This window comes from Acinetobacter sp. SCLZS86 (assembly GCF_021560715.1).
Taxonomy (GTDB): Bacteria; Pseudomonadota; Gammaproteobacteria; order Pseudomonadales; family Moraxellaceae; genus Acinetobacter; species Acinetobacter towneri_A.
In genome coordinates this window covers 1,211,102-1,441,787 of record NZ_CP090864.1, presented here as the reverse complement: position 1 = coordinate 1,441,787, position 230,686 = coordinate 1,211,102, and the positions used below count along the sequence as shown (strand labels likewise).

Sequence of the window (230,686 nt, the reverse complement as noted above, 5' to 3'; positions counted from 1 at the left end):
ATCATCATCTCCGATATCAGCATCAATCAAAAATTTATTTTGCCCATTAGATTGCTGTTGCATGCCGAATCCTTGAAAAGCATTGCGTTAAAAAATCGGATTCTAACATAAACCAATTGCTTTTACCTCGTATTCCAATCACATAGCTGCATACAAAAAATACCTAAAGCAATCCTTGCCTTTCCGCTTTAATTTTTGAAAGATAAGCCGATAACGATTGATCTCCACTTGCTTATGTTCCAATTTTCGATGAAGTCTGTTTGTGCGTTGGTTTGGGGTTTAACAGCTTCAATTTGCCATGCAGAAGTTTTAACTGCGAATAACACTTTTGAAACCACACTCAACAATGGTTTAAAAGTCATTATTCGTGAAGACCATCGTTCTCCTATGGTGATGACACAAATTTGGTACAAAGTAGGCAGTAGCGATGAGTCGGGAAATACACTTGGGATTTCACACGTACTTGAACACATGATGTTTAAAGGTACAGCCAAAGTACCGAATGATGAATTTACCCGTTTAAGTCGTATTTATGGTGGCAATGTCAATGCAGCGACCTTTATCAATTACACCAATTATTATCAGCTCTATCCCAAAACTTATTTCCCACTGGCTTTAGAGTTGGAAGCCGACAGAATGAGTAATTTGTTGCTTCGCCAACAAGATTTTGAGCCTGAAATTAAGGTGGTGATGGAAGAACGGCGGCAACGTACAGATGATAATCCGCGAGCTTTGGCTTTTGAACGCTTTAAATGGATTGCCTACCCAACCAGCCATTATCGCCAACCCATTATTGGTCACATGAAAAACTTGCAAAGCATTCAGCTGCAAGAAGTACAGGCGTGGTACAAAAAATGGTATCGCCCCAATAATGCTATTTTAGTGATTGTGGGCGATGTAGATCATCAAGCCGCATTGTTGCAAGCCCAAAAGTATTTTGGAGATATTCCGAAAGCACCTACGCCACCGCGTAATGATGTGTTGGAGTTTGAACAATTAGGTTATCGACACATGGAATTGTCTGCGGCTATACAAGTTCCTAATTTATATATGGCTTGGAATGTCGGCTCATTAGCAACAGCGAAAAGTCCTCAAGATGCCTTTGCGCTCACCATCATCAAACAACTATTAGACAGTGGAATTACTTCACGTTTAGAACAGCGCTTGGTCAGAAATAATAAGATGCTTAGCTCCGTCAGTGTCAGTTATGATCCGTATCAACGTGGGGACAGTTTGTTTAGTATTTCGGCATTGCCTGCAGCAGGTGTAACGTTAAGCGAAGCACAAGCCGCAATTCAAAACGAAGTGGATACACTAAAACAGGATTTGGTCAATTCAAATGAAATTGAGCGCGTAGTGACTCAATTTGTGGCCAATTGGATTTATAGTCAGGATGATTTGGCTGGACAAGCCCGAACTATTGGCAATTTAGAAGTCAATGGATTTAGTCACCGTTTAATTGATGTTTTACCACAACACTTCCAAGCCATTACTGCCCAAGATCTGCAACGTGTTGCGCAAAATTACTTTAATAAAGACAGACTCAGCACCTTGTATTTATTACCTCAAAGCGCAACACCTTAAACTGTGATTTCCATGAAAAAACATCTATTCAGCACGCTTATTTTGAGCACGAGTTTTGGCCTATGTTCTGCTAGCTTTGCGATGGAAACTGCCACCACAGCAGCGCTTGATTTTGCCGAAACGGACGTAAGTACGCCTTTGCAATCTCTGAGCTTGCTGCACAGTTTAAATGCTGTAAATGAATTGGGCGATGTTCGCGCTCCACAGGTGCATGAATTAAAAAATCATCGACACGTACGCACTTTATTTGTCGAAAATCCTGCTTTGCCAATGGTTGATATTCAACTGACTTTTAATGCAGGTTCTGCCCGCGATGCAGAAATTGAAAAAGGTTTATTTGGCGTTGCCAATATGGCAGCGCAACTGATTGATGAAGGCACCAAGCGTTATAAGACAGAGGAAATTGCAGCAGCCTTTGAAACCACAGGCGCACGTTTTAGTGCCACGGCGTACCGCGATATGTTTGTGGTACGGCTAAGAACACTCTCTGATCCGCAGAAAATGCAAACTGCCGTCAAAATGATGTTGGAAATACTAAAACATGCAACTTTTGAGCGCTCCAATATCCAGCGTGTGCAAAGCAATACACAAATCGGACAAAAACAACTGCAAGAAAATCCAAGCCGTTTAATGAATATTCGCTTATATCGCGCAATTTACGGACAACATGCCTATGCAGAACCCATTACAGGCACCAATGGCAGTATCAAACGGATTCAACCAACGCACTTACAACAATTTAGAGATCAGTTTCTGGTCGCGCAAAATATGAATATTGCCATTACAGGCAAATTAACCTTAAAAGAAGCAGAAAAACTTGCCAACACTATAAGCACACATATTGTCCAAGGTACTGCAGCAACAGCTTTGCCACGGCCTACACCTGCAACACGGTTCAACATCCAGCATATTCCTTATCGCTCACAACAAGCGCATGTGAGTATTGCGCAACTTGCGACCACACGAGATGATCCTGATTATTTGGCTTTGGAAATTGCCAATAAAATGCTAGGTGGCAGCAGTTTCAATTCTATTTTGATGAAAGAATTACGAGTAAAACGTGGCTACACTTACGGTGTTAGCAGTTCGTTTCGGTTTACCCAAGCAGCGGGTTTATTTAGCTTAGGCTATTCTACGCGCCAAGATCAGTTACTCGATAGTATTCAGGTCGCTCACCAAAGCTTAATTCAATTTGTGCAACAGCCCATCAATTTGGAGCAATTAAAAGAAACCAAAGCAGGTTTAATTCGTGCTTTTCCTAATCAATACAGCAGTAATGCCAGTATTAATGCCCAGCTTGGACACATAGGCTTTTATCGGCTACCTGCAAATTATTTAAGTGATTATGTAGAGCGCGTGGAAAAAATAACCGCAGAAGATGTGCAACGTGCGATTCGCAAACATTTGCATCCTGATCGTTTAACTTTGGTGATTGTGAGCGAACATTTAGATAAAGCGGCATTGGAAAAAATGCTACAGAACAATTTACTTGCGCCAATATCTTTAACACCGACACCGCGCAATATGAATAACACGCCAATAGAAAAAATTACTCTTGCACCAAGGCAGGAAGTTGTTGAGCCCGATCTTGCTCCATTTGATGTGCCTGCATTAATTTTAAATAATGCACATAACGAATTGGACGTTGATTGAGTAAACGCACGGCCATGTCTTGGGTATTGGCATACATAGATTGTTGCGACAAACGCTCAACATTTTGAAATTGTTGCACCCCAACTGGGCGATAAAGCGCAACACTTGCTAATGTTAAAATAATAAAAATGATACTCAGCACAACAATATTATAAATTTGCTCGAGTTTCAGTTGAGAAATAAATTGAATCGTTTTTTGAATTGCGTTGTGCATGACCTACCTCTAATCGCCTTAGTGTAGGATGCCCTTGTGAGTTGTACAAGTTAAACAGCTCAATTTTTACTGTATCGTCACGGTAAAAATTGAGCCTTTTTCTACAAATTCTACAAAGCATTCAGCTTTAGCCAATGGTGCCACGAATTACAGCAAAGTATAAAACCAATGCAATGACTGCAAGCACCAAGAAAATAGCAAATATACTGACACCGCCCTCTGCTTCGGCAGGATGCAGTTCGTCTTCATCTGCGATACGGAGTAATTCACCATCATAATTACGGTAAAATTCTATACGATCGCTTCGCTCTAAAGTCTTAGCAAAATCAGCCACGCGTTTACGTTGCGCCAGACAGTATTCACCTAAATGAACATCTCGACGGAAAATTGCCTCATCTAGTTTTTTACGGTGATGATGTGCCAACTCAATAATTTGAGAAGTCAATGGAGGTACATCAAAAGCACATCCGTCTACGGATCTTGTCATGTTGTTCTCCTTTTTTATCATGCTTAGAGCTTTAGTTTAATCAAAATTAAACTTGTTCAATGTTTAATCATGTAAACTTGAAATATACTAATCTACCCCGATAATTATTTGACAATTCAATCAAATTGTAATATTAGTTTAACAATATAGTGTTAAATTGATATGAAGCCTAAAAGGTAGGCTTAAATAAGTAATCATAATTACAATAAGGAGTTTTATATGATTCAAACAATCTCTCACCATGACTTAGAGCATGTTTATGCAAATGCAGTGAACACGATTCATTCACAAATGAACTTCCAAGATGCGGTAAAACAACTCGAAGAAGCTGCACGCGCAGGACATGGTAAAGCAGCAATGTTCTTAGCAGAATTGTATTATCAAGGTTTCCGTGTAGAACGTGATTCATTGAAAGCGCAATACTGGCAAAACATGGCTACCATGCAAGCATAATAAAACGTCACTTAGGTGGCGTTTTTTTTGACCCTTAATTTAGAGACTTAAACCATAAATACATATTTATTTACGATTTTAAGCAAAGCTTAAACGGTATATTCATCAATTCTTTTTACAATATAGCCAAATTTTACAACCTTGCTTGATTATGAATCAGATTAACCAACTCCAACCTTTACCAAAGGATTTCCTGCTTAAAGTTACACTATTAAAATCAATGATGTACTGCGGTGTACTTTGGGGTTTATTCCATCAAGGTTGGGCAATGAGTTCAGATCACGATGATTATATTTTCCCTTTTTGGTTAAATGCGGTACAGGCGCATAAATATGCAGCTAAACACTGGCCACAATACATTCCTCGTAAAATTTCCGCGCAGGATTTCGAGACTTCTTTATTACCAACGCTCACTCGTTTAAATGTCACTCCAACCTTATATGGTTCGTCAAGTCAAAAAATTAAACTGACCACTTCACAAATGAAACATTTCTTTTTTAATGAATCTACGTTAAATATTGCTTAAATAATAACGGAATAGCATTGACGTAAAAATTAACAATCGTGACGCTAAAGTATTTGCAATTTTAACATTTCACGTTACTTTAAAAGTCAAACAATAAACAACAATCAGGACACAGAATATGACCAAGGTAATTCACGTTTTACAAGATAAAGTACATCACGAAATTTACACAATTCGTCCAGAAGCAACGGTTTTAGAAGCTATTAGTTTAATGGCTGACAAAGGCATTGGTGCATTGGTGGTTACCAATCAAAATAATCATGTGGTTGGTATTCTGTCTGAGCGTGATTACACCCGTAAAGTTGTTTTAATGGAACGAACATCTAAAAGTACAACAGTCAGTGAAATTATGACTGCTAAAGTACTGACCGTGACCAAAAACACCAGTGTGAAAGAATGCTTGAACTTAATTACAGACCATCATTTACGACACTTGCCTGTACTTGAAGATGAACAATTGGTTGGTTTGGTGTCGATTGGTGACTTGGTGAAGGCGACTATGGATGATCAGCGCAAATTGATCGAGCAATTACAACAATATATCGCAAGCTAAGACACTGTTTTATAAAACCTGCCAAATATAAAGTAAAGATAAAAAACCGCCTAAACTTACACGTTTAGGCGGTTTTATCATATTCAGTAAAATTAGTTCAAACCTAATTTTTCTGCTACATAGTCTGCATCTTTATCACCACGACCTGAAAGATTGACCACAATTTTCACGTCTCTTGCCATTTTTGGTGCTTCACGCAAGGCCCACGCTACCGCATGTGAGCTTTCCAAAGCAGGTACAATCCCCTCTACGCGTGACAAGGTCATAAAGGCATCTAAACACTCTTGGTCTGTTGCTGTTGAATATTCCACGCGACCAATATCTTTTAAAAAGCTATGTTGTGGCCCCACACCCGGATAATCCAAACCCGAAGCAATTGAATGAACTGGCAATGGCTCACCCTGTTCATCTTCAAGCACATAACACGCCATGCCGTGTAACTGACCAGGTTTACCCAAAGTTAAGGTTGCAGAGTGTTGATCTGTATCTAAACCATGTCCTGCAGGTTCTATACCCACAAGCTTAACTTCAGGATCATTTAAGAAGGCAGTAAATGCACCCACTGCGTTTGAACCACCACCCACACATGCCACGATATAATCTGGATTTACCCCAAAGCGTTCTTGGCTTTGCATTTTAATTTCATCGCCAATAATTGCTTGAAAATCACGTACCATTTTTGGAAATGGATGTGGGCCAACCACTGAACCAATTGCATAAATATAGTTTTTCGGGTCTTTTAAATATTCTTCAAATGCGCTGTCTACGGCATCCTTTAAAGTCGCTGTGCCACGTGTGACGGATATCAGCTTAGCACCTAAAATTTTCATTTTCACAACATTTGGATGTTCTTTTTCAATATCGACCTGTCCCATGTGAATTTCACACGGAATGCCCACCAACGCACATGCCGTTGCCAACGCGACACCATGCTGCCCTGCACCTGTTTCCGCAATCACTTTAGTTTTACCCATATATTTGGCGAGCAATGCTTCACCTATACAGTGATTGATTTTATGTGCACCCGTATGATTTAAATCTTCACGTTTCAAATAAATTTGTGCACCCCCCAACTGCTCAGATAAACGTTTTGCATGAAACAAAGGACTCGGACGTCCTACATAATTGGCAAATAAATCCTTTAATTCATTTTGAAATTCTGCTGTATGACGAATTTTTTCATAAGCAAGGTTAATTTCATCCATGGCTGCTTTTAAATGCGGTGGAATAAACTGCCCGCCATATTGTCCGAAAAAACCTTCTTCATTCGGTAATGCGATGCCATTGATTTGATGTTCCATCTCGATCCCCTCAAATTGAAATTCACGTTGCTTATCGTATTGCTATTTCATCAATATGCACGCAATAACTGATATAGATAAAAAATTAATGGAAAAAATGGCGCTTATCGCGCCAAATATTTCGTCATATCTTCAATGCCTTTTAAAGTCATTGGGTACATATGATTTTCAAAAATTTGTCGAATTAATCCAATGGTATGTGTGTAATGCCAATAGCCTTCTTGTTCAGGATTCAGCCATGCGGTTTTTTCAAAATGCTGACGCAGACGTTGTAGCCAAACTTGCCCCGCTTCATCATTCATATATTCCACCGAACCACCAATCGAATTCAGCTCATAAGGTGCCATACTCGCATCACCAACCACAATTACTCGATAGTCGCGTCCATAGGTATTAAATAAATCCCATGTATTCATGCGGGTACTGCTACGGCGTAAATTGTCTTTCCAAACATAGTCGTATAAACAGTTGTGGAAATAAAAATATTCGAGGGTTTTAAACTCAGTTTTGGCCGCACTAAACAGTTTTTCACATTGGACGATGTGCGCATCCATCGAACCACCCACGTCAAACAACATCAACACTTTGACGCGATTACGACGTTCTGGCACCAATTGCACATCTAAAATACCCTGTTTGGCAGTTTCGCGGATAGTGCCATCAATATCTAGTTCTTCGGCTGCGCCTTGACGGGCAAATTTACGCAAACGACGCAGTGCCAATTGCATTTGTCGCGTACCTAAAATCTGTTCATCGTCTAAATTCCGATACTGACGCTGCTCCCAGACTTTCACAGCAGAACGCTTACGTCCGGGCCCACCAATACGCACACCTTCGGGATGATCCCCAAAAGCACCAAACGGTGATGTGCCACCCGTACCAATCATACGGTTGCCGCCCTGATGTTTTTTATGCTGTTCACGCAAACGTTCTTCCAGCATTTTCATCAATTCTTCTAATGAACCTGCTTTTTTGAGCTCTTCACGCTGTTCTGGCGTAAGATGCTTTTCAAGCAACTCTAAATCAAACCAATCTTTGGGCAATTGATGGACTTGGTTCAGTAAATCATCTAAATCAAATGTAGAAATGCCATCAAAATAGTCTTTCATGGCACGGTCAAACTTGTCAAAAAAACGCTCATCTTTAACCATGACAGTTTTAACTAATTGATAGAATTCATCTTGGTCTGCAAAAACCAAACCCGATGCCACTGCCTGATTTAAGTCGATCAATTCACGTGTGGTGACAGGTACACCGTAGCGTCGCAAGGTATAAAACAAGCGCACAAACATGGCGTTGTCCTCCCTTAACGGCGCGACATAAAGGCTAAACGCTCAAGCAATTGCACATCTTGTTCATTTTTGATTAATGCGCCGTATAAAGGCGGAATAGCTTTGCTTTTATCACTATGACGCAAAATATCTTCAGGCATGTCATCTGCCATCAATAGGCTTAACCAATCAATGAGTTCAGACGTAGATGGTGGTTTTTTTAAGCCGGGAACTTGGCGTAATTTAAAGAAAACTTGTAAAGCTTCTGAAACCAATGTGCTTGAAATATTAGGGAAATGCACATCGATAATATCGCGCATGGTCGCTTCATCTGGGAAATCAATATAATGGAAGAAACAGCGACGTAAAAAAGCGTCTGGCAGTTCTTTTTCATTATTAGAAGTGATGATCACGATTGGACGTTGTGTTGCGGTAATGGTTTCGCCTGTTTCATAAACATAAAACGACATTTTATCAAGTTCATGCAACAGGTCATTTGGGAATTCAATATCTGCCTTGTCAATCTCATCAATCAACAACACACAGCGCTCTGAGCTAGTAAATGCTTCCCACAATTTTCCAGGTTTAATATAGTTTTTAATGTCATACACACGGTCATCGCCCAATTGGCTGTCACGCAAACGCGACACTGCATCATATTCGTATAAACCTTGCTGCGCTTTGGTAGTCGATTTAATGTGCCATGTAATCAGTTTCAAATCCAGACTTTGAGCCACCTGCTCAGCCAATAAGGTTTTACCAGTACCCGGCTCACCTTTCACCAAAAGTGGTTTTTGCAAAGCACGTGCGGCTTTCACCGCAAGTTTTAAACTATCAGTCGCAATGTACTGATCTGTACCTGAAAATTGTTGCGTATCAACAGACATGATTTTACCTTAATATTTTTAGTTACAGTGGTGAGGTGTTTTTGTTGGCTGTATAAGTGCTTTGTTTTAAACGGTATTTTGACCAGAAATAGCCGACCAACAAGCCGAGACCGGTCACAAATAAAATGGCAGATAAATTAGACCAAACCAATGGCATTTCTTTGGTTAAAACACCAAAAAGAAGTCCAAAGATGGCTGGGGCAAGTGCTGCATTGCTGCCTTCGGATACTGTAGGGGTAAGTAAAATTGCAAACAGCACAATCCAAGTTATGCCACCTAATGGATTTGGCAAACGCTTGGCAATTTCATACCAACACCACAAAATAATGGCACTGCCAAGCAAGTAAATAGCAATCGCAATTGCAGTTTCAGGAATTGATGCCAACGCAGTCATAACACTATTCATTTCTCAACTCCTGAACAAAGGTTATGCACCGTGTAAACCTTCTGGTTCCACAGCGTTTGGATTAATTAAACCTTCTGGCGGTACTTGAATAAAGAAACCACGTGTTTGAATAGAATCCATAACATGTAAAACATTCACACGTGCCAACTTGCGGCTTTCAGATAATTCCAAATCCATCACAAATGTCGCACGACCAAATGCGCTGCGCATTGCTTCGGGTAAGGCATCTAGTGGATTAAACTCTTCAGTTTGCTCTGGACGGGCGATGTATAAATACATCTCATCTTTTTTGCTCGACTTATAAATTGAACAGTGCATAAACAACAAAACTCTAAAAACTCAGGCAAAGGATACAACAAAAAAAACCGAGATACATTAACCATTATTAACGCATTGGTCTAAGTTTGTATGGATGGCCATAGTTAATGACAGATTCACCACCATTAACTAGGGTTTAATTCAGAAAGTCTTTATTCAGCCACTTTCATTTGACCAGACAAATAGCGCTCGTCGGTATGCAACACGTCAATTAATGGCTTAGTCAGCAATTCATAACGCCAACCTAACAAATAGTTTGGTAAATCTTGCTCATCGTTATGAAAAACCACATGTTGATAAAGTGCATTCAGCCATTTTTTTCGCAATAAAACTTCTTTTGGAATTTGAGTTTCCTGTACTGCACGCTGAATGACCTGTTCTACATTTTCACCCACTTCTTTTGAAGAATGGCGAATTGGGCGCGCCATACGCAATGGCCATTGTGATTGATCAGGCAGATATTTAATTAAATCTAAAATGGTTTTGCCATGTTCACGCACAATATGCGGGCGTAAATCTTTAATGTTGCTGAGCTGGAATTGATTTTTAGGATTTTTTTCAACTAAATCCAACATGGTAGAATTGCGCAGAATAAAACTACGTGGTTGGTTTAAGGCTTTCACCATTTGCTCACGCCAAACAGCTAACTGTTGTAATTGCATGAGTTGACGGCGTGAATGACGATAATTGCCCACATCCTGATACAACAACTCTAAAGGTGTTTCTTCACCAATTTCCTGAGTTAAATTGCGGCAATCTTCTTGTGCAAAATCCAGTAAATAATTTTGTTTTAAGTCGGTTTGTACCTTATCTGCCAATTGCATTAGATACAGCACATCATTGGCAGCATAATTTAACTGCTCATCGGACAAAGGACGTGCAAGCCAGTCTGAGCGGGTTTGCCCTTTATCAATATCGACATTGAGCATGGTTTTTAAAGCATTTTGATAGCTGACTTGTAAACCATGTCCTAAAAATGACATCCCTACTTGGGTATCAAACACGTTATTCAAGTTTTTTTTCTGCGCATAATGATAAATCAAATCAATATCTTCGCCGCAGGCATGAAAAATATTTTGCTGCGCCTGAAACAATTTTTCCCAAAATGCACTTAAATTTAAAGAAGTCCCATCTAACAAATAAACCTGATCATTAATATTAATCTGGAATACGCCTAATTTTGGCCATAAAGTATCAACCTTAATAAATTCGGTGTCTAAACCGTAAATGCTGTTTTGGCTCATTAATGCCAAGACATTTTCAAAGTCTTTTTGTTGATGAATAAATTGGAACATAGTGAGCAGGTAAAACAGGATTCGCTAAGGCTTCATTTTAAACATTAAATAGTATTTAGCTATAAAAATATGTCCAGTATTTTCATTGTTTATCTTATTTGGGATGTCGATACCATTAAAAGTTAAATTTTTATCGTTTTTTTATCTTAATTTGATTTTTATTGCCTTTGAATGCAGGTCATACTTTGTATGAATGCGTGATCAGATGGCCATCAACATAATGCTTACATAAATCATAGGAAATAAGCACCTAAATGCTTATTTCATTCGCATCCGATTATGTACCGCCTGACTTAAAGTATGACTATCGACATATTCAAGTTCGCCCCCTTGAGGCACACCTTGTGCAATACGAGTCATCTGTACAGGCAAATGTTTGGTCGCTTCGACCAAATAGTGTGCTGTCGCCTGACCTTCTACAGTCGCATTGGTCGCCAAAATGACTTCAGTAATGTTGCCATCGCTTAAACGCTGAACCAAATACGGAATACCAATTTCGTCAGGCCCAATGCCATCTAAAGGTGATAAGTGCCCACCTAAAACATGGTATTTACCACGGAAACTTCCACTTTGCTCAATTGCCATGACATCGGCTGGAGATTCTACCACGCAAAGCAAGTGTGGATCACGGTCATGTGAGGCGCAAATATTGCAGACTTCATCTTCGGTTAATGAATGACAAATTGAACATTCGTGAATATAACTCGTGGCTTCGTTCAAAGCATGAGCCAAACCGACTGCACCTTCTCTATTTTTCATGATTAGGTGCAATGCCATGCGTTGAGCCGATTTTGGCCCAACACTTGGCAAAATGCGTAGCGCTTGTACCAGTTGATCAAAACGATCACTAAACATACGCCGTTCCTTAGAATAAACCTGCCAAGCCCGGTGGCAAGCCCATACCTGAATTCGCAGACTTCATTTTTTCTTCAGAAATCTCTTCGGCTTGACGAGCGGCATCATTCATTGCAGCGGCAATCAAATCTTCAATCATGTCTGCATCGTCTTGCAATAATTCAGGATTAATTTCAATGCGTTTTACCACATTACGGCAAGTCATGGTCACTTTCACTAAACCACCACCCGCTTCTGCATGCACTTCAGTTTGCGCAAGTTCTTCTTTGGCTTTTTTAATGTTGTTTTCCACTTCTTTTTGCATACGCTGCGCTTGCTGCATCAACATATTAATGTTCATAAAAAATCTCCGAACAATTGATCTATTTAGTTTTAAATGAGGTCTAAACCGCGCTCGATGTCGCGAATAATATCATCAATATCTTCCAAGCCAACAGAAACACGAATTAAACCTTCACTGATGCCTGCTGCTTGTTTGGCTTCTGCGGTCATTCTGCCATGAGATGTTGTTGCAGGATGGGTAATGGTTGACTTTACATCCCCTAAGTTACTGGTGATAGACAGGAAGCGCGTGTTGTCAATCACGGTCCACGCGCCTTGACGCTCACCTTTCACCACAAACGATACAACACCACCAAAGCCAGACTGTTGCTTTTTCGCCAACTCGTGCCCTGTGTGATGCGGCAAGCCTGCATAATACACTTTTTCAACTTTTGGATGTGCATCTAGCCACTCGGCAAGTTTTTGTGCACTGGCGCAATGTGCTTTCATCCGCAGGCTTAAAGTTTCTAAGCCTTTTAAGAAAATCCATGCGTTAAATGGACTTAATGAGTTACCCAAAGTACGAATCACACCGTTGATTTCTTCAACCAATTTGTTCTTACCTACCACAGCGCCGCCTAAAGCACGTCCCTGCCCATCAATATATTTGGTCGATGAGTAGATAATCAGGTCTGCACCAAATTTAATCGGTTGTTGTAAAACTGGAGTGCAGAAAGTGTTATCGACTGCAAATAATGCATTATTTGCATGGGCAATATCGGCAATAGCTTGTAAATCGCCCACTTGTGCCAATGGATTCGATGGCGTTTCAATAAATAACAAACGTGTGTTAGGACGAATGGCTTGTTTCCAGCTATCTAAATCTTCCAAATCAACAAAAGTGACATCGACACCAAACTTCATCACATATTTTTCAAACAGTGAAATGATCGAGCCAAATACAGCGCGTGAACAGACCACATGATCACCCGCTTTAAGATAAGCCAAAGTAATGGCATGAACAGCCGCCATACCCGAACTGGTCGCAACTGCACGTTCCGCACCGTCTAATACTGCTAAGCGTTTTTCAAAAGCCTGTACGGTTGGGTTGGTATAACGTGAGTAGGTGTTGCCTTCAATTTCACCAGAGAATTTTGCAGCTGCATCGGCAGCATTTTCACAAACAAATGATGAAGTCAGAAAAATCGGCTCACTGTGTTCGCCTTCAATTGTACGGTTGTGTCCGGTACGAATTGCCAAAGTATCTAGTTGATATTCAATGTCGTCGTGTTGACTCATCTTTACTGCTCAGCCCTAAACTTAGTCCTAAGACCTGTTTGTTGAATAATTGCCAACATTTTGAGCGTCAAGCGCATTTAAGGTCAAGGTAAAATGTATAAATATCGCTTAGACTTCATTCAAATTGGCGCCACGTGTGATGGAACACTTTATGAATCAGCTACAACGTAAATTTAATCCGCACCGAAAAAAGCTTAAAAACCTCAGCACTCGCTTATTTAAAAGCCGTGATTTGATCTTATCTCAGACCACGCCATACGACATCGTGGCACGTTATAAATATGCGCAGATTCGCTATTACGCTTCGCCAGATAAGCAATATAAAGAGCCACTAGTTTTTATTGCGCCCTTAGCTATTACCATGTCAATTTATGATTTATACCCTTATCGCTCATTAGTGAAACATTTTCAGCATAGCGGTTTTGATGTGTATTTGGTTGATTGGGGACAATTAACCTATCAACATTGTGATTTAAATTTTTTGGCTTTTATTAAGGATGCAATCCCCAATTGTATTCGACTCATTTTACAACACGCCAAAGTCGAACAAATTTCACTGCATGGTTGGAGTATGGCGGGTGTTTTTGCCATGCTTTATACCGCAGACCAACAAACAACTCATATTAAAAACTTGATGGTTTTGGGTAGTCCTGTAGATAGTTATGCTTCTGGGCGGATTGGTAAACTCTTTCAATCGACCAATAAGCTGATTTCTAAATACCCTAAATTACAACATGCCTTTTATTCAGGAAAAATTCCCAAGCATTTTATTCATACACCAGGTTTAATCAATGCGATTGGTTTTAAGATTTTGGACCCTAGAGCATGGCTTGAAAGCAATAAACAGATGCTCTCGAATCTGCACGACTTACAAACCTTGCATGAAAATGCCACTTTAGCCAATTTTTTAAATAATATGATTGATTATCCTGGTGGGATTAATCAAGACATGATGTTAAATGTGTGGCTGCAAAATCCGCTCAAACAAGGTCATATTCAACTTAAACAACATCAGATAGATCTTAAAAATATTAATTGTTCACTTTTGGTTGGTGCAGGTGATAGCGATCAAATTGTCACAGCCGAAGCTGCTCAACCTTTATGTGAATTGACAAGTAGTAGCGATGTCACGTTTACTCTCATTCCAGGTGGACATTTGGGTTTAATGTCCAGTCAAAAAAGTGCTAATGAATTCTGGCCTAAACTGACCACATGGTTAGAACAACGATCCAGCAAAATCGCATAAAGAGAGCAATAACATGATTCAATCAGTTGCATTTATTGGCTTAGGCGCAATGGGCTACCGCATGGCAGCGCATTTACCCAAACATTTTGATACGGTCTATGTCTGGAATCGTAACTTTGCCAAAGCCGAGCAACATGCTGCTGAGTACGGCACACAAGCAGTTGAATTGGCTCAAGCGGTTCAGGCAGATATTATTTTTTCTTGCTTGCCCACCAGTACCGAAGTTGAAAACCTGATTGCACAAGTTCAGCTAAAAGCAGGTGCAGTGTGGGTCGATTGCACCAGTGGCGTACCCGAAAGTGCAAAAAAAATGGTACAAAAACTTGAGTCGCAACAGGTCGACTTTTTAGATGCACCGGTGAGTGGGCAAACCATTGGTGCAGAAAATGCCACATTAACGGTTATGATTGGTGGTAAAGCTGCTGCTTTTGAAAAAGCCCTACCTGCAATTCAGGCTTTTGGTAAAGTGATTCAGCATGTGGGTGAACCTGGTGCTGGCTTTGCCGTAAAAGCGGTGAATAATATGTTAATGGCTGTGAGTTTATGTGCTGCAGCTGAAGGTTTTACCGCCTTAAAAGCACATGGCGTAAACTTAAATCAGGCCTTGCAATGTATTAATGCTTCGAGCGGCAAAAGTGCAGTAACGGAAATGATTTTGCCCCAGCGAGTACTGAATCGTGCTTTTCCAAATACTTTTGCTTTACCCTTACTAGCTAAAGATACAGGCATTGCATTAGATTTAGTACGTGAAGCAGCTTTGCCTGCACCTGTACTGGCTTTAACCCAAAGCCTAATTCAAGCAGCAAATTTAAACTCAGAAAAAGACAGTGATTTTTCCACTGTCGTGAAAATGTATGAATTATGGAGTAAGATTACCCTAGAGTAAGATCTCGCCATTGAATATACAGCTATAATCCCAATAATGTGTATTAAGTGGCTAGTCACATCATCATTAAATAGAGGAAACTCTTATGAACAAGTTTAGCATTGCCGTATTTGCAAGCCTTGCAACTTTAATCGGGGCAAGTTCAACTGCTTTTGCATCTGAACAAGAATGTCAAAAACTTAAAAATGACCATGATGTGATTTACGCATCAAAAGGCTTCTGTTTTAAAGATCCTGAAGCTAAAGCCCGTTTTGGTAATGACAACTGCTATACAACAAAGCCAAAGTTCTCTGAAAAAGAACAACAACGTCTTGACACAATCAAAGCACGTCAAAAAGAACTGAACTGTAAATAATCGTTCTGAAAAAAATAGCATAGGCTGAATTTAAGGAATCATAATGGCTTACGATGATCAAAATATTTTTGCAAGAATTCTACGTGGCGAACTTCCTGCGATTAAAGTGTATGAAGATGACCAAGTGCTTGCGTTTATGGACATCATGCCGCAAGCTGATGGTCACACTCTCGTGATTCCTAAGACACCTGCAGTCACCTTATTAGACCTACCTGCCGAAGCTGCAGCATATACCATCCAAATTGTGCAAAAAATTGCGAAAGCTATGCAGCAAGCTCTGGGTGTCGATGGTATCGTGTTAATGCAATTGTCAGGTACAAGTGCAGGTCAAACTGTCCCTCACGTGCATTTTCATTTAATTCCAACCTCGGTTCATCAACTTGGGAAACATGCTGCACAAATGGGCGATCAAGAAAAAATTAAAGCCCAAGCAGAAAAAATTAAAGCAGCGCTTTAAAAATTTCAAAAATGTCATACAAAATGAATGGAGCAGCTGCTCCATTTTTTTCGTCTCAAGCTTTGACTCTGCATGTTTTAAAGTTGTTTATGACAATAACATGTCAATCCGTGTGCAATTAAGTTATTCATTTCATATATTTTTCTCTTAATTTAAAACTCAGTCATTAAAAAAATGCGAATAAAAGTAAGTTTTTGATCTAATTTGTTCTTTTTAATAATTTAGAAATATTTCCTTAATATTACTGTCGCATTTGTAAGGAATACTTAGCACCAATAGAGAACAGCGGTAGATCAACTCTACTTCTGAACAATGTTTAGGACTAAAAACAATAGTCTGTATTGGAGCTACACATGAAAAAAACGCTTTGCGCATTAGCAGTTGGGGCAACCTTCTTAACACCAGCATTAGCTATGGCTGCTGATGTTAAAGTTTATGGTCGTGCACACGTATCTTTAGACTATCTTGATGATGGTAAAGACTATAACGAAGTTGGTCTTTCTTCAAACGCTTCACGTTTAGGCTTTAAAGCTGAACAAAAATTAGAAAATGGCATGACTGTTTTCGGTCAAATCGAGCAAGAAATTAACTTTGCTAGCGGCTCAGTTGATAACGATGGCGTAAAGTTTGCTACGCGCGATACTTTTGTTGGTTTAAAAGGTGATTTTGGTCAAGTACGTGTAGGTCGTTTTGACAGCCCATTTAAAGCTGCACGTGGTCCAGTCAACTTCTTTGGTGACATGGTGGGTGACATCCGTAACGTAACACGCGTAACTAAAGATGCAAATGTACGTTTTGACGAACGTAATGAAAATACAATTGAATATAAATCACCAAAATTTGGTGGTGGCTTTAATGTAATCGGTGCATTATCTCTACATGAAGGCACAACAAAAGCTGAAGATGATAAAGATAAAGCATATGACCTTGCTTTAACATATAAAGAAGGTCCAGTTGATTTTGCTGCCGCTTATGAATATTATGAAGAAGATACACGTGCTGAACGTGATGGTTTCCGTGTCGCAGCTGCTTATAAATTCACACCAGAATTAAATGTAGGCGTGTTATATCAATATACTACTATTGATGGTGGTGTTGGAATGAACGCTGATGCTAACGTATTTGGTGTAGCAGCTGACTATAAAGTTGCGCCAAAAACTTACGTACGTGGTAAAGTATTCCAGCGTGATGTAGATGCAGATGATGCTAACTCAACTTTATTAGCTGTTGGCGTAGAACATCGTTTAGACAAAGCGGTACGTGTTTATGCAAACTTAGCAACTATGCTTAATGACGATAATGCTTACTTAACTCCTTGGAATCAAGCACATAGTAATGGTAAAAGTATTTACGCTGCAACGGGTGAAAACGCTACTGCTCTTTCTTTAGGTTTCCGTTACGACTTCTAAGTCTAACCTCTACCTAAAAAGCATAAAAACACGCTTCGGCGTGTTTTTTTAATGTATGCTTAAAAAACCAAATAAAACAAAGCCAGCAAATGTGCTGGCTTTGTTTATTAAAGTCAGTTTTACCAAGCTGAATTTTTCAATATTAACGTTTTAAAAACCCAGACACTAAATTCATCACTTGCTGAATATCGTCATTGGCTTCTTGCTTACTCGTTTGCTCACCTTGTGGTGTCAATGAATCAATAATTTGCGGCAATACTGCAGAAATCGCATTATAAATATCTTGCTTTGGCGCCTGAGTTTGCTGTGCAACCTGCTCTACATCGGCATCATCAAATAAACTTTGAACTTGTTCAGCACCTACATGCGCATTTTCACCTGGGCCTGTAGACACCCAATCCTCCACCTGACTGGTTAAGCCTTGTCCTTTTAGTTTATCTAAAGCGCCTTGCAACCCACCCTGTTTTTGAATCCATGCCAATACTAAAGGCAAGACTGCAATCAATAAACTTTGTGCACCTGAAGCACCTGCAGCAGAACGCTGTTGTTGCCCACCCAACTGACCAAGTACAGAACCCAAAATACCACCCAAGCCCCCTTGTGCAGATTGTTGGTTATTGCCACCAAGTTGCCCCAAAACCGAGCCTAAAATACCGCCCAATCCACCTTGAGATTGATTAGATTGCTGATTCGCGCCCAGTGCCTGCCTTGCTAAAATTTCAACAATATTGCTTAAATTGGTCATTTTATTTTCCTCATCATGCCCTTATGACAGCATACGAAGTTTTGACTGAATTTCGCGCTTGAAATTGTTAAATTTTGCAATACCCTAAATTTATGTTAAGCATTTAACATTATTATGTTTTTGTTAGTTTAATCCTGCACTTACCAACGAAATTTATCCCAATTTTCAGGATTTGCCCAAAACTTTGAGTTAAACCAATCAGGTACGTGCTTATAAGTCAAAATATTAAATTGCCATAAGCATAAATGATGTTCCTCAAAGCGATGTTCAATCAATTGCGTAAAACCAAGCGCTCTAAGCAATTGCTCATCTTGACGCGTAGCAACCACCACAATACGCTTTGCAAATAAGTCACGTAGCTTCACCAAAATTTGCGAGGTGTGTTGCGACGTCTGCGAAGCAAAATCTGAAGCATCCAAAAATACAACTGCCAAATCAAAACGTTGGGTAAAAGGCAGATTTAAAAATGCCAATGCGCTAAAATACTGCCATTGGATAGTTGGCTGCTCATCAGCCGCTTGATTGTTATGCTTCGGGCTTGCTTCAATATTTTGCCCTATACACAATGCAGTCGAAATTGGCTGTTGTTGAGATAAATCATCAATCAATGCTTGAATTAAACGCATTTCAGCCATCACTGCATTCCTTCATTTTTGAGAGAGTATTCTTATGGAACTACAAGGCATTTGCCATAAAATGCACGCAGGTCTTAAGGACCATAGTGTAACTGATGAACAGGTACAAAAGGCAAATGTTGAATATAAATTTATTCTAGACCGTTCAGAAATTGACCTACCCTTTCAGCTTGGGCAAGAACTTGAACTGCAATGGACTAGCAATATTTATTGTGTTTCTTGTGGCGTAAAAACCCCAAAATCCTATTCGCAAGGGCATTGCTTTAAGTGTTTTAAAACTAAAGCATCTTGTGATATGTGCATTATGAAGCCTGAAACTTGTCACTATCATTTAGGTACCTGTCGTGAAGATAGTTTTGCTCAAGAAGTTTGCTTTCAACCGCACATCGTATATTTAGCCAATTCAAGTGCCTTAAAAGTGGGAATCACCCGTTTAGGTCAAATGCCAACACGTTGGTTAGATCAGGGTGCAACTCAAGCCTTGCCAATTATGAAAGTTGGCTCACGCCGTTTATCTGGGCAATTAGAAGTCATGTTTGGCACACAGGTCGCAGATAAAACCGACTGGCGCAAATTACTAAAAGGTGAAGCAGAGCCGCTAAATTTAATTGAAGTGAGAGAACAACTGATTGAAGAATTTGCACCTAAAATTCAGACCATTCGTGATGAGTTCAGTCAGAACCTTGAATTCAACGAAACGGTAGAACTTTTAGATCAGGAACTTCCGCGTGAGTTTGTGTACCCTGTAGACCAGTATCCTGAGAAAATTAAATCACATAACTTAGATAAAACCCCGATCATTCGCGGCAAACTGCAAGGAATTAAAGGGCAATATTTACTCTTGGATACAGGTGTTATCAACATTCGTAAATACACAGGTTATGAGCTAAAGATTCGCGCTGAATAAGTCTTTCAGATGCTTGGCCTAATCTTTATTAGATGCACAAAAAAACCAGCAAATTTGCTGGTTTTTTTGTAGATGTTCAGTACTTATTTGATTTTCGCTTTCGATTTCAAATATTGCGTATAGTCATCTAGCTCTTGCTGAGCACGCAATTGTTGATATAACTTTGCTAACTCTTTTAGTTGCTCAGCAGTTAATGCATTTGATGTGGTATCGTTTACATTTGAAACAGCCACCACCACCAACTCATTTGGTAAGGATGCTGTTGTCACTGACCACATGCCTTGCTTAGGTGCAAGTACACTAAATGCAGCACGTTCAATTTCGCGCTTTAACAAACCATCTGCACGGGTGAATGTACCTGCATTTTCAAAACGGATTTGTTTTTTGGCCAAAACGGTCGCTGCAGGCTGAGTTTTAAAGGCATCCAATGTGGCTTGAATATCTTTTTTTGCTGCATCAAAGGCTTTTTTCTCAATCAATTTAGCTTTTACGCGTGGTGTTGCCTCTTCCAAAGTTTGCACACCTGCAGCATGGTAATTACGCACTTTAACCCATACCACATCACCATTCGCTAAAGTAATGTTACTAGATGTGTTACGGTCGCCATTTTTCACATCATCATTAAATAATTTAACTTTGACAGTTGGCTGACTTAAAACAGGATGCTGTGACGCTAAAGTTAAACCAGTGATCGATTCGACTTTTGCTGTTTTCACTTCTTCCGCTACCACATCTAAAGCATCACTGCTCACCACAAGTTCATTTAAGCTGTTGATGGTATCGGTATACGCATTTTCAGTTTTGGTTTTTTGCAATTCCGCCGTTAAACGTGCTTTTTGAGTTTCAAACGCAGGCACCTGAACCGTAGCACCTTCTGTTTGAATCACGTGATAACCATACTGAGTTTTGATAGGCTGTGATACTTCTCCAGATTTTAAGCTACCCACGGCTTTATCAAAAGCATCACCAAATACACCTACTTCATAACCTGCAACCTCACCGCCTTTAACTTTAGACTCAGGATCGTCCGAATACTTTTGCGCAGCTGCAGCAAAGCTTGTACCTTGCTTAATTTCAGCAACCGCTTGCTCTGCACGTTTTTTTGCTGCGGCATCATCACGTGCATCCGTGGTGATTAAAATATGTTTCACTGTAGGTACAGCAGCACCTTTTTGAGTTTCGACAAACTTTTGATACGCCTGTTGTAACTCTGCTTCAGTGACAGTCGCATTTGCAGGTGCAATATTCGCTGGAGTCACCACAATAAAATCAACATCTACATTGGCTACCTGTTTAAAGTCATTCGCATGCTGTTCGTAATAGGCTGCAATTTCTTGCGCATTTGTGGTGATGTTTTTCTTGTAGCCATCTAACTTAATGCTAGATAAATGCAAAGTACGTTGCTGGGTTTGTAAGTTGGCAATTTGCTGAATATCAGATGGGCTAACTAAAGCATAATCGGTAAAGCTAGCACTGAGCATTTTTAACGCATGGTCTTGACGTAAATTTGCCACAAGCGCCTGATTGGTCATGCCTACAGATTGCAGATAGTTCGCATACAAGCTTTCAGAAAACTTGCCATCTTGTTGGAAATTCGGTTGCTGTGCAATCATTTGTTCAATTTGTGCATCGCTCAAAGAAATCCCTAATTTCTCAGCTTGTTGTAATAACAAGGTACGTGCAACCAACGTATCTTTGGCTTTGTTTTGAATATAATTTTGATTCAATAGTGTTTCATCACCATTGGTATAGGCCAAGTATTGTTCTTTCAAGGAATTGGTCAGATTATCTAATTCTCGTTTTGAAATTTGCTGACCATTGACTGTTTGTGCAGTGTCTTCAGACTGACCTCCACTAAAATATCCTTCAATACCTACAAGTGCTAAAGGGGTCAAGAACAAGACGAGCAAAACTTTGCCCAACCAACCCTTAATAACTTTACGAAAAGATTCCATAAGTATTCCAATATTTTATTTGTGCGAGATTTTAACTGAAAACCCTCAGCGAATGAATGCGTTGACGCCTTTTATTGACATTATTAATAAAAAACGCGCCAATTGGCGCGCTTTCTTGGCATTTTAAAAGATTATGCTACTGAATCTTTTAAACCTTTACCCGCTTTAAAGCTTGGTACTTTGCTTGCTTTAATTTCAAGTGTAGCACCTGTTTGTGGGTTACGACCTGTGCGAGCAGCACGCTCTTTCACATTAAATGTACCAAAACCAACGAGGGTTACAGTATCACCCGCTTTAAGCGCTTCAGTAATAGAAGCAATTGTTGCGTCTAAGGCCTTACCTGCATCAGTCTTAGACAACCCCCCTTTCTCTGCAATTGCATCGATTAATTCTGATTTATTCATGAAGATTACGTCCTCTTAATATCGTTTATTTAAGGTCCAGAGATTTAATTTAAATTACCGTAACGCCTTTATAGCAATGCTTTGAGGGTAAAAGCAATACTCCCTGTACGCTTTTATGCAAAATAAATGGTAAAACGATGGAACTGTTAGCCTCTATTCAGTTTTGCCCTAAAATACCCGATGTATAATAAAGCAACATCCTTTAAGCCCCCTTTCCACAGAATTACTTTTTCGCAACATCTTCTTTTAATTGTTTATTTTCCTCAATCAATGCATCTACTTTGGCATGCAATTGGAGTACTAATTGCTCTAAATGTTGCAGGTCTTTTGCAGTCACTAAGCCAATTCTATTTAACGAATGATTTACACTATGGTCAATTAAACGTTCGACTTTATCTTTAGTATCAATCACCGATTCTTTGGCTTTTTCAGACACCTTTTCAACAGTTTGATCGGCTATTTCTGTAGTTTTGGATTCTAATTCCTCACCCACTTTGACCAGAGAGTCAAACAACTTATTGCCTTCTTCTTCTGCGCGTGAAAATGCACCTAAACCTGCCAGCCAAATTTGCTTGGTATATTTACGAAAATCGAGTGATGATTTACGTCCTGAGCGTAATTTATCTTTATTTTTCAATGTAGTTTCCGGTTCAACCAAATGCTCTTCCACGCTATCTGTCGTTTTTTCCATGAACCTCTCTCCTGCTTATTTTATGCGCACATAAATGAAATAAACCTACAAAATGCCTTCATAATAGCAAATTAAATACTTGATCGTTTTGCTAAACTGTTCTACAAAGCAAGATTATTCGCTGTGCTTCTTAGAATGTATTCACAACGAAGTGCAAACCAAGGAATTCAACTTTAAATTTAGGGACTTGATTTTATGAGTGATTCGCAACAAAGACAAAATAATCCACATTTGTTGCTGACCATGCTCATGATTGTGCTGGAAACAATTTTTAGCTTTATTCTGAAACATGATCGTGTGGTCGCTTTGCAGGCTAAAAAGTTTGTCGACCAGAAAATCACCATTAAAATTAATAGCTATATTCCTTATTTCGACATATACGTGGAATTCAATCCAAACGGTATCTTATTTGACAGCAAAGCACCTGAACAAGCTGTCGATTTGGATGTGCGCACCACACTCATGGATTTATTCAAAATCTTTATTTTAGGTAATCGTCGCAGTATTAAACACATGCGTATAGATGGCGACATTACTCTTAAAGATGAGTTTCGTGATCTAATTTTGCATTTTAGTGCACCCAAAGTTTTGGCTGACTGGAAACAATGGCTAAAAGAAGCACCTCAAGAACAAGAAGTGATCGGTTCTAAAAAGCGCATTGCTCCACTTTTAGATAAAATTGATGAGCAACGCTCTAAGATCAACACCTTACAAGTTGAGCTTAAACAGCATAAAAACCGTATTCGTCGCATTGAACGCCGTCAAAAGCGCATTAACATCGCCTTTGGAGTAATAACAGTATTATTAATTACGTTATTAGTATATAATTTATGGATCGTTTAAACGCATTAAAATATCAATAAAAACAGCGTAAATCCTCGCGCACGATATCATAATAAAATACTTGACTAATTTAGTCGGGATTCTTACAATATCCATATCTAGTCTAATCATGTGTATCGAATCATGCGCTTAACAACTCGCGGTCGCTACGCAGTGACTGCTCTACTTGATTTAGCTTTGCAGCCAACTGAACAAACGATCACGCTTGCTGAAATTGCAGCACGTCAAACTATTTCTGTTGCTTATCTTGAGCAGTTATTCGCAAAACTTAAGCGCCACGGCTTAGTGTCTAGTGTTCGCGGTGCTAACGGTGGTTACCATTTAGCACGTAGTGCAAATGAAATCACTGTGCTAGAAATTATTGAAGCCGTAAACGAAACTGTTGATGCAACCCGTTGCGACCATAAAGGCAACTGTCAAAATGGTGCAATGTGTTTGACTCACGATTTATGGCAGGAACTCTCCCATCATATTGCCGACTATCTCGCTAAAATCTCACTTGCTGACTTAGTTGCGCGTGACAACGTACAAACTGTTGCCATTCGCCAGAACACAGCACCGTTTGATTCAGCTCTTTTATCGGTTACAGGTATTTGACATGAAACGTCCAATTTATCTTGACTACGCAGCAACCACTCCTGTAGATCCTCAAGTTGCAGAACGCATGATGGAGTGCCTGACTTTTGATGGGACTTTCGGTAATGCCGCTTCTCGTTCGCACGCTTATGGCTGGCAAGCAGAAGAAAAAGTTGAATATGCACGTGAACAAGTTGCGAACTTGATCAAAGCAGACCCACGTGAAATCGTGTGGACTTCTGGTGCAACAGAATCAGATAACCTTGCACTAAAAGGCGTAGCGCAATTCTATGCGTCTAAAGGCAAACACATTATTACCTCTAAAATTGAACACAAAGCCATTTTAGATACCTGCCGTGAGCTTGAATCTGAAGGTTTTGAAATCACCTACTTAGAGCCACAACCACAAACAGGTTTAATTACCCCTGAAATGGTTGAAGCAGCAATTCGTCCAGACACCATTTTAGTATCATTGATGATGGTGAATAACGAAATTGGTACGATTACCGATGTCGCTGCAATTGGTGAAATCACCCGTGCCAAAAAAATCTTCTTCCACGTCGATGCTGCGCAAGCTGCAGGTAAAGTTGAAATTGATTTATCTACCCTAAAAGTAGATTTAATGAGCTTCTCTGCACACAAAATCTATGGCCCTAAAGGGATTGGTGCGCTATTTGTACGCCGTAGCCCACGTGTACGCTTAAAAGCACAAATGCACGGTGGTGGTCATGAGCGTGGCATGCGTTCAGGCACGCTTGCAACACACCAAATTGTAGGCATGGGCGAAGCATTTGAACTTGCAGGCAAAAACTTGGCTTCTGAACAAGCCCGTTTACGTGTATTGCGTGACAAACTTTGGAATGGCTTGAACACAATGGAACAAGTATTCCTAAATGGTCACCCAACGCTAAACGTTGCCAACTATTTAAACGTGAGCTTCAACTTTGTTGAAGGTGAATCTTTAATGATGTCTCTTAAAGATGCTGCAGTATCTTCAGGTTCTGCGTGTACTTCAGCAACCTTAGAACCATCTTATGTATTACGTGCATTAGGTCTTTCAGACGAACTTGCACACAGCTCAATTCGCTTCAGTTTTGGTAAATACACCACTGAAGAAGATATTGATCATGTCCTAACTGTGACTAAAGCAGCAGTTGAAAAGTTACGTGAACTTTCACCGCTTTGGGATATGTATAAAGAAGGGATTGACCTTTCTAAAGTAGAATGGACTGAACACTAATTCATCCCAAATCTAATGGCTTTGACAGGAAGCCATTAGATTGATAAAGGTAATTTCACCCCCATATTTATATTAAGGCTGACCCCGAGGTTTGGAGAAGCGACATGGCTTATAGCGATAAAGTAATTGATCATTACGAAAACCCTCGTAATGTTGGCGTTTTAGACAAAAATGCTGAAAACGTTGGTACAGGTATGGTGGGCGCACCTGCATGTGGCGATGTAATGCGTCTGCAAATTCAAGTCAATGACGAAGGCGTGATTGAAGAAGCACGTTTCAAAACTTATGGCTGTGGTTCTGCCATTGCTTCAAGTTCTTTGGTTACTGAGTGGCTTAAAGGAAAAACTTTAGATGAAGCACAAGCGATCAAGAACATTGATATTGCAACTGAACTTGCCCTTCCACCAGTGAAAGTACACTGCTCTGTATTGGCAGAAGATGCAATTAAAGCTGCTGTAGAAGACTATCGCAGCAAAAAGACCAAAGCTTAATTTATTAAGTTTTGTGGAAAAACAAACGGAGTTTTCATGATCAATTTAACTGAAAATGCTGCAACTCATATCAGCAATTACTTAAAGAATCGCGGTAAGGGTCAAGGTATTCGCGTTGGTGTGAAAACTTCAGGCTGTTCTGGTTTGGCTTATGTACTCGAATTTGTAGATGAAGTCGATACGCATGACCAAATGTTTGAACAGTTTGGTGTTAAAGTTTTCGTTGATCCGAAAAGCCTAGTTTACCTAGATGGCATGGAAATGGACTATGTCAAAAATGGTTTAAACGAAGGTTTTGAGTTTAACAACCCCAATAAAAAAGGTGAATGTGGCTGCGGTGAATCGTTCACGGTATAACCGCCACTTCCCTCTTTTTTGCTTAAAACAGTGTACAATACACTGTTTTAATTGCATTTATGCAGTCAATTTTGCACACTAATCGCGGATTCCATCTCCCATGAATCATTTTGAGTTGTTTAATCTTCCTGTTGCACTCGATATTGATTTCGCTACTTTAAAAGCTGAATTTTTAAAGCTACAGCAGCAATATCACCCCGACAAAGCCGAAGACAAAGATGAGGCATTGATTAAATCTAGTGAAATTAATCAGGCATTTAAACAACTTTCTGCGGTAGATAGTCGTGCTGCATATTTGCTCTCATTGAAAAAGCAAGATTATCATCTCGATCAATCCATCCATGATTTTGAATTTTTACAAGACGCCTTGGAAATTCGTGAGCAATTGGATGATGCTAGTTGTGCCGAAGACTTAAAGTCTTTAAAAATTGAAGTACAACAATGGGTTGATGGTTTAGTCCGTGAATTTAAAATTGACTATGCCGAAGAAGATTGGGCAGAAGCGCGTGACACTGTGCGTAAATTACGCTTTTTCATGAAAGTTATGGCTGACCTAGACAAAGCTGAAGATCGTTTCCTTGATGATGACAGTTTTGATTTAGACGATGATTTTTAATTTTAGTTTGTATTTTAATATTTAACGGGCAAAGGATTTTACATAATGGCGCTCTTGCAAATTGCAGAACCAGGTCAATCAAGTGCACCGCATGAACATCGCATTGCGATTGGCATTGACTTAGGCACCACTCATTCATTGGTTGCCACAGTTCTTTCTGGTAAAGCCAAAGTCTTGCATGATGAGCAAGGTCGCGTGCTACTGCCTTCTATCGTCCATTATGCAGCGCAAAATACACATTATGGCAATGCTGCTGCGCCATTTATCACTACAGACCCTAAAAACACCATTGTTTCAGTCAAGCGTTTTATGGGTCGTTCTAAAGCTGACATCAAATTTCAACACCCATACACTTTGGTGGGTGAAGACAATCAAATGCCAGCTTTTGAAACAGCTCAAGGGCGTAAAACGCCTGTTGAAATTTCTGCAGAATTGCTTAAACAACTCAAAGACCGCGCAGAAGCCAGCTTACAAAACCCTGTAAATGGTGCAGTGATTACTGTTCCTGCTTATTTTGATGAAGCTCAACGCCAAGCCACACGTGACGCTGCCGAGCTTGCAGGTTTAAAAGTATTGCGTTTATTGAATGAACCGACTGCAGCAGCGGTTGCTTACGGTTTAGATCAAGACACCAACTTGGCTCAAGACCGTAACTATGTGATTTACGACTTGGGCGGTGGTACGTTTGACGTTTCTATTTTACGTTTCTCTCAAGGTGTTTTTGAAGTTTTAGCCACAGGCGGCCACACTGCTTTAGGTGGTGATGACTTAGATCGTCTGATTGTAAAATGGGCAAAAAAACAGCTGAATATTGAAAGTTTAGATGATGCAGAATATGCACACTTTATTGTGTCTGCACGTAAAGCCAAAGAAGCGCTCAGCAATGCAGAAAGTGTTGAATTAAAACTGTTAGAGCACACGCTGCAATTAGACCGCGCAAACTTTGAAAGTATTATTCAGGTTGCTTTAGATAAAACCATTAGTGTATGCAAACGTGTATTACGCGATGCCAAACTTGACCTAGATGACATTCAAAATGTAGTTTTAGTTGGTGGTTCAACACGTTCTTATGCTGTACAAAAAGCTGTACGTGAAGTATTTAATCAAGAACCATTATGCACAATTAACCCAGATGAAGTGGTTGCAATTGGTGCATCAATTACCGCCAATCAACTAATTGGTAACAGCAAAGATGGTTCGTTGCTATTAGACGTTACCCCACTGTCTTTGGGTTTAGAAACCATGGGCGGTTTGGTGGAACGCTTAATTTCACGCAATACTGCAATTCCTGTAGCACGTCGCCAAGAATTTACCACTTATCAAGATGGCCAAACTGCCATGTTGATTCATGTGGTACAAGGTGAGCGTGATTTGGTAGAACATTGTCGTAGCTTAGGTCGTTTTGTGCTACACGGTATTCCACCAATGACTGCGGGTCAGGCGCGTATTGAAGTTACGTTCCAAGTCGATGCTGATGGCTTGCTCAGTGTTTCTGCTAAAGAAACCACTTCTGGTGTGACTGCAAATATCGACATCAAGCCATCTTATGGTTTATCTGAAGCAGATACCGAGCGTTTGCTGCTAGATGGTTTCAAATATGCAGAAGAAGACAAGCAATTGCGTCATTTGCATGAAACCAAAGTTGAAGCACAACGTGAACTTGAAGCTTTACAACAAGCCTTAAAAGTAGATGCACAACTTTTAAGCCCAGAACAATTGCAAGCTTTAAATACTGCCAAAGCGCAGTTGGGAGCCGAATTGACTGGACAAGACATTAAAGCCATTGAACATGCTGTTGAACAGCTTAAAATACACAGTGATGCTTTTGCTGCAATTCGTATGAATCAACATATTGATGCAGCACTTAAAGGCACTAAACTCGATGACTGGTCAAACTCAAACTAATTTAAGGTAAAGATTATGCCACGTATTAAAGTACTTCCACATGCGCAATTCTGCCCAGAAGGTGCTGAGTTTGAAGTCGAACAAAATGCCAACTTATGCGAAAGCCTTTTAAAAAATGGCATTAAAATTGAACATGCTTGTGATATGTCTTGTGCATGCACCACCTGTCACGTTGTGGTTCGTAAAGGATTTGACAGCCTAGAGGAAATGGATGATGTTGAAGCCGATTTGCTAGACCGTGCTTGGGGCTTAGAGCCTGATTCACGTCTGTCTTGTCAGGTTAAAGTTGTGGATGAAGACTTGGAAGTCGAAATTCCAAAATACACCATTAACCATGCTTCAGAAAATCATTAATCAGAAAAATGATGCTAATTCTAAAAAACTGCGTTACTACGCAGTTTTTTATTGCACGACTTTAGATTTAAAAAGCTTGAGGATTTAAAAGTTAAACGAGATCAGTGTGATAAGAAATTTTAGTGTTTTTCAGGAATATGAGTTTTGGCAATTTCTTCAACAGGTGGATGTTCAATCACTTCATCTTCAAGATTAAGTTTTACAATGCCCTGTGAGTTGGTCAGCTTTTGCTGCTTTTGAATTCTTTTAATCATTTTTTCTAATACGGTAATTAGCTCAGGATATTCAAAATTCTGCACTTCATCCAAATTAAGCAACAAATGGAAGCCTTTATATTCGTAGTCAAACCAACGCTGATAATCTGACTTGCTGGCCGCATATTTTTCCATCACTTGCCAAGTTTTTACAGGGCCTTGAATCCCCTTTAAAAAGATCGGTGCTTTTGGCGCACACAAATAATCATTTTTAATCAGTTTATAAGTATCATCTGAAAGTAAAATTTCATCGACTTCTGCAGCACTTTGCAAACGTGCGGCTAAGTTAGCATCACGTCCAACAATGGTATATGCCATACGATGTGCTGCACCGTAGTTCCCAACGTGGCAATATCCTGTACTGATACCCATACGAATATGTAAAGGTGGATAACCCATTTTGACCCAACGCTCGCGTAACAATTTCATTTGCTGACGCATTGCGATTGCCATGTCTACACAAGTTTTAGCATCTTGCTCAACGCCTTGCGAATTTGGATCGCCAAAGAAAATCAGAATCGCATCCCCCATGAATTTATCTACCGTCGCTTCATATTGTTTGGCAATTTCGGTCATGTGGCTTAAATAATCATTGAGTAAGAATGCTAAATCATCTGGAATCAGTGTTTCAGAAAGCTCAGTAAAGCCTTGAATATCTGAAAAGAAAATTGTCAATTTTTTTCGTTTATATTCGATTTTCGCTTCCGACTCGCCCTTCATAATGGATTGCCATAACTGTAAAGGTGCATAGCGACTCAGTTGATTGGCAAATTCTATATATCGATTCATTTGCCTATAGTAATGATCTTTTTTTGCCATAGTATAGCGAATACGACGCGCTTGATATGCACTGCCCATTCCAAAATAAAAAATCATACATAAAAAAGCTAAAATCGTAAGCTCACTACTGCTTTGTTGAAAATATTCGTTAAAACCAAAAATAAAAATATTACAAAAATAAAAAACTGTGACTGCCAATAAGGAAGCGAATGCCACCCAATAAGAAGAAACTTTAATATAAATCGCGGTATATAACAGGGCCAATAAAGCGGCAAAAGTAAGTACCAAATTCAGTTGTACCGCAGACAAACATGCCGCAACCACTACAGTATCAATAATAAACAGGATATTACGCTTAACTTGACGACTATATTTATATTGCAGCCAACGGGAAAATTTAGGAATAATCAGTAATAAAAAAGTGAGAAAAAATGGAAGATAAATTTGATAATTGGTATCGGCGTAGGTGTAGTGATAAACCACCATCATCAAGGATAAACTTGCATACCCGACTAAACGATGCAGAAATTCGAATTGTTGAGGATCTCTTTTCATCCAATTGTACATGAATAACGCGGCCTAATTCGATTTTGGATTAAAAAGCCACGCATGCTGCGTGGCAATTAATTCAATTAATCCATTCGCCAGTCAAATGGCATATCCCCTTGGCCACGCAAAGCAAGCATTAAGGTTTGACGCATGTGAGCCAAAACTTCATTGCTATACGGTACAGCTGGGGTACCCCAAACAGGTTTAGGCCAAGCTACATCATTTTGATAACGCACGACGTGATGAAAATGCAATTGTGGAACCATATTACCTAAAGCCGCCACATTCATTTTATCGGCACGAAATACACGTGATAATTGGCTAGATAGCCAGCTGGATTCACGTAAAAATTGTTCTTGGTCTGCCTGACTTAATTCGTATAGTTCTGTAACCCCTGGCACACGTGGAATTAGAATTAACCAAGGGAATTGCATATCATTCATTAAACGACATGTTGACAGAGGAAAGTCGCCTACAAAAAAAGTATCTTGAGCAAGTTGTGGGTGCAAACTAAACATATCTTTATAAATGACGCAAATTGTAATGATGAGTAATACTATCACATCCCCAGTACACTGAGTATCATTCCCATCATGTTTCCATGTAAATAAAGTGCAATTTTAACCAAATTCATCATAAATAATTTTCATCATATAATCAGAGGTTTCTTAGAAATTTTTCATAATTTACTCATGTGATATTTCGGTAGATTTGCATTTTTCAACTCAGCTGTGCAACGTTTTTAGCAGGCTGTTTAATAGATCGGCGATAAATTGAATCCGCTTTTCAGCATCTTGCAACATCACCATCACTTTTAAACGCTGCCCACCATCCATACGGAAATAGGTCGGATGTTTTTGCATCATTTGAATGATGCTCATGGCTTGCAAAGGCGTATCGGGTGAAAATTCAATATGACCACCATTTGTGCCAATATCAATTTTAGTGATTCCCAACTGCTCTGCTTTTAAACGCAGTTGATGCACCGCAAAGAGTTGTTTCACAGCTTGTGGCGGAATACCAAAACGGTCAATCAATTCCATACGAATATGATCAAGCTTTTCTTGAGTATCAGTATTACTAATGCGTTTGTAGAACAATAAGCGCTGATGCACATCGCCCAAATAATCATCTGGAATCAAAGCAGGCATATGTAGGTTGATTTCTGCAGTTAAAGACAATGGCGCATCGAAGTTAGGGGTTTTACCCTTTTGAATGGCTTTGGTGGCTTTTTCTAGCATTTCCATATACAAGCTATAACCAATGGCTTGCATTGACCCACTTTGTTGCTCACCAAGTAATTCTCCCGCACCACGAATTTCCAAGTCTTCGGTTGCTAACATAAAACCAGCCCCTAAAGTTGAGGCACGCTGAATGGCATCCAAGCGTTTTTCAGCATCACCTTTTAAGCCTTTAATAGATGGTACAAGCAAATACGCATAAGCTTGGTGATGTGAGCGCCCGACACGACCACGTAGTTGGTGCAACTGCGCCAATCCGAGTTTATCTGCACGTTCAATTAAAATGGTATTGGCATTGGGGACGTCAATTCCTGTTTCAATAATGGTCGAGCAAACCAAGACGTTATATTCTTTATGATAAAACTGCTGCATGACTTGCTCTAATTCGCGTTCTCGCATTTGCCCATGTGCGACTGCAACGCGCGCTTCTGGCACCAATTCACGAATGGTTTCAGCGCTGCGCTCAATGGTTTCCACTTCATTGTGAAGGAAATACACCTGACCACCACGTAACAATTCACGTAGAATGGCTTCTTTCACAGTATCGCCAGTATGTTCCTGCACAAAAGTTTTCACCGCTAAACGGCGTGCAGGCGGTGTGGCAATAATGGATAAATCGCGCATACCACTAAATGCCATATTTAAGGTACGTGGAATTGGCGTTGCGGTTAAAGTCAGCATATCAACATCGGCACGCAACGCTTTAATACGTTCTTTGTCACGTACACCAAAACGATGTTCTTCATCGACAATCATCAAGCCTAATTGCTTGAACTGAATATTTTCTTGTAGAATTTTGTGCGTCCCAATCACAATATCGACTTTGCCGTCTGCTAAATCTTCAATGGTTTTCTGATGAGATTTGTTTGAACCAAAACGCGACAAGACTTCAATACGCACAGGCCAATCGGCAAAACGGTCTTTAAAGGATTCATAATGCTGTTGTGCCAACAATGTGGTTGGAACCAATACAGCAACTTGTTTATTGTTCTGTACCGCGACAAATGCAGCCCGCATGGCGACTTCAGTTTTACCAAAACCGACATCACCACAGACCAAACGATCCATTGGTTTTGCCAATTGCATATCATGTAAGGTCGCTTCAATTGCATTGGCTTGATCTAAGGTTTCTTCATAAGCAAAGCCACTGGCAAATTGCATATAAAGACTATGATCCAATTCGAAAGCGAAACCTGGTTTAGATTGACGTCGTGCTTGAATATGCAGCAATTCTGCTGCGACATCATGAATTTGTTCCAAAGCTTTGCGTTTGGCTTTATTCCACGCATCTGTGCCTAATTTATGCAAAGGCGCAAGGTCTGGGTCACCTCCGCTATAACGGCTAATCAAATGCAAATTGGTAACAGGCACATACACTTTTGCAGCATCGGCATAATCGAGTTGTAAAAACTCATGTTCTTGCTCATCAATGCTTAAAGTAATTAAACCTGCATAACGACCCACACCATAATCAATATGTACCACAGGTGCGCCAATGCTTAACTCGGTCAAACTACGAATTAAAAACTCTTCTGAAACTTCCTGCTGACGTTTACGACGGCGCTGCACCACGCGATGTTCATACAGCTGATTTTCTGATATTACGCTCAATTGGTCTTGAATGACCAAGCCGCGGTCTAATGGTGCATGTGTAATCGCAATAGCTTGTAAAGACTGCTGAAAGGCCTCAAAACTCTCAACTTGTGGAATTTCACCTAAAGCTGCACGTAATGCATCTTTTAACGTTTCACGGCGACCTGCACTTTCTGCCACCAATAAAACAGGATGATTGGCGGCATCAATATATTGCTTCACGGCATGAAAGGGTTGCTCTTGTTTTGGATCAACCGCTAAACGTGGTGGTGCAAGCGTGCTTAAGTTCACCACACCTGCTTTTTGCTCAAAAGCTTCGGGCGATGCAATCACACGTCCAAATTGATTCAGTTGTTCTAATAATTGATTCGGTTGTAGAAATAATTGTTCAGGCGGTAAAATTGGTTGGTCGATATTATGACGTCTGTCTTCATAACGATACAGCACATCTTTCCAGAATTGAGTTAAACCGTCATCGATCGCCTTATCTGTAATGACAATGCAATGCTTTGGTAAGTATGAAAATAGTGTATTTTGGCCTTCAAGCTGAGCCTGAGTGAAAAATAACGGAGAATAAAACTCTAAACCAGGCGATGCAATGCCTTCTAGCACATCCTGATATACAGGGTTCTTCTTCGGATTTGCTGTTGGGAAACTTTCTGCATAGCGGTCACGGAAAATCGCACGACCTTCTTTTAAGGGAAATTCTTTGGCAGGTAGAACAGTAAAATTCTGCAAGCTTTCGGTAGTGCGCTGCGTTTCTGGATCAAAAAACTTTAAGGTTTCAACTTCATCATCAAATAAATCAATACGGATGGGTGCTTCTTGTCCCGAAGCATAAATATCCATAATACTGCCACGCACAGCGAACTCGCCATGATCATAGACAGTATCGACCAGATGATAGCCTGCTTGTACTAAACGCTGTTTTTGTTGTTCCAAAGCAAACTTTTGCCCAACACGAATATCAAAATGCTCACCCAACACCCATGAGGTTGGTGCAACACGTTGCGCTAAAGTGGTCGCCGACACCAATAATACACCTTGCTGTGGCATATTGGATAAAATCGCCAGACGCTCCGACACAATGTCTTGATGTGGTGATAAGCGGTCATAAGGCAAAATTTCCCAATCGGGGAAAATGGTCGGTTTTACCCCGTAAAATTCTAATTCACTTTCCAACTGCGCCAAATGTTGTTGATTGCGCGCAACAATCACAAATAAATGCGGGTTCTGCTGACCAATTTCTTTTAATAATAATGCTGCGGCAGAACCTTGTAGATTACCAATCCAGCGTTTTTCGCCAGCTTTCAGTTGAGCTAAATTGAGTTGGGAAATTTCGTGTTGGAACATGTATATAGCTTTAGGGTCTTAACAACATGGGACTTATACTAGCACGATGAATTGACGGTTTTGCGTAATTTTTTTCATCCACCATTGCATCGTATTTAATTGCAACATTTTATAAAACAGCGTGCTTTAAAGTTTGATACACACGCCGCTTTACTTTTGATCACGTAAAAACTGTCGATAATAATCATTCAATTTTTTTACAATCGCTTTAAATTCCTGTAGGTTTTCTTCGGTATTGCCAAGCAATGTATTAAAACGCTGTTGCGCAATTTCAAGATCAATTTTTTCATTGATAATCATAGCTGTAGAATACAGCTGTGCCAAATCATCAAACTGCTGCATACGGCGGTTGGATAAATAATTTAAACGCTCTGCCAAAACATCGTTAAGCAAAATACCATCGACCGTATAGCCTTGTTCCGCATCCCATTGAATATTCTGTGCTTCTAAATAGGCAATTTCTTCGAGATTGGCTTTATTTTTAAACAACCCTGTAAGTTTGCTGAACATTTTGAACCTATAAATTGGCGAAATCAAAGTGAATGCTGCAGAGTTTAAATGCTTCACTAAAATAGATGCAACTGATCAGGGTGATTTATGCTCCCCTGATGTTATAAGTCAGTGTTTCAACCCCACTTTACTTAGGCTATTTATAATGATGCATATTTTGCATCCTGCCAAATGCAAAAAAGCATCTTGAAGATGCTTTTATAACAATCAAAAAATGACTTAAAGCTTATTTGCCATAAGTTTGCTGTAAATACTTCACAATCTTGGCCGATTCAAAAAGCTGAGTCTGGGTATTTGGATCGATTAAAAATGGGACTTGAATATTATCACCCATGACTTTTAATACCTGCTCACGCTTACCACCTGCCAGTGGCACATATTTACCCGGTTTTAAACGTAATTTTGCCAAGCCTTGATCTTGCCAACGCTCTTTGGCTACATTATGAAATTTGAATGGCAACTCCAGTTCAGTCAATACACCACGCACTACACGTGTATAAGGACTAGCCTCAAAACCCCACAGTTCAATCAATTGTTCAGGTGCAGCGCGCTCTACAATTTGCTGATTAATCCACACACCACGTGCGCCATTCAATAAGGTGCCAGCAAGCGCCACATAAGGAATTTTAGGAAAATGCGCAAATTTTTTTGGCGTTTTTCCACTTTTGCCATAATGTTTGAATAAATGATGAATGATCTGCTGTGATTCATAGAGCTGATCACCTGTATTTTCATCAATTAAAAATGGAAACTGAGTTTTACCACCCAGTTGTTTCACCAAAGGTCGATATTTTGTGCCGCCTTTGGGGCATGGATAAACCTCATAATCCAAATTTAACAAGGTTATGACTTCGCGTACACGACGGCAAAATGGTGAACCTTCAAACTCATATAACTTTAAGGCTTTTTCGGGTTGCTTGGGAAATGCTGTCCCATTCACTCCACGTCCACCTTCGGTAAGCATAGATGCCACTGCCTGAATGACTTTAATTTGATGATGCACCATTTTGTTTTCCTTGTGATGTGCTCAACAATTTGATGACTGCGCCATCAAACCGCTTATAAATCGACCAACTTTTCTTTTGCCACAATAATACCGTTGTTATCAGCATAGACATAATCGCCCGAATTAAAAGTGACTTGTCCGAAATGCAAACTCACATCCACTTCACCCACACCTTTGCGGTTACTTTTTTGTGGAATTGAAGCCAAAGCATGTACGCCTAAATCTAGTTCTGCAATTGCATCGACATCGCGCACACAACCGTAAATAATCACGCCATTCCAGTGATTTTTCACTGCAGATTCAGCAATCAAGTCCCCCATCAAGGCACAGCGCATAGATGCCCCACCATCTACCACCAAAACTTTGCCTGTGCCATCGGTTGCCAATAACTCTTTTACACGTGAGTTATCTTCAAAGCATTTTACAGTCACAATTTGACCACCAAAAGTTTTACGTGCACCGTAACTTTTGAAAAATTTACCATCCAAAGATGGAATCACCACTTGAAGGTCATGTTTTGGATGGTCATCTAATAAGTCACAAGTTACGAATGGTACTGTAGACACGTTGTTCCCCTTTTACTTGGTTTTTTGTATTTGTAAATTATCATAAATTTGAAATTTATGAATTTGCGATTGCGCCGCCTCGACCATAGTATGAGCCACTTGTGTAGCGCTTACTGGCTTATATCTAAAATGATCGGGAATAAATCGTGATATTTTAAGATACAGCTTTTGCCCTAAATCTTCTAAACGCCGCTGTTCATTGCGCTCACCCAATAATAAAGATGGACGTAAAATTGATACTTTATCTAAGTCCAAGCTTTCAATATATTGTTCTAGCTCGCCTTTGACACGATTATAAAATACGGCTGATTTAGCTTGTGCACCCAAAGCACTGACCAATATGTAATGCGTACCCTTCGCCTGCAATAGTTCGGCAAAATGTGCATTGATAGTATAATCCACAGCATAAAATGCCTGTTTTGAGCCTGCCTTTTTTAAGGTTGTGCCTAAACAACTGAATGCATGGCTATAACCACTCACATCTTCGTCATTGAGCAATAAAAAGTCTTCAAGGAGTAACGTCTGGACTTTTTCTAAGTGATTCAATTCCGAGCAAGGTCGGCGCAAAACAACGGTGATATTATTACATTCAGGCAGCTGATTCAGCTGTTTGACCAATTGCTGCCCGACTAAACCATTTGCACCAATCACAATTGCATTTTGAATAGAATTTATCATTTTTTAAACAATCTCTGAGGCTTAAAGCTAATCTACCTGTTTCTTTCCGATTTTTCTGCAGCTAAAATGTTGTCAAAGCATGTCAAGACTTGACTTAACTGTCTAGTTTCATCAAAATATGGCACTTGTTTACGGGCTGGTGATAATTCTTCTGATGTTGGTTTTCGGAAGTAATTGCAGCCCGCCCAGACCAATCTATTTCAAGGAGTGCACGAGTGGCAAACTCTGCTCAAGCTAGAAAACGTGCTCGTCAAAACGTTAAAGCACGTAAACACAACGCAAGCTTACGTTCTATGGTTCGTACTTATTTAAAACGCACAATTGCTGCTATTGCTGCAGGCGATTATGCGGTTGCTACTGAAGCTTACAAAAAAGCTGTTCCAGTGATTGACCGTATGGCTGATAAAGGCATCATCCATAAGAACAAAGCAGCTCGTCATAAGAGCCGTTTAAACGCTCAAGTTAAAGCTTTAGCTTCTAACTAAGTGTTAAACAAAAGAAGCCCGTTAGGGCTTTTTTTGTGTCTGCTGTTTCGATAATTTATCAAATTAAGCAATCTTTAGTTTCTGCACGCCAATTACATCACTTCAAATACACCTGCCACCATAAAATAAAAAACACCTCCTGAACTGGTCAAAAGGTGTTTTAAATTAATGAAGATGAATAATTCAGACGAAGAATTATTTCAGCATCAGTCGTAAATTTTGTGGACTTAAATAAGCCAGTTGCAAACTGTTATTAGCCTTTAATTGCGTCCATTGCTGATTCGCACCACCTGTGCAACCATAACGAATTAAACGCGCGCGGTTTTCTTTTAGGTAGCCATGCTCTAAATCAAAACACTGACTCCCCTGACGAATCGTTCCCGAAGCTGTGTGCATTTCCCAGACCTGACTGTCTTTAGATGTACTGCAGCTTGCAAGTGAGACCACATTGCCGTTGTTAGTTAAGCACTGATCCATTTCTGCTTTGCTGTGAATACGCCCCAAACCATCATAAATCCACTGCTCAGTTGCATCGCCTGTACAGCCACTTGCTCCACTAATGTAAGCATTTTTCTGACCACTCGCCAAAGTTTCAACTTTCAAACAGTTATTTCTGTTTTTCATTAGTGTTGCTTCAGCCACAATATTTTCATTGCCTAAACTCAATCGCTCCACAAAATTGTGCAATGCTGTTTCCGCTTCAGGCTTAGTCTTTTCTAAATCGGCACGATAAACATTCATCCAGCGGTTTAAACGATAAATCGTATTTTGCTGTTGTTCATAACGCTGTAATTGTTGCTGTGCAGTTGCACTTAGCTCTTGACGATAATCTGCATAAGAATCATACAATAGTTGTGCAGCAGGTTTTAAAGCCACCACAGCTTGACTGGCTTGCGCTTCCAACTGCTTCTGAAAATCAGGCATTTCAACTTTTCTTAAAGCTTCATAGCCATGTGTACGACCAATTTTTACCGCAGGTTGAATACTATCGCTATATTGCGGAATATTCAGTGTCGATAATAACTTCTCGGCATGATTGGCTTTTTTACAGTATAAATTCACCTGTTTTGGCTGCTCAGCAAGTGCTAAATTGACATGCAGTTTATTGGCATTGCTGGTCATACGGTTAGGTGCCAATGCCACGTTCTGATTACGATTGGCATATTGAACATCTAACCAACATGCGGCATTTTCAGCAGCACGATTTGCCACAGGTAAATTATAAACATTACCCCAGTTACTGCGTGCAGCAGGATACAACACACCTTGCTGAGTTTCAGGATCATATCCGCCAATAATAGTAATTACAGGCACACCAAATAAGCGCGGTTTTAAATAATATCCATCGGCACTGTTGTACCAAACCTGATTGGAGCTTGGTACTTTTGGATAAACCACTTCCATTTGGCGTGTGTCTTTATTCCAGATTTTATAACCACTTGGTGAGCTTTCATCCCAAACATGTCGCGCCCCAAAGTGGGGTTGAATCCGAATATGGGTACTGTAACCCGTGTAATGGGTATAACGCGAAATGCTACTGTTGGTTGCACCACCTGACATCGCATCCCAACCATAAGCATATTGTTTCAGGAAGTTAGGCACACCATTTTTGCCATCACCCAAGTTTCGAGTATGCCACGCCAAGTTGCCACGCATTTTATTACGATACGCAATATAGCCCCAACCGCTGTCTGCATGGTGTGCAGCCCAGAACATATTTTCACCTTGTGAACCCGGATAATGCCCAAGACCATAATGATGCCCAATTTCATGGCTAAACTCGTTGCCCACAGAATCATACAGGGTCAACATACCATTACCGCCACTTAAACCATGCGTTTGATCACCATTTGTATATTTACCTCGTGCATGATGGGCAATTACAGTTTGTGTAAGTTGTGGCTGTTGATGACTCAACATCGAGGCACTGGTCACCCCCCAGTTGGCCAAGTTAATTCCTACACTAAAGGTCGATTTTGCAGTATTTTCCCGCATGTCCCCCGAATAGACACCACCTTCACCCGCACTTTGGGTATCGTAAATCGTGCCGTTGGCGACCATCACTCGATCTAGCTGAATGTCATCATATTTTGCCACGGTCATTTGTGCCGCAGGAATGGTTTGGAAATAATCGGTACCCGCTTTTTCAGGCTCTAATAACATATAATGCCCGCCCGATTTCGGTGGTGCAGTTAGTAGACCGATACGAATAATATTGAGTACCAATTCACCCGGTGCGGCAAAATCAATTTTTTCTGCTTCGAGTGCACCAGTACGGTTTTTAGAATCGACCAAACGCAGCTTTAAACCGGGACGTACTTCATCCCAATTTAATTTAGCCGACCACGCACGCTTACTATACAACACCTCAGCACGACCATCTTGATTGCTCTGGTCTGAAGCAGGAATCTGGGTTGGATCAAGTAAAGCAACACGACGTAACAAGCGTTCATTTTGATACACTTCAAGCTGCAAAGTGTCGATATTGTCCATGCCCTGATTTGGTGTAACCAATAATAATGCTTCTTTTTCTGCGGTCAAACGTGGCATTTTTTTCGCCTCGTTACCATTCGGATCAACCACATGCCCTTGAGCAAATTGAATCATTGCCTGAAAATCACCTTCTAAATCATTACGCACTTCACGTGATTCAGAATTGGCGTTGTAATCATAAAACCCAAGTGCCGATTGATTGATGACATCTTGTGTAGGTTCAGGGTAAGGATTAGCCACATTACCCACAGGTGGTTGCTGAGGAATTTCCAATGGTGTTGGATTTTCTTGATTTGAATTCCCAGCGGCATCCCCATCGCCACCACCACCACATGCGGCAAGCATGGATGATAATATACATACGCTTAATAGACTAAGCGAAAACCGAGTCACACTTTTCATTATTTATTCCACCCCAATGTCAATTTATGACAAAAAATATAAAAATAAACACATATTTTTCAATGGCTTGTATTTTTATATTAAATAGATGTATAAAATTATGCAATTCTCAAGTTTCATATCGCTTTATATTTTCAACACAATTTTATTAATTTTTCTTTATAAAAATCAGCGAATTTTTAAAGCAGCACACAGATTGATAGACAATATTTGATCGAGTTTGCGCTCACAACTGCATAAAATGAAGAAAAAAGAGAATAAAATTTGAATTATTTTTTTTAATTTCTGACAGACGGTATTCTATCGTACTGAATGGATAGCACTAGAATATGCGTTCAATGTTCTACTTCAACTTTCTGACGAAATTGTGAAATATCTAAAGTGTGAATCTGACCGCGCCAAATCCATTTTAACTTAGATTCTAAAAACTCATCGCCTTCAAACCAAACAAATAAACCTTCCATCATGCCTGGCCAATCGGCTTGTGTGACTTCCTTGCGTCCAGAAATTACCGCAATAATTGCGGCCAGAATCGTATCGTGACTTACAGCCAAACTGAGTCCGTATTGGTTGGTCGGATGAGTGTTATAAATCAGCTCAAGTACATCCACGACACCATGAATCGGATGTTTCATGCCAGGCAAGGCCTTGTTCACAAAACTATTGATAAAGCCTAAAGCGCCCTGCTCCTGAAAATATGGACCTGCCTGCTTGATATCAAGTACAAAGCTTCCAGGCTCAACCAACAACCCTTGTTCTATAATTTCAATGTGATGGGTATTAGGTTCAAGGGTAATACCATCCGCTCCACGAATCATTAATGCAGCTGTATCCACACAACGCTGAATAGGACTTGAAATACAGTGTTGAATCACTCGATCTGTATTTCCAACCAAGTATCCTCCCCATGCTTCGGCTAAATCACGGCCTTGCTCGGTCAACTGCAAATTATAGCCAGCCAAACCCTGGCCCTCGACAATTTCACGAATAGAATGACGGGTAAATAAAGTCACAGGCGTCTGCGCATCTGGCAATAAATCAATTGCTTTAAGCATACTTGCAGGGAGTAGTTCTAATGCCATGATCTAGCCAAAATTTTAACTTGGTTACTTGACACTATACCATGTTCAGCACTTTGCTCAATCTGACTTCGCCATAAGTTCAAGTGCTTGTAAGGCAATCTTTTTCATCTGTGTATTTTTATAGGCGATAAAACCACCATTTAGCAATGTATCGCGCTGATTGTATAAAAATGGCCGCCCCTTAAAATCGACCAATCCACCACCAATTCGTTCCAATAAGCATTGTCCTGCACTAGTGTCCCATTCCGAGGTCGGATGAAAACGTGGGTAGACATCGACACGATCTTCCAAAATCATGCAGAATTTATACGCACTCCCTGCTTTTATTTCTTCAAAATCGATCAACTGTGCCAAGCTTGTTAAATAGTCTGCATAGTGTGACTTTTTTTGACTGCTGTGGCTTAAACCAATTTTTAGAATTGAAGATGTTACCGTTGGTTCTGGCTGATAGAGATACCATTGCTGAGTTAAAATATCATATTTGAATGGCATACCCTGTTCTGGGCAAAAATAAATCGTGTGCTCGCCCGGTACAGCAAGCACCGCAAAAGTTGTTAGCGCACCACAAATTAAACTTAAATTAATGGTAAATTCTGGACGTTGATGTAAAAACTCTTTGGTGCCATCTAAAGGATCTAGCAACCAAAATTGCTGCCATTGCTGGCGCTGATCTTGTTCCCCTTCTTCTGACAATACAGGCAAATTGGAAATTTCTGTCAGAGCCTGCATTAAATAATAATTGACCCGATAATCTGCTTGCGTAACAGGAGAATCATCAATTTTCTTTTCGACATCAAAAGCAGCACCTGAACAGTAATCTTGAAATTCCTGATTTAAAATTTCACATGCCTGCTGCATGATTGACAACAACTGTAAAATTAAAGTATGCGTTGGCGCCGTTGTTTTTATAAACATAACTATCCTTTTTAGACCGTATCTAAAGGTCTAATTTTTCATTACTTTCATAAAAACATTGTAATAAAAATTACGGCTGATGCGTAGATAAAATTTAGTGGCTAGATATGCTAAATCAAGACTTTATGTGTCAAGGCAATTCCTTTTTACTTGAGTTTTTTATTTATTCAGTGCTAAGTTAATTAATCTTTAAATGGATCAGATAAGCTTTTTTTGAACATGGAAAAAGTGAGTGCAGCACTAACCAATAATAAAATTCCCACAATAATCAAATAAGTTTCGCCACCAACAAAACCAAAAATAATTGCAGCAATACCCAATAAACCCCAAATAGTGGTAATGGCAATTCCTAAAATAGACATCACAATTCCTTATAAATTTACTTAATGATGAAAAATTGACATTATTCTCAGGGATCGCTCTGTGATATTCATGCATCTTTTGATAGTCAAAGCGTAACATTTGAGCGCACCTTGCCACATTTATATACAAAACTTATACTAAAATAGACTAATCACGTCCTATTTCATTTCACTGAGCTTGCTGAATAGATTAAGTGCAAATTATGACAACTTGATGCATTTTATTTAAAAAGATTCTTTCTTAAATCATTTTTGAATCACTGCAAAGGAAATTCCCTTTCCTTTTAGGAGACTTGCGGAGCATGCTCCTCAGGGAGAGGTTTTTTATAAGAATCCCCTCATCCTCTTGCGGAATATACTCCTCATCCTGAGCAATACATGGCGTAAAAGAAGGGACTTTCAATACTAATTTTACTGATCATTTATGATCAAATTTCGACTTATAAAAGGATTCTAATTCAGGTTGAACCATTCATAGAATTAAGGTATAAAAAAGCCCGATCTGCATCAATCGGGCCAGATTTAAAGGTACACAAATTTGTATACATAATCAAAATCACTAGAATTTTAAATCAAAAAATTAATCAATCCTTTTCTAGAAAAGTTAGCTCCCCCTCATCTGAGGTAATTTTAATTTTCACTTTACGATAACTGCGTTTATCTGGATTTAATGCCGATTCTGAAACATGATGGGCGAATTTCTCATCTCCCATTAAATGCGCAAATAATTTATAGCCAATCCGCATTTTCTTAATTTTCTTCTTCTTTTTCTCAAACTCATCGAGTTGTTTATCTAAGTGTTTTAAATCTAAATACTGTTGTTCAGCCATTACTAGCTCCCTGATTTAAAAAATTTACCATTCAATTTCTATGCTTATACAGACAAACAAATACAGAAATATGTCAAAAAAATTGTTTTTGTGAACGCTACAGTTACTTTTTACAACTGCTCCATCTCACCTATTTATATGTAACGCATGTACAGTGCTTATCTCTTTAGCCTAACATAATTTGGCGAATAATCAGACAGCATTTTGAGTTATGCCTCAAGCATGTTTAAATGAGCCAGTTTTTATTTGCCTTTTGGCAATTGATTTTTGATTTAGGATGTCTAAATGCACAAAAATATCATCATGTTTGACATGGACGGAACGCTGTTAGATCTCGCTTATGATGATTTTATTTGGAATGAACAACTGCCTATTCGCTATGCAGAATTACACGCCTGCTCTTTAGAACGCAGCAAAGAAATTTTATACGATTTTTATCAAGCGCATAGCCACACCTTAGAATGGTATTCCTCACGTTTTTGGACGGCCAAAGTGGGTGTGGATATGCTTGCTATGCAACTTGAATATAAAGATCATGTCACGTTGCGTCCACACGCTATCGAGTTACTGGAACATTTAAAAAATAATGGCTATCGTATTTGGCTCACCACCAATGCAGATTGTGCAGGTTTAGACTTTAAATTAGCACATACAGGTTTAACAAAATACTTTGAAGTGATTGTTAGCTCTGAAAGCATTGGTTATGCCAAAGAACGCGTTGAATTTTGGCAAACATTGCAACAACAACATGCGTTTAATCCTGCAGATTGCTATTTTATTGATGACACCGAAAAGGTGCTTAATGGTGCAAAAGCCTTTGGGATTGGACACTTATATAGCATTGCCCAGCCATCCTCAGCAAAACCTGCGCGTCAGACTTGTAATTACCCTATGTTGCACCAATTAACAGATTTAATTCCTGTCTTAGAACAATTTGAGGACACTCAAAAATATGCCTAAAACTTCGTCCCACGAAGCCATTGAAAGCATTCGAATTGATAAATGGCTATGGGCTGCACGTTTTTTCAAGACCCGCTCTATTGCAAAAGCTGCCATAGAAGGCGGCAAAGTACATCACAATGGCGAGCGCGTTAAAGTTTCCAAAGAAATTCGTGTGGGAACTGAACTGACCATTCAACAGGGTTTTGATAAAAAAACCGTATTGGTCAAGGCCCTATCGGGTGTACGTGGCCCGGCACCCATCGCTCAGCAACTTTATGAAGAAACTGAAGTGAGTATTGCACGCAGGGAATTGATTGCGACCCAAAGAAAGTTGCATAATCTAGCACGACCTGATCATCGACCAAGTAAAAAAGACCGTCGTGACATCAGCAAATTTAAACAAGAAAATGATCAGCAATTTGACCAATTTTGGTCATATAATGATGATTAAATAGAGCGTCATAGTTTGTCGTACAGCTCGTGATATAAATAGAACTACAGGACAAATTCTGTCACTATATGCATGTGGAAAAGATTGAAGTAAATGCATCCACTTGAGTATATTATTTCGTGACATCGTATTGAGGTTGTAAGATGGATGAGAATAAAAGCAAGGCGTTAAATGCCGCTTTAAGCCAAATTGAAAAACAATTTGGTAAGAACACAGTCATGCGTCTTGGTGACAACACTGTGCAAGCGGTAGAAGCCGTATCTACAGGCTCATTGACCCTAGATATTGCATTGGGTATTGGTGGCTTACCTAAAGGTCGTATCATTGAAATTTACGGCCCTGAATCATCAGGTAAAACGACTATGACCTTGCAAGCCATTGCAGAATGTCAAAAAGCTGGTGGAACTTGTGCCTTTATTGATGCCGAACACGCGCTTGATCCTCAATATGCACGTAAACTTGGTGTAGATATTGACAATCTTTTAGTATCGCAACCAGACAACGGTGAACAAGCTCTTGAAATTGCCGATATGTTGGTACGCTCTGGCGCAATCGACATGATTGTGGTCGACTCCGTAGCTGCCTTAACCCCTCGTGCCGAAATTGAAGGCGAAATGGGTGACTCACACATGGGCTTACAAGCACGCTTAATGAGCCAAGCCTTGCGTAAAATCACAGGTAATGCCAAACGCTCGAACTGTATGGTGATCTTCATTAACCAAATTCGTATGAAAATTGGTGTAATGTTTGGTAGCCCAGAAACCACAACTGGTGGTAACGCATTGAAGTTCTATGCTTCTGTTCGTTTAGATATTCGCCGTGTAGGTCAAGTGAAAGAAGGTGACGAGATTATTGGTTCTGAAACCAAAGTCAAAGTTGTGAAAAACAAAATGGCACCTCCATTTAAAGAAGCATTGTTCCAAATTCTTTACGGTAAAGGTGTTAACCATTTGGGCGAGCTGGTCGATTTAGCTGTTCAACAAAATATCGTGCAAAAAGCTGGTGCTTGGTATTCTTATCAAGGCGATAAAATTGGTCAAGGTAAAAACAACACCATTCGCCATCTTGAAGAACATCCAGAGCTTGCTAAAGGCATCGAAGCGATTATTCGTGAACAACTACTCACGACAGGTCAAGCTGCACCTGTAGAAGATAAAGACGAAGAAGAATTCGACTTACTTGATGTTTAAAGCATGCGCTAAGATGAACACAACAAACTGAATTAAATAGAACGCTCTACGGAGCGTTTTATTGTATATGGAAGCATTACCATGTCTGAAAATAAATTCCCCAAACTGGTTGATTATGCTGCGCTAAAACAACAATTTGGCGAAGATGAGCAATCATGCAGCCAAACTAAGCAGGCATATTCAGAAACAACATCTGCCCTGCATTTTGCTTTAAATTCTACGCCTAACATCAATAAACAATACCCTGCTCATACAGAAGCCATTGATGATCAAGAATACAATCACAATGAAGACCCTGACGAACAGCAAAGCAAACGCCTAGGACTAACAGGTTCTCGTCTACGCAGCTACGCCTTTGCTGTCTTAACGCGTAAAGAATATTCTAAAAATGACTTAATTGAAAAACTGGCTTTATATGCAGAAAACCGTGATGAAGTGATTGAATTAGTCAATGAACTGGCACGTGAAAATTATCAGAGTGATCAACGTCTTGCAGAAATGTTACTGGCTAGCCAAAAGCGGCAAGGTAAAGGACCAAATCGTATTAAAATGGCTCTTAAAAACAAAAAAGTGGATAGCAGTTTAATTTCAGAAGAACTTAAAGAAACTGATTGGACAGAACATGCCTATCAACTAAAAGTAAAAAAATTCGGTATAGAAGTCGTAAATGAGCCAAAACTTAAAGCCAAACAAATTCGTTTTTTACAGTATAGAGGCTTTGATATGGATGCAATCATGAAAGCAATTCGTAGAAAAGAGCAAGATTTTTAAAATAATGGATATAAGATAAAAATAAGTAAAAGATAAATAGAATTATTATTTTAAAACTGGTGGCAACCCTACCAGCAAGCCTTCGGCACATCATAGTTCCACTACCGCTGCTACCTTCCGGTCCTGACGGGGTTCGTAGAGTACAATTGCGAAGTAACCAGCAGGGCTACCATTGCAAAAACAGAGTATAGAGATTTTTAACAAACTTGCAAGCGTTGTTCTGTATTTACTTTTACAAAGCTATCCAATTGATTATTTTAAAAACAATTGAAGACATTTATAAAATAACGTCACTTAAAATTTAGTCTAACTAACCCATCATAAAATTATTTTGAGATTCAAATCCTAGATTTACCCACATTGCGCTGTGATTGATGATAAGTTTGTAAAAGCTTATTGCAATTCCACGCGCGGACGTTTTAAATGTGGAAAATACCAAATCAACAGATTGAGTCCAATATGCTTACAAGGACTCAGCTACACAAGATTAAGATGGATATTCAATTATGCTAAAAAAGCATGCACTCTGTGCTCTTGCCCTACTGTGCGCAACGCCTGTATTTGCCAATATTCCAATTGAAAGCCATAACCTCAGCCAAAGCAGTGCTAGGTATGCTAATAGCCCTGCAATTGCAACGAGTAATATGGCACCTGCCAATGTATCGACCAATATCAATTGGCAATTGATGCAAAAAAACCAGCAACTCGAAAATGACATCCGTCAGTTACGTGGCAAAATTGAAGAACAAGACAATGAAATTGCACAGCTCAAACATGAATTGCAAAATCGTTATACCGATTTAGATCAACGTTTAGAACTGCTTCAACAAAAAATAGACCCTGAATCGGCTCCTGCCGCTGAGGAGGATAACCAAAAGGATACTGCACCCAGCACCAGCAACAACCAGTTAAATAACAATGCCCCGCAATCTGTACAAAATACAACACATGCAAGCCCAACAGCTCAAGGTTTAAATACCAATATTGAGCTAGAAAAAGCAGCCTATACTGTTGCATTAGATGCTTATAAACAAGGTGGTGCTAAAAAAGCTATTGCACCCATGCAAAACTTTATTAAAAACCACCCAAACAGTGTGTATATCAGCAATGCGTATTTTTGGTTAGCTGAGTTTAATTTAGCGATTGAACCGACCAATTACAGCGAGGCCAAAAAGAATTTTGAAATTGTGGCAACGAAGTATCCCCAATCTGCTAAACCATCAAGTGCCTTGTATCGCTTATATAGCATTGCGCAAGACGTAGATAAAAAACCTGCTTTAGCAGCGCAATACAAAAGTAAAATTTTGAGCCAGTACCCAAAGTCTGAAGAAGCACGATTTTTAAAATAAGCCAATAAAAAAAGACATCCAAGGATGTCTTTTAATATTCTAAAGCTTGCCGCATTCGGCAAACTCAAACCGTTAACGCACAATACCACGTTCAGATTGTTCTAAAGAATCAATTAAACGCTGCGCTTCTGCCACATTTGGCAAAATCTCACTGCGAATTTGCTGAATGGCTTGCTCAGTGGTTAATCCAGATTTGTAAATGAGTTTAAAGGCTTCACGAAGACCTTGAATCACATCCTTCGACCAGCCTTTACGACGCATTCCTTCGACATTCATTGCAAATGCATGTGCTGGATTACCAGAAACCATGACATACGCAGGCACATCTTTAAGAATAAGCGATGCACCACCAATCATGCTATAAGAGTCAATTTTACAAAACTGGTGAATCCCTGAGTTTCCACCGACCACCACATAATCCCCAACGTGCACGTGACCTGCCACACCCACATTATTGGCAAAAATATTGTGATCGCCCACCCTACAGTCATGCGCGATATGCGTATTGACCATAAGTAAGTTGTGACTACCAATTTTGGTCAGGCTATTGTCTTGCACCGTACCACGATGCAAACTGCAGTGTTCACGAATTTTGTTGTGATCGCCAATTTCTAGCCAAGTTTCCTCACCTGCATATTTCAAGTCCTGACAGACCTCACCTACGCTAGCGAACTGAAAAATTTCATTGTGCTGACCAATACGGGTGTAACCACCAATCACTACATGCGAATGAAGTTTTGTACCCTCACCAATCGTTACATTTGGTCCAATAATACAATATGGACCAATCGTGACATCTGAAGCAATTACTGCAGATGAGTCAATTATAGCGGTTGGGTGAACGAGTGGGTTATTGCTCATGCTTGCTCTGTTTTCTGATGCGAAACCATAATTTCCGCGGTTGCTGCGACGACGCCATCTACGGTGGCGATACAATTATATTTGTAAATGCCTCGTTTTTGCATAACTAATTCGGATTTTAATACAAGTTGATCGCCTGCAACGACTTGTTTTTTAAATCTAACTTTTTCTGCGCCTGCAAAAAGGAATAAAGAACCTGCGCTAGGTTTCTCATTATTCATGATAAAACCTAGAATACCCGACACTTGTGCCATCGCTTCAACGATTAAAACACCTGGCATGATCGGATAATTTGGGAAGTGTCCTTGCAAAAATTCTTCATTGATTGATACGTTTTTATAACCCACGATACCGTTATCAGTGACTTCTACAATGCGGTCAACCAATAAAAACGGATAGCGATGGGGTAAATATTCACGAATGGTTTGAATGTGCATTGGCAATTCAGGTTTAGTGAAGGTGCTAGAATTCGACTCAGTCATCATAATTATTTACGCAATTTAAAAGTTGATTCAAGGGACTCAATTTGAGATTGCATATCATCAAGTCTTTTCACCAATTGGGTCAATGGCACATCTGCTAATTGTCTAAGCCGCACAACAGTACGTTTCCACTTTTGATTTTCAAACAAGCCAATACCAGAGGAATATTTTCCTGATTCAGAAATATTGTTTGTGACCATTGACATTCCGGTCAAAGTCACATTATCGGCAATATTCAAGTGCCCAGAAATCGCACTTCCACCACCAATGATACAGTTTTTGCCAATTGTCACACTTCCAGCCACGGCTGTTTTTGCTGCTATGGCCGTATGAGCACCTAATTTGACGTTATGCGCGATTTGCACAAGGTTATCAATAATGACACCATCTTCCAAAATTGTATCATTTAGCGCACCACGATCTACGCTGCAATTCGAGCCAATACGAACATCATTACCAATAATCACAGAACCCAATTGCGCAATTCGATGCCATTTACCTTGATAAGGCGCAAAACCAAAGCCTTCACCACCAATTACAGTATTGGCATGTATACGCACACGATGTCCAAGTTTAGCTTCGCCTGTTAAGGTCACGTGCGAATCAATAAAACACTGTTGACCAATTTCGACAAAGTCATCAATTTTACAGTGCGATTGCACAATCGTATTGTCACCCACCACGCAATTTTCACCAATCACCACATAATGACCAATATAAGCACTCTCCGCAATGATGGCTGAAGGATGGATTTGTGCTGTACTTTCTATACCGCGTTGCGTATGTTTACGCTCAAATACATGAGTCAGAATTGCAAAAGCCAGATACGGATTCTCAACCACAATAAAGTTGTGATGATTGTCTAACTCAGCTTGTAGTGAAGCGGTCACAATTAAAGCCCCCGCTTGGGAGCTACGTGCTTGCGCTAAATATTTATCACCATTCACGAATGCAAGTTGTTGCATCTGAGCAGACTCAAGGCTTGCCAAACCTTGCAAACGTAAATCGGCTTGTCCAATACATTGACCTTGAACTAAACCAGCAATTTCTTCTAAGCGATAATGTTGGGAACTCATTGATTATTTAAGTGCGTTGACCTTTTGGATCATTTTATCAGTTAAATCATACTTCGGGTCATAGGCAAGTGCTGAGTTTTTATTCAAAACCACATCCAAACCATTTTCTTTACGCAATTGTTCAGCAACTTGCTTTAAACGAGTTTCAAAACCATCATTAATTTTGTGCAATTCTGACTGGACACGGGTTTGTACCGCTTGTTGCAAACTATTAAATTCTTTCAATTTGGCTTGAAATTGTGTATTCATTTTTTGCTTTTCAGCCTCTGATAAATTCGTAGCCTGCTGCGCACGTTGCTGCATGGTTTCTAATTCTTTTGTCAGTTGCTCAAGCTTAGTGGTTTGCGGTTTAACTGATTGTTGCAAGGCCAAATTTTGCTGTTTGAGATAACTGCTATTTTCTACAACACGCTCTAAACTTACTACACCATACCCTGCAGCATGTGCTACTGCTGCCAGTGTAGATAAACCAAACAATGCCAAACTAAATATTGTTTTTTTCATATGCTACATCCTGTGTTTAAACGATCCAACACGGGTCGTACTTAGAAAGTACGACCAATTTCGAATTGGATATTTTTAGTGTCATCACCATCTTTATCATTCAATGGATACGCATAGCTAAGTGACAATGGACCAATCATGGTAATCCAGGTAAAGCCTACACCCACGCTATAACGCATTTCACCGAAGTCGAAGCCGTAGTTGTCTTTACAGTACTTTCTCAAATCAGCAGATGAAGAAACATTACACTGAGTATCAAAAACTTGTGCGCCTTCTGCAAAAATCACTGGACGGACTTGGCGTGTCCAATCCCCTTTAAATGGCACTGGTAAAGCCAATTCAGTACCAAATTGGACTAAAGCATTACCGCCTACTTCTTCCAAATCGAAATTTTCCAATGAATTATGTTCCGCATAGACACTGTCATATTTAGGACCAAGCGTGCTGTTGTCATAACCACGTACCGAACCATAACCACCTGCATAGAAGTTCTTATAGAACGGTAAGTCATTACCAAAACCTAACTTACTATAGCCACGTAAGACAAAATCATGACCTAATGGGAAATAGGCTTGAGCATCATAAGTGACTTTTTGAAATTCCACATCGCTACCTGGTAAGGCAATTTCAGCATTTACACGATGCGACATACCATTGGTTGGGAAAATCGGACGGTTCAAGGTGTTATACGACCAACCTAAGTTCAGATTGTAAGTTAAGTAATCACCAGAGAAGCGATCAGCTTTAAGCTTTGTTCCACAAGGATCATTATTATCTATACAATAATTTGATGAACCAATTTCTTTACCGCCATTTTCCAATAAATAGTCACGAATATATGTTGAGACTCGATTACCCGTTGTAACTTCAGTCTGATCAATGTTTAAACCTGCGCTAACGCTTTGGTTTTCATCAATTGGGTAACCGAAGTTAATGCCACCACCAAAACTGTCTGTCACATAGTTATTAACGTTATAGTCATCATCTAGTTTGGTTTTACGATAGTACATGTTGTAACCACGACGCACACCATCAATTGTGAAGTATGGGTCTGTCACACTCAGGTTATAGTAATCCTGCGTTTCAGAACGTGATAAATCAATCGAAACCGAATTACCTGTACCCAAAAAGTTGGTTTGGCTTAAACCCGCTTGGAACGTCACACCACCGCTTTGCGAGAAACCTACCGCCAAAGTACTGGTACCTGAGTGCTGTTCTTCTACATTAACATTTAAGTCAATTTGGTCAGGCACGTTGGGAATACGCACTGGCTTAACATCAACAGTTTTAAAGAAACCTGTACGTTCTAAACGGACTTTAGATAAGTCAATTTTTTCATTGCTTGCCAATGCGCCTTCCATTTGACGCATTTCACGACGAAGCACTTCATCGGCAGTTTTACTGTTACCTGCGAAGTTAATACGACGTACTGTAACTTGCTGACCTGGGTTAATGTAGTAGTTTAAATCGACTAGTTTCGTTTCTTTGTCAATTTGCGGCACAATATTCACTTCGGCATAGTAATAGCCTGCATTGCCATATTTACGCAGCAACAATTGTTTCACCGCATTCACTTTTTCTTGTGAATAGGTTTCACCATCTTTATAAATTTGCAGTGCTGTAAGTTCTTCTGGTTTGTATAAAGCATCGCCCAAGAACTTGCTTTCGCCAAACTTGAATTGCTCGCCTTCATCCACCGAAACTTCAACAAAAATATGCTTTTTGTCTTCACTCAAATTCAAGCTAGAGTTGGTGATATTGAAGTTGATATAACCTTTATTCAGATATAACGCACGTAATGCTTCCAAGCTTGCTGCCATTTTTTCGCGTGCGTAGCGGTCATTACGAGTAACAATCGAACTCCAGCTACTTTCTTTAACAGCAAACGCCTGCTTAATATCGCTTTCTTTAAATACCGTATTGCCAATGATGTTGATATCTACCACTTTAGCGGCTTTGCCTTCAACAAATTCTACGGTTAAATCTACACGGTTATTTGGGCGTGCTGTGGTAATGACGCGTACATCTGCATCATAACGACCTTGCTGCATATACTGCTGTTCAAGCTCAGATTCTAAAGTTTGTAGTGCAGACTTTTTCAGCACTTCACCTTCAGCCACACCCATTTTCTTTAAACCATCTTCCAATGCTTCTTTAGGAATAAGTTTGTTGCCTTTAAATTCAACCTTAGAAATGATTGGGCGCTCAACCACTTTAAACACTAAAGTGTCCGCTTCGCGACTGGCCTGAATGTCATCAAACAAACCTGTGGCATAGATTGAGCGAATCGCATTGGCCAACACTGCTTCATTGACACGATCACCACTATTGACTGGAATCATTCCATAAACATTGGCTGGCGTTAAACGAACAAGACCATCTATTTTTATATCTCGCGCAATAAATTCATCTGCTGCATATGCTTGTTGTGTTGCCGCCATTGCACTAACCAGTGCCAAGGGCATAAATAAATGTGTGTGCTGCATGCCAGTCTTTTCCAGTGTTAAATTTATTTCGTATCTACGTTGTTACAAACGCATAATGTCATTAAATAATGCGAGGAACATCATACTTCCAAGCAGTACCATACCAATTTTTAAACCAACTAATTGTATTTGTTCAGAAACAGGTTTTCCACGAATCAGCTCGATAAAATAATAAACTAAATGCCCGCCATCCAACATTGGAATTGGCAATAAATTTAGAATTCCTAAGCTTACGCTCATAAGTGCCATAAAGGAAATAAAAGTTTGCCACCCCATTTCTGCACTTTGCCCTGCGACTTTGGCAATAGTAATTGGGCCAGATAAGTTATCTAAACCAATTAAACCACGCACCATTTTGACAATAGAATTCAAAATCATGCTAGACAACTGACCTGTTTTATCTATCGCCATCAATAAAGCTTCACTCGGGCTATATTGAATGGTTTGCTTATAATTTTCTGGAATAACAATTTTTCCAGGATCACTTTGCACACCTAACACACCCGAAACATTGCCTATATTGTCACGTTTGCCTTGCGGCATCACTTCCAGTTGCTGCACTTGATTGTTACGCAGCACATCTAATTTCAGTAGTTTTTCTGGCGATGCCTGAACCACTTGTACCACATCGTACCAGTCATTCATTTTGACGCCATCAATCGCGATAATTTGATCGCCGACTTGCATACCTTGACGAATGGCAGCACCATCTTCACTTAACTTACTGACAATTGCAGGAATTTGTGGGCGATACGGGGTAAAACCCAAAACATCTAAAGGTGATTGGGATTGATCATTTAAGAAATTTTGAATAGGTAAGCTAAATGTTTTGATTTCACCTGCGCGTTCCGCCTGTACCTGAATCTTGCCTGATTCACCTACACGATCTACCAAGGCAAAGTTCAGCTTTTCCCATGTCGTCACGGGCGTACCATCAATGGCGGTAATCTTATCACCTACTTGCATTTGCGCTGCCGCCGCAGGTGTATCTGCCAGTACCTTACCCACACGGGTATTCAACTGTTCCTGAGATGGTAAAAATAATACCCAGAACAATAAAATGGCAAAAATCAGGTTGATTAACGGACCTGCTGCCACAATCGCAATACGTTTCCAAGGATGCTGACGATTAAAGGCATAAGGTAGGTCTGCTTCTGCAACGTTTTCTTCGCGTTCATCAAGCATTTTGACATAGCCACCCAAAGGCAGTGCCGAAAGCTGATATTGAATCCCCGATTTTTTAGACGTCCATTTTAAAATGGTTGGCCCAAAGCCTATGGAATAAACCAAAACTTTGACACCTAATTTACGTGCGACAAAGTAGTGCCCAAACTCATGAATTGCAATTAAAGGTCCTAGCAAAAGAATCGCTGCAACCACAATAAATAAGGCACTCATGCTTTAGCTTCCTTTATTCAACACAAAATGCTGTGCAATAGCACGGGCTTTTTGGTCTGCCTGCAAAATCAGTTCAATACTTTCTGCAGCTGAATTTTGTATCTGGTTCAAAGTATGCTCAACCACTGTCGCAATTTCGGTAAAACGAATTTGTTGCTGCAAGAATGCTGCAACTGCAATTTCATTTGCTGCATTTAAAATAGCAGGCGCCAGACCACCTTCTTGCATGGCTTGACGTGCCAGACTTAACGCAGGAAAACGTGTGGTATCAGGTGCTTGAAAATCAAGCTGATGATTGACAAACAAATCTAAAGGCGGAACATGCGTTTGGATACGCTGCGGCCATGCCAAAGCATGCGCAATTGGCGTACACATATCAGGATTACCCATTTGTGCCAAAGTTGAACCATCCACATATTGAACCATGGAATGAATAATACTCTGTGGATGAACCACAACTGTAACAAAGTGTTCTGAAATTGCAAAAAGATGACACGCTTCGATTAATTCCAAACCTTTATTCATTAAGGTCGCAGAATCTACCGAAATTTTTTGTCCCATAGACCAATTTGGATGTTTGCAGGCTTGTGCAGGGGTAACGTGTTGCAGTTCTTCTAGGCTATGATTTAAAAATGGACCGCCCGAAGCAGTCAGTAAAATTTGTGATACACCTAGCTGAGGTTGTCCATTTCTTTCGGTTTGTAAATAATGTTCAGGCAAACATTGAAAAATCGCGTTATGTTCAGAATCTACAGGCAATAACAAAGCACCATGTTCACGTGCCGCCTGCATCATGATGTCGCCCGACATCACCAAGGCTTCCTTATTGGCCAATAATACGCGCTTACCCGCTTTAACCGCAGCCAGTGTAGGCAATAAACCTGCCGCACCGACAATGGCTGCCATCACCACATCCACTTCAGGATGTTCGGCGACTGCGATTAAACCCGCCTCATCGCTTAAAATTTCAATCCCTGAAATGTGTTGTTGTGCAAGTAACTGCTGCAATTCATCAACTTTTGCCGCAGGTACAACCACAATTTTAGGATGATACTGTTTGCATATTTGAACCAGTTCTTGAATTCGGCTATGTGCCGTCACGGCAAAAACTGAATACTGCTCAGGATGTTGTTGCAGTACTTTTAGGGTGCTTTGTCCAATTGAACCTGTCACACCCAAGATACAAACAGCTTGTGACATTTATAAATCTACGCCAATAAGTTTTAAAACATACATACCTGCAGCAAAAATTGGAGCTGCTGCAAGTAAAGAATCAATCCGATCTAGCACACCACCATGACCTGGCAAAACTCGCCCAGAGTCTTTAATACCTGCACGGCGCTTGATCATGGATTCAAATAAATCGCCCAATACTGAGCTAAATACCGTAATCACCGAAAGAATCAAAAATAAAATATGTTGTGCCAAAGTTAGGTCCAAATACACCACTTCTACAACAATCACGATTAGCATGGCAGTAAACACACCGCCATATAAGCCTTCTACTGACTTGTTTGGACTGACATTTGGTGCAAGTTTTTTCTTGCCTAGTTTACGTCCAACAAAATAAGCACCTGAGTCTGCACCCCAAACCAACAAGAACAAGTACATTAACCACCACGGTGAACTGTTCCATACGGAAAAAATTGCAGTTACCGCAGCAGAAATTAAAATAAAACCAATAAAGCTTAAGCTTGGGTTATACCATGCATCGTATTCTGGGTAAGATTTGACCCAATAAATGCTGAGTAACCATGTCAAAATAGAGGCTGCCCAAAGCAATAAGGCAATATCACTAAAATAAAGTGCCATTGCTGCCAAAGCGGCAGTCAATACACCAAAACCCCAAGCCACAGGCTTGAGGACGTATTTCGTTTTTCTTGGCATGAGTTTAAACCACTCATAGCCCGCAACCCCTGCTGCAACAATCATCAGCATAAACATTGGATAGTGCGACTGAGTTGCAAACATGCAACTCAACACCACAGCAACCAATACCAATGCGGTAATAATCCGCTCTAACATGTATTAATTCTCAATTTTCTCTTGTTGAATTTGCTCAGAAGTTTTACCAAAACGGCGTTCACGACCACCAAATACTGCCAGTGCATCGTCAAATTCTTCAATGCTAAATTCAGGCCACAAGGTTTGGGTAAAATACAATTCAGCATACGCAGCTTGCCAAAGTAAAAAATTAGACAATCTAAAATCGCCACCAGTACGAATCAAAAGATCGACAGGCGGTAGGTCTGCCAGACTGACATATTGACCAAAAAGTTGTGTATCTATTTGTTCAATATCAATTTTATGCGCCACAACATCTGCTGCAATTTGTTTTGCAGCTTGCGCCATATCCCACATACCACCATAACTAATGGCAATTGTGAGTGTCATGCTGTTGAAATTAGCAGTCCTTTGTTCGGCATGCAACATTAACTCACGCAAATGCGGCGACAAACGTGAACGGTCACCAATAAAACGTAAGGCAATATTGAATTTTTCCATGCGTGGTAATTGCTCATGAATTGTGGCTTCTAGCAATTGCATGAGTAAATCCACTTCAAACTGCGGACGATTCCAGTTTTCACTCGAAAAAGCAAAAACGGTTAAAGCTTGAATGTGTTTTTTTCTACAATGTTCAACAATCGGGTCAAGTACATCTTTACCAGAACGATGTCCTTCCCCTTTTTGCATTTGATTTTTTTTTGCAAAACGATTGTTGCCATCCATAATGATGGCAACATGTTTTGGCAAAGACGCGCTGTCTTCCGATGTGGTCATTGATTAGACCTTCATCAACTCAGCTTCTTTTGCAGCAAGACGCTTGTCTACTTCTGCAACGTATTTGTCTGTGATTTTTTGAATGTCATCTGCTGCACGACGTTCATCATCTTCAGAAATTTCTTTTTCTTTCAATAATGCTTTGATGTCGCCCAATACATCACGACGGATGTTACGAATGGCAACTTTGGCATTTTCTGCTTCAGAACGCGCAACTTTTTGCATGTCACGACGAGTTTCTTCAGTCAATGCTGCAAGCGGTACACGAATTGCATCGGCTGTAATTGGGTTTAAACCCAAATCTGACTCACGAATTGCTTTATCAATTGCAGACACCATTGAACGCTCAAATGGCTGAACTAATAAAGTCCGTGAGTCTTCTACACCAATGTTCGCTACTTGGTTAAGTGGCACATCGGAACCGTAGTAAGAAACCATCACACCATTTAAAATTGATGGATGTGCACGACCTGTACGCACTTTGGCAAAACCATGTTCTAAAGACTCTAAAGTCTTGTTCATACGTTCTTCGCTGTCTTTTTTAAGATCGTCAATCATAAGATCTTCCTTACTGTATTCTAAAATTTGAGTCAAAATATAGGGTTAAATTAGAGCGTAGTATAAATAGCTTTGTGGCTCACGTACATTAGTTCGTAACGTGAGTTCCTTCTTTTTCACCCATCACCACAGAAAGCAACGCACCTGCTTTATTCATATCAAAAACTTGCAACGGCACATTGTGGTCGCGGCATAAGCAGATTGCAGTTAAATCCATCACACCTAATTTCTCATCTAACACTTGGTCAAATGTAAGCGTGTCGTATTTCACCGCATCTTCGTATTTACTTGGATCTTTGTTATACACGCCATCAACTTTGGTCGCTTTTAAAATCAAGTTAGCTTCAATTTCGATACCACGTAAACACGCTGCAGTATCTGTGGTAAAGAATGGATTACCTGTACCCGCAACAAATACGCACACTTCACCTTGCGTCAGGTGGCGAATCGCATCACGGCTTGAGTATGACTCAACCACTGTACCAATAGGCAATGCCGACATTAAACGGGTCTTGATGTTACGGCGCACCAAAGCATCACGCATGGCTAAACCATTCATCACCGTTGCTAACATCCCCATTTGGTCGCCTGTTACACGGCCAACCAAACCATCTTTTTGTAATTGGCTGCCGCGGTATAAGTTACCACCACCGACAACAATACCCACTTGCACACCTAAACCAACCAAGTGTGCAATCGCCAAAGACATTTGATCGAGCACTTGCGCATCAATCCCCATGTCTTTATTACCCGCAAGCGCTTCACCCGATAGTTTCAACAAGATACGTGCATAACGTGGCTTTTTTGAATCTAACATTGTCATTACTCCAATTCTAAATTCTAAACTTTAATTTTTTACAATTTGTATGGCTTACAGCTAGCAATCCAAATCTGCAAAGCATTATGCAGATTTGACCTGAATCAGCTTGGCAAATAAGTCGTATTCATCGGCATCGGTAATTTCAACTTCAAGTAAATCACCTGCTTTAATCACGCTCTTGTCAATATCTTCTACAAAGACGTTGCCATCAATTTCTGGCGCATCTGCATAAGAACGTGCCACTGCCACTGGAAATTCTTCTTCCAAATCATCTACCAACACGGTCATGGTTTGACCAATACGTTTTTGCAGTTTAGCTGCTGAAATTTCTTGCTGAACCTGCATAAAACGCTCATAGCGTTCTTGCTTGATTTCTTCTGGCACATGATCTGGCAAGTCGTTTGCTGCCGCACCTTCAACAGGTGAATAAGTAAAGCAACCAACACGGTCTAATTGCGCTTCTTTTAGCCAGTCGAGCAAAATTTGGAAATCTTCTTCTGTTTCGCCTGGAAAACCCACCACAAAGGTTGAACGAATCACCAGCTCAGGGCATTTTTCACGCCAAAGTTTTAAACGCTCCAACGTGTTTTCGCTGTGCGCAGGTCGCTTCATCAACTTTAATACTTTCGGGCTGGCATGTTGGAATGGAATATCCAAATAAGGCAAAATTTTGCCTTGTGCCATTAAATCAATTACAGCATCCACATGCGGATATGGATAGACATAGTGCAAACGCACCCAAATACCCAATTGCCCTAAGGCTTCACACATATCATAGAATTTGGTTTTAACAGGCTGACCGTTCCAAAAGTCCAATTTGTATTTGGTATCTACGCCGTAGGCAGAAGTATCTTGAGAAATTACCAATACTTCTTTTACGCCTGCACGTTTCAGTGCCGCAGCTTCTTCTAATACCGAGCCCACAGGACGCGAAACTAAATCGCCACGCATGCTTGGAATGATGCAGAAAGTACAGCGATGATTACAGCCTTCTGAAATTTTAAGATAGGCATAATGTTTAGGCGTCAAACGAATGCCTTGTTCAGGTACCAAATCAATAAATGGATTATGTTTTGGTGGCTCAGGAACATATTGATGCACCGCTTCCATCACGTCCTGATAAGCAGCCGCGCCAGTCACTTTTAATACGTTGGGATGCATTTGACGAATCTTGTCTTCATCTTTACCCAAGCAACCTGTCACAATGACACGACCATTGGCATTCATGGCTTCGCCAATCGCGTCTAAGGACTCTTGTACTGCAGATTCAATAAAACCACATGTATTGACAACAACTAAGTCAGCACCTTCATAATCAGATGCGACATCATAACCTTCAGTTTTTAACTGAGTTAAAATTCGTTCGGAATCTACCAATGCCTTAGGACAACCTAAAGAAACAAAACCGACTTTGGGGGATTTCATAGAATCTGCACTCCACTAGAATGCGCGTATTGTATGACTTTTCTTTGCATAAAAATAGAGAAATAGCCGACTCTTTGCATAATGCACCAAAATACAACCATTCAGGCTGAATGATTTAAATATTGCACCATTTTAATGCATTTTTTATTTACAGTGTTTCTGTTATCCGTTATATCTTGAAAATTCAGTCCAGTTCCTGCGCATTTTTCCGATTCTTCGGTGATGAATGCACTAAAAATGAAAAGTTGGCGTGCATTTTGCTTAATTCGCCTCAATTCGATCCTAATTTGGAAAATGGCTGACACATGACAATGCCCTTGCACAATATTTCATACAGGAAGCATTCACGAATGGATCAGACCCAGCGCATTGACTACCGTCTTTTGGTGGATAACCTTAGTACTGCAATTTTACTGGTTGATCGTGACCTGAATATTTTTTATTTAAACTCATCTTGTGAAGCTTTATTTGATATCAGTTTAATTCGGGCTTCAGGGCAACCTGTTTTAAATTTGCTGCACACGCCTGATGATGAGTTCAATACTCAAGAGGCTTTCCTGAATACCATCAAAACAGGTCAGCCCTACACTCGCCGTGAAGCAACCATTAACGTCAATTTTAAAGACATTCATGTCGATTATACTGCATCACAATTAAATGCAGGCAAACCTTATCACCCTCTTTTGCTAATTGAATTAAATCCGATTGATCGGATGCTCAAAATTTCCAAAGAAGAAAACTTTATTCAGCAGCATCAAGTCGCGCGTCAACTGATTCGTGGTGTGGCACATGAAATTAAAAACCCGCTTGCAGGAATTCGTGGTGCGACACAACTGTTAGCGCGAAGTTTAAATGACCCGAAATATGATGAATTTACCGACATTATTATTAGCGAAGTGGATCGTTTAAGAAACTTAGCCGACACTATGCTCGGTTCACGCCAACTCCCAAGCTATGAACCGGTCAATATTCACGAGCCTTTGGAACGAGTACGGAGCCTGATTGTTAATCAAACTAAAAACAAAATAAATATTATCCGCGACTATGACCTTTCTTTACCCGAAGTTATGGCAGACCGCGATCAATTGATTCAAGTCATGCTGAATATTTGTGCGAATGCAGTACAAGCCATGACCGAACATCCCGATTTCTTTACCGAGCATCGACCTGAATTAATTTTAAGAACTCGTATTCAACGCTTGGTCACCATTAATGGTGTGCTGAATCGTTCCACCGTACGTGTTGATATTGAAGATAACGGCCCAGGCGTACCTGAAGACATTTTAGAATCTGTGTTTTATCCGTTAGTGACTGGACGCGCTAACGGTACAGGACTTGGTTTAAGCATCGCACAAAATATTATGCATCAACATAACGGGATGATTGAATGTCAATCCATTCCAGGAAAAACAGTATTTAGCTTATATTTACCTTGGGAGGCGAGTCATGTCGCGAAATAAAATTTGGGTGATTGATGATGATCGTGCAATGCGCTGGGTATTGGAGAAAACTTTTAGAGAAGAAGGTTTTGAAGTTACCAGTTTTGAAGAAGCACAGTCTGCGCTAGATGAATTAAACCAAGATGCACCCGATGTAATTTTGACCGACATTCGTATGCCTGGAATTGATGGTTTAACTTTTCTTGGCAAAGTCAAAGTCAGTTATCCTGACTTACCTGTAATTATTATGACAGCACACTCCGATTTAGAATCGGCAGTATCTAGCTATCAAACTGGTGCATTTGAATACTTACCCAAGCCTTTTGATATTGATGAAGCACTTGCTTTAGTCAATCGTGCAATTTTGCATATCACCAAATTACAACAACAAGAATCTGCAAAATCGACAGTACAGCCAATTCAATCGACAGAAATTATTGGTGAATCACCTGCCATGCAGGAAGTTTTTCGTGCGATTGGTCGTTTATCTCAATCACACATTACTGTGCTCATTAATGGTGAATCAGGTACAGGGAAAGAATTGGTGGCGCATGCACTGCATCGCCACTCACCACGTAGCAGCAAACCTTTTATTGCCCTGAATATGGCTGCCATTCCTAAAGATTTGATTGAAACCGAACTTTTTGGACACGAAAAAGGTGCATTTACAGGTGCCAATACACAACGTCAGGGGCGTTTTGAACAAGCCAACGGCGGCACCCTGTTTTTAGATGAAATTGGCGACATGCCTTTTGAAACCCAAACCCGTTTATTGCGCGTATTGGCAGATGGTGAATTTTATCGGGTTGGTGGGCATATTCCTGTTAAAGTGGATGTGCGAATTGTCGCAGCAACGCATCAGGATTTGGAAAAACTGGTTCAAGATGGGCGTTTTCGTGAAGACTTATATCATCGTCTTAACGTCATTCGGATTCATATTCCTAAACTGGCGCATCGCAGTGAAGATATTCCAATGTTAGCACAGCACTTTTTGGCACGTGCAGGTAAAGAATTAGGTGTAAGTCCTAAAATATTACGTCCTGAAACAGTCGAGTATATGCAGCAATTGCCATGGCAAGGTAATGTGCGCCAACTGGAAAACACCTGTCGCTGGCTTACCGTAATGATTACAGGACGTGAGGTCTATCCTGAAGATTTACCAACTGAACTCAAGCAAATTCCTATTGATAAATTAGCTGAGCATTCTGCGCTTCATGTGGCAGAACGGGTATCTATACAGCATTGGGATGAGTTACTTGGACAATGGGCAGTACAAAAGCTAAAAAATGGCGAAATGAAACTTTTAGATATCGCCATTCCAATGTTTGAACGCACCTTGATTAATGCCGCACTGCAACAAACCCGGGGACGTAAACGTCATGCCGCCGAGCTACTCGGTTGGGGACGTAATACGTTGACACGAAAACTCAAAGAGTTAGGAATGGACAGTGCTGACGATGAAATTGAAGAAGATATTGAGGGCTAAACGCAGAAAAAATATCTAATCCATCAAAATATAGGGAAATTCAGATGTTGAATTTCCCTATTTTTATATCTTAGACTCTCTAAGTTAAGTGCAATTAAGCCGCGGTAAATCCGACATAGCGTGATAAACCTTGCACGCCTAAATCCGTTTTATAAATCATATATTGTGGATAGCGGCTCGAAGTCAGTTCTTGCCACATATCTAATTGATCATCATGTGCATGAATTTCATCGACGCTGCGTGGCATGCTTTGTTCAAACACATCCGAGGCATATTCAAAACCCAAATCCATTGCGACAAACAAAGTATGTTCACAAGGCTGAATATATTGTTCTTCTGCCCAGTCAATGACAGCATGTTGGCAATGTGGGCAAAGCAAATTTTCAGTTGCAGGCGTATTCAGTTCAATGAGTTGATATGGCATAGAGCAGTATCACCAATATAAAATAGATAAACATAAAGTCTGTTTGCATCATAACAAGCAATTTCTATATTTTGCGCTAGGCACAGCTTATAATCATAGAAATTTTTTTAATTGTACTTATGTCAACTCTAGAAAATGCAATTACACTTGCAGTACAAAAACATGCAGGACAGCTAGATAAAGGTGATCAGCCATATATTTTGCATCCCTTACGGGTAATGTTGCAGTTACAGCAGCCTGATCAGCAAATTGTCGCCGTCCTGCACGACATTCTTGAAGATACCCACACCACAGCACAAGACCTTCAAAATTTAGGATTTCAAACGCATATTATTCAAGCGATTCAGGCGCTCACCAAACTGCCACATGAAACTCGTGTCCAAGCGGCTATGCGTACTGCACAAAACCCGCTTGCGTGTGCCGTAAAAATTGCAGATGTGAAAGACAACATGAATTTAGCGCGGATTCCCAATCCTACAGCACGTGATTTAGCTCGTTTAGAAGAATACCGACAAGTTTTAGATATTCTGCAAAAAGCACAGCAACAAAGCAGGATTAAAGATTGACAATATGCAACGATAACACTTTAATTTAAGCATTGTTGCACAAATGGAATTTAGTCATGCTCACAGACTTGGATGATTTTTATTGTTTTGCCCAAGTGGTCGAACACGGTGGATTTAGTGCAGCAGAACGTGCCACCGATATTCCAAAATCCAAACTTAGTCGACGCGTACACAACCTAGAAGAACGCTTAGGCGTACGCTTAATTCAACGCAGTTCACGTCATTTTGCAGTCACAGAAATTGGTATGAATGTGTATCGTCATGCGCAAGTGATGATGAATGCTGCCCAAGCCGCACACAATTTGGTCGATCATTTAAGCATTGAACCGCGTGGTGTGATTAAAGTCAGCTTACCTGTTTCAATTGCGCAAAATGAAATTGCCAAAATTTTGCCTGAATTTTTGAAAGCCTACCCACAAATTAAAGTACAGCTAATTGTCAGCAACCGTCGTGTCGACATCGTCAACGAAGGGATTGATATTGCACTGCGTGTCCGCTCAAATCTAGATGACGATCCAAGTTTGGTGATTCGTAAATTCAGTAAAATCGAACAACATTTATTTGCCAGTCAAGCTTATTTAAACGAATTTGGTGATTTGAAAAAACCTGAAGATTTAAGTCAGCATAAAATTTTAAGCATGTCGGATGAGCATTTAGATCAATTCATGGTCGTACATAACCAACAACAGCAACCAAAAAAAATTAAGGTCAATCCTACGGTTATGGGTTCAGACTTAATGATGTTGGCGCAATTGGCACGACAAAATTGCGGCATTGTGCTATTGCCTGACACTATTGTTGAAGATTATGTTGCATCGGGTGAATTAGTTCGCGTTTTATCCGACTGGCATGCGCCTCACGGCATTTTCCATGCGGTCTACCCTTCACGCAGGGGTTTATTACCTGCTGTACGTGTATTTATTGACTATTTGGTCGAAAAACTGACCATTCGTTAGCACATAGGATCTTTTGATTTCAGATACTCAACAGCAAAAAAAAGCTTATCTAAGACAGATAAGCTTTGAAAATTACAATCTAAAATATGAAAGTTAAAACAAAGAAACTACAGCAAGTATCTTTGAATTAAATTATAGCGATTGTTTATTTTCTAACAAATAGTTTAAAACTAAAGTCTAAGATGTTTTATCTAGCAGTCTTAACTTGAAAGCATTCGCGCATTAAATTTCAGGATAACTCCCCGTACCTTCTGGCCAAGGTGATAACACTTCAAAACCAGTATCAGTCACGGCAACCATGTGTTCCCATTGTGCAGAAAGTGATTGATCGGTAGTCACCACCGTCCAACCGTCTTTCAGCTCTTTCACACGTGCTTTACCCGCATTCACCATCGGCTCAATGGTAAATACCATACCTTTTTCAAGCACCAAACCTTGTCCAGGCTGACCATAATGCAGCACACTTGGTTGTTCGTGATAGACCTGCCCAATACCATGTCCGCAATATTCACGAACAATGCTATATCCTTCACGATGCGCCACACTTTGAATGGCATAGCCGATATCCCCCAAAGTCGCACCTGGTTTCACCGCATGAATGCCTGCACGCATCGCTTCATATGTGGTATCTACCAGTTTTTTTGCCTCTGGTTTCACCTGTCCCACGTAGTACATACGACTGGTATCACCATAAAAACCATCTTTAATCACTGCCACATCAATATTAATGATGTCACCATCTTTTAAAATGGTTTTGGTTGATGGAATACCATGACAGACCACTTCATTCGGTGAAATACAGGTGGTTTTGGTATAACCGTGATAGCCCACATTAGCAGGAATTACTTTTAGGGTATTTACTATATAATCGTGACACAAATCATCTAAATATGCTGTTGTGACACCAGGTTTAACATGTTCGCCAATCATCTGTAACACCTGAGCCGCCAAACGCCCAGAAATGCGTAATTTCTCAATATCTTGCTCTGATTTAATACTGACTCTAAGGGCGCGCATGATGAACTCCTAACCTGAAGCCTAAGATTATAGCCGTTATTTAAAACCCACTCAAACCTACTCAATGTGGGTTTGATGTTTAATTCCTACTTCACCATCAAGAACCTAAAACATTTGCTTTAGGGATTACCTCAATTCCATAGGCTGTCACGGTGTAACTCACCGCCTTAATCACCACTTATGCAGTGATTAAATCTTTATCCGCATATCGCAGGATATTAATTGATGCATTAACATCACGATTTTGGATGGTTTGGCAAACTGAGCACTTCCACTCTCGCGCAGAAAGTGTGAGAGATTGATTTAATTCACCACAGCACGAACACATTTTACTACTTGGGAAGAATCGACCAACCGAAAGTACCGATTTTCCATGCTGTTTGGCTTTATAAATCAACTGCCTTTTAAACTCATAAAAACCCATATCGGATATAGCTCTTGCGAGTTTACGATTCCTCAACATGCCTTTAACATTCAAATCTTCAATCGCAATCACATCAAAACGTGTTACCAAATCCGTTGTGACTTGATGAAGATTATTCTTGCGTAGACAGGCAATTTTATAGTGCAGGCGAGATAGCTTGGCTTTTGCTTTTTCTCGATTCTGACTACCTTTTTTCTTACGACTAAAAGACTTGTTGAGTCGCCTTAGTTTTGCAAGCTGTCTTTTAAGTGGTGCGTTAGAAGGAATAACCTCACCATTTGAAAGGGTGGCAAGATTAGAGACACCCAAATCAACACCGATACTTAAACCTGTTTTCGGTTTAAGCTTTTCGATCTGGGTGAGTTCGACAGCGATTGATACAAACCACTTACCACCTTGTTTAAATATTTTGGCCGAGAGAATTTTACCCTTATAGCGCAGATTCTCAGTCATTTTCACCCAACCCAAATTAGGGATTTTAATAGACCGACCCTTTACGCTAAATTGATCATTTGATAATGAAAAACGGTCATCCTTGCCTTTTTTTCTTGGCTTGGGGTATCCTGATTTGCCGTTAAAAAATCTATCAAAAGCACTACCCAACTGCTTAATCGCCAACTGTGGTGCGCACTTAGTCACTTTCTTCATGAAAGGATATTTTTCAAATTTAAAAGTGTTTAGGTGCTTTCTTAATTTACTCTCTTTAGGTCTATTAAGAAGCATTTCATTCACCGCAACATCATAATACTCACACTGATCTCGATATTCCTTATCAGCCTTGTATTGTCGCTGCCACTCTCTTAAAGCCCAATTATACGACAAACGAGCAACACCACTTGCCTGAGCAAAATGGCTTGCTTGTTTATTATTGGGCATCAATTCAATGATATGCCCTCGTATAAATCGACTCATAGTGCTTCCTTGACCACCTGTATTAGCTTTTGGTTCTTTTTACTTCGGCTTCCATATAATCGTGCTGAAAATACAGTGATAATTTCCAGGACATCTTGAGACAGTTCCTCCTCAAAACTCAAATTTTCACCCTGATTAATAATTACAATTTCAACATTCCGAGCTTCACATAAAGCAAAAACCAATTCAGCACCAAAACGTAATAATCGATCTTTGTGGGTTAAAACCAATCGACCAATTTCATTATTAATAATTCCATCCAAAAGAGCCTTAAGCCCTTTTTTGTGATAATTCATCCCTGAGCCTAAATCACTAATAATCTCAAATGTCCATCCCTGCTTGGCACAGTACATTTCCAAAACTTGTTTTTGTCGCTCAAGATCAGCCTTTTGATCGTGACTAGATACTCTTGCATAAGCAATAGTTTTTCGGCTGTTCTGAATTGATAGATCATGGATAAGTTCAGGTGTGATCTTGCTTAGATCGTAACGTCTGTGATTTTTTGGGGTTCTATCTGCGACTAAAGTGCCTTCCTCATCCCATCTTCTTAGGGTTTGGATGGAAACACCCAGTGTTTTAGCTGCAACGCCAATACTAACATATCTACTCATTTGTATATAATAAAATAGAAATAGGTAGATTTCAACTAGCAGTTATTAACCCTTTCAGCTTGTAAAATCAGCTTAAGCTGCCAAACATGTATCCATCTTCATGCGACCAACAGTTTTGTTTAAGAACTGCGCATTTAAAATAGCAACCAAAACTTATACTAGATAAGCCATCTATACTATGTGGGATCAGCATTTTTCAAAAATACATCAGATAAACAGTAAGTTATTTAATTTTTATAGTGAAGATTAAAATAGCCTACAAACACATATCATAAAAAATATTCATATGACCTATAAAATCAATTAGAAAATTAGAGCTCGATCTACTAAAATCGCTTTCTTTTGTTTACATCTTATTTTCTCTCCCATGACAAATTTACGCACACGGGATATTATTGCCTTGGGTTTTATGACCTTTGCACTGTTCATTGGTGCAGGAAATATTATTTTCCCGCCTATCGTGGCACAACAAGCGGGCGAACACGTTTGGCTTGCTGCGCTCGGTTTCCTCATTACCGCCGTTGGCTTACCCGTCATTACCATTATGGCGTTGTCACGTGTTGAAGGTTCTATACAAATTTTAAGTTCGCCTTTGGGCAAAACCGCGAGCTTAATTTTAACAGTCATCTGTTATTTAGCAGTCGGTCCGCTTTTCGCCACGCCACGTACAGCAACAGTATCTTATGAAATTGGTTTTTCAGCCTATTTTGGCGATTCCACGAGTACCTTATTCATTTATAGCTCCGTTTATTTTGCTTTGGTGATGTTAGTTTCACTGTATCCACACAAAATTTTAGACACAGTGGGGTATGTGCTTTCTCCACTTAAAATTTTGTCATTACTCATTTTAGGCATCACTGCCTTTATTATTCCGACAGGTACAATTTCACCTGCCATTCACAATTATGTGAACAGTCCTGTATCTGAAGGCTTTATTAACGGTTATCTCACTATGGATACCTTAGGTGCATTGGTATTCGGGATTGTGATTATTAATGCGATTCGTTCACGTGGCGTAACTGATAAAAAACTCATCACCCGCTATGCGGTATGGGCAAGTTTAATTTCAGGGATCGGTTTAACTTTAGTTTATCTAAGCCTATTTAAACTGGGGATGGGCAGTCACGATGTTGCCGCCAATGCCAGTAATGGTGCAGTCATTTTACACGCCTATGTACAACATGCCTTTGGCGGATTTGGCTCAGTATTTTTAGCTGCAATGATCTTTATTGCCTGCTTGGTTACTGCGATTGGACTAACATGCGCATGTGCAGGATATTTTGAACAAATTACTAAAATTCACTACCGCCGTTGGGTATTTATTTTAGTAGGCTTTGCTTTTGTCATTTCTAACCTTGGACTCACCAAGCTGATTGCAGTTTCAGTGCCTATTTTAAGTGCGATTTATCCACCAGCAATTGTAGTCATTTTACTCAGCTTTTTTTGGGGATTGTTCCGTATTCCAACCCGTGTGATTGCACCTACTGCGGCAGTTGCATTGCTCTTTGGTATCATTGATGCAATGAAGGCTGCAGACTTAGCCAGATTTTTGCCGACCTCACTGACCAATTTACCGCTGAGCGAACAAAACCTCGCTTGGTTGTTTCCTGCATTGCTGATTTTTATAATTGCTGCAATTCGTGATCGAATGAAAAAATAACCATTACGCATCTCGAGCTAGGCTATGTTTTCAAGTTGCGCTCTATTTTGAAGCTGCATTGTATTAAAGGCGTGTTTTATCCAAATACGAATTTAAGTTAGACAATAATTGTCAGGTTTTACCCAAACCCACACTTATTGTTTTTTTGACCAAAGCTGTTTTCTTTTTACAATTTATCAGCAAGGATCAGAACACATTCCATTAATCTTTAGGAATAATAAAGAATTGAAATTAAAATATTTTCAATAAAAAAATAAAACAAAATGAATCATTCACCAATCTTAAACACATCTCAAATTAACGCTAAAGTCGTATAGTCGCCTTCAAAAATAGCTGGCATAAAATATGCAAGTACCATTGTAATGTTATTTATATGACTTAAAAAACGCGCTAATTTTTATTATTTTTTATATAAATGATAGTAAATAGTGACATTTCTTACAGAAATGATGTTTTTTATCAAAATATGATTATAAGGACTTGAAATAGTTTCCAAAATAAGGTAGAACAATATAACCAATCTGACTAAAACGCTCTGATTTTAGTAATTTATAATAAGGAGGGATGGAGATGTTTTCACATTTCACTACGCAAGTCTTCATTAACGCTCTGAAGGCTAACCACAATCTAGTTACTTTTTTAAGCACAACTTTTGCACTAATGCTGACCCTATTGCTACAAGGCTCAATTCAAGGCAATTTGAAACCAACCTATTTTTTATATGCCTTATTGGTATGTATAGCCTTTGCGATTTGGACATCTATTGACCAAAAGTTTCGTAAACATAAAAACGTAGAAATTCATTAATTTTTACCCGAACACCCATTCATTTTAGCTTTTTTTCACTTTCACTTTGCGGCAGATGGATCACTCCTCTGCCGCCAAACTCATCAGATAGATTCTACTCACCACTTAACGGCAAACATCTGAAAATCTTCTCCATCCCCTAAGAAAAATTAAACTGAGCAATTAGAATTACAACAATCCGTAGATTGCACCGAGCAATAACACACTCGTCCCGCCCAATTCAGCCATAATTAATAACAGCATTACCAAACTCATGCACCAACTTGGTAACGTCCATGCTGCAATTTGATGCGGTTGTTTAAATTGATTGGTGGTGTCTTTGAGCAATCCATGCAAGATATAACTCAGAATAGAAAAACTGAAAAATGCTAAATTTAGAATGACACAAATTAAAATAATAGTCGTATCCCAAATACAAAAATAAGCCAAGACCGCTAAAATTAAACTCGCAGGCGCATATAACAAGCTACTGCGATGTGCAATATCCACATAATAATGCGCACGCGCTTGGGCAGAAGCACGAATTTGCCAATATTTCCACACGCCTGTAAGTATCCCCACCCACAAAAATATGCCACTAAAGATAATCGCAAGGCGCACTGCCAAAGATAAACTTTCCATGCTGAACACTCTTTTTATTTTTCGTGCGGTTATTTAACTACACTCACAGACCACTCTGCTTGACTTTAGAGTCAGAATTAACTCAAGTTTCTTTTTAGAACTCGTGTAAATTAAATTTATTCTTATCATTTTTAAAAACATTATGAGCACTTTTGAAAGCTTAAATATTATTTGTGCAGATGGTTATACCCTAGCTGCCCGTTATTATCCAAATCAATATACGCAAGCACAGCGTCTACCTGTCTTGATTTGCCCCGCGACAGGCATTACCAAAAGTTTTTATCACGCTTTTGCCACATGGTTAAATGAACAAGGCTATGCTGTGCTGTGTTTTGATTTTCGTGGTATTGGTGATTCATTGCATGAACCATTAAAACAATGTCAAGCCAGCATTGTTGATTGGGGACAGTTGGATATTCCTGCAGCAGTCAATACTTTACTGCAAAAAACACAAGCCGAACAAGTCGTTTTATTGGGACATAGTGCAGGTGGACAATTACTAGGGATTAATCCTGAATATCATAAAGTGGCAAAAGTGGTCGCTGTATCTGGCTCTACAGGCCACACAAAAGGTTTGAAAGGTCGTACTCGCCTACTAGCTCCAGTGATGTTTAATTTTATTTTCCCCCTTGCTAGAATTACACATGGTTATGGTCCAACCAATGCAATTGGTATGGGTGAAAACTTACCTAAAAATGTAGCTCGACAATGGGCACAATTTTGTAGCAAGCCTGGTTATGTGATCAATGCCGTCGGCAAAACAGTTACAGAGCATTATCACGATGATATTCGCTGTCCAATTACTTCTATTTGGAGTTCGGATGATGAAATTGCCACTAAAGCCAATGTACAAGATTTACTGCGCCTATATCCTCAAGCACCAACCAGTATGATTGAACTCGAACCAGAGCGTTATCAACATAAAACCATTGGTCACATGGCAATGTTTAAAAAATCACATCAAAATTTATGGGATGTGATTGCAAATCAATTGGAAGTTTAATTTTCAGTGATGACGTCACCTACAAATTAGACATTTTGTGGTTTTAGTTTCTCGCTTTTTTTCACTGTTTAAGCAACCAAATTTGTAATCCTGTTTGGTTGCTTCTTTTTATTCCATATTAAACGCTGCTCATGTTCAACTTTTAAAATCCAAATTTTTTGTTGATACAAATTTTCAGAATGGAATATCACAATCTTTTTATTGCGCCATAAAAAAAGCTCCACCATTTCGGCAGAGCTTTTTAAATGATTGATTTTTATGTTTGGCAATTAGCGTATTCGAATCAGCACAGTTTTAATACGGTTGTCATCAAGTTCTGTCACTTCAAAGTGCACACCTTGATAATCCAACTGCGTACCTACCTGAACTTCGCCTTGGGTTTTATCTAAAATCAACCCTGCGACACTAATATAACCTGCATCTTCTTCAATCAGATCCATCATACCCAATTCAAGTTCAAGCTGGTATAAATCCAACATACCTGTTGCTTTCCATTCATTGTCATTGATTTTAACCAAATCCAACTGCTCGTCTGCATCAGGGAATTCACCTGCAATCGCTTCAAACACATCCAGTGGCGAGATCAAACCTTGAACATTACCAAACTCATCACTCACTAAAACCAAAGAACCTTTAGAAGTACGCAACGTATTGATCGCATCAATCACTTTCATTTTTTCAAAAATGTAAATTGGACGCTGACGTTTAATTAAAGCTTTAAGCTCTTCTTCTTCATCTAAGACATCCAACAGCTCTTTGGCACGTACAATACTAATGACTTTATCTAAACTACCACGACACACTGGAAATAAGCTGTGTGGTACAGATAAAATCTGTTCACGAATTTGTTCAGGAGAATCTTCAATATTGACCCATGAAATTTGGCTACGTGGCGTCATAATTGATGCGACTGAACGTTCTGCCAATGTTAAGACACCACCAATCATGTAGCGCTCTTCATCTGCAAACGCTTCTTGTGCTTCGTTATGCAAATCAGGACTACTGGTTTCAACTCGACCACCCATCAATTTTAAAATTGAATCTGCAGTACGGTGACGTAACGGAATTTTTGCTTCATGCTTTGCAGCATTGCGCTGACCAAATTGGTTAAATGCTTCAATTGCAATCGCAACACCAATACCCGAATAGATATAGCCTTTAGGAATATGAAAACCAAAACCTTCTGCAATTAAGCTGATACCAATTAACAATAAGAAGCTTAAACACAAAATCACCACTGTTGGATGACGGTTTACAAAAGCAGTTAATGGCTTAGATGCAAATAACATCACCAACATTGCAACCACCATTGCAACCATCATCACATAGATGTTGTCGACCATACCAATTGCGGTAATGACTGAGTCTAAAGAGAAAACTGCATCTAAAATAATAATTTGTACAACAACTGCGGTAAAACCTGCATAAACCACATTGGTCGTGACTTTGACTTCGGGTTTACCTTCCATCTTCTCATGCAGTTCTCCTACAGCCTTATAGACGAGGAACAAACCACCTCCCAAAAGAATAAGGTCACGCCCTGAGAAGGTTTTTTCAAATATAGTAATTAACGGTTCGGTTAAAGTAACCAACCAAGAGATTGCAAATAACAAACCTAAACGCATAAGCAACGCTAAAGATAAGCCAATGACACGGGCTTTATCACGCTGTTCTGGGGGTAATTTTTCTGCAAGAATTGCAATAAAGACTAGGTTATCAATACCTAATACGATTTCTAGAATAATAAGTGTAATTAAACCAACCCATATTCCCGGATCTAATAAAAACTCCATCAGTTCATATCTCCGAGATAGTTAGCAGAAATCGAAATATAAAGTAGACCTGCGCACGGCGACGGATCCATAAAAGTAACCTTTTTAGCAATAGATAGCTTAATTATGCACAATCTTGAACGTTTGTAATTATATTTTTAATTTTTTTAAAAAAAACTAAACCGTATGATCTATAAGATAATTTTTACTTTATTTTTCATATTCTTTTTTTTAGAGCTATGACAACCAAACAAATGCTGTGAAAATGGATTGAATATGTCAAATGAATTGTAATGTATTTTTAGACGCATTAGTCATAGATTAAAACCTCAAACCAATCTACACTTTAATACAAGTCTAACATAATGATAAACAAGAATTATTGATTATAAATTAGACCAAGGTTAATAAATTTTCCGTAAAATCCAGCGCAGTAGTCCGCACTTTCACCTAAAAGCCAAGTGTACAAATATATTTTTTTAACTAAAATGCAGCTCAAGTTGATGGTTAAATTGATAATTCAACTTATAAAACAGGAGAATTCACTGATAATCCAAACTAAAACAATTCTATAGGATTAATTGATATGACACATGAATATGGATTGGACTTAAACAAATGCCTACGCGCTTGGAAAAATAGCCATGGCAAAGCCAGCTTTTAAATCGAGATTCATTATATTTCTTCAGATTTCAACCAAATTTTAGCCACTGAAAGCATCTTGCTAAGCACATGAGATTTCACATAAAATGTGAAACATCAAAAATACAATTAAAACAATGCAGGGAATATGCAATGTCCAAGAAATATTCAAAATTTCTACCATCAGCCGACCAATATGATATTGAACAGTTTCCGTATTATTGGGTCACACAAGTACATGCGCAATATGTACAAAATGTTGATCAGGCGCTTAAAAAGTATGGGTTAGATAATTCACGCCGTCGTATTTTGTTGGCATTAAGGTCAAAAGCACATGCGAGTGTGTCTGATTTGTCAGACATGGTGGTGTCAAAAATGTCAACTACAACTAAAATTGTTTATCGTTTAAAAGATGAAGGTTTGGTTGAAACATATTCTTGTGACGATGATGCGCGTATCACTCGTGTCGTGCTTACAGAAAAAGGCAATGAGATGACCAACAAAATTAACGATCTGACTAGCGTTGTTTTAGAGCAGTCATTTGATGGTCTAACTCCCCTACAAATTGAAAAAATGATGGAAAGTTTACGTCATATTTTTAATAATTTAGCACGCTAAACATCACGTTATTGTTCCACATCTGTTCTTATCCTATATAAGCACAAGATGTACTTAAAGATCGAAAAAATTAAGCTGGGGGCTTACTTTTTCGATCTTTGCTTTTGGTACATGCGAACACTCGAACTCATCTACAGGAAAGACCTGCACAAAGCAGTGTATGTGCGGTGGTTTCAGACTTAGCCATTCATCTAAACGTGCAAGTAGAATAACAATAACAGAACGTTTGACTGGCCCAGGCTCATGAAATTCCTTCATCATCGCGTGATCAATTGCGTCCATGGTAATCATACTCGCAGAACGGACAATTTCTTCCGTGCCTTGCCCATCCTTTAAACGGCAAATTTCATACAGTGCTGCAATAAAAAAGGCCTGTCCATCTTTACGACGTACCCCCCAACGCTGCGGTTTACTGTCTATATATTTGGATTCATAAAATTCTGACACAACAATCGCGCCAAATTTACACTTATAAGCAGCTTCACTAAAACTTGGTTTTTCTAATAAAGTTTCGTTACGGCAATTATAGGTTTTTTGCGCAATACTTCTGTCTTCCGCCCATTTGGGAATCAAGCCAAAATTCACCGAGCGCCACTCTAAACCTTGTTCAGACTTAAACAATAGTGGCACACTCGAATTTGGATACGCTTCTTCAGCATATTCAAACGGAATTTCAGGCAGACCTAATGCAGATAATTGCGCTATGCTTATTGGTTTAAAATTGGCACACATATACAAATTGGATGATTAGACACACGCACTATATTATGCGTTTTGATCATGAACAGTAAGTGCGCACCCACGCATTCCTTCTTACTCAAACAAAACGCAGGACAAATAATTACCGTTAAGCTGGCAATGTCAGCCAATGCGTGCGGGTAAATTCTTCAAATATCCAGCGCCCATTAAAACGACCTAAGCCTGAGTTTTTCTCACCACCAAACGGTGCATTGGCATGATCGGCAACGGTAATACCATTAATATGTGTCATTCCAACATCAAACTGTGCTGCAAATTCTGCACCGCGTTCTACATTTGTAGTGCATACAGCAGCAGATAAACCATAGCGTGTATCGTTCGCTAACTGTAAGGCATGTGCGGTATCTGCTGCTTTGAGAATCGGTAAAATAGGTCCAAAACTTTCATTTTGTACAATTTCTGAATCGGCAGCGACATTCACAAAAACATGTGGTGCAACTAAGTTCCCCGTAACCCCGCCCGCATAAACCAATTCTGCACCCTGCGCCTGTGCTTTTTGAATAATATGCTGATGCTTTTTCACCTGTTCTGCATTAATAATTGGCCCAATCAAGGTGTCATTTTTATTCGGATCACCTACTACTAATTGCGACACACTTGCTAACAATTTTTCAAGATAGGCTGCATAAATAGACTGATCGACAATGACCCGATTGGTACTCATGCAAATTTGACCTTGATGCAAAAAGCGCCCCATCACAGTTAGTTCTACGGCCAAATCTATATCTGCATCATCCAAAATGACTAAAGGTGCATTGCCACCGAGTTCTAAGGCGACACGTTTTAAATGCTCACCCGCAACGGCCAGTTGCCCTACATGCTGTCCAACTTCTGTAGAGCCTGTAAATGAAATCATTTTAGGAGTTGCATGCTCAACAAAGTAATCACCAATTTCACGACTCGCACCCGCCACCACATTGAGTACGCCTGCAGGCAAGTCTGCTTCTTCGAACAGTTTACCGAGTATAGTTCCACCTGTGACTGGCGTATCACTGGCAGGTTTGAGCACTACACTATTACCACAAGCAATCGCTGTAACCACTGAACGCATAGACAAATGGAAAGGGAAATTCCACGGACTGAACCGTACCGGGTTTGTCGGAGACTTTTTTATTTAAGTTAGGCCACCTGACCTAACGGGTTAATCTTATCATAGTACATTGCTTCAAACTCAAAAGGCGACACATAACCCAGTGCACTGTGTACACGCTTTTTATTGAACCAATCGACCCAGTTTAGTGTCGCAAGTTGTACATCTGCTAAACCTTGCCAATCTGCTTTTAAATATTCAATCACCTCTGTTTTGTATAAGCCATTCACCGTTTCAGCCAAAGCATTATCGTATGAATCACCAGTCGTACCGACTGATGCTCGTAAATTTGCTGCTTCTAAACGATTGGTATAGCGAATCGAAAGATATTGCACACCTCTGTCGGAATGATGAATCACATTCTTTGGCATGCCTCGATCGTGCAATGCTTGCTCAAGTGCATCGAGCACCATATCTGTATTCATCCGTGTAGATACTTTCCATCCAACAATTGCTCGTGAGAACACATCAATAACAAAGGCGGTATATACCCAGCCTGAATGAGTTTGAATATACGTAAAGTCACTGACCTGAGAAGCACTGCTTTGCAAGGGTCAGGATGATCAGCATTAAAATTACGTTTCACTAAATCATCTGCTCGTTTTTGATCATCTCGGCTACGGGTGGTTTGTTTATTCTTACCACGCCAAACACCTTGTATATCTAGCTTCTGCATCAATCGAGCAACTGTACAACGTGCAATAACATAACCTTCACGTTTCAATTGTTGCCAAACTTTACGTACACCATATCGACCTGAACTTTCTTTCCAAATTCGTTTAATTTGTTCAGCATGATGCTTATCATGTAGATCTCGTTTCGCTCGATGTTCTGGATTGTCAGCGAGATCTAAAGTTCGGTAATAGGTTGAAGCTGCGATCGGTAAAATCCTACAAATCGCATCAACACCATATCGATCTTTATTGTTATGGATAAAATCCACCATTATTTATGTGGGCGGTCGAGCTCCGCCTGGGCGAAAAAAGCGGCTGCTTTACGTAGAATTTCATTGGCGCGTTGCAGTTCTTTATTTTCGCGTTCGAGTTGTTTGATACGTTCTTGGTCTGAAAGCTGCTGTACTTTAACTGGATTTTGCTTATCTAAATATTTTTGATGCCAAACACGCAATGTTTCAGGAGTACAACCGATCTTAGGCGCAATTGCGGTGATTGCAGCCCAATTAGAAGGATAATCTTTTTCAGATTCAATCAGTAGTTGAACCGCTCTTTCTCTAATTTCAGGGGTATATTTTAATTTTGTCATCGGGATAGTCTCTCAGAATATTGACTCTCCGACAAACCCGGTACGGTTCAGACTGATCACAGCAATAACACCCAAAGGTTTACGCAAAACAACACTACGGACTTTCGGATCTTTGCTTTCCAGTTGCGTCGTGGTCATTTGCTCGGGAAATTGTGCAGCTTCTTGAATAATCCCTAAAGCAGCATCGACTTCGATATTGGCTTTTAAACGGGTACTGCCCGACTCATCAATCAGCCACTGGATAATTTCTTCGCGTCGTTGCTGAATGACTTGCTCTAAGTTATTAATGATGTATTGACGCAGACTTGTGGATTGAATCAATTGTTCATCAAAAGCTTTTTGCGCTGTACTATAGGCACTATCAACATCTACCACGCTGGCGCCCTGCATCTCAAAAATTGTAGTTTGATGATATGGATTCAAGTTTGGAATGGTTTTAGTAGATGTCCCAACCGACCACTTGCCGCCAATAAATTGTTGATTCAAATCTTGATATGCTGGCATGTATTTGTCCTTGCGCTACTTTTTATATATGACTTTCACTCTACTCCGCAGCTTGATGTTTTTCTAGCAGCAAGTACATCCTGTAACTATTCAGCTGCAAAATTTTCAAAAAACCATAAGCAAAATACAGGCAACAAAAAAGCCTCCGAAGAGGCTCATTTGTTTGGATTACACAATGAGTAAGTCAAATCCTAAAGGATTAGTCACCTGTGTAACCTTTTAATTTTAAACGTGCTGCGTGTAAAAGTGGCTCTGTATAACCAGAAGGTTGCTCGCCACCTTTGAAGATCAAGTCAGAAGCAGCTTGGAACGCAATGCTGTTAGCAAAGTCTTTAGACATAGACGTGTATAGTGGATCATCGGCATTTTGTTGATCTACAATTTTCGCCATGCGCTGCATCACTTCTTCAACCTGTGCACGTGTTACAATTCCGTGACGTAACCAGTTTGCTACATGTTGCGAAGAAATACGTAGAGTTGCACGGTCTTCCATTAAGCCTACATCGTTGATGTCTGGGACTTTTGAACAACCCACACCCAGATCAACCCAACGAACCACATAACCCAAGATACCTTGACAGTTATTTTCTAGCTCTTTCAGTTTCTCTTCTTCAGTCCAGTTGGTGTCTGTTGCAAGAGGTGGAGTCAACAAATCATCTAGAGGCAATGCTTCAGTTGCAAGTAATTCTTGCTGACGGTTTGCTACATTGATTTGATGGTAGTGAATCGCGTGAATCACTGCACCTGTTGGAGATGGTACCCATGCACAGCTTGCACCCGCTTCTGGATGCTCAGTCTTAGTTTTGTACATGTCTAACAGCATGTCAGGTTTAGGCCACATACCTTTACCAATCTGTGCCTTACCACGCAGACCGGTTTGCAGACCTACCATTACGTTACGGTTTTCGTAAGCCGGGAACCATTTTTGGCCTTTAATTTCACCTTTACGAACGAATGGACCTGCTTCCATGAAGGTATGGATTTCGTCACCGGTACGGTCCATGAAGCCGGTGTTAATAAAGATAGTACGATCTTTCGCCTGAGCAATACAGTTCTTCAGGTTCACAGATGTACGGCGCTCTTCATCCATGATCCCAATTTTCAGGGTTTTAGCTGGCAAGCCAAGCGCTTGTTCAGCACGCTCAAACAGCTCAACTGCAAATGCAACTTCTGCAGGACCGTGCATCTTCGGCTTCACGATGTACATAGAACCGTTACGAGAGTTCTTGATCGTGTTTTCGCCACGAATATCAGCCACAGAAAGCAATGGAGTGACCAACGCATCCATAATACCTTCATAGATTTCTTCGCCATCTACAAGGATTGCTGGGTTTGTCATCAAGTGACCCACGTTACGAAGAAGCATCAATGAACGGCCGTGAACTTTAGTTTCACCACCTTCAACATTCTTGAAGGTACGGTCAGCATTTAGCTTACGAGTAATGGTCTTGCCATTTTTCTCGATAGACTCTTCAAGCGTACCTTTCATCAAGCCTAGCCAGTTACGGTAGCCTTCTACTTTTTCTTCAGCATCTACTGCTGCAACAGAGTCTTCCAAGTCTTGGATTGTTGTTACAGCGGCTTCAAGCACCACATCTTTCACGCCAGCTACATCAGTTTGACCAATCGGGCTGTTTGCATCAATCTGGATGATTGCGTGCAGGCCGTTATTTTTCAGTACGATTTCAGTTGGTGCAGAAGCTTCGCCATTGTAACCAACGAATTTAGAGCTATCCGCAACAGTTGTTGTAGAACCATCTTTTAGGCGAACAACAAGTTTGTTTGCTTCTACAGCATATTGAGTCGCGTCGGCGTGTGAGCCTTGTGCCAATGGGAAAGTTTCATTTAAGAAGTTTTTCGCGAATGCGATAACTTTTTCACCACGAACTGGATTATAGCCCTTACCTTTTTCTGCGCCATTTTCTTCAGAGATGACATCGAAACCATAAAGTGCATCGTACAATGAACCCCAACGTGCGTTGGCTGCGTTCAAGCAGTAACGTGCGTTACGAACAGGTACTACGAGCTGTGGACCAGCCAATAATGCGATTTCTTCATCTACATTCTCGGTGGTAATTTGAAAATCTTCTACTTCTGGTAATAAGTAGCCAATTTCAGTCAAGAAAGCTTTGTAAGCTTCTAATTCAAATGTATTATTGCGGTGCCATTCATCAATTTTAGCCTGAAGCTCATCACGCTTTGCGAGTAATGTTTTGTTCTTAGGGCTAAGATCGACAACGACTTGCTCAAAGTTTTTCCAGTATTTATCACTGTCTAAACCAGAACCTGGTAATGCTTCATTTTCGATGAAATCGTAAAGTTCTTTAGCAATCGCTAACTTGCCTTTTTGAATACGTGCAGTCATTGTCTTTCCTGATATTGCTACTTTTTATACAAGAGATTCTAGTATACTGATTTATATTTAGCTGAATAGTATTATCACATTTCAAAATAACGATCATTTATTACAAGATGAATAATAACAATCATCATAAATACTGATCAGAAACACGACACTATTACTCATCTAAATACACTTTTACAGTGTATAAAGTTTTTGAAATGTCGAAATTAGACTTAAGTTCAGATTTTGTTGTAAAAATCGGCGTCAGTCTTATTGCAACCTTTCAAGATTAAGCCATGTTTATGACAAAATGTCGATAAAACCAACAGTCACATCTTTTCTATCATAAAAAAGCGCCTAGTTCTAGGCGCTTAAAAGATCAACTGATTTGATGTTTGGCTTCGGTGGCCTGTATCTGTTTATGTTCTTCATTTAAGTAATCATCAGACTGCATTTCCAATAAACGTGAACGCGTGCGTTCAATTTCAAATGCCAGTTTTTCGCCCTGATAAATTTCAATAATCGAATCTTCAGAAGTCAGTAGTAACTTGACACCACGATCATAAAATTCATCGACCAAATAAATAAAACGACGTGTTCCTTCAGACAAGAAGTCGGTTAAATGCGGCACATTGCTCACCAAAACCGTATTGTAGATGTTGGCAATTTCAATAAAGTCTGCAGGACTACGCGGTTTAAAGCACAGTTCTGAAAATTCACACCACAATACATCTTCAGTATGCGCAATTGTTTCGACAATACGTTGGTTGATAATAATTGGCTCAGAAGAATAATGTTGTGTATTGCTCAAAGCACTGAAACGCTGTGCCATCCAGTTTTGATTATCATGCGTTAAAGGCGATTTAAATAATTGCGCCTGTTTCAAAACACGTAAGCGATAATCTACACCAGCATCGACATTTAGCACTTGGCAATGTTTTTTGACCATTTCAATGGTTGGTATAAAACGATCTCGATGGATACCATTTTTATATAAACCGTCTGGCGCGATGTTAGAGGTTGCCACCAAAGTGATACCTCGATGGAATAATTTCTGGAACAATTCACTAAGAATCATCGCATCAGTCACGTTAGATACGAAAAATTCATCGAAACAAATCACCACTGCATCTTTATAAATTTGGTCTGCAACAGAATCGAGCGGGTTACGCTGCCCTGAAAGTTTGTTCAGTTCACGATGCACATGCTGCATAAAGTGGTGAAAGTGCATACGTGTTTTACGTCTAAATGGAATCGAGTCGTAAAACTGATCCATGAGCCATGTTTTACCACGACCTACACCACCCCACATATAAACACCCTGTGGTGCTGTTTGGCGGCGGAAACGGCGGAACGCTTTTTTTGATGCTTTATAGCGTTGAATTAATTCCTGCCACACACGCTCAAGTTCGTGTACAGCCTGCGCCTGCGCATCATCTGGCATAAATTGTCCAGAGGCTAACGCTTGTGCATAACGCTCCGCAGGCGATAATGGAGTAAAGGCTGTGGTTTGTGGCGAATTAAAATCAGACATATTCATCAGTACTTATTGGGGCAAATAGATTATAACGAAGATCGAATCACGAGATATAGCACTTTGGCATAGTTTGCAAAATACTTAGGCTATTTCGCATATTGGCGTGGACTTTGTCCAAACCATCGCTTAAAGGCATGGTTAAATGCGGCGGGTTCTGAATAACCAAGTAACTCTGCAATCATTTCAATTGAATATTCCTGATATTCAATTAATCTCAATGCCTTATCTTTGATGAGATCTTCACGAATTTGTTTATAACTGGTGTTCTGTTGTTGCAGTTGATGGCGCAATGTCCGTTCCGGAATTTGCAAAGCATGTGCTGTTTCTGCCATGCTTGGCATACTGCCCTGTTGTAATTCCAAATAATCTTTTACGCGCTGTACCACCGAAGGCGTATCATCTTCAAGTTTAAGTCGCTCTAACTCAATCACGCATTTGGCTTCATAACTGCTAAAAGTGACTGCATCGGCAGATGGAATACGTGCGGTGAGTACAGCATCATCAAACCAAAACGCTGCTTGTGGTTGATTAAAAACTATATCTTTACCGTAATAATCATAAAAAGTTTGTAAAACTTCACTTTGCTGCGGCTGTGCAAATGGCAATTCTATGCGAATACGTGGCGCACTCATCCCCATCATTATATAGGTCTTGAATAAATTTGAACGTGCCTGAAATTTCACACTGCGCACGTAACACACCTAAATTATTGTGTAAATCATTGGGTTGATAACACAATGCAATGTGTGGCTTGCTATGTTGTAAACTCAGTTTCCCGCTTAAATGCGTCAATCCCTGATATTGAATCCCTTTTTGTAGTGCAGTGGCAATATCTGGACTAGTTACCAATAACATCAATAAAGGACCATAACCTGCCAAAGCATAATGCTGTCCAATAAACAGCCCCATTTCAGGTTCAACATCTGCACCAATAACTTTGAGAATATCCCATTCCAGACTTGGATGAATCACCGAACTGGTGTCCAGCGCATCTGCACACAAGCCGATACTTTGCAATTTTGCATCGACATCAACGCCTGCTTTACGCATGCCTTGTATTAAATACATCAAGCCAAGTATGGATCTTTTCATAAAATGAACAGTGTGAAACGAAATATCCTTTTTACCCGATTCGTCCACAGATAGAAATTGCCGAAAATATCAATTTTTATGTCAGCACGATCATGTTACCGCATGCTGGCTTATTCTATCCTGACTCAAACAAACTCAAGTCAAACAAAATAAATATAAGGATGTCTTCATGCAGGATGCAGCAGCACATTATCAAGTCGCAATTATTGGTGCAGGCTTTGGTGGATTGGCCATGGCGATTCGTTTGCTACAACGCAACATTCATAACTTTGTGATTTTAGAAAAGTCTAATGAAGTGGGTGGTACTTGGCGTGAAAATCAATACCCTGGCGCGGCTTGTGATGTGCAATCGCATCTGTATTCATTGTCATTTGCCCCCAAAACTGACTGGTCAAAACGTTATGCCGAAGCGCCAGAAATTTTTCAGTATATTCAAGATGTGGTGCAACAGTTTAATCTTCGTGAATATTGCCAATTTAACAGTGAAGTGGTGCATACCGAATACCACGAAAAAGACTGTGCGTGGCATGTTGCTTTAAAAGATGGCAGACAATTGAGTTGTCAATATTTAGTCTTTGCTTCTGGTCCACTGCATGTACCGCAAATCCCGCACATTCAAGGGATTGAAAAGTTTCAGGGCAAGGTTTTTCACTCGTCTCAATGGGATCATCAATACAACTTAAATAGCAAAGTTGTGGCATCTATTGGCACAGGCGGCAGCGCGATTCAATACATTCCTGAAATTGCACCTCAAGTTAAACAGTTATATGTCATGCAACGTACAGCTGCATGGGTCATTCCACGAGATGAACGCAAATATCTGAATATTGAGAAAAAACTGTTTAAACAAGCAGACTGGTTTAGAAAGTTGCATCGTGCGCGTTTGTATTGGTCGAATGAATCACGTGCAATTCCAATCATGCAACCTAGCATGATGAAATATACCCAAAAACTGGCAGAAGCCTTTATTCGTTTTCAGGTCAAAGACAAACAATTGGCACAAAAACTCACGCCTGACTACATTATGGGATGCAAACGTATTTTAGTGTCCAATAAATACTTCCCAACTTTTAACCGTGACAACGTCGAATTAGTGACTGATGCAATACAGGAATTGACTGCAGACAGCATCATCACCAAAGATGGTAAAATGCGAAAAATTGATTGTCTGATTTATGGCACAGGCTTTATTACCGATCCGCGTATCTATCTACAGCCATTTAGCTGCATTGGTGAACATGGCATTGAATTAAAACAGGCATGGAAAGATGGCGCAGAAAGCTATTACGGCATTAGCCACAAAGGTTTTCCGAACCTGTTTCAGTTGCTTGGACCAAATACAGTTTTGGCGCATAACTCGGTTATTTTTATGATCGAATCGCAAGTCGATTACATTCTGCAAATGATGGACTTGGTAGCACAATCACAGAGCAATGCAATTGTAGTAAAAGATCGAGTACAAGATCAATTTAACTACGATGTGCAAGACATGCTAAATAACACGGTTTGGCAATCTGGCTGTGTAAGTTGGTATCAACAAGATGGTGGAAAAAACTTTGCACTTTGGCCAACCTATACTTGGAAATATTGGCTAAAAACCAAGTCGCTGCATCCTAGTGATTTTAGATTAATCAGCAAAGCGGTATAAATTTCCGCTTTTAAAAGCAAACTGGCATAATCAACAGGTTTTTATCTATCTCCCACCTGTTGATCTCATGCAATCTCTTTGGCTGATTTTCCAATTACTCTGCTGTTTATGCCTTGGCTTTTTACTGGCAAAACGCCTTCCACGAATAATTAAAAAAATTGCGTTTCAACTGCTTCCATATTTTAGCTATATCCTGCTGATTGCAATTGCGATGGAGTTTTCACAAACGCTCGCTTCACTACAGCAGCCATCGCATATTCTATCTACAGCTTTGCAGATTGCATTTGCCACATCAATCGGTGCTTTTCTGTGTTGCTATTTGCTTTACAAAGGCTTGGGGCTGCAAGCAACACAAGGTAAAGTTTCATTACAATTGTTGATTCAATCATGCGTCAATATCAGCTATGCATTTTTTTCACTATTGGCAGGCTACTTGCTCCATCTAGTTTTCAGTTTTATGGAGTTCCAAGTTCAGATCAACACTTGGTATTTGCTGTTGCTGTTTATGTGGATGATTGGACTCGATCTCGCTCATTCGCCTTTAGATCGTTCTTGGCTGAATTGGAAAATTTTGATGGTACCTGTAGGCTGTATTTTCGGTTCAGTTGCTGGGGTACTACTTTGCGCACTTTGGCTCCCCATCACTCTACAAGACTTGCTTATGCTCTCACAAGGTTATGGATTTTATTCCATGAGCGGGATTGTCGTGTCTGAACTTCGTAATGCCGAACTAGGTAGTATTGCCTTAATGAATGATTTATTCAGAGAGATTTTTGCGATATTGCTGATGTATATCTTGGGATGGCGTTATCCGCGTGCTGCAATTTCTGCAGCAGGCGCAACTGCAATGGATGTTACTTTGCCCATGGTCAAACAAGCCTGTGGCAATGATTATATTCCGCATGCCATGGTCAGTGGATTTGTATTGTCAATCCTTGCACCCATTGCTGTAAGTGTGTTGGCAGCGATTTAACAAGAATCAACAATTGTCATCTCTCCCTCTGGGAGAGAGTTGGAGAGAGGGTTTGCGCTCTATTTAGGCGAGAGTTAGAGAGAGGGCTTATCTTCCTTTTAGAGAGTCAGCGATAGTAAAATTAAAGCGTCGCTAAAATATCTTTCAAAGTCTGACGCGGATTTTCAGATTTTGTAATTGGCCGACCAATGACCAAATGCGTAGAACCATCTAGCATAGCTTGTTTGGGAGTCACAATACGTTTTTGATCATCAGCATTTGAACCTTCAGGACGAATCCCTGGGGTCACTAAGGCGAAATCTTGTCCTAAAGTTTCACGTAGCATTTTGGCTTCTTGTGCAGAACACACCACACCGTCTAAACCACTTTCTTGCGTGAGTTTGGCTAAGCGCTGAACTTGTTCAAATGGCTCAATATCTAAACCTAAATCTTTTAAATCCTCATGTCCCATAGAAGTCAGCACTGTCACTGCAATCAATTGGGTATGATAATTCCCTGCTTTTAAACGCTCCGCACAGGTTTCCATCATTTTGCGACCACCTGAAGCATGCACGTTGACCATCCACACGCCTAAGTCTGCTGCCGCACATACTGCCTGAGCTGTTGTATTTGGAATATCGTGAAATTTCAAATCCAGAAAAACCTTAAAACCTTTGTCATGTAAGGCTTTCACGACTGCAGGACCTTCATGGGTAAATAACTCTTTACCAACTTTTACTCGACATAATGCAGGGTCTAATTGTTCTGCAATGGTTAAGGCGTCATATTGGCTTTTAGCATCGAGGGCAACAATGATACTCAAGAGAATTACCTATGGATTTGACAAATAGTCGTTATTATAAAGTGATTCGTGACAAGCAGATAGTCAAAAAGAAAGCTTATCGCTCATCGCAGCGATAATCAGCCATTCGTCAAAGGCACACATAAAAAAACACCCCAAGAGAACCTTGAGGTGTTGATGATCAATTCGCTTAACAGAGTAATTTAAAGTGCATTAGAAGAACGATCCTCAGTATGCACATCTAATACCGTTTTTTCATGACGAGTATGCGAAGCAGCTTCAGCAGCAGCAAGTTGAGCTGCATGAATTTGCTCTTTGCGTAGATATTCAATATCTTTACGTAGTCGTTTAATTTCCCAGCTATTTTGGAATACACGGAACACTTGCACGCCCAACAATAACCCTAGCACCAAACCGAGCGCCAATGTAATCAGAAGCAATAAACCCAAACGCATTGCAGGCACTTGAGTAAATAACAGGTCAACTGAAAGTTCAGTGCCGTTTTGCAAAACCAATGCCAGAGAATATCCAAATAGAATAACTAAAATAGCGACGAGAACGTAACGCATAAACACCCCTAGGAATTTTATTTATTTACAGACTCGTTTACTGCATCACGTAGTGCTTTACCTGGTTTAAAGTGCGGTACAGCTTTAGCCGCAACTTCTACAGACTTACCTGTTTTTGGGTTACGACCTACACGTGGTTCACGGTGATGCAATGCAAAACTACCGAATCCACGAATTTCAATTCGATTATCTGCCGATAGTGATGCAATCATTTGATCAATCATGATCTTAACAGCTTCTTCCACTAATGGCTCAGCCAAATGTGGATTTTTCAAAGCAATTCGTTCTATCAAGTCAGACTTATTAAGTGCTTCGGTAGTCATCTGCGACCTCTTTAATTATCAAGCTACTTTTACCTAAACTGATAATAACCTGTTTAAATACAAAACGGTAGCGTAATAATTGAATACTACGCTACCGTTTACAGTATTTGTGTAAAAAGTATGTGTTAATTTACATTAACAATACAGTTTACCCGCAACTTAGTTGCCCATTTGAGCTTTGATCAAGTCACCAATTGTCTTAGGACCGTTGTCTTGACCGCTAGCTGCAGTTTTCAAGTTAGCAACAGCTTCTTTCTCTTCAGCTTCGTCTTTCGCTTTGATAGACAAGTTGATAGAGCGAGATTTACGGTCTACGTTGATGATTTTCGCTTCAACTTCTTGACCAACTTCTAAGAACTTAGTTGCATCTTCAACGCGATCACGGTTGATTTCAGATGCTTTAAGTGTTGCTTCAACTTCGTCAGCCAACTTAACAGTTGCGCCACGAGCGTCAACAGCAGTTACAGTACCTTTAACCAAAGCACCACGTTCGTTAGCAGCTAAGAAATCGTTGAATGGATCGCTGTTCAATTGCTTGATACCAAGGCTGATACGATTGCCTTCAGCGTCTACAGAAAGGATAACCGCTTCAACAGTGTCACCTTTCTTGTAACGACGAATAGCTTCTTCGCCTTGCTCGTTCCAAGAAATGTCAGACAAGTGAACTAGGCCATCGATACCGCCTGGTAAACCGATGAAGATACCGAAGTCAGTGATTGACTTGATTGTACCTGAAACTTTTTCACCTTTGTCGTGGTTCTTAGCAAACTCTTCCCATGGGTTAGCACGAGTTTGTTTGATACCAAGAGAAATACGACGACGCTCTTCGTCCACTTCAAGAACCATAACGTCAACTTCGTCACCAATCTGAACAACTTTAGATGGGTGGATGTTTTTGTTAGTGTGGTCCATTTCTGAAACGTGTACTAAACCTTCAACGCCTTCAGCGATTTCTGCGAAACAGCCGTAGTCAGTTAAGTTTGTTACGCGAGCTTTAACGATAGAACCTTTAGGATAACGGCTCATGATCGCTAACCATGGATCTTCGCCTAATTGCTTAAGACCTAGAGATACGCGGTTACGCTCTTTGTCAAATTTAAGTACTTTAACAGTAACTTCTTGACCCACTTCAACCACTTCTGATGGATGCTTGATACGTTTCCAAGCCATGTCAGTGATGTGAAGAAGACCGTCGATACCGCCAAGGTCAACGAATGCACCGTAGTCAGTAAGGTTCTTAATCGTACCAGTAACAGTTTGACCTTCTTCAAGCTGAGCAAGAAGCGCTTCACGGTCAGCTGAAGATTCAGCTTCCATAACTGCACGACGAGATACAACAACGTTGTTACGTTTAGCATCAAGTTTGATAACTTTGAACTCTAACTCTTTACCTTCAAGGTGAGTTGTGTCACGGATAGGACGAGTGTCTACCAAAGAACCTGGTAAGAACGCACGAACTGGACCGATGTCTACAGTGAAACCGCCTTTAACTTTACCAGAGATAACACCAGTAACGATTTCGCCGTCTTCAAAGATTTTTTCAAGTTTAGTCCAAGTTTCAGCACGTTTCGCTTTTTCACGTGATAAAACAGTTTGGCCCATACCGTTGTCAAGTGCTTCAACAACAACATCAACGGTGTCACCAACTTGAACTTCAAGTTCGCGTTGTTCGTTTAAGAATTCAGCGCGGTCAACAACGCCTTCTGATTTAAGGCCAGTATCAACTGTTACCCAGTCAGAGTCGATGCTTACTACAACGCCTTGGATGACAGCACCCTTTTCAACGTTGAGGTTTAATTCGCTTTCTTCAAAGAGGGCTGCAAAAGATTCGGTCATGATTTACCTGATAAAGTCAGCGGTCTTGGATCAGACAAGGCCGGTTTAGTTAAGCGTCTACATAGTCCATATAGAACTGATCAAGCTATGCGTTCGCTGAATAAGTTTATTTCACGCGATTAAGCGCGGCAAATAGCAAGCTTCTGATCGACATAAGCCGTCATTAATGCAAATACATCATCAATGTTCAACTCAGAACTATCAATGATGTAGGCATCTTCTGCGGGCTTAAGCGGAGCAACTGTGCGCTCCATGTCTCGTTTGTCGCGAGCCTGTATATTCGCTAAAATGTCGCTTATTTTAGCATCCAGCCCCATACCCTGCAACTGTTTTACACGTCTTTGTGCTCGCGACTCTGCCGAAGCAGTTAAATAAATTTTAGCCTGTGCATTTGGAAAAATACTGGTCGCCATATCGCGTCCATCCGCAACCAAACCCGGTGCTTGAGCAAAGGCATGCTGACGTGCAAGTAATGCTGTGCGCAACTCAGGTACTGCTGCAACTTTTGAAGCATATTCCCCCACACGTTCGGTACGTATGGTTTGCGTGACGTCTTCACCATCAAGTAACACTCGTGTGCCATCTAGTTGGCTCACAAATTGAATATTAAGCTGTGTTGCAATAGCAACGCATTGATTCAATTGAGTATCAAGCTGATCTAATAAATCCTGCTTATGCAAAGCCAAACCCAATAAACGATACAACGCTCCAGAGTCGAGCAAATGAAATTGATAATGTGCTGCCAATTTTGCCGCAAGTGTGCCTTTACCTGAACCGCTAGGGCCATCAATGGTAATAATTTGAACCGTCATGATATTTCCGAAATGATTAAAGAGATTTTGCAAGTTTGGATAAACCAATTTTAATTGCAGTTTTCAACTGAGCGAGAATAACTTTACTCACAAATGGAACACGTACTTGTAACTCAATGCGATACGTGACTAGGGTTTTGTGATCCGCCACTTGCTGAAATTCAAGTGTACCCAAATGATGTTTGATCAATGGGTTTTTTATGATTTTATATTCAATCCGCTGATTCGGTTCAAGCACGGTAATTTGCTCTTGTAAAGGTTTAATCGACCCAATTCCCATACGACGCACCGAACCTACACCATCTGGACGTTCAGGGTCAGCAGAATCTTTAATACGTACCACTTGCATTGGTGCAAATGCGATATTATAAGTTGCATGTTTAGAAAGTAATTCAAATACTTGCGCAACTGGCGCATTAAATTCTTTTTTAATTTGAATAGCGTGCATGGTATGGCCTGATGATGAATGCTGGGTTGTATTTGATTGAGTTTAACGCAAATCAAACCTAAAACTCAGAATTGGTTTTGATCATGAAGGTCATTTATCAACTATTGCTGTTTTTGTTGTTTCTTTTGCGCACGGCGCAGCTTAAAAAAATCACTCAATTGGGCTGAACATTGCTGCTCTAAACAACCTGATTGATAATCAAAAATATGATTGTAATAACCCGACTCTAAAAGCTTTCTTGCACTGATCAATGAGCCTGCTTTGGGTTCAGTTGCCCCAAACACCACCCGTTTGATTCGCGCATGAATGAGTGCACCCACACACATGGTACAAGGCTCCAGTGTGACATAAAGCGTGGCATCTTCAGGTAAACGATAATTTTGAATATGATCACACGCTGCGCGAATTGCTACAATTTCGGCATGTGCAGTGGCATCGTGTAAAGTAATAGGTGCGTTATAACCCGCGCCAATCACCTGATTTTGACTGACGATAACCGCCCCTACAGGAATTTCTCCCTCTGCTGCCGCCAAAGCAGCCTGCGCATAGGCAAGCTGCATCCAGTCTTCATCGCTATAGTTTTGTTCTGACATTTAAATATGAGTAATAAATCAATACAAATCAAATAATTTCGTATTGTTTCAATAACTCATTCCAGCTTTCAATGCTCGTCACAGGTGGATTGTCTGCAAAAATGGTTTTGAGCAGCACTGGCCCATTTTGTTGCCAAGCTGGTGCAAGGTCTTTATCAACCAAACGTGCGCGCACACCTTCGACAAAATCTGCGTGGCGAATTTTCCAGTCTGAAATTTGCGTTTCCAGTTCGAATACTTCATTCCAAGCGTGAACTTTTTTGCCCCATTGCCATAATAACCACGTTAACGCCGCTGTGGTTGGTGAACCTTTTTGTAAGTTTTCACTAGCTTGACGTAGCCAATCACTACGTGCATCACTTAAACCAATAATCGACTCATAATCACTTTCAAAACTCACACCACGACACACGCTTTGAATGACATCCAAAGAGTTTTGTAACGGACCTGGCCCTACAGGACGGTGCATGCTGTTCAAGGTGTCATCAATGGCTCGGAAATCCCCTGCAGGATAATGGTTCCAGTCAATATTAATGACTTTTTCTAAGACAGAGGCACGTGGTGCATCACAAATATGCGTTGCCCAACCAATACCATAAGCACCCGCTGCAGTCATGATTGAACCTGTTAAACCAGTGAACAAACCAATCGCGCCACGGTCTGCCAAGAAACGGGTTGCACCTACATCTGGGTATAAACCAATATTAATTTCTGGCATAGCTAAACGCGAATAAGGTGTCACCAAACGGAATGGTGCAGCCATAAATAGGCCTAAACCACCACCCATGACATAACCTTCACCCCACACTAAAACAGGCTTAGCATAGTTATGTAGCAACAAGTCCAACGCATATTCTTGTTCAAAGAACTTATTTGCAGTTGCAACTTCATCATTAATGACAAGCTGACGTAACTTGCGCACATCACCACCTGCACAAAATGCTTTTGGTGTGGTCGAATCAAGCCAAATAGCTTTTACGCTATCGTCTGTATGGAAGTCTTGGAATACTGCCAATAATGCAGAAACAATAGATTCATCTAAAGCATGTAAAGATTTTGGGCGATTCAAACGAACAATGCGCCAACCATTATTTGCTTCTTCGACAATTAAATCCGGATGATATTCTTTAGAAATGGGAGAATGTGTCATGCGTCCAGCTGCCAGTCTATAGGCTCAATGCCATTTTGTTTAAGATAATTATTAGATTTTGAAAATACTTTACACCCAAAAAAACCACCACGGTTTGCTGCCAATGGTGATGGATGCGCTGCCTTCAAAATCAGATGTTTATTTGGATCTATACGTTGTCCTTTACGTTGTGCATATGCGCCCCACAAAATAAACACAATATGCTCACGTTGTTGATTTAACACATCAATCACATGATCTGTAAAATCTTCCCAACCCTGCTTTTGGTGCGAGGTCGGTTGTCCTGCTTCTACAGTTAACACGCTGTTGAGCAGCAACACCCCTTGCTCTGCCCAGTGCGTTAAATCACCGTGTCTTGGAATAGGCACACCTAAATCTGTATGTAACTCATGGAAAATATTACGCAAAGATGGAGGTAATGCAACCCCTCTTTGTACAGAAAAGCTAAGTCCATGCGCCTGGTTAGGTCCGTGATAAGGATCTTGCCCAATAATCACGACTTTCACCTGGTTTAAAGGCGTGCTATTTAGAGCATTAAATATCAGTGAACTTGGTGGATAAATCACCTTATTCAGTTGTTTTTCCTGCAACAAAAAATCGCGTAGCGCATCCATTTTTGGACTCAATAAAAATTCGGCTAGATTGTATTTCCAACTCTCATCTAACTGAATTTTATTTAAGCTCGCATATTGCTGCTCAGTAAAAGACATACCGCTATCAATCCTTGTTGATGTCTAATGATGTGATTTAAAGTTTAACTTGTAACTCGACATTCGGGTTTTGGAATTTCATCCCCTGTTTTAATTTTTCAAACATCTGCGGGTCTGACCACTCTGTCTGTACTTGCTCAGAAAAATGAATTTGATCCAGACTCAGTAATCCCATCTGTGCATTTTCAATATCTTCCAAAAAGCTTTGTGCATAGCCTGTATCAGTTTCATGCACAATCACAGAATAAACCTCCACATCACCTTCCCCATTTTGTGTGATGGTCGATGCCAAAACTTGCTGCGCCAAATAAAAGAAAATACGTGAAAACTGCTCTGCCGATGGCGATACGGGTAAAGAAACCCAACGTGCGCTGAATGTTTTGCAGGCTTGAATATATGCAGGATCGTCCTGCTCCCAAAAACAAATGGCATGATCGAAGGCATCAAATAATTCTTTGATTACACCTTTAAGCAAACCAAAGTCATACACCATTTGTCCATGATCAAGTTTTGAAGCTTTCAGTAATAATTCTACTTTATAGCTATGACCATGAATCGAGCGCTTACAGCGGTCTGAAGTGCAATTACGCACAATATGCGCATTTTCAAACTTAAATAACTTTCGAATTAACATGGGTCTTAACGTCATCAAAATATTTGGGGGATATTCTTTTTAATTATAATGCAAAACGTGAACAATAAGCCAATTTTAGCCCGCAGATTGCCAGACAAAAATCGTAATGATCAGTTTCAGTACAGATATGCAATGCATTTCCATCCGAATAACAGCACAAGGTTAATGCTAATACTTAAAATGGCGCCAGACTTCGTCTACTAACATTGACAGACTTTTCGCTACGCACCAAATCACTACTAAATTGACGTTTGCGCTCGCCCAATACCACTTCAATTTTGGCTTTGAAATATTGTGATTGCACACCCAATAAACTTGTAAATTCATTGCGGAGCGCGCTATCGACAGTTTGAAAGCCATCTAGCTCCCACAAAGCATTTACATTGCTAAAGTGCTCCAAATTGGCATTCCGACGATCAAGTAGATTTTGCACTACAACCACATCCAGTTTTTCATCTAAGCTCGCCAAAACCAAAGCAGGTGCAGTATTAATATTGATAGTGGTATCCCGTTTTGGCAAGGCAGTTACATAAGGCGCAATTTGTTGATACTTTATACCTTCAAAACCACGGACTTGTTTTAATTCTTCTACACTATGAAATAAGCTATTCGGCGGTAAATAAGGAATGGCTAAACCTTGATAATAACTCGACTCTGCCCCCATTGCGCCACTCGGCTCATCATCTGCATCTTGCCAGTCAATCACGGCTTCACTTAATTGCGCAGGTAGCCCGACACGCTGCAACAGTTTTTCAAAATATTTTTTTGCTTTTTCATTTACTTGGTCTTCGGTTGTCAGCAAACTATTTAAATTAAATTTCCCCGACTCATCTTGCAGCACACCCGATACATAACCATCTTCGACTGGAAATGGCGGCATTGGTTTTGCCCAGTTTTCTTGTAAGTGATCGACTTGACCTGCATTTTCAGCATCATCTTGTAGTAATTCTGCAAAAAACACTTCGGCACTTTTGGCATATAACAATGCTTGATTTTGACGCATCAAATACGCGGTATTTTCACTGGTATACATTTGCCGTTTGGCTATGGTCGCGGCCAAAATCGTGGCTAAAGCAACCAACATCAATATCGTAATCAAGGCGATGCCTTGTTGTGACTTGATAATGCCGCCTAAGCGCTGAGTCGATTTTGAATACATTGCCACTGTGCCTTTAATTGTCTTTCTTCTTTAAAAAATCAGTCTGCAATAAGCTAAATATCCATTCATATTGCACGTCACGCACGGTTAAATTTATTTTTATTCCTTTCGGGAGTAGCCTTAATTGTTCAATTTGCTGCGAATCAACACTGCTTTCAGGCCAACTACTTAATTCATTTGGATTTAATACCACAATCTCAAAAGCTTCGACTTCATCTAACATCACGCTCGACTCAGGCTGATCATTGCCCGTTTGATGCAAATTACGATATTTTAAACGATACAATTTCTTTTCATCGGCACGATATTGATATTCTACGCGCTCATGGGGTGAAATACCCTGCTGCAAAGGATCGGTCACCCCTGTTTTACTAAAATTAAAGCGTCCATTCTGTAAAACTAAAGCAGGTTGTTGCTGCCCTTTGATATTGGCCGTTAGTGGGACAGCCTGCATCATGTCACGTAAAATTTGTTGATAGCTTTCTTGCAACTGCTCTAAATTAGCTTCATGCATCGCATTGCGGTCTTTGACTTTGGCGAGATAATCAAATACTTTCCATCCCAAAGCTGACAACACCGCAAAAATTGCAATTGCGACCAGCAATTCAACTAAAGTGAAGCCCTTCTTTGTACTCATGACTGCTGCTCACGGGCATTAAAAAACACCAAAGAAGTCACGCCTGCTTCAACTTGTCCCGTGTCTTGATTGTACAAACTGATTTGAAGATCGACACGTTGCACATTTGGGCTAATGGTCGGCTGTGTGGACTTGTCAATCTGCCATGATTCACCTTGTTGAGTTACTTGCTTGGACTCTGTTCCACTTAACCATTGCCGATTCATTTCCATCAATGCCACTTCATTCAAAGCCACAAATTGCGCTTTGGTTCTTAAAATGGCATTGGCGGTGGATTGAGTATATTGCATCGCCACTTTGGTCATTGCTATAGCTGCTGTTGCGAAAATTGCCAAAGCCACCATAACTTCAAGTAGTGTAAATCCTTTAGCTTTCATGGATTTTTCCTAAATGATCGACCTCTATTTCCGCCCCCACAGGACGCTGTTCTAAATAGAACTGAATACGAACAGGCTTAGCTTCACCATTACCTAGCCAAATCAGTGCAGGCGCATTACCTTGCAGCAATTCACTATTATTAGCATTTGGATAGCTTTGTTCTAAAGATAAAATTTGGATAGAAACTTGGTCGGGCAAAGTTCTGCTTTTAAACTCACTATAGCTTTGCCATTTTTGATTATTTTGCAGGGTTAATTGTTGTTCTGAAGCATAAGGCTGATATTCCAGTACATCATATCGCGCAGGTGAAACATCGGTTGCTTGATGCAAATTGAGTGCAAAAATACGCGCTTGATCATTGGCTTCACGATTCAGCTTACGTAAATCCAATAAAAACACTTCCCGCGCCTGCATAGCTTTACGCTGATCAACACCACCAATATTTATTAAAACTAGCGACGCCATAATCGCCATAATGACAATCACCACCATCAATTCAATGAGCGTAAAACCGCGAACCGAAGACAGTGGTGTGTTCATAGCGTATTAATTCAATTGCTCGAAAGATTGTGCTTGTTTGGGCATCGCCAACGCTTGGTCGATATAGGCTACGCGCAGAGTATCCCGTGAGCCCAAATAACGCTGATAGAAACTTGAGTTTAAAATAGCCGCTGCACCATGCGTAAGTGACCAAATTGAAGCCAGATAATCACGCACTTCCATGTGACTGTGAATGGATTCTAAATATTGTTCAGTCATACGAATAATGATGCGTAATCGGCTTTTGCGGACTTGGTATAGTTCACTAAATAACAAACCAATGCCAACACCCGTTGTAGAAAGGCGTTCTTCAATTTGATGAAAAAGTACGGTACGCTCAGGATGATGCAAGTGATGCAGCATAAAAAATGCTAGATGTTCAGGAAACTTTTTTTCAGCGTCTTTAATCATTTCTAGCAACATGCGCTCATTACGAATAATGAGCAACATATAGAGTTCATCTTTACTTTGAAAGTGTTTATATAGAGTACCTTTGGCCAAGTCCAGTTCTGCTGCCAAAGCATCAAGGGTCATTCCTGCTTCACCATTTTCCAAAAGCAACTGCTCTGCCACTTGGAAAATTAACGTTTCTCTTGCTCGAAACTGAGCCTGACGATCCATCTTCACCCGATAAACTCTCTTTACACGATTCAATCAATTGAAATTTTTAATATACCACCACAACATTAAATTTTTGCATCATTCCACTATGCAAATTAATGTCCTTTGAGCAGGTTTTCAAAGTTTTGTGTTGTTATGAAAGCAATTTCCTCTAAGGACTTATCATATACATCACTTAAGGCTTTGGCTACATACGGAACGTATTTTGGCTCATTTGTCTTACCGCGATATGGCACAGGTGCCAAATATGGACTATCAGTTTCAATAAGCACACGATCTAAAGGCACTTGCTTGGCCACATCACGTAAATCTTGTGCATTTTTGAAGGAAATAATGCCTGAAAAAGACACATAATAACCGCAATCTAACACCGCTTTTGCAGTTGCCCAGTCTTCTGTAAAGCAATGTAATATGCCATGCGTCGATTTTTCTGCACGGATAATATCCACTGTATCATGCTTGGCAGCGCGGGTATGCACTACAACTGGTTTTTTTACAGCTTGTGACGCATGAATATGTCGTGCAAAACAGGCTTTTTGCTCCGCAACAAAATCGGTACTGTGAAAATAGTCCAGACCTGTTTCGCCCAAAGCCCAAACCTTGTCGGCTTGTGCCAAAGCAATCAGTTGTTCGGTAGTGGCACGCGCCATATTTTCGGCATTTTCACAAGGATGTACACCCACGCTATAACCGACATCGGCATGACGTGCTGCAATTTTTGATAATGCAATATGATCGTCTAAATCGACAGAGATACCCATAATTTTAGACACACCCGCTAGGCGTGCCTGTGCAATTGCTGCATCTAAATCACCATCATAAGGACTTAAATCCAGCATCGTTAAATGACAATGTGTATCAACAAACACGAAGTTTTCCTATAAGCAATCAACCTACATAGTGTAACTGTTACGGTTGTCAGACTTAAGCCCCGCAAGGATTCTTTCGGCTTCAGATTTGTAATAAACGCCTTTCTCACCGCTCAGTTGAATGCCAAAGCCTTGCATTTTAATGCCATTTTGTTTTTGCGAAATCCAAATAACTTTTCCTGTGAGTGGAATTTTTTGTGATTGTTCGGGCAAAGTTGCAAGCACGAAGATTTCTTCACCCATTTTCACAGGTTGTTTTGAGGGTACAAATAAGCCACCGCCTACAACATATGGCATATAACTTAAATATAGCGTTTCGACATCAGGAATATTGGCCTGAATAATACCGCCCATACGTGGTTGCATCATGTTCCCCTTAAATATTCATTAACTTAATACAGAGCTGATCAAGCACTAGATTACTTTGCACGTTTTGCTCAAGCATTGGCTTGGCTTGCTGTAATTCTGCATATAAACCAAACAGACTTTCCAAGTCATATTGTTCAGCCAAATGCTGCAAAGCGGTGATTAAATCCAAATTTTTAATGCTTTGGTTTAGCTTGACACAAATTAAATCACACAACAAGTATTCAAACATCTGACTAAAATCAGTAAAGCTCAACGCCTTGTTCCACTTGGTTGCAATTGCCATGGGCATATTTTTTTGCGTTACCAGTTTATACCAATCTTTCAGAAAATCTGTACGCTGCTCTAACCATTCTGCCTGTGCTAACTGCAGAGCCTGCAACGGCATTTGATTGGACAAATTCATCAATAATTGCTGTTTATTCGCATCTAAATCAGGCAAATTCTGCTGCAAATATGCCGTAGCCTGTGCTGCAGCAATACGGTCTAAAGCAAAGTGCTGTAAACGACTGCGAATGGTTGCAGGCAATTTAAGATAGTGATCTGCCAGCAAAATAATCACGATGCGATCACCCGGTTCTTCTAGGGTTTTCAGCAAAGCATTGGAGGATGCAATATTTAAGGCCTCAGCAGGTTCAATCACTACTACCCGCCACCCATCTACCGTTTGCTGGACAAAAGGTAATAAATCACGGATCTTCTCGATCTTAATTTTCGCGTTTTGTTTTTTATTCTCTTCATCGGTGCTGATATAGACATAATTCGGATGCGTATCTGATTTTAACCACTGACAACTACTACATTCACCACAAGGCTGTGACTGCATATCACGCTGATGGCATAGAATCCAAGCCACAAATTGCTGTGCAAAGGCTTCTTTACCACACCCCTGTTTGCCAAAAAACAATAAACCATGCCCCATTTTGGGAAATCGTCCAGTTAGACTTTCCCAAACTTGTTGCTGCCATGGATACACTTGTCCAATTACATCACGTTGCATGGTGGTGATTCACTTGCTCAAAATGGGCAATATCCATTGCATTTAAACGGTCTAAGTCTGCTTGGGTGTCTACACCTGGGGGTAAATTGGCTTCTGCAACGGCAATAGCAATACGGTGTCCATTTTCTAAGACACGCAATTGCTCTAAGCTTTCTAGCTTTTCCAATGTTCCCATTTCCCAAGTCACATATTCTTGTAGCAATTCCACACGGTAAGCATACAACCCTAAATGACGATAAGCATGTTCATGCAATTGTGTTGTCGCTACTTTCGCACCATCACGGTCATAAGGAATCGTAGCACGGCTGAAATACAAAGCCTGATTGTGTTTAGACATGACCACTTTAACAATGCTATCGCGGGTAAATTCATCTAGTTGCTGAATCGGCTCACACAGCGTAGACATAGAACATTCAGGTTGAGCTTCGAGCAACTGCGCCACTTGTTGTACCAATTGTGCAGGTAAAAGTGGTTCATCGCCCTGCACATTGACAATAATATCGTGTTTATCCCAACCTTTAATACGTGCCACTTCGCTTAATCGGTCTGTGCCGGATGGATGGTCGGCCGAAGTCAGCACCACATCCACACCTTCAGCACGGCACAATGCTGCAATACGAGCATCATCGGTGGCCACACACAAATCATCAAAACCTGCCACTTTTTTTGCCTGATCGACTACACGCAAAATCATGGCGCGACCATGAATTTCCAGTAAAGGTTTGCCTGGCAGACGTGAACTGGCATAACGTGCAGGGATAACAATGTGCTTCATAATTTTCCTTATCATGTTCTTTCAGGCAGGTTTAAACCCAAGTGTTTCAATTGTTGATGTATGGTGACATAGCAGGCCGATGACAATACAGCATCTACAGGTACAACCCAAATTTCACGCTGAAAATCTGGATATTGCTTTAACAGTGGCAATAACTTGACGGCATCTTTCTCTGTGGTAATGATCGGTTGCGAATCGTCAAACTGCAAATCGGTAATTTCATAGTCATGATGATCTGGAAACTCATGGCATTGAAACTGGGTCACACCCATCGATTCTAACGTTTTATAAAACCGCTCAGGAAAGCCAATGCCCACGACAGCATAAAAATTTTGGGTCGGATCAAAAATTAATTCTTGTGCGGGATGCAATAAATATGGCTCTGCAACAGCCAAATGCATATTTAGTTCAGAACTCGGGTGCGTTGCATGTTCAATCACCGTGGCATGCTCTAATCGAGATTTTGGTTCACGCAAATAACCTTCAGGTAATATTTTCTCATTGCCCAAACCACGATTATTATCTAAAACAATCCATTCCAATTGACGGTTTAAAGCCAAATGCTGCAAACCATCATCACTGATAATTAAATCCAATTCATGCTGTGAAAGCAGCAATTCAATACTTTTTTGACGATTTGGCCCCACTGCCATCGGCACGCCTGTTGATTGCACAATTAAAGTCGGTTCATCGCCCACGACCTCTACATTAGCATCGATACTGACATAGGCTGGAAATGGTCCTTTGCCGCCATAACCACGGCTAATCACGCCGACACGAATATCTAAACTTCGTAGATATTTAACCAAATGAATCAACAAAGGAGTTTTGCCACTGCCCCCCACGGTAATATTACCAATCACCATCACAGGTACGGGAGCGGTATAAGCGGTTTTAATCCCTGAACGATATAAGTTCTGATTGAGTAAGCTCACGCCACGGTACAATAAAGACAAGGGTCTAAGCACAACCAGCCATTTGGCTTGTTGCTGCCAAGCGTCCTGAATAAATTGTGCCAAAGACATGAATTAATGTTCCTCGAAGTTACGTTGATGCAACTGGAAGTACGCGCCTTTTTGCGCTATGAGTTCCTGATGGGTACCTTGCTCTAAAATACGTCCCTGATCCATCACCACAATACGGTCAGCATTTTCAATGGTAGATAGACGGTGTGCAATGACAATGGTGGTACGGTCTTGCATGGCCGCATCAAATGCACGTTGAATAAAGTATTCAGATTCATTGTCTAAAGCACTGGTGGCTTCATCTAAAATTAAAATTGGTGCATTTTTTAAAATAGCACGGGCAATCGCAATACGCTGGCGTTGACCGCCTGACAAATTCAAACCTTGCGCACCGAGTGGTGTATCGTAGCCTTGCGGTAAAGCCATAATAAAGTCATGAGCATAAGCTGCTTTGGCTGCAGCAATCACTGCTTCATCACTCGCACCTTCAAGCTGACCATAGGCAATATTTTCACGTACCGTACGGTTAAACAATACCACTTGCTGATTGACCATAGCAATTTGGGAGCGCAAGCTATTCAGCTCAATATCACGAATATCGTGCTGATCAAACAAAATTTGCCCCGAAGATACTTCTTGAAAACGTACTAACAGATTGACCAATGAGGTTTTGCCCGCACCTGAACGTCCGACCAAAGCCACTGTCTCGCCTGCTTTGACATCTAGATTGAAATCATGAATGGCATGGTGTCCATCGGAATACACCAAATTCACATTTTTAAATTGCAAATTGCCTTTTAAGTCTGGTGTAAGCGTCCCGTGATTGTCTTCTTCAGGCATATCGAGCAATTCAAAGACTGAATGTGCTGCTGCCAAGCCGCGTTGTAATTTTTCATTAATATCGGTAAGAGCTTTAATTGGCTTACTCAACATGCCTGCTGCAGTGATATACGCCACAAACTCGCCAGCTGAAATATCACGTAGAATTTCTGGACGTAAGGCAATCCAGATAATAATTGCCAAAGCAATGGACATAATGAACTGCACCACTGGGCTGTTCAATTGTTGCACCGCCACCATCTTTAAACCACGACGCAGGTTTTCTAAAGAGTTTTCTTTAAATCGGCTTTGTTCATAGGTCTGACCACCAAAACCTTTGACGACCAAATTACCATTCACCGTTTCTTGCACCACGTGGTTTACATCCCCCATGGTGTCTTGTACTTGAATAGATAAACGACGCATGCGTTTTGCAGCTTTACGAATCAGCAAGCCAATTAATGGGCCAAATACCAAAATACAGAGGGTCAAACGCCAGTTGGTATACAGCAAATAGCCGAGCAAGCCGAGTGTAATCAAACCCTGTTGTACCAATGTACGCAGCGATTCTGTAGATGCAGCGGTCAACTGCTCTACGTTATACATAATTTTGGCAGTAATGTGCCCACTGGTATTATCTAAGTAATACTGTGCAGGTAAACGCAGCAATTTAGCAAAGACTTCCTGACGGATATTGAATACCAAATTACGTGAAATCACTGCGGTATAGTAACCGCCAATAAAAGTTCCCAAACCACGGAAAAACATCAGTGCAATGACTAATAGCGGAAATAGTGTGGTGAAAGATTGGTCACGCTCCTGAATGGCATTAATAATTTTTTCCAAGAGTTTTGCCACAGATACTTCTGTGGCTGCATTAATGGCGAAACCGATAATCACCAAGATTGCCAAGCCCCAAAATGGGAGCAAATATCTCAGAAGACGGCGATAGACCTGTAAATCCTTCTTCACTAATAACCTCGAGTTGGGACTTTCGTACTGATATTGATGTTGACGAAACCAAGTTGTCCTGCGACATCCATCACTCGAATCACATCTTGATGAGTGGCTTTGGCATCTGCAGCAATGATAAACATTAAATCGTGTCGATCTTGAGAAATTTGTTTAATTGCTGTGCTTAAATCTGCCACTTCCTTAGTCGAAAGTGCCTGACCATTGACAGAATAATGCCCTGAAGAATCTACCACGACTTCAATTTTATGTTCATAAGATTTTGGTGGTACGCCTTGCGCATCTGGCAAAGTTAAATTCATACGGCTAAATTGGTTAAATGTGGTCGAAAGCAACAAAAACACCAAGATGAACAGTAAACAGTCAATCATTGGAGTCAGGTTAATATGAATATCTTCAACTTGCGAGCGTTTGAACTTCATAAACTCACCTTAGCTTACTTTTTTCACATCTTGCACATCCGCATCAAGCTGATGAGGTTGACTCTGATGAAATAATCCTGCGTGAAACAAAGTCGCTTGCTGCTCTAACTCAGCAGTATATTCTTGCACCAAACGCTGAAAATAACGATAGGCAAATAAGGCTGGAATTGCAATCAACATACCCGCTGCAGTGGTAATTAAGGCTTTAGAAATCCCCGGAATCATTAAGGTTGGATTACTTGCACCCACATCAATCACTAAAAATGATTCAATAATCCCAAGCACTGTACCCAATAAACCCAATAACGGCGCTACTGCACTGAGCGTACCCAAGAAGTTGATATTTTTTTCTAAATAACCAATTTCTTGTGAAGCTGTCGCTTCCATTTGTGCACGCGCATACTGTTCTGATTGTTGTTTGTTACGCGCACCCGCCTCAAAAATACGACCTAATGTGCTGTTTTTTAAGTTGGCGCTTTGATTTAGTTGTTGCAACACAGTCGCTAAACTTTGCCCGCGGTTGAGCAACAACGCATTGGGCAAAATACCTGCACGCTTTAAACGCATAAAACGCTCAATGGTAATTGCAACGGTAAATACCGAGCACAATACCAACGGCAGCATCAGCCAGCCACCTGCTTTTACCAATTCCCACATTCGCTTTTCCCCAATAAAATACGAATTAAAATTAATCGGACAGGCAAATATTTAAAATACCATCCAGCTCTTCCAGAGAGTGATAACTGATGGTCAATTTGCCCTTACCTTGCTTGTTATAATCAATTTTAACATCTGCACTAAAACGCTCAGAAAGACGTTGCGTGAGTTGTTGAATATCAGGCGCTATAGCCGTTTTCGGCTTTTCTTGTTTTGGCGCATTAAAGTCACGTACCAACTGTTCGGTTTGACGTACCGATAAATTCTTTTCAATTACATGCTGCGCGACTTTGAGCTGATCTTTAGCTTTCAAAGTTAAAATAGCACGTGCATGACCCATATCTAGCAAGCCTTGCTGCATCAACTCTTTAACAGGCTCAGCCAAAGTGAGTAAACGCAATAAATTACTGACCGTGGTACGTGCTTTACCTACTGTTTCGGCAATTTCCTGATGACTCAAGCCAAACTCATCGTGAAAGCGTTGTAACGCCATTGCCTGATCAATTGGGTTCAGGTCTTGGCGCTGAATGTTTTCAATTAATGCCAAAGCAATCGCGACCTGATCGGTCAAATCACGCACGATTGCAGGAATTTCAGTTAAACCTGCCAACTGTGCAGCACGCCAGCGACGCTCACCTGCAATAATTTCATAAGGAAGTTGCTCGTCATCAATCGGACGAATCACAATCGGCTGCATCACACCATGTTTTTCAATAGATGCCGCCAATTCCTGCAAATCTTGTTCTTGAATAAAACGACGCGGTTGATATTCACCACGTTTTAATAAATTAACATTAATTTGTTTTAGCTGACCATGATCTAAAGATTGCACTTCAAGTTGTAGTTTTTCTTTTTGGATTGACCCCAATAAGGCATCCAAGCCACGACCTTTGGCTAATCCGCGTTTTTTTATGGTCATGCTTTACTTCCTTTTTTCACTTTGCTTTTTTTCAACATTTCAGCTGCTAAATTCAGGTAGGCAACTGCACCCTTCGAGCTTTTTTCAAAATAAATGACGGGTAAACCGTGTGCAGGCGCTTCTGCTAAGCGTACATTACGCGGAATAACGGTATCGTATAATTTTTTACCAAAATAGTGTGATAATTCTTCGGACACATCGCGGGTTAAGGCATTACGCGCATCATACATAGTACGCAATACACCAATAATTTCTAAATCAGGATTGAGTGCCTGCTGAATACGGTCAATGGTTTGCGTCAGGTCTGCCAGACCTTCGAGTGCATAATATTCACACTGCATTGGAATGATCACACTTTGCACTGCTGCTAAAGCATTTACCGTAATTAAGCTTAAACTTGGCGCACAATCGACAATAATATAATCAAAATCTTTGGCAATTTCCTGCAAGGCATTGCGCAAAATAAACTCACGCCCTTCTTGCTCGGCAATCACCAATTCGACCCCTGACAAATCACGGTTAGCACCTAAAACCTTGTAACCAACTTCTGCCTTGCTAATTGCGGTTTCTATCGGCACTTCACCCAACAATACATCGGTCACTGAATACAGCAAATCATTTTTTTGAATGCCTGAACCCATGGTCGCATTGCCTTGTGAGTCCATATCGACCAATAAAACGCGCTTTTTCAAAACAGCCAAAGATGCTGCCAAATTAACTGCGGTTGTGGTTTTCCCGACGCCACCTTTTTGGTTCGCAATCGCAATAATTTGTGCCATGATCACCCCAGTCCTTTGAAAATTAAATACGTTTTAATAAAAGTAAATGACGTTGTTCGTCTAAGCGCGGAACTTTAAGCTCGATAATTTCACAGCTGAATTCATCTTTCACTGCTTCCACTTCTTCGGCAGGAATCAAACCTTTCATTGATGCAATAATACTTTGCTCATGCATAAATGGTTTGGACGCGGCAACAAAGTCAGTTAAAGATGCAAAAGCACGGCTCGTAATCACATCAAAATGACCTAACTCACGGATGCTGTCTTCATTTTCAACACGAGTTTGAACGGCCACTACGTTTTTCAGTTTTAAATCGGCAATAAACTGTTTTAAGAAACGAATCTTTTTACCATTTGAATCCAACAACACGCAATCGCGTTCAGGCTGACTCAAGGCAATAATCATGCCTGGCATACCGCCGCCTGTCCCAATATCCAATAAACGACCTGCAGGTAAATCTTTGAGGATGCTCAGACTATCGAGCAAATGCTTAACCAGCATTTCTTTCGGGTCACGAATTGCAGTGAGGTTGAACGCTTTATTCCATAGCACCAGAGCATCTTGGTATTTGAGTAATAAATTTAAAGCCTCATCACTGAGCTCTAAACCTAAAGCCTGACTACCTTGCTTGAGTTCCTGAAAAAACGAATGCATCACAATTCACATCTCGAAAAAGTTAATGGAAGTATACCGATTTATAGTTACAGTCATAGGGGCGAACGCTTAGTGAATATGCACTTAAGCGTACACCCCCTGCTGAATTTGTTGATCTAACGCATTTAATCGTTCAGGAGTGCCAACATCCACCCAAACACCCTGTAATTTATGTGCTGAAATTTTTTCTTGCTGCATGGCTTGTTTAAGCAATGGTGCAAGCGGACGCTTACCAGATTCTAAACCGTTAAACATTTGCGGATGGATCACCGCTACGCCACTATAAGTCAGATTTTCACCCGAGCGTGCTTGCTCAAAAGTATAGGCTTTGTTTGCAGCCAGAGTGAAATCACCTTGCGGATGCTGTACAGGGTTTTCCACTAAAACCAAATGTGCCAAGTCGTTTTCAAGTTGCACATTTAATAGTGGCGCAAAATCCATGGTGGTCCAAACATCACCATTCACTAATATAAAAGGTTCATAGCCCAATAATGGCAAGGCTTTGATGATACCCCCTGCTGTTTCCAAACCTTCGCCTTCATGCGACCACAAAATTTTTACACCAAACTGAGAACCATCGCCCAAAGCTTCTGCGAGTTTTTCACCTAGCCATGCGGTATTAATAACAATTTCCTGCACACCAATCTTTTGTAATTTTTCGATGTGCCACACAATTAAAGGTTTGCCACCGACTTCCAATAAAGGTTTAGGCGTATGCAGCGTTAAAGGACGCATACGATTGCCCATTCCTGCGGCAAGAATCATAGCTTTCATTTAGGCAAGCACCTCATACTGACCATATTTTGCTGTAAATTTTGGCATTACTGTCGTGTGAATGAAGTGCATAAATGGTTGTAATTCTGGATAAGGCTTACTTTCTTCAAGTAAATACCACATCACCCGAGGTAAATCTTTGAGATAACCCGATTTACCATCACGCTCAAATAAACGCACAAAAATACCTAAAATTTTGATATGACGCTGAATCGCCATCATATCGGCATCTTTTTTAAATTGTTGAAAATCGCGTTCCTGTTTAGATGTTTCTGGCATTAAGTCATAAAACATTTTAAACCAACGATACACATGATCCGCATTCCACTGTACATAAGCATCGCGGGTAATCGAAATTAAGTCGTATGTATCTGCGCCAATGACCGCATCCTGAAAATCAATCACACCAAGTTCTGTGTCCTCACCTACTTTCATTAAGTTTCGACTATGAAAATCACGATGCACAATCACTTGCGGCTGCGCCAAAGCAGCATTGGCCAAAATCACAAATGTACGTTTAATTAATGCACTTTCTTCAGCCGTTGGCTGAATTTGTAAGGCTGGCAATAACCAGTCAGTCAGCAGCTCCATTTCACTGATCAGTTTGTCATAGGAATATTCAGGGAAATGTGCGGTACCATCAATCGCTTGCAATTGAATCAGTTGCTTAAAACACTGCGCATAATAGTTATCTACTGTGTGTTCATTTAATAAGGTCGATAACAGCACATCGCCAAAATCTTCGAGCAACAAAAAGCCTTGTGTCAGGTCTTTGGCTATAATTTTGGGTACACGCACAGCATGGGCAGCAAAAAATTCATCAATCGTCACAAAAGGACCACAATCTTCTTTTTCTGGTGGTGCATCCATGAGCATAAATGTTTTATTATTCAACTTGATTCGTGCGTAACGACGAAAACTTGCATCGCCTGCTAAAAAATGAGTTTCAAATTGATCTGAACCAAGTACAGATGTTATCCATGTTTGTATCAATTGTTCGCGTTGTGTATTCATTTGCAATAAATTCTAATACAGGCTGAGTTTTTAAAGTGCTAAGTGTAGCTACTTCTGCGCTTTTTCTCTATGATGCGACAATAATTAATTGCGATTAAGCACTCTTGGTTGATGAGATAAATGAAGCATCAGTTTAAATTTAATCCTTTAGCGACTGCGGTCTTAACTCTGTTATGTGGTCACTCTGTTTCCAGCTATGCGCAGACCACAGATCAGACTTCATCTGTCACAAATCTCAATAACCAGCAGCTTAAGCACACCATTCAAGAAGCTTATCCTGGGCAGCAGTTCTTTGAGCAATATTATGTTGATAAAGCCGCACCTGAAGCACAACAATTTGGTCACAGCCAAAGTTCTGCCTATTGTGAAGGCGCATGGCTAACGCCGATTAGCTCAGGTACTGTTGCGGTAGATGCTGCAAATGCAACTTCTACAGTGACTGCCGATTATGGTCACTATGATCCAAATGGCGATTCAGTCTTAGAAGGCAACGTGGTGATTGACCAAGAAGGTCGTCAAATTCGTGCCGATAAAATTACCATTGATCAAACTCAGACCTTTGCCAAAGCCGAAGGTCGGGTACAAATGGCGCAAGCGGGTTTACTGGCGCAAAGTGATGAAATTAATTACAACCTGAAAACCCAGCAAGGTGACTTAAACAACAGTTTCTATATTGCCGAAGAACAACATGCTCACGGCATGGCCGAAAAAATTGCACGTACCTCAACCAATACTATGGTGCTGAATAATGCCACTTATAGTACCTGTCCACCTGAACAAGCCCCGACTTGGAAAATTCAAGCCAATGAAATTAAGCTGAATCAGGAAACGGGACGCGGTGAAACACGTGGCACCAAATTGTATGTAAAAAATGTACCTGTCATGGCTGTACCCTACTTCAACTTTCCGATTGATGACCGCCGCACCACAGGTATTTTGACACCTAGTTTTGGCTTTACCAATGATGGTGGCGTCGAGCTATCTGTACCTGTGTATTTAAACCTTGCACCGAATTACGATGCTACCGTTAGCCCGCGTTATATTGCCGATCGTGGCGCGATGCTAGAAGGTGAATTCCGATATTTAACTGAAAATTTTGGCTCAGGTAAAATTTGGGGTGGTTATTTGGCATCGGATGCTAAATATGATGACCAAGACCGTAAAGACTTGCACTTTTTACACAACTGGCAAATCAACGATCAATTTTCAACCAATCTTGAATATAACTACGCCTCGGACAAAGACTACTTTGCCGATTTAAATAACAACCCGAACTCTAAAACCGACCTGAATTTACGTCGTGCTTGGGAACTTAACTATCGTAAAGGCATTCCAGGTTTAAAAGCACAGCTCAAAGTTGAAGATTTCCAAACCCTTGATCCATCTATTGCCTATGAAAAACGCCCTTATGCACGTTTACCACAATTTTTATTGAACTATAAAACAGGTAATCCTCAAGGTTTCCAAGTCGAATTTAATAACGACACGGCTTACTTCAAAAAAGACATTGGCGCATTGGAAGTAGGCGAACCTAGTGGTACGCGTATTTATAATGACGTTGCAGTGCGTTACAACTACCGTAATCCGTGGTCATTTGTAATTCCTGAAGTATCGTTACGCAACATCAACACCTTCTATGACAAAGACACTCGAAATGCGTTGAATCAATACAACTCATCTAGTGAAAGTGAGTCGGTTACTGTGCCACAATTTACATTGGACACAGGGATTACCTTTGAAAAAGATGGTCGCTTCCTACAAACCATCACCCCGCGTGCGTTCTATGCCTATGCACCGTATAAAAATCAAAATGACCACCCGAACTTTGACTCTGCAACAGCTTCTATTAATTATGACCAGTTGTTCAGCCCAAACCGTTTCTATGGTCATGACCGCTTAGAAGATAACAATTTCCTGTCTTTGGGTTTAAGCTATAGCCTGTTTGATGAAATTGGTTTAGAACGTATTAAGGCAGGCATTGGTCAAAGTTTCTATTTTGAAGACCGCCGTGTCACACTAGAAAATACCAGCGATGATTTTGACACGCAAAGCCGTACAGGGCCAATTGTCAGCCTCACCAGCCAATTAAGCCAAAATCTCAGCATCGGTGCCAATGCTGCTTGGATGTCTAATGGCGACAATGCTCAGCGTAATGTAAATCTGCTTTACGCTGGCGAACAGGGTAACTTATATAACTTTGGTTATATTAACCGTCGTTATATTCCAAACCGTCAAGATCATTATGATCAAGTCGTGGCATCGTTTATTCAGCCTATTCACAACAACTGGCGTATTTTAGGTCATGCACAATATGACCTAGACAACAGCGTTGCGCGTGAATATTTGCTGGGTGTGAACTATGAGTCGTGCTGTTGGGGCATCTCAGTCTATGGTCGCTCTTACTATAACGATTTAGATGATGTTACCGATGCAGGTGTAAAACCAAAACGTGCCATTATGGCGGAATTAAATTTGAAAGGTTTAGGCGGTTTCAATAATAAACTTGCATCTTTGCTTGAAAACCGTATTTTAGGTTTTAATAAAATTAATCAATCTTGGACACAACGTTAATGAAGACAGAACAGTTAAAACGATTTTTAAAAGCATCAACCTTAGCACTTTGCATGGCTGTTAGCCTGCCTGCATTTGCTGCGAATGATCAAATTGTGGCTGTAGTTGACAATAGTGTAATTTTAAAAAGTGATTTAGCGCAAAGCGTGGTTGAACTCAAACAACAACTGGAAATGCAAAAGCGCCCTGTTCCACCGCAACACATTTTAGAACAACAAGCTTTAGAGCAACTGATTGTACGCCAAGCACAATTAGAACAAGTCAAACGCTATAATATTAAAGCCGATGAAAAATCCCTGAATGAAGCAGTTTTAAAAGTTGCACAGCAAAATGGAAGCAATAGCCTAGAAGCTTTTCAGCAAAAATTAGACAAATCATCTCCAGGCAGTTATGCATTTTTACGTAACCGTATTGCTGAAGATTTAGCAATCAATCGCTTACGTCAACAAGTCGTAATGTCACGTATTCAAATTAGCGACCAAGATGTTGATAACTTTCTGAAAACCCCACAAGGTCAGGCCGCTTTAGGCAACCAAGTCCATATTTTGCATGTGCGTGTTTCAGGAAAAGAAAATGCAGCTCAGGTTGCGCAACAAGTCAAAGCTGAACTGGCGCAGAACAATGACATTCAAGCCATCAGTAAAAAATATACAGGCAACGGCATAACCGTTCAGTCTGCAGACATGGGCTTACGTAACTTGACCGATATTCCTGCAGAACTTGCTGCACGTATTACGCCATTAGATGTGGGGCAAACCAGTGAATTGATTGAAGTCCGTGATGGTATTCATGTCGTAAAATTACTGGAACGCAAAAGTACTGAGCAACGTGCACTAGTTCCACAATACCAAACTCGACATATCTTGATTCAGCCAAGTGAAGTAGTAAGCCCTGAAAATGCTAAACACATGATTGACAGCATTTACAACCGCTTAAAAGCAGGTGAAGATTTTGCAACCTTAGCAGCGACCTTCTCTAACGATGCAGGCTCTGCACGTGATGGTGGCAGTCTAGGTTGGGTTAATCCTGGGGTGATGGTACCTGAATTTGAAAACCAAATGAAAAACACCGCCAAAGGCGAAATTAGCGCACCATTCCAGACTCAGTTTGGCTGGCATGTATTGCAAGTCACCGATACACGTCAACAAGATATGACACGTGAATACCAAGAACGTATGGCACGTCAAATACTAGGTGAACGTCAATTTGATACTGAACTAGACAGCTGGTTACGTGAAACACGGAACAATGCTTTTGTAGAAATCAAAGACCCAAGCTTAGACCGCAAGAAAAACTAAGCTTAAGTTTTCTGCTATTTCTAAGATTAAAACCAGTGTTGCTACACTGGTTTTTTTATGCTTTTCTAACATGTGCACCGCATCTTATTTACTACTCAAATATGACTTTGATAAAAACCATAGACATAAAAAAACCTCTCATTTCGAGAGGTTTTTTTAAGAAGATCAATTAATGGTTGTTATCGTCTTCTGAAGATTCTTCAAATTTAGAATCGTTGTCAAAGCCACCTGTTGCTTGACCGCCACCGAAGCCACCTTGACCACCGAAGCCACCTTGACCACCAAAGCCACCTTGACCACCGAAGCCGCCGCCTTGACCACCGAAGCCACCTTGACCGCCGAAGCCGCTACCTTGACCACCGAAGCCGCCTTGACCGCCGAAGCCACCACTTTGACCACCGAAGCCACCACTTTGACCACCGAAGCCACCACCTTGACCACCGAAGCCTGCGCTTTGACCGCCTGCTGGAGCACCCGCTGGACGTGGGTTACGTGCAGGAACAACTGTAGAAATTGCGTGTTTGTAAACCATTTGGCTTACTGTGTTTTTCAATAAAACAACATATTGGTCAAAAGATTCAATATGACCTTGTAGTTTAATACCGTTCACAAGGAAGATGGAAACAGGAATACGTTCTTTACGGAGAGAATTTAAGAACGGATCTTGTAAAGTTTGACCTTTAGACATGTTATAACTCCAAAAATAATTAAAAATCAGCGCAAAAACTATCTTTATTTTTCAATTAAAAATTATAAAAAAGACAGTAGGTAAATTTTGCTTTATCCGTACCAGTTTCGCAAGTCTTCTTGAGCCTGCTTTATCGTAAAATATGTGTGAAATTTATGCGATTCTTGCAACGATCTGAGCCAAGTATATTGACGTTTCGCAAGTTGTCGTGTTGCGAATAGCGCCTTATCCTCCATTTCCTGCATTTTTTCGTGACTTTCATCACCTTTTTGCAAAAACTCTAAAGCTTGACGATAACCGACAGAGCGCATGGAAGGTAAATTTGCATCTAAATCGTATTTTTCAATAAGATGACGCACCTCATTCAAAAAACCCATTTCCCACATAATCTTTAAGCGTTTTTCAATACGCTGATGTAATTCTAACCGATCAGGCATCAAAGCGTGGTTATGAAAAGTGTAACGATATGGTACATTTTTAGGTTGTTCCGCTTGCAGTTGGGTAATTGGTGTACCTGTTAATTTGTAAACTTCTAGTGCGCGAATAATACGTTGCTTATCTGAAACTTTAAATTTTTTACCCGCCAATGCATCTGCCGCACATAATTCTGCATAGACGGCTTCCCAACCTTCACGTGCAGCTTTTTCTTCAATTTCAGCACGCACGTCGTAATTTGCACTGGGTAAATTTGAAGATAGTCCTTCAAGCAATGCCTTAAAATACAGCATGGTTCCGCCCACTAAAATTGGGGTTTTTCCACGTGCGTGCATATCGTCAATCAAAGCGCAGGCATCTTCGACAAATTGTGCAGCAGAATACACTTCAAGCGGGCTGATAATATCAATCAAGTGGTGCGGATAGCGCGCCTGTTCCGCTTTGGTCGGTTTGGCTGTACCAATATCCATATCTCGATAAACTAGCGCAGAATCGACTGAAATCAGCTCAAAACGCCCCAGTTCATACAACTCACATGCCAAAGCAGTTTTACCGCTTGCAGTTGGTCCCATTAAATTGATGACCGGCAATTGATTTGACATGTAACGCTACTCTCCTCGAGCAAAAAGTTTATCTAGTTGTGCCAATGGAAAGGCACGCCAAGTCGGGCGACCATGATTACATTGACTGGCAAATTCGGTTTGTTCCATTTGACGCAATAAGGCATTCATTTCAGAAAGACTTAGCATCCGATGTGCCCGTACTGCGCTATGGCATGCCATTCCTGCCAAAATATGATCACGCTTTTGCAGTAAGGCTTGCGCTTCATCATTCGGGTCTAAATCATTCAGTAATTCAGGAATTAATTCAGCAAAATCTGCCTTATGCAAAATCGCAGGCACACCGCGCACGATGACTTGCTCATCGCCATATTGGTCAACATCCAAACCTAAACGTGCCAATTGTGGTTTTAAATCATCTACACGCATGGCCTGCATACGACTAATGCTGATGACTTTGGGAATGAGCAATTGCTGCGAAGTCCAAAACTCTGGTTTATCCCACGCAGCTTTCATCTGCTGTAAAACGATACGTTCATGTGCGGCATGCATATCGACAATAATCAAACCTTCGCTGTTTTGCGCCAGAATATAAATACCGTGCAATTGTGCAATCGCAATTCCAAGCGGGTGTTCATCTACAGCTGTCGTCGATTCATACGCTACGCTAGTTGAATCTTGAGAGTCGACATCACGTAAAGGTGCGAGATAGCTTTTTAAGGCATTATTCAGTTGTTTCGAGCCTTGATAACTGCCTTGCATCGCTTGGCCGTATTGCACAGTTTGCGGATGGCTACGATCAAACTCGGTAAGTAGATCACTACCCGATGCTGTATTGGATACCTGATCTGCATCTACCCTTTGTTCATACGGATTCAGAGGGTTGGTCTGCACAGATTTGTGCAGCAAAAATTGTTCCTGATAACGCGGTTGCACCACATAAGGCGCAGCTTGTTCGATAGGATCGGCTTTCATGGCTGTGGCTAAATCTGCTGTTGCAGTCTGAAATTGCGCCAAGGTTTCTTTGGCATAATGTCGTACAAACTCATGCACTTCCCGCTGATTTAAAAAGCGAATTTCATGCTTGGTCGGATGCACATTGACATCAATATTTTCAGGCTCAACTTCTAAAAACAGCAAATACGCGGCATGTTGATGTCCATGTAAAATACCTTCGTATGCCATACGCAACGCATGCGAGATAGTCTTGTCTTTTACAATACGTCCATTTACATATACATACTGCAGATCGGCTTGTGTACGTGCATCGGAAGGGTGTCCCAACCAACCCGATAAGCGCATGGTGACACTGTCAGCATCAATCCAATAAGCATTTTCAACAAAGTTTCGCCCTAAAAGTTGCTGCACGCGCTGAAAACGCAATTCGCCACTATCTGCAATGGGTAGATTCAGTTTAATGCTGTCGTTGTGTTCTAAAACAAACCGAATATCAAAATGCGTGAGCGCCAAACGACGGACAATTTCTTCAATATGCCCAAATTCTGTACCTGCTTTTTTCAGAAACTTACGACGTGCAGGCACATTAAAAAATAAATCCTGTACCCGTATATGCGTGCCTTTTGGTGCAGCGACAGCTTGAATTTGTTGATGATCAAAAGCAGTACCATTGACTTCAACCTGATAGCCTACACCATCTTCAGTTTGGCTACTGACCAAAGTCAAACGCGATACTGCTGCAATTGATGCCAGTGCTTCACCACGAAAGCCTAAACTAACGATGGCATGTAAATCATCGGACGTTTGAATTTTACTGGTCGCGTGACGAGTCACCGCCAAAGGCAAATCTTCAGCATGAATGCCAAGACCATTATCAATAATTTCAATGAGTGTACTACCGCCTTGAGCCACACGAATAATCAACTCGGTTGCCCCTGCGTCTATCGAGTTTTCGAGTAACTCTTTGACCACAGAGGCAGGACGCTCAATCACTTCACCCGCAGCAATTTGGTTGGCTAAGGCAGGTTCAAGCGTGTGGATCCGACGTAGATTTAACACATCATTAGGCATGATTAAATTCTTGCTCCAAAGCTTGTTGTAATTCAGCCGAAGATGAAGTTAGCGTGGCGGTACGGCTGAATTCATCTTCCGATTTTTTAATTGCAATGATCAGATCTGCAGGTGGAATTTCATCACCACCTTTTGATGGCCATTCAAATAAAAACAAGGCATTTGGGGTTTCTAAATAATCACGGATGCCCATGAGCTCTAATTCATAAGGATCATTTAAGCGATATAAGTCAAAATGAAAAATATCTTGTCCCTGAATTTGATAAGGTTCTACCAAAGTGTAAGTCGGGCTTTTAACCGCACCTTGATGCCCCAAATGCTGTAGAAAATAACGCGATAAAGTGGTTTTTCCTGCACCTAAATCACCAATTAAATAAATCACACCTGAACGAAAATGCGTTGCCAAAACTTGCGCCAGATTTTGGGTATCTTGCTCATTATTTAAAGCCAAATTAAATGAATACTGCATAACGCTCACGACATGATTCAAAAGACCAATTATGATAGCATCGCACTGCTTTAAAGCCTATGTACTGATGAATAAAACTGTGTAAATGTGGACAATTTATAACAGGTTGAGACAAGGCAATGAATCAATATTATTCAGCTTAGCACCCAAGCCGCTTAGGCTATTTTCAATATGATGAAAAAGAAACTCTCCCACCTGAATATGAGCAATTTGTAGATGACGTCGACTCATTCCAACACCTTTGTTCCACCCATGCTCGATGGTGTGAGCGCCAGCAAATTACATTTACCCAAATTAAGCACACAACCTGACTCAATTTTTCATTATTTATGTATCCAGTTTGCGCATATTTCTATACAGGAATGGCTGCAACGCTTTGAGGATGGTCTGGTTTATGATGCCGAAGGAAAGCGTTTAGATTTAGATACACCTTATAGCGCACATCAGGATATTTTTTATTATCGTTTTTTAGCGCATGAAGTTTCCGTGCCTTTTCAGCATCAAGTTTTATTTGAAAATGAACACTTATTGGTTGTAGATAAACCACATTTTTTGACCATGAGCCCTACAGGGCAATATGTACAAGAAACCCTATTAGTACGCTTAAAAAAACAAACACAGAATGAGCAGCTCACACCTATTCATCGTTTAGACCGCGAAACTGCGGGTGTGGTGCTGTTTTCCAAACAACCAGAAACTCGGGCGGTGTATCAGCAATTATTTGCAGAACGTCAGGTGCAAAAAACCTACCATGCCATTGCGCCTTATCAAGCTAATTTGTCACTACCATGTACTGTGCAATTACGCATGGAAAAAGGTGAACCTTTTTATTTGATGCACGTCGTGGCAGGCACACCTAACAGCGAAACAGAAATTCGTTTGCTTGAACATAATCAAACATGGGCAAAATATGAATTAAAGCCTACAACAGGCAAGCAGCACCAACTGCGTGTGCATTTAAATAGCTTAGGTATTGCGATTAAGAACGACCCGTTTTATCCCATTTTACAGCACAAACAAGCAGATGATTTTTCTGCACCGCTACAATTGCTTGCCAAGCATTTAAGTTTTTTTGACCCGATTAGCCAGCAACAATTCCACTTTAGCGCACAGCAAGAATTGACATTGTAATATGTTTGTCATTACAAAATAGTAGATTTTCGTTGTAGTCATATTGAAATTACAAATGAATTGTTTACAATATTGCTAAAATTTAAATCTATTTCCTTCTATTAAAAATTATGAGAAAAACTGAAGTCTACCAAGTACGCTTGGACTCTCAAGAGAAAAAACAGGCCTTTGCTGTGTTTAAACAGTTGGGGATTACGCCTGCACAAGCAGTACGTTTGTTTTTTAAGCAAGTCGTGCTGACTAAATCAATCCCCTTTTCAATTGAAAATCAAAATATTAATCTGGAACAATTGATTAAGTTACGCAAATTAAAGCAAGAGCAAAAAGCAACGCTAGTGGATGTAAATCCAAGCAATGAAGCAGCTGTAACTGGCAATAATAGTGTGGAAGATTTTGAACTCGATGATGAACATTTAGACTTGTTTGATGAACTCAATGCTATTTTGGGTGAAACTGACAAAAATTAACAGTGTTGCATTTTTAAACAATTCTTTAAAAATTTACTTTAAAAACTTAGCTATGCTTCATGCAAGGACAATGAAAAAGCATGGAGTATCGTAATGATTGTAAAACGCGCCACTTTAGAAGACTTAGACCAACTTGCTGTATTGTTCGATGAGTATCGTCAGTTTTATGGTGCATCCTCGAATCTAAACCTTTCAGCAGCATTCTTAAAACAGCGTTTTGAAAATCAAGAAAGTGTGATTTTCATTCATATCAAAGATCAAAAAATTACTGGATTTGTATTGCTTTATTTAGGTTTTTCTTCAGTTGCCTGTTCGACCTACTATATTTTAGATGATGTTTATGTCACCCCTGTTTTTAGACGACAAGGCTCGGCCAAACAACTCATTGATACTGCGATTTTATTTGCACGACATGAAAATGCGCTGCGCATTAGCCTTGAAACACAAAAAAGTAATTACCAATCCCACCAATTGTATGAAAAGATGGGCTTTGTCAAAGATGATGAATTCCAAACTTATCACTGTTTTTTAAAATAGTCACCTGACCTAACGATTGCGGCTTTAGACAAAGGGTTTAAATTTAATCTGACGTAAGCCATTGATCATAAGCTATTGATAAAAATTCAGCAGAAATTCATTTATTCCATACGACTTTTTGCAAACTCGACTTGTTCAGGACTTAAATACATCCATTCACCCACATCTAAAGCCAAATCATTCAAGTTTAATGCACCGACTTGTTGACGATGTAATTGTTCTACTTTATTGCCCACCGCTGCCATCATACGTTTAACTTGGTGATAAATGCCTTGATGAATAGTCATCTGCAATTCATGTTCTGCAAGCTGTTGTACCTCTGTTGCAGCAAATATCCCAGATTCATTGCGCAATGCGACGCCCTGCTCAAGTTGCTGAATTTGTGTTGCATTAATCGGGTCTGCGGTGTGCATAGCATATACTTTTGCTACGTGTTTTTTAGGATGGGTCAATGCTTGTAGAAACTGCCCATCATCCGTCAGCAATAACAGCCCTGTTGTATCCTGATCTAAACGTCCGACACACTGCAAACCGCGATTCAGCAATACATCATCAAACAAGTCAAACACACTAAAATGATGGGTCGCCTGATGCGAACACTCATAGCCTTGTGGTTTATGTAAGGCGATATAGACCTTTTCGCGATATTGATAATTTTGCCCATACACCGAGAATTGCAAAACCGTTTCAGGTGCAATTTTTATTGTGAATTTAGGATTGGTTTGGGTTTCGCCCATGATGGTGACCACACCATTTTTAATGAGTTGCTGGCAATGTTTACGTGATCCAAAGCCTTGTGATTGCAACATTTTTTCCAACAACATGATGAGCGACCTAATGATAAAAAGTATAAGTACATTTGCTGTAGCTATTCTAAACCAAATACATCGTAAATTCTGAGCACATTGCGTACATTGCCCGTTTGCAATTGAAAACCGTTACAATAACTGCACTTTTCCAATTTATTTCCCCTTTTATGGATCACAATGCTCTCTCAATTAGACCTTAACCTAATGGTGCTGATCGTCCTACTCGCTTGCGGTGTTTTCAGCCAAAATACTGCTGTGACCATTGCCTCAGCAGTATTGATTGTTTTTAGAATTACCCCGCTCAGTGAATTTTTCCCACTCTTGCAACAGCATGGCTTAAATCTGGGCATTATCATTCTAACCATTGGTGTACTGACACCCATTGCCAGTGGCAAGCTTCCAGGTGAAGCAATTCTAAAATCATTCCTGAGTTGGAAGTCTTTACTAGCGATTGCAATTGGTGTTTTTGTGGCATGGTTAGGCGGGCGTGGAGTAAAACTCATGACCAATCAACCTGATGTGGTGGCAGGCTTATTAATTGGTACAGTCACAGGTGTTGCTGTGCTACGTGGTGTGCCTGTCGGCCCACTGATTGCTGCAGGGATTCTCACCTTGTTTATTGGCTATTCTTAACATTGATTTAGGGTCGCTCGGTTTAGATGGTTTTGCTTGAATTCATCGTCTTGTATCAACCAATTTCAATAAAAACCATCCAAATCTAAGCCACTTTGCGAAACAAGATAGATGTTAATATCATTCCCATTGCAGATAAAACGGCCATTAAAATACCAACCCAAAGCCATGTTCCTGTGGCAGATACGATAGCTGCGACCACAGGCGGCAATAAAAATTGTGAAATTGCCGAGCACTGCAACACCAAACCTACGGTGGTACTAATCGCAATCGGTTGTGGTGCAAAATTAAGTACTTGCGCAAATACCACAGCTGCGACTAAACCACCAAATAAAGAGAAATGGATGACCAATAAAAACTGCACAATGAATGGTAAAACATCACGCAAAATATAAAAACTCAGTGCGCATAGCATCAATACCGCAAAACCCATTTGCATCAACACTTGCGCTCTCAGCCCACGCTGTAATAACAACCCACATACAAACGTACCCACCGCATTTGCCATTGCAACCATAGCTGTGAGCACACCTGCGGTTTGTAAAGATATTTGATATTGCTGATAAATGGTCGGCAAAAAACCCACCAAACTGAACCACTGCCCTGCATAAACACCAAAAACCAAAGCCAATATCCATGCGGGTGGATGGCTCAAAGTGCTTTTAATCAGTTCAAAGATGGCAATGGCTTGCGTGCTGATCTGCACACTCGGTACGGCTTTATAAATGATGATTGCGAGCGCAAAGGATAACAATCCAAAACACATCCACACGCCTTGCCAATCCAAGATGGTCAGTAAAAACGGCGTACTTAGTAAACCAATACCCATCCCGCCGCCCATATAGGCACTCCACAGCCCCATTTTGGCAGGCAACTGCTCCACTGCAACCAGTTGACGAATAAATGCAGGGCCGCTGAGTGTAATCAGTAAAAAGCCAAAACCTTCAATTACACGCAGACTTAATAGTGCGGAAAAGCTATGTACAAAACCACCGACAAAACTTGCACCTGCCAATAAAGACAAACCCAAAAGTACACAGCGTTTTAAGCCAATTTTTGCGGTATAACTGCCTAGCAACAACGCCAAAGTCATGCCTGCAGCTTGTACTAAAGACAGCAAAAAGCCTGCCTGAACCAGACTAATTCCGAGTTCAGCTTGAAGGATAGGCACAATCGGTGGCAATTTGCCAATATGCAATGCTGCCATAAAACCCGTAGCAACAATCCATAAATCCTTTGTCAGCCTACATAGCGAACTCACAGCGCTCTACCATAATTGTCGCAAGGCAAGCTTAGCAAGAACATCTCACTGATTTTAATCAAGATTTAGATGAGCTTAGTGTTTTTAGCAATTAATCAGCATCCTCTTTAAAATGCTGATTGTGCAATTTTTAACTCGAATAATACTGCGTACGTTTTTGGGAAAATTTCTCCAATTGCTTCAAAAAGCCTTCAAAATAACTCTTTTCTTTTTCTTCGCTACGATAACCCGCATACAAAGTACGACGTAATCCTCCCGCAGCAACACAATCTAAACGACGTGAAGTCACCCAGCCTTTTTGCTCATATTCATTCACCACCCAATCTGGCAATGCACCAATCCCTCGCCCACTCGCCACCAGTTGAATCAACATTTGGGTTAAATCTGTGGTGCGAATGGCTTTAGGCTGAATATTGGCTGGAATGAATAGTTTAGACATAATATCTAAACGATGCTTATCGACAGGATAAGTAATCAGGGTTTCTTCTGCCAACTCCTGTACGGTAATGCCCTCAGCACGTACGAAAGGATGAGTATTTGACAACACCAAACGCGACTCATATTCAAAAATTGGAAAATATTCGATACCTTTTAAAGCAATCGGATCTGCAGTAATCAATAAATCAAATTCTGCGGTTTGCAATAATTCATGCGGATTGGCCTCAAAACCTGAAGCAAAATCTAAGTCTACATCTGGGTATTGCTGTCGATATTGATTCAGTAGCGGCATCAACCAGTCAAAACAACTGTGACATTCCGAAGAAAAAATAATTCGCCCCGTTTGCCCATGCACAATGCGGGTAATATCGGTTTGGGTAATTTGAATTTGTGGCAAGACATCGTCCGCCAGTTTCAATAAACGCTGCCCGACATTGGAAAATGTCACAGGGCGACTACGGCGATTCACCACTTCTACACCATACCAATGATCTAACTCTTTGAGTTGATGAGAAATAGCAGATGGCGTTAGACATAAATCATTGGCTGCAGCAACCAAAGAACCATGTTCTCGCAGGGCTGACAGCGTTTTTAAGTGGCGAATTTCAAGCATTGCTTGTTCCTAGTTTTCAACTTATTGACTACATGTTTAGACCTAGGTCGTATTTTTATTTTGCCAAATAAAGAAACAAAGCCAAACATGATTCAATTTAATAATGAATTAATTTAATCTTAGCATGTAAATAATGAGTTTTCTTCATCTTAGTTTTTATTCGATGATATTTACTACGAAATCAATACAATTCCATAAGAATAATATGGCTTTCAGCAAGCATGTTTTAGGCTCCCAACGTGCAGAGCCAAACTAGAATTGAAATTCTTAACCCAAGCCTCGCTTACTCCGACAACTTCTCTCCGCAATGCGGGCAGTATTTATAAGGCTCTTGTTCTAAACGCAGCTCTTCTTCACGACGCTCACGAATTAACTGCAATAAAATATCTTGGGTTTGCTCAGTGGTTAAACCGACTTGTTTGCGTAAATCTTCAATTTTTTCTTGATCATTTAACAGATCAATCTCACTATTTTGCAATAGCTCTCTAAATTTCAACCCTAAATGCTGCTTACGTTGTTCAAGTTCGTTGGCTAAACCTGTGGCTAAAATACCTGCAGGCAATGCTGCCAAGCCGACACCCAATACCGTAATTAACGCACCTAAAATTCTGCCCCAAGAGGTAATTGGTGTGACATCGCCATAACCGACTGTGGTTAAAGTCACCACTGCCCACCACATCGAAGCGGGAATTGAGCTAAAGGCTTCAGGCTGTGCCTTGCTTTCCACGACATAGACACCTGCGGCAGACATCACAATCATAATAGAGAGAATAAAAATAACTGCCTGAAATGATCCTTTTTCCCGTTCGATCACTCTTAATAAAATTTGCAATGATACAAAGTAACGTGTCAGTTTTAACAAACGCAGCAAACGTAAAATTCTTAGGAACCGTAAATCTAGATGCACAAAGAAGTTAATATAAGCAGGTAGAATCGCCAACAAATCTATAATTGCCCCACCGCTGGTAAGCCATTTTACACGCTGTTTCCACGGCGAAATAAACGGGTCTTTTTCGGCAATACTCCAAATCCGCAGCAAATATTCAAGCGTAAACACTGCAATGGAAAAGTTTTCAAAATAGTCAAAAAATACCTGATAGGCAAGATAGACATCAATCACCGACTCTAAAATAACCGCACTGGCATTGCCTAAAATCAGTAAAATTAAAAAATAGTTAATGCAACGACTAAACCATGTTTCATAGTCATCGTCGTGTAAGTTGTTATAGACAAATTTTCGTAAGGTGTACCACGGTGTAAATGCCATACCGAATATTATATTTTAAGGCTTACAGTGATGGCAGTTTAACCGAAGTTTTTCTCAAAACGATAGTATTTTATGTGACGTTAAGCGGGCATTTTTAATGCAGAATTGCAGTATAAGTCATCATTATCCAAATGACTAAACTACTGAATAAACAGCAATGCTAAACGCACCTGATCATAGCCCATGCGTGGACTAGTCGCTTCAACAATCGGGCGCAGTTTAATTACGCCATCATCGCTGAAGTGCTCTGCATTTTGACGCTTCATTAATCGCTTATAAATTTTACGGACCTCTTCCACCACTTCTTCACCTGGATGTGCCACTGAAATATCCAGATTTTGTTCTTTTTGCAAACGTGCCAAATGGTTGATAATAGTTGCAGGAGTTAAACCTCGCTCTACTGCAATATCCTGAATATCATAACCTTCTTCAAATAAAGCGCGGGTTTCATCTAACGTGGCAGTCGCATAATTGGTTTTTCCACCTTTGGCAATTTTCTTTTCATTGCGCAAAATTTCGGTTTCGTTCAACGTGCCACCACAGTGACGAATAAATGCATTATGTTGTGGTGTTAAATCCATCAGCTCATAGTGCGTTTCAGCTTCTTCAGACAATTCCTGAAAACGGCGGTCAGCCTTAATCGCTAAACTGTCGAGTTCCAAAGCTTGGCTATTAAATCCCAATAAACGCAAACCGCTTAACGATTTTAAACGTGACAAAGCCACATAACCCTGCCCTTTTTCAAAAGTATGGCTAAGATTAATTTCAGCAGCTTCTAAAGTCATGCCTTGTGATTTGTGGATGGTAATCGCCCATGCCAAACGCAGTGGAATCTGTTGAAAACTGGCAATGGTTTTACCTGCATCATTCTCCACCGACCAAGTTTCAGGCTCGACCAGTAATACCGTGCCATCAGTCAATTTTACTTTAGGCAAAATACCGTGATCATCATCTTCTTCGAAGCCAATTACTTCGCCCAAGCTGCCGTTGATATACCCCATATCGAAGTTATTTTTAACAAACATTACTTTGGCATGTTTTTTTAGATTTAAAATTTCAGGCGCACGTACCGATGATTTTAGAGTCTCAATCAACTTTTCATTGCCATCACACACGGCATCAAACTGCTTGCTCTCAGTTTCAATTTCATTGAGATGCTTCAAGTTGATATTGTCTACGTCCATATTGTGCGTATATAATCGCGTGAAAGTGTCGCCAATATCTTGATGGCGCGTTTGTTCCAAAGCCTGAATATGTTGATGATCAATACTTTGTGCACGAATTGCATTGAGAATGTCATTTAAATAGTCATCGCCCTGACGGTGCTGCTCGGTTAAATAACAAACTCGAAATTTAGCTTCAACCCACGTCTCTGACATAAAACAGAACTTGTCACGATTGCGCTCATCGTTTTTACCTACAGGCGGTAGCTGGAAAAAATCTCCCGCGACAATCACCTGAATACCACCAAAAGCGTCATCACTGTCTTTAAAATATTTTAAAACCTGATTGACCAAATTGAGTTGCTTAGCATGCAACATTGAAATTTCATCAATAATCAGCACTTGCGCATTTTCTAAATGTTCTTTGAGATATTTGCGCTCTTTCATATTTTTCAGGTCGGCATCGGACAAAAAATCTTTAATGCCTATGCCTGCCCATGTATGAATGGTCATGCCATTCATGTGCGTTGCTGCAATGCCTGTAGATGCCGTGATTGCCACGGGCACTTTACGCGCTTTTAAATAATTGATGTATTGATTCAGGGTATAGGTTTTACCCGCACCAGCCGAGCCTGTTAAAAAGACATTTTCGCCTGCTTTTAAAAGTTTAAGTGCAGTTTCCTGTTTCATAAGACCTATACCATGATTGAACGGCTATAGCCTAACGAGTTTTTAACCAAAAGTTAAGGCTCAAGTCCATGAATACGACAACAGTTGTCTTATGACATGTAACTTATGACTTTGATGGTAATTGCGAATTCAGCCACGCGATAAACTGCGCTGCGATGGTAACCAACAACTGTTCGGCTTTTTGATTATTCGGATATTCCAATTGATCAAATACAAGTTGCCCATTGCGAAAGTAACAGCCTAAGGTCAATTGCTGCACATAATGTGGGGATGCCATGTGAAACGCCACATATAGCCCTTCACTCATGGCTTTGGCATAGCTGAGTGCCAAACAGTGTTTGAAGTTTTTCGATTCTTCAATAATACGGTCTAAATCGGTCAGTTCTTCAAAACACCAACCCGAAAAATATAATATTTGCTGTGGGCTTTTCGCCTGCCATGTGCTACACGGAATTTCTTTTTTCAGTTTGGCAAATAGCTCTGCTTTATACACTTGTTGATGCCACTGCACAGCTTGATGAAACAACCCCAACCAACTCAAGCTTTTTGGAATATGCGTATGCGCTACGAAATACTCCATTAAATAGTCGCGCACATAACTGTCAAATACCGAAACGCGAGTATTGTGTACACGTAAATAAAAACGCTGCCGAAAATCATCGGGTTGAATCTGATAACGCTGTAAGACTGTATAAAAATCACGATGCTGCTGACTTTCAGACTGGATATAGTCCAATAAAGCAGGCGGTAAATCTTGGGTGATCTGCTGTAAATACAACATATAACTTTGCATGACAAGACTTAAACGCCGAAATACATGCTTGACCAAATGTTCATCGTGTTGCGCTACGGTTTTCAGTAAAGTTATCCACTCATCCAAATACAAAATAGAAGGACTAATTGCAACTCGTGGATCATCTAGCGATTGTTTTTCGCCATGCGGTATTAAACTAACATTATGCGCATGTGCAAACCATGCTTGCTGTGTCGCATATACATTACAGTTTTGAATGAACATACGCGCGGCTGAGTACTGAAAATATTGCAAAGTTGCCAGAATAATCCGTGGATGGGCCTGACTACAATCGACAAAACTGAGCGCAGTCACAGCCACCCGCACACTAGTATGATGAATATTTAAACTCAGCCAATCCAACACTTGTGCAGACTGTTTAAACAGCCAATTCACCGCACGTGGATAATCAAATAATGGAAGTTTAGCGACTTTTTTTTGCCAAATTAAAGGACAAGATTTTAAAAAATGCGGTTTCGCCAAAGCATCGGAACGCTGCCACACTTCGCGGTGCATTAAACGCGCAAAGCCCAGTAAACGCCCATGTTCTTCGGCATGTCGATACAACAGCCGAATATCGTCCTGATGATCGATTAAATCCTGTAAATTAAATCGCTCTGGAAATGAGATACTTAAAATACGATACATGGCTTTAGGCAGAAATTCTGCTGCACTAAAACAAAAATCATCATAACTTTGCATCAGTGCTTGCACTGGCAAAAAGGCTTCACCCTCTACAAATTCCAAAGCGCATAGCATCGATAAGTTAGTTAAAACATCTTCAGGAATGTGCTGCCCTTGCTGCACAAATTTGGTCAATACTGGTTGATACTGATCGTCTGCCTGCATTAATGCCTGATCTAAAATTTGTGCCTGCATTGCATCTAAATGCAATAACAATTGCTTAACCCGTGCTGCACCATCTACCCACAGGTAAACTTGCTGCAGAATCAATTGTCGCAATTGCTGCGCCTGATTACGCAAAAATAAAGAATGCTGCGGTTTTAAATCCCCTGTCAAAAAATGCAGATCATGTAAGAAAAAATCTTCAAATGCTTCTTGCTGTTTCCCCGCAAATTCAAAGTGAGTTTCTATTAAATTTGTATGCGATTTTGGCGGATAAAATTCAAGACTAAACAGACCATTCAGCAATTCGACCCGATGCTGTAAAGGATCAATACGGAACATATTTTGTGCTGTAAGATGCCCAACCAAATCCATTTGATCTTGATATATTTCTGCGGCCACACTGGAAATACGAACCAATTGCTGCGCAACGGCATGCAATTGGCTATGCTGGCGAGTTGGCTGCATACACACTCCTCATGCTTAAGTACGGTCTATCTAAGTGTCATCTTATTTTTATTTAATTGCAGCGACTAGACCCATCACGTGATACATCCCTATTTTTTGTTTTTTATTTCCATCTGCAAAAAGTGGACAATTCTTCAATCGAGCTTAAGCCACTTATTAATTGAATTACACCTGAAATTTATGTGAACGGTATCTACACCTTAAAATTAGAGATACAAAAACACTATAAACAAGATTTAAGCCCTTGCCTATAGCCTGCGCACAACTTCAGAAAAAATAAAAACCCATTAAAAAACAAATAAATTTCAATTGATTAGTTTGCATTATTTACACAGAAAATAGGGTTGGTATTTGGTAGGTAGGATTTCACAACAAAGCATTGTATACTCAAATTACGGTTCAACACCGCGATAACAACACATTATTCCAATACCCAATGCAAGAAGGAATCTGAGCATGGCTTTTAAAAATATTGCAGATCAAACCAACGGTTTTTATATTCCTTGTGTGTCACTCTTCGGCCCTGGTTGCGCCAAAGAAATTGGCGTAAGAGCACAAAATTTAGGCGCCAAAAAAGCCCTAATTGTGACTGATGAAGGACTGTTTAAATTTGGCGTTGCCGATACCATTGCAGGCTATCTCACCGAAGCAGGCGTTGCCAGCCATATCTTTGCTGGTGCAGAGCCAAATCCGACCGATATTAACGTGCATAACGGTGTTGATGCCTACAATGCCAATCAGTGCAACTTTATTGTGTCCTTAGGTGGTGGTTCTTCCCACGACTGTGCCAAAGGCATTGGCTTAGTGACCGCAGGTGGTGGGCATATTCGTGATTATGAAGGCATTGATAAAAGTACCGTGCCAATGACCCCACTTATTGCCATTAACACCACTGCAGGTACAGCTTCAGAAATGACCCGTTTCTGTATTATTACCAATACAGACACGCACGTTAAAATGGCAATTGTCGATTGGCGCTGTACACCACTCATCGCCATTGATGATCCAAAACTCATGATTGCCAAACCTGCAGGTTTAACCGCAGCAACAGGCATGGATGCCTTAACCCATGCTGTAGAAGCCTACGTTTCAACTGCAGCCAATCCTATTACCGATGCCTGTGCGGAAAAAGCTATTCGTATGATTAGCCAGTGGCTCAGCCCTGCCGTGGCAAATGGTGAAAATATTGAAGCGCGTGATGCCATGAGCTATGCGCAATATTTGGCAGGTATGGCATTTAACAATGCCTCATTGGGTTATGTGCATGCCATGGCGCATCAACTTGGCGGTTTCTACAACTTGCCGCACGGCGTTTGTAATGCAATTTTATTGCCGCATGTTTGCGAGTTTAACCTGATTGCCTGCCCTGAGCGTTATGCCGATATTGCAGAATTGATGGGAGTCAATACTGACGGATTAACCACCACAGAAGCCGCCTATGCCGCGATTGATGCTATTCGTGAACTATCTAGCTCGATTGGTATTCCAACAGGTTTAGCAGAGTTAGGCGTGAAAGAAGATGACTTGGCGATTATGGCTGAAAATGCACAAAAAGATGCTTGCATGCTCACCAACCCACGCAAAGCTAATCATGCACAAGTGGTCGAAATTTTTAAAGCCGCGATGTAATTTGAGTCTCCTGCTGAGCGAATCACGATTTGCTCAGCATCTCCCATCTTTTTTTTAATTTTCCTCTATTGCTGTTTTATTTTTATCCTTCCCTTTGGCAGAAACATCTCAGATGCGTTCTGCTTTTTTTGCTGTTCAGAACAAAATGAACTCGCAGCATAAAACTAAAGCGATGTAGATGCAGAGGGTTTGCATAATTCAATTTGACAAATGCGCACAGCTCATCAAGGATATAGTCAAAATAAAATGGATGACGAACACCTTATGCTGTTAAGTAAAAAACAAAAAACAACACCAAGCTATCAACCCGATATTTTGGGTGCCGATTACCAACAAATGACGCTGGATTTTCCTTCGGATTATGAAGGCAAAGTGATTGCTACCTTGGTACGCAAAAAAGCCGAACAAGAAACCCGTAAAGCAGTACTTTATATTCATGGTTTTATTGACTATTTTTTTCAAACAGAAATGGCAGACCAGTTTAATCAGCATGGTTATGACTTTTATGCCCTAGATTTACGTAAATATGGGCGTTCGCATTTGTCACATCAACATTGGTACAATGTGCGCAGCTTGTCTGAATATGATGCAGAAATTTCCGCTGCACTTGAGCAAATTGCCACAGAAGAACATGATTCGGTAATTTTGGCAGGACATTCAACAGGTGGATTAATCACCACGTTATATGTAGCACATCATCCCAATCATCCACTGATTCGTGGTTTATGGTGTAACAGCCCTTTTTATGATTTCAATATGAGCGAGATTGAGAAAAAATTCGGCATTCCTCGTTTAAGCCAATTGGGCAAATTGCTGCCAGAAATGAAATTTCCAAGCCGCCTTAATCCATTTTATGTACCAAGTCTACACAAACAATATCATGGTGAATGGTTATTTAATTTGGAATGGAAGAAACCGCGTTATCCAAAAGTGCGATTAAGTTTTGTACGTGCAATTCATGAAGCGCAAAAAGAAATTCATGCCAGTGTGCATTTGGGTGTACCCACCTTAATTATGCATGCGAGTCAAAGTAGTTATCCACGCCAATGGAATGAGATTGCGCAACGCACTGACGTAATTTTAAATGTTGCAGATATGCAAAAATATGGGCATCACATGCATGGCGATATTCAGCTTTGCCAAATTGAAAATGGTGTGCATGATTTGGTACTTTCTGCGCCCGAAGTCCGTGCGGAAGTGTATCAGTCCTTGTTTGACTGGTTAAACCGCAAGGGGCTATAAAACTAAAAACTAGAACTAAAGGAAGTGAATTAACGGCTAAATGACTTGATGCATCCCTTAAGCTGTGTATTTTAATAAAATTTGATGTGCAGGATGCCCCTTGGGCATCAATTCAATTAAACGCTCCACTGCGTCAATCGCTTCAGGGCTGCGTGCCAAATGTTTTAGCAATACATCGGTATCTTGTGCATTAAAAATGGCATCACTCAGGCGAGATTCTAAGCAATCTCGCCATGCACATAAAAATGGACTTTCAGTTTTCGCCAAAAATACTCCTGCACACGTTTGTAAGGCAGACTGCACATAACCAGCATCTAAAGCCTGCTCGGCTTGTAAAAAATCGGCTTCTATATGCGCCAAAATTCGGTAAGGACGCGAACCAAGCATCCCGCCTAGAATATCACGTAATTGAGACATCTCAGCTTTAAGCGTGCCCATACTGACTTTACGCTCACCATATAGAGCTTGGTGTAATGTATCTAAACTCATGCCTTGTGGACAAAGTGCTAAAATCACCAATATTTCAATTTGACGCGGTGTCAACACCACCACTTTGCCATTAAATAACACTTGTGGTATGCGAAACGCGCGAATATAAAGCTGCTGTTTTTGCTGATCAAGCAACGCATTTTGAATCAAAGAAGCACAGCGTTCTGCTGCCAACAAACCCAAACTATTATGGTTTTTCCAAGTAGTCGATAAATCAATTACGCCCAATACTTGTTTGGAATATGGGTCTAAAATAGGTGCTGCATAACAAACCCAGTCATGTAATGATGACATATAGTGTTCACTGGAAAACACACAACTTGCTTGCTGAGTTTTAAGTGACAAAGCCAAAGCATTGGTACCTACCAACTCTTCACGCCACTGCCCGCCCTCTACAAAATGTACTCGTTCCGCCACATTACGCATTTGCGCGCTCGCTGCCGTCCAAATAATTGTACTGCCCACATCGCCCACGGCTGCAACCATGTCGGACTGCTGTGCGATATGTCTTAAATCTTCTGCACAGTTTTGCACAGCTCTCTGTAAAGCCGAACCGCCTTGCGGATGCGATAAACTGGAATTTAACGGAGCAGCCTGCCGATCAACAGGAATTTCAGCAATTTGAGAGCGTTGCCATGATTTTAAAATACTCTGCTGAATTTGCTGCGCATGCAGCGGCGATAAACTGCTGCTTTGTCTAAATTGTTCAATATGCTGTCTTTTTTCCAATAGGTCTTGTTTTTTCATCATTATTGATTCTCACAATCCTGTGGGCATTACATCCATTGTACCGCTTACTTTTGTAAGGATTTGTTCATTGCTTGTAAACCTGCAACTTTCCAACCTTTTTCCAACCTTATATTGGTATGCTAAACAAATAGCGTACCAAAGTACCTTATACCTTAGCCGTAAATTTAACCTGATTTTAGACACAGGATTGTGCTAAAAGGTAAAGATGACGGCAGATTATAAAAAACCATCAAAGGAAGTGAATTATGCGTTACGTAGATCCCAATCAACCCGGTTCAAAAGTTCAATTCAAAGCACAATACGAAAACTTTATTGGTGGCGAGTGGGTCGCCCCTGTAAAAGGTGAATATTTTGAAAATATCTCTCCTGTGGATGGCAAAGTATTTACCAAAGTCCCACGTTCATCGGCAGAAGACATTGAACTGGCTTTAGATGCAGCCCATAAAGCCAAAGCACAATGGAACAGCTCATCTCCTACAACACGTTCTAACATTTTGTTAAAAATTGCAGATCGTTTAGAACAAAATCTAGAGTTATTGGCAGTTGCCGAAACTTGGGATAATGGTAAGCCTGTTCGTGAAACATTGGCTGCCGACATTCCATTGGCGATTGACCATTTCCGTTATTTTGCGGGCTGTATTCGTGCCCAAGAAGGCGGAATTTCTGAAATTGATGAAGATACCATTGCCTATCATTTCCATGAGCCATTGGGCGTTGTAGGGCAAATTATTCCATGGAACTTCCCTATTTTAATGGCAACATGGAAACTTGCACCTGCTTTGGCTGCGGGTAACTGTATTGTACTTAAACCTGCAGAACAAACCCCTGCCAGCATTTTAGTTTTAGTCGAACTCATTCAAGATTTATTGCCTGCAGGCGTACTAAACGTAGTCAATGGTTACGGCGTAGAAGTTGGTCGCCCATTGGCAACCAATCCACGTATTGCCAAAATTGCATTCACAGGTTCGACTCAGGTCGGTCAATTGATCATGCAATACGCCACTGAAAACATCATTCCAGTGACTTTGGAGCTTGGTGGTAAATCTCCAAATCTTTTCTTTGAAGATGTTATGGCGCAAGATGATGACTACCTAGACAAAGCACTCGAAGGCTTTGCTATGTTCGCGCTGAATCAGGGTGAAATTTGTACTTGTCCATCGCGTGCGCTCGTGCAGGAAAGTATTGCTGACCGTTTCCTTGAAAAAGCCATTGAACGTGTTAAACGTATTAAAACAGGTCACCCGCTTGATACTGAAACGATGATTGGTGCACAAGCATCGCAAGAACAACAGGACAAAATCTTGGGTTGTATTGCGACAGGTCGTGCCGAAGGCGCGCAAGTTTTAACAGGTGGCGGTGAACGTCATGAAGTTGGCAGTGGTTTCTATATTGAGCCGACAATTTTCAAAGGCACCAATGACATGAAAATTTTCCAAGAAGAAATTTTCGGCCCAGTGCTTTCTGTGACTACATTTAAAGACTTTGATGAAGCCATTAAAATTGCCAATGACACCATTTACGGTTTAGGTGCAGGTGTTTGGTCACGTTCTGCGCACACTTCTTACCGTGCAGGTCGTGCTATTCAATCTGGTCGCGTTTGGACGAACTGTTACCACATCTACCCTGCGCATGCCGCTTTCGGTGGTTATAAAAAATCAGGTATTGGCCGTGAAAACCACAAGATGATGTTAGAACATTATCAACAAACCAAAAACTTGTTGGTGAGCTACTCAACTAAACCTGCTGGCTTCTTCTAAGTTAAGCTTTTAACCTCAACATGATGAATGAAAATGCGAACTTCGGTTCGCATTTTTTTATATTTGGGATGTACAGATGGACAAAAAGAAAAACAGAAAAAGCCATTTATCTACATAGATTTACAAGTCATAGACCTAAAATTACTAACATCAAAGTCATGTAGATGAAATCACGGACATAAAAAAAGCACCATTTAAAAAATGATGCTTTTTGATCAAATCACAACTGCTTATTTTTTCGCAGCAACAGAAGCTTCAGTCGTGATGTTTACAGTAATTTTATCACCCACGTTAGGTACATAGCTTGCGATACCAAATGCTGAACGGTCAAATGATGTTGTTGCATTAAAACCAACAGTCGCTGCCTGAGTCATTGGATGTGGACCTTGTTTGTTCAGTACAGCATCAAGTACCACTGGTTTCGTTACACCTTTCACGGTTAAATCACCTGTGATTTTAAAGTTTTTCTTGTCTTGAGTTTCAACTTTGGTGCTTTTAAAAGTAATGGTTGGATATTTTGCTGCATCAAACCAATCTGCTGCCATTAAGTGCTCATCTAAAGCTTTTACGTTGGTGTTGATGCTGCTTAATGGAATCGTGACATTCACAGATGAGTTCGCTGGTTTTTTCTCATCAATGTTGATGGTACCTTGAATGTTTGAGAAGTTACCTGATGGCGTAGAAAAACCAAAATGATCCCAAGTAAATACAGTAGCCGTATGCGTTGGGTCAATTTGATAAGCCACTGGTTTAGCCATTGTCATGGTTGCTGCAGATGCGATAGCCAAACCTAAAGCAAGTGATTTCATGTTCATATTGTTCATCTCTAATAGTGTTGATAAGTTTCAATGAGGTTTAGTTTATAGATTTTTGCTGCAAATACAGGATTAAAGATAAAACAGTATGTTGCATGACTGAAACGATAAATTTGTAAAAATATGCATGCGCGTTTTACATCGCTGTTGCAGGGCTGCGATATTGAATAAAACCTGTTCTTTTTGCGACACGATCATACAACTGCCGTGCCTGTAAATTATCTTCATGAGTCAGCCAATATACCCGATCACATTCACGCTGTTGCGCTGTTTGATTCACCTGCTGAATAAGCTGCTGAGCAATTCCCATCCCTCTGTACTCAGGCAAGGTATATAAATCTTGCAAATAGGCATAAGGTTTAAGCGTCCAACAACTGTCATGTTCAATTACATGCACAATTGCCACAACTTGAGTTTGATATACGGCAGCAAAACCATAAATATGCGTACTGTGTGGATTAATTAGTTTTGACCACGTATTTTGCGTAACCTCATCACTTAATTGCACCTGATAAAATTGCTGATAACCCTGCCAAAGTGGTTGCCATTGCTCAAATTGGATTTCACTTAACGCGACAATGTCGATGTGCTTAAATTGACGATCTAATATAGTTGCCTGCATGCTTTGATATTGCCTGATTATTTTTGCATCGAATCATTTTATTGATTATGCATCATTCATATTATGCTTAGGCTATTTTATAAACTATTTTTCAGCAATAAAAAAAGCTTTACCCTACGCATAGATTAAAGCTATTTTGGATGATACACCATTTAATGCACCGAATGCATCGCAATAGATTAAAGTTTCTCAATCAAAATGCGGTCAACCTGCTTTAAACCTGATTGCTTTTCATGGTTCTTACGGCGAATTTTGATTTGCTGATCTTCAGCTAAATCCTGTAATAACAACTCTACTGCCACCATAGCTTCAAGTGGTAAGTCTTGTCCAATCCACTTTTGCTCACCCGCATCCATTAAAGTGACTTCATCATTAATTTGCTCGTACAAACTCATTTATCATCTCACTCAATTACACAGAGGTTTATTCACAAACCTGACCTACACTTACAAAATTTGTTGGATCATCGCATTGAATACCAAACAAATTTGCAAAAATAAAAGACGTCCCTTTGCAGGAACGCCTTTAGAAACACTGGATTAAAAAATTAAGCTGTTAATTCTTTTACTGCAGCAACAACCGCGTCAGTGGTAATACCAAAGTACTGATACAAGTCTTTTGCAGGTGCGGATTCACCATAAGTTGTCATACCAATCACTTTACCGTCTAAGCCAACAAACTTCCACCAGTAGTCTACATGCGCTGCTTCAACCGCAACACGTGCACGAATATGTGATGGCAATACTGCTTCACGATATGCCGCATCTTGTTTCACAAATTCTTCAGCACATGGCATAGACACAACACGTACACCTTCAAGCTGTGCGTATGCTTCCATTGCCAAGCCCACTTCAGAACCTGTTGCAATAATAATTGCTTTCAATTCCCCTTTTTCTTCAGCCAACACATAACCACCTTTTGCCACGTTCTCAATTTGTGCTTGAGTACGGGTTTGGAATGGTAAGTTTTGACGTGAGAAAATTAAAGCAGTTGGGCCTTCGCTGCGTACTAATGCAGATTTCCAAGAAATGGCAGCTTCTACAGTGTCAGCAGGACGCCATGTATTTAAGTTTGGCGTACCACGCAAAGATGCAATTTGTTCAATCGGTTGGTGGGTTGGACCATCTTCACCCAAACCAATTGAGTCGTGGGTATACACATGAATTACACGTTGCTTCATCAATGCAGACATACGTACTGCATTACGCGCATATTCCATAAACATTAAGAAGGTTGCCACGTATGGAATAAAGCCACCATGAAGTGCCACACCATTTGCAATAGCAGTCATACCAAACTCACGTACACCGTAATGCACATAGTTGCCTGCTGCATTGTCCTGAACACCTTGGCAGCCTTTCCAAAGAGTTAGGTTTGAACCTGCCAAGTCTGCAGAACCACCCAATAATTCAGGCAATAATGGACCAAATGCCTGTAAAGTATTTTGGCTGGCTTTACGGGTTGCAATCGTTTCTGCTTTAGCATTGGTTTCTGCAATAAATGCATCTGCCTGTGCGATGAATTCTGCTGGCAATTCACCGCTTAAACGACGTTTAAGTTCAGCAGCTTCAGTTGGATATTTTGCTGCATAAGCCTCAAAAGTCGTATTCCATGCTGCTTCTGATTCTGCACCTTTAGCTTTCGCATCCCAAGCGGCATATACATCTTCAGGAATTACAAACGCTTCATCTGTCCAACCTAATGCTTCACGAGTCAATGCAATTTCGTCATGACCTAATGGCGCACCGTGACAGTCTTCTTTACCTTGTTTGTTTGGCGAACCTAAACCAATCACTGTTTTACAAATAATAATGGTTGGCTTTTGCGTTTCAGCTTTTGCTTCAACTGTTGCCGCACGAATTGCATCTGCATCGTGACCATCAACTTTTAAGACTTGCCAGCCATAAGACAAGAAACGTTGTTCTGTATCATCAGAGAACCAGCCTTCTACTTCACCATCAATAGAAATGCCGTTGTCATCATAATAAACAACCAGTTTGCCTAAACCTAAAGTACCTGCCAATGAACATGCTTCGTGTGAAACACCTTCCATTAAACAGCCATCACCCAAGAAACAGTAAGTGAAATGGTCTACAACTTGAATATCTTCTTTATTAAATTGTGCTGCCAAAGTTTTTTCAGCCAAGGCAAAACCTACGGCATTGGCAATACCCTGACCCAAAGGACCAGTGGTGGTTTCAATTCCTGGTGCATAGCCCAATTCTGGGTGACCTGGAGTTTTTGAATGTAACTGACGGAATGCTTTTAAATCTTCAATCGAAAGATCATAACCTGTTAAATGTAACAACGCATATTGCAACATTGAACCATGACCATTAGACAGTACAAAACGGTCGCGGTTTGCCCATTGTGGATTGGTTGGGTTGTGATTTAAAAATTCACGCCACACCACATCGGCAATATCTGCCATCCCCATCGGAGCACCTGGATGTCCTGAATTTGCTTTTTGCACAGCATCCATTGCCAATACACGAATTGCGTTTGCAATACGACGTTCGTTAAGCGGGGTCGTCATAGGTCAGAGTCCACAAAAAATCGTTAAATAGAAGAAGATGAATAGAATTCAAAACAGCCGCTATTCTCTCAAAAAAAAGCCTGAGGGGTAAAGCCTATGCAAAAATATTTCCGCATTAATTCCCATTCAGCGTACTTTTCGTGCAGATTCAAAGACGTTTTCACGTTTATAACAACAAGAAAATAGCTAATTGCCGTGTTAAGCTCTATTCTTGGCAAAATTCTAAAGTATAGATATTTCAATTTATAGACGCAGGATGGAATTGTGATGTCGCTCTTGCAGCAACTCCAATCAAATGCATAGCAACAAGTTAAAACACAACAGTATTCTGTAGAAATAATAGACAGATTTTAACACATCTTGAATATTATTCACTTTTCACACAATAAATTGAATCACAGCCATCGTTCAAAACTTTAAAATAGCTTTTAAAAATGCAGCTTGATGCAGATAAACTCAATTCAACGTCTTTAAATTACCCATCTAAAATATTGTTTTTAAAAATGATTCACCACTTAAAAATAAAGTGTTTCTTAGTTTAAAATTATGACGGCATGCTTTAGCCAACATGAATATTTTTGAGTCAAAATATAGTCATACCGATACTTTATCTATTTTTTAGCAAAAGATATGCGATAAAAAGTCATTGAATTGAAATAAATTCAGCCATTTTAGTCGTAATGCGCTAGTCCTAAAGTCTAACTCGATGTAACATATTGCGTCTTTTGAATTTAACTGTGATAGGACTTATGCGCGAGTACGCTGTATTTACCTCGGAATCTGTAAGCGAAGGCCATCCAGATAAAATGGCTGACCAAATCAGTGATGCCATTTTGGATGCAATCTTAAAAGAAGACCCTTATGCGCGGGTTGCTTGTGAAACGCTTGTAAAAACGGGTGCGGTTGTACTGGCAGGTGAAATCACAACAACTGCAAATGTTGATTTTGAAGCCATTGTTCGTCAAACCGTAAACGGTATTGGTTATCATCATTCAGACTTAGGCTTTGATGGTTCTACCTGTGCGGTCATTAACATGATTGGTAAACAATCACCTGAAATTGCGCAAGGTGTAGACCGCCAAAAACCTGAAGATCAGGGTGCGGGTGACCAAGGTTTGATGTTTGGTTATGCCAGCCGTGAAACTGATGTATTAATGCCTGCCCCAATTTCTTACGCACACCGCTTAATGGAAAAGCAAGCTGAATTACGTCGCAGTGGTGCTTTACCATGGTTACGCCCAGATGCAAAAAGTCAGGTAACTTTTGCGTATGAAAATGGTGTGCCTGTACGTTTGGACGCAGTAGTTTTATCGACTCAGCATGATCCTGAAATTTCTCAAATTCAGCTCAAAGAAGCTGTAATTGAAGAAATTGTGAAAAAAGTGATTCCTGCCGAAATGTTCCATGCAGACACCAAATTCCACATCAACCCAACAGGGATGTTTGTAATTGGTGGCCCTGTAGGTGACTGTGGTTTAACTGGCCGTAAAATTATTGTAGATACTTACGGGGGTATGGCACGTCACGGTGGCGGTGCTTTCTCAGGTAAAGACCCTTCTAAAGTTGACCGTTCAGCTGCTTATGCAGGTCGTTATGTTGCAAAAAATATTGTTGCAGCAGGCTTGGCAGACAAATGTGAAATTCAAGTGTCTTATGCAATTGGTGTTGCAGAACCAACTTCAATTTCAATTAACACTTTTAACACTGCAAAAGTAGCAGATGAGTTGATTATTGCTTTGGTACGTGAACACTTTGACTTACGTCCTTACGGCATTACCAACATGTTGAACCTGTTACAACCAATGTATAAACAGACTGCAGCTTATGGCCACTTTGGTCGTCAAGGTTCTGACACTGCATTTACATGGGAAAAAACCGACAAAGTTGAAGCATTAAAAGCCTCTGCAGGTCTGTAATGTAAAACTTTTCAGTTTTATCAAGCTCACTTCGGTGGGCTTTTTTATGCCTAAAATTTAGCTGTCAAACCACAATATACAAAATACGAATATGTTATAGTGAATCATTCCTGAGATTTTTTAAATACTCATCTAAGATAATGATGTAGGAGTTTATTATGGCGGTTATTCTTCAAGTCGACTTCCCTTCTCAAGGCCCATTTGGTGAAAGCATGAGCCAAGCATACCGTGAACTTGCTGAAAGTATTAACTTAGAAGCTGGCATGATTTGGAAAATCTGGACAGAGAACAGCCAGACGCAAGAAGCCGGTGGCATCTATCTGTTTGATAATGCCGCCAATGCAGAACGCTATTTAAAAATGCACACTGCACGTTTAGAAAGTTTTGGCGTGAAGAACATTCGTGGCAAGATTTTTAAGGTGAACGCTGCCCTGTCTGCAATCAACCAAGCTGACTTCTTAAGTCGCTAATCTTTTTAAATTGCTCATCCATATTGAAGAATAAAATGGTGAGTCTCTTCAATATTGAAAAAACAGTTGAATAAAATCCTGAGCCATTTAATGATTCAGGATTTTTTGAAATCTTGTATAGACGAAATAAGCGTTAAGCTTGGATGCAGCACTTATTGCGTACGAATCACCTCAAGCACCGATTGTTGCACGGGCACCTCTTGATGATCTTGCAAATACACATGCACGACTTTAAACACAACGGCTGCAGCTAAACATGCCAAAACACAGAATAACCAAAAACCATAAGGACTACGAATATTGTGAGATCCACAAGTACCACATTCTTTTTCTGATGATTCCACAACCCGATTGCAACATGCGCAACGATACTGATGATACAGCATAGGTATTCTCCTACTTCACTGTAATTCTTGTTTTTATTGTTACACCATCTACCCTGATGAAGTGTAATTTTGCTTAAGCATCTGTGACACTTTGTAGCCTGCATCCTTTGGATGATTTAACTGACACAATCGCTTGTGAATTAGAATGTCAAAGTTCTGCTATTCGCGCAAATCGTATTTTTGAATAAACAGTCACTTTATCCATCTAAAATAGGTATGCCATGCTAAAATTCTGCATGCTCGATTACTTGAAGTTTAGACTCAAGCTTGGCTTTCAGCACATATTTTTTTATTACACGGAGTAAAGTTAAAGTGGTGCAACTCATTAAAAAAGGTGGCTTGCGAGAACGTGCCAACCGTAGTCGTAAATACCAAGGTTCGGAAAATACCGAAGCAACTTTGCAATCAAACCGTACTTATCAGCCCAATCATTTAGATAAAACTGAAAACACGACTGCAACCGAAATACTGAATGAAAAATCGTCAAACTTGGCTTTGGACAACATCAAATCATCTAACTAATTGGCATCAAAACCTATGTTTTAAAACATACGCAGTGCATCTAACCACAACCACACAGCAAATAATAAAAATAATCCGCCCGAGACCATATCAATATAACTGCCTGAACGCAGATATAACTTTTTCATTTTTGGTGTCGAAAGTAGCAACATAAATAATGTAAATGTCACAAAAGTTTGGATTGGAATAATCACTGCCAATTGGGCTTTTAAAGATGCACTTGCCGATGAACTCAGCGCCAAAGCAAATACGCTGCTAAAATAAATTAAGGTTTTCGGATTAGATAAATTGGTGAATAGACCCAATAAAAAGTAGTTTTTTGCGGCTGGAATTTGCACTTGAGTATCATCAAACTGTTTACGCTGCTGCCAACTATGCCAACCACCCGACAACATACCCCATCCCATTTTGGCAAGAAATAAACCGCCAATCAGCATTAAGACTTGCTGAATCCAAGGAAACTGCTGCACCAAAACCGTAAAACCCAATAGGGTCAGCACTACCCACACCACAATCCCTGATGAAATACCCGCAATAATCTGCAAGGTATTACGGCGGGTATTGCTGGCTGCACTTTTGGCAATTAATAAAACATCTGGTCCTGGACTAAGCTGTGCCACAAAATGCAGCGCACAAATGGTGAATAACAAAGACATAAATACATCAGGAGAATTGAAAATCCGATTATACCTTGTGCGGTAGGAGAATAAATAAGGCTTTAAATGCACACCTCAATGTTTAAACACTCACGTGCATATTCACCAAAAAATACCCATAAAAAAACCGAATCAGCACGATTCGGTTTGATCTCAAGCATCACCCATATTACTTAGGTTGATTGACATCTTTCATTTCAATTTTTTTAGCATCAGGGGTAATTTCACGTGCTTCACCATCAATGATACTAGAGTCACGACCACCGCCCTGTTGATTTTGCATATCTTGCATTTGGCGCATTAAATCTGCGAATGGGTTTTGCCCTGCACCGCCCATGCCATTCATATCGCCCATCATGCCACCCATCATTTGATTCATCATCGCTTGCTGACGCTTCATCATGGCTTTCATCATTGCAGCTTTAAATGCATTTTGAACGGCAGGAATCATCACCAACAATGCCAAAACATCACTGATTAAACCTGGAATCATCAATAAAAAACCCGCAAAGATTTTAGGTAAATTATTGCTAAGTGCAGGGTCGGCACTCATCTGCCCCATTTGCATTTGCTGCATTTGAGGCATCACGCCTGCAGAATATTTACGAATCAAGTTCAAACCAATGAAGAAAGCAGCGACAAACCAAAAGAACACGTACCACATGCTCCCTACTAGGTCGCCCACACCAATCCAGACGAAGACTTCAAGAACTAAGCCAATTAGAACAATAAGAAATAATTTCATGAAAATTAATCTAATCTCAATAAAATAAATAAAATGCAGTAACCAAGTGCTTCATCGGGATCAAGCTTTTTTGATTCGCTGTTGTTACAATATGGGCATTATTGTATTTTTAAAGGTTAAGTCTGTCATTAATATTTTCATCATTACCCAATAACAGACTTAATACGTCTATATATTTGAACGATAAAGATAAAAATACGCGGCATACGCCAATAATAACCACAACGCAATAAAAACCGATGCTGCGATATAACTGCTCGGCTTTTAACTGATCGCATCTGCATGTAAACGACAACGCTGGATTACTTCGGCAGGCACTAAACGCAATACCAACATGATGCCAAATGGCACTAAAATCAGGTCATCTAAATAGCCCAAAACAGGTATAAAATCTGGAATCAAATCAATGGGAGAAATGGCATAAGCAGCGACCAACCATGCCAAAAGCTTTACCATAAACGGCGTTTCAGGATCACGTGCGACAAAGCAAACCGCATAAACATCTCGTTTGATTTACTTCACACACTGTTTTAGCCTATCAATCCGCTTCATGGCAGCTCTCATTTGCTACCGTATATAAAATATACGCCTCAAAACTTAAAATAAAATGAAGTCCAAAATTGAAAATGTGGCGAGGTAAACATTCTAATTGTTTAAATGGCATCTTACTGACCGAATGTTTTGAAATTACTCCACACAAAAGAGATTTAAACTCCTATAATTCAACTTGATGTAATTTTTAAGGCTTGGCATGTCACTTATTATTGGAATCGACCCTGGTTCTCGTCTAACGGGCTACGGCATTATTGAACGTGATGGTGCTAAATTACGTTTTGTAGATGCAGGAACCATTCGCACCGAAACCAGTGAAATGCCTGAGCGCTTAAAACGAATTTTTGCAGGGATTGAACGGATTGTGAAATTTCACGGCCCGACTGAAGCTGCAGTTGAACAAGTGTTTATGGCGCAAAACCCAGACTCAGCCTTGAAATTGGGACAGGCTCGTGGTGCAGCGATTGCCGCTTTAGTAAATTTAGATTTACAAGTGGCTGAATATACCGCACGCCAAATTAAACAGTCTGTCGTGGGTTATGGCGCTGCCGATAAAGAACAAGTGCAAATGATGGTCATGAAATTATTAAATCTAACCATCAAACCCCAACAAGATGCTGCCGATGCTTTGGCTGCTGCAATTTGTCATGCTCACGCATCGGGTAGCATGACCAAGTTCGCTGTGCTAAACGCCCTGGGCGGTATGGCACGTGGACGTAGTCGCTCAAATTCCAGACGTCGCTAAATCAGTGTCGTCATCGCTTATATTTTACTGATTTACAACCTGATAAATCGCTTGGCTCATGTGCTGTGCCTGCAAACCGCGCATGCCCTGCTGTGCCAATACATCCCCTGCCAAGGCATGTAACATGACAATTTCATGTAATTGAATTTTATGATGAAACTGGGCTTTTAAACTGGCGATCATACCTGCCAACACATCCCCCATACCGCCTGTACCCATACCAGGATTGCCTGCAGTACAAATCCACAATGAACTTGCTTGCGGTTCTGTAGATGCTGCTTGCAAAGTCAAACTGCCAGAACCTTTTAACACCCATTCGCCTGCATAGCGTTGCTGCAATTGCTGAATCGCGGCAATACGGTCAGCTTCAATGGCTGCAACCGTAGTATTGAGCAAGGTCGCAGCTTCACCTGAATGTGGTGTGGCATAACTGTTCGGTTTTAGTTGGGCTGGATGATGCGATGAATGCGCTTGTTTCGCCAAAAACCACAAGGCATCGGCATCGTAAACTACTTCTACCTCGGACTGATTTAGCGCGGCAAACCAGTCTGCATAATGCTGTTCTGCCCAAGCATCTCGTCCTAGTCCCATGCCTAAACTTACGGCATCCACCTGTGAAATTAATTGCTGAATCTCTGCGCCTGTCAGTGCGTCAATATCACGCAGCATTAAATTTGGCGCTCGGCTTAAAATCGCAACATGATGTTTAGCATGACACACCACAGTCACTTTCCCTGCACCTGCGCTCGATGCGGCTTCTGCAGCCATCATCACCGCACCACCCATTTGCGCATGTCCGCCCACAATCAACACATGCCCATAACTGCCTTTGTGTCCAAAAGCCTGCCGTGCGGGTAGTTGAATCGTATGTGGTGTGAGTTGTGCCAAAGCTTTGAGTTCTGCATCGGCTGGAATCAAATCCAGCACATCGACCAGTCCCGTATATTCCTGTGCCTGCCCTGTAAATAACCCTGCTTTCAAACCCAAAGCTGTAAAGGTGTAATCGGCTTTAATGGCACATGGCAATGGCTGACCTGTATTGGCATTTAAACCGCTTGGAATATCAACCGCAATTTTTAAACCCGCTTGTTGATTCATTGTGTGAATAATCGACTGCCGCTCATCATTTAAAGCACGATCTAAACCAATACCAAATAGTGCATCAATGTAGCAGTCATAGTTTTTTTGAAACGCAAAACCTTGAATTATATTGACTTGCTCTGTCTCAGCTTCTAAAAAAGCCTGAAGTAAATCTGCCGATGTACCGCGTGTTGCAGCATAAATATCGACTTGAAAACCTGCTTGTTTTAAATATTTTGCAGTTAAATAACCATCACCTGCGTTATTGCCTTGTCCACAACACACGGCAATTTTTTGTATTGTAGATGGCTGTTCTGCAAAAATTTTGCGAAGTTGCAAATGCAGTGTCCACGCTACTTGCTGCATTAAACCATAAGAACTATTTTTTTGGCGAGCAAACCAGCGTTGCTCCCACGCTTGAATACTTTGGCTATGATAAACAGGGCTATGGTACACTTGCTGCGGCATTTTCTTCCCTTCTATTTTGTTATGGCAAAATCCACCACTTCAGCACAAATTTCTCTGTATCAAGACGATCTAGTCTCCTTGAAAACGTGGATTAAAGCGCAAGCTTTGGCGCTTGGTTTTGCTGATTGTGTCATTGCCAAACCAGATGCTCAAGCAGAATTAGCACGTTTTCAGGAATATTTAAAACGTGGCTATCATGGCGATATGAAGTTTCTGGAAGAAAATTTAGACAAGCGCGCCAATCCCACACTATTAGTCCCGAATACCAAAAGCATTATTTGTGTGCGCATGAATTATTTGGTGGAAAGACCACAACCACGCCACATTCCAGATGCACCTAACTCGGCAATTATCGCCCGTTATGCGCGCGGTCGTGATTATCACAAAGTCATGCGCGGACGCCTAAAAACCCTTGCGACACGTATTCGTGAAAAAGTGGGCGAGTTTGAATCACGCCCTTTTGCCGACTCAGCCCCAATTTTTGAAAAGTCGTTGGCAGAAAGTGCAGGCATGGGTTGGACAGGCAAACACACCTTACTCATTCATAAAAAATCTGGATCTTTTTTTGTATTGGGTGAGTTGTTTACTTCACTAGATTTACCTTTTGATGCACCTGCAACTTCGCATTGCGGTTCTTGCACAGCCTGCATCGACATTTGCCCAACACAGGCCATTGTTGAACCTTATATGTTGGATGCGCGCAAATGTATCGCTTATTTAACCATTGAATATCAAGGTGTGATTCCTGAAGAATTACGCCGTGGCATTGGTAATCGTGTGTTTGGTTGTGATGATTGCCAACTGATTTGCCCGTGGAATAGCTTTGCCCAAGTCACCACGGTGGATGATTTTCATCCTCGACATGCCTTAGATCAGGTCAGCTTGCTAGATTTATGGCAATGGGATGAAAGTACGTTTTTAGCCAAAACTGAAGGTAGTCCATTGCGTCGCACAGGCTATCAAAGTTTTATGCGTAATATTGCCATCGGGCTTGGAAATGCCCCTTTTTCAGCACAGATTTTGCAAACTTTGCAGCAAACGCGAGCACAGCATGATGAGATTGTGCAAATCCATATGGATTGGGCCATTCAGGAACAATTGCTTAAACAGCCCAAATTTTAAACAAAAATCATATCCAAAATAGTGCGATATTTTGAGTGCAGCTTTCTTGCCAATTTATGCAATTAACTAAATTTTAGTAACCAATTCATAGCAAAATAATAATCCATAAAAATAAATTTTGCAGCGAAATAGCATTAAAATTGCTTAAGTTTGCAACTAAATAGACTGCATATTTTTGTTTCCATACTGTTGAATATTAGCCATGAAATTGGGAGATTATGCCTTTCTGATTCAAACTATTTGTGTATGATACAGACTATGAATAATAGGGATCATGGACTTTTACTTATGTCAGTACGCAATGATTGGACTCGAGAAGAAATTCAGCAGTTATATGAACAGCCTTTTCTGGATTTAGTCTTTGAAGCACAGCGTGTGCATCGCCAACATTTTGCTGCCAATACTGTACAAGTCAGTACCTTATTGTCGATTAAAACAGGTAAATGCCCTGAGGACTGCAAATATTGCTCGCAGTCTGCACATTATGATTCACAGCTTGAAGCTGAAAAACGCATTGCGGTTGATAAAGTCATTCAAGAGGCTAAAGAAGCTTTAGCATCAGGTTCTTCACGTTTTTGTATGGGCGCTGCATGGCGTAATCCGCATGAACGCGATATGCCGTATGTTTTAGAAATGGTGCGTGAAGTCAAAGCACTCGGCTTAGAAACTTGCATGACTTTGGGGATGTTAAACCAATCTCAGGCAGAACGTTTAAAAGATGCGGGCTTAGATTATTACAACCACAACCTAGACACCTCGCGTGAATATTATCCTAATGTCATCAGTACCCGCAGCTTCGATGACCGCCTAAATACGTTGGATATTGTCCGTCAAACAGGTATGAAAGTGTGCAGTGGCGGTATTGTTGGTTTAGGTGAAGACACTCAAGACCGTATTGGTTTATTGCATGAATTGGCAACTTTGCCGTTACATCCTGAATCTGTGCCAATCAATATGTTGGTTCCAATTGAAGGCACACCACTGGCTGAAATCGAAAAACTCGATGTCATTGAATGGATTCGTACTATTGCAGTGGCGCGTATTATTATGCCAAACAGTTATATTCGTTTATCTGCAGGACGTGAATCGTTGTCTGACTCAGATCAGGCACTGGCATTTATGGCAGGTGCGAACTCATTATTCTCAGGTGAAAAACTGTTGACCACACCAAACGCAGGCGAAGGCAAAGACAAACAATTGTTCCAAAAACTAGGTTTAGTTCCTGAACGTGCCAAGCCAACGGTTTCGGAATTGTCGGTAGATGCGATGGCAATGGCTTAAAGTTTTAGCTTCCATCCAAATATACAAAGTCCCGTAAAGGGACTTTGTTTTTTATGCAGCAAAATAAGTTTATGCGGCAATGCTTTTAAGAAGTGATTAAAATTCCGTAACTGGCATTCAAATACTGCCCTGCTTTAATGATATCTATCCCGTTGGCATGTTCTACCGTCAGTTGTTGCTGAATCGCATCATAATAAAACCGATCGTAACAATCCTGATGATGCAGCAACCAAGTCAAAGTATCTGCTAGATTGTCATCTACAATATACGTTTTTTCTTGAAAGTTTTTAGTCATAGATACGGTCGGTGCAATATTTCTAGGTACTGGATTTTAAGCGGAATACCTTGTCGGATAAAGTATGCGGAGGATAGAAAATTTAATTGTGCACTTGTATAAATCAAACTTCGTACAGCATGAGAAGTCTCCCCACCAAAAGAGGTGGGAATGATATATGTAGTTTTGAAGATGGATAAGTGCAGTCTAATCTATACATGCAGGCAAGATTAAACAAAATATTCAAGCTGTTAGCCTAAAATAAAAAAGTGAGCCATAGAGACTCACTGGGTGTTAATACAGATTCAATACTTAACATTATTGTGTCTTAGAATCCCCACACTTGCGACACTCTAAATGCGCCCCGATTTCTTCCATTGCGTCATATTCATAAATATGGATACAGAAAATTTTCTTTAACAGTTTGATCATAAATGACATTCCTTTTGATTTTTATACATCACGTTTGTGATCTCATCCTGAGATACAAATGCCATCAAGGCTGATAGATATAAATTACTATTATCATATTTAAAAAAAATTGCAAATCTAATTTAGAAACTTTCCGACAAATGACAAATTCATCTACATACTTGCTAAAATTGAGTGCATAAATAGCTGTAAATTCAATCACTTATATTATATAAATTTTCAGCGCACTTGAAACAAGAAAAAAATGTTTAAAAGCTAATGTATTAAAAACCAAAGAATCGCAATAGCCAATAACATCATGCTTTCTGTTATTTCAATACTCGCGCCAACGGTATCGCCTGTAATTCCACCTAAACGCTGCATAAATTTATATCGCAAATACAAGGTGCTGAGAATAAAAGTCAGAACGGCCACCAAGCCCATCCATCCCCAAAACACTCCTGCAAACAAGGTCAATACAATCACAATTTTTGTGCCTATTTTGGGTAAATGTGCCTGAATAGAAGTACCCAAACCGTTGGCACGCAAATAAGGCGTGCTTAAAAATAAAACCAAAGCACTTAATCGTCCCAATACAGGTACAAACAGCAAAAATGCTAAATACTGTTGCTCAAGCAATACATACAACGCAGACCATTTTAATAAGCAGCAGATCAGCAAACTCAATACCCCAATCGGGCCGCTGCTTGGGTCTTTCATGATGTCTAAGCTACGTTCAGGATCGCCAAAACCGCCGACCCATGCATCGGCAGTATCCGCCAGCCCATCTAAATGTAAACCGCCTGTTAGCCAAATCCATAGCACTAAAATTAAGCTGCTACTCAGCACCAAAGGCAAGAATTGCAATAAATGCGCCATTCCCCAAAGCACAGCCCCGATTAATAAGCCAACAAGCGGATAAAACAACAATGATTGTGCGTTTTGCGCTGCAGTTGGCATCTGTTTTAAAGAAACAGGAAAAGTGCTTAGAAATTGCAAAGCGATCCAAAAAGGTGTCATGTTTGTCCCTGCATGCAAATGTTGCCATTGGGATGTAATTGGAATGAACTCAATTGACCCAACGCTGCAGACATTTTTAAAATATCATCTAAAGATTTTTTCTGCGCCAATACTTTGAGCAGTTTAATTACCCCGCCATGCGTGACCAATAGCACACGTTTAGGTTGTTGCTCAAGTTGTTGTAAATATTGGTTTAGATCGGACAAACCTTGCAAAACACGCTGCTGAAAATTGAGCAAAGATTCTGCTTGTGGTGGACTAAACTGAGTCGGTGTCATCCAAAATTTAGCTAAATCTTCAGGGTATTGTTCATATAAAGCTTGGGTGGAAATTGCTTCCCATTCACCAAAATGCATTTCCTGAAATTGTGCATCAATATACAGTGGTAATTGTTGTACTTGAGCAAAGGTCTGGGCAACCTGCAGACAACGCTGTAAAGGTGAACTCGCCACAACATCCCATCGTTGCCCTGTAGCTATTGCCGTGTCTAAAGTCCGCTGCATGTCTTGCCAACCTTCTAAAGTCAAAGCATCATCGGTTGAACCACGCAAAGTATGTCCCAATTCTGTTTCGCCATGTCTTAATAGGTTTAGCATGATCATGAAGATACTTTCTCACCTATAACCGCAGCTTCAGCAAAAGTCGCCATTTGATTATGCAAGGCGCAGGCCAGTTGGATGATGCCCAATGCAGCTCCCGCGCCACTCCCCTCACCTAAACGTAAATTTAGATGCAGCAAGGCTTGTGCATCTAAAGCTTCTAATAAACGACGATGTCCAAATTCAGCCGATTGGTGCCCAAATAACATCCATTCACGGACTTGAGGATTTAAACGCACGGCAACCAATGCAGCAGCACTACTGATAAAACCATCGACCACCATTGGCAAGCCCAACTGTGCACAGCGAATATACGCACCTACCATTGCAGCGACCTCCAATCCACCCACTGCACATAAAGCTTTAAAAGCATCATGTTGTACATAATTTTGATGCAGAGCTAAAGCAGCATCAATCACCTGTTTTTTATGTTGCAATTGCGCAGTGTCAATTCCTGTGCCTATGCCAGTCAAGGCTTCAGCAGGTTCTTGTAATAAAAAGCAAGATAAAGCTGATGCCGAACAAGTATTTCCGATGCCCATTTCACCTGCGACATAAATCGAGGCCTGCTGTGCAATGGCATCTTCCACACTTTGGCGTCCAAGTGCCATCGCATCTGCACACTCTTGTTCAGTCATGGCACAGGCTTTGGCAAAATTCGCTGTGCCTGCACGAATACAATGCCGTTCGACTCCTGCATATTCGTACGCTTCCCCAACCGAGCCGCAATCGACCACTTGCAAATGCGTCTGATATTGTCGGGCGATGACGCTGATACAAGCCCCACCCGTAGCAAAATTTTGTAGCATCTGCCGAGTCACCGCTTGTGGATAGGCAGAAATATTTTCCTCCATCACGCCATGATCGCCCGCGAAAATACATATCCACGGACGTTCAATATTTGGCTGCGTTGTCCCTTGCAAAGCTGCCAATTGAATCGCAATATTTTCCAATGTTGCCAATGAACCTGTGGGTTTGGTCAATTGAAGTTGACGTGCAATTGCCTGCTGTTTCATGTGTTCGTTCGGCTTTTGACACGCTGCAAACCACCAAGTCATTAATTCTCTCCTTTTAAAAGCATTGGAAAACCTGCCACGCAAAACAGGACTTTGTCTGCAATTTGTCCCAATAGTTGATGTAATCTCCCTGTTTCATCGACAAATTTTCGGGTTATTTCGCCCATAGGCACAACGCCCAAACCTGTTTCATTACTCACTAAAATAATATCGGCTTGCAACTGAGGTAAAATTTCGAGCAATGCTGAAATTTGTTGTTCGGCAAAGTTTTCTGCAGATTGCATCAACAAATTACTCATCCACAAGGTTAGGCAATCCACTAAAATCACAGTATTAGGATGATCCAACACCTTTAATTGCTGCGCTAAATACAAAGGCTCTTCGCACAACTGCCAAGTCTGCGGACGCTGTTGTCGATGATGCTGAATCCGCGCCTGCATTTCTGCATCGCCCGCTTGGGCGGTTGCCACATAAATGACGGTTTTACCAAGTTGCTGCGCGATTTGTTCAGCCAAACGGCTTTTACCCGAACGTGCACCACCCAAAATAAATTGAATCACATTTGCTCCAAAGGAAATTGATGCGTGCTAAATAACCGACCTTGTAAAGTGTGTGCCTGATAATAACCAAAATTTAAATGCTGGATATCTAAATCGAAATAGTGCACAGGGAGATTTTGAATACGCTGCAAAATCAAATTAGTTGAACACGCTGTTTGATATAAGCCCAAAGTAATATGTGGATGATACTGCAAGGCTGCGATTTCAGCCCCGCCAACGCCAAGTGCCTGACGTATACGCGCCAGTTGCTGTGATTGGTCTTGCACTTCTACAAATAAAGCACTATCAAAGCTATTAATGCCGCCCACTTTTAGTTGAAAAGGCTCTAGTTGCATCTGCTGTAAGGCCTGAACTTGTTGTTGAAACTGTGATTCGAGAAAGTCATCTTCCCAATATTTTTTTGCTGCATAAAACCCACAAATATATAAAGTGATATGAAACTGACGTGTATTTGGGCGCAATAACACGTCTGAAAATTGCTGTTTTAATTCTTGTAAATAACATTCTAAAGCTAGATTTTGGACAGCTAAATACCAAAGCACATAACGCTCACGCCCACGATGCCATTCAGGATAATCATACTGCTGTGTTGGAATAACATACTGATTGGCTTGAATAAACATGGAATAATTCAATGAATTTAAACGGCTTATGGTAAAACATTCACAACTGAATAGACATGAAAATCATACAATTTAAGGTAAATATTTTTCAGTTTAGTATTTTAACCATCTACATCATTTAAATAATTTTGATTTTAACTAACTGTGCGAAATTCCCCATCTATAATCTTCGATTTAGGTGGGGATGGATAGCACGACTTTTCGTTATTCGGGTCTTTCTTGATTTTTTATATATTCACGAATTACATCAATTGTCGCACCACCTGTTGTAAGCAAGCAATAAGCCCTAGTCCAAAGTACAGGCTTCCAATAATACTGCTTTAGTTCTGCATCAAATTCTTTGCGTATAAGTCTGCTAGATACCGTTTTGATGTTATTTATAAACTTGCTTGGCATGATATTAGGGTGCATTTCTAGTAATAAATGAATGTGGTCAGCTTCACCATTAAACTCAAGCAAGTCGATTTCCCAATCTTGACAGTTCTTTCTTACGATTTCTTCAAGGCGATTGAGCATTTCATTTGTAAAGCATTTTCTTCTGTATTTTGTTACCAACACTAAATGATAAGTTAGCTTATAAACACAGTGGTAATGTGACTTCATGTTATTTACACCAAGATTAATATTTGTTAAATTATAGGTATGAATGAAGCTCAAATGAAAGCCTACAAGTATCGTATTTATCCGAATGGTGAGCAAAAAGTGCTAATCGAAAAGCACTTCGGCTGTGCTAGGTTTACTTACAACTGGGCTTTAGCACTTCAACAAAAATATTATGATGAACATAAAAAATCACTGAGCCGAAAAGATATTCAGGATCAGCTTGTGAGTATGAAAAAGCAAGAACAATACTCATGGCTCAATGAGGTGAACAGTCAAACTCTACTTAGTGGATTGCTTCATGTTTATACGGCTTTTGGAAACTTCTTCAAAGGTCGGGCGAAATTCCCCAAGTTCAAGTCTAAGAAAATTCCACAACGATCATATCAATGCCCTCAACATGGTAGTGTTGATTTTGAAAAAGGCACACTGAATCTACCTAAATTAAAAGGCATTAAAGCTGTATTTAGTCGTCAATTTGATGGAAAGATTAAAACTGTCACTATTAGTAAAACAGCAACAGGAAAGTATTACGCATCAATTTTAGTTGAAACTAATCAAGCTAAAGTAACAGCATCAATAATTGAGTCAGATAAAACCATTGGTATTGATTTGGGCTTAAATCACTTGTTGATTCAGTCGGATGGTCAAAAAATTGAAAATCCAAAATATTTACGACAAGCTCAAAAAAGGTTGGCAATTCAACAAAAGATATTTGCTCGAAAGAAGAAAGAATCCAAGAATTATCAACGTCAGAAATTAAATGTTGCGTGTATCTATGAAAAGGTACGTTTGCAACGCTTAGACCTACATCACAAACTAACGCATCACTTGATCTGTGAAAACCAAGCGACCACGTATGCAGTAGAAGATTTAGGAATTAAAAACATGGTTAAGAACAGTAAACTAGCCAAGTCCATTTCGGATGTGGCATGGGGGCAATTCTTAACGCTGTTACAATACAAAGCTGAATGGTATGGCAAGAATGTTTTGAAAATTGGTCGATTTGTACCAAGTTCAAAAACTTGTTCTTGCTGTGGCTATAAGATGGAAAAGTTACCGCTAAGTGTCAGATTGTTTGAATGTCCAAGTTGCAACTTGGTTGAAGATCGTGATGTGAATGCGAGTATAAATATCCGTAATTTCGCTTTAGCTGATGCACTAGGGCTTCGTGCTGTGTAAAGAGTTCCTGTGCCACAATACTTGTCAGCGCAAGTGTGGCATCGAAAGGTGTAATCAATTTGATTGCATGGGTCGCAAAGATTCCCCCACTATAACTTTCAGTTTAGTGGTGGGAGTATGTCAATGAGATGGATAAAATTCAGAAGATAGATGAAACAGGTCTGCAATGTTATGCTGAGATGAAGATGATATTTTCTAATCTACACAAGACACTACATTACTGTGAAGCTTTACCCCATCAGAATCGGTATAACTGGAGTTTATGATGCAACAAGAATTGATCTGTTATAAACAATTTCCAATTTGGAATTATGACTCAATTCCACAAGGGTTCAAAAAACAACACAATACCCAAGTCGGCACATGGGCAAAGTTGACTATTTTAAAAGGCGAATTGCATTTTTCGATACTGCAAGAATCTGGCGAAGTACAATCTGAGCATATTTTTTCTGTGGAAAATCAACCACCTTTTATTGAACCACAAGTGTGGCATAAAATTGTATCTGCCAGTGAAGATATTGAATGTCAGCTCAGTTTTTATTGTTTGCCTCAAGATTATTTTGTTAAAAAATACAAATTAAGCCCAACACATTCTGAAATTTTAATGGCGCTTCCGCAGTTAACCGTGGGTAAAGCTTTGGATGTTGGCTGTGGTACAGGCCGAAATGCGCTCTATTTGAGCCAAAATGGTTTTCAAGTGGATGCTTGGGATGTGAATCCGAGTAGTATCCAAAAATTAAATGAAATTATTGCTGCAGAACAGATTTCATCTATTCAAACTGCTGTTCGGGATTTCAATCAGGATGCCACTATTACGGAGGAATATGACTTCATCAACTGTATAGTAGTAATGATGTTTTTGGCGCCTGAAACTATCCCTCCCCTTATTCAACATATGCAGCAAGCGACCAAACCTCAAGGCTTTAACTTAATTGTTTGCGCGATGAATACTGAAGATTACCCTGTGCAACAAGACTTCCCTTTTAGTTTTAAAGCGGGTGAGTTAAGTGCATATTATGCTGATTGGGATATTGTGAAATACAATGAAAATGTCGGTGAATTGCACCGTACGGATGCAGATGGCAATCGCATTAAACAGCGTTTTGCGACGTTGTTGGCGAGGAAGAAGTAGATGTGCAAGTGGAATCTTAAATGAATAAGCTTTTGAGCTGCTCACAGACTACATTTCAATTGCTTACATAAAGCTTAAAATAAAAAACCACTTAGGATTAGTACACCTATGTGGTTGTTTTATATGGTGGGCCCAGACGTTACTATACTTTAACTTAAATCATTGTTTTATATTTATTTATTTTTAATAGACTAAGCAAGATACAAACTCGGATACATAAGTATTTTTTGTTATTTTTTTGTTATTTGACCTTCTTAGTATTAAGAGTCTAAATGATTTTAGAATTGTTTACTTTTCAGCATATATTATTTTTGATAGATGGACAGTTCTTAACTTCGCTAAATGACTAAATAGCCCTGTATGTCTTTATATATAAGGATTTTCACTTTGTAGTCACTAAATAAGGCAATGACTAAGTGACTTAATGAACACTGGTTTTAGTCATTTGTTTAGTCACTTAGTCGAAGTCATTTTTGCTGACGGCTAAACGCAATACCTTTATTCACAAGGGGTATAGCCTAATTTAGTCACTTAGTTACGATTCCAATAAAACAGGGTTAATTACAACGTACCTAGTGCGTCCTAGGGATTCAATTTTGATATGATGCGAATCTTCTAATTGTTGAACAATCATTTCTAAAAGATTTTTATTCTTCTGCATAGGTCTAGGGCATGACGTCTGCATATAAGAGTAAGGCAGTCTATCTGTGTTTTGCAGTAAACATTTTCTAGTAAGCCATTTCAACAATCGTTCAGCATCACTTTCTGCTTTAACTTCAATGTTTTTATACATTAACCACGCATTTAATGAATATTTGATTATCTCACAAGCTCCTGTTAAGGTCTTGGCATCAATGTTTGGTAGACCCTCAAAATATGCAAAAACTGTTGCTAAACGTCTTGCTAATTGACAAGCACGGCTAGCAAATGCCTGTATATATTCATATTTTCCATTAGCAAGTTGTGAGGATTCAAAAAAATTATAATAAAACTCATCAACTTCCTTGGCTTCATTATTCATCGAAATTACATAACGACCATGATGTTGTGTTTGTTCTTGTAGTAGTTTAGGACAATCATTAAGCAAATCTTCACATCTTGTCCAGTAGGCTATAAGACGTGGATCAGTGTTAGCATTTTTAGTTCTATAGCTTGAATCCTGTAATCGCGTACCTGCTAAGTTCTCAGGTACAGTTAAAATAAATCTGGGTAAAAATCCCTGCCCACACAACATAGGATCTGTTAATGCATCAACTAGAACCTCATGTTGTCCCTGTAGATTGATAGTCAATCGAACGTCATAAGCTCGACCGCTTCCATTTAAATTTGACTTTGAGCGTGTACGATCTACAAAACCATTATCAAATAACTTTGCATAACCACTTATGGCTTGGGATCTTGTTTTTCCTTGCATAGTATAGCCACCAAAAAATTGGCCTGCCTCATCACTAGCAATTGAAGCATTACCAACAACCCTATCAACATACAAACTTGCAATTGATTCAAATGTTATATCGCTAAACAACGTGCTAGGATCTTGTGGTGGTGGATTTTCAACACAGTACGCATCACGGTCTCGTTTATTTAATCCAGCACATCTACTTTTCCACAGTTCAAATTCATGATGGTATAGTTCATATTGCTTACGTTCATGCTTAATTATAGTTTTCTCTGCCATATTTCGACTAGTACTTTTTCTGCTTCCACTTTGTCCTTCTGTCACCAAATATAGGCTACATGGTTCGCCTTCTTCTGAGTCATTTCGGCCTATTGGTGCGTTAACATTAGGTTGTGCTATGTGTGACATTGCCCCTATGATACATTGGACTGTCATAGCTATGGGCGCTTGCACATAGTCAGCAATCGCTATAGCGGCCTCTCTTGCTAATGGAGGTAATGCATCAATGGGATAAGGATCGTTTGATAGCGATTCTGCTTGTACTAGTGGTAACAACTTCTCCCATTGCTTTACTGGCTCTTGAATAACTATCTTAGGGTCAATGATTTGCTTAAGCTGGTTAATTTTTTCTGAGAAAAAATGCTTTATTTGTTTGGGTTGAAGCGTTTTAAAATTCTTATCCAATTTCACAAATAAGTCATGATTTTGCTCAGGCTCATTGAAACCCGTTAAAACCCCATACGCGCCAACTTAAGGCTTAAACTGTTGAAATATATTATAATTATCGCTTGAAAAATAAAAAAGGTGGTTGTATTTATTAATGCGCTAACACAAAACACAACCACCGTGGCGTATCATGATTCATTTTCAACAGTTATTACAAGTACTTCCTTCAAATATTGAACAAATGGCGATAAATTGTAATGCTTTTCAACGGGCTAGAAAAATTAAATCGCCTTTAGAACTGTTTAAATTACTTATGCTGTATTGTGGCCTCGATTTGTCTTTAAGAGCATGCGCTGGAAAATTCACTGAAACTTATTCCGCAATCAGCGACGAAGCCGTAAAAAAGAGATTAATATCTTGTGCTGACTGGATTAAATCACTTTTAAAAGAAACTCTTACCACAGATCATAACCATACAGAAGGCGATTTAAAATTTATAGCTGTAGATGGCTCTACCGTTCAGGAACCAGGTGCGACACAAACGAGCTATAGACTACATCTCGGCATAGATTTGATGGATTTAACGCTCACTGATGCTGTTGTTACAACAGACAAAGTTGGCGAAAAACTTCAGCATTATCAGCTTCGTGAGGGTTATGTCTTTGTGGCTGACCGTGGCTATAGTCGAGTTCAAACCATTATGCCGACAGTCGATCAAGGCGCTGATGTCATTGTCAGATATACACCGAACTCCATGCCTCTCTATACATTTAATTCGAATAATCAAAAGCTTAAGATTGATTGGCATCAGCAACTTATATCACGGTCTGAGAAAAATCAGGTGATTGAGTGTTATATGATTTTAGGCGATAAGAGGATCAAGGGTTATGTCCATGCGATAGCTAAAAACACAAAAGTTGCAGAGAATGAACGTCGAGAAATGATGACCTTTGCTAAGAAAAATGGGCGAAAAGTCAGAGCTCAAACACTTTACTTAACGAACTGGATGCTGGTATTTACAACGATTCCGCCGCAGGTTCTTAGTACGCTTCAAGTTCAAAATATTTATAAAGCCAGGTGGCAAATCGAACTATATATAAAACGATTAAAAAGCTTGCTTAACATAGATTTACTAAGGGCTAAAAAAGACGGTAAATTAGCTGAGGTTTATTTACTCGGAAAGCTACTTTACGCAGTTTTAGTAGAGAAAATCTATAAACAACATTATTTTAATCATGGTGTTAGTTTACTCGATAAAAACCGAAACTTAAGTCCTTGGCGGCTAATTCAAGACTTGAATGATCAGATTAAATACAGTTTGTTAGCAGAATATCCAAGCTTTGAAGCCAATCTAGCAAGCAGTATTAAAAGTATGTCGGAGCGGCCTAGGAAGAGGAAATTACAACGATTTACAGATGATATTTCAATGTTATTTAGGAGGCACCAGAGTGTATGAAATATCATCAACATGGCTTAAGTTGGCGCGTATGCGTTAAAACCCTGAATATTGTTTCTTGTACACCATCATTTATAAGCTGATAAGCTGCGTTAATATCTTCATTAAAAACAACGGCCTCTCCAGATATTGCGATTTTTAAAAATAAGCCTATATCATCCGTACCCAGTATATACGGCATGTATACTCTATTTGTATTGCCTGCAAATACTCCTTTTTCACCAATCAAAAAATGTACTTTTTTAGTATCAACCAACTTATATGGTGTTTGTTCTGTATCATATTTTTTAGCAGTTCCCTTTATTGTATATCCCACTACCTTAGAAAAGTTTTGAGGGTTAACATGGGGAATTGCATAGCAATCTTCACAGTTATAGTCTACGTATTCTGGGTGAATATAGCTCTCAATCTTAACTTTAAAATTGTGCTCATCGATGCAGCATTGAATAAAGTCATTGAGTGAGTGAAACTCTATTTTATGACCTGTTACTGGATCGGTACTTGCTGCAAATGGTGCATTAAAAATGATTTTTGCATTCATTTCCCGCCCTCCAACTCAGAATCTGAAGGATTCAAACTCAAAACCCAATTTTTAATTTCGCTTTCACGATAAAAAACACGACCTTGTTTTTGGTCGCCGAATTTAATTGGTTTTGGAAAATTAGGATCTTTTTTTTGTAAGGCATATATCGTATTTCTACTAGTTTTTAAAATACGGCAAACATCTTTGATCTTCAAAAGCATTTGTGAGCTCCAATAACAATGCTAGGAACCATCATGTTTTTTTTGAAGTTATATGCCCTTATGTTTTTTTAATATTTTTCCAAAAAAAACCTAACTAATTGAAATAAATTATTTTATTTTTAATATTTCTTTAACTTTAGCCTTTGCGGCATCATCATTTAGTACATCTAAATCGGTGTAAAAAATTTGAATTAATTTAGAAATTATATTTATATTATACGGTCTTTTATTTGGAGAAATTTCTGCCTTTCCATCAACATCCCACATGCTTTTAATAAAGAATGTTCTATGCGATGTATTATCAACTCGTGGAGATTTCATATTTAATATTTCTGTTTCTATTTTTTTGTAAAAAAAATCAAGCAGATCACTATCCACAAATTCAACATAATCAATTAATTTATTATATATTTTTGTACTTAGTAAAATATCGTTAGATTTTTTTAAAAACTTATATTCTGGTATTTTTATATCATCTTCCATACCACTTAAAGGAGAAATATAATTATTATTTTTCATATACTCAAGAAAATTATCAATATCTTTATTATCATATTTTTCTGCATATTCTTTTAGTTCATAAAATCTTACATCTATCATTTCCATATCTATAACAGCAATTATTTTTTCTTCTCTCAAATAATTAACAATCTTATTAACATAGCCTGAACTTAAATAAAAACCCGCTGTCTTAGTTTTCGACAATGGAGATGTATTTAATAAATTTATCATTTTATTTTTTGCTGACTCAAGCTTATGGAGCCAATTTTTTAATTCAGTTCCACTATATACTGCACCACTATCCAGTTTTTCCTTATATTTTATTGAGAAATAATATTTTTTAGAAAAAAGAATTAAATCACTTAGCTTTAAATCAGACTCCAACATTTTTGTAAAAGACTTATCCTCCAACAATATATAAATTTTCTCAACATGAAAATCCTTTTCCTCAATACTAAGGTAAGTTGTAAATTTAAGATTACTACTTATAAATTTAGTTTTCATAAACTTACTATTAATTTTGTTATATTTTTTTAGAAATATAGCTACTTCTTCTTTATCTTCTTGTCTAACTCTTTCCATTTAATTACCTCAAATTAAAATTCTGCGTTACTAATTTATAAACCAGTATAAAACTTCTCAATCAACTGTCGTGTTTTAGCCAATAAATTGGTTAATACGCCATCACGCTCAAATAGCTTCACTTTATAATTTGGCAGTTCTTTCATCTCCTCTTTACGTGGAAGACGTTTATTAAACTCATAATTATCTAAAACCTGTTTCATCACATCAGGTTTTAAATTTTCTTGCTCACAGAAATGCTGATAGGCTTGTTCTTTTTCTGCATCCCAGAACTGAGCAAAAGCCACTTGTACGCTTTGCCCGTTGATCATTTTTGGCATATTTTCTTCGATGAATTTCTGAATCAAATCTTGCTTGTCATGCAAGCTAATATCACTACCAATCAGATCATGGACTTGAGCTTCATATTTCTTACGCTGCTCATCTGTTTCAGCATTCACTGCCATCTGTAACAATGTCAGGATATAACCCACATTAATGCGGTCGCTGTGCAGTAAATCCAATTGGAAATCGACATCATCTAAAACCGATACTTTTTCTTTTTTGGTGGTTTTTCGAATCGCTCGACAGAGATCGGCATATTTGGATGCAAAATTCGCAAAGTGCTGTTTATCTAACTTTGTCAGGTCTTGATCGTACTCTATAAAAGTCTGCAATTGAGCGTTGTAGCGCATTACTTCACGAAACGCTTTAATAAATTCAAGTTGTTCATCTTCTGTGACTAAATCATCTACTGTTTGATAATCAGGCGTAATACTGAGTAGCTTTTCAATCGCTTGCTCATAATCTTGTTTGATTTCATCAAAACTTGGGACAAGCACAGTCTTCCGTGCTTCTTTATTGGAAAATAACGCCAATGCTTCATCGGTGGCACGTTTTAAATTACGGAAGCTAATAATATTCCCGAATGGTTTTTTATCGTTGTAGACACGGTTAGTCCGTGAAAAAGCCTGAATTAGACCATGATATTTAAGGTTCTTATCGACATACAAGGTATTCAACGGCTTTGAGTCAAAGCCTGTGAGGAACATATTTACGACCAGTAAAATATCAATCTGCTTTTTCTTTACCCGATCTGCAATATCACGGTAATAGGCATAGAATCCATCACCAGAGTTATAATTCGTGCCGAACTGAGCATTATAGTTGGCAATGTAGCGATCCAACTTGTCACGACTAGACTGATTGATTTGGCTCGGAGCATCAGTTGATTCTTCTTGAATCAATCCATTTTGGTCGTTGTTCTCAACAGCTTCATTCGCACCGTAGGAGAAAATGGTCGCAATGGTGAGAGGTTTAAATAATCGACCCTCCGCTTCGTCTTGTTGTTGCTTCTCAGCTTGTACCTTTTCAAACAGTTCATAATACTGAGTTAAGGTATCCACTGAACTGACACAAAACATTGCGGTAAATTCACGGTTTTTGGTTTTAGTATCGTGCTTATCAACGATATAACGGGCAATCATTTCTAATCGCTGCGGATTATCATAAAGCTCTTTGGTATCTATCCCTTCAACATCTTCGTCATAATCGAGGTTATTCTGCATACCCTTAGCAGTATACTTGCCACGATAATCTATTTGGAACTGCAATACGTTACGGTCGCGAATCGCATCCACAATGACATATTGATGCAGACAATGATTGAATAAATAATCTGTGGTGAGTTTTAAACCTGCTTTGGATTGACTATTTTCCTCAAAGATCGGTGTTCCCGTGAATCCAAACATCTGCGCATTGCTGAAGAATTTTTTCTCTGTACACGACAAATTTCACAGAACCCTTATCCTATCAGGGTTCTGCCTTCTTAAAATTGCCAAAATTTCCTTAAACTCTTCTTTTTTCCCAAAACCAATTAAACGCTGAATCGCCATTTGAACATAGTCTAAACCATAGCGAAATAAACTCATTGAGAGTCGTCCATGCTTCTTTATTTTTATCGCTTTTTTTTGATCATGTTGCCATTCACCCGTTAAGTAACACCAACAGAAGCTTATAGCTAACACCGCAATCAATTTTTTCACTCGTCTAGGGTCTGTCAAGCGCGTATTTTCAAGATTAAACCCGCGTCCTTTGAGACAACTGAATAAGGTTTCAATTTCCCAGCGTAATGCATAATCCTGAATAGCATTGGCATTAAACTGAGGAGAAACGACGAGTAAAAGCTCTCCATTTTCTAACTGTAGTGCACTTATATATAGTTTCACCCGACCAACCAAAATCCGTCGTTTACGACATTCAATTTGACCAACTTTAAGATGGCGAAATAAATCACTAATTTTATGATTCTTTCCTAAATGATTGGTGACAATGAAGTTTTTTTAACACGAATGCAGAAGTTGATGTCTTGTTCAATTAACCATGTAAACCACTGCTCACCGATAAACTCTCTGTCTGCGAACACATTCACAATACGGTCTTTACCAAAAATGGCTATAAAGCGTTGAATCAAAGCAATACGCTCTTTCGTATCTGAATTTCCACGTTTATTAAGCAATGTCCAAAGGATAGGTATCGCTATTCCACGATAAACGATTGCGAGCATCAGGATATTAATATTTCGTTTTCCCCATTTCCAATTGGTTCTATCTAAAGTCAGTTGCACTTGGTCGAATGAAAACATATTGAAAATCAACTGAGAAATTTGACGATAATCAAAATACTGACCTGCAAAGAAGCGCTGCATACGTCGATAAAATGATTGTGGTAAGCACTTGATGGGCAAGGCTTTAGATGCAGAAGAAAGATTACATGTTTGCTTTAAAATAATCACAAGCATGATGAGCGCAAAGCACTTTAAATGTGACTTGTTCCATTTTAGATATTTGTTTAAGATAAGATATAACTCATTGAGATGTGTCATAGTATTCGTCGTTAGAAAACAATTATTATGACATTATTTCAATGAGTTATCTATTTTTGTCGTGTACAGAGGAATTTTTTAATGTTCTGATGGGTCTCACCAAATTGGCTACGGTGACATTCATCAAAGATAAACACCACTTTCTTGTCTTTTAGATAATTGATGTGTTCTAAATAGCGGTCTGTGCTAATTGCACGATTTAACTTTTGAATAGTGGTCACAATCAGTTTGTCATGACGTTGATCGAGTTGCTTGACCAAAGTATGCGTACTGTCTGTGCTATCCACACTCTCAGCTTTAAAAGCATTAAACTCACGTGAGGTTTGCGTATCGAGATCATTACGATCCACCACAAACAGGACTTTTTCCACATCAGGCATTTGCATGATGATTTGACTGGCTTTAAATGAAGTCAGGGTTTTACCTGAACCTGTAGTGTGCCAGATATAGCCGTTCTGATTGGAGTTTTGCACATGCTCCACAATTTTCTGTACCGCATAAATCTGATAGGGACGTAGCACCATCAAACTTTTACTGGTTTCCAACATCACCATGTATTGAGTCAGCATGTCTGTAAGATGCTGCTGATTTAAAAATGCGTCGGCAAAGTCGACAATTTCATTGATGTGTTTATTGGCGACATCCGCCCATGGAAAGGCAAACTCTATCCCAGTCGTACCGTTTGAGTAATAGCGAGTATTGGCACCATTACTAATGACAAAAAGCTGAATAAAACCAAACAGTCCTTGCCCTGCCCAATAGGCTTCACGAATATAGCGTTGCGTTTGATTAAAGGCTTCGGCGATTTCCATACCGCGTTTTTTCAATTCAATTTGAACTAAAGGCAAACCATTGACCAAGAGCGTGACATCAAAACGGCTGGTTCGACCATTAAAATCACGATGATCTACCGTGATTTGATTGGTGACTTGGTATACGTTTTTACTTGGTTCATCTGATAAAAAGAAAATGTGCTTGCTTGTACCATCATCAAATTTAACAGGAAACTGGTCACGTAAGTTTTTAGCCCGTTCAAATACCGTGCCTGTATTAAGAAAGCTAATCACCTGCTTCCATTCAGTTTCTGACAGTGGCGCAAGTCCATTGGCACGTTCAATTTGTGTTTTGAGATTAGACAGTAGTTGGCTTTCATCCTTGATGGTAACGGTTGCATAGCCCAGTCCTTGCAGTTGTGCAATCAGTTCATTTTCAAGTTGATATTCTCTTTGTACTGTCATTTCACCATCACTTTAAATCAATATTTAACAACAACTTAACCAATACAATAACTAAGCATAGTTTTAGCTATTTATCAAATTTTAGACTCTATTTAAACAAAATCTTTGCAACGCATATTTTTCATTAATCTCATTTAAAGACTTGATAAGAGGAATACCACATAGAAAACTTTTAAAGAATCAGTGCATTAATCTTAAAAACTGAGGATTATTCACCTTCATTTGCAAATTGTTTTTATATTCTTCAATTGTTCCTCGAGCACAGAAACGCTTACCTACCATGCCATCAATACGACCGAAGCGCTCTTCAAACCATTTGTAGTTATTGTCCCAAACTAAAAGCGTCAACGTTTGATTCGGATACATTCGATCAAGGTTTAAATAATGCCGATTTTCTAAATGCTTAATCTCAGCTAACTGCCCACATGCCATCACGGTCTTACCAACATGGAATGGAGCTTTAATTGCCTCAATTTTAATTTCCTGCGAAAAAGCATTTAAGCTCGCCATAGACAACAAAGAAGTAATTAATATTTTTTTTAGCATAGGGAACACCTTAAGTATTTAATAGCTTGAAATCTGATTTTCAACAGAGCGAATCACAATTTGAGGAACACCTTTATAGCTTTCGATTAAGCCAGTGATACAAATATTGCTACCCTCTGATGTCGGCATGATGTTGTTTGACCACATCACTGCACTGAATTTATGTTTTGGATAACCGACTTTTCTGATAAATATTTAAAGAAAATAAAGCCCAGAATGTAATCACGGAATTCATCGGCGCCCATGGTGCCACGCAAAGTATTGGCAATATTCCAAAGTTGTTTTTGTAATTGTTGCAGTTGTACTTGGGTCATTGTTATAGAAGTCCGATGAAATGAATAAAACATGACTAGTGTACCGAAAATTAAAGTTTTTTCAGCAAAATTGGAAATAGAAAGACAAAATTTGTCGCACTAAACACATATCAATAATATTGATATATAAGGTTTTATTTGGATTTTAAAAGATTAACAGGTTCAAGTATCATAATTTAAATTAAGTCTTATATCAAAATTACATATGCTTAGAAAAATATTTATAAGTAAAATAAATAACAAGGCGGTTTGTTAAAGTTGGTCATATTCAGCATCAATATACGCATTAATTAATGTCCAATCTTCAGTTTTTGAGATATGACGTGGAAACTGGCAATCTCCTCCCCTAGAAATAATAGGATTTTAAAAAGAATGATTTTTAATTACGAATAAGCCCTAGACAACAAAAAAAGTAATCATTGTAATTAGAAATGTTATAGCTGTACTTGCCATAAATCTCATTGTTTTTGTATTAAAGTTTACTAAGCATGTTTGTGAATAGTTTTTGTATTTCAATGTGAAGTACAGGCTAGATATGAAACAGGCTGTTAGAAAGCTTAGCATCAATGCCATGCGATAATAGTCAATGGATAGGTCTGTTCCGACTGTGAATTTCTGAAATTGGTAATAGTTGATTCCTGTCAGAAATATAAAACATAGTAACCCTAAACCTATTGCACGATATTCTGTATTTTTATCCTGATCTTTGTATAAAAACTTGGTAATTATCATACTTAAATTAAGAAAAAGTGGGATCAAAATAACTATAAAACTGACAAGTAAATTTCTAAATAACCAAGATTTAATGTCCACATCATTTCTAAATTGAAAAATATTTAAAAATGGAAAAAAGACCACTGGAAAGAAATGTACATAAGACCGTTTAAATGAATCCATATTTTTAATCATGAGTGGTCACGGTTCCTGCTATAGAGACTAATTTCACTGATTGCTAAGTGAAGCTAGGCAGAGTAAAACTTGAAGTGAGCTGTGCAAGGTTTGCTATGATTAATATTAATTGCGCATAAAATAACGTCAATATGTATATGAAAATAAGGCAACATACTCAATTATTATAGGATATGTTGCCCATAATTCTTATTTAAAATGCAGATCCTTGTTGCTGCACTTTCTGTTGAAGTTGTCGTTTTTGTTCAGCTTCTATTTCAGTGTTCATTTTTGAATAATTTATTTTATCTGTGTAATTCAAATACGTTGTAGTATCAGGCCAACCACGATATGCCGTAATACTCATACCATTTTTGAAATTCCAGGTAAAACTTGCTTCTCCAAGACTAGGATTTCCTGAGCGTTGGCTCGGTTTTCCATATTTTGATGAAACAAAATTTGCAACCTCTAGAATTTTTCTTGAGTCCATGAATACGGGAAATTTATATTCTGCATAAGCAAATTTTCCATTGGATGTATATCCAAAATTTAATTCTGTAGTACCTTCCAATACAGCATTGGAATTGTATTTATCTATCCAGTAGGTGTTGTCTTCACGAACCACTTTAACATTGGTATTTTGCAATGCTGAGCGAATTTGATCACGTGTTGCACCTTTTAGCTCTACATTAAATAGTTGTGGTGCTGCCATCACTGACATTGAAGTCACTATACAACACACAATAATACCGCTACCCCATAACTGACGCATGAATGATCTCCTATTAAAAAATGTTTGGTTATGATTACGTTATAGGACACTGGTATTATCAGGTTGACTTTCTTGATCTGATAATTTAGGTTCTTCTATTTGAATATCATCCAACACCTCTTCATGAGCTGTATCTAGATTCTTTGATTGTGTAGAGGGTTGCATTGACTCAGTCCAACTCTTATCAAATTCTGCATGCTTTCGATTAAATTCAGCATTAAAATCAGCTCTTTGTTGTTCAAACTCAGCCTTGAAATCAGCACGTTTTTTTTCAAATTCAGCTTGTCGATCTTGCTGTTCTTCTAGAAATTGTAAAAATTTCTGATAAATTGGAGTTGACTGTAAAATTTCGGGGTGTAAATCTATCAGCTCACGGGTTTCGTCATAAAGCTGTCTGGTCTGTAAATATTCCTCTTTAGAAATTTCGGTCCACGTTTCAGCTAATATATTCCTTTGATTGGTGATGTCATTATTCATAAACTCTTGAATGGATTTATAGAAATGCTCTTCACCATCGCCACTACGGCTTTCATAGCGATACGCAAAACCATAGTTATTATAAGTATTACTACTTTCAAATGAATTCACGCTAGTTTGTTGAGCCATGAATTTTGCATTTGGGTCATTACTGATATTCACATTTGATTTAGAGTTAGACGATGACTTTTCAACTGCGCTATTCATCTGGTCATTTTTACTACAACCACTTCCCAACAAAAGGGTTAAAAAGACAATATATAAAAATTTAGATTTAATCATTCCAGATTTTCCATTTATTATTTTTTATTCACATTGCTTGAAGTTGGGTAGGCTTTAAAACCCATTTTTTTTCGACTTTCATTCAACCCCTGAATGTCTGATTGATCTATGGCATTTAATGCCTCATTAACTGCACCCATTAATAGTTCTCTTTCAATAGCGGTTGTTCGTTCTTGACTTGACCACATTGAACGCTTATAGCTATTTGAAAGTATAGGAAAATTTTTATCTATAACTTGAGCAATTATAACAGCCGTAGTTTGTTGTTTATCTATAGCTGAACTATAGCGTAAGTCGACTTTTGCATTCGAATTTTTTAAGCGATTGCAAACCTCATCATAATTTTCAAATTCAAAATTATTTTTTTTAATAATTTCATCTAATTTGACATCAGTAGTGTAAGAGATTGAACAATTAGAAGCAGCAGAGGCATTCGCTGCAAGAATACTCAGTAAACTAAGCAATAATAATTTTTTCATCAGATTTCTACTTTTATTTATAAGATTAACGAATAGTACGAATTAAAGAGTCTTCTAGATAGCGGTTTGAAAAATTATTTTCAAACCAACGTAGAGCATCTTGAGCAAAATAAATATTAGTGTATATGCGACTATCAACACCTATGGCTGAGATTGTTTGCCATGAGCGTGTCATAATGGCTACAGGACTGCCATTTTTATCAAATTCAACAAAGGCAGGATCAACATCATAACGATTTTGAGCACCATTAAATTCTGTAATCGATTGTACTAATCCATTATTCAAATCTCTATTAATATTTTTTTTATACATACGAACTTGATGCCCTTGAGCCAATGCTTGCTCAATAAACATTTTTGAAACTAAATCTTTTTCTGAAATATAAATACCATTGTTAATTTTTCGATTCGCTTCATTAAAATTTGCTTCATGATTAATATATTTTTCTAAATGAATTGAACCCATTGTACGTTTTTCTAATTTAAATTTATCATTGATCAATGATGGGTTTAGAACAATTACATTATTATTAGAGTTATTTGAAAGGACTAAAAATTTGTTTCGTATTTCTTTATTTGACATTTCATCCCATACGCGTTGAGTACCTTTACTTACCCAGCCATCATAGGCGTTTACTCCTTTCGATATAGCACCTACCGTACTGTCTGCTGCTGTTTGGATATGTTGACACCCTGTTACATTAATTAAGGCGAAAGAAATCGCTAAAAATAAAAAATTCTTATCCATTTTACCCTCTAAGTGTTGGATCAATATTATAAAGTATAGCTATGCCGATCATAATACTAAGCAATTCTTAGTAATTTATCAATTTAAAACTAAGAAAATCTTAGTTTTAAATTGATTATTAAACATATGGAACGCAAAAAATCCAATGTATTTTCAATGCGTCTAAAGGTTGCTCGCAAAGCGAAGAAGCTTTCTCAAGAACGATTGGGAATACTTGCTGGCATTGATGAAGCTTCGGCTAGTGCTCGAATGAATCAATATGAAACAGGAAAATATGCGCCTGATCTTCTGATGGCTACAAAAATAGCTGAAGTTTTAGAAGTGCCTGTAGCTTACTTCTTTATTGAAGATAATTTAATGGCAGAACTTGTTACAAAACTCCATTTTTTAACTGAATTACAGCAGAAAGAAGTATTAGATTTTATTAATCAAACATCCTTAGATATCAGAAAAAAAAATATATAATATTTAAAATATAAGCATATTTGATATTTTTTCATAAACCCTATATTTCAATGTATTCACTGATTAACTGCCAATTTTCCTTTGTTGAAATCTCTCGTGGAAGTTCAACTTCAAAGGATTCATAAAAATATCTACGCATACAATACTCAGTATAAGAATCCGCATAGGTTTCATACCGCGCGATGATTGTTAAGTCCATCATCGGCATTTGTGCCTGATCCCATCGTTGTCTTTTCCGACTGAAAAAGAATAGTTTCCCGAAGGTATATAAACGTCCCGCCTGCTGTCGATTGCCTCTGAATACAGCATAAACTTTAAAATAATTCTGCCATGCAAGAAGATCATTGAGCGCTTTGGTCTGATCTTTCTGTGAAATCACTCGATTGAGAATTTGGGTTAATTCTTTTTTTTGTTTCTCTACTTCAGTTTTCTTAAATCGCCACGTCCATGAGAAATTCTTATTACTTTTACGGTAAAACTTAGTTTGATGTTCAGCATACTTTTTATGGCTTAACCGTACTAATTCAGCCTCATATTTACCAAAATCTAAGCATAGATAAGGTTTATTCAATATGAAATTAAACTGTTCATTGTCTTTATAGTAATGACGGATAAAAGTTAATTCTTGCGCGACTGTAATTTTGTCCCAGATGACAGGTTCAAGTTCAGCAATTTTATCTTTTGATGTATATGCTGAACTCGTTGTTGAAGTCACTTTGCCTATGGTTTCTTTGCTGTGACGATGGCTATTAGGGGTTTTGATCAACAAGATAAATAACCACTCATCTTTATAAAGAATGTCTTGAACAATGAGATCAGCAACAGGTAATCCTTGTTTTAGTCGATATGTTCTTTGCCGACTGGTTAAATTTAATAAGTATCTTTCGGTTAATTTATGAATAATCTTTTCAATATCAATTTTACCTAACTCAGTTTGCACTATAAATTTGCAGTAAAAATATGATCCTCTTGTGACCTTATCTTGAATTTTTTGTGCGGTGTATTTTGTGTGGGGGCTGTAATCAATCATTTTATGTCATCCAACTATGCACTTTTCATGTCAATCAACAATCCACTTCAATCCAAATTTCTTCATCCATTTTTGAATTGTTCATCAACAATAATTTTCTCTACATTTCCCATTTTGCTGAGCGCGTCAGCCATCAGCATTAATCAAATTGCGCTAGCACTGTCACCTCACGTTGTAAGGTGACAATAAAGTAGTTCCTAGTGCGCATTACGAACCTTGATCAGCAAATCTTATACTTGTTTAAATATTATATCAATATTATTGATATAATAAATTGACTCTGATAATATGACTGCATATCAATCGAATTGTGGATTGACCATCCATTCCAACTTTCTTTTTTGAAGTTGTTTGAATGGCTGACCACCATTCAAAAACTTTGATACATATTGCCCTGAGTATAAGACTAACCATCTTCATACTGCCGATGTAGCGGACTGCTGGGGAAACCTCGCTCGGTACGTTGCAACGGGGGCTAGAGGATTGCAATATCCTTTTTCTATCCGTTCATTCACTTTTTAAGAGTTCCAAGCAAATAAAAAGTGGTTGGGCGACAAGGAAACGGGAGCCTATAAGCGATTTATCGTGAAATGGTCATTTGGTTAGTAATAGCCAAGTTAGGTGTGAAATTATGAAAATAGTGGAACATTGAAACCCTGTTCAAAGTGATACAGTCAGGAGCAGCATAGGATGTGCGATAGTCTCCGTTAATAGCTGAATGTGTATGCTTGATCGAACAAGTTTTTTTACTTGGAAAAGTATGCTCATTTCCAATCACGATGGCTGCTGAGAGTGCCGTAAGGTACTAGGGCTTTGAGGCTAACGCTGGAAAAGCTGGCACCATTTTGCGCAAGCTGAATGGGTCGCTGGATAGCTTAAACGTGTAACGGCATTAATCGATAGATGCTGATTGGAGTGTAAGAGTTTTACCCTTTACAAAGTTATGTATACATCATATCCCGATATTTTTTAAGGAACTACGGTCGGGGGAAACAGGAAGCATGTATACAGGCGAGAGGATAAACGGTCTGCACATTAAGACACTTTGAAATAACTTGGGAAGCACTGGATAAAAAGACTTAAATTGGTTAAAAGTCTGCTGTATTTTTTCAGTGTGGGAGCGATGGTGAGTAGCGCATATAAAGCAAGTATTTACTTGCGGAAATTGTGATACCAATCTTCATAGCAAGATTTGTATTAAATGAGATAGCTAGCTTAAAGCGAATCCTAAAACATTCCGATTTTTTCAGTCGGGATGCTCATTGCGAAAACTTGAGTCGGCACATGCGTGAGCATGTTGGACAATATGTAGAAAAGAAAGGTTAATGGAACACTGGTCGTGTTTCTCAGTCGGGGATTGGTCTCCTTGACTAGGCCGAGATTGATATAGTCTAAGTATTCTGAAGTTTGGTCACTGATGAAAATAAACTTATACGGGTTTGCCTGAGACTTAAATCAGGGTAATGCTACACCAGCATGAAAAAATCGTGGCTTGTTCTTCCAGATTAGACAAGCATAAAACTATTGCCTAGCAGTAGAAATATGAAATGGAATATGGCCTAAGTCGGCATGAAAAAATTGAACCGCCAGTACAGGCGTAATCATCTGCTCAACAAAGAGCGTTAACAAATGCATTAGGCTCGATCCCTTAGGGACGAGCCTTGTCTTATTAAAAAATTATGCTACGGCTTTAATGTTATCAGTAACATTACTGAGATAGTCGGCCCACCATTGCATAATTTCAATTCGTTCTTCTAAATGTGTAGCTTTGTCATAAACAGCTTTTACACCCTGTTTTTTATGCGCTAAACAAGCTTCAATAACCTGTTCTTTATCACTGAATTGATTATTTAAGGCAGTACTTGCAATATGTCTAAATCCATGTGGACTTTGACGGCCTCGATAGCCTAGATTTTTCAAAGCATTATTTAAAGTTGCTTCACTCATTGGCTGTATAAGGCTATCTCTGCTAGGAAATAAAAAATCCGATACTGTCCTAATTTCTTTTAATTTAAATAACAGTTCTATTGCCTGTTTTGGTAAAGGTACAACATGGGTAATACCACATTTCATTGTTTCGGCAGGCTTTATCCAGATTTTTTTCTCAAAGTCAAAATCTTGCCATTTTGCATAGCGCAACTCTTGTGGTCGTGGGAAAAGAATAACGAGTAACTGCAAGGCAATCGCGGTATGGGCATTTTTATAGCCTCGAATAGATTGAACCAAATCTGGTAATTCCTGAAGGCTGACATGCTTCATATTCCCTTTGCTACCTTTATCAAGATACTTCAAAATGCCATCTAAAGGGTTAGACTCTATTTGTCCATGAAACTTTGCAAGATCATAGGCATTGCGACAATGTGAAACTAATTTCTCTACACGATTGTAAATACTTTCACTTCTAAGCATATCTTGAAAAAATGTCAGCCATTGTTGAGGTGAAATTTTGGTGAAATCCAATTCACCAAAAACAGATAAGATACGTTTTTCAATCGATTGAGTTTCTTTCTTTATTGTTATTGCAGCCCAAGTTGTTTTCTTAGTATCAAGCCAATCATACATTAAGCTTTTTAAATTAAGTTGTTGTGCCTCTATTCTTTGCGATTCAATTTCTTTTTTTGTTAATACTTTTTCATTTTGCTGTAACTTAAGAAAAATAGTTGAAGCTTCAAGTTTAGCTGCTACAAGCGATAATTGGGGATAACTTCCAATACTGTGCCATTTCCACTTCCCCGCCTCATCCTTAAAGCGGACTTGCCAAGTTTTTTTCCCTTTTGGTGATACACGAAAATAAAGCCCAGCATCACATGAAATACGATATTCCTTATCCTCAGGTTCAAGATTAAGAAGATGGGTATCTTTGATTTGTTTGATGTTATCTAAAGCCGCTCTTTTCATAGCAAAATCTCTTGTATCCGAATAATGCAGAAAGAGTAGCGGATACAAGATTGGATACACAAGAGGGCCAAATAAAGCTGTGCATAGCCAAACATAGTTGCGCAAAAAGCAGAAATAAAAAACCCATGAATCATTATAATTCATGGGTTTATATATGAAATCATTGCAAAGTTGTGCATATCATTACAAAAATTTGGTGGGCCCAGACAGACTTGAACTGTCGACCAACGGATTATGAGTCCGCTGCTCTAACCGACTGAGCTATAGGCCCTAAAATTGAATTTGTTATAATTCAACAAGTTCAAGCGCAAAGAATACTAGCGAAGATTTTTTAAAAAAACAAGCTATTTTCAGAAATTGTAGTATATATAATCATCAGACAAATTTGATTATTATTGAAATAAAAAAATACACCTTCACTTTCCGAAAATTTGCCCGATGCAATTTTAAACGCTTCTCTTTACTCACTTCCAAAAACAACTCAAACATTGACCAGATGAATATCACCTACGGCAACGCAATAAGATAGAAACATTATTTAGCTTATTGAAAGATCAATAGGTAATCCTCCCATAAATAACCGAAGTTAAAAGTAGAGGTTAAGCAGCCATTAGAGGTGGCTTTCCTTTGTTAGCTCGATGTGGTCTTTCATGGTTGTAATGCCACAACCAGTTTGTTGCATAATCTTGTACTTCATCCAAAGTATCAAATAAATGCTTGCTCAGCCAACTATAACGTATGGTCCGATTATAGCGTTCAATATACGCATTCTGCTGTGGCTTACCCGGTTGAATATATTCAATACGAATACCGTGCTCAGTAGCCCAGCGCACAAATTCGTGACTGATAAATTCGGGACCATTATCGCATCGGATCACTAACGGTTTTTCTCTCCACTCCAGCAATTGATTCAACGTACGAATAACCCTGATTGTGGGCAATGAGAACCCTGCTTCAATGGCTAGGCCTTCGCGGCGGTAATCATCAATCACATTCAATAATCGAAACTTGCGACCATCGGAAAGCTGATCATGCATAAAATCTAATGACCAAACCTGATTTTCTCGGATTGGTTCTTTCAATGGTTCAGGCGCATGCCGTTTTAGTCTTCTTCTCGGTTTAATACGCAGATTCAGTGCCAACTCACAGTAAATGCGGTAAACCCGCTTGTGATTCCAGCAGCAACTCTCAACATGCCGTAAATACGAGAAGCACAAACCAAAGCCCCAATCGGAATTTTCCTCAGTGAGTTCAATGAGCTGTTCAGCAATGAGTGCATTGTCATCGCTGAGTTTGGCTTGATAGCGGTAGCAGGTTTCACTAATGCCAAATGCTTTACAAGCCAAACGAATACTAATGGCATGCTGGGCAACTGCCTGTTGTGCCATCTTACGCCGGCAAGATGGCTTTACCCTTGCGCAGCAGTGCTGCTCATTGCCATCGCTTCCTGGATGATTTCGGCCTTTAATCGCTCTTCCGCATACATCTTTTTAAGTCTGGTATTTTCGGCTTCTAGCTCTTTCAGTCGAGCCATTAATGATGTATCCATACCACCATATTTGGCACGCCATTTATAAAAGGTAGCATTACTCATGCCGTGTTCACGGCAAAGGGTCGCTACAGGTGTGCCAGATTCTGCCTGTTTCAAGATGGACATGATCTGACTGTCAGTAAATTTAGATGTTTTCATGCAGAATCTCCTGCTCGTATCTTAAGAGAAAATTCTACTTTTAGATCCTATTATTTTTAGGGGGGATTACCAATACAATTTAGTAACGAGTAAAGCACGTAGTATTCATGGATTTCTTAGTGGAATATATGCTTCGTTATGTGCATATCAATTAACACATCGGAATAAGCCAATAATTCAAATTATGGAATCATCGGCCTAAGCAGGATTCCGATTAATTAAAAAAGAGCTTTTTTAAAGGGCCGCTTAAACCTATTTTGGAAAAAATCGGCGGCATTCCAGTCGACCGTAAATCTAGCAAAGATATAGTTTCGCAAATGGTTGAACTTTTTGATCAAAATGAACATTTCAATTTGGTCATCGCACCCGAAGCAACTCGCGCAAAAACAGGTGAAGCCCGCAAGCCAATTCGTACAGGTTTTTGGCATATTGCCAAAGCAGCCAATGAGCCTATCGTTTTAATGTATGCCAACTCACAAACCAAACAAGGTGGGATTTTTGGCAAAATCTATCCGACAGATTTAGATCACGATATGGCACTTATCCAACAATTATATAAAGAACAAGTGGGCTTAGACATTATTATCCCTGAGCAAAAAACATCGCCAAGCAATGGTTAAAAACCTAAAACTCTGCCCTTTATCTAAAAAAAGGGCTTATGTTAGAATGGGCGCAATTTTGATAGGCATACTGCCAATCTGTAAGGAGCAAAGTTCGCATGGCGGGTCATTCCAAGTGGGCCAACATTAAGCATCGTAAAGCCAAACAAGATGCTAGTCGTGGTAAGTTGTTTACCAAATTTATTCGTGAATTAACAACTGCTGCAAAGCTCGGCGGTCCAGATGCGGCAAGTAACCCTCGTTTACGTGCTGTTGTGGAAAAAGCACTTTCAGTTAACATGACACGTGACGTCATTAACCGTGCCATCCAGCGTGGTGCAGGCGGTGAAGATAACGACGATCTTAAAGAAGTAACCTATGAAGGTTATGGTGTAGGTGGTGTTGCTGTTATTGTAGAAACCATGACAGACAACTTAAACCGTACCGTGCCAGATGTACGTCACTGTTTCTCTAAGACTGACGGTAACTTAGGCACCAATGGTTCTGTTGCGTTTCTATTCACAAAACGTGGTGAAATTTCATTTGAAGATTCCTCTTTAGAAGATCAAGTCATGGAGGTTGCTTTAGAGGCTGGCGCAGAAGATATCGAAGTATCTGAAGATGGCATTTTGGTTATTACCACGCCAGAAGCTTTTGGTACAGTTCAAGATGCGCTAACAGCAGCAGGTTTGAAATCTGACAATGCTGAAGTGGTCATGAGTCCATCGACCAAAGCAGAAATTACAGACATCGACCAAGCCAAAAAAATCATGAAAATGATTGATATGCTTGAAGATTTAGACGATGTTCAAAACGTGTACACCAACGTTGAATTCTCCGATGAGGTTTTAGCACAATTAGACGCATAATCTGTCTAACTGTACTTCCTAAAAACGCACGTTATCGTGCGTTTTTTAATAGATCACACAAAACAATTCTAATAAATTAAACTTTATTTAATAAACCATGACAGTTTAAAACATCATATTCTTTAATCACAAAGCTAGAATGCAAACCTGCCACATGCTCAATTTTACCAATCCTTTTTAGTAAAATTTCACTGTAATTTTCCATATCTCGTGCCACAACCTCTACAATAAAATCTGCAGCCTGTCCTGTCACCAAAAATGCGCGTATCACTTCAGGAATACTTTCTAATTCTTCCAAAAATTTGGCAAAAATATCAGTATCGTGTTTGCTCAAAGATACCTGCAACAACACATGTAAACTAAAACCCAGTTTTTGATAATTAATTTCACGCTTTAAACCTGAAATAATTTTATGATCGATCAGACTTTTAATACGTCGATGCACTGAACTTACCGACAGATTAACCCGCTCGGAAAGCTCATTTAAATTGACATCTTCATAGCTTAAAATTTCTAAAATATGCTTATCGTAACGATCCAATTCCATTTTAAGCACTCAATTTAATCAGATAAAAATTAAACACATACCACCATTATACTTGAATTGTTTTGCAGACTAAGCGTTTTTTATGAAAATTCTTTCCATTAGTAAAGCAAAATCTTTATGTTTTAGAAATAACCGCTGATCGCTAGAGCAACTACATTGACAAAGGGGATTTCATTGAACTTATTGTTTTAAAAAATTTAAATTTTCAACAATCCAATAAATAACGGCTTCGTTCATAAATTGTCACAATCCTAGCCGTCTATTTTTTTCAAGTTTAAGAAATGTATTAAAAACAGATGTGCTCAACAATAAGTACAATGCGCTGCCAAACTCAGTACAGAATTTTAATTAGAATCACTAAAATTCTTTGTTCTAATTCTTGGCTCTAGGGTTTTAGCCATCAGCATACAAAAATAGGCACAGATTGCGCGTAGGTTTATTTAAGGCAATAACATTCAAATACCGCGCCAATCTACACGTGCGTTACGCTCAGTTTGATAAATACGAGAAACATATTGCCCTAAAGGCAAATCCAGCAAATACTTTTTATAATCTTTAAATTCTACAGAAATGACTTCATCGTGTTCTTTTTCCCACGGCGTACCTGAAATTTCTAAAATAGGTGCAAGCATCGAACACACTGAAATATCGGCTAACCCTAAACGCTCACCTACAAAATAACGTCCATAATTATCAATTAAATGTTGATTTAAAATGACAATTAATTCATCCATTCGCTGTTTAGATTCTGCGACTTTATCTTGATCAAGCTGATAACCCTTAGATACCAAAGCTTTAATAATTGGCTTGGAATATTTAGAAAATTGACGCAAATAGCCTTTTTCACCAATTAAAATTTCCAGAGGTTCTTCACTTTCAGATAGTGCATGCGCCAAACCCCAACGACGCACATGCTGCCCCAATTCATCAGCCAAAGTATTTATGGCTAAGGCATGTTTATATTGCTCAGCATCACTGCGTAACAAGGCATGTTCGGGATAAATATCGTCCAAATATAACGCAATTTGAGTCGAATCTGCTATCCAGCGCTCTTGATCACGTAAAATAGGTAATTTATTTTGCCCTGTTTTTAATTGGGCAAAAGCGCGATGCACACCTGGAATTAAGTTTTGCGCTTCATAATATAACTCTTTATGATCCAATAACCAGCGAGCTTTCTCACAAAAATGAGACAAAGGAAACTGGTATAAGATGCGCATAAAATCTCCATATTTAAATTTTGATATCCAAAGCAGTATCAATACTGTGTTGTCATACTTTAGTCATAGCTTCTTATAATTACAATGTACTTTTTATTCAAAATACAGGCGAGACAGTCAACACTACAAAATCAATTCCTGCTAGAAATTCAACAAACAACGCCAAGCAAACTGGATTGGAGAAACATCTGTTCGATGACCTGACTTTATCGGCCCTTTCATGTAAAATCGTGCCTAATTTTTAAATAACACGTTGTGAGTTATTCATGGGTTTTAATTGTGGAATTGTGGGCCTGCCAAACGTTGGTAAATCTACGCTTTTTAATGCTTTAACCAAAGCTGCAATTGCAGCGGAAAACTTCCCGTTCTGTACCATTGAGCCAAATACAGGCATTGTACCTGTGCCAGATTCACGTTTGGACAAATTGGCGGAAATCGTAAATCCGCAACGTGTATTACCCACCACTATGGAATTTGTGGATATTGCAGGTTTGGTTGCAGGTGCATCTAAAGGTGAAGGTTTAGGTAACCAATTCCTTGCCAACATTCGTGAAACCGATGCAATTGCGCATGTGGTTCGTTGCTTTGAAGATGAAAACGTGATTCACGTAAATGGTAAAATTGACCCATTAGATGACATTGCAACCATCAATACCGAACTTGCTTTGGCCGATTTAGAAACGGTAAGCAAAGCCATTACACGCTTAGCAAAATCTGCCAAAGGTGGCGATAAAGAAGCTGTAGCGACCAAAGCCGTTTTAGAAAAAATCCAACCTTTACTGGATGATGGCAAGCCTGCACGTGCAGCCAATTTAGATGACGATGAACGCAAATTAGTTCGTGGTTTTGGTTTATTAACCTTAAAACCAACCATGTATATTGCCAACGTGGCAGAAGATGGCTTTGAAAACAATCCGCACTTAGATGCAGTTAAAAAACTTGCTGCAGAAGAAAATGCGATTGTTGTGCCTTTATGCAACCAAATTGAAGCCGAAATTTCATTGCTTGAAGATGAAGACCGTGCAGAATTCCTAGAAGCTCTTGGAATGGAAGAACCGGGTCTGAACGTGGTGATTCGTGCAGGTTATGCACTTTTAGGTTTGCAAACTTACTTTACTGCAGGCGTACAAGAAGTCCGCGCGTGGACAGTGAAAGTAGGTGCAACTGCACCACAAGCGGCAGGTGTAATTCACACTGACTTTGAAAAAGGCTTTATCCGCGCAGAATGTATTGCTTATGAGGATTTCGTACAATACAACGGTGAAGCAGGTGCAAAAGAAGCAGGTAAATGGCGCTTGGAAGGTAAAACTTATATCGTTCAAGACGGTGACGTTTTACACTTCCGCTTTAATGTCTAACTTGTTTTAATGCTTAATTTTAGAACAATCCTTGCAGCAAAGCATTGATTCAACAAAAAAACCTCGATGTAAGCATCGAGGTTTTTTATGGAAGATTCTGCATCACATCAATACAAAGTAACCTCAATTCAACTAAGACTGCACCACATTACCCTTTTGTTTCGGGTCGGTATTACCCAACTCAGGGTGCGCCAAAGCATCAGCACATTGTTTTTTATCACGTTCATAATCAGCTTGTTTTTGTGCAAGGCTACTTGAACTGTCAATCGTCGCACGCGCCCAAATTTCCAAGCTAGTCAGGGCTTTACGACACAGCGCATATTTCCCTTCAGTTACAGAGTCGGTCATTTTGACATTAATACGCCAGTCGGTACTTAATTTACGGGCAGGTTTGCGGACTTTATCTTCAATTAAATTACGCTGTTTACGATACACGTACGGCTCAACTTCATTCATCAATTGCCACGCGGCTTGCGCATATACAGTTGCATCATTCGTGAGTTTTGGCGCAGGCTTAATTTCTACTGTTTTTTTCGGGTTGTTGTCATTGCTACACGCTTGCAATAAGAGGCTACTGCATAACATTGAAGCAAGCAGGATTACAGGTGTTTTCAATTTCAACATATCGGTTCGCCCATACAAACAATTCGGCATCATGCTAATGATTTCAAGTATAATACACAATCTTCATTTGACCCATCGTTCAACTTTCTCCCACAAGGTGTGTCGTGTCCGTACACAATATTCAAAATGCGCCCGCAGCAAGTTTTTGGCAAGGTGCAAAAGATAGTCAGGCGATTATTTTCACCTATCTACCTGTTTCTTTTGCTTTTGGTGTTTCTGCTACTCAATTCGGCTTTAGCGCATGGGAAGCCTTATTTTTATCTTGCTCGATGTATGCAGGTGCAAGTCAATTTTTAGTCGTTGCATTATTAGGCAGTGGAACCTCAATTTGGATGACCGCCTTAACGGTAATCGCCTTGGATATTCGACATTTACTTTACGGCCCTGCCTTAAAAAACCTGATTCAAGATCGTTTAAATCTCAAAAAAACCGCAATTTGGTCATGGGGTCTGACTGATGAAGTCTTTGCCTCAGGCATGATTAAACTGTCACAACGCCGTCAGGAATGGTCTGAATCATGGATGCTTGGACTGAGTTTATTTAGTTGGTTGTCTTGGGCATTAGGCTCCTTGTTAGGTGGATTATTTGCTGACCAAGTCACTAAAATGCCACAGTTTTTGCAAGCGGCACTCGACTTTTTATTACCCGCGTTATTCCTTAGCTTCTTATTGGCAGCTTTTGAAAAGAAACACACCTTTGTTGTGGGAATCACCATTTTAGTGTCTGCCGTGGCTTGTTATTTCATTGACTTATCTGCTGCAATTTTTATTGGGATTTCTTCAGGTATTTTGGCGGGATTATTTAAACACTATGTATTAAAACAGCCCGACCCTGAACATACAGGAGCAAAATCATGAGTTTGGAAATTATTTTGGTCGGGATTGTAGTTGGTATCGCAAATTTCGCCTCACGTTTTGGGCCATTTTTTGTGATTCAAAAGTTTCAACAAGGCTCACGGCAACGTGGTGCGTTATGGCTCAAAATCGCTTTGAGCAGTATTGGCATTGCCGCAATTAGCTCTATGCTCGTAGTTGCAACCTTGCCACCTTTGCTTGAAACACCCAATAAAAGTTTTGCGATGTTAATTGGCTTTTTAGTACTCACAAGTTTGTATTTTAAGTTTAAGAAAATCGTACCTGCCACACTTACCGCAGCCATCACCTATGGTTTAATTTATACCTATGTGCCATTTTCATTCTAATGTTGCTGAAATTTAGAGCTTGAATCGCCCAAGTGATCTGTTTCAAGATTCAGCCCTAACTACTTTAAAGCACTGAATGCAAAACAACGAGATGACAAAATCATGATTTTATTGCAAATAGGGCTTAACTCACGGAACAGTTCTGCTATGCTAAAAGCCCACTTTAGCAAGGACGATTCACATGAGCGTGACCATTGGTACTCCCCTTCAATCTTCTGCTTTTAAAGTTTTGCTATTGGGTTCAGGGGAACTCGGTAAAGAGGTGGTAATTTCACTGCAACGCTTAGGCGTAGAAGTACATGCTGCCGATCGCTACGACCATGCACCAGCCATGCAAGTCGCACATTATGCTTATACTTTAAACATGGCAGATGCCACAGAATTAAAACAACTGATTGCAAAAGTTCAACCCAATTTAATTGTGCCTGAAATTGAAGCCATTGCGACATCCGTTTTACTTGAAATTGAAGCGCAGAATATTGCAACCGTCATTCCATCTGCCAAAGCAGTAAATTTGACCATGAACCGTGAAGGTATTCGTCGTTTAGCTGCCGAAGAATTAGGTTTACCAACATCAGCTTATCGCTTTGCCAATTCACTCGAATCTTTCCGTGCTGCGTGTGATGACATTGGTTATCCCAACTTTGTGAAACCGGTAATGTCATCTTCAGGCAAGGGGCAATCACGTGTGACATGTTTTGATGAAGTTGATACCGCTTGGGAATATGCCCAAACAGGCGGACGCGTCAATCAAGGCACAGTAATTGTGGAATCACAAATTGACTTCGATTTTGAAATTACCTTATTAACCGTACGTTCTAAAAACCCAGAAACTGGTGCGATCGAAACTTCATATTGCGAGCCAATTGGTCACCGTCAAGATGCAGGCGACTATGTAGAAAGCTGGCAACCTCAAGCTATGAGTGATGCTGCCTTGACTGAAGCCAAAAGAATTGCACACAAAGTGACTACTGCATTAGGTGGTTGCGGTATTTTTGGTGTAGAACTATTTGTGAAAGGCGATAAAGTCTGGTTCAGTGAAGTATCTCCACGTCCACACGACACAGGTTTGGTGACATTGGCATCACAATTCCAAAGTGAATTTGAATTACATGCCCGCGCAATTTTAGGCTTACCTGTCAATACCACACGCCATAGCGTTGCAGCCAGTGCGGTGATTTATGCAGGTGTTGATGCAACAAATCTTTCATTTTCTGGCTTGAATCTTGCATTAGCACATCCCGATACAGATTTACGTTTATTTGGCAAGCCTCAAGGTTTTGAACGTCGTCGTATGGGTGTTGCGACTGCGCGTGCAGAAACCACAGAGAAAGCGCGTGAGCTAGCTCAGCATACTGCGGAGAATGTTCGCGTACATTTAAACGAAAATCAAAATTAAGCTCGTCATTGCATAACGGAATTGTCCATGATCATTACATTACCCTTGCTGAATTATGTAAAAAGCAACCATGACATTCAGGCCATTAACCAATGGCGCACCGATGTCGAAAATCAGCTACAACAATGTTTTGAAAATGGACAATCCATTCGTGAAGTGATTTTGGCGCGTTCTAACCTGATTGATGAAGCGCTCACTTTCTTATGGCAATATGCCGAATTAGACAAAACCGATTTAAGCCTATTTGCGGTGGGTGGCTATGGACGCAAAGAAATGCTGCCCTATTCCGATGTCGATATTATGGTGTTGTCGGAAGATGTAATTACAGCAGAACAAGAACAACTTATTTCGACTTTTATTTCGTCTTTATGGGATGTTGGCAATTTCAAACCTGCCATCAGCGTACGGACTATTCAAGACTGTGTGATTCAGGCAACCAGTGATTTGACTGTTGCAACCGCCTTGATTGAAGCACGTTTAATTACGGGAAATCAACAACTTACCAAATGGCCGCGTCGTATTGTTTCGCAAACTTGGACAGATAAAACATTCTTTGATGCCAAAATGGAGGAACAAAGCAAACGTTACGCGCAGCACAATGACACCGAAAGTAATTTAGAACCCGATATTAAAAATGCTCCCGGCGGTATTCGTGACATCAATCAGATTGGCTGGATTGCCAAACGCCATTTTCGGGTCAATCGTATTTACGACTTGGTGCATTTAGGTTTTATTTCAGAGTTTGAATTAGGTGTACTCGAAGAAGCTGAAAGCTTTTTATGGGAAATACGTCATCATCTCCACCGTTTGACCAAACGTGATGAAAACCGTTTATTGTTTGATTATCAAAGAGATATTGCAGCAACTTTTGGCTATGTTCGAGAGGAAGGTAAACCACAAAACTACCCAATTGAACAATTTATGAAACGTTATTATCGCTCTGCACAGCAAGTTTCCACTTTAAATGAAATGTTGCTGGCCTATTTTAATGAGTCGGTCATTACCCCGCGTTTACCTAATTATGAACGCAACATTGAAGAAATTAATGAAAATTTTAAACTGGTTGATGGCAAACTTGCCGTGCAGCACCACAAAATTTTCTCAGAAAAACCAAGTGCGATTTTAGAAATTTTCTATTTATTGGCCAATCGCCCTGAAATTGAAGGAATTCGCGCACGAACGCTACGTCTACTGACACTTGCAGCCAAGCGAATTGACCAAAGTTTCCGTGATGATCCAACGCATCAAGCGCTATTTATGGCAATTTTGCGCTCGCCGCACCGTTTGTATAATACCTTGGTGACTATGAAACGCTTAGGCGTTTTGGGCAATTACATCCCTGCTTTTGGACAAATTACAGGCTTAATGCAATATGACTTATTCCATATTTATACAGTCGATGCCCACACTCTACTATTGCTGCGCAATTTAAGCCGCTTCAAAGAACCTGAATTTGCGAAAGATTTTCCTGTGGTCAGCTCGGTATTTCAACGTCTCGCCCGTCGTGACATTATTTATTTGGCTGCGATTTTTCATGATATTGCCAAAGGTCGTCGTGGTGATCATAGTGAGCTTGGTGCTGTAGATGCCATCGAGTTTTGCCGTAAACATGGATTTACCGAGCGTGAATGTAATCTTGTGGCTTGGTTAGTCAAAAATCACTTATTGATGTCAGTTACAGCACAGAAGAAAGACATTTCCGACCCCGATGTAGTCAAAGAATTTGCCGAAAAAATGGGAGATATGGAGCATTTAGATTATCTCTATACCTTAACCGTTGCCGATATTAACGCGACTAATCCAACGCTTTGGAACTCATGGCGCGCATCCTTAATGCGCCAACTTTACACACAAGCGCGTGATGTCATTCGTTCAGGGCTTGGGCGTCCAGTCGATTATCAAATGCTGATTGAAGACACCAAATTTGCGGCTAGTGAATTACTGGTCAATGATTTTGAACTGAGTGCTGTTGAAAAAGTCTGGCAAGAACTGGGCGATGAATACTTTATTAAAGAATCTGCCGATGAAATTGCATGGCATACCCGCGCGATTTTGGAGCATGGTGATAATCCTGCACCATTAGTGCTCATGCGCGCGCACCGAAAATCAGCGCAAGATGCGGTACAAATCTTTATTTACACTCAAGACCAACCCAACTTATTTGCCACGACTGTCGCCATTTTAGACCGCATGAACCTTGATGTTCAGGATGCACGAATTATTACTGCGACCAAAGCCTTTAGTTTGGATACTTATGTGGTCTTAGACCGTTTTGGCACACTCTTAACAGACCCTGAACGTGAAGAAATGGTGATTGAGGCTTTGGTCAATGCCTTGAGCCAGTCAGATAAATATCCAGGTCTAATGCAACGTCGTATTCCGCGTCAATTACGTCATTTTGACATTGAAAACACAGTAGAAGTGACGTTCAATGCAGCACTGAATCAAAATATGGTTGAAATAGCCACACTAGATCATCCAGGTTTACTCGCCAAAATTGGTGGCTTGTTTATGATGCAAGGCTTAGATATTCACTCCGCCAAAATTGCCACCTTGGGCGAACGTGCCGAAGATATTTTCTTTGTCACCAAAAAAGATGGCAAACCAATGACAAAGTCTGAAGCAGATACCTTTGCAATCCAGCTCAAAGCTGCTTTAGATGAGGCCTCTAATCAGGTCTGTGGTCAACATTAACTTCAATTTACGGAACATCCATGAACTCAAGTTTGTCCTTATTACATCCTTACCCTTTTGAAAAGCTAAACAAACTATTTCAGGACGTACAACCTGCAAATTTTCCGTTAATTCCACTATCTATTGGCGAACCTAAACATCCTGCACCTGAATTTGTCAAACAAGCTATTATTGATAATTTTCAGCATTTATCGACGTATCCGAACAGCAAAGGTCTGCCTGAATTACGTCACAGCATTACCAATTGGCTGACACAACGCTTTCATTTAAATCAAGTTAATCCAGACACACAAGTTCTCCCAGTTTCAGGCACACGTGAAGCGATTTTTTCCTTCGTACAAGCCTTGATTCGACGTGAAGATGCACCTTATGTAGTGATGCCCAATCCATTTTATCAAATTTATGAAGGGGCAACTTTATTGGCAGGCGCTCAACCCTATTTCATCAATTGCACCGAAGACAATAATTACTTGGGTGATTTTGATGCCGTACCTGCAGAAGTCTGGGAGAAAACCGCATTATTGTTTGTCTGTACACCGGGAAATCCAACGGGTGCAGTCCTTTCAAAAGCACAATTTAAAAAGCTGATTGCCCTTTCAGATCAATATAATTTTGTCATTGCATCCGATGAATGTTATTCAGAATTATGGTTTGACCAAGCGCCTACAGGTTTACTGGAAGTCTGTGCCGAACTTGGACGCGATGACTACAAAAACTGTATCGTATTCCATTCTTTGTCTAAACGCTCAAACTTACCTGGTATGCGCTCAGGCTTTGTTGCGGGCGATGCCAACTTATTAAAACCTTATTTGCAATATCGTACCTATCATGGTGCGGCAATGCCTGTACAACACCAATTAGCCTCTATTGCAGCTTGGGATGATGAACAGCACGTTGAAGATAACCGTATACAATATCGCGCCAAATTTGAATTATTTCAAACAGAGCTTGGGCATTTACTGCCATTAAAAAAACCAGATGCAGGTTTTTATTACTGGCTCAAAGTCGATCATGATGAAAACTTTGCGAAAATGTTGATGGAAAAAGCGCATATTAAAGTGCTTCCAGGGCGATATTTATCTCGTGAAACTGCACAAGGTAATCCAGGTGAAAACCATGTTCGCTTGGCTTTAGTTGCAGATTTAGCACAATGTGAACAAGTGATTCAACGTCTTAAAGAAATTTTATAAGTTAATGATTTGAATTAAATTTAAGGCGATTATCTGATCGCCTTAATTATCTTATTTGCACAAGCGCAAGCCTTTATCCTAAAGCCTTTTCAATTTCCGCCTGCAAATCTTCAGGTTTTGTGGTCGGAGCAAAACGGTTCAACACCTTGCCATCTTTGCCAATTAAAAACTTGGTGAAATTCCATTTAATTCCGTTGCCCAAAATACCTTTACTGTTGTTGGTCAGGTAACGGAAAATCGCATGTGCTTCAGGACCTTTTACATCAATTTTACTAAACATCGGAAAACTGACACCATAGTTTTTTTGGCAGAAGCTCCCAATTTGCTCATTGGAGCCTGGATCTTGCCCACCAAACTGATTGCACGGGAAGCCTAATATTTCTAGCCCCTGATCTTTATATTGTTGATATAACTTTTCTAAACCTGCAAATTGAGGCGTAAAACCACATTTACTGGCTGTATTTACAATCAACAAAACCTTCCCTTCATAATCACTAAAGGCTTTATTTTGTCCATCTAACAACTCGGCTTCAAATTGATAAATGTTAGTCATGGATAATTTTCCTCATCATTTTTTTCTTCTGTTTTGAGTTCTAAAGAAGCCGAATTGACACAATAGCGTAATCCCGTTGGCTGTGGGCCGTCATTAAAAACATGCCCTAAATGTGCGTCACAATGATGACAAACAATCTCGGTACGCTGCATACCATGCGAGTCATCCTGATGCTCTTCAATCACCCCTGGCTGGATTGGACGAAAGAAACTTGGCCAACCGCAACCGCTGTCATATTTTGTTTCTGATGAGAATAGCGCTGTACCGCAACAACGACAGGTATAAATACCCTCTTGTTGAGTATTCCAATATCTCCCCGTAAAAGCAGGCTCTGTACCTTTTTGACGTGTAATCCGAAATTCCTCTGGTGATAACTCTCTTTGCCATTCTCGGTCTGTTTTATTGAGTTTTCCCATCACTAACTCCTTTAAATCTTTGACATTCAGTGTCATGCTTCAGTACTTCTATATTTACGCTAGAGCTTGCAAAATATCTAGCTAAATTTCAGCATAGATTGTGATATTTCAGTAATCTATAATTTATTTATCTTCTTATCATTGGATGCAACTATGTCCGTACTAGGTAACACGACTCCACGCGAAATAAAAAAATCATCAAAACTTGAGCATGTATGCTACGACATTCGCGGACCTGTGTTACGAGCGGCCAATGAAATGGAAGAGGCCGGTCATAAAATTATTAAACTGAATATTGGCAACCCTGCCCCATTCGGTTTTGAAGCGCCACAGGAAATTATTAATGATGTTGCATTGAACTTACCCAATGCAATTGGTTATACCGACTCCAAAGGGATTTTTCCTGCACGAAAAGCAATTTGTCAATACTATCAGCAAAAAGGCATTTTCGATATGCATGTCAATGATGTGTATATTGGCAACGGCGTATCTGAACTGATTGTTATGGCAATGCAAGGCTTGTTGGACGATGGCGATGAAATGCTGGTGCCTATGCCTGACTACCCGCTTTGGACTGCAGCAGTAAATTTATCGGGCGGTACTGCCATTCATTACAAATGTGATGAAGAAAACTTTTGGTATCCAGACATTGCTGATATGGAAAGTAAAATCACGCCAAATACGCGTGGTATTGTCATTATTAACCCCAACAACCCAACCGGTGCGGTTTATCCACGTCATGTGTTGGAACAAATTGTAGCGTTGGCAAAAAAATATGACTTAATTTTATTTGCCGATGAAATTTATGACAAAATTATTTATGACGGTATAGAGCATGTTGCAGTTGCAGCTTTAGCAGGTGATCAGCTCTGTATTTCATTCAATGGCTTGTCTAAATCGTATCGCATCGCAGGCTTCCGTTCGGGCTGGATGGCAATTACAGGCGATAAATCACGTGCTGCAGACTACATTGAAGGTCTAGACATGCTGGCGTCTATGCGTTTGTGCGCTAACCATCAGGCGCAATACGCGATTCAAACGGCATTGGGTGGTTATCAGTCTATTAATGACTTGATTCGTCCAGGTGGTCGTTTATACGAGCAACGTAACATTGCATGGGAAATGCTGAACGACATTCCTGGTGTGTCTTGTGTTAAACCAGAAGGTGCAATGTATTGCTTCCCTAAACTTGATCCAAATGTCTATCCAATTGAAGATGACGAAAAGTTAATGCTCGATTTACTCAAAGCAGAAAAAGTTTTGTTGGTTCAAGGTACAGGTTTTAACTGGCCAACGCCTGATCATTTCCGTGTGGTGTTCTTGCCAGCAGAAAATGAATTACGTGAAGCAATGACACGTTTAGGTCGTTTCTTGGCAAAAATCCGCTAAGATCAAACCGAATCTCTGTTGTAAAATGCCGTGTTAAACACGGCATTTTTTATGGATTTGATTTTTATCTCTATTTTATCTTTACATCTCTTGTTCATCATCAAGTGGTCACATAGCAAAGCGATACTCAGACACTTGGGGATACACTTTTACACACCAGTAAAAGCATGCTGTAATAGTCACAAGCGATTAAGTTTCAGGAATTGAGCATGCACTACCAAGTCCATCTTATTGATGCGCAGAAACCATCACAAAACTATATTTGGTTGCTTGAACATTGTGCCAGCAAACAAGTGGTGGTCGTTGACCCGACCGATGCCAAACCTGTTGAAAGTTTTTGTCAAAATCATGGTTTAGATATTGCACAAATTTGGTTGACGCATTGGCATCAAGACCATATTGGCGGTGTGCCTGAACTCATTGCAAAACGCAATTTACCCGTTTATGGGCCACGTGAAGAATTAAGCAAAATTTCATTTATCACGCATCCATTACTAAACCAAGACCATATCAATTTTCATGATTTACAGGTTGATGTTATTGCCGTTCCGGGACATACCTTGGGTCATATAGTGTATTTTATAGATGCGTTGGATGTATTGTTCTGTGGCGATACTTTATTTGCGATGGGCTGTGGCCGCGTTTTTGAAGGTACACATTTGCAAATGTATCAATCTTTAAATCGCTTGGCTGCCCTGCCTCCGCGTACTCAAGTATATTGCACTCATGAATATACATTGGCAAATGCTCAATTTGCACTGCATGTAGAACCAGACAATGTTTCCATTCAAGAGCGTTATCAACAGATTGAAAGTTTACGCATGCTTAATCAACCCACTTTACCGAGCAGCATCGAACTAGAACTGGCAACCAATCCATTTTTAAGAGCCGAAAGTGTCGAAGAATTTCAGAAATTACGTGAACTTAAAGATAATTTTTAAATTGAAATTTGGATAAGAAAGTGCATGATATTTCATATTTTCTCGGCTTATAAAATTTGATTAGTGGCAGCAAACTCGTCTAATTGAGTTTGTGTCACCACACGCACAGCGTTTATTTCATCGACCCGCACCAAAAGCAAATTGGATAATGCAGGCCGATAACGGCGTGCACTGCCAAAAGGCGTATAAGCCACATTGGATTGTGAAGAAAATAGCAACCAATCTTCATGCCCAAGCATCACGGCAACAGGCTCTAGCCCTTGATTTTGCATCTGCTTCACTATGTGCTCAACCTGCTGTTGGATTGTTTGTGCAGTCATGTCTATTTTCCAAACCTTCAAACTCAACCATAGTATAAGCTAATGTCTATTTGGTACCGACATGCTCCACACTGATATGCATTGCGCTAAATTAAAGCTTTGCATGAAAACAATGGAAAATCTTCATGTGTTCATGCTGAAAATAAATACAGTCTAAAATTAAAAATTATTAACAAAATATTTCCAAGTCATCTTTAGGCAATACATTTAAGACCTTAAAATAAATTACGCCACCTCAGTTAAAAGAATATATATCAATAACTTAAAAATTAATAATTCTTTTCAAATATTCTATTTTCTTAAAAGAACTTTAGATTTCGAAAAATCAGTGAAAAAAATATCAAAGATATACATTGCTGCCCTTTAAAAATTCAAGAAATATCCCTATTAATATTTAAATGAATGGATGGGAGTTCTCTCGTGAAAAAAGTTGTTAAAGCAAAAAATTTAATCGCGTTTCGTATTTGGTTAGAAAAATTAGGCTATTCAGTCAAAAATTTGGCGGATGGTCACGGTTTCACTTTTAGCTTTCAAAAAGAGTATGGTTTGGTTACGTGTGAACTTTCAGGTAACGCTTTAGCAATGAAATTAGGCGAGGAATTTGAAGACCATTTAAAAGCATAAATACTTATACAATACCGATAAGTATGCGATAACGGTTGAACTCGATAGGATGCAAAAATAAAAATTCAAATCGTATTTCATCAACATTTAAAGATGATATTGCCTATAACCTGTTTATGGGCTTTTTTTTATGCCGAATTTTAAATCTTGAAATACATCTAAGCCTTGTCAAAGAGATGCAATGATTTAAAGCTAAAATAACAGGCAATAAAAAAGCAAGGTCATTGCCTTGCTCTTTAATGTATGGTGGGGACGGAGAGACTCGAACTCTCACACCTCGCGGCGCTGGAACCTAAATCCAGTGCGTCTACCAATTTCGCCACGTCCCCAACATTGGGTACCAACTCAGTTGTTGGATTTTGATTTGGCAGAGGATCAAGGATTCGAACCTTGACGAACGGTTTTGGAGACCGTCATGCTACCATTACACCAATCCTCTATAACTTAAAATCAAGCTAGCTTGATGTTTAAGTGGTGGGGACGGAGAGACTCGAACTCTCACACCTCGCGGCGCTGGAACCTAAATCCAGTGCGTCTACCAATTTCGCCACGTCCCCGATGGCTGTGTATATTATAGAGATCACTTCCTGATGACAAGCCTTTTTTATAAAAAAGCGCAATGACTGTTTAAATAAAAAACAAAAACCTATTTTTTGATTTTTTCTTCTGCATATTCAGCCACTAAGCCATAATTTCAACTCAGCAATACTCGACGCACGCTGTGAATAGGGCTTTGCTAACATGTGATTCAATAGTGGTAAAAATGCTTGTAGATGCGCAGGAAGTTGAATATGCAATCTTTGACAATGTAAATACGCCCAATCATGGTAACTGTTTGCCTGTAAGCGTTGTTGCGTTAACCATTCATAAAAAATAATGCCTAAAGCATAAATATCACTTTGTGCAGTTTTGAGCTGCCCGTGAAATAACTCTGGCGCCATATAACGCGGTGTAGCGGTTATCTCATGACATTGAATATCTGTAACTTTCTGCACTTGCTCAAAATCTAATAACTTGATTTGTCCATCTAACTGTACAAGATGTTCAGCTTTTAAGTCGGCATGAATCCAATCTAATTGATGCAATGCTTCTACTGCTTCAAAGACACGCCAAAAAATGTGTTTAATCTCTTCTGTATGCTCAGGTAAATTACCCATCTCAAGAACGGCTTTTGCTTCAGGCAAAATCAATGCACGTGAATAGACCTGTGAATAATGAAATGAAATGTCATGTGAATTACCACGCGACTGAATATGAATGGGTACAGCATCCATCAATTGACATGGCAATAAAAAAGATAAATGCGATGATTGCGCGTACTGTTTATAAAAGTTCCATTCTTGTGCAAGGCCCTGCTCAACTGTCCTATGAACACCTGGTTGTTGGGCTTTAAGCCAATAAAACTGCCCTTGATGTTCAAAACGATAGATATGCCGGCCATGTTGCAAACTTTTTGCTTTACTACGCAACTCGAACTGCGCAGAATCTAACTGTTCAATATCCAAATTCAAAACTTTAAACAACACTTACGCTAGGGCGAATTTCTGCTGCGACTTCATTAGATACTGCTCTTTGAGGTGCAGTTAGTAACTCTAAGCAATGTTGCAAAGTTTTACCAACACGTGCATGCGTTTCAATTGATGAAATTTTGGGCCAAGTCGCGCGTTCGCCCTCACGCTGTAAAATTTTAAACAATTGTGGTTTCGGGTTTTGCAGCATATATGTGTAATGGCGCAGGTTGTAGCTTCCTACAATATTCACATCACCATAATAGCGCTGATCGACAATGCCATAACCATGATCTAGCAAACGACGCACTGGCGGTACAGCACCTGCACGCTCACGTACAAAATCCATTACCCCACGGCTAATCACTTTGCCCTGACGACGAATAATCCGTTCTGGCCAACTCAGCATATCTTTGCGATAACGCTTAATATCATCCTGCATAAACGGCACTACATGTGGATTGACCTGACTGGCAATAGTGTAATTAATATTATACAAACGTGCCATTTTTTCCTGCGGGAAATCGCTACGCACACTGCCATCCACCCAGCGGGTTTTGCCCATATATGGGGTGTGTTCTCCATCATAGCGCTTGTTGGTTAAACGTACTGGTGGGAATAAAATTGGCACAGCACACGAGGCCAACACCGCACTCCAAACCAATAAATCTGGCGCAGTAAAGCTATTCATAATGCGTGAGTCTTGCGATGCATCATAAGGCGCAACCGCCACATTAATATGTAAACCTGATTTTTGAAAAGCTTCTTGAAATGTTGTATCGCCTAAGTTCTTGATGAGGAATTTTTTTAAATAATGCACATCGGCAATTCCCCCATTGTCTTTAATAATTTCCCGCATTTGTCTAAATTGAAATGCTTCGTGGAAAAATGACTCCCCCCCCAATATATGTTGTACTTCTTCAGGTTTTGAAATGCCTAACATTGCAGTCATTATTGCACCTGCACTCGAACCCGATAGCACTTTAGGCATTAAATCTTGTTCAAACAATGCCTTACAAACACCTGTGTGAAATAAACCTAGCGTTGCACCACCAGAGAACATCAATGCAGGTTGTCCGTATGCCGTTTGGCATTGCTGAAAAAAATCTATTTTTTCTACTTTGGTGAAAGCCTGACATTCATCTGAAGCGACAAAAGCCAAACTTTTGCTGACCTCATCAACATAATCTTCAATAATTTTTTTTGTACCCACATAAGTTGCAGTGAACAACATTGGATGGGCAATATTGGCGATGTCAAAAGTTAAACCTTCACGCAATATATAAATTAAATCGCGACTGCGGTCGGTAGTGCGGTAGCGGCGTAATAAATTTAAACGATGCGAAATAATTTCCGCGTCAAAATATGGTGAACTGTTGTCATATTTCCATTCTTGTGCACCAGTTTCTTCATCTATACGAATGGCAATACTTTTCCATTCTTCATAAGATTCGGCATTTTGTATTTGGCGCTTGAGCTTTTTTATGCGATAGGCTTGATGCGGATTAACATCTTCGGTAAAACCTTTAAATAACATAGCCTTCCTCGATCCTTTAGTTTATTCGCAGCACTACGCTTGCCTATGCCTACTATACACAACAATATCTAAAAATTTGTCGTACGCGTCAATGACTCGACACACTTTGATTGTCAACTCTAGGTCAATTGCGCTAGTCTTAAAGTGTAGCAATATGATCTGAATTTTTTAAGCTGAATTATCATGGCAAACCTAGATTTACCCGACAACATTTTATTATCACTTTCGCATGTACTCCAACAACTACAGCAAAGTTTACCTGCTTTAAAACAAGAAACCGACTTTTCTGCTATTGCATTCAAATGGCAAGATCAACAATTGATGGCGATTCAACAACCAAGAAAAATAGATTTAGATGATTTAAAAGGGATCGAAAAGCAAAAAGAAAAAGTCATTCAAAACACATTGCAGTTTTTAAATGGCTTACCTGCAAATGATGTGTTACTTACAGGTTCTCGCGGTACGGGCAAATCATCTATTGTACGAGCCCTATTGACTGAGTATGCCAATCAAGGATTACGTTTAATTGAAATTGAACGTGATGATTTGTCTGAATTACCAGAAATTCAAAAAATCATTCAGCATCGCCCTGAGAAATTTATTGTCTATTGCGATGATTTAGCTTTTAACGCAGAAGATGAAAATTATCGTAGTTTAAAAAGTGTTTTAGATGGTTCATTACAATCAGGTTCCAGTAATTTTATTATCTATGCGACCAGTAACAGACGTCATCTGCTGCCTGAATTTATGCACGAAAACACACCTGTCACTCGTGTAGATGTACCACAATATACTGAATTGCATCCCCAAGAAGCGATTGAGGAAAAAATTTCATTGTCTGATCGCTTTGGTCTGTGGCTATCGTTTTATCCAATGGATCAAAATCTATATTTAGAAATTGTGGAGCATTATTTACACAAAGCCGAAATGCCAATGACTGCCGAAGTACGTGCAGAAGCATTAAGATGGTGTCAGGCACGTGGACAGCGTTCAGGGCGTGCTGCCTATCAATTTTCTAAACACTGGATTGGCTCGCAGCAACTTAAAGCACTTTAAATATTTTAATGGGTTGTTTGCATATAGAAGATAGTCAGCAACCCACTCTATTTAAACGCGCTAAATGACTGAGCGACTACTGACCTTGTTCTGCAGCAATCCGTGCCAATGTGTCTTTATAAAATTCTTCGCCATGCGCCTGCATTTCTGCCACAGTCAGCTCTCCTACATATACTTCTTGCGGTACTGTCGCTTCAGGTGTGATAGCCGAAGGATGAGTTGCTACAGTAGTCAAACGAGTCGGTACTTCGACCTGTTGGGCTGTCACTGAACTCGGCTGATTTTCTGTACTATTTATATTTTGCTGTATTGACTCAGCCCCTTCGCAAGCGGTCAATACCATCATCCCCATCACACAAATAATGCAAAATGTATTTTTAAATCGCATGTTTATCTCAATTGGTTTTATATTAAATATCTACCAAAAATCATAGTTTAAAGTTGAAAACACAACAATTGGACAGGATTCACAGATTTAAATACTGCTGTCAGCTACTTTATGGATTTCTATAAATTGTAGGATGAGTGCACAAAAAAAATAAAGAAGTTCTATTTGAAACCAATACGTGAAATAAAGTTTGGGATAGAATATGACTATAAAACTTCAAAAAAATTAAAAATATTTATATTGCAATTATTTAATTTTACTTAATAAGATCAACTTTAGTCCATTGTATTATTTTATGAACCCATTATTCGCTTAAGATGCAATCTCTTTAAAACAAACAACGGTTAAAAAATAATGTTTAAATTTAAAAATTTGTTAATTACAGTAAGTTTAATTACAACGCTTACAGCATGTACACAAGTGAAAACGCAAGAGTATTATGCCGAGAACTTAGATGAAGCTAAAAAAGTTTTGCAGAAGTGCGAAGAAATGGCCAATCAAGGTAAATCACTAGAAGGTAAAAAATTAGAAAACTGTACAAATGCAGGGAATGCTGTGATGCAAGGCATGATGAAAGATCTTACCAAAGGTTTAATGGACGCAGTTCGCTAAGTCTTAAGTATTCGTTTCTAATATTAATGTAAAAACTTAGCATAAAAGTCAGAGGCAGATTATTGCCTCTGATTGATTTTATGCTACGAACAACTTAACCCGCAGTTGGATTGGTAAGCTCCGTCATCGGCCAACGTGGTGTAGTCGTAACCGATAAACCATCTTGTTGCCCTGCTTTTAAACGCTGATAACCCGCAAAAGCAATCATTGCTCCATTGTCGGTGCACAATGCAGGTTCTGCATAATAAACCGTTGCACGAATTTTAGCTAAATCCGCTTCTAAACGCTCACGTAAACGAGTATTTGCGCTCACACCACCAGCGATCACCAAGCGTTTTAAACCCGTTTGTTTTAAAGCTTTTACCGATTTTTTCACCAAAGTATCAACAATCGCTTCTTGGAAACTTGCCGCAATGTCTGCATCACGGTTTGCATCACCCAACTTTTTCATTTGTACTGAAACCGCAGTTTTTAAACCACTAAATGAAAATTCTAAGCCTTGGTGCAACATTGGACGTGGAAATTCAAAGGCTGTGGCATCGCCTTGTTCGGCCAATTTGGCAATATTTGGCCCACCCGGGTACGGTAAACCCATCATTTTAGCAACCTTGTCAAAAGCCTCGCCCGCAGCATCATCAATCGACTCACCTAACAATTCATATTGGCCAATGCCATAAGCTGCCATGAGCTGTGTATGACCACCCGAAACCAATAAAGCGACAAACGGAAATTCTGGTGGTGTCGCAGACAATAACGGTGCAAGCATGTGCCCTTCCATGTGATGCACCCCAATTGCAGGTTTATTTAAGGCAAATGCCAAAGTTCGCCCAAATAATGCGCCTGTCATGAGTGCGCCCATTAGCCCTGGTCCACGGGTATAGGCCACGGCATCAATTTCAGATTTTTTGACTTGACTCTGCTCAAGTAATTGATTGATTAAAGGAATAAGTTTACGCACATGGTCGCGTGATGCCAATTCAGGTACCACACCACCATATTCTGCATGCAATTTAATTTGGCTATACAGTACTTGCCCGCGCAAACCTAACTCACTGTCATACAGTGCAAGTCCTGTTTCATCACAAGATGTTTCTAAGCCTAAAACGATCATTAAATTGCCTATAACCTGTATCAATTCTATTGCGAAACCTATTATAGACTTGTGATATAAGATGTAAATGAGTAAAATACTGACCTTCACTTGTGATCGTGGGCAATTTCGCCCAGATCTTATCCATAACTTAATGAGGATTCTTCATGCCACAAGTTAAATTGAAAGAAGGCGAACCAGTAGACGTAGCTATCCGTCGTTTCAAACGTTCTTGCGAAAAAGCAGGTGTTTTAGCTGACGTACGTAAGCGTGAATTCTACGAAAAACCAACTCAAGAACGTAAGCGCAAAAAAGCTGCTGCTGTTAAACGCTACCAAAAGAAATTGGCGCGTGAATCAGTACGTACTACTCGCCTTTACTAATTAATTTGTGATTGCCTGTCTGGATTAAATGATGACGACTTTAAAAAACCAAATCACTGACGTTTTAAAAGCGACTATGCGCGCTAAAGAAATGCATAAGTTAACGGTAATTCGTAGTCTACAGGCAGCAATTAAGCAAATCGAAGTCGATGAGCGCAAAGAGCTTGACGATGCTCAGGTTCTTGCGGTCATTGAAAAGCAAATTAAACAACGTAAAGAATCGGTTAAAGCCTTTGAAGGCGCTGGCCGAGAAGATTTAGCTAGTAAGGAACAAGCCGAAATTGAGGTGTTATCTCAGTTTCTACCAGAAGCTATGACTGAGGAAGAACTTGATTCCATGATTGCGCAAACCATTCAAGCGCAACAAGCTACTAGCATGAAAGATATGGGTAAGGTGATGAACTCTCTGCGTCCGCTCATAGCCGGGCGCGCCGATCCTGCACAAGTATCTGCAAAAATTAAAGCCAAATTAAGCTAATCAGCTCACCCCAAATTTGTGTTTATCCGAACACTGATTTAAAAGTCAGATTAAACCTGCTTTAATCTTTCTCTCTAATACTATTCAGTAAAATGCTAAACCTAGGATGAGATAGATTATCTATTCACCCTTAGACACTTTTGCTTTAACCTTTTACTTTAAATCGCAGTTCACTTGATACTTTTTCAGCAATTGCATTTCTTTAGATGTACTGACCTGCTGAATCACATCCTGTTTATTAATATTTTGATAACGACGATCCAAATAGGCACGGTTTTCATCAGCTGCCTGATATAAACGATCGACATAACGACTAACAATGCCGCAAAACTGCTGCTGTTGCTGCGGATTAAAACCCTGCTGTTGTGGATTTAACCCCCGTAAAAACTGTCGGGTATCTTGTTTATATTGCGTATTAATTTCTTCGACAGCCAACACATACTGCTCTGCACTCGCAGCATAAACATTTGGCAAGCTCATCCCCAAAATAAGGCATAAATAAATATATTTTTTCATTTTCAATTCAGGGTCATTTCAACTCAATTTCGAGTTCTATTTTAGCATTGTATATTTAGTGAATGACTATTTATACGACTCAATTACCAAAAAGTTCGGTTTGTATTGCGCAAAAGCTTGCTCATATGGTTCGGGAACTTTGCCTTGTGTCACAGTTCCTAAACGCAAACGAATAATATCGGGTAAATCTAGCCGATATGAATAAATCGGGCTGCCACACTCCTGACAAAATACCCGTGCTTTATTGGGACTATGAAAATATTCTTTTAGGTATTTTAAGCCACGTACCACTTCAAAATGTTCACGTGCAACTGGACTATTCCATCCCATAATACCACCTTGCGCACGGCGGCAATGCTGGCAAAAACATAAGATTGTTTTTTCAATTTCGGCATGGTAACGGTAATACACCGCACCACATAAACATTGTCCCTCAATCATTTTTAAACTCCTTTTCTTTATTGTTATTCCACCGTTTATACGCCCGACTTATATTTTTAACTGTCGCTCTCTTTGCATTTCAGTCACACGGTTTTTTATATTTGCCGACATCGCCTGATTGTCTTTGGCTAAACGCTGCGCGTGCAGTAGTGATTTAATTGCCTCTTCTTCCCAACCTGACCAATACTGTACTTCTGCACGATACCGTAACACATTTACCGTACGTAATGCAGAACTTCGGTCTGCATTTGCCGCTTGCTGCATTAAATTCCAGGCCGATAAATCACGCGGATTTTTTTGCAAGAAATCCTTCAAAATATTTTCTGCTTGCGTAGTTTGATTTTGACGAATCAAAACCTCTGCCCATTTATAATTCAGTGCACGATTTTCAGGCATAATTCGCGCAGGTGAGCTAATTGTTTTGAGTGCCAAATCAATTTTATTTTGCCCTAAATAAATGTCAGTTTGAATAAGTGTCAATAAATTATGTAAAAGATTGTGATTTTTAGCCTGATCTATACTTTGCTGGGCTAATACATAATCGCCTTGCTGGCTATAAAAATAAGCCAAAGCCAAATTCGCAGCAAAATGGTTACGGGTTGCAAGTGCTTTGAGCTGTTGTTCTGTCGCCTGCTGAGAAACCACCAAGCTATATAACTTTAAAATTTCAAAGTCTTCATCACGCAGCGAGGTTGGCACAGGTGGTAATTGATTGGCACGTAAACGCGCCTCACTCATCCGCTCTGAGGTTAAGGGATGGGTAAACCAAAAGTCTGGTAAGAAGCTGACTCGACTGGTGGTACGGTGCATCACTTCAAAAAAATCTGCCATGCTTTGCGGGTTATAGCCTGCGCTATACATATATTGCATGCCTATACGGTCTGCTTCACGTTCCTGATTACGGCTATAGGTCAATTGCTGATCCATTAAAGCGGCTTGAGAACCCATCATCACTGCTGCGCCAGCATCACCATCAGCTTGTGAGGCAACCAATGCTCCAACCACAACTCCAGCCAGGGCCAACAAGCCCTGTCCTTTAAATGCCTCTTGAGATCGGCTGTAATGACGTTGCGATACATGGGCAATTTCATGCGCCATTACACCAGCAACTTCATTCATATTACGGGCAGAATTAATAAGCCCTGTATTTAACGCAAATAAACCGCCTGGCACGGCAAAGGCATTGATTTGTGGATCATTGATAATGAGTAGCCCAATAGGTTGCCCCAGTTGAGTTTGGCTGAGTAGATGCGAAAACGTATTGATTAATTGATCTTCTAGCCACGGGTTTTGTGTGACAGGCATTTTACGCTGCACTTCCCGATAGACTTTTTCACCTATACTGCGTTCTTTTTGCTGATCAATTAAACCCACACCACTGCCTATTTCAGGCACATTAAATTGTGCTGTGGTGGATAAATTAGCACTTTGGGTTGTCGCAATACTGGCAAAACTCAAACCGCAGATCAGTAATATACGTTTCAATGGATGATCTCAAATACATATCTTGCATTATGATTCACTATAACATTGAAAAATGAACGCATTTGCAATGATGTGTTATCAATTTTTACCAAATCATCTTTAACTTTAGGGCGTATAGCAAGCAGGATTAACCACATATTGTGGACGACGTCCTTCCAGAGCATCAACCAAATTTTTATAAGCTAAATTTGCCATTTGTCGACGAGTTGCTGCAGTTGCAGAACCAATATGCGGCAAAGTGACGACATTGTCTAACTCAAATAATGGTGATTCTTGCAGGGGTTCTTTGTCATAGACATCCAAAGCTGCGGCAAAAATTTTGCCTGCTTGCAAGGTCTGAATCAGTGCCTGTTCATCAATGACCGAACCACGCGAAATATTGACCAAAATTGCATGTGACTGCATTAAATCAAGTTCACGCTGACCAATTAAGGCTTTAGAATCCACATTTAAATCGACTACCAGCACCACAAAATCAGACTGTTGTAGCAATTCATCCAGACTCAAATATTCTGCATTAAATGCCTGCGCCACTTCCATTTTTTCACGACGATTATGGTACACCACGTTCATATTAAAACCATGAAATGCACAACGCGCGATAGCAGCACCAATATGCCCTAAACCTACAATACCGATGGTTTTACCATAGATGTCCTGTCCAAACTGCGCTGCGCCAACGGTACGTTTCCATTGTCCTTGTTTAGTCCACCGATCTAAATATGGCACTTGTCGTGCTGCACTCATCAATAAGGTAAAGGCTAAATCTGCTGTGGTTTCAGTCAAGACATGCGGTGTATGGCAGAGGCTAATCTTTTGTTGGGTTAAATAATCTACATCACAATTGTCATAACCGACACTGACACTCGAAATCACTTTGAGTTTAGTCGCAGTATGCAAGTTGCTTTGATTAAGCAAACGCCCTGCACCAATCATGCCATCGGCATCTTGCACATGCTCTAGCAACTGTTGATTCACATCACCCAATTTAGGGCTGACCTGCACCACCTGATAATCTTGCTCTAGCTTACTTAATATTTCTGCATCAATTTGACTAAACACCACCACTTTTTTACGCATGATTATCCCTGTTTCGTGTCTACAATAGCTTGTATATGTAGAGTTTTAAATATCTGAATTGACTTAGGCTTTAGGCTGTAACGATGTGATTTGTATCGCATCCCACAGGCTTTTTTTCAACAGTGGCTGTTCTAGCATTTCTTGCAAACTGGCTAAATGCAAACATTGTTCAGATTTAAAATGCGGTAAATGACCTAAAATCAGCATGTTTTTATCAGCGCTTAAAACATCAACAAAACCTTGTACATAATTTTCTACCCCTATGCCATCTTGTAATACTTCTAAGGCAAAAGGCCATTGTAATACATGATATTCGGCCTGCAGCGCATGCTGAATATTACGCCACAATTGTTGCTGTTTCTGACTCAAGGTAGTGCTTTCTACCAAAATAACACAATGCGGTAACTGTAAAGCTTCAATGCTAAAAGCTTCGATTTGCAGTATGACACGCGCTTCAGGAATAACTTCTGGCGCAACCACTTCCACTGTCGTATGTTGAGGAGATGGTTCTTGCTTAGGCTCTTCGAGAATAGTTGGCTGTTGTTGTTTGGATTGTTGAGGTACTGCAGCTGGAACAATAATTTCACTGTGTAATTCAGGGGCAGCTTGGTCGCGCCAAAGCGATGATTGTGGCAAAGTTTGAGGCACAGCCGTTCTAGAAACCCAAATATCGATTCCCAAACTGGCTAAAATCTCACGCTGATGCGCCATCATGTTTATCATCACCTAGCTAATTTTTCGCTGCACGTATTTATCACAGAAGAATATACAAGATAACACCTATTCTACCTAGAAAGGCCGCACAATGCTGTGCTTTCTTTCACCCAATCTGACCTATTCGTATTTTCTCAAAATCTGCTTTAACACACCTAATCAATCAGTGTCACACAATCATCAAACTGTTTTGTTTTTGCATTTGCTCGACAATTTCTTCGGTTTTAAAATCTAAACGCCAATAGAGCAACTCCAAAACATCCAATTCATCTTGGGTGATAATACGGTCATTCCACAAACAAATTTCAGCAATGCCCAACACCATCAGTCGATCACGCAGTAACAAACCTGCCATATCATTTAAAATTTCTGATAAATCAATCGGTTCATCTGAGATTTCTTCATAAGCAATCAATTCATCTGCAGTTAAAATACGCTCTAAAATACGTTCTCGTACATCTAACTGATTGACGCTATTAATCTGCTGCACATGCAATAAAGCATCAATTAAACGTACAATTTGCGGTTTCACTTCATGTAATGCTGCAGGCGTATGTAAGGGCAGCAAATTTAATTCAAACTTAACTCGCTCTAGCAGCAAAGCATCTAATAAACCAATCTCACCATCTTCCTGAATGATTTTTGCCAGTTTGGTTAAAAACTGCCGTGCGATACTCAGCGGCATACCACCAATATTTTTACATGCTTCATGGAAAATCGAGATATGTACTCGCCCATCCAAATTTAATAAAGCATCTACAATTGCACGGCTGACTTCTGCTTCAGCAGGAATAAATTCACGATATTGACGAATCATCAAAATGGCGACAATCACTTCACGCGAACCCGTTGCCGTTTGTAAGGCACGCTGAATCAATTCTGGACGCGGCATGTTATTGCGAATTTCAGGCTTGAGAGGCTTCATTGCATCATTAATTGCAAAGCTAATTGGTGATAAGCGCAGCAAAGGTAAAGGTTGTGGAGAGCTCCACGGTGCATAATATTCCGCATTCATTTCTTCTAACGAGCGAAATAGGCTAAATAAAGGTTGATTGCGTAAACGCTTCAGATTTTCCAACTGCAAATCTTGTACCAAGGTTGGATCAAGTTCAAAAATACGTGCTTCGATACTAGGATGAATATTCATCCAACTTTGCGGGCTAAGCGAATTGGCAAAACACATGTGGGAGATAGATTCAGAATATTCACTATGAATTTGCGACCCTGCATGATGCACATAAATTCGCAGCAAAGTTTGAATATTGGCATTGTTTTGAATCAAGCGCTTAGTTTTTAAATCATTTTTAAAAGTACGTCCGCTTAGACTAATGTATTTAATGAAGCGAGTAATCAACACCCCCAAACTACCCAATAACCAAATGCCACCACCGACAGCAACAAAAAAAGTTGCCAGCTTATGTGGCGGTGCATCACGATGCTGTCCAAAGCCAAGTTTGGCGATGCTACTGCCCCACTTACTCAACGTGGTTAGACTACTGTAGAGGATTTTAAGCTTAGTATTATCAATGGTTTCACCGCTCAAAATATGGTTAAACTCATGGCTAAGTAGTCCATATAGCTCTTGTTCATCCAAGTTTTGTAAAGCACCCCAAGTCAAAATAATCACAATATCTTTATGACTAAAACCTGCAGTTAAGGCATTTACCCCAATTTCATCGGGCAATACATATACGGTGGGTGCTTGAATTTGAAAAGTATCTGCCAATTGTTCGCTCAGTTTAAGTGCGGTACTTTCTTCTGGGGTACTTTCAAACTGGGTTAAACGACGCGCACCCAATTGTTTTGCCAAGGAGTGACCGCCTGAACGAAAAACATAAAATTCCAAAATGACGGATACCGTCATAATCAGCACTAAAACTGTAATCCAGTATGGGCTTAGACTGTGCCAATAGATGGACTGGCTTGAATCCACATAATAAACCAACAGACCCAAAACTGTGTTTAAGATAAACAGGGTCAAAGCGACTGCAACCAAACATAAAATTGCAGACCAAATCATATTTTTGTTTTTAATCAAGTAACTACTCACAGACCTCAATGTAAACATCCTGAATTACATTGTATTTGAGCCACCATCATAAATGAAAAAAGCGGGAATTTCCCGCTTTTCTCACTGAGCTGATCAGAAAAAAATTAACTCTCTTTTACACCAGTTAAGTCTACTGACGCGGCATCAATATTGACATCAATATAACCATCTTTGCCTTTTTTAGCCAAGTCGTTGCGCTTTTGCTCAAGATCATTCAGATAAGCTTCGTCAATTCCGCCAGCTACATACACGCCATCAAATACTGAACATTCGAATTCAGTTAAATGCGGTACTTTATGGGTACGAACGGCTTGTTTTAAATCTTCTAAATCTTGGAAAATTAAACGGTCTGCACCAATAATTTCACGAATTTCTTCGACATTACGGTTAGACGCGATTAATTCATCTTTGGCTGGCATATCAATACCATACACGTTTGGATATTTCACCATTGGCGCTGCAGAAGCAAAGAATACTTTTTTCGCCCCAGCATCACGTGCCATTTGAATAATTTCGTTACAGGTCGTACCACGGACAATCGAGTCATCCACCAACAGTACATTTTTGCCTTTAAACTCAAGCTCTACAGGGTTCAGTTTTTGGCGCACTGATTTTTTACGCAATTGCTGACCTGGCATAATAAAGGTACGTCCGATATAGCGGTTTTTCATAAAACCTTCACGGAATTTAACCCCTAAAATATTTGCCAACTCTAAAGCCGAGGTACGGGATGTATCAGGAATGGGAATCACTACATCAATATCGTGCTGCTCGCCCCACTCTTGGGTAATTTTATGCGCCAGTTTTTCACCCATTTTCAAACGCGCTTTATACACTGAAATACCATCAATGGTCGCATCTGGACGAGCAAAATATACATATTCAAAAATACATGGGCGATATTCAGGTTTAGCGGCACATTGCTGGGTAAATAATTCACCTGCGTCATTAATAAAGATCGCTTCACCCGGCGCAATATCACGTTCAACTTTAAAGCCAAGTGCAGTAATTGCCACAGATTCTGATGCAATAATATATTCCATGCCCTGTTCAGTTTCACGTGAACCGTAAATCAATGGACGGATACCATTTGGATCACGGAAGCCAACCAAGCCTTGACCTGTAATCATAGCAACAACGCCATAAGCACCCTTACAACGCTCATGCACACGGCTGATCACATGAAAAATATCTTCTGAAGTTGGGTTTAATTTGCCACGTTTTTGCAATTCATGTGCAAATACGTTCAATAACACTTCTGAGTCAGAATCGGTGTTCATGTGACGTAAATCTGTTTTAAACAGATCTTCGTGAATTTCTTCGGCATTGGTCAAATTACCATTGTGTGCCAAAGTAATCCCGTACGGCGAGTTCACATAAAATGGCTGCGCTTCGGCACTGCTTGATGAACCTGCAGTTGGATAACGCACGTGCCCAATACCATAATTACCTTGCAACGCACGCATGTGACGTGTATGGAATACATCACGCACCATACCGTTATCTTTACGCAAGAACAAACGCCCATTGTGGCAAGTTACGATCCCAGCTGCATCCTGTCCACGATGTTGTAACATCGTTAATGCATCAAACAACATTTGGTTAACAGGTGATTTACCAGCTATACCAACAACTCCACACATAGCAACCTCGCAGACCAGCTAGGGATTAATAAAAAGGATTATTCGTTGAGCCATCTGCGCCAGAGCGATTTTCTTTTGCGTCAGATGCGATGTCGGAAGATGGCGCGGCATCTTTCGACTTGATGTGCTGTAAAGCCTCATTGGCAGCGTCTTTGGACAGTTCTGTTGCCCACGGTGCATACGGCAATAAAGTTTGTACAAATTTAGACTGTTTCCAATAAGGCGAGCTTTCGACCCAAGGACCAATGCCTTGAATGGTAATAAGGACAATGAGTAAGCCTTTCAAGGTACCAAATGCACCGCCTGCCAAACGATTTAATGGGCCAAGCTTCAAGCTCTTTAAAACACCATTTAGAACAGCGGTTACAATCCAAGTCAGGACCACAATTACCAAGACAATAAATGCAAAGGCTGCAATTTTTTGTACCACAGGATCGCTACTGAGTGCTGTCATCGAAGGTGCTAGGACAACTGCATATTTTGCCGCAACAATTAGGGCAAAAATCCATCCTACCAAGTTCGCAAAGGCTTTAATAAATCCTTGTCGCAAACCGTTCAACCCTCCAATCAGCAAGAGAATCAGAATAACGATATCAATGGTATTCATAAGTTACAAGGCGTTCACACAATCTTGAACTAGCTCAGGACCTACATAGATTAAACCACTATACACCTGAACCAAGCTTGCACCTGCATTTTTTTTGGCAACGGCTTGTTCGCCCGACAAAATGCCACCTACACCAATTAAAGGAATTTCACCTTTCAGTGCTGCTGAAAATGCCGCCAAACATGCTGTACTTTTTTCAAACACAGGCGCACCCGACAAACCACCTGCTTCATCGCCATGCGGCAAATTTTCTACACCTTCACGAGACAAAGTGGTATTGGTCACAATCAGACCATCAATTTTGAATTGCAACAATTGTTTAGCAATAAACTGAATATCTTCTGGGTCTAAATCTGGAGCAACTTTTAAGACTAGCGGCACATAATGTTGATGTTCTTCTGCCAACTCCAACTGACGCTGTTTAAGGGTTTGCAATAATTCAGTCAGCGCATCACCACTTTGTAAACTACGCAAGTTTTTGGTATTCGGTGATGAAATATTTACAGTAATATAAGAGGCATAGTTATAGACTTTTTCCAAACAAATCAGATAATCATCTACTGCATTTTCAACTGGTGTATCGGCATTTTTGCCAATATTAATCCCTAAAATGCCTTTAAATTTTGCCGCTTTGACGTTTTCAATCAGCTGATCGACCCCATCATTATTAAAACCCATACGGTTAATAATGGCTTTGGCCTGTGGAATACGGAATAAACGTGGATGCGGATTGCCCGCTTGAGGACGTGGCGTAATGGTGCCAATTTCAATAAACCCAAAGCCCAAACCAGCTAAGGCATCAATATACGCACCATTTTTGTCTAGACCCGCTGCCAAACCTACTGGATTAGGGAATTCAATTCCCATACAAGTCAGAGGTTTCGCTACAGTCTTTTGACGCATCAAGCCCATTTTATGGCTCGATTTCAACAGTGATAGTGTCAGCTCATGTGCACGCTCTGGTGCTAAAGAAAATAACAGCGGGCGGGCTAGAGAATACAACATATCTGCAAAAGTCTACTGCTTTCTAAGTCGCCATATTATAGGCTTAGCCCATTCAAAACGCTATGCTTGACATGAGTTTATTTTCCGAGTTTCGGACTTTATTTTTAGCCTTTACTGGACTGTCGCAGTTAATTTAATCTGCCCTGCTTCAGAAATTAATTCCATTTTTTCGATACTTAAACCCATTTGCGCCAATTGGGTTAAAAAATTTGCCAATACAGCATAATTGGCGTGACTAGCCACCAGTTGCATCTTGTCGCCACTTTGCTGCGAAGCGACCGATAAGCCCTGTTGCTGAGCCACACGCTGAATCTTATCGGCTGCACTGAGTTGTGCATCATTAGCAGGTTTCATGGTGACCGCTTGACTTTGCATCACCACCACCAAGTCTTTAAGGTCATTCACCCGTTTTTGCTGTTTTTCGGCCGCAGCATGCATATACCACAACGCCGAACCTACAGCAGCAACAATCACAAAAATTGTGGTAAAGACCACCAAAACACGTTCACGTGGATTTAAACGATCTAAATAATCTTGTATCAGTTCAATACGTCGATCCATCAAAGTGGACATTTTTTCCATGGCTTTCATTATTGTATTTTCACCAATCCTACTGCGCCTGATGCACTCGGCTGAATATTACCTAGCTCGACCTTAAAACCTTGCTGATTTAATTGTTGGGTGAGTGCTTGCAAGGTTGCTGCCGAGTTGGCATTCAACTCCATGTTCAACATATTCGCATCATAACTCACACGATTAGCCACAATTTGATTTTGCATCAACACAGGGCCAACGCGACTAAGCAATTGCAGCGCTTGAGTATCTGCATTTTTACTCATGCGTACCTGACTTTGAAACTGACTTTGAATATTTTGTTCGGTAATACGGCTGTTTGCGCCAAACCAATATTGATACTGTTCTATGGCTTGAATCGCTGTTTGATCAGCTACTTTTTTAAGTTTGCTCCAGCGCAGTGCATCATAGCTAAATTGTACAATTAAAATCCCAAGAAACACCGCAGCACAGGCTTTCCAATAACCTGAAACACCCGTGTCGTGCTTGGCTTTTGGTAGCATATTGAATGGATGCTGCTTGGCTTTCGCCAATGTAGGTACAACATAATGAAAACTTTCTAACTGCTCTTGGGTTACAAATGCTTCAATACTTTGCATCTGCTCTGCACTAAAGTTGGTGATTTTATAATTGCGTTCTGCAGTTTGATAATCTAAATAAAGCGCCAAATCATCAACTGAATAACCTAAAAATTCACTTTCACGTACCAGCAAACGTCCGCAAATATTTCCAATCACCGTTTGTCCTGCTTCAGGTTGCGGCAAAATTAAAAAGTCAGGTAACAATGCACTAATTTTAACAGGTAACAAACTGAATACATGCAAATAGGTTTCAATACTATGCTTAGCCATTCCCAGCACGGTTATTCGCTCAGGTGGCACAAAATGATGAACCACCTTCATCGCATCAATTGGCAATACGGTATATTCTTCTAATAAATACTTCACGCCATCTGCACCCAATTGTTTATATTGGGCTTTAGGCAAAGTTTGTTGCATGATTTGTACATCACGGCTTGGAAAAAACACCACAGCATCTTTCCCTTGAAAAGGCTGCAATGACTGAATCAAGGCATCAAGATTATCTGCCTCTGTCCAATGTTCCCCATTTGACCATTGCCAAACCCCATTGGCTTCTGGCATCCATAAATACAGCATTATTATCGTTCTACCGTTGAATTGTATTTAACTTTATACATTTATTTTATGCGTTTGGAATAAAACTTTTGAGTTGGGTTGAAAGTCCCGCAGCAATCACAGCCTGTTCATAAATCCGTGCTTCTGCCAATTGATACGGATTAAACGATTCTGATGTTAAAATCTCAGCCATATGCGCCACCACATTCATGTGACATACCACTGCAATTGACTCATACGGTAATTGCGACAACCATTCTACTGCTACTTTTGCATCATCTTCAGGTTTAATGGCATTGCATACCACCACAGGCACATCTTTAAAATATTGCTGTAAATGTACCAAAGTTTCTTGTGCACGTAGTAAAGGACTGACCACAAATACATCGGGCTGAATAATATTCTTTACATAATCCGCTGTTTCTTGTGCTTGTATATGACCACGCTCAGTCAATGGACGCTGATGATCATTACCCATAATCGCAGGAGCGGCTTCACCATGACGAACAAGAGTCAGTTGCATAGAATTTCCTTATAGGATGAAACAGATTAAGTTGTGTCAATTTAACTCAAATTATGCGCTCAGTATAACCTGAGATTATGACAATTCAGTTCACTAAACTGTCATATTTCAAGCAAGTTTTTACCTGCTGTGGCGCTGTTTTATGGATGTAAAACTAAACTAGATGATGTGGCAAGACAAATTCCACATCACTACGATGCCCATTTCTCATTAAAGACAGTGCAATGTTCATGGGCGGCGCACCTTCAAAAATCACTTCATAAAGCGCACAAGTGATTGGCATATACACATCTAATTCATTCGACCGCGCACGCACTTGCACGATGGTATTAATTCCTTCAGCTGTTTGCCCCAATTCTTCTGTGGCTTGTTGCAACGTTTTGCCTTTACCCAATGCATAACCTACTTGATAGTTACGACTCAATGGACTGCTACAGGTTGCAAACAAGTCACCAACACCGGACAAACCTAAAAAGGTCAATGGATTTGCGCCAAGTTTCACCGCAAAACGGCTCATTTCTGCCAATGCACGGGTTAAAATCATACTTTTAGTGTTTTCACCCACGTTATAAGCGGCTGCCATCCCCATTGCTACTGCATAAATATTTTTCAGTGCACCGCCTAATTCCACACCATTCACATCGTCACTGGCAAAAACACGGAATAAGGCACTGTGCAAAGCTTGTTGCACCGCATAACGCACCAATTCAGAATGACTGGCAATGACCGTACCTGCAGGCTGCCCCGCCACAATTTCTTTAGCAAGGTTCGGGCCAGACAATACGCCATACGGCACTTCTGGTAATTCTTCGCGGATAATATCACTCATAAAACTAAAAGTTTTGGCTTCAATCCCCTTAGTTAAAGACACCACTGCTTGGGCACTAATAAAAGGCTTAATTTGACGCAACACATCACGGAACGAATGACTTGGAATAGCCACTAAAATAATGTCACGGTCACGGACTGCAGTTTCTAAGTCTGAAACGGCTCTTAAGTCTTGTTCCAACTGAAAATCTGGTAAATAACGTCGATTAATATGCGTTTCATTAATTTCTTTGGCAGTCGCTTCATCACGAATCCAAATCATCGTGTCACAGCCATTACGGACTGCCGTATTGGCCATTGCGGTGCCAAAACTGCCACCACCTAGCACTGTAATGCGTAACGCAGTTTTGCGATCTACTGCAACAGGTTCAACCAAATCTGTAAAGTTTAACTCTGACATTATTGTTATATCCTAAAAATAAAGACTTATCCGTTCCAATAACGAACATAAGCTTGCGTATTTAACTCAGCGCGCGCAGGAATGGCTTTGGCTGCTGTTCCCACATAAATAATGCCTGAAATAAAATCATCTGCATTTAAGTTTAAAGCTTGTTTTAGCAAGTTCGATTCAACGACTGCTCCACTGCGCCACATACTGGCAAAACCCTGTGCCTGCAAAGACAATAAAAAGTTCTGTACCGCAGCACCTGTACTTAAAGTCTGCTCAAAACGTGGTACTTTGGGATAATCCTGAAATTGCGTTAACGCCAACACCAAAAGTGGCGCACGAAACGGATGTTGTTTCACTCGCTCTAACTGGACTGCATCAGTTTCGCCCATGTCTGTCAAAGCCTGAAAAAGTAACTCACCAAATGCTGCACGCTGTTCAGCAGTAATTACCACAAAGCGCGTAGGTTTTAAACGATGATGATCTGGCGCGGTTAAAGCGGCCTGAAAAGCCATTTCTAGCTGCACAGCATTTGGTGCAGGATCAACTAACTGCCCCATAGACTGGCGTTGATGAATATTCTGATGAACGATTTCTATCGCTGTATCCGTCATTAACTTATATAACTATTTCAAAAAGCTCAGTTAAGATTAGCATAAACTCAAAAAATTGCGCTATTTCCGTATGCTTATTTGCAAGATTCTGATTAGGGTCTATATGTCTGCACTTTTAAGATGAATCTGCTCAGCACATCTAAACAATGATGCTTTGACGCATTCATCTATAGTTTAAGAGCATGAAAATACATTATGGATTGGGTTTGAAGCGTATAAATCAATGACGAATTATCAACACAGCATATACAGTGTCTACATTTAAAAACAGCCAGATTATGTTCAACTAGATCAAATTGTTATTTTCAACCTCTACACATTTGAATTGAAATATCATCAACAAACAATACACGCGACTGCGTTTTAACCCTGAGGTAGATATGAATAAAATAGTCACCTTTTCTAGCCTTGCCGTTTTTGCACTTTTAACAGCATGTGCCACCACACCGAATAATTCTCTTGCTATTCAAAAAGAAAACAACCTGTATGAAGTCACAGGTTTAGGTAAAAGTAATATTATTTCTAAAAACAATGCAATTACAGCTGCCAATAAAACCTGTGGTACGCGTGCCACTCCAGTCTTGGTCGATGAAAAAACATCTTATAACGGCGCACTCAAAGGTGTGGTAGATGAACAAACGGGACAAATGATTCAAGCAGCTGCAAATGTTTTAGGTACGATTGCAGGACGCAATACTGATATTGCTCGTGATGATGATTATCAAACTGTGCTGACCTTTAGATGTCAGGCAAAGTAAATTATTACAGCACGACATAAGAAGCAAATACAAAAAAGTCGCTCCACTGAGAGCGACTTTTGAGCTAAGAACAGCAGGATTTAAACTAAAAAATAGCTTAAATGAGTAATTAGCAATAACCATCTAAACGTGTTAAAGGTAATTTTTGACCAATCGCCTTTTCAATTTCTGGCAAATAGAACGCATCATCTTCAGACAAGAAGCTAATACTCACACCCCGTGTACCTGCACGACCAGTACGACCAATACGATGGACGTAATCATCAGACTGTTCAGGCAAAGTAAAATTCACGACATGCGACACACCATCGACGTGAATACCACGCCCTGCAACGTCAGTTGCAATCATGATGTTATGTTTACCGTTTTTGAATTGATCCAGCATTTTTAAGCGTTTGTCTTGTGCAATCTCACCCGACAACATCACTACTTTATAGCCATCTCGCTTTAAATGATCATAAAGCTTACGCACCTGATCACGACGATTAGCAAAAATCATGACTTTTTCAATAGGCTCATCACGTAAAATTTCTTCAAGCAATTTATATTTATCAGTTTTAGCAACCATATACACCCGTTGCTCAACATCGGCATTGGTTTTCTTTTCAGGTTCAATTTCTACTGTAACGGGTTCAAATAACCATTGTTGAGCCAAATTCAATACATCATAACTAAAAGTTGCCGAGAACATTAACGTCTGACGCTGCTCTTTACGTGGTGAATAACGCACAATACGTTTTACCGCCGGAATAAAGCCCATATCTAGTAAACGGTCTGCTTCATCAATCACTAAAAATTCAATCTGATCGAGCCAAACTTCTTTTTGTTCTACAAAATCAATTAAGCGCCCTGGTGTTGCAACAATAATATCAACAAATTTTTTATTGAGTTGTGACTTTTGCTTATCAAAATCTACACCACCCAACAAAGTCACCACATTTAAGTCGGTATATTTGGTTAAGTCTTTTGCGTCACTTTCAATTTGCAAAGCCAATTCACGTGTAGGTGCCAAAATCAAAGCACGCGGTTCACCACGATAACGCTGCCCTTGAATTGGGTTATTCAATAAATCGTTGATGACACTAATTAAAAAGGCAGCAGTTTTTCCTGTACCTGTTTGCGCACGACCAATAGCATCATGTCCAGCCAAAGTAAATTTTAAAACCTTTTGCTGAATTGGCGTCATTTCCTTGAAACCCAAAGCATCAATAGCCTGTTTCAATTGCGGATGTAAATTTAAGGTTTCAAAACCAGAAGACATAAATATATGCTCGAACTTATACAGACAAAAAACTGACCTATTATAAACAGAAATACAAATAAAAAACGCCCCAATCATGATTGGAGCGTTTTTTTAGAATAATCGAGAGATTAGTCTAGTGGCTGTACTTCTTCAGCTTGGAAGCCTTTTTGGCCTTTTACTACGCTGAATTCAACACGTTGGCCGTCACGAAGTGAACGGTGGCCGTCACCTTGGATCGCACGGAAGTGAACGAATACATCGTCGCCGCCATTGCGTTGGATAAAGCCAAAGCCTTTAGTGTCGTTGAACCATTTAACTACGCCTTGTTCACGAGCTGTCATAAGTTAATCCTCATTGATTAAAAAGAAGGACCACCCGGTGTTGCAAACAGCAGAGCAAACAAAGTTTAAAAATATTTTTATTTCTAAGCTTGTAATCATTCTGTATAACTATTAACAAAATCCCGGTTACATCCATTTGTAATAGGGCGACAAACAACGATTGTCTATCTATAATCCTAAATACGCATCGAGCTTAACACGGCTTTATGACAATTAATAGATTTTTTTTGATTTATCTTGTTCAGTTTGAAACGATTTGAACAAATAGAAAAATTTTATTTCTGTTAAGTGACTTAGCAGAATTTTGAGCTATAAATTTTATTGCAAATTTCTTAGAGAATAAACCAATTCTCTTGCCCTTATGTGCAGTAAGCCGTGCAATGAATAGCCCCTATGCTTCAGATGAAATTTATTTGGGATTTGTGAGCGAATTTGCTAGTATGACATTCTGTTTTTTAAGGCAAATTTTTACTTCAATGCTGTGTGATGCTGAACAACCTATCATAGTGATTGATGCCATGGGACAACCTTGTCCTATGCCTTTATTGATGCTAAAACGTGCCCTTAAATATTCAGATTCTGCTCGGTTTTTATTGAAGTCATCTGATCCGCACAGCCAGCAAGATGTGGCGCGTTATTGTCAGTTACATCAATACAGCTGTGAAGCCAGCCAAATTTCGGCGACAGAGTTTCATTATGTGATTGATGTTGCCAAGCCCAAAGTATCGCAATAAGCGCATCTGTTTGATGGTTCATTTGTTTTAATGACTTAATATTCGCCACTTGTTGCTATAAAGATTTACATATCTACACCAATTTTACTTATTTAAGTAGAATATTGGCATTAAGATAAAGACATCGGTTATTTTACCTACCCAATCCTATAAGGAGATCTCATGAGTGACAGCAGCAATCAGTTGATGCCCCTGTCATTATCTGCACCAGGGGTAAACCTCGGGGCTTATATTAGTACTGTTAACCAAATTCCTATTTTAACGGCTGAACAAGAAAAAGAGTTAGCCGAGCGTTATTATTACGATCAAGATTTAGACGCGGCCAAAATGTTGGTCATGTCGCATTTACGTTTTGTAGTGCATATTGCACGAAGTTATGCGGGTTATGGTTTACCGCAGGGCGATTTAATTCAGGAAGGCAACTTGGGCTTAATGAAAGCCGTGAAACGCTTTGACCCGAATATGGGCGTGCGTTTGGTGTCATTTGCCGTGCACTGGATTAAAGCTGAAATTCACGAATATGTTATTCGTAACTGGCGTATTGTTAAAATTGCCACGACCAAAGCACAGCGTAAATTGTTCTTTAATTTGCGTAGCCTCAAAAAATCGAGCAAAAAACTGACGCTTGAAGAAGCACAATCCATTGCCAATGATTTAAACGTGACTGCAGAACAAGTTTTGGAAATGGAAGGTCGTTTAACTGCTTATGATGCTGCTTTTGAAGCACAGGGCGATGATGACGATGAAGGTTCAACTTATGTTGCACCTGCACTGTATTTGGAAGATAACCGTTACGACCCTGCACGTTTAGTCGAAAACGAAGACTACGAAGAACAAAGCACTTCTGCCCTACATGAAGCTATGGAGCAGTTAGATGATCGCTCACGAAATATTTTGCAGCGTCGCTGGTTAGATGATGATAAATCGACCTTGCATGAATTGGCAGCAGAATATAATGTTTCGGCGGAACGTATTCGTCAGCTAGAAAAAAATGCCATGGAAAAAATTAAAGCGGCGATGTCATCAAACTAAACTGACATTCTCAAGATGAATGCAAACACCTCGAAAAATAAAATTGGGCAAACCGCCCTTTTTTATTGTCTTGGATTCGTACAGCCCACATACAGGCAGGCAATTCTCAGATTTTCCCAAGCTTAAAAATGTGCTAAGGTTAAGCGCAAAATTAAATAGGTCAATTTGAGTATGTGGATTGCAATTTCTGCCTTGAATTTAGCCGCTGCGGTGTTACTCGGTGCATTTGGTGCACATGGTTTAAAAGCCCGTGCGACTGAAATTCAATTGGGTTGGTGGCAAACTGCAACAGATTATTTTTTCTATCATGCTCTTGGACTTTTGGCATTAGGCATCTTGGCTAAAGTGATTCCACAACTTCCCATTAAAGCCAGTTTTATTCTGATTCAACTGGGTATTTTATTTTTCTGCGGTTCACTTTATATCATGGCATTGGACATTGTACGCGGTTTGGGCATGATTACCCCAATTGGTGGTGCGCTCATGATTGCGGGTTGGCTGACCTTAGCATGGCAAGCCATGAAACATGCCAAATAAAGCTCAATAGTATTTTGTAATTTTAAGATGGATTCTCGGTCATGCAAATTTATCTGAATGGCGAAGCACAACAGACCACTCACACGACCCTGTTACAACTGATTCAGGCATTAGATTTAGAAGGCAAACGTTTTGCCGTGGAGCAGAACGAAAAAATTATTGCCAAAAGTAAACTTGCCGAAACCCCTATTTGCGATCAAGACCGCATTGAAATTATTCATGCCGTTGGTGGCGGCTAAACTCGGAGCACCCATGCAAGATACCTTTAAAATCGGTTCACGTACCTTTAATTCACGTTTATTGGTGGGTACGGGCAAATATAAAGATTTAACCGAAACAGATTTGGCGATTCAAGCCAGTGGCGCAGAAATTGTCACGGTTGCCATTCGTCGTGTAAACATTGGGCAACATCCAGATCAACCCAACTTACTTTCCGTGATTCCACCAGAAAAATACACTATTTTGCCGAATACCGCAGGCTGTTTTGATGCCAACAGTGCCGTACGTACCTGCATGCTGGCACGTGAATTGCTCGATGGTCACAACCTCGTCAAACTGGAAGTTTTGGGCGATGAAAAAACCCTATACCCAAATATCACCGAAACTTTGAAAGCTGCGCGTACGCTAATTGACGATGGTTTTGAAATCATGGTTTATACTTCAGATGACCCAATTGTGGCGCAAGAATTGGAAAGTATGGGCTGCGTGGCGATTATGCCATTGGGTAGCTTGATTGGTTCAGGCTTAGGAATTCTTAACCCGCATACCATTTCGATTATTAAAGAAAATGCCAAAGTACCTATATTGGTAGATGCAGGAGTAGGTACCGCTAGTGATGCTGCGATTGCCATGGAATTGGGGTGTGATGGTGTGCTCATGAATACTGCAATTGCAGCAGCACAAAACCCTGTACTCATGGCATCTGCGATGCGTAAAGCTGTAGAAGCAGGGCGAGAAGCTTATTTGGCAGGACGTATGCCACGTAAGCGTATGGCGAATGCCAGCTCACCTGAAACGGGTTATTTCTTTAAGTAATCATAAAAAAGTTGTAGGGTCTTTTCCAAGTTCGACAACTCAAATAAAAAGACGTTCAGTATCAACTCAACGTCTTTTTTTACTACCTGATTCTGGCAAATAAAAGCCGATTAAGGGATTAAGCCTTCATCACGCATCGCAATTTGTACCGACTGCCGCGCAGCGACTTTATTACGGATTTCAACTACATGACTATAAGGGGTTAAATCATGCTCAATATGGTTTGACCAATTGGTGATGACAAACAAATACGCATCGGCTGGGCCGAAGTTATCATCCACCAAATATTCATGGTCTGATGACGCAATTGCTTGATCAATATATGTCAACAAACGATCAATTTCTGCATACGCTTTTTCTTTAGCTTCTGCATCTAATGGTCCAGCAAAAAATACCGCATAAGCATCATGTAATTCTGAGTTTAAATAACCTAACCATTCCAAAACTTTAGCACGACCTAAACCAGATGGCGGAATTAAGTCTTGTTTAGGGTCTTGCTGCGCTAAAAATGGCAATATTGCTACGTTTTCCGTCAAAATCAAACCTGGGTTAATTTCTAAAGCAGGTACATAGCCTTTAGGGTTAATTTCGTAATAATTGACACCCTTTTCTGTTTTATGGGTTTTTAAATCCACACGTTCAATATCAAAATCGACATTCACTTCATTTAAAATAATATGTGCTGCTAAAGAACATGCGCCTGGTGAATAATAAAGCTTCATATTTGATCCTTGTTATATAACTATCTCTGTTCTAAATCGCCTGTCACAAACTTGCAAGTGATTGAACCTATGAATTGCAAAAAACGTAAATGTCTTAAAAAGCCCTTACGGTTTGACTATCCTGCAAAAGTCAGGCTTTTTCAAGTCTGTTTTAGCTGCTTTTTTTATCTCAAGATGTTTTATCATACAGCCCTTTAAAGTTTCATGAAATTGAGATAGTGATTAGCCTGAAAAAAGAAGAGTGGTTTTCCAATATCCGTACCGATGTTTTGGCGGGTTTAGTCGTAGGTTTGGCATTAATTCCTGAATCAATTGCCTTTTCGGCTATTGCAGGCGTCGATCCGCAAGTCGGCTTATATGCCTCGTTCTGTATTGCGGTCACGATTGCTTTTTTTGGTGGGCGTACTGCCATGATTTCTGCCGCAACAGGCGCTATGGCATTGCTGATGATTACCCTAGTCAAAGAACATGGTTTGCAATATTTATTGGCAGCCACGGTGCTCACAGGGCTGATTCAGGTTATAGCAGGCTATTTTAAAGTTGCCAAACTGATGCGTTTTGTTTCGCAATCGGTAGTTTATGGCTTTGTAAATGCTTTGGCGATTTTAATTTTTGTGGCGCAACTGCCTGAGTTATCGCAAATGGATGGCTTAGGCTATTTGTTTGTAGGATTAGGTTTGGCGGTGGTCTATCTATTTCCTTACATCCCTAAAATTGGTAAAAGCATCCCCTCACCTTTGGTCTGTATTATTGTACTAAGTGTGGTTGCTTTATTACTTGGTTCAGATATGCGCACCGTAAGCGATTTGGGACAATTTCCAGATACGCTGCCCATTTTCCTCGTACCCGATATTCCGCTGAATTTTGAAACTTTATCAATTATTTTTCCTTATGCCATGACTTTAGCCACAGTCGGTTTGCTTGAAACCATGATGACCACCACGATTGTCAATGAAGTCACAGGCACAGAAGCAGATCGGCATCAGGAATGTCGCGGTCAAGGCTATGCCAATATTGTTAGTGGCTTTATGGGCGGTATGGCAGGCTGTGCCATGATTGGGCAATCTATTATCAACGTCAGTTCTGGGGCGCGCACACGTCTATCTACACTTACTGCAGGCGTATTTTTGCTGTGCTTGGTGGTGTTTCTAAAAGATTGGTTGGCATATATTCCTATGGCAGCACTGGTCGCAATTATGATTATGGTGTCTTTCACGACTTTTAACTGGGATTCCATCCGTAACTTTAAAAAGCATCCTAAACAAAGCAATATTGTTATGTTAGCTGTGGTGATTGTGGTGTTAGCTACCCACAACCTTGCTTTGGGTGTTTTTGTTGGCGTACTGCTTTCTGCTCTATTTTTGGTGAATAAACTGGAAAGTGAAGTTAAAGTCGGCTCATTTTTATTGGGCGAACATACTCGCCAATATGTGATTTCTGGGCAAATTTTCTTTAGTAGTTCGGAAAAGTTTTATCAGTTTTTTGATTTTTCAGAAGATATTAGCAATGTCACCATCGACTTAACGCATGCACATATTTGGGATATTACCTCTGTAAATATGCTAAATACCGTGGTGAACAAATTTAAAGCGCAACAAATTAAAGTGCATATTATTGGATTAAATGAGGCCAGTCACACCTTAATTGATCAATACAGTACCAATCCGTAATTACTGAGAAAAGTTAAAGTACCGACGAAGACCCTGAATGCTAAATCTTAATGATTCGGCATTTTTTTATACTCAAACGATGCAGATGGATCGCAATCTTGCACGGCGCTGCGAAAAACAGCGAAAAAATTTGACTTCAAAGGCTCAGGACTTAAAATACCGCATTCGAATTTATTAGATTTGCCAAAATTATGTCGAACGATCAATTAGACCAGCACGTTGTCGAGCTGGACAACCTCAACGAGCATCGTGAAATTGTAACGTTCATGCGCCGTTCTTCACCATTGAATACGTCACAACGTAGTGCCTTGGAACAATACGGCGACTTAATTTTGGAATATCCTGTTGGTGATTTACGTCAGCATTTTGAACACCCTGAACGCCCGCTCACCGTAGAAATTGGTTTTGGGATGGGGCGTTCTTTGGTACTTATGGCGCAGGCCAATCCTGAACGTAACTTTGTCGGGATTGAAGTGCATATTCCAGGGATTGCACAATGTGTTTATGAAGCAGGCACAGCAGGTTTAAGCAATTTACGTGTTTTAGATGCCGATGCAATTCAAGTGCTACGTGAAATGCCAGACAACAGCATTGATACGGTTCAACTCTATTTCCCAGACCCATGGCAGAAAAAACGTCACTTCAAACGCCGTTTCGTTGCCCATGAACGTATGAAATTGGTAGAGCAAAAATTAGCGTTGGGCGGGACGTTCCATGCTGCAACCGACTGGGAACCATATGCAGAATGGATGCTAGATGTATTGGACAATCGTCCACGTTTAGAAAACTTGGCGGGTAAAGGCAATAGCTACCCGCGTCCTGAATGGCGTCCACAAACCAAGTTTGAACGTCGTGGAATTGAAGCTGGTCATAAGATTAATGACTTTATCTTCAAGAAAATTAACTAATTTCTGCTAGAAAAAATGCTTCCACAAGGAAGCATTTTTTATGTGAACTTGTTTTATCGCATTAAATGACTAAGATTGATGCCGCTTTAAAATCTGTTGGCTCATGAGCGCATAAACTTCGGCAAGTTCATGTTGCTGCCCTGCTGCCAATACGTCCTGATGCATGTTTAAAATATTGTGATCGCCCCGCATAGCAGGCCCTGTTTGCATTTGACGCGGATCATTCTGGGTTGCTTTATGCGCAGTTTCCAAAATAAGAGGATACAGCAAACTGAAATCTACTTGCTGAGCATCGACCAGTTGCTTGGCCATGTCATAGCAATAATTACTAAAATTACAGGCAAATACCGCAGCCAAATGCAAACTTAAACGCTGTTCTGAAGTATAAGCATAGACTCTTTTGCTTAGGCTATTTGCCAAAGTCATTAAAAGCTGCTGATCTTCAGCAAGGGCAGCTTCTATCAATAAAGGCGTTTCTGACCAATCAATTTCACGCTCTAAACTGAAGGTTTGCAAGGGATAAAATACCCCTGAACGTGCATGATGCTGTTGCAATACATCTAGTTTAGTACTGCCAGAGGTATGTACAATCAACACATGATTTAAGTCACGATGAACTTCCTGAATCACCTGTGCAATGGCCTGATCACTCACTGCGATAATCACTAAATCTAGGTCTGAATAAAGCTGTTCTACTTCTGCAATCGCTTCTGCGCCAACCTGTGCAGCCAAATGCTGTGCCTTGTCCAGACTACGGCTATAAATTTGCACAATTTGATGCTGTGCGTTTAAAACATGAGCCAAATGATGTGCAACGCGCCCTGCACCAATCAAACTAATTCGCATAATATTTTCAGATAAAATAAGATGAAATAATCTGCACACAGCATGCCAATAAAAAAAGGACGAAGCAATTCGTCCTGATGTTTTTTGTTTGATGTTGAATAGATTTAGAATTGGCGCAAAGTTAAAATCTGCTCACTGCGCCCAAATGGCCCTTGAGTATCATGTAAAACTGCACTCGTTAAGCCTATACCATCTTCACCATATTGTTGTGTCACTTCTAAGCCTAACCATTCGCCTTGCGGTAAACGGTGTAAATGGATTTGCAAATCTAAATTTGGAAAACCCCAGCCCGCATTTGGGTCTAAACGTGGCACTACGCCATTAGCGGTATCCACCATCCCCAATAAACGCACAAAACTGGAGGTGCTTTGATTTTCGACCATATCCAATTGGTTTCTTAACCAAACGATGCCCTTACCTGCACGACGATCCGAATGCGCACGTGTTTCAATACTTTGAATATAGCCGCCTGGCCAACAAAGCATGCCATCCCAATCGGACAAATATTCAGGGTTTTCTATGGGTAAATCTTCCAGTCCTGCAATTGCGCGTGTATCTGAGGTCTTCATTTTCCATGCGCGCGCCACAATACAGGTTTTTCGTTCAGCGCACATTTCCGCTTCAATCAACTCAATGGTTTTACCTGGTCGGATCATACGGGTAGTGATACTAAACTCGCCAAAGGCAATTAAGCCAAAAATATCTAAACCAACTCGACCAATGCGCATATCATCACGCAGCATAAATTGCTCAAGTTCTGCACATAATATACCCGTTGCAGGTGCCATGTGTTGTTCATGCGGGTTCCACGCACCTTGTGCATGAATGTTGCAACGATAGTACGCAGTACAGCTACCATTGGCATGTTGTTCACGTTTAAGTAAAGTGTAATATGCTGACATTCTTTCTCTTTCCCTCATCTGACTTTTCTTGTGCTGATACTTTTACTACAAAGATTACTGACTAAATAATGTTATTTATCAACTATTTCTCTGCAAAAAAACCATAATAATTCATAAGTTGACAATATGTTTTACACTGACGAAAACCCACTTGAGTAAGCAATGCTGCCTGCGCATCTGCCATAATTAAATGAAAATCATCGGCCAGTCGTGCAAGCATTTTTTCTGCTTGAGTCGTAGTTAAACCACAATCCAAAGCCAAATTCTGCATCCACCGCAATTCTATATTTTCAGTCTGCTGCATCAGATAATAGCTTAATAAGATCGCTGCAAGTTTTAATGTTTGGTAAATATCTTGAAAAAAAAATGTTTTTTCTGCGACTGGTACATAATGCGCCACCAAAATCGCCAATGCCGCATCAAACTGCAAGTTTTCTAGCTGCGCTTGCTGGGCAAATTGGTGGGTATCTGCTTGTATAAAACTTACTCGCTCATGCCCTGCCACAGACTGAATGTTTTTTTCTGCCTGCTGTAACATGCTTAAAGATGGGTCGATGGCCGTAAATTGCCACTGTGGATGTTGCTGCAGTAAATACTGCAACTCATAGCCTGTGCCACACCCCACCACTAAAACTTGTGCTGTTTCGGGCAAATGACTACTTAAAATTGCATTGATGTGTTGATGTACCAATTCATATCCGGGAATGAGTTTCCGAATATGACTGTCATAGCCTGCAACCACAGTTGCACTGTGAAAATCTTTTGCCATATCACATGATTCTTCTTTAATTTACTGACATTAAATATCTGAGTCTTTTTCAAGATCTGCTTAAGCCACAGCCATTGCATCTACCGACAATTCCGAAACCGTTGGCTTGGCACGTTCAGGAACTAAACCTAGTTTTTGGAACAATTGTTTGTCTTTGCCTTCGCCTGCGTTTGGTGTGGTCAACAGTTTTTCACCTGAGAATAATGAGTTCGCACCTGCCATAAATGCCAACGCCTGATCTGAGTCAGACAACGATTCACGTCCTGCAGATAAACGAATATAACTGTTTGGCATGATAATACGTGCAACTGCAGTGGTACGAATCCACTCAATGACATCGAGTTTTTCGACTTTAGCCAGTGGTGTGCCTTCAATTGGAACCAACATATTGATTGGCACAGATTCAGGATGTAACGGCAAAGTTGCCAATTCATGCAATAAACCAATACGGTCTTGAGTGTCTTCACCTAAACCAACAATACCGCCACTACATACTTTCATACCTGTTTGACGGACAATATCCAAAGTGTTTAAGCGATCATCAAAACAGCGGGTACTAATCACATTAGGATAATACTCACGCGATGTGTCTAGGTTATGGTTGTAATAATCTAAGCCTGCATCTTTTAAGCGTTCTGCTTGAGATTGATTCAACATCCCTAAAGTCATGCAAGTTTCTAAGCCCAATGCTTTGACTTCACGTACCATTTCTAGAACATACGGCATATCGCGTTCATGCGGATTACGCCAAGCAGCGCCCATACAAAAACGTGAAGAGCCTGAGGCTAATGCTTCTTTGGCTTCCTGAATGACTTTATCAACTGCAATACGTTTTTCAGCTTCAAGCTGTGAATCATAATGCGCAGATTGCGAGCAATATTTACAGTCTTCAGGGCATTTGCCTGTTTTAATAGACAATAAGGTACTGACTTGTACGGTATTGGCAGCAAAATGTTGGCGATGCACACGCTGTGCTTCAAAGACTAAATCCAGAAAAGGTTGTTCATATAACTGCTGAATTTCTTCTCGAGTCCAATCATTGCGTACGGTCATTATTTTCATCCTTGATTATCACGCATCATGCTTAAACTTGTGCCATCTTTTATTAAGCCGAGCATGCGATATATTTTTAGTGTGATTATTCCTGTATAGAGTATCCCTTTATCTCTGCGTGAGAAATAAAGGGTGTGTGCTGACAAAATTAAAAGGTCGATCTTGCAGCAGTAAATAGCTGAAATAATGCCTTAAGCAATTTCCTTTAAATTTAATTCTTCACGCATAAATTCACGTAATTTAAATTTCTGTGCCTTGCCTGAAGCGGTCATTGGAAATTCACTAAAGAAGCGCACATAACGTGGGACTTTATTGTGAGAAATGTGTTCTGCACAATATTTACGAATCGCTTCTTCGGTACATTCATGGTGTTCATGCAAAATAATACAGGCACACAGCTCTTCGCCATAACGATGATCTGGCACACCAATCACTTGCACATCACAAACTGCATCGTGGGTATATAAGAAATCTTCAATTTCTTTCGGGAATAAGTTTTCTCCACCACGAATCACCACATCTTTAATGCGACCTTTGATTTTCACAAAGCCTTCATTGTCCATTTCTGCAATGTCGCCTGTGTGCATCCAACGTGCAACATCAATGACTTCCTGGGTTTTGTCATGTTCATCCCAATAGCCTAGCATTACCGAATAGCCGCGCACACATAATTCACCTAATTGCCCACGGGGTACAACTTTGCCATCTTCATCCACAATTTTAACTTCCAAGTGTGGATGCACTCGACCGACTGTACTGACACGGCGTTCCACCGAATCATCCGTCGAACTTTGTGCGCTCACAGGCGCTGTTTCGGTCATGCCATAACAAATGGTGATTTGTGACATGTGCATGCGGTCTATCACACGTTGCATAATTTCTTGCGGGCATGGACTGCCTGCCATAATGCCTGTGCGCAAGCTAGATAAATTAAATTCATCAAACTGTTCATGCTCTAAAATGGCAATAAACATGGTCGGTACGCCGTAAGCAGCTGTACATTTTTCTTGCTGAATGGCTTTTAAGGTATCGAGCGGGTTAAACACTGCCGATGGATAGACCATGGTTGAACCATGTGTGATACAAGCTAAATTGCCCATCACCATACCAAAGCAGTGAAACAGCGGCACGGAAATACAAACACGGTCTTGTGGACTTAAATGAATTGCTTCTCCTACAAAGTAACCATTATTTAAAATGTTGTTGTGGGTCAGCATAGTGCCTTTCGGATTGCCCGTCGTGCCTGAGGTAAATTGAATATTAATGGTTTCATCGAACTGCAACTCACTAGCAATGTGTTGCAGTTTTTTCAGCATGTGTGTGGTTGGAGCTGTCAATAAATCCTGAAAACGATGCATTCCTGTATGTGCTTGATCATCAATTTTAATCACATGCTTTAAATGCGGTAAACGCTTGGCGTTGAGGACTTTATTGTATGCCTGACACAGCTCTGGGGCAATTTTCGTTAAGATGTCCTGATAGTTGGTACTTTTAAACTGCGATGCAATTACCAAACCTTTACAGGAAACTTTGTTGAGCACAAATTCCAGTTCATTGCTTTTATAGGCTGGGTTTAAATTCACCAAAATCACCCCTGCCTTAAAGGCTGCGAATTGAGTGATCGTCCATTCCACACAATTCGGAGACCAAATGGCAAGGCGGTCACCTTTTTTAAAACCGAGTTTTAACAAACTACAGGCAAAGGCATTGACCTGTTGCTGGAGTTGCTTATAGGTCAGACGCACATTTTGATGCACGCTTACCAAAACATCCTGATCTGCATATTGCTGGCAAGCCTGATCAAACTTTTCACCAATGGTCATGCCTAACAAAGGCTGATTACTGGTGCCATAGGCATAACTTAACCGTACTTGTGTCATTGAATCGATCTCCTTGATTCTTTGTAATTCTGTTTTCCATTATGACGACGATTACTTTTTGCCTGTTTTGTGCGTTGTTTTTACTACCCTCCCTGCTGTTTTCGCACTGCATTTACACAAAAGTCGGCAATTTGTTTGACAAAGTAATCTTTATAATTTTGATCAAACATCACATTGCGAGACGGGTTTAAAGGTTCAATCACTACAAAGGTCATGGAGCCAACCACACCTAAAGCAGCAGTGTTCAAATCTTCAAAATCAAACTCACCATTGACTTTTCCTTCAGCCAAAATTTCCTTGATGCTCTGTTTGATCAGTTGTTTACTGCGAAAACGCTCATGTTCCATTTCTGGGTCTACAGGCTCGAACATTAACGAATACGCCAATTGAGGGCTGTTCATCGCACGCTTCACAAAAGTGGTGACAGATTTTTGCAATTTTTGTTTTGCACTTAAATCTGACTTCGCAATGTGGTCCAAAATTTCGACCTCACGACGAATCGCATCCGATAAAACTTCAATCAAAATCTGACTTTTATTTTCAAAGTAGCGATACACCAAACCTGTAGATACGCCTGCGCGTTCTGCAATGGCTTGGATAGACGCTTCTTTAAAGCCCCCATGAGCAATAAGTTCACGAGCAGAATCTAAAATCGCCATGCGATTTTGTTCCATACGTTCCTGCATCAATGATGATCTTTTATAACTCATATCTTATTCTCAACCAGATAAAATGAATTGTAAATCATTTTGTGAATTTTAGTTCACTTTTTTAAATTTTCGATGTATGTTAGAACCTAAGCACAACAACAATGCTTGTTTTAGGAACAACAAATATAACCACAGGATGGATGAACACATGATTTTACAAAGCTTAGACTTCGGCTTAGATGAAACCTTAATCGCCCTGCGCGATTCAATCGCTGCTTTTTGTGCAAAGGAAATTGCACCCATTGCTCAACAGGTTGATCGTGATAACGAATTCCCTGCCCAGCTTTGGAAAAAATTTGGCGATATGGGCTTACTTGGCTTAACCGTCAGTGAAGAATACGGCGGCACTAACTTAGGCTATTTAGCTCACATCATTGCCATGCAAGAAATTTCTCGTGCATCAGCATCCATTGGTTTGTCTTACGGTGCTCATTCTAACCTATGTGTGAACCAAATTAAGCGAAATGGGACAGAAGAACAGAAGCAACGCTATTTACCAAAATTAGTTTCAGGTGATTATGTTGGTGCATTGGCCATGTCCGAACCGAATGCAGGCTCAGACGTGGTTAGCATGAAGCTAAAAGCAGAAAATAAAGGCGATCATTACTTACTTAACGGCGCAAAAATGTGGATCACCAATGGTGGTGATGCCGATGTTTTAGTGGTGTACGCTAAAACTGATTTACAAGCAGGTGCCAAAGGCATGACCGCATTCCTGATTGAAAAAAATATGCCTGGTTTTAGTCATGGCAGCCATTTAGACAAACTCGGGATGCGCGGCTCAAATACCTATCCATTGTTCTTTGACAATGTTGAAGTACCAAAAGAAAACGTCTTGGGCGGTGTGGGCAATGGTACAAAAGTACTAATGAGTGGACTGGACTATGAACGTGCAGTTTTAAGTGCAGGGCCGCTAGGCATTATGGATGCCTGCATGGATACCGTGATTCCTTATATTCATGAGCGTAAACAGTTTGGTCAGGCATTGGGTGAATTCCAGCTTATGCAAGGCAAAATTGCCGATATGTATTCGACTTGGTTGGCATGTAAAGCACTGGTCTATGCCGTTGGCGCAGAATGTGACAAAGCTGAACACAGCCGTAGTTTACGTAAAGATGCAGCCAGTGCCATTTTATACGCTGCCGAAAAAGCCACATGGATGGCAGGTGAAACCATTCAAACCTTGGGCGGTAATGGCTATATCAATGAGTTCTCTGCAGGACGTTTATGGCGTGATGCCAAACTCTATGAAATTGGTGCGGGTACTTCAGAAATTCGCCGTATGTTGATTGGCCGTGAATTGTTTAACGAAACTGCCTAAAAATAAATCACAAGAATAGACAAGGATGTTGGCATGAATCAATTACAGAGCAAAATTAATATTCGCAGCGACGAGTTTAAAAACAACCAAGCTGCGATGCAAAGCCTAGTCGATGACCTCAGAGAAAAAGTCCAAAAAATTGCTTTGGGTGGTGGCGAAACTGCACGCCAAAAACATTTAGACCGTGGCAAATTACTGCCACGTGAACGGATTGACCACCTGATCGATCCGGGTACTGCATTTATTGAAATTGGTCAGTTGGCCGCTTATCAGGTCTATCAGGATGATGTCCCTGCTGCGGGTGTAGTGGCGGGTGTCGGTCAAGTGAATGGCGTGACCTGCATGATCATTGCCAACGATGCCACAGTAAAAGGTGGAACGTACTATCCACTGACTGTGAAAAAGCATTTACGCGCACAGGAAATTGCCGAACAGAATCACCTGACTTGTATTTATTTGGTCGATTCTGGCGGTGCATATTTGCCGCTACAAGATGAAGTCTTTCCAGACCGTGATCATTTCGGACGCATTTTCTATAACCAAGCGCGTATGTCGAGCATGGGCATTGCCCAAATTGCCGTTGTGATGGGAAGTTGTACCGCAGGCGGTGCGTATGTCCCTGCCATGTCAGATGAAACCATCATTGTGCGTAATCAGGGGACAATTTTCTTGGGCGGCCCACCGCTGGTTAAAGCCGCAACAGGTGAAGTGGTTAGCAGCGAAGACTTGGGTGGTGGCGATGTACACACTCGCCTTTCAGGTGTAGCCGATCATTTGGCAGAAAATGATGAACATGCCTTGGCAATTGCCCGCAACATCGTTGCCAATTTAAATAAAAAGCCAAACCCGCAGCCTGAGCATATAGAAGCACCATTATTCGATGCCTCTGAACTGTATGGCATTGTTCCGACTGACGCGCGTAAACCGTTTGATGTACGTGAAGTGATTGCCCGTATTGTCGATGGTTCACGTTTTGATGAATTTAAAGCGCGCTTTGGCACCACATTAATTACAGGTTTTGCCAAACTATATGGTATGCCTGTCGGGATTATTGCCAACAACGGTATTTTATTTTCCGAGTCGGCACAAAAAGGCGCACACTTTATTGAACTATGCACCCAACGCAACATTCCCCTGTTATTTATTCAAAATATCACAGGCTTCATGGTTGGACGCCAATATGAAAATGAAGGCATTGCCAAAAATGGTGCCAAACTGGTGATGGCGGTTGCCACAGCCAATGTGCCTAA

The 230,686-nt window shown here is 40.0% G+C and carries 229 protein-coding genes, 4 tRNA genes, 1 other RNA gene, 10 pseudogenes and 1 other annotated feature (2 of these 245 cut by a window edge); of the genes and pseudogenes, 80 read left to right on the top strand and 164 right to left on the bottom strand.

Features of this window, described 5'->3' with window-relative positions:
• Positions 1-63, bottom strand: partial view of a signal recognition particle-docking protein FtsY gene (ftsY, locus tag LZP46_RS06880; protein WP_236095100.1) — the 5' end (the start) only. It extends 1,044 nt beyond the left edge of the window; 63 of the gene's 1,107 nt are visible here — the first part of the coding sequence; its start codon is at positions 61-63; its stop codon lies off the left edge, out of view.
• Positions 64-234: 171 nt separating this feature from the next.
• Between ftsY and LZP46_RS06875 the strand changes: the two genes are divergently transcribed.
• Positions 235-1,584 carry a M16 family metallopeptidase gene (locus LZP46_RS06875; RefSeq protein ID WP_236095099.1) on the top strand — a complete coding sequence of 450 codons (1,350 nt, stop codon included), beginning with the start codon at positions 235-237 and terminating at the stop codon, positions 1,582-1,584.
• A gap of 12 nt (positions 1,585-1,596) precedes the next feature.
• Positions 1,597-3,237, top strand: coding sequence for a M16 family metallopeptidase (locus tag LZP46_RS06870; protein WP_442863544.1), 1,641 nt, complete (start codon positions 1,597-1,599; stop codon positions 3,235-3,237).
• Here LZP46_RS06870 and LZP46_RS06865 read toward each other — a convergent pair.
• A complete protein-coding gene (locus LZP46_RS06865; RefSeq protein WP_236095098.1) occupies positions 3,134-3,451 on the bottom strand; it encodes a hypothetical protein in 318 nt (105 codons plus the stop codon). The two genes, LZP46_RS06870 and LZP46_RS06865, sit on opposite strands and share 104 nt — an antisense overlap.
• A 127-nt stretch (positions 3,452-3,578) precedes the next feature.
• Positions 3,579-3,938 carry a hypothetical protein gene (locus LZP46_RS06860; RefSeq protein ID WP_236095097.1) on the bottom strand — a complete coding sequence of 120 codons (360 nt, stop codon included), beginning with the start codon at positions 3,936-3,938 and terminating at the stop codon, positions 3,579-3,581.
• A 219-nt stretch (positions 3,939-4,157) separates the two neighbouring features.
• Between LZP46_RS06860 and LZP46_RS06855 the strand changes: the two genes are divergently transcribed.
• The 3 genes from LZP46_RS06855 (at position 4,158) to LZP46_RS06845 (ending at position 5,470) form a co-directional block, all read left to right on the top strand.
• A complete protein-coding gene (locus tag LZP46_RS06855) occupies positions 4,158-4,391 on the top strand; it encodes a hypothetical protein (protein ID WP_004976599.1) in 234 nt (77 codons plus the stop codon).
• 151 nt (positions 4,392-4,542) lie between these two features.
• Positions 4,543-4,917 (top strand): DUF2750 domain-containing protein, encoded by a 375-nt coding sequence (locus LZP46_RS06850; RefSeq protein WP_026438214.1) that lies wholly within the window; start codon positions 4,543-4,545, stop codon positions 4,915-4,917.
• Positions 4,918-5,035: 118 nt separating this feature from the next.
• A complete protein-coding gene (locus LZP46_RS06845; protein WP_236095096.1) occupies positions 5,036-5,470 on the top strand; it encodes a CBS domain-containing protein in 435 nt (144 codons plus the stop codon).
• Between the two features lie 92 nt (positions 5,471-5,562).
• Here the strand turns inward: LZP46_RS06845 and trpB are convergent, their stop codons facing one another.
• The 9 genes from trpB to LZP46_RS06800 all read right to left on the bottom strand — a co-directional run bounded on the left by trpB (position 5,563) and on the right by LZP46_RS06800 (position 13,363).
• The gene (gene trpB / locus LZP46_RS06840) at positions 5,563-6,771 is read right to left on the bottom strand and encodes a tryptophan synthase subunit beta (RefSeq protein ID WP_236095095.1); all 1,209 of its coding nucleotides are present in this window, start codon (positions 6,769-6,771) and stop codon (positions 5,563-5,565) included.
• A 104-nt stretch (positions 6,772-6,875) separates the two neighbouring features.
• Positions 6,876-8,063 (bottom strand): vWA domain-containing protein, encoded by a 1,188-nt coding sequence (locus tag LZP46_RS06835; protein WP_236095094.1) that lies wholly within the window; start codon positions 8,061-8,063, stop codon positions 6,876-6,878.
• Positions 8,064-8,077: 14 nt separating this feature from the next.
• Positions 8,078-8,929: an AAA family ATPase gene (locus tag LZP46_RS06830; RefSeq protein WP_236095093.1), complete on the bottom strand. Its 852-nt coding sequence runs from the start codon at positions 8,927-8,929 to the stop codon at positions 8,078-8,080.
• A 22-nt stretch (positions 8,930-8,951) separates the two neighbouring features.
• On the bottom strand, positions 8,952-9,335 hold the full coding sequence (locus LZP46_RS06825) for a hypothetical protein (protein ID WP_236095092.1): 384 nt from the start codon (positions 9,333-9,335) through the stop codon (positions 8,952-8,954).
• A 21-nt stretch (positions 9,336-9,356) separates the two neighbouring features.
• Positions 9,357-9,653: a YcgL domain-containing protein gene (locus LZP46_RS06820; RefSeq protein ID WP_236095091.1), complete on the bottom strand. Its 297-nt coding sequence runs from the start codon at positions 9,651-9,653 to the stop codon at positions 9,357-9,359.
• 152 nt (positions 9,654-9,805) lie between these two features.
• A complete protein-coding gene (locus tag LZP46_RS06815; protein ID WP_236095090.1) occupies positions 9,806-10,948 on the bottom strand; it encodes a ribonuclease D in 1,143 nt (380 codons plus the stop codon).
• 258 nt (positions 10,949-11,206) lie between these two features.
• Positions 11,207-11,803 carry a recombination mediator RecR gene (gene recR / locus LZP46_RS06810; RefSeq protein ID WP_070154486.1) on the bottom strand — a complete coding sequence of 199 codons (597 nt, stop codon included), beginning with the start codon at positions 11,801-11,803 and terminating at the stop codon, positions 11,207-11,209.
• 10 nt (positions 11,804-11,813) lie between these two features.
• On the bottom strand, positions 11,814-12,143 hold the full coding sequence (locus LZP46_RS06805) for a YbaB/EbfC family nucleoid-associated protein (RefSeq protein WP_026438215.1): 330 nt from the start codon (positions 12,141-12,143) through the stop codon (positions 11,814-11,816).
• 32 nt (positions 12,144-12,175) lie between these two features.
• Positions 12,176-13,363 (bottom strand): O-succinylhomoserine sulfhydrylase, encoded by a 1,188-nt coding sequence (locus LZP46_RS06800; protein WP_236095089.1) that lies wholly within the window; start codon positions 13,361-13,363, stop codon positions 12,176-12,178.
• Positions 13,364-13,514: 151 nt separating this feature from the next.
• Between LZP46_RS06800 and LZP46_RS06795 the strand changes: the two genes are divergently transcribed.
• From LZP46_RS06795 to LZP46_RS06775, 5 genes are all read left to right on the top strand, one after another.
• Complete coding sequence (locus tag LZP46_RS06795) at positions 13,515-14,609, top strand: alpha/beta fold hydrolase (protein WP_236095088.1); 1,095 nt, start codon at positions 13,515-13,517, stop codon at positions 14,607-14,609.
• 13 nt (positions 14,610-14,622) lie between these two features.
• Entirely contained in the window at positions 14,623-15,495 is an 873-nt protein-coding gene (locus LZP46_RS06790; protein WP_236095087.1) for an NAD(P)-dependent oxidoreductase, read from the top strand.
• 85 nt (positions 15,496-15,580) lie between these two features.
• Complete coding sequence (locus tag LZP46_RS06785; RefSeq protein WP_070154496.1) at positions 15,581-15,850, top strand: YARHG domain-containing protein; 270 nt, start codon at positions 15,581-15,583, stop codon at positions 15,848-15,850.
• 43 nt (positions 15,851-15,893) lie between these two features.
• Positions 15,894-16,307 carry an HIT family protein gene (locus tag LZP46_RS06780; protein ID WP_236095086.1) on the top strand — a complete coding sequence of 138 codons (414 nt, stop codon included), beginning with the start codon at positions 15,894-15,896 and terminating at the stop codon, positions 16,305-16,307.
• A 353-nt stretch (positions 16,308-16,660) separates the two neighbouring features.
• Positions 16,661-17,716 (top strand): porin, encoded by a 1,056-nt coding sequence (locus tag LZP46_RS06775; RefSeq protein ID WP_236095085.1) that lies wholly within the window; start codon positions 16,661-16,663, stop codon positions 17,714-17,716.
• 142 nt (positions 17,717-17,858) lie between these two features.
• Here the strand turns inward: LZP46_RS06775 and LZP46_RS06770 are convergent, their stop codons facing one another.
• Entirely contained in the window at positions 17,859-18,461 is a 603-nt protein-coding gene (locus LZP46_RS06770; protein WP_236095084.1) for a YidB family protein, read from the bottom strand.
• Between the two features lie 140 nt (positions 18,462-18,601).
• On the bottom strand, positions 18,602-19,096 hold the full coding sequence (locus LZP46_RS06765; protein WP_234113584.1) for a DUF6231 family protein: 495 nt from the start codon (positions 19,094-19,096) through the stop codon (positions 18,602-18,604).
• Between the two features lie 34 nt (positions 19,097-19,130).
• Here LZP46_RS06765 and LZP46_RS06760 point away from each other — a divergent pair, with 34 nt between their 5' ends.
• Complete coding sequence (locus LZP46_RS06760) at positions 19,131-20,003, top strand: DUF2797 domain-containing protein (protein WP_236095083.1); 873 nt, start codon at positions 19,131-19,133, stop codon at positions 20,001-20,003.
• 83 nt (positions 20,004-20,086) lie between these two features.
• On the opposite strand, the gene LZP46_RS06755 is transcribed toward LZP46_RS06760, so the two are convergent.
• From LZP46_RS06755 to LZP46_RS06745, 3 genes are all read right to left on the bottom strand, one after another.
• Positions 20,087-21,958: a SurA N-terminal domain-containing protein gene (locus tag LZP46_RS06755; protein ID WP_236095082.1), complete on the bottom strand. Its 1,872-nt coding sequence runs from the start codon at positions 21,956-21,958 to the stop codon at positions 20,087-20,089.
• 131 nt (positions 21,959-22,089) lie between these two features.
• Positions 22,090-22,362 carry an HU family DNA-binding protein gene (locus LZP46_RS06750; protein ID WP_004976639.1) on the bottom strand — a complete coding sequence of 91 codons (273 nt, stop codon included), beginning with the start codon at positions 22,360-22,362 and terminating at the stop codon, positions 22,090-22,092.
• A 223-nt stretch (positions 22,363-22,585) separates the two neighbouring features.
• A complete protein-coding gene (locus tag LZP46_RS06745) occupies positions 22,586-23,053 on the bottom strand; it encodes a phasin family protein (protein ID WP_178867785.1) in 468 nt (155 codons plus the stop codon).
• A gap of 195 nt (positions 23,054-23,248) precedes the next feature.
• Between LZP46_RS06745 and LZP46_RS06740 the strand changes: the two genes are divergently transcribed.
• The 8 genes from LZP46_RS06740 to fdx all read left to right on the top strand — a co-directional run bounded on the left by LZP46_RS06740 (position 23,249) and on the right by fdx (position 29,435).
• Entirely contained in the window at positions 23,249-23,896 is a 648-nt protein-coding gene (locus tag LZP46_RS06740) for a hypothetical protein (protein ID WP_230244753.1), read from the top strand.
• A gap of 123 nt (positions 23,897-24,019) precedes the next feature.
• Positions 24,020-24,493, top strand: coding sequence for an Rrf2 family transcriptional regulator (locus tag LZP46_RS06735; protein ID WP_004976645.1), 474 nt, complete (start codon positions 24,020-24,022; stop codon positions 24,491-24,493).
• Between the two features lies 1 nt (position 24,494).
• A complete protein-coding gene (locus tag LZP46_RS06730) occupies positions 24,495-25,712 on the top strand; it encodes an IscS subfamily cysteine desulfurase (RefSeq protein WP_136143974.1) in 1,218 nt (405 codons plus the stop codon).
• 104 nt (positions 25,713-25,816) lie between these two features.
• The gene (gene iscU / locus LZP46_RS06725) at positions 25,817-26,203 is read left to right on the top strand and encodes a Fe-S cluster assembly scaffold IscU (protein WP_004976649.1); all 387 of its coding nucleotides are present in this window, start codon (positions 25,817-25,819) and stop codon (positions 26,201-26,203) included.
• A 36-nt stretch (positions 26,204-26,239) separates the two neighbouring features.
• Entirely contained in the window at positions 26,240-26,560 is a 321-nt protein-coding gene (iscA, locus tag LZP46_RS06720; RefSeq protein ID WP_004976650.1) for an iron-sulfur cluster assembly protein IscA, read from the top strand.
• A 100-nt stretch (positions 26,561-26,660) separates the two neighbouring features.
• Entirely contained in the window at positions 26,661-27,176 is a 516-nt protein-coding gene (gene hscB / locus LZP46_RS06715; RefSeq protein ID WP_236095081.1) for a Fe-S protein assembly co-chaperone HscB, read from the top strand.
• 45 nt (positions 27,177-27,221) lie between these two features.
• Positions 27,222-29,081 (top strand): Fe-S protein assembly chaperone HscA, encoded by a 1,860-nt coding sequence (hscA, locus tag LZP46_RS06710; protein ID WP_236095080.1) that lies wholly within the window; start codon positions 27,222-27,224, stop codon positions 29,079-29,081.
• Positions 29,082-29,096: 15 nt separating this feature from the next.
• Positions 29,097-29,435 (top strand): ISC system 2Fe-2S type ferredoxin, encoded by a 339-nt coding sequence (gene fdx / locus LZP46_RS06705; protein ID WP_168419041.1) that lies wholly within the window; start codon positions 29,097-29,099, stop codon positions 29,433-29,435.
• Between the two features lie 119 nt (positions 29,436-29,554).
• Here fdx and LZP46_RS06700 read toward each other — a convergent pair whose 3' ends face one another.
• The 7 genes from LZP46_RS06700 to LZP46_RS06670 all read right to left on the bottom strand — a co-directional run bounded on the left by LZP46_RS06700 (position 29,555) and on the right by LZP46_RS06670 (position 37,965).
• A complete protein-coding gene (locus tag LZP46_RS06700; RefSeq protein ID WP_236095079.1) occupies positions 29,555-31,036 on the bottom strand; it encodes an adenylate/guanylate cyclase domain-containing protein in 1,482 nt (493 codons plus the stop codon).
• 65 nt (positions 31,037-31,101) lie between these two features.
• Positions 31,102-31,536, bottom strand: coding sequence for an HIT domain-containing protein (locus LZP46_RS06695; RefSeq protein WP_004976660.1), 435 nt, complete (start codon positions 31,534-31,536; stop codon positions 31,102-31,104).
• Positions 31,537-31,743: 207 nt separating this feature from the next.
• A complete protein-coding gene (mfd, locus tag LZP46_RS06690) occupies positions 31,744-35,205 on the bottom strand; it encodes a transcription-repair coupling factor (RefSeq protein WP_236095078.1) in 3,462 nt (1,153 codons plus the stop codon).
• A 150-nt stretch (positions 35,206-35,355) separates the two neighbouring features.
• Positions 35,356-35,715, bottom strand: a complete 360-nt coding sequence (locus LZP46_RS06685; protein ID WP_236095077.1) for a hypothetical protein — start codon at positions 35,713-35,715, stop codon at positions 35,356-35,358.
• A 226-nt stretch (positions 35,716-35,941) separates the two neighbouring features.
• A complete protein-coding gene (locus LZP46_RS06680) occupies positions 35,942-36,721 on the bottom strand; it encodes a glutathione S-transferase N-terminal domain-containing protein (protein ID WP_236095076.1) in 780 nt (259 codons plus the stop codon).
• A 53-nt stretch (positions 36,722-36,774) separates the two neighbouring features.
• Complete coding sequence (rraA, locus tag LZP46_RS06675) at positions 36,775-37,287, bottom strand: ribonuclease E activity regulator RraA (RefSeq protein ID WP_236095075.1); 513 nt, start codon at positions 37,285-37,287, stop codon at positions 36,775-36,777.
• Positions 37,288-37,299: 12 nt separating this feature from the next.
• Positions 37,300-37,965, bottom strand: coding sequence for an NAD(P)H-binding protein (locus LZP46_RS06670; RefSeq protein WP_236095074.1), 666 nt, complete (start codon positions 37,963-37,965; stop codon positions 37,300-37,302).
• A 215-nt stretch (positions 37,966-38,180) separates the two neighbouring features.
• Here LZP46_RS06670 and rpsT point away from each other — a divergent pair, with 215 nt between their 5' ends.
• Positions 38,181-38,450: a 30S ribosomal protein S20 gene (rpsT, locus tag LZP46_RS06665; protein ID WP_004976669.1), complete on the top strand. Its 270-nt coding sequence runs from the start codon at positions 38,181-38,183 to the stop codon at positions 38,448-38,450.
• Positions 38,451-38,645: 195 nt separating this feature from the next.
• On the opposite strand, the gene LZP46_RS06660 is transcribed toward rpsT, so the two are convergent.
• The 5 genes from LZP46_RS06660 to LZP46_RS06640 form a co-directional block, all read right to left on the bottom strand.
• Positions 38,646-41,288, bottom strand: a complete 2,643-nt coding sequence (locus LZP46_RS06660; RefSeq protein ID WP_236095073.1) for a M66 family metalloprotease — start codon at positions 41,286-41,288, stop codon at positions 38,646-38,648.
• Between the two features lie 392 nt (positions 41,289-41,680).
• The gene (locus tag LZP46_RS06655; RefSeq protein WP_236095072.1) at positions 41,681-42,427 is read right to left on the bottom strand and encodes a histidine phosphatase family protein; all 747 of its coding nucleotides are present in this window, start codon (positions 42,425-42,427) and stop codon (positions 41,681-41,683) included.
• Between the two features lie 57 nt (positions 42,428-42,484).
• Positions 42,485-43,342, bottom strand: coding sequence for a 3'(2'),5'-bisphosphate nucleotidase CysQ family protein (locus LZP46_RS06650; RefSeq protein WP_236095071.1), 858 nt, complete (start codon positions 43,340-43,342; stop codon positions 42,485-42,487).
• Between the two features lie 182 nt (positions 43,343-43,524).
• A complete protein-coding gene (locus LZP46_RS06645; protein WP_236095070.1) occupies positions 43,525-43,704 on the bottom strand; it encodes a hypothetical protein in 180 nt (59 codons plus the stop codon).
• Positions 43,705-44,288: 584 nt separating this feature from the next.
• Positions 44,289-44,534, bottom strand: a complete 246-nt coding sequence (locus LZP46_RS06640; RefSeq protein WP_004976684.1) for a hypothetical protein — start codon at positions 44,532-44,534, stop codon at positions 44,289-44,291.
• 285 nt (positions 44,535-44,819) lie between these two features.
• On the opposite strand from LZP46_RS06640, the gene LZP46_RS06635 reads away from it, so the two are divergent.
• The 4 genes from LZP46_RS06635 to LZP46_RS06620 all read left to right on the top strand — a co-directional run bounded on the left by LZP46_RS06635 (position 44,820) and on the right by LZP46_RS06620 (position 47,888).
• Positions 44,820-45,494 carry an HAD-IA family hydrolase gene (locus LZP46_RS06635; protein ID WP_236095069.1) on the top strand — a complete coding sequence of 225 codons (675 nt, stop codon included), beginning with the start codon at positions 44,820-44,822 and terminating at the stop codon, positions 45,492-45,494.
• Positions 45,487-45,927 carry an RNA-binding S4 domain-containing protein gene (locus LZP46_RS06630; RefSeq protein ID WP_236095068.1) on the top strand — a complete coding sequence of 147 codons (441 nt, stop codon included), beginning with the start codon at positions 45,487-45,489 and terminating at the stop codon, positions 45,925-45,927. The genes LZP46_RS06635 and LZP46_RS06630 overlap by 8 nt, the downstream gene beginning before the upstream one ends.
• 143 nt (positions 45,928-46,070) lie before the next feature.
• A complete protein-coding gene (recA, locus tag LZP46_RS06625) occupies positions 46,071-47,117 on the top strand; it encodes a recombinase RecA (RefSeq protein ID WP_004976691.1) in 1,047 nt (348 codons plus the stop codon).
• Positions 47,118-47,198: 81 nt separating this feature from the next.
• Entirely contained in the window at positions 47,199-47,888 is a 690-nt protein-coding gene (locus LZP46_RS06620) for a regulatory protein RecX (protein ID WP_236095067.1), read from the top strand.
• Positions 47,889-47,954: 66 nt separating this feature from the next.
• On the opposite strand, the gene ffs is transcribed toward LZP46_RS06620, so the two are convergent.
• An RNA gene (gene ffs, locus LZP46_RS06615) (signal recognition particle sRNA small type) lies at positions 47,955-48,051 on the bottom strand.
• Positions 48,052-48,391: 340 nt separating this feature from the next.
• On the opposite strand from ffs, the gene LZP46_RS06610 reads away from it, so the two are divergent.
• Positions 48,392-49,237 (top strand): YbgF trimerization domain-containing protein, encoded by an 846-nt coding sequence (locus LZP46_RS06610; RefSeq protein WP_236095185.1) that lies wholly within the window; start codon positions 48,392-48,394, stop codon positions 49,235-49,237.
• A 72-nt stretch (positions 49,238-49,309) separates the two neighbouring features.
• On the opposite strand, the gene lpxA is transcribed toward LZP46_RS06610, so the two are convergent.
• The 12 genes from lpxA to rimO all read right to left on the bottom strand — a co-directional run bounded on the left by lpxA (position 49,310) and on the right by rimO (position 61,628).
• On the bottom strand, positions 49,310-50,098 hold the full coding sequence (lpxA, locus tag LZP46_RS06605; protein ID WP_236095066.1) for an acyl-ACP--UDP-N-acetylglucosamine O-acyltransferase: 789 nt from the start codon (positions 50,096-50,098) through the stop codon (positions 49,310-49,312).
• Positions 50,095-50,583 (bottom strand): 3-hydroxyacyl-ACP dehydratase FabZ, encoded by a 489-nt coding sequence (gene fabZ, locus LZP46_RS06600; RefSeq protein WP_004976697.1) that lies wholly within the window; start codon positions 50,581-50,583, stop codon positions 50,095-50,097. The genes lpxA and fabZ overlap by 4 nt, the downstream gene beginning before the upstream one ends.
• A gap of 2 nt (positions 50,584-50,585) precedes the next feature.
• Positions 50,586-51,656: a UDP-3-O-(3-hydroxymyristoyl)glucosamine N-acyltransferase gene (gene lpxD, locus LZP46_RS06595; RefSeq protein ID WP_236095065.1), complete on the bottom strand. Its 1,071-nt coding sequence runs from the start codon at positions 51,654-51,656 to the stop codon at positions 50,586-50,588.
• 3 nt (positions 51,657-51,659) lie between these two features.
• Complete coding sequence (locus tag LZP46_RS06590; RefSeq protein ID WP_236095064.1) at positions 51,660-52,160, bottom strand: OmpH family outer membrane protein; 501 nt, start codon at positions 52,158-52,160, stop codon at positions 51,660-51,662.
• A gap of 41 nt (positions 52,161-52,201) precedes the next feature.
• Positions 52,202-54,646, bottom strand: a complete 2,445-nt coding sequence (gene bamA, locus LZP46_RS06585; protein WP_236095063.1) for an outer membrane protein assembly factor BamA — start codon at positions 54,644-54,646, stop codon at positions 52,202-52,204.
• Between the two features lie 42 nt (positions 54,647-54,688).
• The gene (rseP, locus tag LZP46_RS06580; RefSeq protein WP_236095062.1) at positions 54,689-56,044 is read right to left on the bottom strand and encodes an RIP metalloprotease RseP; all 1,356 of its coding nucleotides are present in this window, start codon (positions 56,042-56,044) and stop codon (positions 54,689-54,691) included.
• Positions 56,045-56,047: 3 nt separating this feature from the next.
• The gene (gene ispC / locus LZP46_RS06575; RefSeq protein WP_236095061.1) at positions 56,048-57,244 is read right to left on the bottom strand and encodes a 1-deoxy-D-xylulose-5-phosphate reductoisomerase; all 1,197 of its coding nucleotides are present in this window, start codon (positions 57,242-57,244) and stop codon (positions 56,048-56,050) included.
• The gene (locus LZP46_RS06570; RefSeq protein ID WP_136143951.1) at positions 57,245-58,069 is read right to left on the bottom strand and encodes a phosphatidate cytidylyltransferase; all 825 of its coding nucleotides are present in this window, start codon (positions 58,067-58,069) and stop codon (positions 57,245-57,247) included.
• Between the two features lie 3 nt (positions 58,070-58,072).
• The gene (gene uppS / locus LZP46_RS06565) at positions 58,073-58,825 is read right to left on the bottom strand and encodes a polyprenyl diphosphate synthase (RefSeq protein WP_019836497.1); all 753 of its coding nucleotides are present in this window, start codon (positions 58,823-58,825) and stop codon (positions 58,073-58,075) included.
• A 3-nt stretch (positions 58,826-58,828) separates the two neighbouring features.
• Entirely contained in the window at positions 58,829-59,383 is a 555-nt protein-coding gene (gene frr, locus LZP46_RS06560; protein ID WP_236095060.1) for a ribosome recycling factor, read from the bottom strand.
• A gap of 88 nt (positions 59,384-59,471) precedes the next feature.
• Positions 59,472-60,200: a UMP kinase gene (pyrH, locus tag LZP46_RS06555; RefSeq protein ID WP_004976712.1), complete on the bottom strand. Its 729-nt coding sequence runs from the start codon at positions 60,198-60,200 to the stop codon at positions 59,472-59,474.
• Between the two features lie 84 nt (positions 60,201-60,284).
• Entirely contained in the window at positions 60,285-61,628 is a 1,344-nt protein-coding gene (gene rimO / locus LZP46_RS06550; protein WP_096901422.1) for a 30S ribosomal protein S12 methylthiotransferase RimO, read from the bottom strand.
• 350 nt (positions 61,629-61,978) lie between these two features.
• Between rimO and glnL the strand changes: the two genes are divergently transcribed.
• Both glnL and glnG read left to right on the top strand, forming a co-directional pair.
• Entirely contained in the window at positions 61,979-63,088 is a 1,110-nt protein-coding gene (gene glnL / locus LZP46_RS06545) for a nitrogen regulation protein NR(II) (RefSeq protein ID WP_236095059.1), read from the top strand.
• Positions 63,075-64,553 (top strand): nitrogen regulation protein NR(I), encoded by a 1,479-nt coding sequence (gene glnG / locus LZP46_RS06540; protein WP_236095058.1) that lies wholly within the window; start codon positions 63,075-63,077, stop codon positions 64,551-64,553. Before glnL ends, glnG begins: the two co-directional genes overlap by 14 nt.
• A 94-nt stretch (positions 64,554-64,647) precedes the next feature.
• Here the strand turns inward: glnG and LZP46_RS06535 are convergent, their stop codons facing one another.
• On the bottom strand, positions 64,648-64,977 hold the full coding sequence (locus tag LZP46_RS06535) for a hypothetical protein (RefSeq protein ID WP_236095057.1): 330 nt from the start codon (positions 64,975-64,977) through the stop codon (positions 64,648-64,650).
• A gap of 119 nt (positions 64,978-65,096) precedes the next feature.
• Between LZP46_RS06535 and LZP46_RS06530 the strand changes: the two genes are divergently transcribed.
• The gene (locus LZP46_RS06530) at positions 65,097-65,543 is read left to right on the top strand and encodes a guanosine-3',5'-bis(diphosphate) 3'-pyrophosphohydrolase (RefSeq protein WP_236095056.1); all 447 of its coding nucleotides are present in this window, start codon (positions 65,097-65,099) and stop codon (positions 65,541-65,543) included.
• A gap of 56 nt (positions 65,544-65,599) precedes the next feature.
• The gene (locus LZP46_RS06525) at positions 65,600-66,499 is read left to right on the top strand and encodes a LysR substrate-binding domain-containing protein (protein WP_236095055.1); all 900 of its coding nucleotides are present in this window, start codon (positions 65,600-65,602) and stop codon (positions 66,497-66,499) included.
• 222 nt (positions 66,500-66,721) lie between these two features.
• Here the strand turns inward: LZP46_RS06525 and map are convergent, their stop codons facing one another.
• The 3 genes from map to LZP46_RS06510 form a co-directional block, all read right to left on the bottom strand.
• Entirely contained in the window at positions 66,722-67,516 is a 795-nt protein-coding gene (gene map / locus LZP46_RS06520; protein ID WP_236095054.1) for a type I methionyl aminopeptidase, read from the bottom strand.
• A 178-nt stretch (positions 67,517-67,694) separates the two neighbouring features.
• Entirely contained in the window at positions 67,695-68,852 is a 1,158-nt protein-coding gene (locus LZP46_RS06515; RefSeq protein ID WP_178318423.1) for an RNA-guided endonuclease InsQ/TnpB family protein, read from the bottom strand.
• The gene (locus LZP46_RS06510; protein ID WP_004976741.1) at positions 68,849-69,463 is read right to left on the bottom strand and encodes an IS607 family transposase; all 615 of its coding nucleotides are present in this window, start codon (positions 69,461-69,463) and stop codon (positions 68,849-68,851) included. Before LZP46_RS06510 ends, LZP46_RS06515 begins: the two co-directional genes overlap by 4 nt.
• A gap of 367 nt (positions 69,464-69,830) precedes the next feature.
• On the opposite strand from LZP46_RS06510, the gene brnQ reads away from it, so the two are divergent.
• Positions 69,831-71,123, top strand: coding sequence for a branched-chain amino acid transport system II carrier protein (gene brnQ, locus LZP46_RS06505; protein ID WP_236095053.1), 1,293 nt, complete (start codon positions 69,831-69,833; stop codon positions 71,121-71,123).
• Between the two features lie 570 nt (positions 71,124-71,693).
• Entirely contained in the window at positions 71,694-71,930 is a 237-nt protein-coding gene (locus LZP46_RS06500; protein ID WP_070154559.1) for a hypothetical protein, read from the top strand.
• Positions 71,931-72,098: 168 nt separating this feature from the next.
• On the opposite strand, the gene LZP46_RS06495 is transcribed toward LZP46_RS06500, so the two are convergent.
• Positions 72,099-72,551, bottom strand: a complete 453-nt coding sequence (locus LZP46_RS06495; RefSeq protein ID WP_019836508.1) for a hypothetical protein — start codon at positions 72,549-72,551, stop codon at positions 72,099-72,101.
• A gap of 142 nt (positions 72,552-72,693) precedes the next feature.
• Here LZP46_RS06495 and LZP46_RS06490 point away from each other — a divergent pair, with 142 nt between their 5' ends.
• A complete protein-coding gene (locus tag LZP46_RS06490; protein ID WP_236095052.1) occupies positions 72,694-73,554 on the top strand; it encodes an alpha/beta hydrolase family protein in 861 nt (286 codons plus the stop codon).
• Between the two features lie 269 nt (positions 73,555-73,823).
• On the opposite strand, the gene LZP46_RS06485 is transcribed toward LZP46_RS06490, so the two are convergent.
• A complete protein-coding gene (locus LZP46_RS06485) occupies positions 73,824-75,347 on the bottom strand; it encodes a TerC family protein (RefSeq protein WP_236095051.1) in 1,524 nt (507 codons plus the stop codon).
• Positions 75,348-76,121: 774 nt separating this feature from the next.
• On the opposite strand from LZP46_RS06485, the gene LZP46_RS06480 reads away from it, so the two are divergent.
• Positions 76,122-76,586: a MarR family winged helix-turn-helix transcriptional regulator gene (locus LZP46_RS06480; protein WP_004976754.1), complete on the top strand. Its 465-nt coding sequence runs from the start codon at positions 76,122-76,124 to the stop codon at positions 76,584-76,586.
• 54 nt (positions 76,587-76,640) lie between these two features.
• Here the strand turns inward: LZP46_RS06480 and LZP46_RS06475 are convergent, their stop codons facing one another.
• The 7 genes and pseudogenes from LZP46_RS06475 to LZP46_RS06445 all read right to left on the bottom strand — a co-directional run bounded on the left by LZP46_RS06475 (position 76,641) and on the right by LZP46_RS06445 (position 85,175).
• Positions 76,641-77,318, bottom strand: coding sequence for an SOS response-associated peptidase family protein (locus LZP46_RS06475; protein WP_236095050.1), 678 nt, complete (start codon positions 77,316-77,318; stop codon positions 76,641-76,643).
• Between the two features lie 115 nt (positions 77,319-77,433).
• Positions 77,434-78,426 (bottom strand): annotated as a pseudogene (locus LZP46_RS06470) (aldehyde dehydrogenase family protein); the annotation flags it as partial.
• Between the two features lie 38 nt (positions 78,427-78,464).
• A pseudogene (locus tag LZP46_RS06465) lies at positions 78,465-79,698 on the bottom strand (IS3 family transposase).
• Positions 79,307-79,423 (bottom strand) — a sequence feature (AL1L pseudoknot). (Overlaps the previous pseudogene by 117 nt.)
• Before the next feature lie 51 nt (positions 79,699-79,749).
• A pseudogene (locus tag LZP46_RS06460) lies at positions 79,750-80,202 on the bottom strand (aldehyde dehydrogenase family protein); the annotation flags it as partial.
• Between the two features lie 199 nt (positions 80,203-80,401).
• Positions 80,402-82,567, bottom strand: coding sequence for a malate synthase G (locus tag LZP46_RS06455; RefSeq protein WP_236095049.1), 2,166 nt, complete (start codon positions 82,565-82,567; stop codon positions 80,402-80,404).
• 358 nt (positions 82,568-82,925) lie between these two features.
• Positions 82,926-84,080 carry a cell division protein ZapE gene (zapE, locus tag LZP46_RS06450; RefSeq protein WP_019836514.1) on the bottom strand — a complete coding sequence of 385 codons (1,155 nt, stop codon included), beginning with the start codon at positions 84,078-84,080 and terminating at the stop codon, positions 82,926-82,928.
• 89 nt (positions 84,081-84,169) lie between these two features.
• Positions 84,170-85,175 (bottom strand): annotated as a pseudogene (locus tag LZP46_RS06445) (AraC family transcriptional regulator ligand-binding domain-containing protein).
• Positions 85,176-85,344: 169 nt separating this feature from the next.
• Between LZP46_RS06445 and LZP46_RS06440 the strand changes: the two are divergent.
• Both LZP46_RS06440 and LZP46_RS06435 read left to right on the top strand, forming a co-directional pair.
• Complete coding sequence (locus tag LZP46_RS06440; protein WP_236095048.1) at positions 85,345-86,823, top strand: flavin-containing monooxygenase; 1,479 nt, start codon at positions 85,345-85,347, stop codon at positions 86,821-86,823.
• A 67-nt stretch (positions 86,824-86,890) separates the two neighbouring features.
• A complete protein-coding gene (locus LZP46_RS06435) occupies positions 86,891-87,796 on the top strand; it encodes a lysine exporter LysO family protein (RefSeq protein ID WP_236095047.1) in 906 nt (301 codons plus the stop codon).
• Positions 87,797-87,917: 121 nt separating this feature from the next.
• On the opposite strand, the gene pyrF is transcribed toward LZP46_RS06435, so the two are convergent.
• The 28 genes from pyrF to LZP46_RS06295 all read right to left on the bottom strand — a co-directional run bounded on the left by pyrF (position 87,918) and on the right by LZP46_RS06295 (position 109,973).
• Positions 87,918-88,598: an orotidine-5'-phosphate decarboxylase gene (gene pyrF / locus LZP46_RS06430; RefSeq protein WP_236095046.1), complete on the bottom strand. Its 681-nt coding sequence runs from the start codon at positions 88,596-88,598 to the stop codon at positions 87,918-87,920.
• Positions 88,599-88,780: 182 nt separating this feature from the next.
• Positions 88,781-89,146, bottom strand: a complete 366-nt coding sequence (locus LZP46_RS06425; protein WP_236095045.1) for a lipopolysaccharide assembly protein LapA domain-containing protein — start codon at positions 89,144-89,146, stop codon at positions 88,781-88,783.
• A 17-nt stretch (positions 89,147-89,163) separates the two neighbouring features.
• Positions 89,164-89,469: an integration host factor subunit beta gene (locus LZP46_RS06420; RefSeq protein WP_004976773.1), complete on the bottom strand. Its 306-nt coding sequence runs from the start codon at positions 89,467-89,469 to the stop codon at positions 89,164-89,166.
• Positions 89,470-89,628: 159 nt separating this feature from the next.
• The gene (rpsA, locus tag LZP46_RS06415; protein WP_168419003.1) at positions 89,629-91,305 is read right to left on the bottom strand and encodes a 30S ribosomal protein S1; all 1,677 of its coding nucleotides are present in this window, start codon (positions 91,303-91,305) and stop codon (positions 89,629-89,631) included.
• Between the two features lie 119 nt (positions 91,306-91,424).
• The gene (gene cmk, locus LZP46_RS06410) at positions 91,425-92,117 is read right to left on the bottom strand and encodes a (d)CMP kinase (RefSeq protein WP_236095044.1); all 693 of its coding nucleotides are present in this window, start codon (positions 92,115-92,117) and stop codon (positions 91,425-91,427) included.
• Between the two features lie 16 nt (positions 92,118-92,133).
• Entirely contained in the window at positions 92,134-92,565 is a 432-nt protein-coding gene (locus LZP46_RS06405; RefSeq protein ID WP_236095043.1) for an SRPBCC family protein, read from the bottom strand.
• Between the two features lie 101 nt (positions 92,566-92,666).
• Positions 92,667-93,158: a tRNA adenosine(34) deaminase TadA gene (gene tadA, locus LZP46_RS06400; protein ID WP_236095042.1), complete on the bottom strand. Its 492-nt coding sequence runs from the start codon at positions 93,156-93,158 to the stop codon at positions 92,667-92,669.
• Between the two features lie 28 nt (positions 93,159-93,186).
• Entirely contained in the window at positions 93,187-94,308 is a 1,122-nt protein-coding gene (locus tag LZP46_RS06395) for an enoyl-CoA hydratase/isomerase family protein (RefSeq protein WP_236095041.1), read from the bottom strand.
• Positions 94,305-95,018 (bottom strand): uracil-DNA glycosylase, encoded by a 714-nt coding sequence (ung, locus tag LZP46_RS06390; RefSeq protein WP_236095040.1) that lies wholly within the window; start codon positions 95,016-95,018, stop codon positions 94,305-94,307. Before ung ends, LZP46_RS06395 begins: the two co-directional genes overlap by 4 nt.
• 37 nt (positions 95,019-95,055) lie before the next feature.
• Complete coding sequence (locus tag LZP46_RS06385) at positions 95,056-95,652, bottom strand: 6-pyruvoyl trahydropterin synthase family protein (protein ID WP_236095039.1); 597 nt, start codon at positions 95,650-95,652, stop codon at positions 95,056-95,058.
• Between the two features lie 175 nt (positions 95,653-95,827).
• The gene (gspK, locus tag LZP46_RS06380; RefSeq protein ID WP_236095038.1) at positions 95,828-96,811 is read right to left on the bottom strand and encodes a type II secretion system minor pseudopilin GspK; all 984 of its coding nucleotides are present in this window, start codon (positions 96,809-96,811) and stop codon (positions 95,828-95,830) included.
• Positions 96,812-96,824: 13 nt separating this feature from the next.
• Positions 96,825-97,448 carry a type II secretion system minor pseudopilin GspJ gene (gspJ, locus tag LZP46_RS06375; RefSeq protein ID WP_104851896.1) on the bottom strand — a complete coding sequence of 208 codons (624 nt, stop codon included), beginning with the start codon at positions 97,446-97,448 and terminating at the stop codon, positions 96,825-96,827.
• Complete coding sequence (gene gspI / locus LZP46_RS06370; protein ID WP_236095037.1) at positions 97,445-97,825, bottom strand: type II secretion system minor pseudopilin GspI; 381 nt, start codon at positions 97,823-97,825, stop codon at positions 97,445-97,447. Before gspI ends, gspJ begins: the two co-directional genes overlap by 4 nt.
• Positions 97,815-98,366 carry a prepilin-type N-terminal cleavage/methylation domain-containing protein gene (locus LZP46_RS06365; RefSeq protein WP_236095036.1) on the bottom strand — a complete coding sequence of 184 codons (552 nt, stop codon included), beginning with the start codon at positions 98,364-98,366 and terminating at the stop codon, positions 97,815-97,817. The genes gspI and LZP46_RS06365 overlap by 11 nt, the downstream gene beginning before the upstream one ends.
• A 6-nt stretch (positions 98,367-98,372) precedes the next feature.
• Positions 98,373-98,987, bottom strand: a complete 615-nt coding sequence (locus LZP46_RS06360; RefSeq protein WP_236095184.1) for a TetR/AcrR family transcriptional regulator — start codon at positions 98,985-98,987, stop codon at positions 98,373-98,375.
• Between the two features lie 95 nt (positions 98,988-99,082).
• Positions 99,083-99,856, bottom strand: a complete 774-nt coding sequence (locus LZP46_RS06355) for a TatD family hydrolase (protein ID WP_236095035.1) — start codon at positions 99,854-99,856, stop codon at positions 99,083-99,085.
• A gap of 24 nt (positions 99,857-99,880) precedes the next feature.
• Positions 99,881-100,222, bottom strand: coding sequence for a PilZ domain-containing protein (locus LZP46_RS06350; RefSeq protein WP_019836532.1), 342 nt, complete (start codon positions 100,220-100,222; stop codon positions 99,881-99,883).
• 10 nt (positions 100,223-100,232) lie between these two features.
• Complete coding sequence (locus LZP46_RS06345) at positions 100,233-101,222, bottom strand: DNA polymerase III subunit delta' C-terminal domain-containing protein (RefSeq protein WP_236095034.1); 990 nt, start codon at positions 101,220-101,222, stop codon at positions 100,233-100,235.
• Positions 101,212-101,997: a 3-deoxy-manno-octulosonate cytidylyltransferase gene (gene kdsB, locus LZP46_RS06340; RefSeq protein ID WP_236095033.1), complete on the bottom strand. Its 786-nt coding sequence runs from the start codon at positions 101,995-101,997 to the stop codon at positions 101,212-101,214. The genes LZP46_RS06345 and kdsB overlap by 11 nt, the downstream gene beginning before the upstream one ends.
• Positions 101,998-102,008: 11 nt before the next feature.
• Complete coding sequence (lpxK, locus tag LZP46_RS06335) at positions 102,009-103,022, bottom strand: tetraacyldisaccharide 4'-kinase (protein WP_236095032.1); 1,014 nt, start codon at positions 103,020-103,022, stop codon at positions 102,009-102,011.
• A gap of 3 nt (positions 103,023-103,025) precedes the next feature.
• The gene (msbA, locus tag LZP46_RS06330) at positions 103,026-104,753 is read right to left on the bottom strand and encodes a lipid A export permease/ATP-binding protein MsbA (RefSeq protein WP_236095031.1); all 1,728 of its coding nucleotides are present in this window, start codon (positions 104,751-104,753) and stop codon (positions 103,026-103,028) included.
• Positions 104,753-105,175, bottom strand: a complete 423-nt coding sequence (locus LZP46_RS06325) for an ExbD/TolR family protein (RefSeq protein ID WP_180062205.1) — start codon at positions 105,173-105,175, stop codon at positions 104,753-104,755. Before LZP46_RS06325 ends, msbA begins: the two co-directional genes overlap by 1 nt.
• A 9-nt stretch (positions 105,176-105,184) precedes the next feature.
• The gene (locus tag LZP46_RS06320) at positions 105,185-105,832 is read right to left on the bottom strand and encodes a MotA/TolQ/ExbB proton channel family protein (protein WP_019836537.1); all 648 of its coding nucleotides are present in this window, start codon (positions 105,830-105,832) and stop codon (positions 105,185-105,187) included.
• Between the two features lie 31 nt (positions 105,833-105,863).
• Positions 105,864-106,751, bottom strand: a complete 888-nt coding sequence (locus tag LZP46_RS06315; protein WP_236095030.1) for a ParB/RepB/Spo0J family partition protein — start codon at positions 106,749-106,751, stop codon at positions 105,864-105,866.
• Positions 106,748-107,530: a ParA family protein gene (locus LZP46_RS06310; RefSeq protein WP_019836539.1), complete on the bottom strand. Its 783-nt coding sequence runs from the start codon at positions 107,528-107,530 to the stop codon at positions 106,748-106,750. The genes LZP46_RS06315 and LZP46_RS06310 overlap by 4 nt, the downstream gene beginning before the upstream one ends.
• A 22-nt stretch (positions 107,531-107,552) precedes the next feature.
• Entirely contained in the window at positions 107,553-108,185 is a 633-nt protein-coding gene (gene rsmG, locus LZP46_RS06305) for a 16S rRNA (guanine(527)-N(7))-methyltransferase RsmG (protein ID WP_236095029.1), read from the bottom strand.
• An 84-nt stretch (positions 108,186-108,269) separates the two neighbouring features.
• Positions 108,270-108,959, bottom strand: coding sequence for an N-acetylmuramate alpha-1-phosphate uridylyltransferase MurU (murU, locus tag LZP46_RS06300; protein ID WP_236095028.1), 690 nt, complete (start codon positions 108,957-108,959; stop codon positions 108,270-108,272).
• Positions 108,960-109,973 (bottom strand): aminoglycoside phosphotransferase family protein, encoded by a 1,014-nt coding sequence (locus LZP46_RS06295; RefSeq protein WP_236095027.1) that lies wholly within the window; start codon positions 109,971-109,973, stop codon positions 108,960-108,962.
• Between the two features lie 120 nt (positions 109,974-110,093).
• Between LZP46_RS06295 and LZP46_RS06290 the strand changes: the two genes are divergently transcribed.
• Positions 110,094-112,544 carry an LPS-assembly protein LptD gene (locus LZP46_RS06290; protein WP_236095026.1) on the top strand — a complete coding sequence of 817 codons (2,451 nt, stop codon included), beginning with the start codon at positions 110,094-110,096 and terminating at the stop codon, positions 112,542-112,544.
• Positions 112,544-113,842 carry a peptidylprolyl isomerase gene (locus LZP46_RS06285; RefSeq protein WP_236095025.1) on the top strand — a complete coding sequence of 433 codons (1,299 nt, stop codon included), beginning with the start codon at positions 112,544-112,546 and terminating at the stop codon, positions 113,840-113,842. Before LZP46_RS06290 ends, LZP46_RS06285 begins: the two co-directional genes overlap by 1 nt.
• Positions 113,843-114,011: 169 nt before the next feature.
• On the opposite strand, the gene hfq is transcribed toward LZP46_RS06285, so the two are convergent.
• The 5 genes from hfq to LZP46_RS16305 all read right to left on the bottom strand — a co-directional run bounded on the left by hfq (position 114,012) and on the right by LZP46_RS16305 (position 118,253).
• Positions 114,012-114,530 carry an RNA chaperone Hfq gene (gene hfq, locus LZP46_RS06280; RefSeq protein ID WP_236095024.1) on the bottom strand — a complete coding sequence of 173 codons (519 nt, stop codon included), beginning with the start codon at positions 114,528-114,530 and terminating at the stop codon, positions 114,012-114,014.
• A 92-nt stretch (positions 114,531-114,622) separates the two neighbouring features.
• Positions 114,623-115,567 carry a tRNA (adenosine(37)-N6)-dimethylallyltransferase MiaA gene (gene miaA, locus LZP46_RS06275; protein WP_236095023.1) on the bottom strand — a complete coding sequence of 315 codons (945 nt, stop codon included), beginning with the start codon at positions 115,565-115,567 and terminating at the stop codon, positions 114,623-114,625.
• A gap of 6 nt (positions 115,568-115,573) precedes the next feature.
• On the bottom strand, positions 115,574-117,553 hold the full coding sequence (gene mutL, locus LZP46_RS06270) for a DNA mismatch repair endonuclease MutL (RefSeq protein ID WP_236095022.1): 1,980 nt from the start codon (positions 117,551-117,553) through the stop codon (positions 115,574-115,576).
• Entirely contained in the window at positions 117,546-118,022 is a 477-nt protein-coding gene (gene tsaE / locus LZP46_RS06265; protein ID WP_236095183.1) for a tRNA (adenosine(37)-N6)-threonylcarbamoyltransferase complex ATPase subunit type 1 TsaE, read from the bottom strand. The genes mutL and tsaE overlap by 8 nt, the downstream gene beginning before the upstream one ends.
• A 96-nt stretch (positions 118,023-118,118) precedes the next feature.
• Positions 118,119-118,253 (bottom strand): hypothetical protein, encoded by a 135-nt coding sequence (locus LZP46_RS16305; protein ID WP_268920075.1) that lies wholly within the window; start codon positions 118,251-118,253, stop codon positions 118,119-118,121.
• Here LZP46_RS16305 and LZP46_RS06260 point away from each other — a divergent pair.
• The 3 genes from LZP46_RS06260 (at position 118,239) to LZP46_RS06250 (ending at position 120,157) form a co-directional block, all read left to right on the top strand.
• The gene (locus LZP46_RS06260; protein ID WP_236095021.1) at positions 118,239-119,153 is read left to right on the top strand and encodes a pseudouridine synthase; all 915 of its coding nucleotides are present in this window, start codon (positions 118,239-118,241) and stop codon (positions 119,151-119,153) included. The two genes, LZP46_RS16305 and LZP46_RS06260, sit on opposite strands and share 15 nt — an antisense overlap.
• A 110-nt stretch (positions 119,154-119,263) precedes the next feature.
• Complete coding sequence (locus LZP46_RS06255; protein ID WP_236095020.1) at positions 119,264-119,620, top strand: type II toxin-antitoxin system RelB/DinJ family antitoxin; 357 nt, start codon at positions 119,264-119,266, stop codon at positions 119,618-119,620.
• Positions 119,621-119,713: 93 nt separating this feature from the next.
• Positions 119,714-120,157, top strand: a complete 444-nt coding sequence (locus LZP46_RS06250; RefSeq protein WP_026438150.1) for a GNAT family N-acetyltransferase — start codon at positions 119,714-119,716, stop codon at positions 120,155-120,157.
• Positions 120,158-120,258: 101 nt separating this feature from the next.
• Here LZP46_RS06250 and LZP46_RS06245 read toward each other — a convergent pair whose 3' ends face one another.
• Positions 120,259-120,981, bottom strand: coding sequence for a pseudouridine synthase (locus tag LZP46_RS06245; RefSeq protein WP_236095019.1), 723 nt, complete (start codon positions 120,979-120,981; stop codon positions 120,259-120,261).
• Positions 120,982-121,143: 162 nt separating this feature from the next.
• On the opposite strand from LZP46_RS06245, the gene LZP46_RS06240 reads away from it, so the two are divergent.
• Positions 121,144-121,599 carry a DUF441 domain-containing protein gene (locus tag LZP46_RS06240; RefSeq protein ID WP_236095018.1) on the top strand — a complete coding sequence of 152 codons (456 nt, stop codon included), beginning with the start codon at positions 121,144-121,146 and terminating at the stop codon, positions 121,597-121,599.
• Between the two features lie 85 nt (positions 121,600-121,684).
• Here LZP46_RS06240 and LZP46_RS06235 read toward each other — a convergent pair whose 3' ends face one another.
• The 5 genes from LZP46_RS06235 to LZP46_RS06215 all read right to left on the bottom strand — a co-directional run bounded on the left by LZP46_RS06235 (position 121,685) and on the right by LZP46_RS06215 (position 129,138).
• A complete protein-coding gene (locus LZP46_RS06235) occupies positions 121,685-122,860 on the bottom strand; it encodes an MFS transporter (protein ID WP_236095017.1) in 1,176 nt (391 codons plus the stop codon).
• A 130-nt stretch (positions 122,861-122,990) separates the two neighbouring features.
• On the bottom strand, positions 122,991-123,911 hold the full coding sequence (locus LZP46_RS06230; RefSeq protein ID WP_236095016.1) for a LysR family transcriptional regulator: 921 nt from the start codon (positions 123,909-123,911) through the stop codon (positions 122,991-122,993).
• 283 nt (positions 123,912-124,194) lie between these two features.
• Positions 124,195-125,178, bottom strand: coding sequence for an ion transporter (locus tag LZP46_RS06225; RefSeq protein WP_236095015.1), 984 nt, complete (start codon positions 125,176-125,178; stop codon positions 124,195-124,197).
• A gap of 140 nt (positions 125,179-125,318) precedes the next feature.
• Entirely contained in the window at positions 125,319-127,031 is a 1,713-nt protein-coding gene (locus LZP46_RS06220) for an AAA family ATPase (protein ID WP_236095014.1), read from the bottom strand.
• Between the two features lie 103 nt (positions 127,032-127,134).
• Entirely contained in the window at positions 127,135-129,138 is a 2,004-nt protein-coding gene (locus tag LZP46_RS06215) for a hypothetical protein (RefSeq protein WP_236095013.1), read from the bottom strand.
• Positions 129,139-129,594: 456 nt separating this feature from the next.
• Between LZP46_RS06215 and mdh the strand changes: the two genes are divergently transcribed.
• Positions 129,595-130,767 carry an iron-dependent methanol dehydrogenase gene (mdh, locus tag LZP46_RS06210; RefSeq protein ID WP_236095012.1) on the top strand — a complete coding sequence of 391 codons (1,173 nt, stop codon included), beginning with the start codon at positions 129,595-129,597 and terminating at the stop codon, positions 130,765-130,767.
• A gap of 246 nt (positions 130,768-131,013) precedes the next feature.
• Entirely contained in the window at positions 131,014-132,009 is a 996-nt protein-coding gene (locus tag LZP46_RS06205; protein ID WP_163142046.1) for an alpha/beta hydrolase, read from the top strand.
• Positions 132,010-132,066: 57 nt separating this feature from the next.
• Here LZP46_RS06205 and LZP46_RS06200 read toward each other — a convergent pair whose 3' ends face one another.
• Positions 132,067-133,248, bottom strand: a complete 1,182-nt coding sequence (locus tag LZP46_RS06200; protein ID WP_236095011.1) for a transcriptional regulator — start codon at positions 133,246-133,248, stop codon at positions 132,067-132,069.
• Positions 133,249-133,493: 245 nt separating this feature from the next.
• On the opposite strand from LZP46_RS06200, the gene exaC reads away from it, so the two are divergent.
• Positions 133,494-135,005: an acetaldehyde dehydrogenase ExaC gene (gene exaC / locus LZP46_RS06195; protein ID WP_045795779.1), complete on the top strand. Its 1,512-nt coding sequence runs from the start codon at positions 133,494-133,496 to the stop codon at positions 135,003-135,005.
• 230 nt (positions 135,006-135,235) lie between these two features.
• On the opposite strand, the gene LZP46_RS06190 is transcribed toward exaC, so the two are convergent.
• The 4 genes from LZP46_RS06190 to tkt all read right to left on the bottom strand — a co-directional run bounded on the left by LZP46_RS06190 (position 135,236) and on the right by tkt (position 138,978).
• A complete protein-coding gene (locus LZP46_RS06190; RefSeq protein ID WP_236095010.1) occupies positions 135,236-135,820 on the bottom strand; it encodes a YceI family protein in 585 nt (194 codons plus the stop codon).
• Between the two features lie 136 nt (positions 135,821-135,956).
• Positions 135,957-136,442: a GNAT family N-acetyltransferase gene (locus LZP46_RS06185; RefSeq protein WP_167845954.1), complete on the bottom strand. Its 486-nt coding sequence runs from the start codon at positions 136,440-136,442 to the stop codon at positions 135,957-135,959.
• A 179-nt stretch (positions 136,443-136,621) separates the two neighbouring features.
• On the bottom strand, positions 136,622-136,837 hold the full coding sequence (locus LZP46_RS06180) for a hypothetical protein (RefSeq protein WP_004976879.1): 216 nt from the start codon (positions 136,835-136,837) through the stop codon (positions 136,622-136,624).
• Between the two features lie 152 nt (positions 136,838-136,989).
• Positions 136,990-138,978 carry a transketolase gene (gene tkt / locus LZP46_RS06175; RefSeq protein WP_236095009.1) on the bottom strand — a complete coding sequence of 663 codons (1,989 nt, stop codon included), beginning with the start codon at positions 138,976-138,978 and terminating at the stop codon, positions 136,990-136,992.
• 749 nt (positions 138,979-139,727) lie between these two features.
• Between tkt and metK the strand changes: the two genes are divergently transcribed.
• Positions 139,728-140,894: a methionine adenosyltransferase gene (gene metK, locus LZP46_RS06170; RefSeq protein ID WP_104851871.1), complete on the top strand. Its 1,167-nt coding sequence runs from the start codon at positions 139,728-139,730 to the stop codon at positions 140,892-140,894.
• 158 nt (positions 140,895-141,052) lie between these two features.
• Positions 141,053-141,364, top strand: a complete 312-nt coding sequence (locus LZP46_RS06165; protein ID WP_329608997.1) for a monooxygenase — start codon at positions 141,053-141,055, stop codon at positions 141,362-141,364.
• 152 nt (positions 141,365-141,516) lie between these two features.
• Here the strand turns inward: LZP46_RS06165 and LZP46_RS06160 are convergent, their stop codons facing one another.
• A complete protein-coding gene (locus LZP46_RS06160; protein WP_442863545.1) occupies positions 141,517-141,747 on the bottom strand; it encodes a hypothetical protein in 231 nt (76 codons plus the stop codon).
• A gap of 315 nt (positions 141,748-142,062) precedes the next feature.
• Here LZP46_RS06160 and LZP46_RS06155 point away from each other — a divergent pair, with 315 nt between their 5' ends.
• Positions 142,063-142,272 carry a hypothetical protein gene (locus tag LZP46_RS06155; protein ID WP_154320816.1) on the top strand — a complete coding sequence of 70 codons (210 nt, stop codon included), beginning with the start codon at positions 142,063-142,065 and terminating at the stop codon, positions 142,270-142,272.
• Positions 142,273-142,292: 20 nt separating this feature from the next.
• On the opposite strand, the gene LZP46_RS06150 is transcribed toward LZP46_RS06155, so the two are convergent.
• The 3 genes from LZP46_RS06150 to LZP46_RS06140 form a co-directional block, all read right to left on the bottom strand.
• Entirely contained in the window at positions 142,293-142,928 is a 636-nt protein-coding gene (locus LZP46_RS06150; protein ID WP_178318392.1) for a LysE family transporter, read from the bottom strand.
• Between the two features lie 169 nt (positions 142,929-143,097).
• Positions 143,098-143,673 carry an FxsA family protein gene (locus LZP46_RS06145; RefSeq protein ID WP_236095007.1) on the bottom strand — a complete coding sequence of 192 codons (576 nt, stop codon included), beginning with the start codon at positions 143,671-143,673 and terminating at the stop codon, positions 143,098-143,100.
• 264 nt (positions 143,674-143,937) lie between these two features.
• Entirely contained in the window at positions 143,938-144,129 is a 192-nt protein-coding gene (locus LZP46_RS06140) for a YkvA family protein (RefSeq protein WP_236095006.1), read from the bottom strand.
• Positions 144,130-144,424: 295 nt separating this feature from the next.
• Here LZP46_RS06140 and ruvC point away from each other — a divergent pair, with 295 nt between their 5' ends.
• Positions 144,425-144,970: a crossover junction endodeoxyribonuclease RuvC gene (gene ruvC, locus LZP46_RS06135; RefSeq protein WP_070155212.1), complete on the top strand. Its 546-nt coding sequence runs from the start codon at positions 144,425-144,427 to the stop codon at positions 144,968-144,970.
• 24 nt (positions 144,971-144,994) lie between these two features.
• Here the strand turns inward: ruvC and LZP46_RS06130 are convergent, their stop codons facing one another.
• Positions 144,995-146,518: an NAD(P)H-hydrate dehydratase gene (locus tag LZP46_RS06130; protein WP_236095005.1), complete on the bottom strand. Its 1,524-nt coding sequence runs from the start codon at positions 146,516-146,518 to the stop codon at positions 144,995-144,997.
• A 21-nt stretch (positions 146,519-146,539) separates the two neighbouring features.
• Here LZP46_RS06130 and queG point away from each other — a divergent pair, with 21 nt between their 5' ends.
• Both queG and bioB (LZP46_RS06120) read left to right on the top strand, forming a co-directional pair.
• The gene (gene queG / locus LZP46_RS06125; protein ID WP_236095004.1) at positions 146,540-147,640 is read left to right on the top strand and encodes a tRNA epoxyqueuosine(34) reductase QueG; all 1,101 of its coding nucleotides are present in this window, start codon (positions 146,540-146,542) and stop codon (positions 147,638-147,640) included.
• 288 nt (positions 147,641-147,928) lie between these two features.
• Complete coding sequence (gene bioB / locus LZP46_RS06120; RefSeq protein WP_178318389.1) at positions 147,929-148,921, top strand: biotin synthase BioB; 993 nt, start codon at positions 147,929-147,931, stop codon at positions 148,919-148,921.
• Between the two features lie 85 nt (positions 148,922-149,006).
• Here the strand turns inward: bioB (LZP46_RS06120) and LZP46_RS06115 are convergent, their stop codons facing one another.
• The 7 genes from LZP46_RS06115 to tnpA form a co-directional block, all read right to left on the bottom strand.
• Positions 149,007-149,216 carry a hypothetical protein gene (locus LZP46_RS06115; RefSeq protein WP_236095003.1) on the bottom strand — a complete coding sequence of 70 codons (210 nt, stop codon included), beginning with the start codon at positions 149,214-149,216 and terminating at the stop codon, positions 149,007-149,009.
• Between the two features lie 666 nt (positions 149,217-149,882).
• Positions 149,883-150,626, bottom strand: coding sequence for an adenosylcobinamide-GDP ribazoletransferase (locus LZP46_RS06110; protein WP_236095002.1), 744 nt, complete (start codon positions 150,624-150,626; stop codon positions 149,883-149,885).
• Positions 150,623-151,228, bottom strand: a complete 606-nt coding sequence (locus LZP46_RS06105) for a histidine phosphatase family protein (RefSeq protein ID WP_236095001.1) — start codon at positions 151,226-151,228, stop codon at positions 150,623-150,625. Before LZP46_RS06105 ends, LZP46_RS06110 begins: the two co-directional genes overlap by 4 nt.
• Positions 151,225-152,283 (bottom strand): nicotinate-nucleotide--dimethylbenzimidazole phosphoribosyltransferase, encoded by a 1,059-nt coding sequence (gene cobT / locus LZP46_RS06100; protein ID WP_236095000.1) that lies wholly within the window; start codon positions 152,281-152,283, stop codon positions 151,225-151,227. Before cobT ends, LZP46_RS06105 begins: the two co-directional genes overlap by 4 nt.
• Positions 152,283-152,801: a bifunctional adenosylcobinamide kinase/adenosylcobinamide-phosphate guanylyltransferase gene (gene cobU / locus LZP46_RS06095; RefSeq protein WP_236094999.1), complete on the bottom strand. Its 519-nt coding sequence runs from the start codon at positions 152,799-152,801 to the stop codon at positions 152,283-152,285. The genes cobT and cobU overlap by 1 nt, the downstream gene beginning before the upstream one ends.
• Positions 152,798-153,424: a 2'-5' RNA ligase family protein gene (locus LZP46_RS06090; RefSeq protein WP_236094998.1), complete on the bottom strand. Its 627-nt coding sequence runs from the start codon at positions 153,422-153,424 to the stop codon at positions 152,798-152,800. Before LZP46_RS06090 ends, cobU begins: the two co-directional genes overlap by 4 nt.
• A gap of 204 nt (positions 153,425-153,628) precedes the next feature.
• Positions 153,629-154,027 (bottom strand): IS200/IS605 family transposase, encoded by a 399-nt coding sequence (gene tnpA, locus LZP46_RS06085; RefSeq protein WP_096901003.1) that lies wholly within the window; start codon positions 154,025-154,027, stop codon positions 153,629-153,631.
• 39 nt (positions 154,028-154,066) lie between these two features.
• Here tnpA and LZP46_RS06080 point away from each other — a divergent pair, with 39 nt between their 5' ends.
• Both LZP46_RS06080 and tehB read left to right on the top strand, forming a co-directional pair.
• Entirely contained in the window at positions 154,067-155,206 is a 1,140-nt protein-coding gene (locus LZP46_RS06080; protein ID WP_096901004.1) for an RNA-guided endonuclease TnpB family protein, read from the top strand.
• Between the two features lie 265 nt (positions 155,207-155,471).
• Positions 155,472-156,338 carry an SAM-dependent methyltransferase TehB gene (tehB, locus tag LZP46_RS06075; protein ID WP_236094997.1) on the top strand — a complete coding sequence of 289 codons (867 nt, stop codon included), beginning with the start codon at positions 155,472-155,474 and terminating at the stop codon, positions 156,336-156,338.
• A 535-nt stretch (positions 156,339-156,873) separates the two neighbouring features.
• On the opposite strand, the gene LZP46_RS06070 is transcribed toward tehB, so the two are convergent.
• Positions 156,874-158,427, bottom strand: coding sequence for a DUF3987 domain-containing protein (locus LZP46_RS06070; protein ID WP_236094996.1), 1,554 nt, complete (start codon positions 158,425-158,427; stop codon positions 156,874-156,876).
• Between the two features lie 166 nt (positions 158,428-158,593).
• On the opposite strand from LZP46_RS06070, the gene LZP46_RS06065 reads away from it, so the two are divergent.
• Positions 158,594-159,859 (top strand): transposase, encoded by a 1,266-nt coding sequence (locus LZP46_RS06065; protein WP_178319675.1) that lies wholly within the window; start codon positions 158,594-158,596, stop codon positions 159,857-159,859.
• Between the two features lie 7 nt (positions 159,860-159,866).
• Here the strand turns inward: LZP46_RS06065 and LZP46_RS06060 are convergent, their stop codons facing one another.
• The 12 genes and pseudogenes from LZP46_RS06060 to LZP46_RS06005 all read right to left on the bottom strand — a co-directional run bounded on the left by LZP46_RS06060 (position 159,867) and on the right by LZP46_RS06005 (position 170,293).
• A complete protein-coding gene (locus LZP46_RS06060; RefSeq protein WP_236094995.1) occupies positions 159,867-160,400 on the bottom strand; it encodes a hypothetical protein in 534 nt (177 codons plus the stop codon).
• Entirely contained in the window at positions 160,397-160,603 is a 207-nt protein-coding gene (locus LZP46_RS06055) for a helix-turn-helix transcriptional regulator (protein WP_178318385.1), read from the bottom strand. Before LZP46_RS06055 ends, LZP46_RS06060 begins: the two co-directional genes overlap by 4 nt.
• Before the next feature lie 108 nt (positions 160,604-160,711).
• A complete protein-coding gene (locus LZP46_RS06050; protein ID WP_178318384.1) occupies positions 160,712-161,686 on the bottom strand; it encodes a hypothetical protein in 975 nt (324 codons plus the stop codon).
• Positions 161,687-161,721: 35 nt separating this feature from the next.
• A pseudogene (locus LZP46_RS06045) lies at positions 161,722-163,440 on the bottom strand (type I restriction endonuclease subunit R, EcoR124 family); the annotation flags it as partial.
• Positions 163,441-163,458: 18 nt separating this feature from the next.
• A protein-coding gene (locus LZP46_RS06040; RefSeq protein ID WP_085940413.1) for an IS4-like element ISAba1 family transposase occupies positions 163,459-164,549 on the bottom strand; the annotation gives its coding sequence in 2 pieces (ribosomal slippage) (positions 163,459-164,009 and positions 164,009-164,549; 1,092 coding nt in all).
• A 56-nt stretch (positions 164,550-164,605) separates the two neighbouring features.
• Positions 164,606-165,787: pseudogene (locus LZP46_RS06035) on the bottom strand (DEAD/DEAH box helicase family protein); the annotation flags it as partial.
• A 180-nt stretch (positions 165,788-165,967) separates the two neighbouring features.
• Entirely contained in the window at positions 165,968-166,333 is a 366-nt protein-coding gene (locus tag LZP46_RS06030; RefSeq protein WP_104498412.1) for a hypothetical protein, read from the bottom strand.
• Positions 166,334-166,488: 155 nt separating this feature from the next.
• Positions 166,489-166,647: pseudogene (locus LZP46_RS06025) on the bottom strand (type I restriction-modification system subunit M N-terminal domain-containing protein); the annotation flags it as partial.
• A gap of 1,102 nt (positions 166,648-167,749) precedes the next feature.
• Positions 167,750-168,307 carry a hypothetical protein gene (locus LZP46_RS06020; protein WP_178318382.1) on the bottom strand — a complete coding sequence of 186 codons (558 nt, stop codon included), beginning with the start codon at positions 168,305-168,307 and terminating at the stop codon, positions 167,750-167,752.
• A 39-nt stretch (positions 168,308-168,346) separates the two neighbouring features.
• Positions 168,347-169,066 carry a hypothetical protein gene (locus LZP46_RS06015; RefSeq protein WP_178318381.1) on the bottom strand — a complete coding sequence of 240 codons (720 nt, stop codon included), beginning with the start codon at positions 169,064-169,066 and terminating at the stop codon, positions 168,347-168,349.
• A gap of 17 nt (positions 169,067-169,083) precedes the next feature.
• Complete coding sequence (locus LZP46_RS06010) at positions 169,084-169,545, bottom strand: hypothetical protein (RefSeq protein WP_178318380.1); 462 nt, start codon at positions 169,543-169,545, stop codon at positions 169,084-169,086.
• Between the two features lie 25 nt (positions 169,546-169,570).
• Positions 169,571-170,293 (bottom strand): hypothetical protein, encoded by a 723-nt coding sequence (locus LZP46_RS06005; protein ID WP_178318379.1) that lies wholly within the window; start codon positions 170,291-170,293, stop codon positions 169,571-169,573.
• A gap of 126 nt (positions 170,294-170,419) precedes the next feature.
• Here LZP46_RS06005 and LZP46_RS06000 point away from each other — a divergent pair, with 126 nt between their 5' ends.
• Positions 170,420-170,758, top strand: coding sequence for a helix-turn-helix transcriptional regulator (locus LZP46_RS06000; RefSeq protein ID WP_178318378.1), 339 nt, complete (start codon positions 170,420-170,422; stop codon positions 170,756-170,758).
• A 40-nt stretch (positions 170,759-170,798) separates the two neighbouring features.
• On the opposite strand, the gene LZP46_RS05995 is transcribed toward LZP46_RS06000, so the two are convergent.
• From LZP46_RS05995 to LZP46_RS05980, 4 genes and pseudogenes are all read right to left on the bottom strand, one after another.
• The gene (locus tag LZP46_RS05995) at positions 170,799-171,788 is read right to left on the bottom strand and encodes a hypothetical protein (RefSeq protein WP_178318377.1); all 990 of its coding nucleotides are present in this window, start codon (positions 171,786-171,788) and stop codon (positions 170,799-170,801) included.
• A gap of 1,677 nt (positions 171,789-173,465) precedes the next feature.
• Positions 173,466-174,686 (bottom strand): tyrosine-type recombinase/integrase, encoded by a 1,221-nt coding sequence (locus tag LZP46_RS05990; RefSeq protein ID WP_178318376.1) that lies wholly within the window; start codon positions 174,684-174,686, stop codon positions 173,466-173,468.
• Between the two features lie 194 nt (positions 174,687-174,880).
• Positions 174,881-174,957: transfer RNA gene (locus LZP46_RS05985), tRNA-Ile, on the bottom strand.
• A gap of 328 nt (positions 174,958-175,285) precedes the next feature.
• Positions 175,286-176,376, bottom strand: a pseudogene (locus tag LZP46_RS05980) (IS3 family transposase).
• 70 nt (positions 176,377-176,446) lie between these two features.
• Here LZP46_RS05980 and LZP46_RS16415 point away from each other — a divergent pair.
• The 3 genes and pseudogenes from LZP46_RS16415 to LZP46_RS05970 form a co-directional block, all read left to right on the top strand.
• Positions 176,447-176,578 (top strand): annotated as a pseudogene (locus LZP46_RS16415) (IS982 family transposase); the annotation flags it as partial.
• A 16-nt stretch (positions 176,579-176,594) separates the two neighbouring features.
• Positions 176,595-176,996, top strand: a pseudogene (locus LZP46_RS05975) (1-acyl-sn-glycerol-3-phosphate acyltransferase); the annotation flags it as partial.
• A 98-nt stretch (positions 176,997-177,094) separates the two neighbouring features.
• The gene (locus LZP46_RS05970) at positions 177,095-177,844 is read left to right on the top strand and encodes a YebC/PmpR family DNA-binding transcriptional regulator (RefSeq protein ID WP_004971429.1); all 750 of its coding nucleotides are present in this window, start codon (positions 177,095-177,097) and stop codon (positions 177,842-177,844) included.
• Between the two features lie 76 nt (positions 177,845-177,920).
• Here the strand turns inward: LZP46_RS05970 and LZP46_RS05965 are convergent, their stop codons facing one another.
• The gene (locus LZP46_RS05965; RefSeq protein WP_019836237.1) at positions 177,921-178,391 is read right to left on the bottom strand and encodes an Lrp/AsnC family transcriptional regulator; all 471 of its coding nucleotides are present in this window, start codon (positions 178,389-178,391) and stop codon (positions 177,921-177,923) included.
• A gap of 455 nt (positions 178,392-178,846) precedes the next feature.
• Positions 178,847-179,611: a glutathione S-transferase family protein gene (locus tag LZP46_RS05960; protein WP_178318522.1), complete on the bottom strand. Its 765-nt coding sequence runs from the start codon at positions 179,609-179,611 to the stop codon at positions 178,847-178,849.
• A gap of 266 nt (positions 179,612-179,877) precedes the next feature.
• On the opposite strand from LZP46_RS05960, the gene ychF reads away from it, so the two are divergent.
• Entirely contained in the window at positions 179,878-180,969 is a 1,092-nt protein-coding gene (ychF, locus tag LZP46_RS05955) for a redox-regulated ATPase YchF (RefSeq protein ID WP_004971435.1), read from the top strand.
• A gap of 132 nt (positions 180,970-181,101) precedes the next feature.
• On the opposite strand, the gene LZP46_RS05950 is transcribed toward ychF, so the two are convergent.
• On the bottom strand, positions 181,102-181,593 hold the full coding sequence (locus LZP46_RS05950) for a hypothetical protein (RefSeq protein ID WP_236094993.1): 492 nt from the start codon (positions 181,591-181,593) through the stop codon (positions 181,102-181,104).
• A gap of 119 nt (positions 181,594-181,712) precedes the next feature.
• On the opposite strand from LZP46_RS05950, the gene LZP46_RS05945 reads away from it, so the two are divergent.
• From LZP46_RS05945 to dapC, 5 genes are all read left to right on the top strand, one after another.
• A complete protein-coding gene (locus LZP46_RS05945) occupies positions 181,713-182,450 on the top strand; it encodes an AzlC family ABC transporter permease (protein WP_236095181.1) in 738 nt (245 codons plus the stop codon).
• On the top strand, positions 182,447-182,794 hold the full coding sequence (ygaH, locus tag LZP46_RS05940) for an L-valine transporter subunit YgaH (RefSeq protein WP_236094992.1): 348 nt from the start codon (positions 182,447-182,449) through the stop codon (positions 182,792-182,794). Before LZP46_RS05945 ends, ygaH begins: the two co-directional genes overlap by 4 nt.
• 181 nt (positions 182,795-182,975) lie before the next feature.
• Positions 182,976-184,193 (top strand): formate-dependent phosphoribosylglycinamide formyltransferase, encoded by a 1,218-nt coding sequence (gene purT / locus LZP46_RS05935; protein ID WP_236094991.1) that lies wholly within the window; start codon positions 182,976-182,978, stop codon positions 184,191-184,193.
• A 27-nt stretch (positions 184,194-184,220) separates the two neighbouring features.
• Complete coding sequence (glnD, locus tag LZP46_RS05930) at positions 184,221-186,887, top strand: [protein-PII] uridylyltransferase (RefSeq protein ID WP_236094990.1); 2,667 nt, start codon at positions 184,221-184,223, stop codon at positions 186,885-186,887.
• A 20-nt stretch (positions 186,888-186,907) separates the two neighbouring features.
• Positions 186,908-188,077, top strand: coding sequence for a succinyldiaminopimelate transaminase (dapC, locus tag LZP46_RS05925; protein ID WP_236094989.1), 1,170 nt, complete (start codon positions 186,908-186,910; stop codon positions 188,075-188,077).
• Positions 188,078-188,150: 73 nt separating this feature from the next.
• On the opposite strand, the gene LZP46_RS05920 is transcribed toward dapC, so the two are convergent.
• Positions 188,151-188,630 (bottom strand): glutathione peroxidase, encoded by a 480-nt coding sequence (locus LZP46_RS05920; protein ID WP_236094988.1) that lies wholly within the window; start codon positions 188,628-188,630, stop codon positions 188,151-188,153.
• Positions 188,627-189,046 carry a peptide-methionine (R)-S-oxide reductase MsrB gene (msrB, locus tag LZP46_RS05915; protein ID WP_236094987.1) on the bottom strand — a complete coding sequence of 140 codons (420 nt, stop codon included), beginning with the start codon at positions 189,044-189,046 and terminating at the stop codon, positions 188,627-188,629. Before msrB ends, LZP46_RS05920 begins: the two co-directional genes overlap by 4 nt.
• Positions 189,047-189,199: 153 nt before the next feature.
• Between msrB and LZP46_RS05910 the strand changes: the two genes are divergently transcribed.
• Both LZP46_RS05910 and gloB read left to right on the top strand, forming a co-directional pair.
• Positions 189,200-190,435 (top strand): pyridoxal phosphate-dependent aminotransferase, encoded by a 1,236-nt coding sequence (locus tag LZP46_RS05910; RefSeq protein WP_004971448.1) that lies wholly within the window; start codon positions 189,200-189,202, stop codon positions 190,433-190,435.
• A gap of 209 nt (positions 190,436-190,644) precedes the next feature.
• A complete protein-coding gene (gloB, locus tag LZP46_RS05905) occupies positions 190,645-191,376 on the top strand; it encodes a hydroxyacylglutathione hydrolase (protein ID WP_236094986.1) in 732 nt (243 codons plus the stop codon).
• A 47-nt stretch (positions 191,377-191,423) separates the two neighbouring features.
• Here the strand turns inward: gloB and LZP46_RS05900 are convergent, their stop codons facing one another.
• Entirely contained in the window at positions 191,424-191,696 is a 273-nt protein-coding gene (locus tag LZP46_RS05900; protein ID WP_236094985.1) for a hypothetical protein, read from the bottom strand.
• A 420-nt stretch (positions 191,697-192,116) separates the two neighbouring features.
• Between LZP46_RS05900 and LZP46_RS05895 the strand changes: the two genes are divergently transcribed.
• Positions 192,117-192,320, top strand: a complete 204-nt coding sequence (locus LZP46_RS05895; RefSeq protein WP_004971452.1) for a hypothetical protein — start codon at positions 192,117-192,119, stop codon at positions 192,318-192,320.
• A 244-nt stretch (positions 192,321-192,564) separates the two neighbouring features.
• Here the strand turns inward: LZP46_RS05895 and LZP46_RS05890 are convergent.
• From LZP46_RS05890 to LZP46_RS05870, 5 genes are all read right to left on the bottom strand, one after another.
• Positions 192,565-192,649, bottom strand: a tRNA-Leu gene (locus LZP46_RS05890).
• Between the two features lie 36 nt (positions 192,650-192,685).
• Positions 192,686-192,759 (bottom strand) — tRNA-Trp (locus LZP46_RS05885).
• Between the two features lie 33 nt (positions 192,760-192,792).
• Positions 192,793-192,877 (bottom strand) — tRNA-Leu (locus LZP46_RS05880).
• A 117-nt stretch (positions 192,878-192,994) separates the two neighbouring features.
• Entirely contained in the window at positions 192,995-193,831 is an 837-nt protein-coding gene (locus LZP46_RS05875; protein ID WP_236094984.1) for a serine/threonine protein kinase, read from the bottom strand.
• Positions 193,832-193,835: 4 nt separating this feature from the next.
• On the bottom strand, positions 193,836-195,365 hold the full coding sequence (locus LZP46_RS05870; RefSeq protein WP_236094983.1) for a DUF3336 domain-containing protein: 1,530 nt from the start codon (positions 195,363-195,365) through the stop codon (positions 193,836-193,838).
• Positions 195,366-195,548: 183 nt separating this feature from the next.
• Between LZP46_RS05870 and LZP46_RS05865 the strand changes: the two genes are divergently transcribed.
• A complete protein-coding gene (locus tag LZP46_RS05865; protein WP_236094982.1) occupies positions 195,549-196,421 on the top strand; it encodes an ATP-binding protein in 873 nt (290 codons plus the stop codon).
• Positions 196,422-196,497: 76 nt separating this feature from the next.
• Here LZP46_RS05865 and LZP46_RS05860 read toward each other — a convergent pair whose 3' ends face one another.
• Positions 196,498-196,809, bottom strand: coding sequence for a hypothetical protein (locus LZP46_RS05860; RefSeq protein WP_178318512.1), 312 nt, complete (start codon positions 196,807-196,809; stop codon positions 196,498-196,500).
• A 354-nt stretch (positions 196,810-197,163) separates the two neighbouring features.
• Between LZP46_RS05860 and LZP46_RS05855 the strand changes: the two genes are divergently transcribed.
• Complete coding sequence (locus tag LZP46_RS05855) at positions 197,164-197,421, top strand: EexN family lipoprotein (protein ID WP_004971457.1); 258 nt, start codon at positions 197,164-197,166, stop codon at positions 197,419-197,421.
• A gap of 94 nt (positions 197,422-197,515) precedes the next feature.
• On the opposite strand, the gene tsaD is transcribed toward LZP46_RS05855, so the two are convergent.
• The gene (gene tsaD / locus LZP46_RS05850) at positions 197,516-198,532 is read right to left on the bottom strand and encodes a tRNA (adenosine(37)-N6)-threonylcarbamoyltransferase complex transferase subunit TsaD (RefSeq protein ID WP_236094981.1); all 1,017 of its coding nucleotides are present in this window, start codon (positions 198,530-198,532) and stop codon (positions 197,516-197,518) included.
• Positions 198,533-198,678: 146 nt separating this feature from the next.
• Here tsaD and rpsU point away from each other — a divergent pair, with 146 nt between their 5' ends.
• The gene (gene rpsU, locus LZP46_RS05845) at positions 198,679-198,894 is read left to right on the top strand and encodes a 30S ribosomal protein S21 (protein WP_001136722.1); all 216 of its coding nucleotides are present in this window, start codon (positions 198,679-198,681) and stop codon (positions 198,892-198,894) included.
• Between the two features lie 31 nt (positions 198,895-198,925).
• Entirely contained in the window at positions 198,926-199,372 is a 447-nt protein-coding gene (locus LZP46_RS05840) for a GatB/YqeY domain-containing protein (protein WP_236094980.1), read from the top strand.
• 153 nt (positions 199,373-199,525) lie between these two features.
• On the opposite strand, the gene LZP46_RS05835 is transcribed toward LZP46_RS05840, so the two are convergent.
• The 14 genes from LZP46_RS05835 to LZP46_RS05770 all read right to left on the bottom strand — a co-directional run bounded on the left by LZP46_RS05835 (position 199,526) and on the right by LZP46_RS05770 (position 212,975).
• Entirely contained in the window at positions 199,526-199,888 is a 363-nt protein-coding gene (locus LZP46_RS05835; protein ID WP_236094979.1) for a hypothetical protein, read from the bottom strand.
• Between the two features lie 66 nt (positions 199,889-199,954).
• The gene (locus tag LZP46_RS05830; protein WP_236094978.1) at positions 199,955-200,329 is read right to left on the bottom strand and encodes a GFA family protein; all 375 of its coding nucleotides are present in this window, start codon (positions 200,327-200,329) and stop codon (positions 199,955-199,957) included.
• A gap of 48 nt (positions 200,330-200,377) precedes the next feature.
• Positions 200,378-201,814 carry a M48 family metalloprotease gene (locus LZP46_RS05825; RefSeq protein WP_236094977.1) on the bottom strand — a complete coding sequence of 479 codons (1,437 nt, stop codon included), beginning with the start codon at positions 201,812-201,814 and terminating at the stop codon, positions 200,378-200,380.
• Positions 201,815-201,919: 105 nt separating this feature from the next.
• Positions 201,920-202,894 carry a 2-hydroxyacid dehydrogenase gene (locus tag LZP46_RS05820; RefSeq protein ID WP_236094976.1) on the bottom strand — a complete coding sequence of 325 codons (975 nt, stop codon included), beginning with the start codon at positions 202,892-202,894 and terminating at the stop codon, positions 201,920-201,922.
• 63 nt (positions 202,895-202,957) lie between these two features.
• On the bottom strand, positions 202,958-203,608 hold the full coding sequence (locus LZP46_RS05815; protein WP_236094975.1) for a hypothetical protein: 651 nt from the start codon (positions 203,606-203,608) through the stop codon (positions 202,958-202,960).
• Between the two features lie 169 nt (positions 203,609-203,777).
• Positions 203,778-205,667, bottom strand: a complete 1,890-nt coding sequence (locus tag LZP46_RS05810) for a M48 family metallopeptidase (RefSeq protein ID WP_236094974.1) — start codon at positions 205,665-205,667, stop codon at positions 203,778-203,780.
• A 95-nt stretch (positions 205,668-205,762) separates the two neighbouring features.
• Positions 205,763-207,301 carry an amidophosphoribosyltransferase gene (gene purF, locus LZP46_RS05805; protein WP_236094973.1) on the bottom strand — a complete coding sequence of 513 codons (1,539 nt, stop codon included), beginning with the start codon at positions 207,299-207,301 and terminating at the stop codon, positions 205,763-205,765.
• 25 nt (positions 207,302-207,326) lie between these two features.
• On the bottom strand, positions 207,327-207,908 hold the full coding sequence (locus tag LZP46_RS05800; RefSeq protein ID WP_004971476.1) for a CvpA family protein: 582 nt from the start codon (positions 207,906-207,908) through the stop codon (positions 207,327-207,329).
• Positions 207,909-207,911: 3 nt separating this feature from the next.
• Positions 207,912-208,913: a quinone-dependent dihydroorotate dehydrogenase gene (locus LZP46_RS05795; RefSeq protein WP_236094972.1), complete on the bottom strand. Its 1,002-nt coding sequence runs from the start codon at positions 208,911-208,913 to the stop codon at positions 207,912-207,914.
• A gap of 111 nt (positions 208,914-209,024) precedes the next feature.
• On the bottom strand, positions 209,025-209,504 hold the full coding sequence (gspM, locus tag LZP46_RS05790) for a type II secretion system protein GspM (RefSeq protein WP_019837593.1): 480 nt from the start codon (positions 209,502-209,504) through the stop codon (positions 209,025-209,027).
• The gene (gene gspL, locus LZP46_RS05785) at positions 209,504-210,643 is read right to left on the bottom strand and encodes a type II secretion system protein GspL (RefSeq protein ID WP_236094971.1); all 1,140 of its coding nucleotides are present in this window, start codon (positions 210,641-210,643) and stop codon (positions 209,504-209,506) included. The genes gspM and gspL overlap by 1 nt, the downstream gene beginning before the upstream one ends.
• Positions 210,644-210,689: 46 nt before the next feature.
• Positions 210,690-211,145: a phosphoglycerate mutase family protein gene (locus LZP46_RS05780; protein WP_236094970.1), complete on the bottom strand. Its 456-nt coding sequence runs from the start codon at positions 211,143-211,145 to the stop codon at positions 210,690-210,692.
• Positions 211,146-211,299: 154 nt separating this feature from the next.
• Positions 211,300-212,373: an NAD(P)H-dependent glycerol-3-phosphate dehydrogenase gene (locus tag LZP46_RS05775; protein ID WP_236094969.1), complete on the bottom strand. Its 1,074-nt coding sequence runs from the start codon at positions 212,371-212,373 to the stop codon at positions 211,300-211,302.
• A 26-nt stretch (positions 212,374-212,399) separates the two neighbouring features.
• A complete protein-coding gene (locus LZP46_RS05770; RefSeq protein ID WP_236094968.1) occupies positions 212,400-212,975 on the bottom strand; it encodes a nitroreductase family protein in 576 nt (191 codons plus the stop codon).
• A gap of 380 nt (positions 212,976-213,355) precedes the next feature.
• Here LZP46_RS05770 and LZP46_RS05765 point away from each other — a divergent pair, with 380 nt between their 5' ends.
• Positions 213,356-213,733 carry a hypothetical protein gene (locus LZP46_RS05765; RefSeq protein WP_236094967.1) on the top strand — a complete coding sequence of 126 codons (378 nt, stop codon included), beginning with the start codon at positions 213,356-213,358 and terminating at the stop codon, positions 213,731-213,733.
• Between the two features lie 109 nt (positions 213,734-213,842).
• Here LZP46_RS05765 and rhlB read toward each other — a convergent pair whose 3' ends face one another.
• Positions 213,843-214,994, bottom strand: coding sequence for an ATP-dependent RNA helicase RhlB (gene rhlB / locus LZP46_RS05760; protein ID WP_236094966.1), 1,152 nt, complete (start codon positions 214,992-214,994; stop codon positions 213,843-213,845).
• Between the two features lie 110 nt (positions 214,995-215,104).
• Positions 215,105-215,317 carry a cold-shock protein gene (locus LZP46_RS05755; protein WP_004648643.1) on the bottom strand — a complete coding sequence of 71 codons (213 nt, stop codon included), beginning with the start codon at positions 215,315-215,317 and terminating at the stop codon, positions 215,105-215,107.
• 476 nt (positions 215,318-215,793) lie between these two features.
• On the opposite strand from LZP46_RS05755, the gene LZP46_RS05750 reads away from it, so the two are divergent.
• From LZP46_RS05750 to LZP46_RS05730, 5 genes are all read left to right on the top strand, one after another.
• On the top strand, positions 215,794-216,051 hold the full coding sequence (locus LZP46_RS05750) for a sulfurtransferase TusA family protein (protein ID WP_236095180.1): 258 nt from the start codon (positions 215,794-215,796) through the stop codon (positions 216,049-216,051).
• A gap of 162 nt (positions 216,052-216,213) precedes the next feature.
• Positions 216,214-217,083 carry an RNA polymerase sigma factor RpoH gene (gene rpoH, locus LZP46_RS05745; RefSeq protein WP_236094965.1) on the top strand — a complete coding sequence of 290 codons (870 nt, stop codon included), beginning with the start codon at positions 216,214-216,216 and terminating at the stop codon, positions 217,081-217,083.
• A gap of 171 nt (positions 217,084-217,254) precedes the next feature.
• Entirely contained in the window at positions 217,255-217,620 is a 366-nt protein-coding gene (locus tag LZP46_RS05740) for a DUF423 domain-containing protein (RefSeq protein ID WP_236094964.1), read from the top strand.
• A gap of 41 nt (positions 217,621-217,661) precedes the next feature.
• Positions 217,662-217,859 (top strand): sulfur carrier protein ThiS, encoded by a 198-nt coding sequence (gene thiS, locus LZP46_RS05735; RefSeq protein WP_004971499.1) that lies wholly within the window; start codon positions 217,662-217,664, stop codon positions 217,857-217,859.
• A 13-nt stretch (positions 217,860-217,872) separates the two neighbouring features.
• On the top strand, positions 217,873-218,655 hold the full coding sequence (locus tag LZP46_RS05730; RefSeq protein ID WP_026438178.1) for a thiazole synthase: 783 nt from the start codon (positions 217,873-217,875) through the stop codon (positions 218,653-218,655).
• Between the two features lie 110 nt (positions 218,656-218,765).
• On the opposite strand, the gene LZP46_RS05725 is transcribed toward LZP46_RS05730, so the two are convergent.
• Positions 218,766-219,377, bottom strand: coding sequence for a glutathione binding-like protein (locus LZP46_RS05725; RefSeq protein WP_234113717.1), 612 nt, complete (start codon positions 219,375-219,377; stop codon positions 218,766-218,768).
• A 218-nt stretch (positions 219,378-219,595) separates the two neighbouring features.
• On the opposite strand from LZP46_RS05725, the gene LZP46_RS05720 reads away from it, so the two are divergent.
• Positions 219,596-221,047, top strand: a complete 1,452-nt coding sequence (locus LZP46_RS05720; protein ID WP_236094963.1) for a SulP family inorganic anion transporter — start codon at positions 219,596-219,598, stop codon at positions 221,045-221,047.
• Positions 221,048-221,238: 191 nt separating this feature from the next.
• On the top strand, positions 221,239-221,955 hold the full coding sequence (trmB, locus tag LZP46_RS05715) for a tRNA (guanosine(46)-N7)-methyltransferase TrmB (protein ID WP_236094962.1): 717 nt from the start codon (positions 221,239-221,241) through the stop codon (positions 221,953-221,955).
• 69 nt (positions 221,956-222,024) lie between these two features.
• Here the strand turns inward: trmB and LZP46_RS05710 are convergent, their stop codons facing one another.
• From LZP46_RS05710 to LZP46_RS05685, 6 genes are all read right to left on the bottom strand, one after another.
• Positions 222,025-222,801 carry a Rossmann-like and DUF2520 domain-containing protein gene (locus tag LZP46_RS05710; protein ID WP_236094961.1) on the bottom strand — a complete coding sequence of 259 codons (777 nt, stop codon included), beginning with the start codon at positions 222,799-222,801 and terminating at the stop codon, positions 222,025-222,027.
• Between the two features lie 104 nt (positions 222,802-222,905).
• Complete coding sequence (locus tag LZP46_RS05705; protein WP_236094960.1) at positions 222,906-223,703, bottom strand: thioesterase family protein; 798 nt, start codon at positions 223,701-223,703, stop codon at positions 222,906-222,908.
• Between the two features lie 82 nt (positions 223,704-223,785).
• Positions 223,786-224,472, bottom strand: a complete 687-nt coding sequence (locus LZP46_RS05700; RefSeq protein WP_236094959.1) for a class I SAM-dependent methyltransferase — start codon at positions 224,470-224,472, stop codon at positions 223,786-223,788.
• Positions 224,473-224,532: 60 nt separating this feature from the next.
• Positions 224,533-225,525: a biotin synthase BioB gene (bioB, locus tag LZP46_RS05695; RefSeq protein WP_236094958.1), complete on the bottom strand. Its 993-nt coding sequence runs from the start codon at positions 225,523-225,525 to the stop codon at positions 224,533-224,535.
• A gap of 191 nt (positions 225,526-225,716) precedes the next feature.
• Complete coding sequence (locus tag LZP46_RS05690; RefSeq protein ID WP_236094957.1) at positions 225,717-227,405, bottom strand: AMP-binding protein; 1,689 nt, start codon at positions 227,403-227,405, stop codon at positions 225,717-225,719.
• A gap of 83 nt (positions 227,406-227,488) precedes the next feature.
• Positions 227,489-228,115 carry a TetR/AcrR family transcriptional regulator gene (locus LZP46_RS05685; RefSeq protein ID WP_004971526.1) on the bottom strand — a complete coding sequence of 209 codons (627 nt, stop codon included), beginning with the start codon at positions 228,113-228,115 and terminating at the stop codon, positions 227,489-227,491.
• A gap of 148 nt (positions 228,116-228,263) precedes the next feature.
• Between LZP46_RS05685 and LZP46_RS05680 the strand changes: the two genes are divergently transcribed.
• Positions 228,264-229,436 (top strand): isovaleryl-CoA dehydrogenase, encoded by a 1,173-nt coding sequence (locus LZP46_RS05680; protein WP_236094956.1) that lies wholly within the window; start codon positions 228,264-228,266, stop codon positions 229,434-229,436.
• A 33-nt stretch (positions 229,437-229,469) separates the two neighbouring features.
• Positions 229,470-230,686, top strand: the 5' portion of a protein-coding gene (locus tag LZP46_RS05675) for a carboxyl transferase domain-containing protein (protein ID WP_131261348.1). Its footprint extends 385 nt past the window's final position; only the first 1,217 of its 1,602 coding nucleotides appear in the window; its start codon is at positions 229,470-229,472; its stop codon lies off the right edge, out of view.

What these genes read in the sequence shown, in the direction of transcription:
- tehB (WP_236094997.1), top strand. Translation starts at nt 155,472, where the DNA reads ATGCAACAAGAATTGATCTGTTATAAACAATTTCCAATTTGGAATTAT.
- miaA (WP_236095023.1), bottom strand. Translation starts at nt 115,567, where the DNA reads ATGTCAAATCAATTGCCGGTCATCAATTTAATGGGACCAACTGCAAGC.
- LZP46_RS06060 (WP_236094995.1), bottom strand. Translation starts at nt 160,400, where the DNA reads ATGAATGCAAAAATCATTTTTAATGCACCATTTGCAGCAAGTACCGAT.
- LZP46_RS06385 (WP_236095039.1), bottom strand. Translation starts at nt 95,652, where the DNA reads ATGTTAATTCGAAAGTTATTTAAGTTTGAAAATGCGCATATTGTGCGT.
- rimO (WP_096901422.1), bottom strand. Translation starts at nt 61,628, where the DNA reads ATGAAATCCCCCAAAGTCGGTTTTGTTTCTTTAGGTTGTCCTAAGGCA.
- queG (WP_236095004.1), top strand. Translation starts at nt 146,540, where the DNA reads ATGGCAAAATCCACCACTTCAGCACAAATTTCTCTGTATCAAGACGAT.
- LZP46_RS06660 (WP_236095073.1), bottom strand. Translation starts at nt 41,288, where the DNA reads ATGCTTGCCGCATGTGGTGGTGGTGGCGATGGGGATGCCGCTGGGAAT.
- LZP46_RS06225 (WP_236095015.1), bottom strand. Translation starts at nt 125,178, where the DNA reads ATGGCATTTACACCGTGGTACACCTTACGAAAATTTGTCTATAACAAC.
- LZP46_RS05690 (WP_236094957.1), bottom strand. Translation starts at nt 227,405, where the DNA reads ATGACACAAGTACGGTTAAGTTATGCCTATGGCACCAGTAATCAGCCT.
- LZP46_RS05700 (WP_236094959.1), bottom strand. Translation starts at nt 224,472, where the DNA reads ATGGCAAAAGATTTTCACAGTGCAACTGTGGTTGCAGGCTATGACAGT.
- LZP46_RS06775 (WP_236095085.1), top strand. Translation starts at nt 16,661, where the DNA reads ATGAAAAAAACGCTTTGCGCATTAGCAGTTGGGGCAACCTTCTTAACA.
- LZP46_RS05815 (WP_236094975.1), bottom strand. Translation starts at nt 203,608, where the DNA reads ATGATGGCGCATCAGCGTGAGATTTTAGCCAGTTTGGGAATCGATATT.
- tsaD (WP_236094981.1), bottom strand. Translation starts at nt 198,532, where the DNA reads ATGATCGTTTTAGGCTTAGAAACATCTTGTGATGAAACAGGACTTGCA.
- gspK (WP_236095038.1), bottom strand. Translation starts at nt 96,811, where the DNA reads ATGTATTCAAAATCGACTCAGCGCTTAGGCGGCATTATCAAGTCACAA.
- LZP46_RS06190 (WP_236095010.1), bottom strand. Translation starts at nt 135,820, where the DNA reads ATGAACATGAAATCACTTGCTTTAGGTTTGGCTATCGCATCTGCAGCA.
- LZP46_RS06875 (WP_236095099.1), top strand. Translation starts at nt 235, where the DNA reads ATGTTCCAATTTTCGATGAAGTCTGTTTGTGCGTTGGTTTGGGGTTTA.
- LZP46_RS05800 (WP_004971476.1), bottom strand. Translation starts at nt 207,908, where the DNA reads ATGAATACCATTGATATCGTTATTCTGATTCTCTTGCTGATTGGAGGG.
- gloB (WP_236094986.1), top strand. Translation starts at nt 190,645, where the DNA reads ATGCACTACCAAGTCCATCTTATTGATGCGCAGAAACCATCACAAAAC.
- LZP46_RS06165 (WP_329608997.1), top strand. Translation starts at nt 141,053, where the DNA reads ATGGCGGTTATTCTTCAAGTCGACTTCCCTTCTCAAGGCCCATTTGGT.
- purF (WP_236094973.1), bottom strand. Translation starts at nt 207,301, where the DNA reads ATGTGTGGAGTTGTTGGTATAGCTGGTAAATCACCTGTTAACCAAATG.
- rpsU (WP_001136722.1), top strand. Translation starts at nt 198,679, where the DNA reads ATGCCACAAGTTAAATTGAAAGAAGGCGAACCAGTAGACGTAGCTATC.
- bioB (WP_236094958.1), bottom strand. Translation starts at nt 225,525, where the DNA reads ATGACCGTACGCAATGATTGGACTCGAGAAGAAATTCAGCAGTTATAT.
- LZP46_RS05770 (WP_236094968.1), bottom strand. Translation starts at nt 212,975, where the DNA reads ATGACGGATACAGCGATAGAAATCGTTCATCAGAATATTCATCAACGC.
- LZP46_RS06320 (WP_019836537.1), bottom strand. Translation starts at nt 105,832, where the DNA reads ATGTGGGAATTGGTAAAAGCAGGTGGCTGGCTGATGCTGCCGTTGGTA.
- LZP46_RS06845 (WP_236095096.1), top strand. Translation starts at nt 5,036, where the DNA reads ATGACCAAGGTAATTCACGTTTTACAAGATAAAGTACATCACGAAATT.
- LZP46_RS06185 (WP_167845954.1), bottom strand. Translation starts at nt 136,442, where the DNA reads ATGCAGGCAACTATATTAGATCGTCAATTTAAGCACATCGACATTGTC.
- LZP46_RS06285 (WP_236095025.1), top strand. Translation starts at nt 112,544, where the DNA reads ATGAAGACAGAACAGTTAAAACGATTTTTAAAAGCATCAACCTTAGCA.
- LZP46_RS05860 (WP_178318512.1), bottom strand. Translation starts at nt 196,809, where the DNA reads ATGCGATTTAAAAATACATTTTGCATTATTTGTGTGATGGGGATGATG.
- LZP46_RS06735 (WP_004976645.1), top strand. Translation starts at nt 24,020, where the DNA reads ATGCGCTTAACAACTCGCGGTCGCTACGCAGTGACTGCTCTACTTGAT.
- LZP46_RS06685 (WP_236095077.1), bottom strand. Translation starts at nt 35,715, where the DNA reads ATGTTCAGCAAACTTACAGGGTTGTTTAAAAATAAAGCCAATCTCGAA.
- LZP46_RS06055 (WP_178318385.1), bottom strand. Translation starts at nt 160,603, where the DNA reads ATGCTTTTGAAGATCAAAGATGTTTGCCGTATTTTAAAAACTAGTAGA.
- LZP46_RS06405 (WP_236095043.1), bottom strand. Translation starts at nt 92,565, where the DNA reads ATGCACGCTATTCAAATTAAAAAAGAATTTAATGCGCCAGTTGCGCAA.
- LZP46_RS06360 (WP_236095184.1), bottom strand. Translation starts at nt 98,987, where the DNA reads ATGGATCGTCAGGCTCAGTTTCGAGCAAGAGAAACGTTAATTTTCCAA.
- glnD (WP_236094990.1), top strand. Translation starts at nt 184,221, where the DNA reads ATGATCATTACATTACCCTTGCTGAATTATGTAAAAAGCAACCATGAC.
- LZP46_RS06570 (WP_136143951.1), bottom strand. Translation starts at nt 58,069, where the DNA reads ATGTTAGAGCGGATTATTACCGCATTGGTATTGGTTGCTGTGGTGTTG.
- LZP46_RS06815 (WP_236095090.1), bottom strand. Translation starts at nt 10,948, where the DNA reads ATGTTCCAATTTATTCATCAACAAAAAGACTTTGAAAATGTCTTGGCA.
- LZP46_RS05755 (WP_004648643.1), bottom strand. Translation starts at nt 215,317, where the DNA reads ATGACAGCTCGTGAACAAGGCGTAGTTAAATGGTTCAACGACACTAAA.
- LZP46_RS05795 (WP_236094972.1), bottom strand. Translation starts at nt 208,913, where the DNA reads ATGTTGTATTCTCTAGCCCGCCCGCTGTTATTTTCTTTAGCACCAGAG.
- cobT (WP_236095000.1), bottom strand. Translation starts at nt 152,283, where the DNA reads ATGACTTGGTGGTTTGCAGCGTGTCAAAAGCCGAACGAACACATGAAA.
- LZP46_RS06105 (WP_236095001.1), bottom strand. Translation starts at nt 151,228, where the DNA reads ATGATCATGCTAAACCTATTAAGACATGGCGAAACAGAATTGGGACAT.
- rhlB (WP_236094966.1), bottom strand. Translation starts at nt 214,994, where the DNA reads ATGTCTTCTGGTTTTGAAACCTTAAATTTACATCCGCAATTGAAACAG.
- LZP46_RS06250 (WP_026438150.1), top strand. Translation starts at nt 119,714, where the DNA reads ATGATTGTAAAACGCGCCACTTTAGAAGACTTAGACCAACTTGCTGTA.
- LZP46_RS05920 (WP_236094988.1), bottom strand. Translation starts at nt 188,630, where the DNA reads ATGACTAACATTTATCAATTTGAAGCCGAGTTGTTAGATGGACAAAAT.
- ychF (WP_004971435.1), top strand. Translation starts at nt 179,878, where the DNA reads ATGGGTTTTAATTGTGGAATTGTGGGCCTGCCAAACGTTGGTAAATCT.
- LZP46_RS06655 (WP_236095072.1), bottom strand. Translation starts at nt 42,427, where the DNA reads ATGGCATTAGAACTACTCCCTGCAAGTATGCTTAAAGCAATTGATTTA.
- LZP46_RS05780 (WP_236094970.1), bottom strand. Translation starts at nt 211,145, where the DNA reads ATGCAACTGACTCTTGTTCGTCATGGTGAAGCCGCTCCTGCGATTATG.
- recA (WP_004976691.1), top strand. Translation starts at nt 46,071, where the DNA reads ATGGATGAGAATAAAAGCAAGGCGTTAAATGCCGCTTTAAGCCAAATT.
- purT (WP_236094991.1), top strand. Translation starts at nt 182,976, where the DNA reads ATGAGCGTGACCATTGGTACTCCCCTTCAATCTTCTGCTTTTAAAGTT.
- bamA (WP_236095063.1), bottom strand. Translation starts at nt 54,646, where the DNA reads ATGCAGCACACACATTTATTTATGCCCTTGGCACTGGTTAGTGCAATG.
- LZP46_RS05970 (WP_004971429.1), top strand. Translation starts at nt 177,095, where the DNA reads ATGGCGGGTCATTCCAAGTGGGCCAACATTAAGCATCGTAAAGCCAAA.
- gspM (WP_019837593.1), bottom strand. Translation starts at nt 209,504, where the DNA reads ATGAAAGCCATGGAAAAAATGTCCACTTTGATGGATCGACGTATTGAA.
- LZP46_RS05900 (WP_236094985.1), bottom strand. Translation starts at nt 191,696, where the DNA reads ATGACTGCACAAACAATCCAACAGCAGGTTGAGCACATAGTGAAGCAG.
- tkt (WP_236095009.1), bottom strand. Translation starts at nt 138,978, where the DNA reads ATGACGACCCCGCTTAACGAACGTCGTATTGCAAACGCAATTCGTGTA.
- LZP46_RS06150 (WP_178318392.1), bottom strand. Translation starts at nt 142,928, where the DNA reads ATGTCTTTGTTATTCACCATTTGTGCGCTGCATTTTGTGGCACAGCTT.
- LZP46_RS05865 (WP_236094982.1), top strand. Translation starts at nt 195,549, where the DNA reads ATGGCAAACCTAGATTTACCCGACAACATTTTATTATCACTTTCGCAT.
- LZP46_RS06295 (WP_236095027.1), bottom strand. Translation starts at nt 109,973, where the DNA reads ATGAATACACAACGCGAACAATTGATACAAACATGGATAACATCTGTA.
- LZP46_RS05840 (WP_236094980.1), top strand. Translation starts at nt 198,926, where the DNA reads ATGACGACTTTAAAAAACCAAATCACTGACGTTTTAAAAGCGACTATG.
- LZP46_RS06785 (WP_070154496.1), top strand. Translation starts at nt 15,581, where the DNA reads ATGAACAAGTTTAGCATTGCCGTATTTGCAAGCCTTGCAACTTTAATC.
- LZP46_RS06730 (WP_136143974.1), top strand. Translation starts at nt 24,495, where the DNA reads ATGAAACGTCCAATTTATCTTGACTACGCAGCAACCACTCCTGTAGAT.
- LZP46_RS05965 (WP_019836237.1), bottom strand. Translation starts at nt 178,391, where the DNA reads ATGGAATTGGATCGTTACGATAAGCATATTTTAGAAATTTTAAGCTAT.
- LZP46_RS06425 (WP_236095045.1), bottom strand. Translation starts at nt 89,146, where the DNA reads ATGCGTTACGTTCTCGTCGCTATTTTAGTTATTCTATTTGGATATTCT.
- LZP46_RS06010 (WP_178318380.1), bottom strand. Translation starts at nt 169,545, where the DNA reads ATGAAAAAATTATTATTGCTTAGTTTACTGAGTATTCTTGCAGCGAAT.
- tsaE (WP_236095183.1), bottom strand. Translation starts at nt 118,022, where the DNA reads ATGCAGTATTCATTTAATTTGGCTTTAAATAATGAGCAAGATACCCAA.
- LZP46_RS05910 (WP_004971448.1), top strand. Translation starts at nt 189,200, where the DNA reads ATGTCCGTACTAGGTAACACGACTCCACGCGAAATAAAAAAATCATCA.
- LZP46_RS06695 (WP_004976660.1), bottom strand. Translation starts at nt 31,536, where the DNA reads ATGTTTAGTTTGCACCCACAACTTGCTCAAGATACTTTTTTTGTAGGC.
- LZP46_RS06745 (WP_178867785.1), bottom strand. Translation starts at nt 23,053, where the DNA reads ATGGAAAAAACGACAGATAGCGTGGAAGAGCATTTGGTTGAACCGGAA.
- thiS (WP_004971499.1), top strand. Translation starts at nt 217,662, where the DNA reads ATGCAAATTTATCTGAATGGCGAAGCACAACAGACCACTCACACGACC.
- LZP46_RS06290 (WP_236095026.1), top strand. Translation starts at nt 110,094, where the DNA reads ATGAAGCATCAGTTTAAATTTAATCCTTTAGCGACTGCGGTCTTAACT.
- LZP46_RS06790 (WP_236095087.1), top strand. Translation starts at nt 14,623, where the DNA reads ATGATTCAATCAGTTGCATTTATTGGCTTAGGCGCAATGGGCTACCGC.
- LZP46_RS05775 (WP_236094969.1), bottom strand. Translation starts at nt 212,373, where the DNA reads ATGTCAGAGTTAAACTTTACAGATTTGGTTGAACCTGTTGCAGTAGAT.
- LZP46_RS06005 (WP_178318379.1), bottom strand. Translation starts at nt 170,293, where the DNA reads ATGGATAAGAATTTTTTATTTTTAGCGATTTCTTTCGCCTTAATTAAT.
- LZP46_RS06030 (WP_104498412.1), bottom strand. Translation starts at nt 166,333, where the DNA reads ATGCTAAAAAAAATATTAATTACTTCTTTGTTGTCTATGGCGAGCTTA.
- LZP46_RS06750 (WP_004976639.1), bottom strand. Translation starts at nt 22,362, where the DNA reads ATGAATAAATCAGAATTAATCGATGCAATTGCAGAGAAAGGGGGGTTG.
- LZP46_RS05870 (WP_236094983.1), bottom strand. Translation starts at nt 195,365, where the DNA reads ATGTTATTTAAAGGTTTTACCGAAGATGTTAATCCGCATCAAGCCTAT.
- LZP46_RS06850 (WP_026438214.1), top strand. Translation starts at nt 4,543, where the DNA reads ATGAATCAGATTAACCAACTCCAACCTTTACCAAAGGATTTCCTGCTT.
- rseP (WP_236095062.1), bottom strand. Translation starts at nt 56,044, where the DNA reads ATGAGTGCCTTATTTATTGTGGTTGCAGCGATTCTTTTGCTAGGACCT.
- LZP46_RS05750 (WP_236095180.1), top strand. Translation starts at nt 215,794, where the DNA reads ATGCTGTGTGATGCTGAACAACCTATCATAGTGATTGATGCCATGGGA.
- uppS (WP_019836497.1), bottom strand. Translation starts at nt 58,825, where the DNA reads ATGACCACATCGGAAGACAGCGCGTCTTTGCCAAAACATGTTGCCATC.
- iscA (WP_004976650.1), top strand. Translation starts at nt 26,240, where the DNA reads ATGATCAATTTAACTGAAAATGCTGCAACTCATATCAGCAATTACTTA.
- LZP46_RS05820 (WP_236094976.1), bottom strand. Translation starts at nt 202,894, where the DNA reads ATGCGTAAAAAAGTGGTGGTGTTTAGTCAAATTGATGCAGAAATATTA.
- LZP46_RS06830 (WP_236095093.1), bottom strand. Translation starts at nt 8,929, where the DNA reads ATGTCTGTTGATACGCAACAATTTTCAGGTACAGATCAGTACATTGCG.
- LZP46_RS06650 (WP_236095071.1), bottom strand. Translation starts at nt 43,342, where the DNA reads ATGTTTATAAAAACAACGGCGCCAACGCATACTTTAATTTTACAGTTG.
- brnQ (WP_236095053.1), top strand. Translation starts at nt 69,831, where the DNA reads ATGACAAATTTACGCACACGGGATATTATTGCCTTGGGTTTTATGACC.
- LZP46_RS06220 (WP_236095014.1), bottom strand. Translation starts at nt 127,031, where the DNA reads ATGAAACAGGAAACTGCACTTAAACTTTTAAAAGCAGGCGAAAATGTC.
- gspI (WP_236095037.1), bottom strand. Translation starts at nt 97,825, where the DNA reads ATGAAAGCTAAAGGATTTACACTACTTGAAGTTATGGTGGCTTTGGCA.
- gspJ (WP_104851896.1), bottom strand. Translation starts at nt 97,448, where the DNA reads ATGAGTACAAAGAAGGGCTTCACTTTAGTTGAATTGCTGGTCGCAATT.
- LZP46_RS06820 (WP_236095091.1), bottom strand. Translation starts at nt 9,653, where the DNA reads ATGCACTGTTCAATTTATAAGTCGAGCAAAAAAGATGAGATGTATTTA.
- LZP46_RS06255 (WP_236095020.1), top strand. Translation starts at nt 119,264, where the DNA reads ATGAGAAAAACTGAAGTCTACCAAGTACGCTTGGACTCTCAAGAGAAA.
- rpoH (WP_236094965.1), top strand. Translation starts at nt 216,214, where the DNA reads ATGAGTGACAGCAGCAATCAGTTGATGCCCCTGTCATTATCTGCACCA.
- mutL (WP_236095022.1), bottom strand. Translation starts at nt 117,553, where the DNA reads ATGCCTAATGATGTGTTAAATCTACGTCGGATCCACACGCTTGAACCT.
- hscA (WP_236095080.1), top strand. Translation starts at nt 27,222, where the DNA reads ATGGCGCTCTTGCAAATTGCAGAACCAGGTCAATCAAGTGCACCGCAT.
- LZP46_RS06475 (WP_236095050.1), bottom strand. Translation starts at nt 77,318, where the DNA reads ATGTGTGCCAATTTTAAACCAATAAGCATAGCGCAATTATCTGCATTA.
- LZP46_RS06740 (WP_230244753.1), top strand. Translation starts at nt 23,249, where the DNA reads ATGAGTGATTCGCAACAAAGACAAAATAATCCACATTTGTTGCTGACC.
- LZP46_RS06230 (WP_236095016.1), bottom strand. Translation starts at nt 123,911, where the DNA reads ATGCTTGAAATTCGCCACTTAAAAACGCTGTCAGCCCTGCGAGAACAT.
- tadA (WP_236095042.1), bottom strand. Translation starts at nt 93,158, where the DNA reads ATGTCAGAACAAAACTATAGCGATGAAGACTGGATGCAGCTTGCCTAT.
- LZP46_RS05680 (WP_236094956.1), top strand. Translation starts at nt 228,264, where the DNA reads ATGATTTTACAAAGCTTAGACTTCGGCTTAGATGAAACCTTAATCGCC.
- LZP46_RS06480 (WP_004976754.1), top strand. Translation starts at nt 76,122, where the DNA reads ATGTCCAAGAAATATTCAAAATTTCTACCATCAGCCGACCAATATGAT.
- hfq (WP_236095024.1), bottom strand. Translation starts at nt 114,530, where the DNA reads ATGTCTAAAGGTCAAACTTTACAAGATCCGTTCTTAAATTCTCTCCGT.
- LZP46_RS06760 (WP_236095083.1), top strand. Translation starts at nt 19,131, where the DNA reads ATGGAACTACAAGGCATTTGCCATAAAATGCACGCAGGTCTTAAGGAC.
- dapC (WP_236094989.1), top strand. Translation starts at nt 186,908, where the DNA reads ATGAACTCAAGTTTGTCCTTATTACATCCTTACCCTTTTGAAAAGCTA.
- LZP46_RS06515 (WP_178318423.1), bottom strand. Translation starts at nt 68,852, where the DNA reads ATGAGTCGATTTATACGAGGGCATATCATTGAATTGATGCCCAATAAT.
- LZP46_RS05830 (WP_236094978.1), bottom strand. Translation starts at nt 200,329, where the DNA reads ATGATTGAGGGACAATGTTTATGTGGTGCGGTGTATTACCGTTACCAT.
- ung (WP_236095040.1), bottom strand. Translation starts at nt 95,018, where the DNA reads ATGTCTTTTACTGAGCAGCAATATGCGAGCTTAAATAAAATTCAGTTA.
- LZP46_RS06765 (WP_234113584.1), bottom strand. Translation starts at nt 19,096, where the DNA reads ATGGCTGAAATGCGTTTAATTCAAGCATTGATTGATGATTTATCTCAA.
- LZP46_RS06350 (WP_019836532.1), bottom strand. Translation starts at nt 100,222, where the DNA reads ATGCAACCACGTATGGGCGGTATTATTCAGGCCAATATTCCTGATGTC.
- LZP46_RS05705 (WP_236094960.1), bottom strand. Translation starts at nt 223,703, where the DNA reads ATGTCAGCATATTACACTTTACTTAAACGTGAACAACATGCCAATGGT.
- LZP46_RS05995 (WP_178318377.1), bottom strand. Translation starts at nt 171,788, where the DNA reads ATGATTGATTACAGCCCCCACACAAAATACACCGCACAAAAAATTCAA.
- exaC (WP_045795779.1), top strand. Translation starts at nt 133,494, where the DNA reads ATGCGTTACGTAGATCCCAATCAACCCGGTTCAAAAGTTCAATTCAAA.
- rsmG (WP_236095029.1), bottom strand. Translation starts at nt 108,185, where the DNA reads ATGCATTCGTTTTTTCAGGAACTCAAGCAAGGTAGTCAGGCTTTAGGT.
- fdx (WP_168419041.1), top strand. Translation starts at nt 29,097, where the DNA reads ATGCCACGTATTAAAGTACTTCCACATGCGCAATTCTGCCCAGAAGGT.
- cmk (WP_236095044.1), bottom strand. Translation starts at nt 92,117, where the DNA reads ATGACGGTTCAAATTATTACCATTGATGGCCCTAGCGGTTCAGGTAAA.
- LZP46_RS06590 (WP_236095064.1), bottom strand. Translation starts at nt 52,160, where the DNA reads ATGAAAAAAACAATATTTAGTTTGGCATTGTTTGGTTTATCTACACTG.
- hscB (WP_236095081.1), top strand. Translation starts at nt 26,661, where the DNA reads ATGAATCATTTTGAGTTGTTTAATCTTCCTGTTGCACTCGATATTGAT.
- LZP46_RS16305 (WP_268920075.1), bottom strand. Translation starts at nt 118,253, where the DNA reads ATGAGTCGACGTCATCTACAAATTGCTCATATTCAGGTGGGAGAGTTT.
- LZP46_RS06065 (WP_178319675.1), top strand. Translation starts at nt 158,594, where the DNA reads ATGATTCATTTTCAACAGTTATTACAAGTACTTCCTTCAAATATTGAA.
- LZP46_RS06420 (WP_004976773.1), bottom strand. Translation starts at nt 89,469, where the DNA reads ATGACTACCGAAGCACTTAATAAGTCTGACTTGATAGAACGAATTGCT.
- glnG (WP_236095058.1), top strand. Translation starts at nt 63,075, where the DNA reads ATGTCGCGAAATAAAATTTGGGTGATTGATGATGATCGTGCAATGCGC.
- LZP46_RS06050 (WP_178318384.1), bottom strand. Translation starts at nt 161,686, where the DNA reads ATGGAAAGAGTTAGACAAGAAGATAAAGAAGAAGTAGCTATATTTCTA.
- LZP46_RS06525 (WP_236095055.1), top strand. Translation starts at nt 65,600, where the DNA reads ATGCTCACAGACTTGGATGATTTTTATTGTTTTGCCCAAGTGGTCGAA.
- tnpA (WP_096901003.1), bottom strand. Translation starts at nt 154,027, where the DNA reads ATGAAGTCACATTACCACTGTGTTTATAAGCTAACTTATCATTTAGTG.
- LZP46_RS05990 (WP_178318376.1), bottom strand. Translation starts at nt 174,686, where the DNA reads ATGAAAAGAGCGGCTTTAGATAACATCAAACAAATCAAAGATACCCAT.
- pyrH (WP_004976712.1), bottom strand. Translation starts at nt 60,200, where the DNA reads ATGTTAGATTCAAAAAAGCCACGTTATGCACGTATCTTGTTGAAACTA.
- ygaH (WP_236094992.1), top strand. Translation starts at nt 182,447, where the DNA reads ATGAGTTTGGAAATTATTTTGGTCGGGATTGTAGTTGGTATCGCAAAT.
- LZP46_RS06620 (WP_236095067.1), top strand. Translation starts at nt 47,199, where the DNA reads ATGTCTGAAAATAAATTCCCCAAACTGGTTGATTATGCTGCGCTAAAA.
- msrB (WP_236094987.1), bottom strand. Translation starts at nt 189,046, where the DNA reads ATGGGAAAACTCAATAAAACAGACCGAGAATGGCAAAGAGAGTTATCA.
- LZP46_RS06130 (WP_236095005.1), bottom strand. Translation starts at nt 146,518, where the DNA reads ATGCCGCAGCAAGTGTACCATAGCCCTGTTTATCATAGCCAAAGTATT.
- LZP46_RS06245 (WP_236095019.1), bottom strand. Translation starts at nt 120,981, where the DNA reads ATGTTGTTGGAAAAAATGTTGCAATCACAAGGCTTTGGATCACGTAAA.
- LZP46_RS06630 (WP_236095068.1), top strand. Translation starts at nt 45,487, where the DNA reads ATGCCTAAAACTTCGTCCCACGAAGCCATTGAAAGCATTCGAATTGAT.
- LZP46_RS06020 (WP_178318382.1), bottom strand. Translation starts at nt 168,307, where the DNA reads ATGCGTCAGTTATGGGGTAGCGGTATTATTGTGTGTTGTATAGTGACT.
- LZP46_RS05685 (WP_004971526.1), bottom strand. Translation starts at nt 228,115, where the DNA reads ATGAGTTATAAAAGATCATCATTGATGCAGGAACGTATGGAACAAAAT.
- recR (WP_070154486.1), bottom strand. Translation starts at nt 11,803, where the DNA reads ATGTTTAGTGATCGTTTTGATCAACTGGTACAAGCGCTACGCATTTTG.
- LZP46_RS06835 (WP_236095094.1), bottom strand. Translation starts at nt 8,063, where the DNA reads ATGTTTGTGCGCTTGTTTTATACCTTGCGACGCTACGGTGTACCTGTC.
- LZP46_RS05835 (WP_236094979.1), bottom strand. Translation starts at nt 199,888, where the DNA reads ATGAAAAAATATATTTATTTATGCCTTATTTTGGGGATGAGCTTGCCA.
- mfd (WP_236095078.1), bottom strand. Translation starts at nt 35,205, where the DNA reads ATGTTCCAACACGAAATTTCCCAACTCAATTTAGCTCAACTGAAAGCT.
- ruvC (WP_070155212.1), top strand. Translation starts at nt 144,425, where the DNA reads ATGTCACTTATTATTGGAATCGACCCTGGTTCTCGTCTAACGGGCTAC.
- LZP46_RS06080 (WP_096901004.1), top strand. Translation starts at nt 154,067, where the DNA reads ATGAATGAAGCTCAAATGAAAGCCTACAAGTATCGTATTTATCCGAAT.
- LZP46_RS06110 (WP_236095002.1), bottom strand. Translation starts at nt 150,626, where the DNA reads ATGACACCTTTTTGGATCGCTTTGCAATTTCTAAGCACTTTTCCTGTT.
- LZP46_RS05855 (WP_004971457.1), top strand. Translation starts at nt 197,164, where the DNA reads ATGTTTAAATTTAAAAATTTGTTAATTACAGTAAGTTTAATTACAACG.
- LZP46_RS06345 (WP_236095034.1), bottom strand. Translation starts at nt 101,222, where the DNA reads ATGCAACGTGATGTAATTGGACAAGTGTATCCATGGCAGCAACAAGTT.
- LZP46_RS06500 (WP_070154559.1), top strand. Translation starts at nt 71,694, where the DNA reads ATGTTTTCACATTTCACTACGCAAGTCTTCATTAACGCTCTGAAGGCT.
- LZP46_RS06490 (WP_236095052.1), top strand. Translation starts at nt 72,694, where the DNA reads ATGAGCACTTTTGAAAGCTTAAATATTATTTGTGCAGATGGTTATACC.
- LZP46_RS06485 (WP_236095051.1), bottom strand. Translation starts at nt 75,347, where the DNA reads ATGGAGTTTTTATTAGATCCGGGAATATGGGTTGGTTTAATTACACTT.
- LZP46_RS06325 (WP_180062205.1), bottom strand. Translation starts at nt 105,175, where the DNA reads ATGAAGTTCAAACGCTCGCAAGTTGAAGATATTCATATTAACCTGACT.
- trmB (WP_236094962.1), top strand. Translation starts at nt 221,239, where the DNA reads ATGTCGAACGATCAATTAGACCAGCACGTTGTCGAGCTGGACAACCTC.
- LZP46_RS06145 (WP_236095007.1), bottom strand. Translation starts at nt 143,673, where the DNA reads ATGAAATTATTTCTTATTGTTCTAATTGGCTTAGTTCTTGAAGTCTTC.
- LZP46_RS05725 (WP_234113717.1), bottom strand. Translation starts at nt 219,377, where the DNA reads ATGAAGCTTTATTATTCACCAGGCGCATGTTCTTTAGCAGCACATATT.
- LZP46_RS06800 (WP_236095089.1), bottom strand. Translation starts at nt 13,363, where the DNA reads ATGAGTCAACACGACGACATTGAATATCAACTAGATACTTTGGCAATT.
- LZP46_RS06310 (WP_019836539.1), bottom strand. Translation starts at nt 107,530, where the DNA reads ATGGCACAAATTATTGCGATTGCGAACCAAAAAGGTGGCGTCGGGAAA.
- LZP46_RS06090 (WP_236094998.1), bottom strand. Translation starts at nt 153,424, where the DNA reads ATGTTTATTCAAGCCAATCAGTATGTTATTCCAACACAGCAGTATGAT.
- LZP46_RS06645 (WP_236095070.1), bottom strand. Translation starts at nt 43,704, where the DNA reads ATGTCTATTTTAGGAATTGCCATTACCACTATTTGGGGTTTATTGGGT.
- LZP46_RS06860 (WP_236095097.1), bottom strand. Translation starts at nt 3,938, where the DNA reads ATGACAAGATCCGTAGACGGATGTGCTTTTGATGTACCTCCATTGACT.
- LZP46_RS06530 (WP_236095056.1), top strand. Translation starts at nt 65,097, where the DNA reads ATGTCAACTCTAGAAAATGCAATTACACTTGCAGTACAAAAACATGCA.
- LZP46_RS06455 (WP_236095049.1), bottom strand. Translation starts at nt 82,567, where the DNA reads ATGACTGCACGTATTCAAAAAGGCAAGTTAGCGATTGCTAAAGAACTT.
- LZP46_RS06700 (WP_236095079.1), bottom strand. Translation starts at nt 31,036, where the DNA reads ATGTACAATTGGATGAAAAGAGATCCTCAACAATTCGAATTTCTGCAT.
- LZP46_RS06215 (WP_236095013.1), bottom strand. Translation starts at nt 129,138, where the DNA reads ATGCAGCCAACTCGCCAGCATAGCCAATTGCATGCCGTTGCGCAGCAA.
- LZP46_RS05960 (WP_178318522.1), bottom strand. Translation starts at nt 179,611, where the DNA reads ATGCGCATCTTATACCAGTTTCCTTTGTCTCATTTTTGTGAGAAAGCT.
- murU (WP_236095028.1), bottom strand. Translation starts at nt 108,959, where the DNA reads ATGAAAGCTATGATTCTTGCCGCAGGAATGGGCAATCGTATGCGTCCT.
- gspL (WP_236094971.1), bottom strand. Translation starts at nt 210,643, where the DNA reads ATGCTGTATTTATGGATGCCAGAAGCCAATGGGGTTTGGCAATGGTCA.
- metK (WP_104851871.1), top strand. Translation starts at nt 139,728, where the DNA reads ATGCGCGAGTACGCTGTATTTACCTCGGAATCTGTAAGCGAAGGCCAT.
- LZP46_RS06365 (WP_236095036.1), bottom strand. Translation starts at nt 98,366, where the DNA reads ATGAACACACCACTGTCTTCGGTTCGCGGTTTTACGCTCATTGAATTG.
- zapE (WP_019836514.1), bottom strand. Translation starts at nt 84,080, where the DNA reads ATGTCTGATTTTAATTCGCCACAAACCACAGCCTTTACTCCATTATCG.
- lpxK (WP_236095032.1), bottom strand. Translation starts at nt 103,022, where the DNA reads ATGTCTTTGGCACAATTTATTCAGGACGCTTGGCAGCAACAAGCCAAA.
- LZP46_RS06315 (WP_236095030.1), bottom strand. Translation starts at nt 106,751, where the DNA reads ATGACCATAAAAAAACGCGGATTAGCCAAAGGTCGTGGCTTGGATGCC.
- mdh (WP_236095012.1), top strand. Translation starts at nt 129,595, where the DNA reads ATGGCTTTTAAAAATATTGCAGATCAAACCAACGGTTTTTATATTCCT.
- LZP46_RS06205 (WP_163142046.1), top strand. Translation starts at nt 131,014, where the DNA reads ATGGATGACGAACACCTTATGCTGTTAAGTAAAAAACAAAAAACAACA.
- map (WP_236095054.1), bottom strand. Translation starts at nt 67,516, where the DNA reads ATGCGCGCCCTTAGAGTCAGTATTAAATCAGAGCAAGATATTGAGAAA.
- LZP46_RS06635 (WP_236095069.1), top strand. Translation starts at nt 44,820, where the DNA reads ATGCACAAAAATATCATCATGTTTGACATGGACGGAACGCTGTTAGAT.
- frr (WP_236095060.1), bottom strand. Translation starts at nt 59,383, where the DNA reads ATGATTGACGATCTTAAAAAAGACAGCGAAGAACGTATGAACAAGACT.
- fabZ (WP_004976697.1), bottom strand. Translation starts at nt 50,583, where the DNA reads ATGATGACTGAGTCGAATTCTAGCACCTTCACTAAACCTGAATTGCCA.
- LZP46_RS05765 (WP_236094967.1), top strand. Translation starts at nt 213,356, where the DNA reads ATGAATAAAATAGTCACCTTTTCTAGCCTTGCCGTTTTTGCACTTTTA.
- LZP46_RS06640 (WP_004976684.1), bottom strand. Translation starts at nt 44,534, where the DNA reads ATGGCTGAACAACAGTATTTAGATTTAAAACACTTAGATAAACAACTC.
- kdsB (WP_236095033.1), bottom strand. Translation starts at nt 101,997, where the DNA reads ATGAAGCACATTGTTATCCCTGCACGTTATGCCAGTTCACGTCTGCCA.
- LZP46_RS06855 (WP_004976599.1), top strand. Translation starts at nt 4,158, where the DNA reads ATGATTCAAACAATCTCTCACCATGACTTAGAGCATGTTTATGCAAAT.
- LZP46_RS06260 (WP_236095021.1), top strand. Translation starts at nt 118,239, where the DNA reads ATGACGTCGACTCATTCCAACACCTTTGTTCCACCCATGCTCGATGGT.
- LZP46_RS06395 (WP_236095041.1), bottom strand. Translation starts at nt 94,308, where the DNA reads ATGACACATTCTCCCATTTCTAAAGAATATCATCCGGATTTAATTGTC.
- LZP46_RS06870 (WP_442863544.1), top strand. Translation starts at nt 1,597, where the DNA reads ATGAAAAAACATCTATTCAGCACGCTTATTTTGAGCACGAGTTTTGGC.
- LZP46_RS06495 (WP_019836508.1), bottom strand. Translation starts at nt 72,551, where the DNA reads ATGGAAAGTTTATCTTTGGCAGTGCGCCTTGCGATTATCTTTAGTGGC.
- LZP46_RS06865 (WP_236095098.1), bottom strand. Translation starts at nt 3,451, where the DNA reads ATGCACAACGCAATTCAAAAAACGATTCAATTTATTTCTCAACTGAAA.
- LZP46_RS05710 (WP_236094961.1), bottom strand. Translation starts at nt 222,801, where the DNA reads ATGCGAATTAGTTTGATTGGTGCAGGGCGCGTTGCACATCATTTGGCT.
- LZP46_RS06770 (WP_236095084.1), bottom strand. Translation starts at nt 18,461, where the DNA reads ATGACCAATTTAAGCAATATTGTTGAAATTTTAGCAAGGCAGGCACTG.
- LZP46_RS06440 (WP_236095048.1), top strand. Translation starts at nt 85,345, where the DNA reads ATGCAGGATGCAGCAGCACATTATCAAGTCGCAATTATTGGTGCAGGC.
- lpxA (WP_236095066.1), bottom strand. Translation starts at nt 50,098, where the DNA reads ATGAGCAATAACCCACTCGTTCACCCAACCGCTATAATTGACTCATCT.
- LZP46_RS06140 (WP_236095006.1), bottom strand. Translation starts at nt 144,129, where the DNA reads ATGGTAAAGCTTTTGGCATGGTTGGTCGCTGCTTATGCCATTTCTCCC.
- LZP46_RS05950 (WP_236094993.1), bottom strand. Translation starts at nt 181,593, where the DNA reads ATGTTGAAATTGAAAACACCTGTAATCCTGCTTGCTTCAATGTTATGC.
- ispC (WP_236095061.1), bottom strand. Translation starts at nt 57,244, where the DNA reads ATGTCACAAGCTGTTTGTATCTTGGGTGTGACAGGTTCAATTGGACAA.
- bioB (WP_178318389.1), top strand. Translation starts at nt 147,929, where the DNA reads ATGTCAGTACGCAATGATTGGACTCGAGAAGAAATTCAGCAGTTATAT.
- LZP46_RS06805 (WP_026438215.1), bottom strand. Translation starts at nt 12,143, where the DNA reads ATGAACATTAATATGTTGATGCAGCAAGCGCAGCGTATGCAAAAAGAA.
- LZP46_RS06680 (WP_236095076.1), bottom strand. Translation starts at nt 36,721, where the DNA reads ATGGTGCATCATCAAATTAAAGTCATTCAGGCAGTGGCATCTATGCTT.
- LZP46_RS06755 (WP_236095082.1), bottom strand. Translation starts at nt 21,958, where the DNA reads ATGGAATCTTTTCGTAAAGTTATTAAGGGTTGGTTGGGCAAAGTTTTG.
- LZP46_RS06200 (WP_236095011.1), bottom strand. Translation starts at nt 133,248, where the DNA reads ATGATGAAAAAACAAGACCTATTGGAAAAAAGACAGCATATTGAACAA.
- LZP46_RS06435 (WP_236095047.1), top strand. Translation starts at nt 86,891, where the DNA reads ATGCAATCTCTTTGGCTGATTTTCCAATTACTCTGCTGTTTATGCCTT.
- lpxD (WP_236095065.1), bottom strand. Translation starts at nt 51,656, where the DNA reads ATGAGTTCCCAACATTATCGCTTAGAAGAAATTGCTGGTTTAGTTCAA.
- rpsA (WP_168419003.1), bottom strand. Translation starts at nt 91,305, where the DNA reads ATGACCGAATCTTTTGCAGCCCTCTTTGAAGAAAGCGAATTAAACCTC.
- LZP46_RS06670 (WP_236095074.1), bottom strand. Translation starts at nt 37,965, where the DNA reads ATGATAAATTCTATTCAAAATGCAATTGTGATTGGTGCAAATGGTTTA.
- LZP46_RS06795 (WP_236095088.1), top strand. Translation starts at nt 13,515, where the DNA reads ATGAATCAGCTACAACGTAAATTTAATCCGCACCGAAAAAAGCTTAAA.
- LZP46_RS05740 (WP_236094964.1), top strand. Translation starts at nt 217,255, where the DNA reads ATGTGGATTGCAATTTCTGCCTTGAATTTAGCCGCTGCGGTGTTACTC.
- LZP46_RS06000 (WP_178318378.1), top strand. Translation starts at nt 170,420, where the DNA reads ATGGAACGCAAAAAATCCAATGTATTTTCAATGCGTCTAAAGGTTGCT.
- LZP46_RS06780 (WP_236095086.1), top strand. Translation starts at nt 15,894, where the DNA reads ATGGCTTACGATGATCAAAATATTTTTGCAAGAATTCTACGTGGCGAA.
- LZP46_RS06240 (WP_236095018.1), top strand. Translation starts at nt 121,144, where the DNA reads ATGCTCTCTCAATTAGACCTTAACCTAATGGTGCTGATCGTCCTACTC.
- LZP46_RS06115 (WP_236095003.1), bottom strand. Translation starts at nt 149,216, where the DNA reads ATGACTAAAAACTTTCAAGAAAAAACGTATATTGTAGATGACAATCTA.
- glnL (WP_236095059.1), top strand. Translation starts at nt 61,979, where the DNA reads ATGGATCAGACCCAGCGCATTGACTACCGTCTTTTGGTGGATAACCTT.
- LZP46_RS06510 (WP_004976741.1), bottom strand. Translation starts at nt 69,463, where the DNA reads ATGAGTAGATATGTTAGTATTGGCGTTGCAGCTAAAACACTGGGTGTT.
- LZP46_RS05730 (WP_026438178.1), top strand. Translation starts at nt 217,873, where the DNA reads ATGCAAGATACCTTTAAAATCGGTTCACGTACCTTTAATTCACGTTTA.
- LZP46_RS06180 (WP_004976879.1), bottom strand. Translation starts at nt 136,837, where the DNA reads ATGAGTTTGTACGAGCAAATTAATGATGAAGTCACTTTAATGGATGCG.
- trpB (WP_236095095.1), bottom strand. Translation starts at nt 6,771, where the DNA reads ATGGAACATCAAATCAATGGCATCGCATTACCGAATGAAGAAGGTTTT.
- LZP46_RS06535 (WP_236095057.1), bottom strand. Translation starts at nt 64,977, where the DNA reads ATGCCATATCAACTCATTGAACTGAATACGCCTGCAACTGAAAATTTG.
- LZP46_RS06015 (WP_178318381.1), bottom strand. Translation starts at nt 169,066, where the DNA reads ATGATTAAATCTAAATTTTTATATATTGTCTTTTTAACCCTTTTGTTG.
- LZP46_RS06825 (WP_236095092.1), bottom strand. Translation starts at nt 9,335, where the DNA reads ATGAATAGTGTTATGACTGCGTTGGCATCAATTCCTGAAACTGCAATT.
- iscU (WP_004976649.1), top strand. Translation starts at nt 25,817, where the DNA reads ATGGCTTATAGCGATAAAGTAATTGATCATTACGAAAACCCTCGTAAT.